Here is a 230,686-nt window from a genome sequence, read left to right as displayed (position 1 = left end):
ACGGACAAGAAATTCGGCGCATAAGCAAGGCCTGCCATCCCCAGCAGGCTAAGGCCCATCCCGACGGGCAGCATCCACGGCATCGGCCGTTTGTCGGAGAAATAGCCGACGACAGGCTGCATAACGGAGGAGGTCATATTGAGCGTAAAGGCGATCCAGCCCATTTGACCATAGCTTAGATTCAGCGATTTTTCGAATACGGGAAATAGTGCGGATACGACGGCCTGCATCGTATCATTCAGCAAATGTACAGCGCTGATTGCGAACAGAATGACATAAAGCGTGCCGGTCTGCAGGACAGTCGCGCGCGTCGAAGCCGTTGCCATAGCGGCCAACCACCTTTCTCTACCATAAAGCCGTTCAAAATCAAAATCTACCAGCAACCATAGCATAAACGGCGCTGGGTGACAATTATCCAATCTTAAGTAAAATTCCCAACTAATATTTGGAAATGAAACCGTTGACATCATCATACTAGCCCGTTATTCTTTTTATAGTAGTTTCGCATATGTGAGGGGAGATATGTCGTGCCTAAGTTTCGTAACCAATCCCGCATCTCATTGCTGCGCGTATCGCTAGTAAGTTCGATCGCCGCTTTGATGCTTAGCAGCTGCTCCTTGCTGCCCGCCGAAGAAGAACCGCTGCAGCCGCCCGTCCTTGCCAAGAAAGAAGAAATCCATGAACTGGAAGCCGTCAAGCGCGGCAATATGGAATTATACTTATCCTCCACCGCAACCGCCTCCTCGGAAACGAATAAATCCGTTGCTTTTCCGGAATCCGGTGCGATATTGAAGAAGCTGCACGTTCAACAAGGCGACACCGTGAAAGCAGGCCAGCCGATCGCGGAGCTTGATACCGGCGATTTGCCGCTGCGGATCAAACTGCAGGAGCTGACGGTCGAGCAGCGCTCGCTTCGCCATTCCGATGCCGTGAAGAGCGGCGATAAGAATGAAGCGAAGCTTGCCGACATTGATCTCGAGCGCGAGCAGCTTCAGCTCGATGCCCTGCGCAAGCAATATCAGAAGTCGCTGCTAGTCTCGCCTTCCGACGGCGTCATTACGTACCTGAACGAACTGAAGCCGGGCGAAGCTGTGGAAGCCAATCAGACGATGGCGATCATCTCGAACCCGGACAAGGTCAACCTCGTCTACGAAGCGACGGACGTCACGAAGATTTCCGCCGTTCAGAAAGGCACCGAGGTAGACGTCACGATCAAAAAGAAAACGTACAAAGGAACGGTCGTTCAAACGCCTTCAACCGCCCCTAAGAGCGAAGACGAAACGATCAAGAGACGTAACGCCAGATCGCTGATCATCGCGCTTAACGAGCCGAAACCGGCCCTTGAAATCGGTAAGCTGGCGGACATCAAGCTGTTTATCGAGAAACGAAGCGATGTGCTGATCATTCCGCGCAGCGGACTTTACAGCATGTTCGGCCGTAACTACGTGAAGATCATCGAGAACGACCGCGTCAAAGAAGTAGACATCGAGATCGGACTCAAGACCAGCAACGAGGTCGAAGTGAAGAACGGCGTAGCCGAGGGTCAGAAGGTCATCCTCGATAGTTAAAATGAAAACAAGCGTCCCGAGCAGGCGTGTATGAGCTTCAATCATACCCCTTGCCCCGGGACGCTTTTTTAGTTATTCGCTCTATTTCCCCTGCAGCGTGAACGCAAACGAGTAGGTCCTGTTCGCATGCAGCAAATATTGCGGATGCGGCAGCGCGCCCCAGCTGTCGTCCCCTCCGACACCCATCTGCTTATAGTTGATCCGCACGACCGTCTTATCGCTGACAGGCAGCTTATGGACGTGATCATGCGCTTCCAGCTCAAACGGCGAGTATGGCAGCACATTCAGCTCAAACGTAGGCTCGCCCGTAATATGCAGAACGCTGCCTGCGCCATTGCCGATCGCCGCGCGGCGGACAGCCATCTTATTGCCGCACTCCTGCGGACGGAGATAAGGGACAAATTGGTCCGCCGGCTTGCTTTGGAACAAGCCGAGTCTTGCGCTCTCCTGGCGGTCCCAGTACGACTCATGCGGCCCTTTGCCGTACCATTCCAGCTCGTCGAACGATCCGTCCATCACAAACATCATGCCGATCTCCGGAATTTCCGGCAGCCCTTCGCCCGGCGCCAGCTGCTGTAGCACTTGAATCGCTCCGCTGCCGAGAACCGTGTACGTGACGGAGCATGCCGATTCCGCCGTTGTCGGCAGCAAATACGCCGCATGTACGATTACCCGGTCTGCCAGCACGTCGAAGCTAAGCTCGAGCAGCACCCGCTCCTCGCCTGCGCCGCGCCAGGTCGCGCAGCGTTCATGGTGCTTGTTGCCGCGGTCGTTATCGGTATACGCACGCCAGAAGTTAGGCGCGACCGCGCTCTTCAGCAGTTCGTTGCCGCCTGCTTGATAGGAAACTAGGCTGCCGTTTATTTTGCTGAAGACGGCCTCGAAGCCTTCGCCGCACACCTTGAGCGCATCGGCCAGTTCGAAGGCTTCAACCGCGCCGTAGCTCTTCACCCGCGCTGCGATTGCAGTCTTCTTCTCCGCCGGAAGCACGAATTGCCCGAACGCGACTTCATGACCGGCGGCCGCCCAATCCGAATCCTCCGTTGTCACGAAGCTGATCGTCAGCACCGCTTCTCCCGCTTGCCCTTCACGGTCCGGCAATGGCAGCGCCACCTCTTGGCTCACGCCCGGCGCGATCGAAACCGTCAAGCTGCCCTCGGAAGATACGACGCCGTCCAGCGCAACCGTCCACTGCAATTTATAGGCATCGAGATTCGTGAACAAGTTTTTGTTCCGAATCCGGTACAGGCCTTGCTTGCCTTCAACCTCCGTAATCTGAACGTTCTCATAGCATTTCTTCACTTCAATCAGTTTCGGCGTAATCGAGCGGTCAGCCAGGATCAAGCCGTTGCCGCAGAAATTGCCGTCATGCGGCGTTTCGCCGAAATCGCCGCCATAAGCCAAATAGGAAACGCCGTCTTCTCCGGTCGTCCAGATCGCTTGATCCACCCAGTCCCAAATAAAGCCGCCCTGGAGCACCGGATACTTGTCGAACAGCTCCGTGTAAATATGCAGCCCTCCGCAGCTGTTGCCCATGGCATGGCTGTATTCGCACAGAATGTAAGGCTTCTTCGGACGGAAATCATGCGCATATTCGACCAGTTTATGCGGCTTAGCGTACATGTAGCTTTCTACGTCCGTCGCCGCAGCCGATTCCTTCCACATCGTAACGCCCTCGTAGTGTACGATACGCGTAGGGTCCGCTTCGCTGAGGAAATCATGCATCTTCACGAAATTATCGCCGCCGAACGATTCGTTGCCGAGCGACCACATCACGATCGATGGATGGTTCTTATCCCGCTGCATCATGGAGTTCGCGCGGTCGAGCACATTCGCCGTCCAAGCCGGATCGCTTGCCGGTACGTTGCGCGGCATCAGCTCCTGCTGATCGTACGCCCAGCTGCCGTGCGTCTCCAGGTTTGTCTCATCGATCACATACAAACCGTATTGGTTGCACAGCTCATACCAGAGCGGATGGTTCGGATAATGCGATGTACGGACGGCATTGATATTATGCGCCTTCATCAGCTTCACGTCCGTGATCATATCCTCCAGTCCCAGTGCGCGGCCGGTATGGCAAGAGAACTCGTGGCGGTTCGTCCCTTTGAAGACGATGCGCTGCCCGTTAATGAGCATGAGCCCGTCTTTGATTTCGAACTTGCGGAAGCCCGTCTGCGTGCTAATGACCTCGAGCTGGTGCTGCTCGGCATCTTTCAAGCACAAGACGAGCGTGTATAAGTTCGGCTGCTCGGCGCTCCACTTGAGCGGATTTTCCACGAGCACGGAAGCTTCGACGTCCACCTCCGCCTCGCGGCTGTCCAACGTGGTCGTAACGACGAGCGGCTGCTTCAGCACCGGCTGCCGCTTGCTGTCATACAGCTGCGCCTCGATCGTAACCGTGCCCAGATCCGCTTCCCAATAGTTCATAATATTCGCTTTCAGTTTCAGCTCCGCATCGCGGTACTCCTCATCAAGCTCGGTCGTAACGAAGAAATCGTAGATATGCGCCTTCGGTACCGTGTACAAGTACACCTCCCGGAAAATGCCGCTCATCCGCCAGAAATCCTGATCCTCCAGCCAGCTGGCATCGCACCAGCGGTAGACTTCAACCGCAAGCTTGTTCTCGCCTGCGCGCAAATACGGCGTTAGATCGAACTCAGCCGGCGTAAACGTATCCTCGCTGTAGCCGACAAGCTCGCCGTTTACCCAGACATAGAAAGCCGATTCTACGCCCTGGAAGCTGATAAATACCGGCTGTCCCTCCCAATCGCCGGGAATCGTAAATGTACGCACATACGAACCGACCGGATTATATTTCGTCGGCGCGAATGGCTGGATCAGCTCAGGCTCCGATTCCTCCCACGGGTAGCGGATGTTCGTATATTGCGGATAGTCGTACCCCTGCAGCTGCCAGTGTCCGGGCACGTTGATCTCGTCCCAGCCGCTGTGGTCGAAGCTCTCTTCATAGAAATTGGCGATTCGCTTCGACGGCGTTTCGGCGAATGCGAATTGCCATTTGCCGTTCAGCGACAGCTGGCTGCGGGACGCGCTGCGGTCGTTAACGAGCGCCTCCTCGACAGATGCGAAGGGCATCAGCGTCGCGTGCGCCTTCATGCGGTTCAGCTCGAATAGTTCAGGGTTGTTGTTCCATTCCGGATAGCCGTTTGCAGGCGGCGTGTAAGTCCATTTACGTTTCAACCAAGAGCACCTCTTTCATGGGTCTATGACACGTTATAAAGTTACTTTAAAGGACGCGAATCCAAGCGTAAATATAAAAATTACAGGCCCGCATATAAAAAAGAGGAACGGCAGCCAGAAGGGACCTCCCCTTTCGATTGCCATTCCTCTCTACACTTGCCCAAAATAAGCTATTCGAATCGCAGCGCCTCGATCGGTCTGAGATTGGACGCCTTATTCGCCGGGAACAGGCCGAACAAGACGCCGATGAACACCGAGAAGCCGAAGGCCAAGCCGATGATCGGCAGCGATAGCACGACCGTAATGCTCATCGCGTTGGACAGTACCTGGGACGCGCCGACGCCGATGCCGATGCCCAAGAGGCCGCCAAGGCCGCTCAGGGCGATCGCTTCGATCAGGAACTGGGTCAAAATATCCCGTTTCTTCGCGCCGATCGCTTTGCGGATGCCGATCTCCCGCGTCCGCTCCGTAACGGATACGAGCATGATATTCATGATGCCGATGCCGCCGACGAGCAGCGAGATCGCCGCCACGCCTCCGAGCGCGAGCGACAGCGTATCCGAGATGCTGCTGAAGGAATCGAGCAGATCCTGCTGGTTGAAGACGCGGAAGCTGTCCGTATCGCCGCGGAATTTTTTCGTGAGCGCCGTCTCGAGCTCCGCGACGACCGCGTCCATTTTATCCGCTTCCGCTACTTGGACGTTGATCGTACGGACGCCCTTGGACTTGAACAGCCGCTCCGCCGTCGTAATCGGAATGACGACCACTTCGTCGTTTGAGCCTTGCAGCGAGCTGCCCTTGGAAGCCAGCACCCCGACAACCTTGTAGCGGACGCCGTTGATCAGAAACGTTTGGCCGACCGCATTCGTCGTGCCGAACAGGTCCGTCGCCGTCGTTGAACCGAGCACCGCAATCTTTTGATAGTAATCCAGATCGATCTGCGCGACGAAACGGCCTGCCGCTACGTCATACTCCTTCACGTCCAAATAGTCTTCCGTCGTGCCGACGACGCTGACGGACGTGCTTTCGCTGCCGTTCTTCACGGTCGCATTCGACTGGTTGATCGGAGCGGCAAATTCGATATCTTCCTTATCCGTGATTTCTTCCGCTTCCTTATAATCGATCGTCGTCTGCGAGCCGCGTCCCGTAATGTTGACGGTCAGCAAATTCGTGCCGAGACTTTGAACCTGATCGGTGACCTGCTTCGTCGTCCCTTGCCCTACGCCTACCAGGGCGATGACGGCCGCCACCCCGATGATAATACCGAGCATCGTGAGCAGCGAACGCATTTTGTTGGCGAGAATGCTTTTAGCCGCCATTTTGAACGCTTGACCCACGTTCATGACGCTCACCGCCTTCTTCGCTGATTTGGCCGTCCTGAATCCGGACGACCCGCCTCGCTTGCTTGGATATTTCGTTATCGTGCGTAATGAGGACGATCGTATGGCCTTGTTTGTTCAAGTCCTTCATTAAGCCCATTACCTCGGTGCCGGTGCGCGTATCGAGCGCTCCAGTCGGCTCGTCGGCGAGCAATATCGGCGGGTTGCCGGCAAGCGCCCGCGCAATCGCAACGCGCTGTTGCTGACCGCCCGACAGCTCGCTCGGCTTATGCTTGACCCGATCCCCGAGCCCGACCTTCGTCAGCGCCTCGATCGCCTGCTCTTTGCGAAGCTTGGCCGGGATGCCCCGGTAAATGAGCGGCAGCTCCACGTTTTCGAGCGCCGACAGCTTATTGAGCAAATTGAAGCCTTGAAAAATAAACCCGATCTTCCGGTTGCGTATTTCCGCAAGCCGGTTTTCCCGCAGCCGGCTAACCTCTTCGCCGTCCAGCCAATACTTGCCGGAGCTCGGCGCATCCAGGCAGCCGATGACGTTCATGAGCGTCGATTTGCCGGATCCGGACGGGCCGATGATCGCGACAAAATCGCCATGGTCGATGCGCAGCGAAATGTCGCTCAGCGCGTGGACGGTTTCGCCGCCCATTTTGTACAGCTTGGACAGCGTTTCGATCTGAATGAGCGCTTCGCGTTTTGCTTCCATTACCGTGCGCCTCCTCCAGCTGCTCCGCCTACTCCACCGCCACCTGGCGCGCCGCCGCCGAAGCCGCCTCCGCCTCCGCCGCCGGCAGCACGTTGGAATCCGCCGCCGCCTCCAAATCCGCCTCCGCCCAAGCCACCGAAGCCGCCCTGTGCGAAGCCTGCTGGCGCTTGCGCCGAATTCGCAGTTCCGACAACCGTCGGCACGACGACTCGTTCGCCTTCCTTGAGTCCGGATAAAATCTCGATATAGTCCTCGTTATGAATGCCGACTTGGATCATCTGCGGAACGCCGCCGCCGAAACGGCTGCTGAAATCGCCTCTTGCTCCCGAACGGTTGCCGGTCGCACCGCCGCCGGCACCGCCGCCAGGCTGACCGCTGAAACGGCCTTGACCTTCTTGGCCTTGGGTTTGGCCCTGGCCGCGGTCCGGTGCTTCGCCGCCATTCGGTGCTTCGCCGCCGTTTGGCGTGCCGCCGCCAGCTCCTGCTCCGCCGCCAGCTCCAGCGCCGGGTGCGCCGGTGCCTGCCGTCTGCGTGCCGCTTGGCAGGAAAACCATATAACGGTTGCCCAATGATTGCACGGCATCGATCGGAAGCATCAGCGTATTTGCCTTCTTTTCGATCTCGATGCTCGCTTCTGCAGACATGCCGCTCTTCAAATTTGCGGCTTTATCGAGCCCGATGGTAACGTCGAAGGAGGCTACGCCGTTGCTTGCCGTGCCTTCGTCGGCGATTTTGACAACCTTGCCCTTGAACGACTGGTCCGCCAGCGCTTCTACGGAGACCGTTGCGCTTTGTCCGATTTTGACCTTGGAAATATCAAGCTCATCGATGCCCACGACCATCTGCAGGCTGGCATAGTTCGCGATTTCCATTAGATCCGCCGATGGATTCAAGGAATCGCCTTCCGCTACGTTCAGTGTCGTAACGGTACCGTCAATCGGCGCCGTAATCGTGCCGCCTCCCTGGCTTTCCTGCAGATCGGCGATCGTCGCCTGCGATTGCTCGATAGCAAGCTGCTGTTTCTTGAGGCTCAGCTTCAGATTCGCGATTTCGCCATCTTCCGTTGCCTGCTTCAGCTTATCTTGCGTATCTTCCAGATCAAGCTGCTTGCTCTCGAGATTGAGCTGCTCCGATTTGATTTTGTCGGAATTATCCTCGCCTTCAACCGTGAGGAGCACGTCGCCTTTCTTGACGATCCCTCCCTCCTTCACGTTCACCTTATCAACAGTGCCCTGCTCTGACGCTTTGACCGTCTGCCGGTCTAGCGGAGCGAGGCTGCCGGTGCCGCTGACATGCACCTCGATCGTCCCTTTCACGACTTGGGTCGTCGCTTGCACCACCTCCGGCAGTTCCTCCTTCTTGCCCATCTTCATATAAACGACTACGGCAGCCGCGACTAGCAGCGCGCCGATTCCGAGCAGCCACCATTTTTTCATTGCCCGTTACCTTCCTTTCCCGGCATGCCCGGCATGAACCGTAGCGAGATGTATTGTGCCGTCTTGTTGTCCGAGGATAGCCATACGGTTACGATGTCGCCTTCCTTCAAATCCGACGCTTTCAGCGTGTTCTCGGTCATGCCGTCCTGGCCGCGTCCCATCGAGACGATCTCCGTTTCGGCATCCACGCCGATCGTCGACTGCGCATCCTCGAACTTCATCTGATTCATGAAGCCCCCGCCGCCAAAACGGCCGCCGCCTTGACGGTCGCCATTCGGAGCGCCGCCCGCGTTACCGCTAGCGCCGGCGTCATCTGGAGGAGCTGGCATTTCACCGGCGTCATCCGGGGGAGGCGGCAGTTCGCCGCCGTCGTCCGGCATCGGCGGCAGCTCGCCCTCCGGCGGAGCTGCGTTATTGCCGCCGGCTCCCGCATCCCTGTTCGGGCGCTGGCCGCCTCGGCCGCCAAACCCGCCTTGCGGCATATCCGCCGGAGACATCGTCGACTTTTGAACGGTGATGCTGTCTCCGTCCGCCTTCACGACCTTGGCGAAGAAATCCGCCGTCCGATCCGGCTGATTGGAGCCGCCGGCATTAAAGCCGGCCGACGCCGCAGCTTGTCCGTTATTCGCTGCCTGTTGATCCCCATTTTGCGATCCGCATCCCGTCAGCATCGCCGCCAGCAGCATCGCCGCTGCCATTAATTTCAAACTGTTGCGATCCATATGGTTAAAATTCCACCTCTCTGCGCGTTATCCGAATTTCACATTAGCACGCTTAAATGAAGTCCATGTGAAGAGAACCAATCTCGCATGACAGACAACATTTCAGAGTTGAAAGCACAAAAAAACCGGACAGGATTTCTCCTGCCCGGCTGCTTATGCCGTTGCCGATGCTTATAGAATAGCGTACTCCGGCTTAACTTTATTGAAGTGCGGATTCTCGCCGCACACCATGAGGCCCATGCCCCAGTCGAAGTGCTCTTTGTTTGTCGGGAAGTCCGACGCGCTGCGGTATTGGAACAGCACGTTGCGACGTGTCCGCTCGCTGCGGTTCGCAGGCGAGCCGTGAATCGTAAGGTAGTTGAAGAACAGCACGTCGCCCGCTTCCGCAATGCACGGCACGCCGTCGGATACCGGATATTCCTTCGCGTTCAGATAGTGTCTGCCTACGTGCTGCAGCGCACCTTCCTTATGCGAGCCCGGGATGACGTGAAGGCATCCGTTCTCCAGATCGGCATCGTCCAGATGAACGCTGGCCGCAAGCATGGTATGCTGCTCATGCGGGAAGTACGGATAGTCTTGATGCATCGGGAAGGCCGCGCCGTTCTCAGGCGGCTTCACCAGCATTTTGGAATGGTGCAGCTGGACGTTCGGCCCGATAATTTGCGACAGTACGGCCGCCATATTCGGATGCGTTAATGCACGCAGAAAGGACGCATCGTGGTAGTGCACGTCATGGAAGCCTTTCAGCACGAGCTTCTTCAGCTCTTCCGGCGGAAGGAAGTCCCCCTGCCACTGCGCATTGTGATCCATTTTCGCTTTAGCGGCACGGTCGATAATGCCGTCAACCGCTTTGCGCATCTCGAGAATCTCTGCTTTATTGAACACGCCCTTGACTAACAAATAACCATTCTCTTTGTAAAATTCCACATCCTGAGCTGTAATCATGATACAATCCTCCTAAGAGTTCAATGTGCTTCCTATGGCTTTATTGTAGAGGAATCAAGGTGTTTCGGTCTTTAGCCAGAGAAGCCACCTTTTTGTCTTTTCACGCCATTAACTTAATTCGGTTAGAAGGGATTGTATCTCATGTTTCTTTGGGAAGAGAGCGGCACGTGGCTGAATCAGTACGCCCTTCGGCTCAAGACAGCCGATGCGGTTTTTACCGTTCATTATTGGGGGGTGAATGGGCACCTTACCTCAAATTTTCTGCATAAACACTCCTTCTTCGAAATCTGCTACGTCATCGACGGGAAGGGCACGTATCTGGACGACGGCAAGACCTATCCGATACAAAAAGGGACGATGTTCTGTTCCCGCCCAGGCATCACCCATTACATCCAGTGCGATCCGGAAATCGCAATCGTGTACGTAGCTTTCGAGCTTGACGAGAACGGCAGCGCGGAGCAGGTCCGCGCCTCCTTTCAGGCGTTGGCGGAAACCAAGACTTGCGTCATTCAAAACGCGGATCACCTCGCCGCCGCCGAGCTGTGGCGGTCGATGCTCCGAAGGTCCGGGGACTCGCCTTCCTTGCCGGAGTCCGTGCTGCCGCAGCTTGCCGCGATGCTGCTGCTCTCGCTGCCCGGCGTATTCTGCAAGCCGCTCCAGCAAGCCGACTGGAAGGCGCCCCGTCGCAGCTCATCGGCACTGCTCAAGCAAGCGAAGCTGTTCATCACCGACAACTTGAGCGATGACGATCTTTCGCTGGACAAGGTCGCAGCCCAGATCAATCTGTCGCCGCGCCATCTCTCGCGCTTGTTTTCCTCCGGCGTTTATGAATCATATACGGACTACGTGCGCAAGCAGCGCGTCCGCCAAGCCGCCGAGCTGCTCCGGTACTCGGAGCTGTCGATCAAGGAAATCGCGGAGCGGACCGGCTTCGGCTCCGTCCATTATTTCGCCCGCACGTTTCGGGCGCTTATGCACACTACGCCCGCTCGGTTCCGCGACAATTCGCGCGCGCACGACTAGCCGGCAGGATTGTGAAACTATTTTTATCCATTCGGAGTATAGTTTTATGAAATGAAATACCTTCCAGGAGGACGTAATGAAAAAAATTTTTATTGCAATATTCATGGTTTTAGTGCTGGCCGGTTGCGATAAATCAATTTCGCTTATTGGAGAGAGTGATAGTTGGAGCGGTGAATACACTGCAAACATCAGTGCGCATAGGGAAGATGGAAAGTACGTTTTTAGTTATAAAAATGAAACAGACGAAGAGCTTAAAAACATTGAAATAACGATTAATGAAAAACTGGTGCGTAAAGAGAGCGACTACAAAGGTAAAATAATTGAAATTTCGACTGGTTGCGCAGGCTGTGCAGTAACTGACGATACTTTGCCAATCAAAGTGAAAATGAACTGGGATGACAAAGAAGAAACCTTTTATTTGAAAAGTTAAACGGATATATGAAACTGCCTAAGAGCTTTAGTGTTAGGAGGATCAATGATGACAGCCAAAAATCGAATAACGATCTTTGTGGTTCTTTGTGCTTTACTTATATTAACAAGTTGTTCTAAATCAAAAGAAGAAAAGCTAATGGAACAGATTACAGCTTTGAATGCAGACAACTCAATTATAGATACAATTATTACAAAAGTTGATCAAGGACTTCAAAATGGAGTGACTCTATCCTCTTTAAGAAATCCTGATCATAGGCGGCCTAGTATCTATAAATTAATTTCTCAATTAGATTCCTTAAAGGTGATTCAAGACAAGCCTTTAATTCCTGAATACTTTTATTACCTTTCAATAAAGGCTCAAGAAACCCAAACATTACAGACATTTGATATCAATATAGTAGTCGATCCGAATTTTAGCTATCTCAAATTAATTAGTTTAGAAACAAGTAATAGGAAATTAGGACATATAGATATTGATAAAGAATTTGAACTAACAAATGAACTAAAGGCCGAATTAACACAGATCATATAGGGCTGAGGGTTTGCTTTTTAAATAGGCAAGGCGGAAACCTCTTTTTGCCGCATTACGCGATCCTGACCGCTTCTCTAGCAAAGTTCTCGCAAGCCCACTTCCCCACTACTCTACTACTGCTTCTTGAACCGTCAGCGCTTCATCTATCCAAGTTCACACAAAAATACCCGGAAGGCGCAACCCGCCTGCCGGGCCGATCATGGATTCGCGCATCTGCTTACAATATCCGTCCAGGTCACGGCGATTCGCTGAACATCTTCCCGGGTCAGGTCGGCACCGATCTGGATCGCCAAATAGGCTAGCAGCGACGCCGCTTGAACGGCATGCTTCGCGCCCGCGGGAATGTGCAGCACGTCCCCGGCGCTGATCGAAGCCAGCTTATCTTCGTAGACAAAGGTGCCGGTTCCGGAGAGAATCACCAACGTTTCCTTCCTATGCGCGTGCAGGTGATAGCTTGTATGTTTCCCGGGCAGCAGGTCGATTTTTTTCGTCAGCGATTCGGCAGCGGCATCCGTCTTGGAATAGTCCAGGATGCGGTAGGTGCCCCATCGCTTCTCTCCGGACATAGGGTGCTCGGGCGAGCCGCCCAGCAGCTGCTTGATTTGATTGGCCTTGCCCTTGTCGGCTACCAGAATCCCTTCGGCGCTTGCGGCAACGATCACATTCGAAACGCCGATCAAGCGAATCGGGCACGCCAGCTCATTGACCACATGCGATTGCACGGAGCCGCCCGAGATTTCGCCAAGCCCGATCACGCTGCTGCCTAAATACTCCGTGAACACTCTCCAGTCCCCTAAGTCGGACCAGCCTTTTTCATAAGGAATGACCACCGAATGCGCCGTCTTCTCCGCCACTTCGACATCGAAGCTCGCATCCGGAAGCTGCGTATACCGGCCCAGCAAATCATCGTAGCCGGCAGGCAGCCCTCTGCTCCCTAGGATCGAGAGCATGAAGGATAACGGAAACGCGAACACGCCGCAATTCCACATCGCATGGCTGGCAATCAGGCGGGCGGCATGCGCTTCATCCGGTTTTTCCACGAACTGGACGATGGGCAGATACCCCTTCGCTGCGGCCGCTTCGTCGCTTTTCTCCGGAACGATATAGCCAAATTGGCTAGAAGGATGATCGGGAAGCGTGCCAAGCAAAGCCAGCTCGGTGCCGGATTGGGACAAGTAGTCCGGAAACCGCTTGAGCACCGTAAAAAACGCCGCCTCCACATAAAGATCGGCCGGCATGACGCATACCGTTTCCTCGGGCGCAACCCCCAGCTTATCGTGCAAATAGGCGGCAGCGAGGGCAACCGCCGTAAAGGTTCCTCTCCGGCAAGGCTCGGCAACCATGCAGAGCTTGTCGCCGACCTGGCTTTGGAACATTTCCGCTTGGCTTGCTTGCGCGACGATCGTCGTTTCCGGAAGGAGCCCCGCTTCCTCCAATTGGCCGCACACCCGCTGAATCATCGATTGATTGCCGCCGCTCTCCGAAGGGAGGAGCTTCAAAAATAATTTCGAACGGACTTCGTTCGACAATGGCCACAGCCGCTTCCCCGAACCGCCGCTCAGTAGTACAATTCGCAATGCCATCCCCCCTTGAAAAAACAATGTGCCTTCCCGCAGGCCCTATCTTCGCTTCCGGACCACCCTCTCTATCGTTCGTTTCATCATGCCGCCTGCCCGGCTCCACGACATTCTAACCGCGACAACCCTGCCTTGACGCCCTTTCTGGCGGCATAGCTTCGGGTTTCGATACGCGGCCCTCATTCTTCTTCGCAAGCCGGCGATACTGGCTTCCGCCCAGAGCTGTCCCTGTTCCGCGAATAATCCGCGGAACTGGCGTGAAATCGACGAGGCAAGCCTCATGCTGCTTACCGGCGGTCTAAGCTTATACGGAACCAGGAAGGCATTTCGCCACGTCAAGAAATCCATATGGCCGCCCCAGCCGGTTGCAATGACCGGTATGCCACTGGCCAGTGCTTCCAGGAACGGCAATCCGACGCCTTCACCCCTTGTAGGCAGAACAAAAGCATTTCCTCGCGTGTAAATACCCCGCAGCTTCCAGGAGCTTAACTTCCCGCCCATGATGACGACCGGGGCTGTTTTTTTGCGATGAAGCCCAAGTCGCCTCTTATAGGCCAGAATGCGGCTGCGGATCCATTTCGCATTCTCGTAACGCGCGTACCCATTTGTTTTGATCAGTAGGAGCACCTTATCGGACGAGTTGAATTCCTCCCAATACGCCCTTAGAAGCGCTTCGGGGTTTTTACGGTGCTGGAACCCGAACACCGAAACGAATACGAATCGGCCCTTCGCCTCTCTCACGGGAAGCTTCTTGCTGCGAGGATTGAAGAATCGGGCATTCACCCCATGGGGAACGATGTAAATGGGCCTCTTCACGCCGCTGCTTCGCAGAGCCCGCATGTTCTGTTTCGAGGGGACAAACACGGCATCGGCCTTGTTGAGAGGGGCCCGCCAACGCCTCGGAATGCGGGTTGTCTCCCAGACGGTGTTCATGATGATATAGTCAAACTGCTTTCTTGCCTGCTGGACGTTAAGCGTGTTCGGAGAGTAATGATAGATTAGGATGCGCGGTCTCCCGTTGCCTCTTCTTGAAGCCCCCACGGTGACGCGGACGCCGCTTCTTCTTAATGCCCGGACGTACTCTCTGCTCGCGATGCCAAGTCCGGATGCCCTTTTGATCGGACCTCTCCAAACGACATGATAGCGCCTCATCGCTTCACGGCCTTCCTTGCGTATCCTTTTCGCTTATGGAACGAAAGCGACCGATAGCTGCGGGCGAGCGATTGGCGCTTCTGAGCCGTTAGCTGCCGCACGCTCATATTCAGGCTTTTGTTCAGCGCTTTCCTAATGCCGACGCCGCCTGGGTTCCGGCTATATAGATAGTTGCCGTAAGTTTCGAATTCCGAGAATGCATATTTCTTCGTTTTGTTCATGCTTTTCAGAATCGCCCTGTACCAGCTGGTGCCGTGCTTGGCGGCAATCGCATTCTTCATCTGGCGCAGCTTCGATCTCTCGAACAGCATGTAGTGAGTGACGAAGGAAGCGGGACGCGCCGCCCTTCTCCCCATGAGCTTTCGGTAGGTGCGAAAATATTCCGGCTGGCTCCACCTTCTGCAATAGAACAGCGTTCTGCCGCCGGAGCGGAACACATGCGGACGAATGAGCACCGTGTCGGCGTCGATGACGAGAAAATACTTGGATGAACACAGCTTATCTCCGCTTAGCTTCAAGAGCTGCTGCAGCATCCACCCCGATAGATCCCATTTGCTGGAGCGGTAACGAATATGATACTTCGTAATCGGCAGCACCCTGTTCTCGTTGACAAAGGTACATCGTTTGCGTTTGCACAGCGCCTTGATGCGGGTTCGGTTCGGCGAAACGATCAGAAACCGGCCGATCGGGTGCTTGACCTGCTTTCTGACGGCATTGATGACATAGGGCAGCGTAACGAGATCCTTCTCGATAGCCGGAATTAATACATCGATCTTCACCCTGCTACTTCTGATCCGCATGAGGCTTGGCATCGCTTCAACTCCCGTTCAGCAGTAATGTGATCATGATATGCATTCCCGGGAGCGGGCAACAGGGCGCAAGCCGCGAGAAAAGCGCACAAAAACCGCTTGCAGGGGCGTGCCCCGCAAGCGGTCAGTCGTTTAATCTATATCGAGAACCCAGTCTGGCTCGCATCCGGCGGAAGCCTAGCCAGAACTCGATTCAGGATAGTGTTCTCATAATGGGTGAAGCCGCCGTCTTTCTCGCGCGGCCGCGCCAACGCGACGTCGACATCCTGCGCGATCGTGCCGTTCTCTACCAGAACTACACGGTCGGCAAGCGCCACCGCTTCGCCGACGTCATGCGTCACGAGCACCGCCGTGAACCGCCTTTCCTGCCAGAGTCGTTCGATCAGCGACTGCATCTCGATGCGGGTCAGCGCATCGAGCGCGCCAAGCGGCTCGTCGAGCAGCAGCAGGCTCGGCTCGGCGGCAAGCGCCCGGGCGAGCGAGACCCGCTGGCGCTGCCCGCCGGAGAGGACGGACGGCCATTCCTTCGCTCTGTCCGCGAGCCCGACGAGCTCCAGCGCGGCAAGCGCTTTGGCGCGGTCGCCTCCAGGGACGCCGATCCGGACATTGTCCAGGACCGTCTTCCACGGCAGAAGGCGCGCGTCCTGGAACATGACGCGCACATCCGGCCTGAGGCCGGAAGCAGCTGCTCCTCCGAGGGCAACCGAGCCTTCGGCGGCCTGTTCAAGGCCGGCGAGAAGCCGGAGCAGCGTGCTCTTGCCGCAGCCGCTTCGGCCTACGACCGCCAGAAACTGGCCTGGCGGGATCGACAGCTCCAGCCTGCGCAGGACGGCGAGATCGCCGAACCCGACGACGGCGCCGTGCACGTCGATTCGCAGGCCGCGGGGAGCTGGGTGCTCCGCCTGGGAGGCCGCCGATGCAACAGCCGACACTTGCGATGGTACCTTCGATGACGATTGAGCCTTCTCTTCCGGCGGAAGGCTTACTTTCCTTTGCGGAAGTGCGGATGCCATTGCAGCCAACTCCTTTCCATCTGTTTGGCCATCCAATCCGATAGCTTGCCTAACAACGCATAGATAATGATGCTAAGAACGACGACGTCCATCTGGAAGAACTCCCTCGCGTTCATCGCCATGTAGCCGATGCCGCTGTCCGAAGAGATCGTTTCGGATACGATGAGCGTAATCCACATAATGCCGAGCGAGAACCGCAGCCCCACGAGAATGGACGGAAGCGCCCCCGGAAAAATAATCGAGCGGAACAGGGCTAAGCCCTGCAATCCGTAAGTGCGCCCCATCTCGATCAAGCCATGATCGATGGATCGTATGCCGTGGAGCGTATTCAAATAAATCGGAAACGCAACGCCCAGCGCGACGAGAAAAACTTTGCCCTGCTCGCCGATCCCGAACCACGCAATGATGAGCGGAATGAGCGAAAGATGCGGGATGGTGCGGATCATTTGGATGCTGGAGTCGGTCAGCTTCTCCGACAGCGGCAGCAAACCGTTCAAGATGGCCAATGCGAAGCCAATTCCGCCGCCGATGGCAAAGCCGATAAAAGCCCGCTGCGTGCTGTCCCCGATATACGTGAACAGCTGGCCGTTTTCCACCAGACTCCAGCCGGCCTGAACGACGGCTGCCGGAGTCGGCAGAATGCGCGAAGAGATCCACTCCATGCTGCCTAACCACTGCCACAGCGCAACCGTCAGCACAGGAATCGCCCATTCCAGCAGGATGGAGCAGGTTCGGGTCAGCCACTTGTACGAAGTTGTTTGGCTCATGACCGTTTGCCTCCTAGCTGACCGGCGCCCGTTCCGACGGCTTGATCGCATTCGCGATCAGCTCGCCGAAGGGACTCGTGGACGATGGACCGGCTGTACCTTCCGGCCGCTTCACGGGAAGCAGCGGGAACACCAGGTCAGCAAACTGATAAGCCTCCTCCAAATGCGGATAGCCTGACAGAATGAACGTATCGATTCCGAGATCGGCGTATTGCTTCATAAGTCCTGCGACCTCCTGCGGATTGCCGACAAGAGCCGTTCCCGCACCGCCGCGAACGAGTCCGACGCCGGCCCACAGGTTCGGATAAATTTCCAGCTGGCTCCGGTCGCCGCCGTGCAGGCGCGTCATCCGCTGCTGGCCTACCGAATCATAACGGGCAAATACCTTGCGCGCGGCTTGGATCGCCTCTTCGTCTACTTTGCTAATGAGCCGGTCGGCTTCACGCCAAGCCTCCTCGGACGTCTCACGGACGATAACGTGCAGCCGAATGCCGAAGCGTACTTCTCTTCCGCGCTCCGCCGCCAGCTTGCGCACGCGATCCAGCTTTTCGGCTACCTCGTGAGGAGGCTCTCCCCATGTCAGATACACATCGATATGGTCAGCCGCCACCTCCTGCGCCGCCGCGGACGATCCCCCGAAATACAGCGGAGGATATGGCTTTTGCACCGGCGGATAGAGTACCTTGCCGTCATGAATTTTTAAGTGCTCGCCTTCGAATTGGACCGTCTCGCCCGCGAGCTCTCTGCGCCACACCTCCAGAAACTCATCCGTCAGGTCATAGCGCTCGTCATGGCCGAGGAATAGACCTTCCGCCGCAAGCTCCACCGGATCGCCGCCGGTTACGACATTGACGAGCAGCCGCCCGCCGGAGATCCGGTCGAAGGTTGCGGCCATCCGGGCCGAAAGCGTCGGCGACATCAAGCCTGGCCGGATGGCAACGAGAAACTTGAGCTTCTCCGTCACCGGAATGAGCGATGAAGCGGCAACCCACGCATCCTCGCAGGAGCTGCCCGTCGGCAGCAGCACGCCGCCATAGCCGAGCCGGTCCGCCGCTTGGGCGATTTGCCTCATATACGTCGCGTCAACCGCGCGCGCCCCTTCCGCCGATCCTAAGTACCGGCCGTCTCCGTGTGTCGGAATAAACCAGAATACTTCCATGTCAATCTCCTCCGTTTGATTTAGTCGGTTTTCAGCTTATTTCAACGTCGCGTCTTTCACCGTAATTTCCTTCGGAATCAGCTGCAGGTCGAAGAACGTGTCGGCGATCTTCTGCTGGGCTTCAATGACGGAGTCGTCAACTGGAGTGATCCCGTATTCTCTTCTCGCGGAAGCAAGCTCAAGCGAAGGAACATCGATGCCCAGCTGCGGTGACAGCAGCTCCGCCACGGCCTTCTGATTTTCTTTAGCCCATGCGTCGATCTTGTTCAACTCCTCGTTGAATGCGTCGATAACCGGTTTGTTGTTTTCAGCGAACTGGCGCGAAGCCAAATAAAATTCAATATTGGACACGAGATCTGTGCCGTCCGTCAGCAGCTTCGCCCCCGTCGCTGTTTGAGCTGCGGCCAGAAACGGATCCCAGATGACCCAGGCATCCACGCTGCCGTTCTCAAACGCAACCCGCGCATCGCCCGGCTTCAAGAAAACGGTCGTGACATCCTTATAATCGACGCCAGCCTTCTCCAACGCCTTAACCAGCAAGTAGTGAACGTTGGAGCCTTTGTTCAAGGCGATCTTCTTCCCTTTCAAATCCGCCAGCGTCGCGATCTTGGAGTCCTTCGGCACGAGGATGCCTTCGCTAGCCGGGCTCACCGGCTCATGCGCCAGGTACACGAGAGACGTACCCGCGGCTTGCGCGAAAATCGGAGGCGCCTCGCCCGTATGGCCGATATCGATGCTCCCGACATTCAGCGCCTCGAGCAGCTGCGGCCCGCCCGGAAATTCCGTCCACATCACCGTGTACCCTTCGGATTCCAATCGCTTCTCCAGCGTTCCTTTTGCCTTGAGAATATTAACGGTTCCGTACTTCTGGAAGCCGATATGAACTTCTTTTGCCGCTTTAGGCGTTTCATTCGATGCAGCTTCGGTAGATGTGGTTTCGTTGCCGGAAGCGGAGGTGTTCGATGCCGTATTCGCGGCATTCCCGCCGGAATTATTGGTGCCGCATGCGGATAAAAGGAAGATGAAGCCAAGCAGCGCAATGGAAAGTGTTCGTCTTTTTGCCGTCCTTGTCATGGTCATGGTCGTTAACCCCTTTGCATTTGAAATGCTTGCGCATACGCGAAAAACCGGAGACCTCCATTAGTCCAATCTCCTCAGGGAGTATCGGCCATGGAAGCCTCCGGCTGTCCGGTAGGCTTGCTGTATTTGATGTTCTTATCATAATCTGATTAATCCGATAAGTCAACTATGAATTTAAAAGACGAAAGCCCTTAAGCAACAAAACCAGATAGACTAGCTCAGCCCCACCAAGTTCGCATAGTGGGGCTGTTTGATGTTTATTCTTTTGTAGATAGCAGCAAATAAATAATGAAGAAAATCAGACTAACAATGAAGATAGTAAATAGCAATCGAGTAACTTGCAACTCGTAAATGGGGAAAGTATAGTCGTCCATCCTGTGATATTTGTCAGTTAAGCTCCAAAGTGGTGCGTACACAACATCATAGACCCTCAACTCATTTGAAGGCCCCCACACTTTCTTAAATGGAACTGCTAGGACGCCAACTACTATAACAAAAATTACGTAGATAACTAGCAAGAGCCTTTTGATGTCTTTGATTTCCATTTATTACCTCCAACTCATTTTCCCTTATTATACATTGGGTGGGCCGGTTGGGGGGGTGGGGGTGGTTGCAGTTGTACTTTCTGCCGTATTGGTCCGAGTCCAATATTCAGTCGATTTTGTGATAAGGACTTTATTTGTACCCGTTACTGGACCTTCAATCACCTGTACAATGCCGCCGGTAGAATCAATGTAATAATAAATCCCTGCCCATTCCTCAAGACGATATTTTATATATGGTCTTTTCCCCCATACTGTCCAACTAGGAATTGTGGCGCCCTGCGTAATTGAAGTTGTCTGATTTACGCCAGCAGACACTTGGAAGCCCATTTTGTCCTTAATAAGGCCTGAGCCTGAAAACCCGAGCGTAGCGGATATTGTCATGGTTTTGGTGTAACTAACTGTTACCGGTACATTGGAGCGATAATTATCCTCCGGAATCCAAGATGTAGCGTACGTCACGCGGTTTTGTGAAAATGTGACATAAGGTGCCTTTGTCCACCCTTGACCTACGATTACGTAGGGTGTAATCTCTCCATCTGCTGAAGCTGTATTAGCGCTCTCCGAAACAATTGCCTGATTCACGATAGTGTCAATTTGGCTGATGCTTTCACTGTACTTCGGATTCGAGGTAAAGAAATCTAACAACGATTTTTTGTATTGCTTCTTCTTATCTACACCTTGTACAGGAATCGTAGTCCTCGTTTGCCCTTGGTTTGCAATAGAAGGAGCATAATGGATTTCGGACTCAACAAGATCAATTGACTCCGGTTTCTGAGCAGGCCTGTCCGGTCCTTTAGCGCTTACAACACTTGCCATCAAGGTTAATGCGAATACGGGGACCATAATTGAGCTAAATAACTTTTTTCCAATCATAGTGTAAGATTCACTCCTATCCTATCACTAATTTAATTACACACATGATACCTGTCCGCTAGACGCTGTTGTGTGCTGCCTTCGTGAAGATCCAACAATCACAACGCAGCCTTTCTGTCCCAATGAAGCGAAGTCGGGTGCGAAACCTACTACACGCCAATCACTTCCCGACTTGACTTGTCACTATCTACTCCACTAATAAACAGCCCCCCTTTCTATCAACAAAGCAGAATATTCTCATAATTTACCACTAACTTTTTAAGAAAGCGTTTATAATTCATAAACGAAATTTAAAGACTCCCCTGCCGTTGCATGGGGAGTCGTCACAAAAATAACGCACCAGATAGCGTTCTAGAAAGTGAAAAGCTGCCCTCCAAATAAAGCCGTCATTTCTTGTACTTTTATCATTTGCGTCATAGTAGTCGCGCTCCTTTTATGAGAGTGACGGAACCGATACTCTCTGTTTATCTAAACCTATCCTTCTGCTTCCTATATTTTATAAAAATGTAAGTTTATCCAGTTGTCTCCACGACAAAAAAGCCCGGTATCTTCGCAGATACCGGGCTCCCTATTCGTTCTATTACGCTTGTCCCGCCAGCTTCACAACAGCGCCTAGCGCCGCGTTGATCTCGCGCTCGACCGCCTTCGCGACGACATCCGTGTGCGGGTCGTACTCCGCGGCTAGATCGCTGTCGGCGTAGCCGTCCAGCGCGACGATCGCGCCGGCACGGGCGCCGCGTAGCGAGGCGACGACGTACAACGCCGCAATCTCCATCTCGACGGCGAGCACGCCGGCTTGCTTGTACTTGCGGTGCGGCACTTCCTCCACGCCCGCGAAGAACACGTCAAGCGAGACGGTCAGTCCCTTCTTGACGACGCCGTCTCCTTCCGTCTCCAGCGCTGCGGCATACAGCGCATTGACGACCTCGCTGTCGCCGACGGCCGGATAGCCGTCCGGCACCAGCGAGCGGGTCAGCCCTTCCGCGCGAACCGCAGCGCTACTGACGATCAGGCTGCCGGCCGGATGATCGGCCGAATAGGAGCCTGCGGTTCCCACGCGGATCAGCGTCTTCACGCCGGCGCGGATGAGCTCCTCGAAGCACACGGCAGCACCCGCAGAGCCGACGCCATGGCTCGTGACCAGAATGCGCACGCCTTCGATCTCGCCCGCGAACGTACGGTATTCGCGGCTGAAGGCCAGCTCCCGTGCGTTATCGAGCTTGCGCGAGATGAGCTCCGCGCGTTTTGGATCGCCGCACACGATCGCGTATTCCGCGGCGTCCTCGGTATGGATTTGCAAAATCGGCATAAGAGACATTAGTCGTAGTCACACTCTTTCCACAAATCTTCCGGGAGACCGAGGTCCTCGCCGGAGAAGCGTTCCTCGCGGAACGGGTCGGCCACGTTATGGAAGCCGTTGCGCTCCCAGAAGCCCGGGCGGTCTTCCTTCATAAACTCGATGCCCGTAATCCATTTCGCGCTCTTCCAGAAATACAGATGAGGTACGATCAAGCGAAGCGGGAAGCCGTGCTTCGGCGTCAGCGGCTGACCGTCGAACTTGAACGCCAGCAAAATATCGTCGCGCATCAGATCCTCGAGCGGCACGTTCGTCTCATAATCGTTGTCCGCATGAATCATAACGTAGCGGCCTTCCGGCTTTACGCCGAGCAAAGGCAGCAGATCTTTAAACAACACGCCTTCCCACTTCGTATCGAACTTCGACCAGCGCGTCACGCAGTGGATGTCGCAAACCTGCTCGGTCTGTTTCATCTCCTTCAACTGCTCGAGCGAGAACTCGAGCTCCTTCTCCACTTCGCCGAAAATCCGAAGCCGCCAATCCGGCAGCGAGTACACCGGCACTTCCCCTTCATGCAAAATCGGGAACCGCTCCGTCACCGTCTGACCCGGCGGGAGCCGGTGCGCCAGCGATGCGTCCACCTCCGCCTGCGGCATCGGTTTGGCGTTCTTCAAACGCTCTGCTTTGTTGTTCACCTGTAGTAGCCTCCTTCCAATTGGGGCAATGCCATGCTCTAACGCGAGCTTTCGTTGGCCTTGCGCGCTTCCTGCATGTAGCTCTTATCCTTGAAGAAGAGCATCATGACCAGCGTCACGACATAAGGCAGCATCATCGTAAAATGGGTTGGCAGCGACAAGCCCTGCAGCCGGATGCTCACCGCGTCCATAAACCCGAAGAGCAAGCTCGACGCGCCGACGCCGAGCGGATTCGATTGGCCGAGCATCGTGGCGACGAGGGCGATAAACCCGCGGCCTGCCGTCATATTTTCCGTAAACATCGTCACCTGACCGAGCGACAGCTGCGCGCCTGCCAATCCGCACAGCACGCCGCACATCAGCACGGCACCGTACTGAATGCGCTTCGACTTGATGCCGAGGCTCCGCGCAGCAACGGGATTCTCGCCGACGGCGAGCAGCCTGAAGCCGGAAACGGTACGGAACAAGAAGTATTGAAACACGAAGATCAGCAGAAAAGCAAGATAAACAAGCGGCGAATGGCCGGAAAGCACATCGCCGAGCCACGGAATATCCTTGATCAGCGGGATATCGATTGCCGGCAAGCCCTGCATGTTTTTATCGTAATAAGCGCCTTTCACATTGAAGATAGCCCGCAGGCTGAACGAGGTCAAGCCCAAGGCCAGGAAGTTCAGCGATATGCCGACGATAATGACGTTAGCCCTCAAATGAATGCTTAAATAAGCGAAAATAAGCGAGAACAGCATGACGCACAGAACCGCGAACGCCACCGCCAGCCATACGTTGCCTGTAATGTAATTGCCGACGATCGCGAAGAATGCGCCGAACAGTACAAGTCCCTCCAGGCCGACGTTGAACAAACCGACGCGCGAGCAGATCGCGCCCCCAAGCGCGGCAAGCAGAATGGGCGTCACCATCCGGAGGGTGGAGTTAAACAGGGACACATCAAGAAATTGTTCCACTCTGAGCCCTCGCTTTCCTGCGTTTTAAGAAGCTGTAGCTTAATTTAGCCGATACGAACAGAATCAGCGTCGCTTGGATGACGCTGGCGATCTCGAGAGGCACCTCGGTGTTGCGCTCGACGCCCATGCCGCCAGTCTGCAGCGCCGCAAGCAATAATGCTGCGAACGCCGTGCCGAGCGGGTGCGAGCCGGCAAGCAGCGTCGCCATGATGCCGGACCATGCGTAGCCCGGCGTGGACAGCGAGCCGTCAAGGTAGCGGTACTGCGTGCCCAGCACCTCGACAGCGCCGGCCAAGCCGGCGAAGCCGCCGCTTGCAAGCATGCTGTAAAACATCAGCTTGCCGCGCTGCACGCCGCCGTATGCGGCGAACAGCGGATTGTTGCCGAGCATGCGCGTTTCGTAGCCGCTGACCGTATATTTCATGAACAGGAAGAGCAGAATCGCGCCGGCAAGGGCGATCAGGAACCCGGCATGAAGACTCATCCCTTGAAACAATTTCGGCAGCCAAGCGCTCTGATCGATCATTTTCGTCTGCGCCATCGCCGCAGAGCCGGTCGTATCTTTAAGCGGATAAGCGACCAAGTAGCCCGCAAACAGCGAGGCGATATAGTTGAGCAGCAGCGTCGTAATGAGGAGATTCATGCGAAACTTGGCATCCATCCAACCGGCGAACGCCGACCAAATGCCTCCCGCAACGATGCCCGAGATTAGCGCCAGAACGAGCTTGTACCAGCCTGGTCCCGGAACGTAGAGCGCCGTGATCGCCGCGCACAAGCCGCCGAGGATCATCTGTCCTTCGGCCCCGAGGTTGAAAAAGCCTGCCCGAAAGGCTAGCGCCGTGCCAAGTCCGACCAGAATGATCGGCGTCGCGCGCGATAATGTATTGGTGACAAAATAAAAGCTCCCGAATGCGCCTTTCCACATCTCGGCGTAAGTTTCCATGACGGAGCCCCCGACCAAGAAAATGGCCAGCGCGCCAATGAGCAGGGCAAGCAGGACAGCCACGATCGGCTGAACGAGCGCTCCTGCGAATTGCGTAAGTTTGCTGTTCAAGCCTGCTTCCCTCCCGCCATCAATAAACTAATCCGTTCCTCTGTCGCTTCCTCCGCGCTCAACTCGCCGACGATTCGGCCTTCATTGATGACCAGTATGCGGTCGGACAGCTTCAAAATTTCCGTCAATTCCGAGGAAACGAGCAGAATCGCGCCTTTCTCGTTCCGTTTCTTGATCAGCTCGCCGTGGATGATCTCCATCGCGCCGACGTCGACGCCGCGCGTCGGCTCAGCAGCAATAAGAAACGGCGTTCCCTGCGCAAGCTCGCGCGCGACGATCAGCTTCTGCAAGTTGCCGCCGGACAAAAACTGCGCCTTCGTATCGAGCGACCCGGTCTTGATCTCGAAGCGCTTGACCCAGTCTTCAACCATCGAGCGGATGCTGCGCCCGCGCAGCATGCCATACCGCTGCTCTCTGCGCGCGTGTCCCATGACGCCGTTCTCTACGACAGTCGCGTCCTTGGCAGCGCCCCATTGGTAGCGGTCCTCCGGAATATGGGCAAGGCCGAGCTCGCGAATCTTCCGCACCGGCGTGCCTGTAACGTCCTTGCCCGCAAGCAGGACTTGTCCGCTGCCGATGTCAACCAAGCCCGAAATCGCGCCGATCAGCTCCGACTGGCCATTGCCGGAAATGCCGGCGATGCCGACGATTTCGCCGGACCTTACGCCGAAGCTAACCTCGTTTACCAGCGGCTTCCCTTTGTCGCCCGGCACGGTGAGCGATTTCACTTCGAGCACGGCTTCGCCTGGCTCAGGCGCCGTGCGAGGCATATCGACCAAGTCCCGCCCGACCATCAGCCGGGAAATTTGCTCGACATCGGTATCCTTCGCTTCCACAACGCCGGTCACGCGGCCGTCGCGCAGCACCGTAATACGGTCGGCGACGTCCATAATCTCCTGCAGCTTATGGCTGATAATAATAAAGCTCTTTCCTTGCGCAGCGAGCCGCTTGATCGCAACGAGCAGCTCCTTTACCTCAAGCGGCGTCAGTACGCCCGTCGGTTCGTCGAGAATAATGATATCCGCACCCTGATGCAGCACCTTCAAAATCTCAACGCGCTGCTGAACGCCAAGCGAGCAGGCCGACGTCTTCTTGCGCGGATCGACCGGCATGCCGTATTGGCGCGACAGCGCCTCGACTTCCGCGATGGCGGCCTTGCGGTTGAAGCCCATGCCGCTTCTCGGCTCCCGCCCGATGACGATATTTTCCGCAACCGTAAACGACGGAAACAGCATGAAATGCTGGTGCACCATGCCGATGCCGCTCTTTATCGCGTCCGCCGGCGTAGCGAAATGCTGCTCGACGCCGCGTATGCGGATCGTGCCGCTTGTCGGCTTCTCCATGCCGTACAGAATGCGCATCAGCGTCGTTTTGCCTGCGCCGTTCTCGCCGACGAGCGCGTGGATCTCGCCCTTGTTCAGCGTAAAGCCGATATCGGTATTGGCTTTCACGGGCCCGTAAGCCTTCGTAATGTTCTCCATGCTTAGCAACATCCGGCGGTTCTTCTCCTCTCATTCCTCGTATATAGGAAGAAACCGGCTGTATGTACATACAGCCGGCGGGTAGTCATTATGGGTTCAGCGGGTTTTTGACAACCAATTTACCGGAAACGATGTCGTCCTTGATCGCTTTCACTTTATCGACGGTTGCTTGTCCGATAAACGGATTCAGAGGCGTCTGGCTGTCTCTTGTTACATAAGTAAGACCTACGCCGTCTTCCTTCAAGCCGTAATCGACCGCGCCGTAAGCAAAGTTGCCTTCCGAGAACGATTTAACCGTTTCGTATGCGACCGTGTCCGTGCCTTTCAGCTGGGCAAGAACAACGTGCTCAGGATCTACGCCCGTGTTGTCAATATCTTGGCCGGAAGTGAAGAAGCCTTTCTCTTTGGCCGCTTCAAATACGCCAAGGTCGCCTACTGCCGATGCGCCTGCAATGAAGTCGGCGCCTTTGGAGAATTGCAGCAGTGCCAGCTCTTTCGCTTTCGCCGGGTCTGTGAAGCCGCCGACGTAGTTCACGAGCATTTCCGCTTTAGGATTCGTGTACTTCAAGCCTTCCTTGAAGCCTTCGGTATATTTCTTCAGCAGCGGCGCGTCGATGGCAACGACCATGCCGACTTTGTTCGATTTCGTAGCTAGACCGGCAGCCGCGCCCAGCAGGTACGATGCTTCGTATTCACGGAACACGACGCTGCGCACGTTAGGCAGATCAACGACGGTATCGATAATCGCGAATGGCTTCTCCGGATTCTCCGCAGCAACCTTTTTCAGCGCGTCTTCCGCTTGGAACGTAGCCGTAATGATCAGATCGTAGTTCTCGGCAACGGTGGAGCGAAGGTTTTGCTCGAATGCGGCAGGATCTGTCGATTCGATCGTTTTCGTTTCCACGTTGAACTCTTTGCCGGCTTTCTTGAAGCCCTCGTCCATTTGGACGAAGAATGCGTTAACGCCGATTTTCTCGGGAAGGACAAGCGCTACCTTCTTCATCGGAGCCTTATCGCCCGCGCCTGCGTTATTCTCGGCAGCCGTGTTGTTATTCTCTTTCTTACCGCATGCGACAAACAGTGAAGACAATAAAATAAGTACTACAGCAAGCAGAATCCCTTTTTTCATTCCCGTTTCTCTCCTAGTCGTCTGTTTAGTCTGTGTCAAACGTTGTCATTAATCGACAATTTTCGCGCGACTTGTACGAATATTATACCGTCATGCGCAAGAATTGGCTATCCTTTATTGCAGTTTCCCGCTAAGAAATTGCGGGACTTTTCACCTACTTTACCCACAGTATTCCAATTCTGGATGTACCTATGCATAAAGCAAAAAAAGCGCGCGGATGGAGGTTCCATCCACACGCTATCGAATACGAAACATCAAAAAAAGTGGAAGAGCAGGATCGAGTAAATGAGCAGCGTCTTGCCCCAGCGTTTCTTCATAAAATCTTTGCCGCGGTGGATCCGCGATTTCACCGTATTCACCGGAATGTTGTTCGCGCGCCCGATATCCTCCAGGGACATCTCCAGGACGTAACGCTGATAGACGACATTCCTGTATTTGTCCGGGAGCTTATCGATGAGCTCCGCCATCTTCGATGAAAGCTCGCGCTCGATCACTTCCCCTTCCGGCGAGAGCGATGCGTGCGGAATGACATCATGCAGCGACAGCGCCTGATCGGACTGTGCGTGGACAGGCTGGTCAAGCGGCAGCGGCGGTGTTTTGCGGCGGCGCAGCAGATCAAGGCAGATGTTCTTCCCGATATGGAAAATCCACGTCGAGAACCTCTTATTCTCGTCGAAGCGGTTCAAGTTCAAATACACCTTCAGGAACGTTTCCTGCACGACATCCTCGACATCCGTTTTGCTTCGGAGAATCCGATGAGCCATCCGGTACAGTTTATCTTTATACAGCTCGACCAGCTTGTTGAAGGCCGTCTCGTCGCCTTGCCTCGATAACATCACTAATTGCGCTTCATTCACGGCAATTCTCCTTTGCCACCCGTCATCCGTCTTACCTATATTATAACAGGAAAAAGAAGAAACGCATCTGTAAAAGCATGCGTTTTTGTGACATTCTCTGACGATTCCAAAGGCCCAGGTCCGGCTAGACTACTATACTCCAGCTCACTATATATACCTTGTATCATTACATATCAATATTTTCACTACTTTTATTTTGTATGTTGCTACAGCATAATGAAACTGGTGCTTGAGCTTTGAAGGCGATCATGAAACTTTTTGGAGGTAAGATACAGATGACCAAACCGATACCGTTACAGCGGAGAAATATAAACGCCAGCCAGCTTGTCCTCGGCTGCATGCGGCTTGGGGGCGATTGGAACGCAAGCAGTCCGATCACGGCCGAGCACTACAAAGAAGGGCATGAGGCGTTGGATGCCGCGCTCGAGATCGGCATCAACATGTTCGACCACGCCGATATCTATACGGCGGGCAAGGCCGAGCGCGTCTTCGCGAAAGTGCTGAGCGAGCGTCAGGGGCTTCGCGAGCAGATCATTTTACAGTCTAAATGCGGCATTCGCATCGGTGATGGCGACCATCCGCACCGGTTTGATTTTACGGCCGATCATATCTTGAACAGCGTCGACGGCATACTCGAACGCCTTGGCACGGACTATCTGGACATTCTGCTGCTGCACCGCCCCGATCCGCTCGTGGAGCCGGAGGATGTCGCGAGCGCCATTCATAAGTTGAAGGCTTCCGGCAAAGTGCGCCACTTCGGCGTATCCAATATGAGTCATGGCCAGATCCGGTTGCTGCAGGCTTACAGCGACGAGCCGTTCATCGTGAACCAGCTGGAGATGAGTCTGCACAAAATCGGCTTCCTCGACACCGCCGTCAGCGTGAACCAAGAAGCTTGGCGCAGCAACGTGTTTCCGGAAGGCACGATGGAATATTGCCGCCTGGAGAATGTTCAGCTGCAGTCGTGGGGCCCGCTCGCGCAAGGCCGGTACTCCGGCGGTTCCTTGGAGGGGCAAAGCCAGAGCGTTGTGCAAACCGCGGCCATGGTCGCCGAGCTTGCGGAGAAGCATGGCACGACGAGAGAGGCGGTCGTGCTTGCATGGCTAATGACGCATCCTTCCGGCATCCAGCCGGTGATCGGCACGATCAACCCGCAGCGCATCCGCGCCTGCAAAGACGCGGCCACGCTGCGCCTTTCGCGCGAGGATTGGTACCGGCTATACGTGGCGTCGCGCGGAGTTAGCTTGCCATAAGGGCCCCGCGCTTCGACGGGGTTTAAGGGCTGAGCGTCGTTTATTTCGACGCTCAGTTTCTTTTTGGAGCGGTTTCGCTCGTGAGCGTCGGTTTTCCCCTCACGCACATCAAAAAAAGAGCCGCTCCACCTAGAAGCGGCTCTCTCGTTAACTCACATAATCGGCTAAGATAGTACCTGTATCAAATGGCGTAATGCCGCAGTCCGGCGCGAACACGGTATCCGCCTCGTCCGCCCGATCCACCAGTTGTCCTCTTGCGGCTGCATGCAGCATGAACAGCTCATACAAACTCGGTTTTACGAGAGCTAGCATTGCTTTAGCCATCAGAACCAGACCTTTCTGATTGCCCTCGACGTTGTTGTAGTAATCGGGATGCTGCTTCAAGGCCAAATCGGTCCAGATCAGCTTCCGCTCCGCAAGATCGATAATGACAGGAATGGCGATCGTCGTGTCGGCGGCGAGATCGATTTTGTCCACGACCGTCCTCGGCTCGAAGATCCTGCCGGAAGCGGGATGCTCCCTCATCATCCAACCGGCGAAGCATTCGGGCAGGCTGCAGTACGGCTGCTCGGAGTAGGAATTGAGCGAAGCGACCAAATAGCGGCAACCCCCTTCGAGGGCAGAAGGGATATCGAGATCAATGAATTCGCATGCCCCCTCCGGCGCGGAAGTAATATCGCCGCTATGCACCGCTTTCAACCGCAATGCGCGCAAATTCGTATACGAGATATGCTCGACGTACTTCCAATTCTCGTCATACAGGATCGCGGACAAATCGATATCGACCCGCCCCGTTGCAGCACCGTTCACCATGCCTTCCTTCCACCAAGTGAAGAACCGGATCGTATCGCCGGGCGGCAGCTCCAGCCGACTTCCTCTAACGATCGTGCGGAGCGCTTTGCTTGCCGACCGCTCTGCGAACGGGACAACGTACTGCTTCAGCCGCTCGTCCACAAACACCTTGCCAAGTTCGGACTGCTTCGCGAACCGCTGCGTCAACGCACGATCGCACACCTGCACAATCGCGTTGCAGCTTTCTGGCGAAAGAGCTGGGAGCAGGTTCGCAATTGCCGCGGCTTTGGCCACGTTGCCTTTCGGAAAAAATGTCCGGAGCTCGCGCTTCTCATGCCGACGGCCAAAATGCGCCCGGACCTGCAGAAGCACCGGCGTAGACACCTCCGCCGCGACTGCTTCGAACTCCCTCAAGACAGCCTGCGGCTCGCCGGCAATCCGAAGCAAGTGGTCGAGCCTTCTGACGAATTCGCCAGGCCGCTTACTCAGCAACTCTACCGCTGCATGAACGTCCTTGTGCAGCAACGCGCGCTCCAGCATCCCGCCGAAGGTGTCATAAGGGAGACCGTTCCGCAGAACGGAGAAAGCTTCCTTGCACCGGTCAAAGCCATGTTTATACTCACCGGGATGCAAAATCTCCCCCAGACGTATCCACCGCTTCTTATAGCGCAGCATATCTTCCGTTAGGCCGGCGCACGGCTCCAGCAGCCCCAGCAGCATGCGACGTTCCGACCGTTTAAACTTGCGGAAGGGCAAATTGGCCGAAGCCAGGCTTACATCGCCCCCGGACATTGCGACGGCAAGCCGCAGCACGTCCGTGGCGGTTTTGACATAATTTATCATCAGCCGCTTGTCGAACCGCTCATGCTGCAATAGAGCGGAAATAACGAAAGCGGCGTTTTCCTTGTTCGGGATTTCGCCCGGCAGCATCGCCGCAAGCTCCTCTTCATTCGAGGCGGCAATCGCACGCTCGACGCCTGCTCGGGCCTCCTGGGAAACAGCTATTTTCGCTGAAATGTACTTGCGGATCATCGCATCGAATTGCTCCGCGCTTCCGAGCCCGATTGCGTCCAGCTCCGTTTGACCGATAAACGGGAGTCGTTCGAGTTCTTCGTAAGCCGGCAGCATGCCCGTAAGGTAATGCAGGATCGCCTGAATATAAAGCTCCGCTTCGTCCGCCTGCATGACCTGATGCGGAAAATTCGGATACATCGGCCGATAGTCCGCATGGGCGCCGCGAATGGCTTTTAGCTCTTGAACCGTCTCCTCATAGAGAGCCGCAAAATCGTCGACAGACAGCGTTCGCACGGCTTCCATCAGTTCACCGGAGAAGGTGAAGCCTAAGTGTTCGATATTTTTCAACGCGGTGGCCAGATAACGCTCCGGCAGCGAATGCCGCCCCGGCTCCACAATCAGCTTTCTTTCAAGGCGAATATAAATCTCGTTACGAATCGCTTCACGCCGTTTCATCATCTGGACCCCTCCCAACAAACTACAAAATATGCAATCAGGAAATTCGCATCTCTAACATAAATCATCCAATTTGAGGGTAGAAGGAAGAAATGCAGGTAGCCTGATTGCATATGTGGAAGGCTCCCCTTTCGGCCTGCCTTCGAAAGCTATCATCGCATGGCTCGGGGCAATCGAACAGGGCGGAAGTATTACGACTTTTCCAATACTACAGATCGACGATGATTCCGAACCGCTCCAGCATGCCGGCTCTCTCCTGCGGAAGCGGCCAGTTCAAGTAATGGTATTTCTTCTTGAACTTGGCGACGTATTGTTCGGGCGTCACCGTTCTTTTGATGCGATGCTTCGAGACGAATTTCGGCCCGACCTTGTTGAACACCGGCGTTCTTCTCGCGATCATGTATGTGGCATATAGCTCGGTTAGACTATCTGCCGTAAGCTCGCAGCGGCTCTTGAACCATTTGCTTAGCGGAAGTTGTTCCGCGGGGAGCCGGTCGCGTTCTTTGCGGCTCAGTCCGTCATAGATCATGCGTTTCACAGGATCATCCAGCTGCCCGTCCAAAATATCATCAAACGCATACACGTCCACCATATACGCATACTCCCGAAATGCGTCTGCATGAGTGCTCAGATGCTGCGCGATTCGTGCGCCTAAATAGTGGTCCGGGCTCTCCTCCGCAGCCGAATCCGACGAGTCCGGGCTTTGCCAAGTCCGCACCGTCTTCCCGATGTACAGCGGCAAAATCGGCGAATCGAAGCTGTACCGCTCGTACGGGCTTCTCCCCTCCACTTGCCGGTCCCAGATCACATAGACGCCGCTCTTGCGCCAATCCTGCGCGGTCACCTTCCATATTTCTTTGGAATCCGTCGGAATCAAATCAGGCAATATGGTCATCATGATGCGCTCCCTATAAGTAAAGTAAATGCAGCGATTATTATAATATAAAAACGATCCGATCGGGAAAAGGTATGCTATCATGCAGCGACGAATAGGATGAGTATCATTTCGACATAAACAAAATAGGAGGAAAGCTTGCCATGCCAAAAATGAAAATTCCCCGGTAAGCCCGTGGTCCGCCTCCTCTCGGTATGCACCAAGTCTCATGTCATCATACAAACGAGAGGACGATAAACCATGTGGCCAAGAGCCGTAGATTGGAAGCAGATCAAATTCGGTGTAGAAATTGAGTTTATAGGCGGGCGGCCCGCTGAAGTGGAATTGCTGCCCGGCTGGGTGATGTCCTTGGATGAACTGCAGCTTGACGAAACCGGCGCGCCTTCGGGCAGCGAGTTGAAGCCCCCGCCGATGCTGTGGATAGAGCGGGACCAGATCCGGATCATGCTGGATCGGCTTCAGGCGCAGGGGGCGACGGCGAATTGGAGCTGCGGGCTGCATGTGCATGTCGGGCTTGAGCCATGGGGCGCGGACATCGTGCCGCCTCTGCTCGATGCAGCGCTGGCATATCAGGAGACGCTGCAAGCGCTGCTTGGAACGAGCGGGCACCGGCTTATCTTCTGTCCGCCGGTGACGAGAGAGATCCGCGGACGATACGCAACGGAGCCCTCGGCAGAGGCGGTGCATAACCATGGCCGGCCGCAATCGCATCGATGCGGCATTAATGCGGCTTCCTGGTTCGATATCGGAACGGCGGAAATCCGTTACGCCAATGGCAGCATCCGGCTGGATGAGGTGCTGAACACGATCGAGCTGTGCTTGCGGTTCGTTTCTGCAGTCGGGGCCGGGATGGAGCTTCCTCGCGAGAAAGAGGCGTTCGCCGATGCCCTGAACGCGCCTGTCCGAGGGTACCCTGCTCCGACTCCTGCACCACGCTGGTACCAGGAACGGATTCGGCTCGAGGAGCTGCTTGTCCCCGTAATCGAACCGGTTGTGCAGCAGCTCGTGTTGCATGGCGAGATACTCCACGTTTTGCCGGCTGCTGACGGGTTCGTCGTCGCTGTCGAAGACGAGGGCGGTACGACGACGGAGTACGTCGTTACACCGCCGTCCGAAGGCTGGAAGATCGTGCGGCGGCACAAGGAGTAATCGGGAGCTATGCTTGTGCCTGCGTGCTCATACGCGGGCAGCAGCTCAGCAGCCGAGTAAAATGAAGAAGCTAGCCGAGTTTTCGGCTAGCTTCTTTCGTGTTTACCCATTCAATAGGTTCTGAATGGATTGATAGCTCTCATCACTTAGTACTTCGTCAAAATGTCCAAAATTTAGTTCAAGGTATTCCCCGTTTTCAATCTCATATCTGAAAATATATCGTCCTGAACCGATGTCCTTGCTATTTCCCCATTCGTCTATCACTTCTTTGTAGGTCATATCCTTGGTGATTTGGCTCAGTTGTGATGACGTTACCTTTCTGATTTCGTTTGTTAATCCTGCTATTTCTACGGTTTGTTCCTTTTTGACAACTGGACTCTCCGGGTGGTTGTCTGTTTTCGCGCAACCGGCCAGCACAGTCATGCAAGTCAATAAACCGATCCAAACTAATGTTATGCGACTGAATTGCATCATCACAGCTCCCCCTTTTTAGTTTCTTTTTATACGACTTCCGCTCGCTAATAGTTGCGCGATTAATCGAACAAAAAGAAGCTAGCCACGTTATGCGGCTAGCTTCTTCTCATCTTATTTCTTATGCTTAAGACCCAACGATTGCATCAGCTTGTTGAAAATTTCCGTATTTTCGTAAATGCCCGAGAACAGCTCCGCGTTTTTACCCATAGCCGTAACCGGAATATCTACTGCGGTATGGCCGGACGTCGTCCAGTCAACGACGAAATTATGTTCGGAGCCTGCGATCGCGAAAGGTCCGTCTTCCTTCGAGATGCCGTCGCCGCTCTCGTCCTCGGACACTTCCTCGATCGAGAAGCCGCCCGTTTCATGGTCGGCGAGCACAAGCACGAGCGTGTCCGGATTTTTCTTCGCAAAATCTTTCGCAACCTGCACGGCGCGGTCCAGTTCCTGACCGGCTTTAATCGTCATTTTCGCATTGTTATTATGGGCGAATTCATCCGTGCCTTCCTCTTCCACCATGAGGAAGAAGCCCTTCTTGTTAGCGGCGAGCGTATCGATCGCCTTCTTTGTCATCTCTTGCAAAGAAACGACCGGGTTGTAGATGTCGCCTTTGCCCTCTTCGCGCTGCTGGAACATTTCTTCGTTAGCGAACAGGCCGAGCAGCTTGCCGCCCTTGGCGTTTTGCAGCTCCGTTTTGTTGGACACAAAGCTGTAGCCAAGCTCTTTTGCTTTGTTCACGAGATTGCCCTGCGTGCCTTTACTCTTCTCCGAAGGATCTTCAGCCGGTGCATCCTGGAACTTGCCCGGGTCGCCTGCCGGATACCAGTAATCTTCCCCGCCCCCGAGAATGACGTCGATCTTGCTCTGCGTCAAAAATTGCAGCGCGATATCGCTTTGCGCGGAACGGTTCTCCACATGAGCGCCGAATGCCGCACCAGTTGCATCCGTTACTTGGCTGGTCGACACGACGCCCGTTGCTTTTCCCGCTTCCTTCGCGTATTCCATGATGGTCTTGACCGGCTTCTTATCCGCATCCATGCCGATCGCGCCATTATACGTTTTCACGCCGCTTGCATACGCCGTAGCCGATGCGGCCGAATCCGTTACCGGCACCGTTGAGCTCGTATGAACCAGACCCGCGAAAGGCATCGCATCCATCGCCAGCTCGCCTTTCTCTCCGACAGTTGCCAGCCGGATTGCGTCGCGCGCAGCGGCACCCATGCCGTCTCCGACGAAAAGAATGACGTTCTTCGATTGCGAGGAAGCTGCCTCAGCCTCATCCGTAGATGGCGTCGTCAAAATGCTCGTCACTACAAGCGCAGCGGCAGCGGTACCTGCCAGCGCGGACTTTAATCCGATTTTCTTTTGCAACATCGTTTCTCTACCTCCTAGTTGTTTGGTTCTATTTAAAGGTACTAGGAGTAGGTTAGGAGGATGTTTTCGGGATGTGTAGATGTTGTTAAGTTAACGTTAATATCCTCTCATTTGGACGATCTCTTCATGTTCTTTTAATGTTCCTATGCTACGATGGCAAATGAATCCAAAAAGTGGAGGAGTGATAAGAGGATGAAAGCCAAATTTACAGCACTTGTCGCATTGTTAGTTCTTGCGGCTGTCGTTGTCAGCGCTTGCGGAGACAGCAACAACAACGATAACGGAAACAACGGCAACAATGGCAACAACGAGGGGAATGCAAGCACGAACGCGGCAGTGAACAATGTGGCGTCCGCCTACACGACCAACACGACCGACACGACCGACATATGATTCATATAATGTACTCAATTGGTAAAGGAGTGTAACAAGGATGAAAACCAAATTTGCAGCACTAGTCGCAACAGTCGTTTTGGCGGCGGCAATTACCAGCGCTTGCGGCAGCAACAATAACGGCAGCAGCGAGGAAAACGCGAACACTAACGCAGCAGTGAACAGCGAAGCGTCCACCAACACGACCAACACAACAGAAGCAACTGACACAACTAACTCAACCAACACGACCGAGAACACGCAAGCCTCAGAGGGCAGCACGGTGGAAATTAAACTAACCGCCAAAGATTTCGAGTACGATCAGCCGGAGATTCGGGTCAAGAAAGGCGACCATGTCAAAATCACGCTGACGAGCGATGACGGCGGCCACGGCTTCGCCATTCCGGATTACAACGTGGACATTCAAGGCGACGGCAGCGGCGAGTTCGATGCAGCCAATGCCGGTACATTCGAGTTTCACTGCTCCGTTATGTGCGGCAATGGACACCGGGATATGAAGGGTACGCTTATTGTGGATGAAGCTTAAATTTTGTTGCTAAAGTTGATTGGCCCAGCAGAAGAGGCTCTACTGCTGGGCTTTTTATTTTGAGACTGTCTGTTGCGGCCTTTTCGCCTATGTGCGGTACCTATTACCGCTCTTGACGCCAATTCGCCGCTTTTCCGCCTATGTGCGGTACCTATTACCGCTCTTGTTGCCTCCTATTGTACAGCCCGTCAACTTTGCATTATACTAATAAAATATATATTAATGAGACGGAACGGTCTGGAGGATTAGCGTGAAAGAGCATAAACCTCGCTATCAAATCATCATCGACTACTACACGGATCGGATTGCGAACGGGGAGCTGCGCGCGGGAGACAAGCTGCCGATCGGGCCGGAAATTGCGGAGCAATTCGGGGTAAGCGCGATCACGGTCACCCATGCGATGCGGGAGCTGGAAGCTGGCGGACTGATCAAGCGGATTAAGAAAAAAGGCACTTTCGTCACCGAACGCGCTAATGACCCGGCAGAAACACCGCTCACAGGAACCGCTGCTGCAAGCGAAGCGCCCGCAGCCTCAGCTTCAACTTTGCCTATGCCGGTCATCTCCCTCGTCATGCCGTTCAGCGAAACGATCGGTTATGAGATTTTTCGCGGGGTGGAAGAAGAATGTGCCGCACAGGGCCTTTATGTCACGTTCCATAATTCCAAATACGATGACGGCGTCGAGCGAAGCATCATTCAGAAGCTGGCTAAAGACCGGGTCAGCGGCATTATCGTCTACCCCGTCTCCAGCTACAAGAACATCGACGTGTTCGGCCGTCTCGCAATCGAGGGCATTCCGTTCACGCTGATCGACCGGAATATCGAAGGGCTGGACGCGCCGCTCGTCGTGTCGAATAACGTGGAAGCGGGCCGCAGTCTCGCTTCGCATCTAATTGGGCTCGGACACCGGCGCCTCGCCTTCGTCTGCCAGTCGTGGAAGGAAGCCGTGTCCGTCAGCGACCGCTACAAAGGATACTGCAACGCGCTGATCGAAGCAGGCATCCCTCCCAAGCCGGAATGGCTCGTAAACTGGGAAGTGCTGCAGGACGGCGCGGATGCTGATGCGAGCATTCAATACGACAGGCTGCTCGACCGTCTGCTGGCCATCTCGCCCGCCCCGACCGCCGCGGTCGCCGTCAATGATTTTACCGCCACCGGCCTGCTCAAGTCCGCGCTTCAGCGGGGAATTGCCGTACCGGAGCAGCTGTCGATAACGGGCTTCGATAACCACTCGTTTACGGAGCATCTGGAGGTGCCGCTCACGACGGTGGAGCAAAATTTCTACAGGATCGGCCGCGAAGCGGCCAAGCTCGTCCTAGCGCCGGCGCAGGATCGAAACGGCGCCAAGCTCATTCTCGGCACGACGCTGATCGTCAGACAATCGACAAGCAAGCCTAACACCCCATGATCGAATCCGGTCACGGGGATTTTTTTTATATATTTTATTTACAAAAAATAAAGCCGGATTTAATATTAAAATATATTTTAATATTTCATTCGAAAAGAGGTCTGCCCCCATGTCCACGCCGAAAGCCGTCATTCACGTCATTTCACATACGCACTGGGACCGCGAATGGTATATGCCCTACGAGGCGCATCATGCCAAGCTCATTCAAACGATGGATGGTCTTCTAGACATCATGGACAATGATCCGGAATTTCGCAGCTTCTACCTCGACGGCCAAACGATTGTGCTCGAGGATTATTTGCAGGTCTATCCCGAGAAGCGGGAGAAGCTCATTGGGCTCGTACAGGAAGGCAAGCTCTCCGCCGGGCCTTGGTACATTTTGCAGGACGAATTTCTGACGAGCAGCGAGTCGAATATCCGCAATATGCAAATCGGCCACCGCGACGCGAAGGTCTACGGCCCCGTCTCCAAGCTTGGCTATTTTCCCGATTCGTTCGGCAATATGGGGCAGGCTGCGCAAATCCTTCAGCAAGCCGGCATCACGACGGCTGTGTTCGGCCGCGGCGTGAAAGCAACCGGTTTTAACAACAGCGTCGCGGACGCGACGGACCTGGAGTCGCCGTTCTCTGAACTGTACTGGGAGTCGCCTGACGGATCGCGGGTGCTTGGCATCCTGTTCGCCAACTGGTACAACAACGGCATGGAAATTCCCGAGGATCCTGCGGCAGCCCGCAAATTCTGGGACAAAGCCATCGCCAATGCATCGCGCTACGCATCTACGCCGCATTTGCTGCTGATGAACGGCTGCGACCACCAGCCGGCGCAGGCCAACCTGTCCGCTGCACTCCGCACCGCGCGCGAGCTCTACCCGGATTATGAATTCATTCATTCCAATTACGACGATTACGTACAGGCGGTGCAAGCATCGCTGCCCGAGAGGCTCAGCACCATTCGAGGCGAGCTGCGCGGCCAGCGTACCGACGGCTGGTTCACCCTAGTCAACACGGCATCCTCGCGGATTTATATTAAGCAGCTCAACCAAGAAAACCAAACGATGCTGGAAAAGATCGCCGAGCCTCTCGCCGCATTCGCGCACGCACAAGGTCGTCCGTACCCGCACGGACTGCTGAACTACGCGTGGAAAACCCTTATGCAAAATCATCCTCATGACAGCATCTGCGGCTGCAGCGTCGACGAGGTTTACCATGAAATGAAGACCCGCTTCGAGAAAAGCAAAGGCGTCGCCGCGGCTGTCATCGCCGACAGCTTGGCCCATCTTAGCACGCAAATCAACACTTCCGGCTTTGCGGCCATTAGCACAGACAGCGTGCCTTTCGTCGTCTACGGCACGAGCGGCTATTCGCAGAGCGGCGTAGTGACCGTGGAGCTAGAGCTCGGCCGCCGCTACTTTAGGCCAGGCGAGCATCCGACGGAAACGGCCCGGCAAGCCTTGGAGCAAACGGCAGCCGAGGGCTGCCTCGTGAACCATCTCGGCGAAAAGCTCGATTTTACGAGCGTGGATCTGGGCGTGCGATTTGGCTATGATTTGCCGGACGACAAGTTCAGGCAGCCTTATTTTGCCCGCGCCGTAGCCGTTACGTTCGAAACCGGCAAGCTCCCTGCAATGGGGTATTCCGCTTATGCTTGGGTGCCATCCGCATCGGCATCGGCATCGGCATCGGCTTCGACCCAGTCCGCTTCGCTAATCGCGCAGCCTAACACGATGGAGAATGCTCATCTTCACGTGACAATCGAAGGCGACGGCAGCCTGGCCGTCACGGACAAAAGCAGCGGCCAAACGTACACCGGGCTTGGCGTTTACGAAAATGTCGGGGATATCGGCAACGAGTATATTTTCAAGCAGCCAAACGGCGATACCGCGATTACGACCAAAGGAGTTCCGGCACGGATCTCGGTCGTTGAAGACACACCATACCGGGCAACCTATGAAGTCACGCATACGTTCGATATTCCGGAACAGGCCGACGAGCGGCTGCAGCAGGAAATCGAAACGATGGTATCGTTCCTTGACCGGCAGGCGCAGCGCTCGAGCAAGCTCGTGCCGATTACGATCGTCACGCGCGTCAGCCTCAACCGCTCCGAGCAAGGCGTCCGTGTCCGCGCTGTGTTTGATAACCCGGCGAAAGATCATCGGCTGCGCGTGCTTTTCCCATCGGATATTACGGCAGCCAGCCACTACGCCGATTCGATCTTCGAGGTGGCCGAACGTGCGACCGTTCCGACGGCGGAATGGGTCAACCCGAGCAACTGCCAGCACCAGAGCGCTTTCGTCGATGTGCATGAAGCGGGCCGCGGCTTAACGATCGCCAATAAAGGACTCAACGAATATGAGGTGATGCGCGACGGTAGAGGGACGATTGCCGTCACCATTCTCCGCTCGATCGGCGAGCTCGGCGATTGGGGCGTTTTCCTGACGCCGGAAGCTCAATGCTTGGGCCAAAATGCTGCGGAGTGGATGATCCTTCCGCACTGCGGCGGGGATACAAGGTACGCCGCCTACCAACAAGCGTACGGCTTCCAAGTTCCGCTGCAGGTCAGTCAAACCGATCTGCACGAAGGTTCCCTCCCGGCGGAACAAAGCTTGCTTCCTTGGAACGGCAACGGCTCCGGTCTCGCCTTGTCCAGCTTGAAGGTGAACGAAGACCGCGGCGACATCATCGCGCGCTGGTACAACATGTCCGGCGAGCCGGCCGAGCTGAATCTAATCAGCGGCACGAGCAGCTCCCTGTATGAGAGCACCGTGCTCGAAGATGAGGGAGTTGCCATCCAAGTAAGCGATGGCTCCGCCACCTTACCGGTCTCAGGGCACAAAATCATCAGCATCGGCTTCAGCGCCAAGTAAGCTATAAACCAGAAAGCCCGACAGCGTCATTTTGCTGTCGGGTTTTTGCTTTTGGGATAGAAAAATGGAATAAGAATCGCATTTCGGGTGGAACTTAGTGGAAGAATCTCTCCAGCATCCGAAAGGAGCTCCATTACATATGAGCAGAAAATCCTGGTCTCGTTTGGCGCTGATCGCAGCCCTGTCCCTAGGATTGACGGCATGCGGCACGTATGCCAAAGCGGTTGGCGGTCAACTTCAAGCACCACCTCAAGATTTGAACACGGACAAGACCGCCATTCGTCCGTTTCATGTGCATGTTCCGGAAGCGGAACTTACCGAATTGCGCAGGCGCATAAAAGACACAAGATGGCCTGATAAGGAAACGGTCTCAGATCAATCGCAAGGCACACAGCTTGCAACGATGCGAAAGCTTACGGATTATTGGGCAAACGATTACGACTGGCGCAAAATCGAGGCTAAGCTGAACGCCCTCCCGATGTTCGTCACCGAGATCGATGGTCTGGACATCCACTTCATTCACGTTCGTTCGAAACATAAAGATGCTTTGCCGATCATCATTACGCACGGATGGCCCGGCTCGATCATCGAGCTGCTGAAGATTATCGATCCGCTTACCAATCCCACGGCATATGGCGGGAAAGCATCGGACGCGTTCGATGTGGTGATTCCGTCGATGCCCGGCTACGGGTTTTCGGGCAAGCCGGCCACGACCGGCTGGGGCCCGGATCGCATCGCCCGTGCTTGGACGGAGCTGATGCAACGGCTTGGATACACGAAGTATGTGGCGCAGGGCGGAGATTGGGGAGCGCTTATCACGGATTTAATGGCTATTCAGAAGCCTAAGGGACTGATCGGCATTCACTCCAACATGCCCGGCACGGTTCCGTCTGACCTCCATAAGGCGTTAATCGCCGGCAATGGCTGTCCGACTGGTCTCTCAGCTGACGAGAAGCGCGCATGCGAGCAGCTGGACTTTGTTTACAAGCACCTTGCCTATGCCCAGATGATGGGAACGCGCCCGCAGACGCTGACCGGACTGGCGGATTCGCCTGCCGGATTGGCGGCTTTTATGATTGACCATGACGCGAAGAGCTTGGAACTGATCTCAAAGGCCTTTGACGGACAAACCGTGGGCTTATCTCGTGACGATGTTCTCGACAACATTACGCTGTATTGGTTGACAAATACGCCGATTTCTTCGGCTCGCCTCTACTGGGAGAGCAAGTACCCCTTCTTAACCGTCAAGGGTGTCTCCATCCCGGCTGCCGTGAGCGCCTTCCCGGACGAGCTCTATCAAGCGCCGAAGAGTTGGACGGAACGGGCGTATCCCAACCTCATCTATTACAACAGGCTCGACAAGGGCGGACACTTCGCGGCTTGGGAGCAGCCGGAGCTCTTCGTTGATGAACTCCGCAAGGCATTCAAGCCGCTGCGATAATCGGAAACTGGCGGCTTCAGAGCCGAATAGCGCTACAGGCTAGAAAGCCCGACAACATCATGTTGCTGTCGGGCTTTTCAATCCTCATGGCGCACCACCCTAGGCCCTAAAAAAAAAGAAACCCGGCGCACCAACCAGCGCACGGGTTTCCCTCCCTCCAACCACGCTCCCGAAGGCACGCAATCGGCTTGTCCAACTTATCTTACTTGCTGAGCGTTTCCGTCAGCACTGGAACGATTTGCGACTTACGGGAAACGACGCCCTTCAGAACCGCTTTGTTGTCGTCCAGCTTCACGTTGTACGCTTGCTCAACGGCACCTGCTTGCTTGCCGAGGGCAATCGCTACGGAATCATTGTTCAAGATGTCCGTTACAACGAACACGAACAGGTCCAGACCTTTTTCCGCGATGATCGCGTTCAGCGCCGCTTCCACTTCCGCTTGGCGGGAAAGCACATCGTTCACGTCAACGGCGTTGACTTGAGCGATTTCAACTTTGGAGCCGCCCATTGCGAACTCTTTCGCGTCAAGGGAGATCAGCTGAGCTACTGTTTTCTGGCTCAGGTCCGCGCCAGCCTTAAGCATTTCAAGGCCGTACGTCTCAGGCGTTACGCCTGCGATTGCCGCCAGTTCGCGCGCTGCCGCAACGTCTTCCGGCGTGCAAGTCGGCGATTTGAACAGCAAGGAGTCGGAGATGATCGCGGAAAGCATCAAGCCCGCGATGTTGCTTTCGACCGCGATGCCGTTTTCTTTGTACATTTTCAAAAGAATCGTCGCCGTGCAGCCTACAGGCTCGCAGCGGTAATAGAGCGGGTGGCTTGTCTCGAAGTTTGCGATGCGGTGGTGGTCGATAACTTCAAGCACGCGCACTTTATCGATATCGCTTGCGCTTTGTTGACGCTCGTTATGGTCAACGAGAATTACGTTGCCCGTTTCGTTCGAAACCGTCTCAACCAAACGTGGCGCAGCCGCTTTGAACGTGTCCAGCGCATATTGCGTTTCGCCGTTTACTGCGCCAAGACGAACCGCTTCAACTTCTTGGCCAAGCTTTGTTTTCAAGTCCGCGTACGCGATCGCCGAACAGATCGTGTCGGTGTCCGGGTTTTTGTGTCCGAAAATCAATGTTTTTGACATCTTCATGCTCCTTATTCGCTGATTATTGGGTACTGGCGACCAATGGCCATTCATAAATCCCTAAACGGTATTATACCGTTAATTGCCCTTAATTCCTATTCCAATACAAGCAAATTCCAAAACTGTTTTAAAATTCGTCAAAAAGCGCCTGCGCCCGGTCAGCCCGAAGCAGCCGTTCTTGTCCACCGGATTCGGCTTGCCGCCGCCCGTTTTCGCGATATAATGAAGGCACACGCAACCAGTAAAAGCCTTCGGAGGCGGAAAGGTCCGGCACCTCAATGGAATCGTTCGAACACGTCGGCACGCCGAGCGAATTCGCTCGCGGACATCTCTTCTACGGATTAATCGGCGGCTATGACGCGCCAAGAGCGGCGTTTCAATATGTGCGCGACTATTATCCGGCCTATGAAGTGCTCTTCGTCACGAAGGGGAAAGGCACGTTCAAACACGGCAGCCAGTGGATGGAGATCGTCGAGGGCGATTGCGTCATCCATGACATGCGTTTTCCCCAAGCTTACAAGACGGAAGCGAAGGATCCTTTCGAGATGTACTATCTTGTCTTCGACGGCATCGACATGGAGCATTTCTGGCCGAAGCTGTTCGGCGAGCAGCGATACTGCATCGTGCAAAATCTGCCTCAAGCCAGCGAAGTCAACCGCCAGCTCGAGCGCATCATGGATCTCATGAAAGAACAGCATCCCGCTTTCGAGATGCCGTTATCGGCGCACATCTACCAGCTGCTTATGGAGATTTTCCGCAAGCGGCAAGACTTGGGCGGCTCATGGCTGACCGGTCAGGGCGCGGAGCCGGAGCCGCTCCAGCGCGCGCGGGCGTTCATGGACGCAAACTATCTTGTGGCGCCGGATGTCGGGCAATTGGCACAAATCGCCAATCTTAGCCTGTATCATTTTATCCGCCAATTCAAGAAGCAATACGGCGTAACGCCGAAGGAATACGTGCTGCTGAAGAAGGTCCACCATGCGAAGCGGCTGCTGATCAGCACGTCGCTATCGATCGGCGAAATCAGCGAGCAGAGCGGTTTTGCAAGCTACAACGCTTTTCTGCACGCCTTCCTGAAGGTGCAGCATGACTCGCCTAGCGACTTCCGCCGCAGCCTGCGCCGTTTCTAGCGGCGGCTCCCCGCATCCCCACAAACAGCAATTTATTGAGTATAATCGGCAATTCATCCGCTTCAATCCGGCTCTCTCCTATCGTAAACTAGATTCAATAAAGCGTTTACTTGAGGAGGATATCGGAATGAGCCTATATGGATTAACAGAGGAACAGCAATTAATGTGGGAACGCGACGGCTTTCTCGTCATCGAGAACTTTCTGAGCCAAGACGAAGTCGATTCCTTGAATGCGGACATGGACAACGCGTTCCATGAATTTGAAGTCAACAACCGGGTCAATCCGGCAACGGGTCAGTTGAATCACGTGAAGCAAATTTGCGGCATTATCGAATATGGAGAAAGCTTTGCCGGCTTAATGGAGCATAAGCGGATGATGAACATTATGCGCGACATCATCGGCAATCAATTCGTCATGATCGACAACGACGCCTTGCTGAAGCCGCCGGGCAAAGTTTCGCATACGAACTGGCACCGCGACTCATCGACGAAAATTTTCTTCGGCGAGAAGCAGGTTCCGTTCATGGTCAAGATCTTCTATTTCCTTTCCGACGTGCCGTATGACGGCGGATGCCTTGCCTTCCTGCCGGGAAGCGTTCACATGAAGGACGCCGAGCTGCCGAAGGTCGAGAAGCAAGAGGATCTGCCGGGCCACGTCAGAATGAACGTCAAAGCGGGCACGGCCGTTATTTTCAACGGGTACACGTACCACTCGGCGCTGAACAACTTCTCGGATGTAACGCGCCGCTCGCTGATTTACAACTACGCGCAATCCTGCCTGCGTACATGGCCGGGCTACGAGCCTTCGGAGAAGCTGAAAGCAGAAGCGAAGACCAATATGCGCAAAATGCTGCTCGGCGTTACGCCGTGGATGACCGACGCCAAAGCGTTCGAAGAGGAAGATGCGGCAGCGGCCGGAAAAATGATGATGGGCTAATGAAAAAGGCGGCAGCCACGGACGGAAATTGACGTCCTAGGCTGCCGCTTTTTATTAATGCGTCCGAGCCAGCCCTTCTAATTCAATAGCAGGAAGGATATTTCGTCGTTAAGCGTGGAAACTTAAGAAAAAAAAGGAAGGTGATCTTACGAAAACAGTTCAAGACCTGAAAGATACTCTCTCTTATGTCCATTCCGAATTGAATCGCATCGAAGCAATGGCAGGAACCCTGTCTTCCATTGAAGGCGACCACTATAAGAAGCTTACCAATTTCGATCATAACGTACTCGTGGACATTGCCGTTGAAGAACAACATGCTGCCCGTCAATTAGGAACCATGAAGCAAATGTGTTTGGCCATGGCGCAGCAGGTCGAGAGTATGAGGCATGCAATAGATCGCGGGGATATTAGGGAGAGTGCTAAGCGTGCTGAGATTCATTGAAAATATCGTACGATCGGCTGTTAATGAAACGGTCGATAAGGCAATCACAAGGCTGATTAGAGATCAGTACACGGAAAATTTGTTTGAAATGGTACCCGCAACGAAGAAGGTCGGATTTACCAATCTGATCGAAATTGCCATGCGGGCAAAACAAGGGACTTCCATCTCCCGCCCTCTTGGAAGTCACATCCATATGTCTCCTTGGGAAAAAATGATGTTTAATCCGGTTCACCTGTTTCGTATGCCTACCCCTGAAGATGTCGGCATCCATACCTCCGTAACGATAGGGCAACGAGCGAAAAAACCAATGACAATCTCCATTCCGATCATGATTGCGGCTATGTCATTTGGAGGCGCTCTGAGCAAAAGCACGAAAATCGCCCTGGCAAAAGCGGCTACCGCAGTTGGAACCGCTACGAATTCGGGTGAAGCGGGGCTGCTAAAGGAGGAACGGGAAGCGGCTCAATTATTCATAGGTCAATATAATCGCGGCGGCTGGATGAATACACCTGATAAATACACGCATCTTGACGCCATTGAAATTCAATTGGGTCAAGGCGCACAAGGCTCTGCCTCGCAGCGTACACCTGCAAAGAATATCGGGGAAGATTATCGAGAAGTTTTCGGGCTGCGAGAAGGTGAGGATGCGGTCATTCATTCCCGCCTTCCCGGCGTAAATTCTACAGATGATTTTATCCAGTTGGTTAAACGGCTTCGAGATGAAACCGGTGTTCCGATCGGGTTGAAAATCGCTGCTACGCATCATCTCGAGAAGGAATTGCAAATTGCCATTGAAGCGGAAGTGGATTTCGTAACCTTGGACGGCGCGGAAGGCGGAACGCATGGAGGAGCTCCTACTTTACAGGATGATGTCGGGTTACCAACGCTTTATGCAATAACAAGGGCTAGAGATTTCTTTGCGCGTAAAGGCGTGCTTCGGGATATTAATTTGATCGCAACCGGGGGACTTATCACGCCGGGACATATGTTGAAAGCCATTGCTTTGGGCGCGGATGCGGTATATATCGGTACTACGGCCATAATGGCCCTTATTAGCGACCAGATGGTAAAGACGATGCCGTTCGAACCGCCGACAAGCCTGGTGGTGTATACCGGTAAAATGACGGATCAATTGGATATCGATCAAAGTGCCATGAATTTAACCCGGTATTTGAACGCGTGTGTCAAAGAAATGGAAATGGTAGCCCAATCTCTTGGCAAAACAGCGTTAACGGATCTTTCAAAATCGGACCTTTGCACAATGGACCCCTTCATTGCAAAAGCAACCGGTATTGAGCTTGGATATGTGTCTTCGGAAAATCAAGAACGATTCTTTAACGAAACCCAATCCTTCTTCCATCGTCCGGAAGGAGAAATAAACGGGCCTCAAGAGCAGCACATTCATTAACCGTGGATTAACAGACCATGCCAGCATCGAGCCATCGAAGCTGGCCTTTTTTCTTGCCGTTATATATGTATTTGCATTTATATAAATGATCATTTATACTTTAAGCGGAAATGAGGTGATGGTTCCTGCACGACATCTATACCATTATTGCCGAACCTTCTCGGCGACGTATTTTGGATCGGCTGCTGCATTCGGATTCTACTGTCAAAGATTTGACCGAAGACTTAGGTTTATCTCAGCCGCTTATTTCCAGCCATTTGCGATTATTGCGAGAGAGCGGCCTTGTACGCGTTCAAGCAGACGGGCAACGCCGCATTTATTCCCTGGATGCAAGTCCCCTGGCCGGAGTGGATGAATGGTTGAGCACCTATCGTAAAAAATGGAACCGACATGTCGATAAGCTGGAGGAACATCTCGACCGGCAAAAACGAATCAAGGAGAGGAAATCTAATGAAACCAACTGAAGAGCTTGACCACCCTGCCCTTGCCCGAATGGACGGAGAATGGGTGTTAATCCTACAACGAACGCTAGAGCATCCGATCGAGAATGTTTGGGCCGCTCTGACCGAATCCGAGCAATTGCCCGCTTGGGGCCCTTTCGCCGTGGATCGGGATCTAACCTCGACGGGACCGGTAGCGCTCTCTCATGTGAATCATGCCGAGGAAAACGAAAGCAGGCAAGGAGAAGTTCTAACCGTCCAAGCCCCTCACCTTCTTATTTTTAAATGGGGCAGCGATATTTTACGATGGGAATTGAGCTCGAACGAAGGCAAAACCGTTCTTATTCTGCGTCACCGCTTCACGGATTACGCCATGGCATCTTCCATGGCCGCAGGGTGGACTTTATGCTTGAAAGGCTTGACGGGCATACTAGAAGGCAGGCAAATGCCCTCAATGGCAGGAAGCAATGCCTATCTTTATGGCTGGCAAGAGCTGAATGACAAGTATAAGATTCTTTTCGAAGCAAGCAACGCTACTACGGACAAAATGAATTGAGGGGAAAAGATGAACAATATAACGAAGATGAAAATTGCAGCGCCTGCACATGAAATATTCGAAGCTATCGTCGACCCTGAAAAAATCGGAAACTTCTGGTTTACTTCCTGTTCCGAGCGATGGGAGTCGGGGAAAACGATCAAGCTGCGCTACGACGAATACAATTCGGAAGGCGAAATTGCGGTTAAAGAAATCGTAAAAGACAAGAAAATTGCATTTGAATGGGATTACGGAACTATGCACAACGTGACCATCACGTTCACGCAAGAGGATGAGACGAACACGATCGTGGAAGTGAACGAGGATGGTTTTGCGGAAGACAGGGACTCTATCCCGCTGCTTGTCGGCAACAAAGAAGGCTGGGTTTATATGCTGACTTGTCTCAAGGGCTATGCGGAACACGGAATCACGACATTGCGTTCGGCGCTGGTGCATTAAGCGAAACTATTGAAATGTATCCCCATAGCACGCCCAAAGCCGCGTTTCACGCGGTTTTTTTTCGTTGAATTTTTATTTTGAAATTTACTGCGCTTCATCCTATACAGCCGATTAAGACAGGAAATTGTTGGTTAACTTATAGAAAGGCATTTGCCGCAATGATTTTCACCTGGAGGATCCAAGCATGTTTAAGATGATTCAAAACTTTTTTCCTCTATTTGTGACTTCAGTCATATTACTGTTTACTTTCTTTTCAGGTGCATGGAAACAATGGAGGCGCTTTTACTCTTCAGCCCTTTTCTATATTTGCGTCCAATTTGGCATATCCTACCTCACTTACGAGCATACTCTATGGCATTTTAAAGAGTCGGCCATTACTCCCAACCATGTTGTTACTGATTTTTTTATAGCCTTTACAAACTTTGTTCCCATGGTGATTTTGTACCTATCATGGTACCCCTTTCAGTCCAGGTGGATGAAACAGGCAGCCTACGTTATGGCGTGGATTGTAACGTTCGCCATCATCGAGAGTACATTCAATTTTTTGGGATTGATAACCTTTCATAATAGTTGGAATTTATGTTGGTCGATCGTGGTCTGGGCAGCCACATTCATTGTTATAAGAATTCACCATACAAAGCCTATATTAGCCTGGGCAATCTGTTTAGGTTGTACTGCATTTTTAATTTTGTGGTTTGATATCCCTGTTTCGAAATTAAAATAATCGCGCAACAGGCCAAGAATACCGGCTTACTGCTGCGCATCGGCTTGCTTCAGCCTTACGATCTTGGCCGCTTGTACCGCCACATGCCCTTTGCGAATGTTCACGGACTTGGCGAACTCGACCGTCACCGTATCGCCTTGCGATAGTTCCGAGAATTGCAGCTGCCGCCCTGCTTGATCCTCAATGGCTGTTGCTTCGTCTACCTTCACACTGCACAGATATCCGATATCGATAATGTTCCCCTTCTTGCCACGGTTCACTTCCTCCGAACAGTTGACCAGAATCTCGTTTTCTTTAACCGTATCGATCTCCTTCTTCTCAAACGACGAAAGCTTTCCGCTTAAGCTTCCGCAAGCCGACAAGGCGAGACAAAGCAGCAGCACTCCGGCATAAAGCGTGATTTTCCCCATGGCTATCCCCTTTTCTCCATATTCGCGAATCAATCTGCTATAATGCTGTATTGAACCATTACCCTTAAAATTTCCCGATTGAAGGAGCGATTCCCTTGTTCGAGCATATTGTCGTATTCAAATTCAATTCCACCGTAACTCCGGAGCGTGAACAGGAGCTTGTCGATAAGCTTCTTGCGTTCAAAGGCGCCATCCCAGGCATCGTCGATCTGAGCGCCGGCCGAAACATAACGGAAGAAACGGACAACATTCACGGCTTCTCCCTCGGCCTTCGCGTTACCTTCGAGAACCGCGATGCGCTGCGCGCCTACGGCCCGCATCCCGTTCATCAAGATTTCGTCAAATCGCTGGATGGCTTGCTTGAGCAGGTCGTCGTCGTCGATTATCACATCTAAATATCAATTTCAGATATATTTGTGATAATGTCAGCCATTGAAAGCGCTTCTCTCGCAAAGTATGCTTTAGGTAGTTAATCAAGAGAGGATGACGACGATGTACAAAGTAATTCCAAGCCTGACAACGCCAATTACGCAAGAGCAAATAGATCAATTCCACGAGCAGGGCTTTCTACTGATCAAGAATGGCTGTTCTGCCGATCTTATCGATGCCTTTAATGGACATATCTACGATCTGCGTGACCAGGATCCGATGCCGGAATGGGCGGCTTGCGAGGAAAGCAAGAAATATTCGGTTCGCTTGTTCAACCCGCACCTGAACGACGGATTCGCCAAACAAATGATGAAGCTGCCGATTATCCGCGGCACGCTGGCTCAGCTGATGGGGAGAGAAGCGGTTGGCATCCAAAGCATGTTTTTCTACAAAGAGCCGGGCTCCCCGGGTCAAGCGGCGCATCAGGACTTCTACTACATTAAGAACGATCCGATGACGATGATTGCCGCTTGGATCGCGATGGAAGATCGCGTCGACGAAGAGAACGGCTGCCTATGGGTCATTCCGAAATCGCATAAGCTCGGCTTACTGCCTCATGGCGCCGTCAAGAACCTCAACGAGCACGAGCCTTGGACCCACGAAACCGAAGGCATCGACCTCAAACAGGAGATTCCGGTCGTGATGGAGAAAGGCGATATCCTGTTCTTCCATGAGCTGCTCATCCATTCCTCCTGCCGCAACCGGAGCACCGACCGCTGGCGCCGTTCGTACGTGTGCCACTACATCCGCGAGGATGCGACGACTCCGCGTCTAGATCTGCAGAAGAAGTTCCCGCTATTTTAATTTAGACAGTCCGGCTATTGCAGCCGGGCTGTTTTTTTTTCCAGCAAAACACAGCTTATATCCTGTATAAGGAGCTGGTATCCTGAAACGGAGATTATACATACATCGAATGGAGGCCACTCATGAAGAAGAAAGCCATGCTGGCAGCCATCGGCTTTATGCTTTTATCGGGAGCCGCGCAAGCGGTAACGCCGCTTGCGCCGCACGCCCATGCAAGCGCTGTCACACTGCTTAGGCTAGGCACTTCGGGCACCGCCGTTACGCTCTTGCAAACCGATTTGAAGAAGCTCGGATATTTCAGCGCCACGGCTACGGGGTATTACGGAACGGTCACCCGCGATGCGGTCACTAGGTTTCAGCGCGATTACGGCCTGGCTGCGGACGGCATTGCCGGCCCTGTTACCTTGGAGGCTGTAAAACATGCTATCTTGAAGCAAAAGCTCGTTGCGGATACGTCGTTCTATATCGGGGTCCCATACTTATGGGGCGGCTCGAATCCGGCAACCGGGTTCGACTGCTCCGGCTTTATTTATTTCATGTTCACAAAATTCGGCGTTTCGCAAACGCGGACAACGTCCGCGAACCTGTTCACGCAAGGCTTCGCGGTGAACAAATCGATGCTGCGGCCGGGTGACCTCGTCTTCTTCCGCAACCCGTCGACGGGAGCGGTCGACCATGCCGGCTTCTACACCGGCGGCGGTTCGTTCGTTTCCGCCCTATCGTCCAAGGGCATTTACGTCCAGCAGCTGGACAACTCCTATTGGGGCCCGCGTTACGCAGGCGCAAGAAGAGTTTATTAATTTGAATGGGAACAGCCCGGCGCCTTGCCGGGCTGTTTTTGCTAGTTTTTTCTAGGCGATGGTGGCGAAGCACCGTGTCCGGCTACTATAATAAATCTTAAGGAGGATGATCGCTTATGAGCCAAGGTCTTCCCTACGATAAAATCACATCCGCTTACGCCGGCACGATCGTCTATCCGCCCAAAGGAACCTATGGCCCTCGCATGCAGCAGGATTTGCAGCTGGTGCTGCTTCATACCGGCGAGCTTGAGCTGACGATCGATGGAAGCCGGCACGCGGTCAAGCCGGGACAAGCCGTCCTGCTGAAGCCGCAGCATCAGGAATATTTCGCCTTTGCCGAAACGCAAGAGTCTTGGCACCGTTGGATTACGCTGGACCTGGCATCGCTGACGGACGAGGAACAGGATTATTTGGACAAGCTTCCATTCAGCATGCCGATACCGGAAGCGCTCAATACGATGACGGACATGATGCTTGCGCTCCAAAACGATTATTTGCGGCAGGACGAGCTTATGAGAAGTCTGGGTTATTCCGCCTTTCAGATGTTTACGGCGAGAATCTCCCTAACGAAGCAGCAGGAGCTGCATCCCAGCGTCGTCGCGGCTTTGGGTTATATCCGTCAGCATTACATGGAGGATATTGCCCTTCATGACTTGGCCGGTGCGGCCGGCGTATCTCCGGAGCATCTGGTCCGCTTGTTTCACGTTCATCATCAGATGACGCCAATCCGCTATCTGTGGCAGTACCGCGTGCTCAAAGCGACCGAGCTGCTGTCGCAATCCGGCTTGTCCGTCGGTGAAATTGCGGCAAGATGCGGGTTTAAGACCGCCTTTCATCTTTCGCGTCTCGTGAAAGAACAGACCGGCAGCACCCCGTCGGACATTCGCAAGGCCGCATGGGGAACGGCGAATTGAACGAGTATTGGAGGCTGCTATGAGATTTATCGATAACGGCAACAACCATGATCCCGCTTGGAACCTGGCCCTGGAGGAATACGCGCTGCGCAAGCTCGGCGGCGAAGGCGAGGATTTTCTTCTTTTCTATATTAACGAGCCATCGATCATCATCGGCAAAAATCAAAATACCGCCGAAGAGGTAAATAGTGCCTACGTGGAAGAGCACGGCATTCATGTCGTCCGGCGGTTGTCCGGCGGCGGCGCGGTCTATCACGATCTCGGCAACTTGAATTTCAGCTTCATTACAACCGATGACGGGAAGTCTTTTCACAATTTCCGCAAGTTTACAGAGCCAGTCGTCGAAGCGCTTCGCAAGCTGGGCGTTGACGCCGAACTGACCGGCCGCAACGATCTGCAGGTCGGCCAACGCAAAATTTCGGGCAACGCTCAGTTCGCCTCCAAAGGCCGCATGTTCAGCCACGGAACGCTGCTGTTCAACTCCGAGGTCGATGCCATCGTCTCGGCGCTGAACGTCAATCCGGCGAAATTCGAATCCAAAGCGACGAAGTCCGTCCGCAGCCGCGTCGCCAACATTTCCGAATTTCTGCGCGAGCCGCTGACGATGGAGCAATTCCGCCGCTTTCTGCTGGAATCGATCTTCGGCAGCAGTGATGACATTCCGGAATACCGGTTGACGGAGGCGGACCTTGCGGCCGTGGAGCAGCTTGCTGCCGAGCGCTACCGCAGCTGGGATTGGAATTACGGGCGGTCGCCGGCCTTTAACGTGCGGCAGGTCAAGCGGCTGGAAGGAGCCGGCACCTTCGACGTGCGGCTTAATGTACAGGATGGCGTCATTGCCGAGGCGTCCGTCTTCGGGGATTTCTTCGGAACCGCGGATGTGTCCCTCGTGACGGACCGCTTGGCGGGCGTCAAGTATAACGCGCAGGATGTGGCCGCCGCTTTGGCGGACGTCGATCTCACCCTTTGCTTTGGTCCGGTTGACCGGGAAGAATGGCTCGCGTTGTTGTTCTAGCTTCATGAACATAAGTTCAGATAGGAGAGTGGAACCTGCATGAAACATGCCGAAAATATCTCCTCCATCAAAGCCCTGCAAGCCTGGAGGGCCATCCCGCAGCACCTGCGGGACAAGCTCGTCCGCAACGTTTTTTGCGGCCGATGCCTCAACGCAGTCGAAATCGTCGATTACAGCATCCGTCAGGAGAAGCACGCCTTGCTGCTAACCGGCAAATGCCGCACTTGCTCCCAGCCCGTTGCCCGCGTCGTTGAAAGCGACTGACCGCTGCCGACGGTAGAGTCATGGGAAGACAGCGAAGCCGAGAGTCGGATTTTCCGACGCTCGGCTTAGTTTTTGCCCCTTGCGGGCGGCTGAGAGTCGGATTTCCCGACGCTCGCATCTCCCATCGCAGGCACTTTGCCGCCATCTCCCCCCGCATAAGAATCCCTCTCTTCCGCACACTAATCGCAATGCCCAAAATTTCCTTGTTGCTAACTCAAATTTGAGTATAATAAGATGAGTGGTATTCAAATTTGAGTATATGCTCGACAACGAAAGGAATGATGCTCGTGGACGCGAAAAGAAGCAACGTCAAGCTCGTTATTGCCGGCTTGCTCCTCGGTCTGTTTATGGCTGCGCTCGATCAGACGATCGTATCTACCGCTATGACAACCATTATCGAGAAGATCGGAGGCTTCGATAAATTCATCTGGGTCTACTCCGCTTATATGATCGCGATGGTCGTCGCGACCCCGATTTTCGGCAAGCTATCCGATATGTACGGGCGCAAACGGTTCTTTCTCGCCGGTCTGATTCTGTTCTTGCTCGGTTCCATTCTGTGCGGTACGGCGCAGAACATGGAGCAGCTGATCATCTACCGAGCGATTCAAGGGATCGGCGGCGGCGCTTTGATGCCGATCGTTTTTACGATTATTTTCGATTTATTCCCTGCCGAGAAGCGCGGTAAAATGATGGGGCTTTTCGGCGCCGTATTCGGCCTTTCCAGCGTATTCGGGCCGGTCATGGGCGGCTTGATTACCGACAATCTCAGCTGGCGCTGGATTTTCTACATTAATGTGCCGATCGGCATCCTGTCGATTATCTTTATCGCACAGGCTTACCATGAAACCTCGAATCCGCGTAAGCAAATCATCGACTGGGGTGGCGCGATTTCGCTCACCGCTTTCGTGCTTACACTCATGTTCGGTCTAGAGCTCGGCGGTTCGGAGGGCTGGGCCTGGGATTCCGCGAAAACCATTTCGCTGTTCGTCGCTTCCGGCATCCTGCTCATTGTCTTCCTGCTCATCGAGCGTTCCGCGAAGGATCCGATTATCAAGCTCTCTTTGTTCAAAAACAACGTCGTCACCGGCGGCATGGGGATCAGCGTGCTTTATGGCGGTATTATGATTGCCGCTGCCACGTACATCCCGCTCTTCATTCAAGGGGTTTTTCACAAGACCGCGACGGAAACGAGCAGCGTGCTAACCCCAATGATGCTTGGCGTCGTGCTTAGCAGCCAGATCGGCGGCCGGGTCGTCAACAAATTCCGCTACCGCGATGTCATGGCCATATCCGCGCTGGTACTGGTTATCGGCACCTTCCTGCTCGGATTCGTGATGGATGCGGAAACGTCCCGTCTTGTCATCACGCTCTTCATGATCGTCATCGGCCTTGGCATCGGCGTATCGTTCTCGCTGCTCAACATCTCGACGCTGAACGCGGTTCCGCCGCAGTACAAAGGCTCCGCGTCGTCGTTGATTACCTTCTTCCGGACGATCGGCTCCGCGCTCGGCATTACCGTGTTCGGCGCCATGCAGAAGTCGGCGTTCCAATCCGGCGTCAAGGAAATACCGAATATTAATCCCGAATTAGCAACCCAAATCAAGGGCGGCCAAGCGCTGCTGAATCCTGAGGTCCAAGCCAAAATGGGGCTGCCGGCCGATCTAATCACTCAGCTGCTCCAAAAGCTGGCCGACTCGATTCTGTTTATTTTCCAATGGACGGTCCTCCTGCCGGTACTGGCGCTGATCTTTGCGATTTTGATGGGGCGGGCAAGATTGCAGGCTTCGGGATCGGGACCTCAAGGCGCACCGGGCAAACCGGAACCGCAGGGAGAAGGCTCCGGCAAGCCTGAACCTTCCTATCACGGGGGATAAGCCGCGATGTCAATGAGGCTCTTGATTTTAGGGCTGCTCATGGAGCATGAACGCCACCCTTACGAGATTCGGCAGACGATCAAAGACCGCAATTGGAACGAATGCTTCAAACTGCGGGACGGTTCCTTGTATTACGCGGTTGACCAGCTTCGGGAGGACGGATTGATCGAGGCGGCGGAGGTCGTGTCCGTTCCGGGCGAGAACCGGCCGGATAAGACGATTTACCGGATTACGGATGCGGGGAGGAACGCTTTTCAAGAGCTGCTTGTCGCCCAGTTTAAGCAAGTGTCTTATCCTCAGCACCCGATGTTCCTGACGATGCCGTTCGTCCGTCATGGCGATCCGAAGACGGTGGAGAACATGATTCTGAAGCAGCTGGGAGCGTGCGAGCACCGAATCGAGCGTATGCATGCCGTCCTTGAGCTGAAGGGAAGCTTTCTGCCACGCGGTTCGGCTCTAATGATTCAAGGCTTCATCCTGTTTAGCGAGACGGAGAAGGAATGGCTCACGACGCTGCTGGAGGAAGCTAGGTCCGGCAAGCTGTTCGAAGGACATAAGCTGACACCGGCCCAGCTGGAAGCCTATTTGAAATATAAGCAGCTGCCAACCGATGATGTTTGAGAATAGGCAAAAATAAGCCGCCGACCATCCGGGTTTTCCCGGGGTCGGCGGCTTTTCGCATGTGTGCGATCAGGTTAATCGCAGCAAGCTGCCGTTTTGCGCGCAAATGTAAAGCTCCCCTTCGGCATCGACGCCGAAGGAGGTAATAAGCAGATCTGTCTCGAGAAGCACTTTATTTTCAATGCGGCCGTCATCATGCTGCTTCAGTGCCCAAATCGTTCCCATTGCATAATCCGCGTACACGTACCACCCTACAAGATCCGGTATCGCCTGGCCGCGGTACACGAATCCGCCGGTAATGGAGACGCCGAGATCGCGTCCATACGTATAGATCGGTTTGATGAGGCCGATTGTATCACAGCCTTCCTCCGGCTTGTAGCACAGATCCCCCTCCATTACCAGCCGTAATTGCCGCCCTTCTCGATGATGTCGATTTCCTCCAGCCGGTTCTGGCCGACATCCGCCGCCCAGAGCTTGCCGGTCGTCGTATCAAAGCTAAACCGCCACGGATTGCGCAACCCGTACGCGTATACTTCAGGCGCGCCGCCTCCGCCAGAGAACGGATTGTCTGCAGGAATGCTGTAGTGCTTGCCTCCGCTTCCTTTGTCAACGTCGATGCGCAGCAGCTTACCGAGCGGGCTGTTCTTGTTTTGCCCGTTGCCATGCGGATCGCCGGCGCTCCCACCGTCTCCAGACGCGATGTACAAGTAACCGTCCGGGCCAAAAGCAAGCTGGCCTCCCTTGTGGTTGGCGAACGGCTGCTCATACGTCAGCACGATCACTTCGCTTGCCGGATCAAGCACCTCCGGATGCTCAGGATCGCTCATTACGAAACGCGCGATAACCGTGTGCGTTTTCGTCGTGTAGTTCACGTAGGCGATGCCCGGCTTCTTCGGGTGAAATGCCAGTCCGAGCAGTCCTTGCTCATTGCCATCGCTGTAAACGCGGTCTCGAATGTCCAGCACAACCTGCGGCTTGACCGATGGTTGCTTTAGATCGAGCATGACCACTCTGCCCGGCTGCTCCACGATAAAGCCCTTATCCTTCAATCCGCTCGTTACGCCGTACTCGCTCACCATGCCGACCGGATTATCCAGCGTACCTTCCGATGCAACCGTCACCAGCTTAGGCTGCCAACCCGGTTCCGCAGCCGGGGCTTGTCCGTTAGGATGTTCGTTCGCTTGCCCGTTCACCGGTGTTTCCGGGGTTTCGCTATTTCCCTTGCACGCCGTAAGCAACAAACATAACGCCAGCAGCCACGCCGCCGCTAACCTGCCGTTCCACTTCCGTTTCACACCCATCCGCCTCCCTTCTGCTACGATCATCTCATATGTAGAATCTGGAATTCAAGGGGTTCAAGTCCGAGAAGCGGACCCACCGCTGCCAGCCCTAGCATTACCTCTCTTGCACCGGTTGCGCCGATTTTGCCCCAAAGAGAGGTAACTGTTACCTCTCTTGCACCGGTTGGCGCCGGTTTTGCCCCAAAGAGCGGTAACTATTACCTCTCTTGCACCGGTTGGCGCCGGTCTAGCCCCAAAGAGAGGTAACTGTTACCTCTCTTGCACCGGTTGGCGCCGGTCTAGCCCCAAAGAGAGGTAACCATTACCTCTCTTGCACCGGTTTGCGCCGCAATCACCACCCAAAAAAACAAGGCTGCGATCACCAGATCGGCAGCCTTCTCATGATTACCTCACCAGCTCCGGCTGGTGCTCCTTCAGCCACACACGCAGCGGAACGTCCGCGTCCGTCGGGCTATAATGGCCGTTGCAGTTGACACCCGCGCCGAGCAGCTGACGGCGGATTGGGTCGGAACGCTCCCACAGGTGCTGCACGGTCATGTCGTCCTTCGTGCGGATCCAGCGGTACCCATATCCGTAGAACAGCACCTTGCGCGTTAATTCGGACCAGTTCGGCGTCCCCGCATGCCAGAGGCGGCGGTCGAAGAAGACCGCGGTGCCCGGCTTCACGCAGACCGGGATCGCGCCTTCCGGCTGTCCCTGGCGATCCGCCGGCATTTGCAGATTGTCATTCAGATGGCTGCCGGGCACGATCCAGAAGTTGCCGCGATCCGGCTCCGAAACATCGGAGAGGAAGTACGCCACTTTCAGCGACAGCCGCGGGCGCGGATGAGACTCCATCTCCACGTTGACGCGGCCGCTGTCTTGATGCCAGCCGAACGTTCCATTGTCCTTCGGTTTGCCATTCGGCGGCGTCGCAATCATGTGGGCATGGTACAAATAAATGTTCCAGCCGAGCAGCCCCCATACCTTCGGCAGCACCTTTTCATAGTCGACCAGATTTTGAAAGGCGTCGGCATCCGGGATAAAATTCGGATAAAACAACGCCGTCCTCGAATCATGCCCCTCTGCAAGCTTGTCTTCATAAATACGGTCAAATTCCGTAGTTAATTCGGTAACCTGTTCCGGCGAGAGCGCATTCTCAATGATCAAATAGCCCTGCTCGTTAAACTGGCGGCGTTCTTCGTCCGTCAGCGCGTATTTCAAGCATGATGCATCCACCGTGATCCCCTCCGTTTGCTTCGTATCAACCTGTCTCTATCATAGAAGGTTTGAGGGGGACATACGAGTAACGATCTTGGTTTCTTTTGTACGATTCAACGATTTTCATGACAGCGCTCCCACAAGTACCGAACCAGTCATCAATCGATCCTGCCCTTCATGAATGCCGTCGGAGAGCAGCCCGTCACCTTGCGGAACACCCGGTTAAAATAAGCCTGATCGCAAAAGCCCGTTTCTTCAGCTATGTCGCTGATCGTCATCATTTTATCGAACATCAGCTCCTTCGCCTTTGCAATCCGGACATGATGGAGGTACTCGATCGGCGATAAGCCCGTCACCGATTTGAACACATGCGATGCATGATTCGGCGTTCTGCCCGTCAAACGGGCCAGATCGTCAAGGGTAACCGATTCCTTGTAATGCTCCAGCAAGTAGACTTTCATATCCTCCGCCATTTCAAGCTTCTTGGCCGGGAGCTTCCATTTGTCCCGCTCGTAGTTGATAATGCCAAGCAGCTCGAGCAGGATGGCGTAGCAAGCCGTATCCGAATACGGCCCCTTCATCAGCCAATGATGCTTCAGCAGCATGAACCGCTGCTTGAAATAGTCGAACCCGCTGATCGCCGTCTTGCAGTACCGATTCTCCGTGAGCAGCGGCAGGAGCTGCCGGTCGCTGTCCTCCAGCGTAAAATGCGTCGCATAGCGCTGATGCTCTTCCAGCGAAGTGCCTCCACGAACCGAACCCGCCGGAATGAAGATTACATCTCCCTTCTGCAGCAGCACGGAATCGTCACCGACCCAGTAAATGACTTTCCCTCTCGTTATAACGAGCAGAATATGGTATTGCGTGACGCTCCTGCTCATCTCCCATTTTGGATATTCCTTCGTATAGCACGTATACAGCTTGATCATGATCGCGAACCTCCTGTGCAGCAGAAGCAGCAGCTAGCGATGGCGAAATTGCGCGATCGCAACCTCCGTTGCCCCGTGCGTCCGGGCGAACGCTTCAAGCGCTTGATGCACGCGCTCCCGAAGGGCATCTGCAAATTCTACATTCGAATCGATTTGAAGAAGCTCCACCGTCAAGCTGCCCCGCTTCTTATCCAGGCGCGGATCCATGCGGCCGATCAGCCGGTCGCCGGCCAGAATAGGCATGGCATAATAGCCGTACTTCCGTTTAACGGCAGGCGTGTAGATTTCCCAGGTGTAATCAAACTCGAACAGATCCGACAGCCGCTTGCGGCTCCATAGCAGGTTGTCCAGCGGTGGAAGGAACCGCACGGTTTCAAGTACCGCCGCCGCTTCCGACTCCGCACCCAGATCATGCGCGGCAAGCCGATCCGCATCCGCAGCCAACATATAATAAGGCTTCGATAAACCTTCTGCCTCGACCGGCACGATCAATCCCGACGCCATGTGCCGCTCCATCGTCTCCCTGCGCTCTTGGGCGCTCAGCTTCTGCCAGCCAAGTCGGGAATCGCTCGGCTCGAATACCCGGTACGCGCGAAAATATTTTCGCATCACCGCGTCAAGCGCTCCACTCGTCCCGATTTGCTCCGCCTCGCGAAGCAGCCCGGCAGGGACGCTGCGGTCCGTAATCGCGAATAGCCGCTGGTTGCCCTCCCTGCCGACGATCCGGATGCTCGACGCGTCCATCAGCAAATTCAGTGCATGCGAAGTGGCCTTCGTCTTCGCGTTCACGTTGTCCCAGTACCCGTGCACCCGCTCGTCGGACTCGAACGCCTTGGCCGGCAGCGGCCCCTCGCGCTCCAGCCGCTGCAGCACCTGCTCGGCGACCGGACCGATCGCGTCGATCGCAGGCTGCAGGCGCTCCTTCATCCGCCGGCGGGTCGGCTCGAAGATCGGATAATCCGCCATCGGTATGATGCAGGCCGCGTTCGCCATATACTCAAACACCTCGCCGCCGCGCAGCAGCTCCTCAAGCGCCGAAGGCTCGTATCCGGCCATTCGCGCCGATAGCGCCAAATGCTGATTCGGCCGAACGGCGGCTACCGGGTCAATCTGAACGCACTCCAGCCGCCGGATCATGTCCATGGCCTGCTCCCGCATCCCCTCGGCAGAGCTTGCGCCCTGCGCCTGCGTTTCGAGCAGCGCCTGCGTCTCCAGCAGGAATCGCCTGAGCGCCCTTTTGGTCGTTCTTATCGGTACCGGCTTCACTGCTGCACGCTCCAAACCTCGATGAAATTCCCGTCCGGATCATAGAACGAAAAGGACTTTCCTTGATAATCAAAGAACGGTCCGACCTCAACGTTCCGCTCCATGAAATAGGAATAAGCCGCCTCGGCATCCTCGACCATAAACCCGTACGACGATTGCAGCGCTCCATCGGGATAGACGAAATGCGAGTGCAGCCGATGTTCATTTTGCTGGAATAAAATACGGATGCCTGATTCGTTCACCAGTTCACAATAGAACGGATCGCGTTTCACCACCCGAAATCCCAGATGCTCGCCATACCACTGCGCCGACCGTTCGAAATCGCTTACAGGAATCGTTAAATAGGTGCTCTTTACTTGGATTGCCATCGCCGGCTGCTCCTTTTCCTTGTCTTTATCATCTAAGCAAACAAAACATACGAGTGCTCCATCCGTCATAACGACGCCGTCCAAAAAACCATCACGACAGTAAACGGGCTTCCCGCACTGCCGGCAGTTACCGACAAGCTCTTGCATCCCGCCGCCTCCCACCCAAAAGGAATTTACCGCACACATCACGAATACCATCCTGCATAACGCGAACTTGACCTCATCCCTAAGGAGATGGACGATATGGATACCTTCTTTGCATCAAGAACCGAAGAGCACTTCCTCGCATACACGTTACCGCATTTCATTGTCCTCGCGGCTATGCTCTTGCTAGCTATCGCCATGTTTCGTTTCAAAAGCGCAATCCGATCGAACGCTCGCGCAAAAACCTTTATCCGCATCGCTCTGCTCCTCTGCCTGATTATCCCGGAAGCCGCTCTGTACGCGTGGTATGGCGCCGAAGGGCTATGGGACGTGCAGTACACGCTGCCGCTAGAGCTCTGCAGCATTTCTCAAATGCTTGCGGTCATCATGCTGCTGACGCGAAGCCGCCTGCTGTACCAAATCGTGTTCTTCGCCGGCATCGGCGGCGCGCTGCAGGCCATGTTTACGCCAGACCTTGTGTTTGCATTCCCGCATTTCCGCTTCTTTCATTTCTTTATCGTGCATATCGCGATTATTCTCGCCGCATTCTACATGACCTGGATCGAGCAGTACCGCCCGACGTGGAAATCGATCGGCATCACGATGATTTTCCTGAACATTCTCGTCGTCATCGTTGGCGGCATCGATTATTGGCTGGACGCCAACTACATGTTCTTAAGGCACAAGCCGGAGACGGCTTCGCTGCTGGATGTGCTTGGGCCGTATCCCCTCTACCTCATTATCGAAGAACTCATTGCCCTCGTTATCTTCACGATCATGTACTTGCCATTCTTGCGCAGAAAGGGGTCGACCGCGGCATGAAGCAAGCCGTCGTTTACAGCTCTTTCGTCATGAAGTCGCTGTACGGATCTTCGGCGTAGTCCGCGAACGGCCCGCAATAATGAAAATCAAGCTGCTCGTACAGCTTCCGGGCCGGATCGAAGGACGGCATCGACCTCGAGCCTGTCTCCAGACTCAGCCTCGTATATCCGCGTTCCTTGGCAACCGCGATAATGTGCTCGAGTATCGCCTTGCCGACACCCTTCCTCAAATGGGCGGCCGACGTGCGCATCGACTTGATCTCGCCGTGCGTCGGATCCAGCTCTTTAAGCGCCCCAATGCCCAGCAATTCATCCTGCTCCCAGACGCTCCAGAAGGTGACGTCCGGATGCTTCAAGCCGTCCAAATTTAACGCGTGCACGCTTTCCGGCGGGGTATGCTCCGCCATCCCGTGCAGATGCTCCTGAATTAATGCAATGACTTTGGCTCCGGTCAGATCGTCAACTCGAAATTCCACCATTCCCACTCCCATAACTAGTTATCGGTATCTCGTATCTATATAAATTCTATCATACCCCAAATCCTCCCAAACCGCATGGTCTTGCCTAAAAACAAAGCACGCCGCGAGCCGGCGGCTCATGGCGTGCTTTATCGCCTTACAGGATAAAATAATCCGTTATCAGCAGCAGTACCCCCAACACGAGGTTCGTCCATCCCAGAAACTTCGAGAGCTTGCGTTCCTTCTCCATCTTCTTGACCCTGTATTCCTTAATATCGAATTGAAGGATCAAGTAACCGGTGAGCAGGAACAGAGGAATGGAGTAGCTGATGAAACTGACGGCGACGTAACCTCCACTAATCATGCCTCCACCCCTTACTTCGCTTTCATGCCTACCCGTCTCACATTCATTTGGACGGAAAAATCGAATTCGGCTTCCTTGTACATCTCCTGCCAGCGTTCCTTCGTACGGACCCGCGTATTCCAATATCCCGGCTTCTTGGCACGGACCATTTCGCCGAAGCCGAAAATATCGGAGCCGTCCTCTTGGGTCATTTCGATCAATTGCTGATATATTTTAATCGCCTTCGACTTCTCGTCTTCTTCGATCTGCTTTAATATACTCGCATTTGAGATGGCGACCTCCTCGCTCATCTTCTCTTCCACACCGATCTCCAGGGAAATATGGATGGTAAATCGGGGTCGCCCGTTCACGATGCGCACATCGATTTTTTTGTCCCGGTGCGTTGTCGTCATCATGACATTCTTCATCGGTCCGCCAAGATCGACGAAAATGCGGTAGCCGGCAGGATTCATCCCCTTGATTCCCATGAAAGCGCCGATTTGGTTTTCACTGGTGGTGCCCACCATTTTATTGCCTTTGAAGTAAGCCAATCCGGAAACTCGAATGTTCTGTTCCTTGCGAATGGCGACGTAAGGCAAATAGCCTTCCTCGCCCAGCTTCACCGAGTTGCTCCAGAAATTGCCGATGTAATTGCTCGGAAATTTCCCCATGCGGATGCCTTCATCGAGCGTCGCCATCAAGTACAGCGTCGGCACCCGCTCCAGCTTGGGCGCAGCCTTCATCAGCGCCTTTGCGCTGCCCTTCGAAATCATGAGCCATGCCATCCGCCTGACTTCCGAATTACGGTGGAAGTAATCGTTGATATTCTCCAGTCCTTTTCTCGCCACGCGCTCCGAAACGATAATGACGCGCAAATGACCAAAGAACAATCTGCTCGACAGCTGCTGCTGCAAATTCATAAGCGCGTCATCGACGGAATGCCCTACCGAATCCAATACCCAGAGCGTTTCCTGCGTGCCCGCTCCGCTGCTGCCGCCGCTTTCCCCCGGTCCGAGCGGAATCCGGCCGGGCAGGGCGATTTGAACCGTCACCCTCACCATGCTTGTAGCAGGCGGTTTCTGGATAATTTGGGAATCTTTTTCCTCATTGGATATTTCCCCCGCCTCGTCAATGGAGATGCCGAGCACGACGGCGCGTTCCTCAATCTCGAGCCTATCCCAGCAGCCGCTAAGCAAGGGCACTGTCAGCAGGATGACAAGAAAGAGCTTAACTAGCCGGATTAGTTTGCTGTGTCCCATCGCGATCGCCTCTCTTCCCACGAATGAGTGAGATGATGAATAAGAACGCCGGATAGCCGACCGTGATGAACAATCCGATCCGCCCGACATCCGCGATGATTTCGTACATTTGCAAAATATTTTGAGGGATCACCGCCATGATGAACACGAACGGAAGCAGGAAGAAGGAGAACATGTTATGGTCCTTTAAGCGAAACAGATTGCTGATGAAGCGGATGGTCAAATAATAACTGGAGAACAGCGTTGTAAACACCGCCGTTACCCATACGGCCAGAAACGCAGCATCCAGCCGCTCCAATATGTTTGCCGGCAGCGACGTCGCTTTGGCCAGCTCCAGCGTCGGCCACAGCAAATTTTTGATTTCCTCCGAGCCGAACACGCCTACCGCCGCAATGACGATCGCGACATACATCCCGCCGGCGATAAGCATAGCGATAAAACTCGCCTTCATCGACTTCTTCGGATCGCACATGCCCGGGATGACGATCGTCATCACGAATGAGCCTTGAAACAACGCTGCAATCGTCAGAATGCCCGGAAGCATATGGGTTTGGTCATTCCCCCATACCGGCTGGAGATTAATCACATCCGCATTCTTTAATGATAGGGCGACTATAAGCAAGGCCGGGCCAAGGAGAAACGGGAAGTAGAACAGATGAATATAAGAAAACGTGACCAAATTGTTGCGAGTAGAAACCGCCGCCAGCAGCAGCATGACAATGACCGTGACCTCAAGAGGCGTATTCTTGAGGACGGAGGTGACGACAACCTCGCCGAATTCCCTTGCGGCAAGCGAGGTCAGGATTGCAAAAAAGGCAATAAGCAATAGGGTGCCAATGGCGGCCAGCCATTTGCCTATAATCGCTTCGCTGTATTGCACGAAGGACTGTTTGGGAAAGCGCATGCCTAGCAAACTGATCAGCATAAGCCCGATGAAACCTACCAGCATGCCCAGAAACGTTACAAGAGGCGCCCCTGCGTCTCCTGCCCTCACGGCAAACAAGGGAAGCGGAAGCACGCCGACGCCAATAATGGTGCTCACCAGGATGGCCGCCGCTTGAATCGTTGTAATTTGTCTGGTGTTTTCCATGCGTTATTGCCCCTCCTTTGCAGGATCAAATTCACTTGGATCAAGTACGTTCTTCGGCTGCTCCTCTGCAGACGTGTCTGCGTCCACCCGTACCTTGTCTTGGGTGTGCAGGGAGGCCGGCCGCTCCTTCATCAGCCCCAGCGGGCTGCGGATGATGAGATCCTTCATTCCTCTGAACCCTCCCGGAACGAGCGGGCTCAAATAAGGAACGCCGAACGACTTCAAGGAGAGCAGATGATTGACAATGAGGATAAGCCCGATCACGACGCCGTACAAACCGAAGATGCCCGCTATAATAATAAGCGGGAAGCGCAGCAGACGTAAGGCAAGCGCGGCGTTGTAAGCAGGCGTCGCAAACGATCCGATCGTGGTCAGCGCAATGATAACGACCGTAATCGGGCTTGCGAAGCCGGCCGCGACCGCAGCTTGGCCGACGACTAGCACGCCGACAATCGATAATGCGCCGCCAACCTGCTGCGGCAATCGGATGGTCGCTTCTCTCAAGACTTCCATCGAAATTTCGATGATCAGCACCTCAACCACGGCCGGAAAAGGGACGCCCGCCCTGCCGCCTGCCACCGCGACCGCAAACTCCGTCGGAATCAGCTCCGGATTGAAGGAAATGATGGACACGTAGAGCGCAGGGAACACAAGCGAGAACACAAGCGCCACCAATCTCGCAAGCCGGATGGCGCTCATCAGCAGAAACCGTTCCGTGTAATCCTCGACCGTTTGGTAGAATTGGCTGAATACAGTCGGGACGATAAGCGCAAGCGGCGATCCGTTAACGAGAATCGCCACGCGGCCCTCCAATAGGTTGGCGACAACCTTGTCCGGCCGCTCCGTATACTGCACCTGTGGAAACGGAGTCATGTGATTGTCCTCGATAAATTGCTCCAGATAGCCGGAGTCCAGCACGGCATCGATATCGATTTGCGAGAGCCGGCGCTTTACTTCGTTCACAAGTTCCGCGTTCGTAACCCCATCCATGTAGCAAACGGACACCTTCGATCTGCTTCGACGTCCGATCTCCATCGAATGGATGCGCAGTTCCGGCGTTGGCAGCCGATAGCGGATCAAGGCGATATTTTTCTCCAGCAGCTCGATGAAGCCTTCGCGGGGACCCCGAATGACCTGCTCGGTCGCAGGCTGGTCGATAGCGCGCTTCTCTACGTTGCTTGTGCTAATCGAGAAGGATTCCTCCACGCCATCGATGACCATGGCGGTATCTCCGCGCAGAATGCACGCGATCAGCTCGGAAAGCTTGTTCTCCTGCTTGACGCCGCAATGATAAAGGACGTCGTCAAACACGATATCGCGCAGTTGCTGCAGCTCGTTGATCCTGCCTTCTAGATGGGCAGGCAAATGCATGAGCGGCTTTAGAATATGATTATTGACGGTCGCGAGATCCGCCGTCGTGCTGTAGAAAAAAAGCACCGCATTATATTGGCCGAACAGATGAAAACGGCGGACGATAAAATCACCGTCCTCCTTCAGGATGCTCAGGACGGTGCTGATCGTGTCTTCCACAGTCCCCGTTAGAGGGATGTCTAGTGCGGCATCCAGTACGGGGGAGGACGCTTTCGTGACGACTCTGGATTTGCTTTTGCCTGATCCGTTTCTCATCGGTTTCCGCCGCCTTCCTTCTGGATATTAGTAGTAATCTAACCAAAAGTGACGATAACTATTAGGAAAAATAGCCAAAAAACGAAAAAGCGGCGGCGCAGGATCGTCTGCACCGCCGCTTTTCTGTTATAAATCTTAGCTAATGAATTAAATCAAGGATTTCAGCGCCAGCACCCAGTCATTGCCCCTGCCGCTGGACGGAGGGGTAAACGCGGCTTCGCCGCTATTGTCATACTCGCCGATGGCCGCGTATTCTCCGGTGCGCGGATCGTACCACGAAGCAGCTACTCGTCTGCCTTGCAGAATGCCCAGCCGCGCGCGGAACGGCAGGCCGTTCGGCGTATAGATGAAGCCGTAATTCTCTCCGCGCGTCGCTGCCATGTAATTGGCGCCTTCATAGTTTTCGTCGATCAAGCTTTGATCCGGCACCCGCTCCAGGAACGGCACCGATTCGATCAAGCTGCGCACATGCTGCATTTGACGAGCGCCGGGCCGCACGAGCGCCTGCCTCCAGTGCATGATGAAGTACGATTCAAGCTTCGTCGTCATCGACCAAATGCAGTGATGTCCGTACGTGTGGCCGAAGCTGCCCGAGAATACCGCATAATACGCCGCCGTGCGCACATCCGCCTGATCGAAGTAACCGTTGGCCGCTCTAAAATTAATCGGATGATCTTCATAGCAAGGCTCGGCATCAAACGTCGGCTTTACCGGAAGCCTCTCGTAATCCGCGCTAACATGCTTGTAATTCACGCGAATCTGCTCATGATGCCCGGATTGGATCATGTTGAAATCCAGCCACGGCGCATCATGCACATGGCGCGAGGAGGAGGAGTCGCCGTTCGGATGGTACGTGATCAAGCTGCGGCCGCCATCGCCTTCCCGCAAGCCCGCGGCGAGCGAATAGATGACTTCGAAATGCCGAAGCGTCTGCAGCGGCCGGTCACCGCCGAGCACCCAAATGATATTAGGGCGGTCCTTGTAGCGCTCGCCCAGCCATTGTCCGAAGACTCTGGCATTGTCCGCGTTGAAAATTTCCGGCCCTTTGCCCCACATCTGATTGTACTTATCTCCCCAGGTCGGGAGGAGCGCGACATAGATGCCGTAATGTGCCGCCCGGTCAATGATATAGTCGACGTGGCTCCAGTAGTTGTCGTCTCCGTCCAGATCCGGCAGCGTCGGATCGTACTGCCCCTGCGCATCCTGCTTCAGCGGGCGGCGGCCGTAATAGTTATCGACCGTCAGGCCCTCGAACTCCGCGAGCGCCACCGCTTGAATGACATTGAACTTCTGTTCCGCCCGGCCTCTTAAATATTCATCCGCATCCTCACGGCTCAATCGGTGAAAAATTTCCCAAGCGGTATCCCCCAGCCAAAAAAACGGCGTCCCGTCCGCATGGACCAAAAACCTCTTGTTATCGCTGACCTTCAGCTGCTGCAGCGTGCTCGGCATCCTTTTTGCTCACTCTCCCGGAAAAGGTTAACGTACTGCAAATCTATGATGTACTTTCAGCCTATCACAGAATCTATGGGTACACAATATGTATACAATTTAAAACGACGGCATAAAAAAGCTCAGGAAACCGTACATTTCGCGCGGTCCCTGAGCTTTATCTATATAGCTGTCTGCCTATCAGAGCTTCAGCAAGTCCTGACGAATCGGCGTAAACGCGTCTAGCAGCGCGGACGGCTCAAGCGCCTTCGCGCCGTGTATGGCGCCGCTCGGGATATAGACGGATTCGCCCTGCTTAATGACCGTCTGCACGCCGTCGATCGTAAACGCCATCGTCCCCTTCAAACAGTAAGACATTTGCTCGTGCGGATGCCGATGCTCGTAGCCTTCCGCCCCGCTTTCGAAGTGGACCTCCATCATCATCAAACCGCCATCGGCGCGCAATATTTTGCGCTTCACGCCCGGCTCCGCCGCTTCCCACACTCCGACATTGGTACCCATGCCCGTTCCTCCCTTCGGCAAGCCGGTGTCAGTACGCTTTCGGCACTGCAATCATGCGCGTCTTGCCTTCTTCGTTCGTGAAATACAGATGAATGCCGTGGTCCTGATCGTCGATAAAATAGGAGACAAACTTGTCGTCGCCTCTCTTCATCGGCACGAGCAGCGTAACGATGCGGTGGCTGTCCGCCTCTTTCGTTTCCGCCGTAAGATGCCATTGGCTAGGAAGTCCCTCATATTCAGCCGGATCTACATCCGGGAACTTGTCGTGCTGACCTACGGTCATATGACCCGAGGAGCAGTAGACGAAACGGCCATCCATCTCCGCCTTGGCGCCGATCGCCCGGAAAGCTTGCCCGTTCAATTCCATCCGGTTCAGGGTATGCATGAGCCACGTCACGCGGCCCGGCTGCGCAAGATCGACGGCATCGACGATAACGGCGTACGTATCGTCAATCCAATACACCTCCCGGACGAACCGCTTCAAATACGGAACGCTCTCCCGGTAGGCCTCGGTTGCGTTCATGCGGACGCTGGCATACCCCGGCGTAGACGAGACATTCTCGATGACGCCGTACGCTTCCTTGCAAAGCACCTTGTCCAAGCCCGCATATTGCCCCTTGCCGTCGATGAGCAAGCTGTTCTTCGACACCGTCTGTCTGCGCCAATTGCGGTGCATCGTGCTCCCGTGGGCGACGTAATACCCGCTGTCGATCGCAAGCGGCTCGCCATACGCATGGAGCAGGAAACCGTTCTGGTCGCCATGGCTGTGGCTTAGCGAACCATAGGCACTGCTCTTGACGAGCAGTTGAATATGCTCGGCCGGATCGTCCATCCGGCGGTGGAAGGCGACCCAGCCGACGTCGCGGAACCATTTTACGGGCTCAATGGCCTCGGGTCCAGGCAAGACAGGCTCAACATCCGGATAATCATGGCGGTAAAGCAAATCGTCGAACCGGAAATCCCACCACCCGTAATTGTAAAACTTCGTATCCGCATCCCTATCCCGCACCTTTACCTGCTCGTAATACCATTGGTACAGCCCGTTGCCCGTTAAGCCCGCGAACTGGCGGATATTGTAGGCGGTCTTCAGACTCGGAGGCTCGCCGAGCGTCGACTGGTCGCCGAAGCTGGCCCGCACCGTATCGGGACTGTGCACATAAAGCGGGAAATCGCCGGTATGCGCGAAGAACGGCCTGCTGAACAAGTCGATGCCGGCGTAGCCGCGGATTAGATTGAAGGCATCGATCAAGTAAGCCAGGCCGGTCGTCCAGTACATCGGTCCTTCCGCCCAGCCGCCGTCCTGCCCGCCCCAAGGCGAATAGAGGCAGGCGAAATAATCGAGCGTATAGTCGAACCACTCCCTCGCCTGCGGCTCCTCATGCAGCATGGCGATGCAAGCAGGCGCAAGCACGGAGGAGAGCGACCGCACCGCGTGACTGTCGTACGGCACGCGATGGATGCGCGAGCGTTCGATCACGTGATGGGCGACCTGCTCGGTTCGTTCGAACAAATTCGCGCGCACTGCCGTACGCTCCTCCTCCGACAGGGAGCCATGCAGCCAGTCATAACCCCAACCCACTGCCCCGGCGATCCGGAAGGCTGCTTCATCGTTGTAATCCCGGGAGGTCGTGCCGCGGGGATCCCAAGAGACGACATGGAGCAGCCAGCGTTTGGCTTGACGGATGATCTCCGCATCCTCCAGCAGCACGCCCGCGACGCTAAGATGGCGAATCGCATAGAGCGTCTCCTGGCAGTCCATGTACATTTTGCGCCACAGCTTGGCGACGCGTTTGTTGTCCGGATACCGCTCCGGCTCGGCGATCAGTTCTCTCTCCATCCACGGCCGAACCGACTTTTCGTAAAAAACGTCCCATCCGCACGCGGAAGCGTCCCTGCGGATTCGCTCTCGGAACGTTTCGACGCGGCAAGGCTGCAGCCAAAGCCGCGGATGCGCGGCGCCTGCCGCTGAATATCTCGCACCCCGGGAAGGCAAAGGCGTCGAGGGGACATGCTCCGGAACGGTGAAAGACCTGACGCGGCTCCAATTAGACGAAGCCTCACGGCCCATTCCCGTCTCTTCCGACAGCGCGTAACGCCAATAATAAGTACCCGGCTCGAAATCCCGATCCGGGGTATAAAAATTATAAGGAATCGGGCCGATCGTCTCCGTAGCATCCGGCTCGAAGCTTCCGGAAGAAGACACCTGCAGCACGTAACGGTCATTCTCGGGTTTTGCCGGCATCCAGGTAAATCTCGGAGGATTTTCCCGCAATTCGGATTGCTCGTTCGGTTCGTAAGGCACGGTCAGCAATCCGCTGGCCGGTTCGAAAAGCTTGGACATGCCAATCCCTCTCTTTGCTCGTCGTTGTTGGTTCTTCTTCAGGCATGGCGCGCCGCGCGTCAGCGCATGTACATGCCGCCGTTAACTTCAATCGTCTCTCCGGTTAGATAGGCGGATAAATCGGAAACGAGGAACAGCGCAACGCCTGCCACGTCCTCCGGCGTTCCCTCCCTGCGCATCGGAATGCTCTGAATCGTCGCTTCCCTCGCGGCGGCGGGCGTAAACGTCGCATGGAACGCCGTGTTGCCTATGAAGCCGGGCGAGATGGAGTTGACGCGGATGCCGCTTGCGGCAAGCTCCTTCGCGAGCCCCTTCGTATACGCCAGCACGGCGGCTTTGCTCGCGGCGTAAATCGAGGCGCCTGGCCCGCCGCCGTTATGCGCGGCAACGGACGTCATGTTCACGATGCAGCCTCCTCCTGCCGCTTTCATGCCCGGAATGACCGCCTTCGTAACGAATACGGCGCTCTTGAGGTTCACATCCATCACGCGTCCGTACAACTCCTCCGTCATCTCCTCGTTCGGCAGCCGCTGGACAAGATGCCCTGCATTGTTGATCAGCAGGTCGACCGGACGACCGAACGCGCGCTCCGCTTCTTCTACGAGCCGCGCCGCCTCCTCCGCCTTCGAGACGTCTGCCTGAATCGCCACCGCCGTTCCTCCATTGGCCCGTATAGCCGCAACCGCCTCTTCGGCCGCCTCCCGGCTATTCAAATAGTTCAGCGCCACACTCGCTCCGGCAGAGGCCAGCTTCACCGCAATCGCTCTCCCGATGCCGCCGCCGGCTCCCGTTACGAGCGCGGCTTTTCCCGATAAATCAATAGCCATTCCCATCGCCTTCCTCTCTTATCGTTAGGCTGACGCAGACCGCGGCTTAGCCGTCGATTCCAGCCTCGATTCCGGCTTCGGCACCGGACAGGCCTCCTTCGGCATTCGAAGCACGATTCGCGTCCCTTCGCCGAGCGCGCTCTCGATCCGCAGCCCGAATTCATCGCCGTATACCATCTGAATGCGCCGGTGAACGTTCACCAGCCCAATGCCGCCCCGGCGTCCGCGTTTCTCCGCCCGTTCCTCAACCAGGCGGTTCCGTTCCAGCCGTTCTTTCAGCTTCTCAAGCTTTTCTTCCGTCATCCCGACGCCGTTATCCTCTACGATTACGAGCAGCTCACCGCCCTCCATGCGGGTATCGATACGGATGTAGTGCCTCGGCTCGAACCCGTCCGCGAACGCATGCTGAAAAATATTTTCCACGATCGGCTGCAGCGTCAGCCGCACCATGCGCGAGAGCAGCAGCGACGGCGGCGTTACGACCTCGATCTCGAAATCATGTCCGATCCGGTGCTTCTGGATCATCAAGTAATGGCGTACATGATTCAGCTCGTTAGCCAGCGTCACCTCTTCGAGGTTCGTCTGGACCGAATAACGGAGCATGAACGCCATCGCCTCGACCATCTCGGAAATGTCGTCCGAATCCTGCACGATCGCGTAGCAATTGATCGTCTCCAGCGTGTTGTACAGGAAGTGGGGATTGATCTGCAGCTGCAGCGCTTGAAACTCCGCCCGCTGCCGCTCAAGCTCGATCTCCTGCAGCTGGAGCTTCGTCTTCTGGCTGCTCAGTTCAGAGTCGTATACCCGCTCGATCATATCCGACAGCCGGCTGACCATTAAGTTATAGCTGTGAATGAGGCCGCCGATTTCATCGTCGCGCTGCTTCGACTCGATGCGCATCCAGTTACCCTTCTCCGTCTCGCGCATTCCGTTCTTGAGCGTCCGGATCGGGCGCACGATCGAGTTGCCGAAACGAAAAGCCAGCACCAGCGCGATCGCCAGCGTCGCGAGGCCGACGGTCACGGTCGTGGAGCGGATGCCCGAGATCGGCTCGCGCAGCTCGTCGAGCGGCATCGACACTGCCAAGCTCCAACCGGAATAAGCGGATTTGTGCGAGACGATGAGCATCCTTTTCCCGTTCACGCTCTCCATGAACCGAGTATTCTCTCCGCCCGCAATCCGCTGCCCGAGGCCGGTCTTCACCAGTTCGCTTCGCGTTGCCGCGTCCGGCGCGTAGACGACGGCTCCCGTTGCGTCGAGAATAAAGAAGAAGCCGTTCTCCCCGAGATCGACATTGTTCCATAGCGCCGACAGCTGGCTTTCGTTCAGCTCGATGGCGAGAATCCCTTTTACCGCATAGGACGTATAGCCTCTAATCTTGCGGGCTATCGTAACGACCTGCTCGCCGTTCATCAACGCCGTGTTCACAATGGCGATTTCGCCGTTGTCCGGCGTCTTCGCCTTCAACTCCGCATACCGGGCCGACGGATCGACCGACAACGAAGAGAAGCTCTGATTCTGATCGAAAATCGACCGTCCATGCTCGCCTAAAATGTACATCATATGAATCTGCGTCGGATACGTGATGAAGATTTTCGAGAAGACATCCTGACGAATTTCCTTCGTAAACCTGTAATACTCGTAGCTGTCCTTCGGATCCATGTCCAGAAACTTTTTGACCGACTGGTGCGACAGCACCGAATTGCTCACCCGCTCGAACGTTTCGAGCTGCAGGTCCGTCTGCGCGCCCGCATTTTCGATGACGGTGGAAATATACTTCTCGACCTGCTTGTCGATCGCCGCGGACGACTTCAGGTAGGTGAAGACGCTGACCGTGGACAGCGAGAAAAGGATAACGATGGTGAAATAGAGAAACAGCTTTCGGAACAGGCTCATCTTCATCCCCGGATACCCAGCGTTTCCCGGTACTCGGATGGCGTTTGCCCGCTGTATTTCTTGAACGTCTTCGTGAAGTGCGGGTGATCGGCGAAGCCGACCGCGGCGGAGACGTCCGTAATTTTCTGATGCGGCATCGAGAGCAGGCGCTTGGCCTTCTCCATCCGCCGTCTCGTTCTGTATTGCACGAAGGTTTCATTCGTCATTTGCTTGAACAGCTGGCTAAAATAAGACGCGTTGAGTCCGAGCTTGTCGGCTACCTCTTCCAGCGACAGCTCGCGGTCCAAATGCCGCTCGATGTACGCTTTGGCTTCCTCGACCGGCTCCTTCAAGTTGCCTTTCCGTTTCAACCGCAATTGCTCCATCATGCCGATAACCGCTTCATAAAGCCAAGCGAACGCGGCAGCAGGCTCCTGGCCCGACAGACGCTGCGGCCGCTCGAACGGGTACACGTCGCGCGCGTTCAAACGGTCCGTCAATTTGCCCGCAAGTTCGTGCGTAAGCTCGCCCAGCATTAGTGAATCGAGCTTGTTTGCCGTGCAATAACGCTCCATGCCCGCGATAGCCGTCTTGATGGCATCCGGCCTCAAATGCCAGATGGCCTCCTGCAGCTGCTCCAGCCACTCCTCCGTTACGGACAGCGGAATATAGGCGGCCTGGCGCCGCGCTTCAAGACCTGAAATCAGTTTCGCGACAGTCTTAACCACGGCCGCCTTTGTCACCGGCTTCAGCAAATATTCCTTCACGCCATAGGACAGGCATTGCCGGGCATACTCAAAATCGCCGTAGCCCGATATGACCACGACCGGCAAATCGGGAAACCGCTCATTGACGAGGCGGCACAGCTCCAGGCCGTCCATCTTCGGCATTTTAATATCGGTGAACAGCAGATCGGGACGGCTCGCGGCGATCTTCTCGAGCGCGTCGGCGCCGTTGTCGGCCGTCTCGGCCTGGCAAATGGAAGGGTCGGCTTCGCTGATCAGCTTCTGCAGTCCTTTGCGGATCATCGGTTCATCGTCGACGACAAGTATGCGGTACATGGATGGGCCCTCCTCGTTAGCACGTTGAACGATTCAGAAAGGAGCAAGATGCTCCCTCGCCGGGGGCGGGAAGAGCATCTTCTCAATCTCGTATCTTCAATTCTAGTGCATGCAGGCGTTTATTCGAAAGCGTTTTCTTTGCTGTTGAAACGGGCTGTCGCTTCCTCGATCACTTCGTTGCCGCCCTTGGACAGATATTCCTCCAGCACTTTGCCGTAATTATCGATCGGCTCCTTGCCGTACACCATTTTCAGCACATGCTCTAGAACAAGCGGCGGCAGCTGGTCGGACAGCGGGCTCAAATCCGGATATTTAATTAGAGCATCGAGACGCGGATCGAATTCGATGCCTCTGCGCCCTTCCTTCGTAAGCAGGTTGTCGAATGCGTCGACCATTTGCTTGCCGGGTTCCGACAGTTCGGCGATGCGCTTGTTGTAAGTCGTATCTTGAACCATCCACAGCCAATAATTCAAGTAGCGCTGCTTGTTCGTGCCTGCCTCGTCCGTAGGCGGCGTATAGGTAATCGTGCCTCCGTCGTTCTTGTAATCCTCGCCCACGATGCCGTAGCTGAAGAAGTTTTGCGCCTGCTCGCTGACCATCCAGTCGAAGAACTTAATGATATCGGCCGCCTTGTCTTTAGCGTTGACGTTGATAAAGTAGGAACGCGTCACCGGATTGTAGTGGGCATAGCCGCCCTTGCCGTCGTCGCCGATCGGAGAAGGAATGAGCGCTACCTTCGCGCCAGGCACGTTCGTCATCAGCTGCGTGCCCCAGATCGGCAGCTCATTGGCGTTCATGGACCACATGCCCGCTTTGCCGCTCGTGATGATGCTCTTGAAGTCCGCGCTTTCGATCGTAGCGAATTCTTTGCTGATCAAGCCTTCGTCGAACATCGTCTTGTAGACGCCGATCGCTTTCTTCATCCCCGCTTCGTCGAAGAAGCTCGGCTTCACGTTGCCGTCCGGGAACTGCTTGAATTGGTTCAAATAGCCGAAGACGTCGTACGAACCGAAGAACGTATCGGAATATTTGAAGTTTTTGCGGCCCATATACGGATGCTCGACGCCAAGCTCCTTGAACGCGCGCAGCACGTCCAGCGTTTCCTCGACCGTCTTCGGAATCTGCTTGCCGGCCTTCTCCAGCAGGTCCGTCCGGATCCACGTCGCCCGCCGCGACGGATTGCTCAGTACTTCCGGAATGCCGTAAATGTTGCCGGTCTTCGCGTCCGTCAGCCGATCCCAAGCCGCTTTCGGGAGGAACTTAAGCAAATTTTGCCCGTGCTCCTGAAGCAGATCGTTCAGCGGCATAAACACGCCGTTCTGCACGGCTCCCGCCAGTTCTTGTCCGCTGATGCCGCCGCTGCCCTGCACCACGTCGGGAATGTCGTTCGTCGCGAACATTTGAATCATTTTGTCCTGGTACTCGTTATGCGGGATCAGCCTGATGTCGAGGTCGGTGTTCGTCATTTTCTCCAGCTCGAGCACGTACTTGTCGCTGTTGATGTCCGGATTCTGTTCCACGTAAGGCACGTTCAGCGTCCGCATGGAAATCGAGAACTTCGTCGGTACGGCCGCCGCCGTTTCTTCCGGCTTGTTCGCAGCCTCTGTGTTGGCAGGCGCGTTCGCCGGGGTATTCGCCGCTTTCGACGGCTCATTGTTGTTCTTGGAACAGGCTGACAGCATCGAGACGGATATTGCGAGAACCGTAGCCAGTATGAATAGCTTTTTCATAGAATCCCCCTCATCTCCTCAGTCGGTAGTGGCGCAATAGAGCGCTTTCAAAACTCACCCTCAGTATAGGTACGGAAGATGCGCGGTCACAATGGAGTTCGATTGGCTTGACTTGTCGTTTTTTTATATTTATAGAAAAATGTGAGACCCTTACGATTTAATCGATCCAATCAGCATGCCCTTAATGAAATAGCGCTGCAAGAACGGATACAGCAAAATAATCGGCAGCGTCGCCACAAGAATGACGGCCATCTGCACGCCCTGCACCGACTGCGACGCGATATCGAACGGCAGATTGCCCGTATCGACCAAATCGTCGTTGATCAGCAGCTCCCTCAGCTTCACCTGCAAGGGATAGAGCCTGCGGTCATTCAAATAATACAACGCGTCCATATATTTGTTCCAGTTCGTCACCGAATAGAAAATGCCGATCGTCGCAAGCGCGGGCTTGGACAGAGGGAGCATCAGGCTTCGGAGTATCCTGAGCTCGCCGCAGCCGTCAATCCGGGCGCTGTCGATCAGCTCCGTCGGAATTTGCACGAAGAACGACCGCAGCACAATGAGGTTAAACGCGCTGATCGCCGTCGGGATCATGAGCGCCCAGAGCGTATTGATCAAATGAATTTCTCTCATCAGCATAAATTGCGGGATAAGCGGCGCCGTAAAAATCATCGTCATCAGAATGAACAGCAGCACGTACTTGCGACCGACGTATTCGGCCCGCGACAACGGGTAGGCAAGCGACGAGGTGGCGGTCAAATTGATAAGCGTTCCGAGCACCGTAATATAAACGGTAATGCCGAATGCGCGCCAGATCGAGATGTCATCGAACACGTAGCGATAATAATTCAGCGTAAAATCGACGGGCCAAAACATGACGTCGCCCCGATCGATCGCTGCTGCGCCGCTGAACGATTGCGCGATTACGTTCAAGAACGGCAGCAGCATCGTGAGCGACAATCCGGTCAATAGTAAATAGTTCGCAACGAGGAACAGCTTTCTGCTCCAATGCTCGCGCCTGATCACTGCCACTCCTCCTTCAATACAACGATTCTCCGGTCGCTTTGCGGCTTAACGAGTTGGCGATCACCAGCAGGAACAAGCCGACGACCGATTTGAACAGCCCGATTGCGGTCGCGTAGCTGTATTGCATTTGCTTCAAGCCAGCTTTGTAGATATAGGTGTCCAAAATTTCGCTATTCGTAACGTTGAGCGGGTTCTGGAAGACGAAGACCCGTTCGAAGCCGTAATCCATGAAGTCGCCGATCTTCAGAAGAAAGAGCACCGTAATCACCGGGAGCAGCGACGGCAGCGTGATCTTCAGCGTTTGCTTCCATCGGCCTGCGCCGTCGATCTCGGACGCTTCGTACAGCTCGGGATTGATGCCGGTCAAAGCGGCGAGATAGATGATCGTCCCCCAGCCTACGTCACGCCACAAGCCGGAGCCAACCAGAATGGAGCGGATATAGCCGTTCTCGCCGAGAAAATAAATCGGATCTATGCCGAACCAGCCGACGATCGCATTCACTATGCCGGAGGTGGGCGACAGCATGCCCGCGAAGATGCCGCTGACGATGACCCACGACAAGAAGTGCGGCGCGTAGACAATGGTCTGCACGATCTTCTTATAGAGGACTAAACGGACCTCGTTTAATAGCAAGGCCAGTATAATCGGCGCCGTGAACGCGAGCGATATATCGAGAGCGCCGAGCACCAGCGTGTTTTTCAATATGCGCAGAAAGTCGTAATGCTGGAACATGCGCTCGAAATGCTCGAAACCGACCCAAGGGCTTCCGCTGAAGCCGGCGAACAGATTGTAATTCTGGAACGCAATCACCGATCCGAGCAGCGGCACGTATTTGAACACGAGAAAATAAAGTATGCCTGGGATCGAAAGCAGATACAGCGTCCGGTACTTCCAGATGAATCCGAGCAACAGCCATCCCTCCTCGCCAGCAGCTTGTTTGTGCATACTCTCATCCTAGCCGCTGGCGGGTGAAGCAACAATGGAATCGCTTTTCTTGCGCTTGTGTTTTTTTTAGGTTCCGTGAGCAATAAAAAAGACTGCACCTAATCGTTTAGGTGCAGTCGGATTTAGCTCGAGGCGGGCCTAGTGAGGTAACCATTACCGCAGATGTGCGGCAAGGCGGCGAATGTGAGGTCAAGAGCGGTAACCGTTACCGTACATGTGAAGCAAGTCGGCGAATGTGCGGTGAAGAGAGGTAACGGTTACCGCACATGTGCGGCAAAGCGGCGAACGTGAGGTTAAGAGAGGTAACTGTTACCGCACATGTGCGGCAAAGCGGCGAACGTGAGTCAAGAGAGGTAACTGTTACCGCACATGTGCGGTAAAGCGGCGAACGTGAGGTCAAGAGCGGTAACTGATACCACACATGTGCGGCAAAGCCGCGAGTGTGAGGTCAAGAGAGGTAACTGTTACCGCACTTTGAGTAGAATGACGAGCAAGGTGGCCGTCCCTGTCTAAATATCCAGATGGACGCCGCTTGTACGCTGCTCCAGCATGGCGCGGACGATGGTGCCGATATGCGCGCCCGCTTCTACCGGGGGCGTTCCGCCCTCATGAATATTGGACAGCACCGTCCGGCTGCTCTCCACCGTACCAAGCCTCGGCCTGTAGCACATGTACGCGCTAAGCGACTTCGACGAGACCAACCCTGGCCGCTCGCCGATCAATAGGACGAGCGCCTCCGGCTCCAGCAGCTCGCCGATGTGGTCCATGACCGCCACGCGTCCGCCGCGCACGAAGAACGGCGTGCCCGCGGCAAGCCCTTGCACGCGCAGCGAATCTATCAAAGACATGTAAACATCCTCGAGATTCGCACTCACCGCATTGGCGCTTAACCCGTCGGAGACGACGATTTGCACCTGCGGCTTCCGCTTGCATGTCGCACGAATGAGCGCAGCGCCTTCCTCCGTAATGATCCTTCCCTGATCCGGCCGTTTCAAATAGTTCTCCGTATTCCCGTAGCAGGTCTCAACGGTGAACAGCCCGAACCGATCCAGCAGCGGCTGGCTTACGGTGCCGTAAATCGAGTCCACCGCCGCGGCGTGGTCATAGCGGAATTTCAGCAGCTCCCTCGTAAGCGGCCGCGTTCCCGCACGCCATACGCCGATTCGCGCAGGCGTGCTTGCGAGCAGCTCCGTCAACCCTTCCTCCCATTTGGGATGAGGGACATGCGAGGCCCGGACGCCGAATGACCCGCCGTCGGCCTCCGATTCCGCTGCCTCAGCGGAATCGTCGTTCGCACCGCCTGCGGCGGCCTTATCGCCGCCCGCGCCACTGACGTCCGCCGTCGAAGCCTTCTCGCCGACTGCTCCTCCATTGGCGTTTCCTTCTGCCGCCTTCCCGCCGAACTCGCCTGTGCCGGCTGCGCCAGCGGCATCCTGATCCGCGGCACGCGGCGCAATCCGCTTCTCCAACTCCGCCATTACGCGATCGACCAGCTGCTCCAATGCCAGTTTCGATGACTGCATGCCCCAATCCTCCTCACATGAACAGGCTCGGATCGCCCGCGAGCGGCGTTAGCTTGCCGTTCTCCATCAGCCCCATTCGGACCAGCCATTTCTCGAACTCCGGCGCCGGTCTCCGGCCCAGCGTCTCGCGCAGCGTAGCGATATCGTGATAGCTCGTCGATTGATAATTGAGCATGCAGTCGTCCGCCATCGCGACGCCAATCAGGAAATTGACCCCGGCGGCCGTCAGCAGCACCGCCAAATTGTCCATGTCGTTCTGATCCGCCTTCATATGGTTCGTATAGCAGACATCGACCCCCATCGGCAGCCCGTGCAGCTTCCCCATAAAATGATCCTCAAGCCCCGCGCGGATCACCTGCCGGCTGTCGTACAAATACTCAGGGCCGATAAAGCCGACGACCGTATTGATCATGAACGGCCGGTACCGCCGCGCCAGCCCGTAACATCTAGCTTCCAGCGTTAGCTGATCGACGCCGTGATGGGCTTCGCTCGACAGCTCCGACCCTTGCCCCGTCTCGAAATACCACAGGTTCGGCCCAGCACCCGTGCCCTGCCTATGAATAAGCTCGTTCGCCTCGTCGAGCAGCTCCACGTTTATACCGAAGGCGTCGTTCCCCTTCTCCGTACCCGCCAGGCTCTGGAAAATCAAATCCGCCGGCGCTCCGCCGCGGATGGCGCGCATCTGCGTCTTCACATGGGCGAGCACGCAGTTCTGCGTCGGAATCTCCCACTTCGTCATCACGTCCTTGGTTGCTTCCAACAAGCTCCGGACGCTGTCTCCCGAATCAATCACCGGATTGACACCGATCACGGCATCGCCGATGCCGTAGCTTAAGGCTTCGAAGAGCGAGGCCTTCACGCCTTGGATGCTATCGGAGGGATGATTCGGCTGCGCCCGTCCGGCAAGCACGCCCCTATGCCCCAACGTGCCGTTGCATGCCGTCACCACCTCCGCCTTCGCTGCGGCCTGGATCAGGTCAAGGTTGCTCATCAGCTTCGCAACCGCCGCCACCATCTCGCTCGTCAAGCCGCGGCCGATCCGGCGAAGCTGTTCCCCGCCGGTCTCCTGCCGGAGCAAATATTCCCGCAATTCGCCGACGGTCCAATGCCGGATCTCCGCGAAAACCCGCTCGTTCACCGCCTCCTCGATTACCCGGGACACTTCGTCATCCTCGGGTGGAATCAAGGGATGATCGCGCAGATCGCCGAGCGTGATCTCGGAGAGCACTAGCTTCGCGGCCACGCGTTCCTTGGCATCCTCGGCCGCGATGCCGGCCAGCTGATCGCCGGATTTCTCTTCGTTCGCTTTGGCCATCACCGCCTTCAAATCCCGGAAGCGGTACGACTTCCCGAACAGATTCGTGCTCAGCTTCATGCTCTTATCCCCCCTTGAAGCCCGATTGGAACGCAAGCGTCTTCACGACGACCGGAATCATCCTGCCCGGCAGCGGCTCGCCGAGATCGATGAAATCACCGTGTTCCACCGCGATTTGATCAACGCAGATGACGGAAAGGCGCTCGCCGGCCCGGAGCTGAAGCGACTGCCCCAGCGATTGCGCCATGTCCTGCTCGCAGACGACGACGAGGATCTCGCTGCCCGAGAAGGCCGACGTATAGCTATGCAAAATAGCCTCGGCCAGCCGCAGAACGGCGGCGTACGAGACCGTCTTCAAGCCGGTGAGCGCAAGCGCGAACGGCGGAGAAGCGCCGCGATCATAAAGGCCGGCGCAGAGCCGCATCGCATCGGCGACCGCTTCCGCAAGCAGCTCCTGCCCAGCGTTGTCCGCTTCCACCGGCAGGGCAAGCTTGTGTACGGGCAAGCTGCGGATCGGCAGCAGCCGCGCATCTATATGGACCGTGGCGCCGCTAATCACGGTACTCTGCATCCCCGCGCCGATGACGGTCGCTCGGACCGTTTGCGTCGGCTTCTCGAGCCGGATGGCATATTGCGGCAGGCAAACCCGCAGCGAATGCGCAAGCAGCGGGCCGATATCGCCATAGGCGGCGGCTTCGGCCATCGAGACCGGCGGCGGACTTTCCATCAGAAGATGCCCGATGCCGCCCGAGAACGTCCACGCCTCGATGGCCGGCATGCGCGGCATCGCGCCGCTTTCTCCGACAAGGAGCTTCTTCCATGCGGCATCCCGTGACGGCTCCGAGACCCCGGCCACGGCATCCAACATGTCCCGGCACATGGCCGCGCATATCCTCTCCAACATCCCCATGCTCACCTTATGCCCCGGTTCAACGACAAAGCCGCGAGCACCGAGCCAAGGCCGGATGGAAGGGGAAACGGCAGCCACCGTGCCATCCCGGTCAATTCTAATTAATCGGCCCCCGACATGAAACGTGACGGTGCCTATCGGATTTCCCCGCCGGAATACCGCCACATTGGCCGTCCCGCCTCCGATATCGATGTTCGCGACCGCTTCCCTCGTCTCCATGGACAACGCTTCCGCGCCGGCGCCCCTGCCCGCAAGCAGTCCTTCCAAATTCGCGCCCGCCGCGGCAACGACGAAGTCACCGGCACGCTCGGCGAGCCGGTGAATCATCTCCCGCGCGTTCCGCTTGGTCGCCGTTTCGCCGGTAATGATCACGGCTCCCGACTTCAGCTCGCCCGGCCTGATGCCCGCGTTCCGGTATTCGTCCGTCACGATCGCCCAGACGCCATCCGCATCCAGCTCATCCTCGCCCTTCAGCGGCGTGCCGTGGATCGGGCTCGCATAGAGCAATTGCCGCTCCGGGATTTCATACCTAGGCATCGCCGCCGCGCTTGAGACGCGGACCAGCCGCAGCCGGCTGACGATCAGCTTGGTCGTGCTCGTTCCGATGTCGATGCCCACGCTGGCGATCCACTGCTCCTTCACCCGCTTCCCTCCGCCAGAAAGCGCGCAGCCAGTTCGGGCAGAGGCACGCGCTCGGCCATGCTCAGGTCGCGCAGCCTCGCATACGCTTCCTGCTCATCCAGTCCGAAGCGCTTCATGAGCACGCCCTTCGCTTTCTCTACCCACTTCCGTTCCTCCAGCGACTGCCGCAGCTGCTTGAGGTCGCGCCTGAGACCGTCAAATCGCGCCTTCTGGCTCAGAGCAATTTCGACGGCCGGAATCAAGTCCGCCTCCGTGACCGGCTTCACCAGATATGCAATAACGCCGGCCTCGCGGGCCTCCTGCACCAATTCCTTCTGGCTGTACGCCGTCAGCAGGAGGACGGAGGTGCCGAGCTCCTGCATGCCCTGAATAATGCGGGTCGCTTTGATCCCGTTCATGACCGGCATTTTCACGTCCATAATGACAAGATCGGGCTTCAAACGCGCGGCAAGCTCCACCGCCTCTTGGCCGTTCTTCCCTTCGCCGACGACGTGGTAGCCCTCTTCCTCGAGCATTTCGCGAATATCCATCCTGATGATGGGATCGTCGTCCACGATAACAATCGCGTGCTTCACCCTTCTTCCTCCTTCCGTCCATCCGCTTCCGCCAGCGGGAATGCAATGAAGACACGAGTACCAAGCGGCCCTGAAGCAATTCGGAGCAGGCCCCCAAGATTTTCTTGAACGAGCGTTTCGCATATTTGAAGGCCGATATGTCCCTTCCTCCCGTTCGGCTCGGCGGCCGGATCCAACATGCCGATGCCGTTATCCGATACATGAATCTGGGCTTCTCCGCCCGCGATTCGCAGCTCGATCTCGATTTCGCCGTCCAGGCGCTCGCGGAATGCGTGAATGACGCAATTTTGCACCAGCTCATTCAGCACCAGCGCCAGCGTCATCGCCTGCTCCGACGGCAAAATCAACCCGTCGCCGCCGACGGCGGCATGTATACGCTGATCCGGCTTCGCAGAGGATGCGAGGATGTTTTTGGCGATCCGCTCCGCGACCTCTTTGAACGGAATACTGTGCTCGATGCCTTCAAAGGCAAGCATCTCATGGATCACCGCGATGCTGTTAATCCTGTTGATGCTGTCCCGGTAGACGCTCCGTACCTCCTCATGCTGCGTTCTCCGCATTTGCATCCGGAGGAGACCCGACACGGTCTGCAAGTTATTTTTGACGCGGTGATGGATCTCCTTGATGACGGCCGACTTGATCATCAGCTGCTTCTCCTTCTCCTTGAGCTCCGATAAGTCGCGGATCAGAATAAAGCCGCCGACCATCCGCTGCTCCCGGAACAGGGACAGCGCCTTGAGCTCGAACGTCACGTGGCCGAACCGGAATTCGCCGCGAAAAACATCCGTCTGTTCCCGCATGCGGGCGCTGCTCAGCCGACCGTCGAACAAACCGCCGACAGGACAGCCTTCGGCATTGCCGCGATGGCCCATTTCCAGCAGCAGCCTTTTGGCCTGAGGATTGGTATAGGTGACGATTTCTTCCTCATCGAAAAGCACGATCCCTTCCTGCATGAGCGACTGCATGCCGCCTTCCGACATCGCCAGCGAGAGCAGCGTTTCGCCTAGCCGCTCCGTCGTTTCCATCAGCCGTTCCACGTTCCGCTCCTGCTCGACGTGCTTGGTAATGTCCGATTCGAGGATGAGAGCACCAATGACGCATCCCCGCTTGGCATGGATCGGTACGACGTTTTGCTGCATGGCGATGCCTTCCTGCGACAGACCGCGGGAGCCGAGCATCGGCTTGCCCGACATCAAGGTGAACATGACGGCAGGTTCATTGCGGAAATGGGCGTATTGACCGACAACGGACGTTTTGTAGAGCGAGATTGCCGTGGACGGATGCGCCTGCGCAACGACGAGCGCCATGCGTTCGTCCGCAAGCGGGCAGTCGATGAACACATCGGACCGGGACACGTCGGCGATCCACTGCAAATGGCGGGCCAGATCCTCGATCATCGTTACGTCATCGGCAGACAGCGCCGTATGATGCCTGCATAATTCGCTCAGCATGCCCTATCCCTCCGTCACGCCTTGGATACGAATGAAAGAAGCTTGGCGCGAAGCTCCTCCAAGCCAAGCATATTCAAGGAAGAAGTGCAGAAAATTTCGCTGCCCGCCGGGAGCGACTGCCGAAGCAGAATCGCGGCTCGTTCGCCGTCCGCCTCGGCCGCGTCCATTTTGGTGATGACGCCGATCGCCGGAATCGGGAACCCCCCTGCAAAGCCCGGCGGAAAATAATTTCGCGTCCGCGTCGCATCCTGCACGAGCACAAGCGCGCACGCTTCATGCGAAGTAGCCATTAAGGCGCGGTAATACAGCGGATTCTCGCTGTATTCGCCCGGCGTATCGATGAGCCAGTCCCGGTACACGAGCGACTGCGTCTTAAGGGCCGCATCCTGCTCGCCGAACAGCCGCTTGATGAGCGTTGATTTGCCCGACCCGATCGCGCCGATGATCATGATTTTCCTCATGCCTCTCACGACCTTGTCAGCGGCGCGATCGTGAAATGCAGCTTTTCGGCCAGAAAGACGTTCACGGCCTCGATAGCCATGCTGACGGCGGATACCTCGCCGACGATGACGAGCGAGCCGGTAAACCGGTCCAAGTAGCCGATGCCGACATGCGCGGCTTTCGTCGCCACGTCCGCCGCGATAATGGCCGTCTCGGTCGGCGTTAGCGTGAGAATGCCGATCGCGCTCGCTTCCTCGATGCCAAGCTTCGTGTACAGAATGGGGTCGGGATTGGCAATCACATGGGCGAGCGTCAGCTGCTTGCCCGGCACATACTCCTGGATGACGCGCTGCTTGCCCTGCTCCATCATGCGTCCTCCGTTCCATCCAGAGATGCGACATCGAAGCTGTCCACGATGCCGATAATCATCGCGTCGATCGGGACGTTTCGGCCGCCGAACAGCGCGCGGGCCGGACTGCCCCTTGAGATGACGACCTGCTCTCCCACGCCGGCCCCGATCCGGTCGGCGGCGATGACCGTCTGCCCCGCCGGCTTCCCGCCAAAATCGATCGGCTGAACGACCATCAGCTTCAAATTGTCCATCCCTTCTTCCTTCTGGGTCGCCCAGATGCTTCCGATTACCTTGCCGAACATCATAGGCCGCTCACCCTCCATCCGTCATTCGGACTTCGATGCCTTGCTCCCGGAGCATATCCTTCGCCAGCGGCGACACGATCGTCCCCTTGCCTGCCTCAATGCAAGCGATGCGCCCGCTTCTTGTCCGCTCGCGTACCCATTCGGCGGTTAGCAGCTTTCCTTCAAACCGCTCTATGCCGGTACCGGTTTCAAAACCGGCCGGATCCCTCGCGTCGTCCTTCTCCTCGCCAGCCTTCATACCGAATCGGTCTGCAACCCACGTCGCCAGCTCCTTCGAAGGGGCAAAATAAACCCCGTACATCTGCATCTCGCTCTTGTAATAGCGAAACAGCTTCCGGTAAGGTTCAGGCAGCTCTAGCGCCTTCAATGTACGGCGGTCGGCACGAGTTAACCCTGGGCTGTCGTCACCGACGACGACAAACTTTCCCGTCACTAGCGCGGCGAATGCCAGCTCCGATACCACCGTGCCCTTCATGCCAAGCGCGATCCGTCCCGCATCGTCAAGCGAGATTTCCGGGATGACGAGGCCATCGTACGCCAGCGGGATTTCGATCGGGGCAGGGGCGGAATCGTCTTGGGCAATGACCCGTCCAGAACCGCTCGACTCTACTTTATGCATGCCAAGCCATGCCGATGTTACTCCGTCGAGAAACATTCGGTCATAGTGGATGCCATTTTTCCGCAGCAGGATAAAATGGTCGGCATACGCTTCATGAGCGGTGCTGTCGTTGAACAGATAAAGCACTCTAGGCTCCTTCGCCGCCTTTTCCTCCTGCAGCTTGCCGACAAGCTCGCGGATGATGGACTCCACCAGCTGCTTCATCTCCAACTGCGGTCCCCCCTCGCTCAGCCCGTGTAAACGCCGTTGATCCCAACCATCCGTACGGCATCGCCTGTCGCCAGCCCCGCCGCGTTCGCTTCGTCCGTGTCGAGATGCAGCTCCAGCGCGAAGCGCTCGTGCACCCTTACGATAACTTCGGGGAAAATGACCGGCCGTGCCGATGAAACCGTCTGCACCAGCAGCCTGTCGCCGTGCTTCACTCCAAATGCAGCCGCCTCGTCCACCGACATATGAACGTGGTTCCTTGCGGCAATCAACCCTTCCCGCAGCGCGAGCATGCCGCAAGGACCGATAACGGCAATGCCGGATGTCCCTGCCAAATCGCCGGATAACCGGAGATCCGGCTGAACGCCCAGCGCGAAGCCGTCCGTTCGCGAGATTTCCGCTTGCGTTGCCCCTCTCGCCGGACCGAGAACGCGCACGTTCCGGAGGACGCCTTTCGGACCCGCCAGCGTCACGGTTTCCTTCGCCGCGAATTGGCCCGGCTGCGACAATTCGCGCTGGACGGTCAGCTTGGCTCCGGCGCCGAACAGCGCTTCGACATGCGGCTCGGATAGATGGATGTGGCGGCCGGATACGCCTACCGGGATCGTTCTGCCGATCGGCGGCGTTGCACGGAAGTCCGCCGCTGCCGTTCGCTCGACCCGTATGCCTCGCGATCTCAAGAAATCCGCTGCGGCCGGCGTCAGCTTAACCCCTTCTTCGACCGGGTACGGATTCGGAAGTCCCTTCGCCAGCCCCGCCCTTAGCGCCGCTTCCGTAATCAGCCTCATCGCGGTCCGGATCAGCCTTCAAGCTTCGGCAAAATAAACTCAATGTCGGAATGCGGGCGAGGAATGACATGCACGGACACGAGCTCGCCGATCTTCTCCGCCGCGGCGGCGCCCGCATCCGTTGCCGCTTTCACGGCGCCGACGTCGCCCCTGACCATGACCGTTACCAGACCGCCGCCGACATGCACCTTGCCGATCAGCCTGACGTTCGCCGCCTTCACCATCGCGTCGGCTGCCTCGATCGAGCCGACCAGCCCTTTCGTTTCTATCATACCGAGTGCCGTATATTCGCCTGCCATCGTCCATGCCTCCTCTTAGGAATGCTGTTCCTAGTTATCCAAGCTTCATTTGGGAAAGAACGCTCTTCACGATATCCAGTACCTCTTCCCGCGAAATGCCGAGTTGGCGCGTGCCAATCACTTGCCGGGCCAATCGCTCGGCCGCCTCATGTTCCACCTGCATATCGCGAATACCGAAAGCAACCCGCTTTAGATTCATCAGATGCTGCGGTCCGATATTATCCGATGTGATGTTGCCGCCGTAAGCCCCGCATCCGAGCGTCATCGAAGGCAAAATGCCCGTTGTGGCGCCGATTCCGCCGAAAGTCGTTCCGGCGTTTACGATGATACGCGACGCCGGCAGCTCCAGTCCGAACGCCTCAATGACCGCTTCGTCTCCGCAATGGATGCCGAGCGTATGCCCGAGTCCGCCGAGCTCCAGCAGCTCCGTGCAGAGCCGCCCGCCTTCCAAACAATCGTTTACCGTGTACAAGGCTAGAATCGGCGACAGCTTCTCGACGGAAAATGGATAATCCAGACCGACGCCCTTTTCCTCGGCAACCAACACGCTCGTCTCCAAAGGCACGGAAATGCCGGCCATATCAGCGATGGCCTGAGGCGACTTACCGACAATCCGCGGGTTTAGGCCGTTTCCGCGCAAAATCAGCTCCGCGATCTGTCGCTTCTCCCGCTCGTTCAGCAAATAAGCTCCCTGCCTCTTCAGCTCCTCCACTAGGCGGGACTTGATCGGCTGATCGGCCACGATCGCTTGCTCGGAGGCGCAAATCGTCCCGTAATCGAACGTTTTGCTCTGCAGGATCCGGCTCACGGCGCGCGGAATGTCCGCGCTGCGGTGAACAAAGACCGGCACGTTGCCAGGTCCAACTCCATATGCGGGCTTGCCGGAGCTGTAAGCCGCCTTTACCATGCCTGCGCCGCCGGTCGCCAGAATAACATCCGTCAACCGATGCTTCATGAGCTCGCCGCAAGCCTCGATCGACGGGACCGACAGGCAATGGATCAAGCCGGGGGGCGCACCCGCTTCCTCCGCCGAATGACGCATCAGCTTCGCCGTTTCTTGAGAGCACCGCAGCGCGGAAGGATGCGGAGAAATGACGATCGCGTTGCGCGCCTTCAGCGCGATCATGCATTTGAACAAGACCGTCGAGGTCGGGTTGGTCGAAGGAACGATGGCGGCCACGACTCCGACAGGCTGCGCCACCTCCCATATCTGCCGCGCTTCGTCCTTGCCGATGATGCCGACGGTCTTCATCTCCTTGATCGAGGCGTAAACGTCGCGCGCGACGAACAGGTTTTTGGCTTTCTTGTCGGCCGGCTTGCCGAAGCCCGTTTCCTCTACGGCCAATAGGCCGAGCCGCTCCGCATGCTCCTCTGCTGCAGCTGCCATTGCCGCGATGATGCGGTCCACTTGCTGCTGCGTCAGTTTCTCCAGCTGCTTCTGCGCCGCCTTGGCTTCGGCCAGACTGCTTCGAACCTCTTGGATCGCCTGCAAATCCGAATCCAGCAATCTCATTCGTTTCCACCGTCCCGGTCTTCGCCTTTCTCCGCAGCAACCGGCTTCACCAATTGCGCCACCGCTTCATCCGGCCTCGCAATGACATGCGTGCCCAACAGCTTACCTGCCCCGGCTGCGGCCTGAGCCCCGGCTGCGACAGCCGCCTTCACCGCGGCGACATCGCCTAGAATAAAGATCGTGACGATGCCGGCATCGACTTTGTTAACCGCTGTCACCCGGACGTCCGCCGTCTTGGCAGCAGCGTCCGCCGCCGCGATCAATGCCGGAACGCCGTACGTTTCAATCATGCCAAGCGAATACGGCGGCTGCCTCATGTCCGCTCCCCCTTACCATTTGATCGGCTGCCTCGCAACGCCCGCCACCGCCTCGGCGAAAGCCTCGGCCGCGGCTCTGCACGCGGATTGGCTGCCCGTCAGCAGGCCGCCGCCGAAGTTGGTCTCCGTTGGAGGGCCGTAGAACACGCAAAGCCGGACGTCCGCCGCCTTCAGCGCCGCGTCCAAACCGTATACGGCCTCCAGCGGCGGCGCAATCAGATACGCAATCGGTTCGCCTTCCGCGATGCCGGCCACGCCGGACAAGTACGATCCGCTTCGGGAAACGACATGCGCGTAATACGCGTGCGTCCCTTCCTCATTCAGGGCGTAGAAGCATGCGCCGCTTTCCATAAGCGACACGGCCGCCTGCAGCCCGCTTGCCACCTCCGCCGGCGTTGCCCCGCCGAGCATGCCGATAAACTCGCCCGACAGCGGACCGGATGCGTGCGCCGAGCCGGCATAAAATGATTTTGCGTAAATCACGTCGACGGCGGCCTTCTTCGTCGCTTCATCGATCGCCGTATACCCGACATCGTCGATCGTCGACGTAATGAGCCCGATGCTTCGGATGCCCGGCGGGAGCGACAGCTGCGCCGCCAGGCCCGGGTCGACATTGGGAATGACTCTGACCGACAGCGGTACCGCGCGGATCGGTTGGCCAGCCACTGCACACACCTCCTAGCTAGGGAGTCGTCCGAAAACGGCAAACGCCCAGGAAGGAAGCGTGCGCTCGCTCGCTTCCCGCCTAGGCGCCATTGCCTAAGAGACTATGCCTTTTACTATCAAGATATGATTACAGCGTCCCAATCATTCCCGAGCGGCAGCAGTTACCTCTCTTGACCACCTTTCCCGCGAATTTCCACGCATGTGCGGTAACCGTTACCTCTCTTGACCGCTTTTCCCGCGAATTTCTACTCATGTGCGGTAACCGTTACCTCTCTTGACCACCTTTCTCGCGAATACCTGCTCATGTGCGGTAACCGTTACCTCTCTTGACCACCTTTCTCGCGAATACCTGCTCATGTGCGGTAACCGTTACCTCTCTTGACCACCTTTCCCGCGAATTCCTACACATGTGCGGTAACCGTTTCCTCTCTTGTCTAACAAAAAAAACCGTGACGAGCAGACACACTGTCTGCTTATCACGGTTCTCAAACTACTGCATAATCTCCCGTACGCCCGGCCAATGGAGCCAAATATCGCGCATCGGCGCTCTCCAATCGAGCTCATGCTCGACGTGGTTGACGCGGAAGAATATCGCATACCTTGGGTTAGGGGAAGCATTTAATGCCACCGTATGCGCCAGCTGATAATGAACGAGAAACACGTCCCCGGGCTCCCCTATCGTTTGAACCGGTTCGGGCATCTCGACCGGCGGCATCCCGTTTAGCAGCGAATCCGGCCCGTGCTCGCGGAAATACTGCTCGAAAATCTTATGCGTCCCCGGCCATACGGTGAAATTGCCGGTGAACTTTGTGCGTACCGGACTTAAAAGCACGCCGACAAGCATCGTAAAATTCCCGATTGTTCCTTCCTTCACGCCATTGGTCGGAGAGTACATGCCGTCCAGATGAGGCTTATTTACTGCCGGCGGATCCTGCAGCGTCGGAAACCGCAAGGCGACTTGTCCGGCGCGGATCGGTTTCGTCATCCCTTCTCCGAGCAACTCCTCCACAAACCCCTTAACCGGAGTGTCGTTGAACAAGCCGGTAATCGGCGGTTTGTCCTGCAGCTCCGGGCAGAAGGATTGCGCGCGGAACTTCGTCATCTGTTCGACCGGCATCCCCTGTCCGACGGAATGATTAATATGTTTTACTGCATGGTCGATCATCACTTGTGGAATCACGCCGGGAATGTGGATATACCCTTTGGTGAGCATAGATTGTTTCTGTTCGAACGTGAGCTTCATTACGGTATTTCCTCCTTATCGTCTTCTTCCGATTCCGAGGTTTCCTTGATCTTCCAGAATTTTCATGATGCCCTCGTTATCCATCATAAGGGACAGGAGAGGCTATGCCAATATGAAATTAATATGAAATTATGTGAGAAATCACTACGGATTTGCTATTTCCGGATGCATCCGGATTAACCTCTCCAACAGCCGAAGCTGCTGAAATGGTTCCAACGGCAGATGAAGCGGCAACTCCTCTTTCAGGTTCGCTTTTCCGCCAGCTTGAATGTATTCACCAAGCGTCACCGATGCGAAAGCGATCCTTCGAATATCATCCGGACTTAGAAGCAAAACGCCCTTCGTTTCCATCATGGGAACCGGCTCATCTTGAGTAGAAGCTAAATAAATGGGAGTTATCGCGTGACCATTGGGCCTTCTCCCGACCAAAAGGGGCTCACAGTCCGACTCGTGCCAACTTCCGGCCATTAACTCCGGGTTGTTCGAAGACTCATACCAATAGGTAGCCGGCGGCTTAGTTGGGGTGAGCCGTATTCCAGCCTCTTCGTAAGCTTCCCGCTTAGCGCACTGCCAGCCTGTTTCGCCATTTTCTCTATGCCCGCCTAATCTAACGACGCCTAGGGCAGAGCCCGTCTTGGTTGGTCCAACTTGAAAAGGAAAAAAACCGTTGAAATGTACAAAAACGCCAGCGGTCACGATTTCCAGCCTCATCGCCTCACCCCCGCCTTATCGACAAACTCCAAACAATCGCTATCCGCCAACCGTATCACTTTATGCGGATAGCGCTGCAGCTCAGCCTCCATCCGGTCCCGATTCCGTTCGAAGTCCCGCGTCCACTTGTACATCATGCGCAGCATGTTCAAATCCGGTTTGTAGTGACAGGTTTCCATGCCGAGCTTTTGTTTCGCGAACCGGGTCAAAATTCGGATTCGCCGCTTCCAAAGCGGCGTATCGAGGAAGATGATCGTATCGGCCAACTCGAATAAGCATTGCCGGTACGATTCCCGGTCGGTGCCTTCCAATATCCACGGCCCGTTCCGGTCAATCTCCTTAATGACCTCCACCTGTTCGGCTGCGGTCCGTTTGAATCGCTCTGATGCCGTTCGATGATGAACAATGCAGTCCAGCTCATGCCAAGGAACGTTGATCCTCTCGGATAGCCGTTTCGCCAACGTCGTCTTCCCGCTGGCAACGATGCCGACTATGAAAATTTTCTTCATTCTCTCCGCCACCTCATCGGGACATCGTCAAAACCAATTCCTCCGCATCCCCGCCAAACCAGTGCGAGTCATATTCAACCAATTCGCACTCCGAACACCGTTATCCTCCCAGAACCCTTATTCCAGCAAAAAAAGGCTGCCGGTCACCCGACAGCCCCAACTGCTCTATCACTCTATCGCTCCGTAAGCCGAATCTCCTTCGCCTTGCCGTCCCAAGCCACGTCATACCCGATCAGCTCGGAAATATTTCGCAGCGGGAGCATGACGGTATTGCCTGCAAGCCGCGAAGCTGTTATCTCGATCGGCGATCCGTCCGCTTCCACCACGCTCGTCAAAATCGTATGCGTGATCTTCCGATCGCCGATATACGCCGTAACCGTCTTGGCTGCCCCGTTCCATTCCACCACCGCTCCGAGCATTTCGAACACTTCTCTCATCGGAATAAATACGCGGTTGTCCGCGAGAATCAAAGGATGCTTCAGCACCTTCGTTTCGCCGTTTACCAGCAGCTTTCCTTCATAGTTCTTCAACACGGGGTACGCATGCTGCTCGGCAATGTCGGCAAAAGCAAGCGCCGACGTCGTAATGATCACTTTTGTACCGATCTTGATTTGCGGAAACAGCCAATGAATGTCATCGTTGTACATGCGAATGCAGCCCGCGCTTACGTACTTGCCGATGGATTTGCTGTTATTATTGCCGTGAATCGCATATGTCGTCCCGTAAGTCCCGTTGACCTCCAGGCCCAGCCAGCGGTCGCCGAGCGGATTCCGGGGATCGCCGCCGGGGATCTTCTCTTTGTAGTACGGCCGGTTCTTGATTTTATTGACGATCTTGAAGCTTCCTTCCGGTGTCAGCGAACGCGTTCGTCCGGTTCCGACAGAGAAGGTTTTAACAAGCTCTCCGTCTCTAAAAAATGCCATTTTATTCGTTTTCTTATTCACGATGATCAAATCGTCCGCGCTTTCTGACGCGCTGGCGCTGGAGATGGGCAAAACAAGCCCCAGCAGCAATAAGGCGCTCAGCAGCAAAGCGGCCTTCCATCCATACCGTTTCAGGACAACTACCTCCATTTCAATATTGACATATGAATCAATATATGAGCTGGACTAGCTGCCTCATCACGGCAAATTCGCTTAATTTTTGCTAAAAAAAAGAAAGGCCGCCGGTACACCAGCACCGGGCAGCCTTCCCAAAGTCAATTATTTCGCTTGAATATAGCCTTCCGCCTTCAGCAGCTCGGCGATCAGCACGGCTCCGCCGGCAGCGCCGCGAACGGTATTGTGCGACAGTCCTACGAATTTGTAATCATAGACGGAGTCCTCGCGCAATCTGCCGACCGAAACGCCCATGCCGCGCTCGATGTCGCGATCAAGCTTCGTCTGCGGACGGTTCTCTTCTTCAAAATACGTAATGAACTGCTTCGGCGCGCTCGGCAGGCCAAGCTCCTGCGGGCGTCCTTGGTACTGTCTCCAACGCGCGAGAATCTCTTCCTTCACCGGCTTGTTCTCGAACGATGCGAATACGGTTGCCAGGTGGCCGTCCGTTACCGGTACGCGAATGCACTGCGTCGTGATCAGAGGCGCGCTTGCTTTCACGATCTCTCCGCCCTCGACGCTGCCCCAGATCCGAAGCGGTTCCTGCTCGCTCTTCTCTTCCTCGCCGCCGATGTATGGGATAACGTTGTCGAGCATATCCGGCCAATCGGTAAAGTTTTTGCCCGCTCCGGAGATTGCTTGGTAGGTCGAAGCCACGACAGTCGTCGGCTTGAAATCAAGCAGGGCGTGAAGCGCCGGTACATAGCTCTGAATGGAGCAGTTCGGCTTGACGGCAATGAAGCCGGTCTCCGTACCGAGACGTTTACGCTGCGCGGCAATGACTTCCAGGTGGCTCGGGTTGATTTCCGGAATGACCATCGGCACGTCCGGCGTCCAGCGGTGAGCCGAGTTGTTCGAAACGACAGGCGTTCCCGTCTTCGCATAAGCTTCCTCGAGGGCTTTAATTTCATTCTTCGCCATGTCGACGGCGCAGAATACGAAATCAACCTGACCGGCTACTTCTTCCACTTGAGAAGCGTCCTGGACGACGATTTGCTTCACATCTTCAGGAATCGGCGTAGCCAGCTTCCATCTGCCTTTTACCGCTTCCTCGTATGTTTTGCCCGCCGAACTAGCGCTCGCCGCAATGGCGGTGACTTGGAACCAAGGATGCTGATCCAGCAGCTCTACGAAGCGCTGACCCACCATGCCCGTTCCGCCTACAATACCGACTTTCAGTTTCCCCGTCATAATCCTTCAATCCTTTCAGCAGTCTGATTTGATGTACCGTATGCTTGCATGGAACAGATTGATATTGCTTTTTGGCTAATAAAAAAATCCCACCCCCAAGACTAGTCAGCCAGTCTTAGGGACGAGATTTGTAAACTCGCGGTACCACCCCAAATTCGCGAATATGTCGCCATATTCACCTCTTCAAGTACGGCAATGCGCACATGCAATGCTTATACTCTAGCCCTGTAACAGGAGCCCCTGGCGCAACATCCCCATGTATAATGGTTCCGCTGCGCTGCTCGGAGTCTTTCTTCAATAAAAAACTCTTTGCCCCTTTTCAGCTGCCGGAGCTCTCTGTAAAAGAATTCATTTATTTACTCTTCTCTTCTTCGCATTTAAATATTTCGTCCATAGTATCAAATATCGTCCGCAAGGTAAATATGTTTTTGAAAATTCATGGTACTCGGGCGTATGCCCATTTTTGGCAGACAAGACACGAAACCGGCATCCGGGCGATATCCTAGTATAGTCAAATGACTATCAGCTAATGGAGGTTACCTAATGGATCGTGGATTTTTTCCCGGCGGCGGCTTTGGACGGCGTCCGTTCTTTCGTCCGTTCCCTCATCCTTTCTTCCCGCGTCGCTTCTTGTTTCCGTTTTTCTTCTTCTCCCCGTTCTTCTTTCCATTCTGGAGGGACGACAATCCCGAAGACATGATCTACGCAAGGCATCAAGTTGCGCCAGGCGATACGATGGCCAAAATCTGCCACAAATATAATATGCCTCATGTAATGGTTGAAGAGGCCAATCCAAATCTCAATCCGCATCAATTGAGAGCCGGAGAAACCGTCGTGATCCCTCGCATCTCCAATATGCAGTGCCAGAAGTCCTATCAGGAGGCTCCTATGCCGCAAGAGCAAGGCCAGCCTATGCAGCAGCAATAACGCCCTGAATATGACGCGGCCGCTGCTCGGAATATCCGAGAAGCGGCCGCTTTTGCTTTCTATTACTAAGTATTACCAGGCACTGCTTTGCATGACTACGTCCACGCTTGTCCAGCCCGATCCAGTATGCTTTTCAACGCTCGGCTTGCCCGTACGAACAGCTCTTCGGAGCTTTCGTTCGGATACTGGCCGGTAGACGCCAAATGCGGCTCTAACGACAGGAATCCGTCGTAGCCTCTTTGCTGCAAGCTGCCGATCAGCTCCGGCAATCGGCCGTCGCCTTGGCCGGCAGGCGTTTCTTTGCCTGTCCTGGACGAAACGTCTTTGACATGCATGTAAGCCACATAGCCTTCCAACAGGCGGTATGCCGCCATGGTCGACGCGACGCCGCTTTGAATATAATTGCCGGGATCGAACGCATGACGCAGACAGCTTGAGCCGCAATGCTCGATCACGTCCAAACAGCGTTCGGGCGTATCCGCATACGTCCCGGTCTCGTTCTCCAGCAGCAGCAGGACATCCGCTTCCTCCGCCCGCCGAACAAGCAGCTTCATACGGAGCATCACTTCATCGCGGTAAATCCCCGGGTCATCCCCGCGAGGGATAAAGAACGAGAAAAGACGGATATGCGCTGTGCCGAACAGCTTTGCCACGGCGATCGCCCGGTCAAAGGCCAGCAGATGCGGCTCCATCTCATCCTGAATGCCGATCTTCCCGATCGGCGAGCCGATTGCGGAGACGCGCACTCCGTTTCGTTCCAGCTCGGCTTTCACCAGCTGCAAGTGCTCGTCGCTCAGCTGCAGCACATTGATCCCGTCCACGCTTCGAAATTCGAGATAGCGAATCTCTTCTTGACGAAGCACTTCCAGCTGCCGCGTCAAATCGGCGGCAATCTCATCCGCGAATCCGGTTAGTTTCATGTTGGCTCCCTCCCGCTTATCGTTCTTACCGCAGCCCGGCCAAAATCCCCTTCACATAGCTCAGCGACTCAAGCGCGCTGCGGTCGAGGTTTGCCTCGCTGCCTCCGCCGACAAGCGGCGAGCACATTTCGTAAGACAATGCGCCATCATAACCGATTTCATGCAGGGCGCCGATGAATTCATGATAATCAATATTCCCTTTGCCGATCGGAACCGAAATCATCTCCATCCCGTTAGGAGTGAATGTGACGGTCTCCGAAACATATTTGAACTTCTCGCGGCGGATATAATCCGTTAAGTGCGTATGGACGACCATTCCCTTGAACTTGTGGACGGTTTCGCGAAGCGGCTTATGGTGGTTGTCGATGAACGGCGCGTCGAGCACGACCTTGGCGTTCGGCTCGTCGATCTCGGCCATCAGATCGAGCAGGCTGTCCGGGTCGCTCGCGATGCAGGAGTGATTTTGCACGCCGATCGTAATGCCATAGTCCGCCGCCATGCGCGCGCTTTCTTGAATGCCTTTCACGCAGCTGTCCCATTGCGCTCTGTAAGGAACCCCTTCTTTGAAATAGCCGGTGTAGGTTCTCACGATCGGACTGCCCAGATCATGCGCGAGCTCAATGACGCTCCGCATGTAAAGCAGTTCTTTCTCCATGTATGCCATGTCCTTGTGCTCGAAAAACGATGCAAAATCGTGATAGCTGGCCACGCAAGACAACGTAAGCCCCTTATCCGCAAGCAGCTGCTTCAATTGCCGCCGGTCGTCTCTGCTTAGGTCGAGCGGCGAGCAGTGAGGACGCTTCGCGGCAAACTCGACGCTTTCAAACCCCAGAACAGCCGCCTTCTCCACAAATTGCTCCAGCGTAAGCGCCGTCTGTCCGCCCCAAGTGCCGGAATAACTAACCGAGTGCAAGGCAACCTTCACTTTCGATCCCTCCAAGTCTGGATTTCGTACAGCTTGTTTCTCATGTTACAGCAATCCGGCAAAAAATAAAGCGGCAGTTCAAAGCTAAATTCGCCCCTTGACTGCCGCTCTTTTCTTCATTTCACAAGATCGTAAATGCCTCTGAACGTGCTGGCGAACGTATCGCGGCTGATCCGCACCATCGCTTTCAGCCCTTGCGCTTCCAGTCCGGCTTGGAACGAAGGCGCGAACAAGCCGCCGCTCTTCGATATTTGCCCGCCGATGACGATAACATCGGGTGCAAAGCGCCGCAGCGCCGGCCCTAGTATGACGGCCATTTGTTCGCCGAACGCCTCGAACAACTCCTTCTCCGGTATGCTGCCTTCGAAAGCCGCTTCTGCCAGCTGCTTGACATCCCGGTCGCCGATGTCTACGTTGCGATCCATGGCGAGCCGCAGCACGCCGATTTTCGAGATGTATTCGTCCGCTATGCCATAGTGGTACGGCGTCGGATACAGCCAGCCGTTCTCCGGCACGTCCGGGCGGTGCTTCACCAACTCGCCGTTCTCGATGAAGCAGGAGCCAAGGCCCGTGCCGATCGTCAGGCATACTGCCCGTTCTGCCTCCCCGGCCTTGAAGCCGCTTGCTTCGCCAAGGCCGAACAGGGCGGCATCGTTCTCGAAGGCGATGCGGAACTGCGGCGCCAGCCGCGTGCGAAGCTCATCGTCCGCGTACAGCGCTTCCTCGATCAACCTGCCGACTTCAAGGCCATACAGCGATTCGAATTTGCCCAAGCCGCGAATCAGGCAGATGCCCTTCTCATAATCGAAGGGACCGGGAAACGCAAGCCCAAAGCCGACGATCGGCTCAGGATCAAGCATCCCGCCCCGGTGCAGCATGTCTTTTACGATGGCGACGAAGTGCGCGATTATCGCATCTGCAGCCAGGTAAGATTTTGCCTCGTACTGCCCGACCGTTGGTTCGATAACCGCGCTGCCGCGCATGACGGCCGCTTTAATTTGCGTACCGCCGACGTCGAATGCCAGAATGAGTCCGGATTTCATCTTGAAGGCTCCCCCTATGCTCGTACAAAAGCTTTGATCGTACCGATTGTCTTGCCCTCGCTAGGTCCGCTAGGGCGGATCGTATACGCGGCCACGGCAGCTGGAACGATGAACGTTTCCGCGTAGCGGATCACGAACGGCTCGAACGCGCCGTCCGGGCTTTCCACCGTCGCCTCTTCCCCTTCGATCAGATTGAGCATGTGCACGCTGCCGTTCGCTTCATGTCGAACCGGAACCGAGAACCAGTGCCGGCGCGTCTCGATGAATTCAAGGTCGTGCAGTCCCGTCCGCTCTTCCTTCCAGCCCTCGCCTTCCGCTACGGGCTCGACGCGTCCTACGCAGCTCTTCGTCCATTCGGTCGTCCGGTCCCATTGAATGACTTTCTCGCCGTGATCGACGTGAACCGGGCGCGGCTTGCCGTCGAGACCGAGCCGGTCCCAATCCCATAGCTTAAACGTGAAAATATACGGCGTCGCGCTAATCTCCAGCACCATGCATCCGGTGCCGGAGCAGTGGATAGTCCCCGCCGGAATGAGAAAATGATCATGCTTCGCCGCAGGGTACACATTCACATACTCTTCCGCCGGGAAAGCGAATCCCCCTTGCTGCGCCTTGCGCAAGTCGGCCAGCATTTGCGCGGAATCCACGTTTTCCCGAAGTCCCAGATAAACCTCGGCGCCCGGCACGGCCTCGAGGATGTAATAGCTCTCATCCTGCGTATACGGCATGCCGAACTGCTCCCGGATATATTCGGTCGTCGGATGCACCTGCAAGCTCAAGTTCTGGCCGCCGATCGTATCCAAGAAGTCGAAGCGAATGGGGAACTCCGCCCCGAAGCGCGAGTACACCTTCTCCCCAAGCAGTTTGACGGATTCGAAGAAAACCAGATTGATCGACGGCAGCTCTAGCCGAAGCCCGCCGTACTGGAAATACAGGCTGTTCTCCTCCGGAACGCCGTCGAAGCCCCAAGCGTACGGATGATTCTTCTGCGGCAGGTCGATGTTGGCCTCCAGCCACGTTCCGCCCCAGACGCCCGGATCGAAATACGGCACGAGCCGGAACGGCCGGTTTGCCGTCTGCCCAAGGCCGGCGAACAGCGCCTGCCGCGAAACCAGCTTCGGCTCGTCCTTCACGTTCGTGTCCAAGTAATAGTCGATGCGAGGAAGCAGCGTTTTCTTGAGCCGGTCGGCCATGCGCCACTCGAAGAAGAAGCCGCGCTTATAGAGACGGAGAATATCCGTTTCGACGATGTTCGTCCGCCAGTTGGCGTATTCCTTCGAACGATAGCGCTGCTGAATTTCCCAACGCGCCAGGTCTGCGTACAGCAGCACATCCCCGTCCGCGACCAGCGATGCGCCGAAGCCGATCACGATAATAACGCCGCTGCCGGCCGCTTCGATCCGGTCTTGCAGCCGCTTCAGCTTCTCAGGCACATAAAACTCTTCAATGCGAAAAGGAGCCATATAGCCGAAAACGCGATCATCGGTCATATAGCGCTCGACTATGCGGTCCGCCTCGGCCGGGTCGAGCGCTGCATCCTCCGCTTGAATGACGAGCGCAGGCTGCAGCGAAGCGGACAGTCCCGCCAGCACTTCCTCTTGCCGGACGCCGGGATAGCATTCTACGACGACGATCGATTTGTCTTTGCCCGTGCCTGCAAGTGCCGCACGCACCGTTTTCCCAATTGCTTCGTAGCCCGCCCAAGCCTCGTGCTCCCAACCCTGGATGGCAACAACCGGTTCCTTATTGTAAGCTGCTTTCATGTTCACGCCCCGCTCCTTTTTATCCAATGTTCATTTACTGATCATAATATATCATAAATTCACACATATGAACACCCAAAAATGTCCACCTATACGGTATGCAGCTCAACTCCGCTTTCCTCCATGAGCTGCTTGTGCTCATCCGAGATGCCTTCGTCCGTGACAAGCACATCGATATCCGCGAGATGGGCGACCGTAGAGAAATACCGTTTTCCGAGCTTCGAGGAGTCAAGCAGCATGACAACCTTCTTCGCCGAGCGGATCATCGCCTTCTTCACCTGCGTATCGAGCAGGTTCGGATCGGTGAAGCCAGCCTCCGGATTGAAGCCGAGCGCCGACAGAAACAGCGTGTCCGCGTGGTACTCCGCGAAGAATTGCTCCGCCACCGGCCCGACGAACGTGCCCGATACTTCCCGCAGCATGCCGCCGCAGCAAATGATCGCATGGCGCTCAGACACGAATGGCCGGAACCGGCTGAGCGTATCCATCCCGTTCGTGAGCAGCGTCAGCTGGTCGAATGCGCTCAAATGCTCGGCCATGCGCGAAACCGTCGTGCCGTTCTCGAGAATGAGCACATCCCTGCTCTTCACGAAATGTTCCGCCGCATAAAGCGCCAGCCGCTCCTTAACATCCACGTTATGCGCCTGTTTCGTAGCCAGGTCCGGCTCCTCGCCTCCCGAAGCCAGTTCCCGGTAAATGACGCCGCCATGGGAGCGCTGCACGCGATTCTCCTGCTCCAGCAGCTGGATGTCCCGGCGGATCGTCATTTCCGACACGCCGAAATGGTCGCTGAGCTCCTTCATCGTGGCAGCCCCTTGCCGGGCCAGATAAGTTAGTAATGCTTGTTTGCGTTGTAGTGGCAGCATGCACAATCCCTCGTCGTTTTTTTCACTCATTTTAACACAAATGAACATCAATCTAAAGGGCCGCCCTAGGGACGAAAAAACTTTTAAGCAAACCGCAACTTTATGGTAAAAAACGCCGTTTATACATCTGTCATCCAATTTTCAATTATTTCGTCTTTAAAGAAGGAGTAAGGAAATGAAATCACTGAAGCATTTAGCTGTCTTATCCGCCGCTTTAATCACCTTGCTTCAATCGACCCCGCTGTCGGCTGAAGGCACGACCGCTCCCGCTGAGCCGATTATCTCCGCAAATCCCGGTCTGCAGTCGGTTCCAATCAAGCAGGTTTTGACCAATGAACTGGTGCTGAAGAAGAACAGCAAAGCGATGCTGTTCAACAAGAAGCCGCTTCAGGCCGCGCAGCCGCTTACGATCAAATCCAGCTCCTCGTACGCCGCGCTGAACGGGATTGCCGGACCTTTCGGCTACAAGCTGTCCTATAACGCGAAGACGAAGGAATCGATCGCAACCGCCGGCTCGATCGAGCTCCGTTTCAAGCCGGGCAGCGATATCATCAAAATCAACGGCGAAGCCGTCAAAGGCCCCGGACCGACTTTTATCCTGAAGGGCTCGCTCATGGTGCCCTTGCGCATGTGGTCGAACCTGACCGGAAGCCGCATAATCTCCCGCGGCACCGAAACGGTCATCAATTGGGCGGCCCCGCCGTCGGCCGAGTTCGCCGTGCAGCCCTCCGAAATCATCGCCGGAGAAACCGTCGTTCAATACTTTGTCGATGGCGTACCGACAATAGTCGATCCAATGAATGAACGCGAACGCTGGGAAGGCCGGCAGGACGTATTCATGGAAGCCGGTCCGCATACCGTCACGCGTTGGGTGCAAGGCGAGAACGGCGTATGGAGCGAGCCGTACAGCGTCACGGTGGATGTGAAGATGCCGAATCTGCCTCCTGCAGCGGATTTTACGACGGATAAGACCGTCTATCGCATTGGGGAGCCAATCGTGTATACGAGCACGAGCACCGACGAGAACAATGATATCGCCGCGACCAAATGGACGGGGAACGCTCCTGCCTTCTTCAGCGAAGGCGAGCATGCGGTCACGCTTGAGGTCAAGGACGGCGGCGGGTTGACCGGCACCATTACGAAAATGATCACGGTCTCCTCTGAAATTATGTACACCGAGGAAGAATTTAATCTGCTCTTCACGCCGGTCGGACGCAAATTCGACATGGACGGCGCGGAAGTGCTTACTTACCCGGCCGTTTCCTATTCTTTCACGAATGAAGCGGCAAGGCTCGTGCACAGCAACAGTCCGGAGCGCTTTACGACAACCGGCCTCGTTTATGACACGGTGCTTTCGGGCGCGACCAGATTCTTGTTCTATAACGAGAGCGGAGCAAGCTTCCCGCTGAAGATGTACTTGGTTGCGACAAATACGGACAACAGGGTTGCGACTGTCGGGGTAGGCGCTTGGGGCAAAGGCGGACCGGATAAATCCACGATCATGGCCGGCAAGATGGCGACGATCCGTTACATGGACGCAATGAACAAAAACGCGCCGGCAAACTACATATCGCTGAATCCGGGCGAGTCGCAGGTGCTGATTCCCGAGATGTCGAAGGTACCGCTTAAGCCTGGCGACGTCTTCTCGGCTTACGCCGACGTCGTCTCCGACTACAATATCCGTTACCGGATCGTCGTCGTGCAGGATGGTCAAGATCCGCTTCCGGTGCTCGACGATTTAACTGTTATGCCGCGCGATAATAAGCACGTACGAGGTACCTTCGATTACGCCGACAGGGTGATCGATCTTAGCACGAACGAGTCTCTCGGCTTGAAGCCGCAGCGCATCGTGCTCGGCGAAGGCAAGCTCGACAAGCTGATTGACGGCATCGACGAGATGACCGGCCTGCTGGAATACGATCTCGGCAACTTCGGCGTCCTATACAAAATGAAGGTGCATGTCGCGCCGAATACGCTTGTAGGCGTGAACGGCAGAGGCGGCCACTACGCAGGCGCGTTCATCGTGAACGGCACGCTCGTACCGGTGACGACCGATAGCGCGCTGCTCGACCCGAACGAAACGGCCGTCCTCTACCGCACGGGAGCGGCGCCGGAAACGCTCGACCTTGTCTTTACGCTCGCATCCGGCAGTTACCTGCCGATCAACCTGACCTTCCAGCAGATGCCTTCTCTGCAGCAATAGCGGTGCAAAAAACGCCAATGTCCGGATCTTAAACCGGCCATTGGCGTTTTGTTTTGCTTTTGGGGTGCGCCCCATGAGGCTATTCTTGTTCAAGCATCAAAATAAATCCGCCCATATCTCTAAGCCCCCCGCCAGCGGCGAGATGGTCCAGCACGGCGCGGCGAAGCGACGTATCGCGGGGCGCAGCCGACCGATCTTCATACAGGTCGCCGAAGATGCGGCGCAGCCCCTCGTTGCCGTCGCCGCCGACCGGATACAGCCTGAACTCGCGCTGGAACCGGACGATGTTGGAGGCGTCGCCCAGCATTTCCCCGAACTGCGGATCGAGCAGCCACGAGGTGCATGCGAACGCCAGCCGATGCTCTTCCGGGAAATGCCGCTTGAAGAAGAGGACGGCTTCCCGCATCGAAGCCAAGCACTGCGCATGATCCATTTTGCCGTCTGCGGCGATGTGGACGTCCAGCACGGCGTCGCCCCGGCGCAGCACGGTCTCCCATTCCTCGACGCGGAATGACTCGGCATGCCTGCTCGCAAAGCCGCCTTCATCAATGCGATGGCCGCGAATCGCATGCGCATCGGCCTCGAGCACGGATTCCCATGCACCCGCCTCGTCGAACAAGTTGTTGGTCCCGTCGATCAGCCCGTCGCTGCGGTAGCGGATGCCGCTCTCCGCGAGAACGGTCACTTCCCGGGACTCGCGATGGCGCAGCACGCGCACGCCGCCGCCGAAGCGGCTGCGATCGAACTGCAGCCGGCCGATGCGGAACAGCCGGAAGGACATGTGGTATACGAGCCACTCGTTGCCCAGGCCCCATCGGCCATGCCGTGCGTAATAATCATGCATCCACAGCGCCATGTCGCTGAGCGTGTGGACGAGCACCTCCTGCGGAATTGCTCTCTCCGCGTACAGCCCTTCTAGCCGCCGCAGCCCGCTCAATAGAATGATCGGCTGATACAGCTCAGCGCCCTCACCCATCGCCGACAAAATGCCGGACAGCGTTTCGCCGCCCGATTCGCTGCCATGCTTCGCGGCATCCGGCGATCCGGCCGTCTCCGGTTGAAACAGCAGCCGATACCCCCTCAGCGCCAGCGAGCTAAGCCTCTCGTCCTGCCGAATCGTCTCCGCCGCCAGCAGCAGCGCATCCATTGCCCCAGCCGGAAGCAGGGCCAGCCGATTCGCCTCCAGCAGCGCTTCCTCCTGCAGAAACCATAGCTCGCCTTGCGCCTGTTGCTTTTGCCCGTTCATCTACTTCTCTCCTTTATTGAACGATCCTCCCGGAAGAGGAAGAGTTTCATAGATTATAGCACACGGGGCTTTGCTGGTTATTTACTTCCTATGCGACTTCGCTTAACCGAATCCGGCCATACAAAAACAAGAGCAACATGCTCCCCGAAGTGTAAAGAAACCCAACGTTTTTTTCAAAACGTTGGGTTTCTCAGGCTGTCCAATAAAGGAATTAGGATCAATCGCGAGTCCGGATGTTTGACTTACATCAGGCTTTTCGAGATTCGAATTTGCCTCATGCTGCCGCGCATGCGCTAACGGTTGCCACGCACGCTATTTAGCCTCAAATGGCCCTTTTTGAAATTCTAACGGTTCTCAGCAACGCTATTTGGCGATTCGGACAGCGAATTCTTCCGATTGGGGCCAAATAACGCCTCTGGCGACCGTTAGAGTTTAAGAAAAGCTATTATTATGCAAATAAGCGCTGTAGCATCCGTTAGAATTTCCGGGCGCTCTCTGGAGCGGTGTGCTCCCTTTAATACATCGCTTATGTGGCGCGGGTCAGCAATAGACGCGGAGGCCGACCGGCAACGAGCGTTCCGTTCTGCACGTAGCCTTCCTCCCGGCCCTCAAGCTCCTCCGCAAGCCGCTTCCGCCACATGGCCAACCGGTTCTGCCAGTGCGGTGACGCGGCCAGATTGACCAGCTCCCGCGGATCGCCCACAAGGTCGAACAGCTGCTCCTCGCCGCTCTGCGAGAACCAAATATATTTCTCCTGGCCATCCGTGACAAAATGGTTCGAGAGCGCGCCATAGCTGTGTTCGCCGTGAATATAAGCGCGCCACTCCGCCTGCTCGCCGCGGCATAGCGGCAGCACGCTGCACCCGTCCACGGTGTCCGGTATCGGCGCGCCTGCGATTTCGAGGATCGTCGGCATCACGTCGCGCAGCTCGATCACCTCCGCCGATGAGCTCCCTCGCCTCAAGTTCAGCATGCCGCCAGGGTCGCTGACGATAAAAGGCACCTTGGCGCTTCCCTCATACGGAAGCGCTTTGCGGAAGTAATGGTGATCGCCAAGCAGCTCTCCGTGATCGGAGACGAACAGAACGACCGTATTTTGCGAGACGCCGTATTCATACAAGGCGTTCAGCAGCCGGCCGATCTGGTCGTCGATATGCGTAATGAGCGCATAATAAGCAGCCCGCGAACGGTCCAGACGGCGCTTGGGCACCACGCCGAAATGCGTGACCGGATCGGAAGAGCCGCTGGTCTTCGCTGCTTCGACATCGACCCAATCGCCGATCGGAGGATCAGGCAGCTCGAGGTCCTTGTACATATCGAAATAGGCCTGAGGCGGATCCAGCGGCGCATGCGGACGAACGAACGACGTGAACAGGAAGAACGGCTTGCCCGGGTCGCGCCGGCGCAGGAAATCGATCGACTGCGTCACCGTCCAGTTCGTCGGATGCAGCTCTTCCGCCAAATGCCAAGGCCTCGCCGCCGCCGACGCATTGCAGTCGAGCCCGTTATCGGTAATATCGAGATGCGCGCCGGCGGTCTGGCGCAGCCAGGTCAGATAATCGTCCACTTGGTCAAAATGCCCGTTTACCGAGTTGTTGTGCCTGCTGCGGTTATGATGCAAATAGCCGTCATGCAGCACGACATTGTGGAACCCGCACAGATTCCGGGCGGGAAACACGTGCATTTTGCCGACGCATTGGGTATGGTAGCCGGCACTGGCAAGCTCGCCTGCCAGCATGTGCTCGTACTCCCAAGGGACGCAGTCCTGATAGCCGATGCGTCCGTGCGAACGCTGGCTCATGCCGGTCATCAGCGCCGCCCTGGCTGGGACACAGGTCGGCGTGGCCGAGTATGCGCTGCGGAACAGCACGCCGGCACGCGCCAAACGGTCGAGGTTCGGCGTCTCCGCGACGGGATGGCCGAGCGCTCCCAAGCAGTCGCCGCGCATCTGATCCACCGCGATCAGCAGAATGTTAGGCTTCCCTTGCGTCCCGCCGCCGCTCAACGCGCCCCGCCCGCTTCGCCGGCATAATGGAAGGACAGCTCCCGGATGACCGGTTCGCCTTCGCATTCCAAAAGCTCGAGAATGGCGCCGGACGCTTTGATCGTCGGAATGCGGATAATCGTTTTATGGCCGATATTTTGGCCTTCGTAAACGACGATCTTGCCATGAGACTTTTCCGTGATGACGGACAGTCTGAACCGGCGCACGCTTTCGCCGTGCGTCAAATCTTCTTGAATGATGATATGATCGATCAAGTGCTTCTCTTGAGCGGCATATTTCCATGTCCGCCCTTCTTGCTTGCATGCAGCCAGCGTCGCCGCCGGATGGCCGAAGCGGCGGCGGATTTCATCGCCGAATTGGCGCAAATGCTCCGCATCCTTGCTTGGGAGCAGCCCTTCGCGGTTCGGTCCGATATTGAGCAGCAGATTGGTGCCGCGGCCGACCGACAGGTAATAAAGCCCCATCAGCTCATCGACGCTCTTGACCATATGCTCGTCTTCGTCGCTGTAAAACCAGCTGATCCGGTTATACCGCATTTGCACGTCGCATTCCGCCGGCAGCCAGAGCTGTTCGCCAAGCTGCTCCTTCTCCGTCGTAAGAATCGAGAAGTCGGTGGAATCGGCAACGTTCCAGCACGGAATCGACGCGACGCCGTCCTCGTTTCCGATCCAGCGAAAATCCGGATCGCCCATATTGAAAATAAGAATGTTCGGCTGCAAGCGGCGGATTTCGCCGATGATCCGTTTCCAGTCGTACGTATGGCCTTCCGAGCCGCAGCCGTCGAACCAGAGGATGTCGATATCGCCGTAATGGGTCAGCAGCTCCGTAATTTGATTGACGAAATAATCGTCATAAGCTTTTGCATCCTGCGTATAGAAATTCGCCGAGCCGTCATAAGGCGAGTAATAGAGACCCGGCTTAACGCCGTACTTGCGGCACGCATCCACGTATTCGCGAACGACATCGCCCTTGCCGTCTTTCCATGGCGAAGCTTCGACCGTGAACGTGCTGTACTTGGAAGGCCAGTTGGAGAAGCCGTCATGGTGCTTGGCCGTCAGCACCGCATAGTTCATGCCTGCTTCCTTCGCGGTCCGAATCCACTGCTCGCAATCCAGCCCAACCGGGTTAAAGTCGGACGGCGACATCGGCCGCTCGTCGAAATCCGCATATCCTTCGTAGAACGTACGCAAGCCGAAATGAAGAAACAGCCCGAATTCCATGTTCTGATAAGCAAGCTGCTTGGCCGTAGGTACCGGCTTTTGAACCGTTTGCATGCTTTAACGCCGCCTCTCTTTACATTTGAAAATCAAGCTTCGTCCCACAGACGGCGGAGATTATCCATCGCGATCCGCGAAGCCGACTTGCATTCTTCCATGCCCTCGAACTCGACCGTGATATTGCCATCGTAACCGGATTGCTTGATCAGCTTGATAATTTTGCGAATCGGAATTTCGCCGTGGCCGACAATAGCGCCGCGCAAGTAGTTGCCGTTGCTCGTGAGGAACCAGTTGCCGCCGCCCGGCGGCTCGTCGAACGGACGGAAATAGAAGTCTTTAAAATGAACGAGCGAAGCGTACGGCAGGTTCTTCATGACGCCGATCACCGGATTTTCGTCCACGCACATGAAATTGCCGATGTCGAGCGTCGTTTTGAAATTCGGACGGTCTACGGCTTGCAGTACCCGCTGCACGCGGTCGCTTGCCTGCACGCTGAAGCCGTGATTTTCGATCGTGGTCGTAATGCCGAACTGCGCCGCGTAATCGGCAATGATCCGGCTGCCCTTCACCATCAGCGGCAGGTTCTCCTCGAACCACGCGATCGTCATTTGCTCCTTCTGGATCGTAAACGCCGTTACGTCATGGCGCATATGCTTGATGCCGAGCCGGTGAATGAGATCCACGTGCTCCTTGACGCGGGCCATCTCCGCTTCGAACGCCGCTTCGTCCGGCTGCACGAAATTCGCGGGCATGGAATAGTTGGACAGCGCGATGCCGGCTTCTTTCGCTTTCTCGCGCACCGCATCGGCCAGTTCCGGATTGTCGACGAGCGTGAAGCCGTAAGGAACGATTTCCATATGCTCCCCGCCGTTGTCCGCGATCCACTGAATGGCGTCCAGTATGGTCATTTCGCCGGACTTGAGCGCGTTTAACAAGCTGTATGTGCTTAACCCGATTTTCATTGTCCTCTCGCCTCTTTCGCTTCCTTATTCGTATCGCTTCAGCTGGAAGACCGCTTCGTTGCGGCCTGCGACGACGCCGTTGTCATTGAGGATATCGGCAGGCGCCAGCGCGCGGAGCCGATCGATCGTTTCCCGCCGCGAGTAGCCGATCTGCTCCAGAATCGAAGCGATGATGAGCGGCCATTCCTCTTGGGAGCCGTCGAGCACCTTCAAGGCAAAGCCGAGTCCTTCCTCGCGAAGCCCGAAGCAGTACACGCCCTTGGCTCCGCCTTTGGCCACGATATTGTCGTCCATGAGCAAAATCGTACAAATTTGTTCGGTGCCGGCCACCATCTCGGGATGGCTGTTCATGAGCCCGGTGATCCGAACAACGGCCCGGCGAACGTTGGCATCTTCAATCAAGTCAGGCCGCGCCAGCTTCAAATAAGCAGTTGCCAGCCGGTCAAGCGGAATCGCGAATACCGGACAGCCGCAGCCGTCCACGCCTGTCACGACTTCCTCTGCCGGCATGGACGCCAGGTAAGCGAGCGTGGAGGCGATTTCCTGCTGGGCCGGGTGATCCGTATCCGTGTAACCGGACAAGGCGTAGCCTTTATGCTTGCAAAGCGACAGAATGCCAAGATGCTTCCCGGAGCAGTTATGATAAATCCGGCGTTTCGGCGATCCGGCGGTCTTCAGCTCATACGCTGCGCTTTCGTTCAGCGGATAAGTCGGCGAACAGATGAGCTGGTCCTCGTCAATGCCAAGCTTGCCGAGCATCGATTCCAGCTCCGTGACATGGAATGTCTCGGATCTGTGGGAGCCGGCCATGATCGCCGTTTCCTTCTCGGTTAAGCCGAACGCTTCATCCGCGCCGTGGACGAGTGCCGGGAGCGCTTGAATCGGCTTGCCGGACGAGCGCAGAAAGGTTAAATGGCGCACGTTGCCGGCGCCGTAACGGATACCGTTTGCATCTACGCCGCAAATATGGCCGGAGTGGACATTCTCCACATAGCCGCCGCGGTATTCATTTACCAAAATCTCAGACATGTTGTTTTTCCTCCTGACCCATTGTGTGTTGTACACAGGATGCACGACCCGCGGCGCCGCAGCATGCGGCAGGATAGAGCCGCAGCTAGCTAATGCAGCTGCGAGTGCGGCGTTGCAGCTATACGGCGACATGCGCAGCTGCTAGTTCAGCCTTACTTGACCTCCGGATGGAGGGCAGCCAGAACGGCCGCCATCCGCAGCGGATCGATCGGAGCCGCCGCCTTGCCGTTCTGCCGCACCCCCGAGCCGAAATGAACGGCACGGACGCCTGTCCGCCGCACGAAATCGGCTACCGTCTCCGGCGTCAGACCGCTCCCCGCCAGCACTTCAGGCGCCGAACCGGGGCTGCCGCTCAGCCGTACGAGCTTGGCGATTTGATGCTGCGCATCGAGTACGCTCGGCATCCCGCCGGATGTCAGCACCGTGCGGATGAGCGGGTGCTTGGCCAGCGTCTCGTACGCCTCCTCCAAATTACGCGCTTCGTCGAACGCCCGGTGAAACGTAACCGGCACGCCGTCCGCGGCATCGAGCAGCCGCTTCAGCTTCTCCTCATCGACCGTCCGTTCAGCGGTTAATACGCCGAGGACGAACGCGCCGAGTCTAAAACGCCGCAGCTCCTTCATGCTGCCCAGCATCAGCTCCATATCCTCCTCCGAATAACGGAAGCTTCTGCTGTGCGGACGGATCATGACATGGACCGGGATGGCGGATTCCGCCGTTATTTCCTCCGCGAATTGGAGCGCCGGCGTAAGCCCGCCCTCCTCGATGACCGAGACGAGCTCGATCCGGTCCGCGCCGGAAGCGGCCGCCTGCCGTGCATCCTCCGGTGTTAGTGCAATTACTTCTAGCAGCATAGCGAATCTCCTTCCAAAGAAAGCTGCGAATGCCGTCACCATTTTTCGCTGTGCATTTTTCGCAGCCTTTACTGTGCTTCCGCAATTATCTTTCTACGATTTTCGAGACTTGCAGTTCTTCTCTTCTTCCAGCAAATCAACGGCAAAACAATCGATCACCAGCGAGCCAGCGTCCGCGTTATTTCTCATAATGGCGATGTAGGAGTCCGTATAAGGCCCTGTTACAACCCCCATCGACAACCGGCCTCTGCCTGGACCGATCGGCTCCACTGCATCATGCAGCGGCCCGCCGTCGGTCGTCCGCACCGCGACGGAATACTGTCCGGCATGCTCGGCTAAGTAGTCGAACGAGATGCGATAGCGCCGGTTCGGCAGCAGATTCAAGGTTGAAGGCAGCGTACGCAGCAGCTCGCCGGTCAGCCGATCCATCGTCTTGAGCGACCACACGCCTTCCAGCGTATCTGACGTAAAGCCATCATGCAGCTGCGACAGATGGGTCTTACCGACCTTCGGATTGGCGCTCGCGAACGGTCCCCATCCCTCTTCGACATGCTCGAAATCTTCATAGAAACTGTGCCAGCTGCCGCCTGCCAGCCCTCCAGCCTCATGAACCCGCACATCGTCAAAGTGCACGTAGGACGCCGCATTCCCTTGCACCGCCGCAAGCGTCAGCACCGGTTCCACCGGTCCTTCGCCCCCTGCCGGAATCTCGAATCGGATTGCGAGCCGTTGATAGAACGTGCCCCTCTTGTCAGAATCGGGGTTGCAGTTAAGGACGTTGGTGCGAGATATCGATTTGCCGATATCCGGACCGCCGTATCCGCTTACAAGGATAGACGCCTCCCGGCCCTCCGACACTTCCACCCATACGGATGCCGAATAGCTTCGGCCCCGCTCCAGTCCCTTCAGTTTCTGGGAGACCCGGGCATCGGCGCCGCCGCCAATGAGCATATACGACTGGCCGTAGTCCGTTTCGGCGATGCCGATATGATCGGTACCGCCCTCCGGCGAGGAGGACTTCGTCCACCATGCAAAGCCGTGGCTGTCGAAGCCGGGATCCTTCACCGGGCTTCCTTCGCCCCATTCGATGTGCGGCAATGGCGGTGCCTCTTCTTTATATAACACATAAGGCGTGCGATCGTCTGCGACGATATGGACAAAACCTGAAATAACCGGTAAGTTCCGGACGAAGCGCCGGCCTTGGTTCGTCAGCCGGTACAGCTTGACGGTTCCGTTCTTCGGCCAGCCGGCCGGCAGCCGCCAGGAAGTCTCGCCTCCGCCATCGTTCCAATAGTAGATTTTCGATTCGTTCACGGGGCCCCAGGGCAGGAAGACGGTGTTTCCGATCGCAACCGGAATGCCGTCTTTGCGAATAACCGCCGTTCCTTCCTCCAGCCGCGACGTCACGCCGCCTTCCAGCACAATCTCCTCGTCCCTCCAGCTCCTGATCGCAAAATGCATCAAGTACCGGTAAGGAAGCTGCTTCGTGAAGAACGACCGGACCGCCGCAGGCAAATCCCGCTCCCGCTGCCAGCCCATAAATCCGTTGTCGCCGTACCTCGCGTAGCCGCCTTTCAACAGCGGATGCTCCGCATAGGCATCCTTGTCCTGGTGGCGGATAAACCGGTGGATCCGGCTGTCGCCGGTCGAATCATGCGTCCATACGGCATCGTCGTCCAGCGCGTCCGCCTCCTCCGTCCAAACCGTCCAGCCGTTGCCGCGCAGCTTGCTTGTCAACCGCCAAGCCGCCCAATGCTCGTCGCGGTAGGTATCGACGTAGATAAAGCCAAGATGCGGCGCCTGCGCCTTCAACTCATCCAGCCGCAGGTCGCAATCGCCGGACAAAATGTCCGCTTCGCGATCGATATAGTACGACTGATCGAGCCAGCGCCAGCCCGGCGTCGTCGTGGCGAGCGAATCCGAATACGCTCTCGCCTCAGGATAGGCTTCGCTATGATTGATATGGACGCCGATGACCGCGCCGTACGCCCGGGCTCGCTCGGACAGCACATTCAAATCGGCCAGTCCGCCTGCCCGTTCGTTGTAATTGCCGCCGTAGTCGGGATGGCCGCTGTCATGGCCCTCGCTTTGATAGCCCTTCAGCTCCAGCATCTGGCCGAATCCGTCGGTATAGAGATAAAATTTTTTCACGTTGTCCAGGATGCGCAGAAACGGATATTGCGCCATGCTGCCGAAATTCATCGCGATATGCGCATAGCTGCGGCGCAGCGTCTCCGCTCCCGGAATCGGCGGGAGCGCCTCTCGCAGCGCGATGGCTCCATCCTGCCAATCCACGATTCCGTCTCCGCCCAGGTCGCCGGTAATCAGCACCTTAACCCAAGGCTCGCCCACGACGCGCATATCCGGTCCGCGGTAGGTCCAATAGGCGTTCCAAACGGCCGTCCTCTTATAGCCGCCGCATGCCGTCGTCTGGACGCAAAGCCGCTTGCGGTTATGGAGCGTGTTGCCTGCCATGACAGCCGCCGCGAGCTCCGCGGTATTTACGATCGCAATCGCGCAATGCTCCGGCGCCGAGGCCGGTGACAGATCGGCGATCCTATCGAATCGATCGCCTTTGATCCCTTCGGCACGCGCGATAGAAGCCCCCTCCTGCGTATCGCGGACAGAGACAAGCCCATGCTGCGGAAACGCGATGGTACGAACCCGGAAATCGCCGAGCTCGGCGATTTCCGTAATTCGCATCGTAAGCGCCGTTTCTGAAACGGCGAACGTGACCAGCATCTCCACCTGAGCCAAATAAAAATAAAGCCGGTACGATGCCTCTCTGCCGCCGGACTGAACCTTAGCGGCAACCGAAGGCGCATACCGCCTTCCGTTCAACTCGACGTAAGCCAGCTGATCCTCTTGGCCATGCAGCACGGCACCGCTGGCTTTCCAGCGGTAGAGCAGCACGCGCGGAAACTCGGCATCGAGCACGACCTCCAACTGATCCGAAGACAGCGTCCACTTCGCCGGCGTATCGGCGCCGGATTCCACTTCCGCGAAGTCTGAACGGTAGATGGCGTCTAGCTCGCTGACCTCTACGCCGCTAATGCGCGCATGTCCGCCTTCGCCCGCGGCCTCGCCTCCGCCAGCGCCTTCATACTCCGCTTCAGCCACCTCGCCGCTGGCACCGCTCCATGCGCAGAAGCCGACTGCTCCCGCTCCCGTCTTCCAATCCGGCCGCTCGCCGTGATAGACTTCGTAGCCGTTCAGCGATACGGTCAGCACGGTTCCCCGAAACCGCAGCTCGATCCGGTAGGACTTGCCTTCATATAATGGATCGGACTTAAAGAGAATGCCCTGCTTGCCGCAGGGCATCCTCCAGATCCACGTACTCTTGCCGAACGGGTCCATCGGCTTGTCGCAGCCGATGCAGATCCAGCTGTCCGGCGCAGAATATCGAATGAGCGCGCCGACTTTGCCCGCTAGACCAAGCGGGGTCAACGTAAAAGCAAGCTCCCCGTCACCCAGCCTCCCGGCCTCATCCAATATCACGAAATGGTCAGAAGCGCCGGCATTAAGCACGAACGCTTCCTCCCGTATCCAGCTCCCGCTAACCGTCATCATGAGCGGCTCCCCGCTTTTGCCGTTTCCGCCTGCACGGCTTCCGCCTCGCCCCGCGTGCTCACCGTAACGCTGACGACCGGCTTTGGATCGCCTTCGAATTTGCAGCCGAACGATACGGTCTGGCCGCCTGACCGCACGGTCGGCGCGTCCGCGGAAGCCGTCACCGTCCGCTGCAAATTCCAATTCAAATCATAGATCCTGCCTATGCGGTCTCCGTCGCAGACGAGATATTCGTTTGCGCAAACCTCCGTATCGAACGTCATATACACGCCGTTCGTATAGAAGGTCGGCCGCTTAATGAGCGCATCGGCATTGCCGTATGCCGGCGTGACACGCAGCGTGAAGCGAAGCGGCTGCTCGCCGAACTTGTTATAGAACGCCCAGTCCGAACCGCCCGGTTGCCCCGGCTGCATCTCCGCCGGATTGCATACCAGCGGCTTCGAGATGCTGACCGGTACAAGCTGCCAGCCGTCTTCGCCCGCCGGCTCCAGATGCCAATCGCTCTTCGGATCGCGCATCCGTTCTCTTTGCTCCTCCGAGAATGCCCCGCGGCTTCTGGCGGTTTCCCATTGGCGCACTTGTTTCAGCAGCGCGTCGACATTGCCGTTGCGCTTCAGCACGTCCATGTTGGCCGACAGCGCAAAGCCCGCTCCGAAGCCCGCAGCCTTCGACAGCACCCACTCGATCTCATCGATCGTTGTCGCCTCAAAGCGGTCGGAGACCGAGCGGATCTGGAACCAGCCGAGCATCGGCGGAATGAAGTTGCGCCGGAAATAGCGCTGGTTCGTCAGCCGCCATTCCAGCTGCCCTTCGCGCGTCGAGACGCCCCAAGGCTCGCCCCAATTGAACCGGGTGAAAATATGCCAGAGATAGTTCGGCACGACGATGCTTGCGTCGTTAATGACTTCGGTATCCCAGCCCTCGTAGCATTTCTGAACGAAGCGGTTCACGCCGTAGCCGTCATGGCCCGTTGCGAAGCAGCCCTCAAGCCCGTCGAACGAAATTTGCTTCAGACCCGTCGAACGGAACAGCTCGGCGATCCGGCTGCTGTAGGCCTCCTGAAGCTCGATGTCCGGGAAGAAGACGTCGTACGGATGATCCCACAGACGGCCGATCTCCTCACCTGCTTCATAGCGCGATGCGGCCGTGCCGTTCACCCCGCGCCGAACCCCGAGCAGCTTCCACGGCGCTTCCTCCGATACCGACTCGTATTCTATAATCTCGCTGCCGATGACAGCGGAATTGCGGTAGAGGCTTTCCTTGAAGGGACGGGGATCATCGATGCCGATCTCGCCGCCCTCTATCTCCACCGGGGCCGTCAACCGGGAAGTGCCTACGCGCTGCAGCCCTTCATGCGGAATCGGCGTTACATACGGATCGTTCAGCGTCGTGAAGTTGGACAGCGTGTGCACCCCAACGCTCACGCCCTCGCGGCCCGCCGCCTCCACGCATGCCCGCATGCCTTCGTCGCCGCGCGGAAATGGCCCCGGCTTGAGCGCGAAATGTCCCCATTTCGAGAACGGATCCGGATGGTAGACATAGCGGAGGCCCGCCTGCTTCGTGTACTGTACCGCTTCGCCGATCGTCGCTTCCGAGAAATCCGTGATGAGATAGGACTGCGTGGCGGCCTTCGCCGTTTTGCTCCACTCGCCCTCCAGCATCGGATGCGGCAAACCTTCGCCTAGCTCAACCGCTTCGATCGTCTCCAGCACGTCGCCGACAAGGCAGCCGAACAGCGCGATGCACGATCCGACGATAACGGCATCATCCTCGCGGTGCAGCGGCGCCACTTCGATATCGTTCAAATTCCAGACCGGCCGGCGGCCGCCCTTCGTCCGATTGCGCACGAAGGCTTGCAGCAGGCTGCCGTCTGGAATCGGCCAAGCGGTGCTCTGATCGTAGTCGAATTTGCTGTCCTCATATGGCTCCTTTGCAAACTCGAGCCGCTCCAGCTCGGCAGGCCAGCCGCCGACGGTCTTCATATTCAGCGCCAGCAGGCCAAGCGCGAGCTCGCCGTCATGGACGACGCCGACGGACTCGCCGATCGAGCCGGACAACGCCGTTGCAACAGGCCCCCAAATAATCGCATCGATGTCGGATTTGCCGCCCTCTTCCTCGACCCGCGTCACCTCGAACGTGACATACTTCGCCTTCGCGCTTACCGCTACATCCACCTGCGCTTTGCACCTTTCGAAGTGGAAGGAAAGCTCGCCTGACGCTTCATCGTACAGAGCATACGCCGGCTCCTCGATCTTCTTGCCCGTGACGATGCGCAGCAGGGGAGAGCTTACACCCGGAGCACCCAGTTCTCTTCCGTTTAACGTATCTTTCAGCCCGATCGCTCCGCCATTATGGTTGAGCTGAACGGTTAATCTTCCCGCTTGAAATTGCACCATTTCCCGCATCTCCCTCACGCTAAAAATGGATGTCCTCCCCAAGAGCAAGCCTGGGAAGGACATCGGACCTTGCCGTATTTACGTTACTGCTGCTTCAAGTTGGCGTCGTACACTTGCTGCGCTTCTTCCAGCACTTTCTCGCCGCCCATGCTCTTCCACTCCGCCACGAACTTGTCGAAGTCATCCAGCGACTTGCGGCCGGTGATGAAGTCGATGAAGTTTTGCGTCGTGAACTGCTTCAGCTTATCCTGCGTTTCGTTATAAATCGGCTTGTTGAACGGAGCCAGAATATCGATATTGCGCGTGCCCTTAGCTCTCGTATCCTTGGCTAATTGGCGCATGCTCGCATCGGATGTATACGACGTTTGGAAATCGTAGTCGTTGAACGAGCCGCTCATCGAGTAGCCGCCAAGGCCGAGCTTCTTGCGCTCGTTCTCGTCGGTGTACGCGCCGATGTACTCCACCGTGCCGTTCGCTCCGATCTTCCACTGCTGATCCTTCTCGCCGAAGTTCAGCTTCTCATAGATTTCAGGCTCGAACTGGGACGCTTCGAACACCTGCATGTACTTGACCATTTTCTCCTGATCCTGCTCGAGCTGCTTGCCGAACACGACGCCGGAAGCGTAGGCCGGGTTGTACTGGGAAATGCCGTATTTGCCGTCCGGACCTTTCACGCCGCCCGTAATTGCGAAGTTAAAGTCAGGGTGCTTCGCCTTCAGCTTGTCGTACCACTGCTCGCCGCCAAGGAACGCGTTGCCCGGCAGGAATGCCCACCAGTAGAACTCCATCGCTCCTACTTTGTCCGTGAGCACTTTATCTTCCACGTTATTGCCCTTGTTGACGACGAACTCGGGATCGATCAGCTCGTTCTTGTACCAGCGGTTCAGCACTTCAAGCGCCTGCTTCGCGCCAGGCTCGATTTCGCCGCGGACGATCTTGCCGTCCTTCTCGCGGAAAATATTCGGATATGCATCGAACGCGCCGAACACGGAGCTGAACATGCTTTCGATATTATCGCCGGCCGATGTCATGCCGTACGTATCCTTCTGGCCGTTTCCATCAGGATCTTCGTTGCGGAATTTGGTCAGGAGCTCTTCCATCTCTTGGAGCGTTTCCGGCGTTTTCGTTACGCCGACCTTCTTCATCCAGTCTTCGCGGAACGCCAGGTCGAGGCCGTCAATGCCGATATCCCAGATGACCGGCAGCGCGTAGATTTTGCCGTCTCTTCTGACATATTTGAACGGATCTTCGCCTAAGAAGCGCTTCAGCCATTCCACGTATTTCGGCATGTTCTGCTCGATCAGTTCCTGCGGTATTTCGGAAATGATGCCCTGCTGCAAATATTTATCGTAATCCGTGAAGGATGGCTCCTTCATCCAATCCGGGATATCGCCCGAGGAGATCATCAGGTTCACTTTCTCTTTGAAGCCTTCGCCGCCGGTCGGCACGAACTCGACATCGACGCCGAATTTATCGCGGATCGCCTTCACGCCCGGCGCGTCCGGCTTGGCGATTTCAGGGCTTGCGGTCCAGAACTTCAGCAGCTTCTTCTCGGCCGGCTTATTATCAGCCGCAGCCGTATTGCCGCTGTTTGCCGACGTATTCGATTGAGCCTGGTCGTTCGACGGTTGCGTATTCCCGTTCGAGCCCGAATTGCCGCACGCCGAAAGGACAGAGATTGCAAGAACACTTGCGATAGCGCCTGATACTAATCGTTTTTTGCTGCGTTTCACATGAACCAACCCTTTCTCTTATATGCTTTTTCTTTATCTATTGAAAGGATTTTCATCCCTTAATAGCCCCAATCATGACGCCTTTGACAAAATACTTCTGGATGAACGGATACACGATCAGCATCGGCAGAATCGAGAACATGACGACGGTGGCCTGCAGCTGGCGGCCGGAGAAGCTGGTATCCTTGCCGAGGTTCTGAATGAGCAGCGTAATGTCCGACGTGTTGTTCTGAATGATGATTTTGCGCAGGACAACCTGCAGCACCTGCTTATCGGGATCGGTGATGTAGATCAGCGAGTCGAACCAAGCGTTCCAGTGGCCGACCCCGACCCAAAGCGCGACGGTCGCCAGGACCGGCTTCGACAGCGGAAGCACGACCTGCGTGAAAATCCGCGTATAGCCTGCGCCGTCCACCCGTGCCGACTCCTCCAGTTCTTCGGGAATGGAGCGGAAGAAGTTGCGCATGATCAGCACGTTGAACGCGCCGATCATGCCTGGGACGACAAGCGCCCAGACCGTGTTCATCAGATGAAGCTCCTTGATTAGGAGGTAGGACGGAATCGTCCCGCCGGCAAACAGCATGGTGAATAAGATGATGCTCGTAAACGCTTTGTTCAGCGGTAAATCCTTCTTGGAGAGCGGGTATGCCGTCATCGCCGTAAAGACGATGGATAAAATCACGCCCAGCACGGTTCGAAGCACCGTATAGCCGTAGCCGGTCCAGAGCTCGTTGAATTGCAGCGCCAGCTTGTAGCTGCCGAATGTGAGCTCGGACGGGAAGAGGACGATGCCCGAAGAGTAGGCGGCGCTGTCTACGCCCCCGCCATCCAGCGAGATGACGACCTGCGTCCAGAACGGATACAGCGTAAGAAGCATAATGACGGCTAGAATGAAATAGATCATGGCATCGATCAGCTTGTCGGGCGCCGATTTTTTCACGTTGATCATGTGGTCTCACCTTCCCCGTTTCGTACTACCATAGCGCGTGGTCTTTCCCGCCGATCAGCTTCACCAGCCGGTTGACCGCGAAGATCAGGATGAGGGCGACGACGGATTTGAACAATCCGACTGCCGTGGCGTAGCTATAGTTCATCTCGACGATCCCTTTGCGGTAGACGTACGTGTCGATAATGTCCGCGACGTTGTACACCTGCACGTTGTACATGTTGAAGATTTGGTCGAAGCCGGCATCCAGAATGCCTGACATCGAGAGAATCAGCATAATCGCGATAATCGGAACCAGCATCGGAATGGAAATGTAGAACATCCGCTTGAATCGTCCCGCTCCGTCGATGATCGCCGCTTCGTACAGCTGCGGATCAATGTTCGAAATCGCCGCAAAATAGATGATCGAGCCCCAGCCGAAGCCTTGGAAAATGCTCGTGATGACAAGAATGGACCGGAAGTACCGCGGATCCGCCAGGAAGAGCACCGGATCGCCGCCGAACAGCTTGATCAACGTATTGACCGGTCCTTCCAGCGAGAACATGGTAAAGAAGATACCTGCGAGCACGACCCAAGAGATGAAGTGAGGCAGGTAGGTAACCGTCTGGACGAGTTTCTTGTAGCGGGCATTCATGACTTCGCTTAGCAAGAGGGCGAAGATGATCGGGACCGGGAAACCGAACAGCAGCTTGTACAAGCTGATGATCATCGTGTTCTTGAGTACCGTGAAGAAGTACTCGTCATGGAATATTTTCTCGAAGATGTCGAGGCCAACCCAGGGGCTGTTCCAAACGCCCTGCAAAATCTTAAAGTCCTTGAACGCCAGCAGCACGCCGTACATCGGCAGGTAGTGGAACACGAGATAGTAGAGCATCGCCGGAATCATCATGATGAGCAAGGCGCGGTATTGCTTATATTTTTTCCATCGTTCTTTCCGAAGCTTTGCTCTCGTCAGGACCAAATCCGCTTTGGCCGTGATCACGGTATCGTTCACTTAGCGGCACTCCTTTCCGTCATGTAAGCGCTCTATTTCTCTTAAATCAACTATAACAGGGGCGCTTCGATTCGAAATTATCAAATATTTTGGAAACCATTCAGTTTTTTACGCACTTGCTGTTGGCCGATCGGATTCTACTGCCAAAGTCAAAATTTCAAAAGGCTGCAGATTCAGCCTGACAATGCCATGCCCCCGCGAATCCAATTGGATCGAACCAACACGTTCAATGTTCACCAGACTCCCGCCGGTAAAGCCTGCATACTTCAAAGGCAGCTCCAGAGCGATTTGTTTCTCTTCATCGACCGGATTAAATACAACAAGCACAGCCGGAATTTCCGCATTCGGCGATACGTGCATGACCGCGTCAGGCTCAAAGCCGTTCGGTCTGGCCAGATGCACCATTTCCCCGGCGAGCGTTCGTCTATATTTCTTGAAGAAGGCGACCCATTTCCGGAAAATAGCCCGCGTGACATCCCCATAGTAGAGGTGCTTGCCATATAAAGCTCCGCAATGGCCGTATCCGAATACGCCGCCGAAAGCATGATCATACGTGGCCGGATTGGTTTCGGAAGGCTCAATGCTGTGCCCATGGTATTCTTCCAAGTTGCACGATGTCCAGGTCGCGCATGCCGGATCTTTGTAACGCGAGTCGAACGTGTATGCTCTTGTCGTCACCACAAGCGGCATTCCGCCCATGGCGTTCTGGTCCTCTTCCCGATACCCGCCCGGACGCTGGTGAGCGCCGAGAAACATCGATTGCATCTCCTGCGGCACCGTAATGATTTTGTTCCGCTTCGTGATTTCCCCGAAAAAACTTTTCTCCCAAAGCCAGTTCATGTATTCGACGCAATGTGAATTCGGATGCTTATGATCGTCGGCAAGGCATGGCAGCCTGTGATAGGGGCCGTCTAGTCCCAGACCGTCAAAGCCGATGTCATCCAGAAGATGAAGCAGCTTGCCCTCGATATATTCGCCCCAAGGCGATTGGTAACACATATTGCCCAATCCCCACGGGTTATAGCGGATCCCCTCGGGACCTAGGTATTGCCAGTCCGCATGTTGAATGAATACCTCGCTGTCCGGCCATGCGATCGTCGTGGAACAATAAGGGAGAACGGCAATGTTCTTTGCATGATAGTAATCTACCATCCTCTTCATATCTTCCCACCCGTTCGGAAATAGATCGGGCCTCGGAATATAGTCTCCCGTATTTGTAAACAACTGTCCGACGAACAGTTCAACCGCTTCGATCCCATCCTCGGAGGCTCTGTCGGCAACCTCTAGCAGCTCCTCATAGGCCGTGCAAGAATTCACGATATGTTTAATCAAAGGCTTGGCAATCCAAGGCGCTAGTTCTTTGTATATCCGGTGAAGGATGATGGATGCTTCGTCCCTATCGCCGGATGTCACCGCTTCATAGCACTTGAAGGTTTCGAACGATTCCCCGGGCTTCAATTCCATGCCGATCTTCTCCGGAAACTCGAAACGGGTAAACGAAAAATAGTACGGGTCGTCCCTGCGAATATCCCAGTAATAGTCGCTGAACACCGCTAATTCAAGCTTTCCTTCAAACAATCTCGCGATATCGACGCATACGTTATCGACAACTATGGCTTCCCCGGAAATGTTGCTCACTCTCACGGATTTGGACAACAAAGGCAGCCGATCGGCAATCTCGTACTCAATCATCAGCTCAAGTCCCGGAACTTGATCGTTTCTTCCCCGGCAATACAGCTTTAAAACATCGCCGTAAACGCCTTTCCCTTGTTCGACGCGCGTTACATCAAAAGCTCCTTCTCGATCCCAGTCCTTGGTTTGCTTATGAGGTCCCGCCTCATAGTCAATTCCGTTCACGGTTACGGCCGCTTCGAACGGAAGCCAAGGCTCAAAGGAAAACACCGGGATCCACGCATCCCCCCGCGACAATCCATGGGGGCGGATCTTGTATGCGGTTGAAACCGGCCCGCTGGAAATATCAAACTCGCGCAGGATGTATTCATTCATCAACTTGATTTTGTTGTTTTCGATCGTAATCCCCATGCGGATTCGAACCCCTCTCATTCACAAGCGCAATGTAAGCGCTATTAAAATCTAATCCAACTATAGCAGTGCCGTTCCGATTCGAAATTATCAAATATTTTGGAAACCGTTCAGTTTTTTACGCACTTGCTGTTGATAAAAAAAGCCTGTCCAAGAAGCGGACAGACTTTTACGGCCGGATATACCGGGGAATGATGATTTGCATTTGCGTGCCCTCGCCGAGGATGCTCCTGACCCCGAAGCTGTATTCGGAGCCGAATTTGATCAGCAGCCGCTCGTTCACGTTCTTCAACCCATACCCGGAGGAACGGCTCTCGAGAATGGTTTCGGCGATTCCCGGCGGCATGCCCGGCCCGTTGTCCGTTACCGTGAACGCCACCTTGTCTTGAATGAGCTTCGCGCTCACCTGAAGCAGGCCGCGGCCGCCGTCTTCCTTACGGTTAATCCCGTGCATAATCGCGTTCTCCGCCAGCGGCTGCAGAATGAAATTGATCGTCGCGTAGTCGAACACCGCCTCGTCTATCTCGTACAAGACATCGAAGCTGTGGTCCTTCGTAATTTGGATAATTTCGATGTACAGTTTCACATGCTCCAGCTCGTCCCGGATCGGGATCAGGCTGTCTCCGCGGTTCAGCCCCGTCCGGTAAAACTTGGACATCGTCGTAACGACCTTGCTGATGTCCGGCGCATCGCTGCGCAGCGCTTTCCAATTGATGAACGACAGCGTGTTGTACAGAAAATGGGGATTCATCTGCCACTGCAGCGCCTTGAATTCCGCTTCTTTCTGAACGATCTTGTTGCGGAACAGCTCATCGATCAGCCCGTTCAGCCGGATGAGCATGCTGCCGAACCGGTTTGTCAATTCGCCGATTTCATCCTTCGACTCGCTGCTGACTTTCATGCTCAGATCGCCGATCTCGACTCGCTTCATAAGCGAGTTCAGCGAATAGACGCGCCGGATCATCGTCCGCGAGAAGATCCAAATGACGATCAGCACGATGACCATGCAGGCGCCGATAATGATGAGCGTCGCATCGAGGATAGAGCCAGCGTTGCGGGACATCTCGGCTGCCGGCACGATGCAGTAGATCGTCCAATTCGTCTGCTTCACCGTCTTCTTGACGAGAAACGCATCGACGCCGCCGAAGGTGATCGCCCCTTCCTTCAAGCGCTGCAATTCATTGAGGCCGACATGCGGGTAGAGCTTGTTCTGATTGGCGTAGATGACCCGGCCGTGTCCATCAGTCAGCACGACGCTGTAATCCTTGGCCAGCTCCGCAACGTTTCGGAACATGCTGTCGCCGTTGATTTTCATATAGACGATATTGACCGTCTTGTCGGTAAAAAATTGCGGAAACTTGTTCACCACGATCAGCCCGTCTTGAAAGAACCATTGGCTGCCGGTGCTGCCCTTCATCGCTTCCTTGTACCATCCTTCTTCCTTGACGCGATCCGCCGATAGCACGGAATCCCCGTATTCCGGCACATAGGTTTGCGTATAAAACGTAATTTTCTCAACATCTCTGTCCAACACCGACATCATGTTGAAATACGGAGACAAATATTCCTTCAAGTCGTAGGAGAGATTGACGAGATCGCTGTAGTCGTTCGCGACGATTTTCTGAAAAGTCTTGTTGAATACGATGGACTGCACCGCCCGGTTGTACCGCTCCACGGAACTGTCGATGCTGCCCGAAATCGTATCGATATTTTTCTCGATCCCTTGGATCCCTTGAATGTTCAGCATCTGCTTGGATTGGTTGTAGGCGTACCAGCCGAGCACAAGGATCGGGATGATGATAACGATCAGGTAGGAGATGAACAGCTTCTGCTTGAAGCGCATCCGGTTCAGCAGCGAGATGGCCGCCCGCTTCATACCGCGGTCTCTTCCCTGAATTGGGACGGCGTCTTGCCGTAATGGTTCTTGAACAAGGAGCTGAAATACGGAAAATTGTTGTAGCCGACCTCTTGGCTGATGTCGATGATTTTGCGGTTCGTCGTCAGGAGCAGCTCCTTCGTCTTCTCCATTCGATAGATCGTCAAATATTTGTTGAAGCTGATGCCTTTATGCTTCTTGAACAGATGGCTGAGATAGCTCGGCGATAGATAAACGCGTTCCGCCAGCAGCTCCAAGGACAGATCGGAGCCGTATTCCTTCTCGATCATGTCGACGACGCTCTCGATGACCTTCGGCATCGCATCGGATGAACCGGCGCCTTGCGTCTCCTGCTCCTCCATGATCGCGAGCACGAGCCGCTTGAGATCGCTAAGCTTGGCTGCTTTGTAAATCTGTTCGAGATTCAGCTTGAACGGCTCCGCATTCTTTTTCGCGGAGGCGTCGAACACCGCTTTCACGATCTCGGTGCACATATATTTAATATAAGTCACGGGAACCTGCTCGCTGTTTTGCAATTCGCCGAACAACTGCTCGAAACGCAGCTTGGCGCTGTCAAAGCGGGAGCGGCTTATGTTCTGCCTTAGTTCCTCCAGCGCCTCCTCTACCGCAGCCGTCTCGCTGCCGGCGCTAGCGGCAGCAGGATAAGCAAGCAGAACCGTGCCTTCGTCATAGAAAAACTTATACTCCAGCATCGACTCCAATTGGTGGAACTGGCTGTACAGCTGCCCCGCTTCGTCGACAAGGCCGCCGATGACTACGCTTACATCTCCGCCGTAGGTTGCCCGGAACCAGCTGATAAGCCGGTTGCCTTGCTCGATTAGCTGCTCTCGGTCTTGCTCCGTATCGGCCTCGACGACGAGCAAGCTCTGGAATTCGTTCAATTGGGCCATCTCGAAGCCGCTGTCGATCATTTCGCCTAGCCTGCGCTCGAAATCCTGATCGAGCATATCGAAGAACCTGTTGCGCGAATCCAGCAGCATGAGCCGCACATGCGAGGTATCCGCCAAGGCTGCGATCGGAACTGGCGGCTGCGCCTGCGTTTGGCTGTCGGCTTCATCCGGTTTAGGCGAGGCGTACCCCATGATCAGATTGGACAACAGCTTCTGCTTCATGTAGTGCGCATTGCTGCGGTAAGCCTCTTCCATGCGGGATTGCCGCTCTTTGGCCTGCCTCTCCTCCTCGCAAAGCTGCATGACCTGCTTCACGACGCGAAGAAACTCCTCCACTTCGACCGGCTTCAAAATGTAACGGATTGCCTTCAGATCGATCGCGCGCTGCGCATATTCGAATTCGCCGTACGCGCTCATGAAGATGACCTTGACCGGGATATCGCGCTTGCGAAGCTCGGCCGCCATGTCCAGGCCGTCCATTCCTTTCATCCGGATATCGGTGAACAGAATATCAACAGGGTTGTCCATCATGAAAGCCAGCGCGCTCTCTCCGCTGTCCGCTTCATAGGTTTCGAGCTCCAGCCCGTATTTATCGATCAGGAACTTAACCCCGTCCCGTTCGAATGGTTCATCGTCTACGATCAGCATTTTGAACACAGGCAGTCACCTCGGTAGATGGATAGACTAGAGTTGGCATAGGGATCCGAAAAAACTCATTACTCATTGTAACGGAATCTACTGAACGCGCCAATATGAATAATTCGCGCCAATATGAATAATTCCCAAACGGCTGCGGAACTGGATGGCAATCAAAAGAGCCGGGCGGCATGGCCGCACGGCTCTATCGATAGGTTACTAGAATTACAGTTACAGTACTTCCTCCAGCTGCTTGCGGCTGTGCGCATCCAGCGCCTGCCAATCGGCGATCTCGCAGCGCTTGCCGCTAATATCCATCAGAATGACGCGGCCGCCGCCGGGATACTGCAGATGCTCGTGCAAATTCCGCATCACCATGCGGGTCGAGCCGAGATGGGTTTGCAGCTCCCACATCCACAGGCCGGACTTCTGCTTCACGCTGTCGACGCGCGTAACGCGAGGGATGAAGTAGCGAAGCTGCAGCTCCTTCTCGAGCTCCTTCGCGCTCTCTTCATAGAGCTCCGCTATGTCCGGTATGATGCCCAGCTCTTCGCCCTTCGTGTTGCGGACCGAAATATATTGCGTCGTATACAGAAACGGGAATGCCCGGTATACCTCCAGCTCATCGTACGTCGTTCCGTCGATAACGCCTTGAAACACGCCGCCCGAACCGCGGCTGAAATAGACATCGTCCGGCGCGAACATCCGGATATCATACTTATCGTCGGCAGCCGCCATCAGCCTTCAACCCCCTTGATCTTGGACAGCTCTTTCTGCGCGTCAACCAGCTTGCGGTATACGCCGTCCTCTTTCTCCAGCAGCTGCTCGTGCGTGCCGACCTCGACGATCTTGCCGCGCTCCAGCACGACCAGCCGGTCTGCGTTGCGGAGCGTGGAGAGACGGTGCGCGATGGCGAAGGTCGTACGGCCTTTGACCAGCCTGGAGATCGCCTCTTGAATCTGGCGTTCCGTCTCGGTATCGACCGAAGCGGTCGCTTCATCCAGAATCAGAATGCGCGGATCATGGATGATGGCGCGGGCAATCGCTACCCGCTGCTTCTCGCCGCCGGAGAGCTTATGCCCCCGTTCGCCTACTCGCGTGTCGTATCCGTCGGGCAGCCGCACGATGAAGTCGTGCGCATTGGCGATCTTCGCGGCGCGCATGATTTCGAGCGGCGTCGCGTCCGGCTTCGAGTAGGCGATATTCTCGGCGATGGTGCCGTCGAACAGAAACGTCTCCTGCAGCACGACGCCGATCTGCTTGCGCAAGTCGACTTGGCTGATGCTGCGCAGGTCCGTACCGTCGATTAGGATCGCGCCTTCATCCGTATCGTAGAACCTGCAGATCAGGTTGATAAAGGTCGATTTGCCCGCTCCGGAATGGCCGACCAAGCCGACCATTTCGCCGGCCTTCACGTGCAGGCTGACGTTTTTAAGAACGGGATGATGCTTCTCGTAGCCGTAGGTCACGCTATCAAAGGCGACATCGCCTTTGATGACGCCGATCGGTTCCGGATTGCGTACGTCCGGCACCTCGGACGGCGTATCCATAATTTCGAACACCCGGTGCGCCGCCGCCATCGCGTTGCTTGCCCAGCTGATCATCTGGCTGATCCACTGCAGCGGACCGAAGAGCATGCCGAGGTAGGAGATGAGCGCCATCAGCACGCCTAGCTGGATTTCGCCGCTCAGCACTTTGTTGCCGCCGTTATACCAGATCAGGAGCGTGCCGAGCCCGGCGATGAAGGCGAAGGCCGGGAACATGAAGGACCACAGCCCCTCCATCCGGATATTGCGGCGTACCAATTCCACGTTGGCTTCGTTGTAGCGCGCCATCTCGTCGCGCTCGCGGCCGAACGCCTTGACGACGCGAATCCCTTGCAAAGAGTCGCCGACAAGCGTATTGAGGCGGAAGATGGATCGCCACTGATGATACCAGCGTCGTCCGATCTTCGGCCAGATCGTCATCGAGACCGCGACCATGACCGGTACGGGCAAAATCGCGTACAGCGTCAGCTGCCAGTCGAGGCCGAACATGATGATGAAGATGGCGACGACGCGCAGCATCTCCGCCGACATGAACACGACGCCGTCCGTCATGAACTGGCGCATGGCCTCGGAGTCGCTGTTCACCCTTCCGATGAACTGCGAGGTTTGCCGCCGATCGAAGAACGCGAGCGACAGCCGCATGAGCGAGCTGTAGACGTCTTTGCGCAGATCGCCCATCAGTTTGGAGCCGACCCAGACACCGATCAAGCCGCGTATCGTCTGCATGACCGACATCAGCAGCATCGTCGCGCCCAGACCTAGAATGACCAGCATCAGCGTCGAACCGACATCCTTCGGCCCCAGTACGTCATCAATAAGCACCTTCGTTAAGTAAGGCGGCACGAGCTCCACAAGCGTAGTCGCGATCAACAGGACGGCCGTGGCCGCCAATTGCAGCTTGTATGGCTTCGTATAGCGAAGCATGCGGGCGGCTACTTTGCCGTTGCGCGTACAGATTTGGCAAATTTGCGTGCCTTCGGACAGCGGATTGCCGCAGTTCTGGCAGTACCGCGGAAAATCGCGCTCCGAGACGACCGGGCGTTCCTCCTTCTTGGCCATTGCGCCGAGCAGCTTGGCCGCGAAGCCGAAGATCGACGATTGCGCCGAAGTATAACGCGCGAGGACGACTGGCCCTTTCCCCGTATCGGCCAGCAGCGTGCCGCCGCCGACGGCGCCTACGGCTCTCGCATCCTTAAGCTCGGAAATCTTAAGCTTGAGCAGCTGTGTATGATCCTGCTGCCATACCGATACTTCATGTTCCGTAATAGCCAGCCACTGTTCCCCGAATCGGCCGTCATGAAGAAGGTCGGCCTTAGCGCCGAACAGCGGATCTTCGGCTAGCCGCTTCCGCAATTGTTCCGGAAGCTGATCTTGAATAGACATATTCCCCTCCTGTGCGTCGCGAATTTATTAGGCAAAAATGGATGCCGGACCGGGACGAATAATCAGCCTCTTCGCCAATACGAATATATGTTCGCCGTTTTATTTTTATCTCCTGCTTGATCTGTAAACTTTTTCTAAAAAAAGCAGAGTTCCCTCATCAGATAATAAACAAATCGCAGAACGCATGCACCGGCGTCGCTTCCAGCCTTTGCTGGTCCTGGCACAGCTCGTAGATCGCCTTCGCTTGCTTGCTTGGGAAACGGGTCGCCAAATTGTCCGCGAATTTGCGCTCCAGCAGCGGAATGCCTTCCGCCCTTCTGCGGCGGTGGCCGATCGGGTACTCGGTTTCCGCTTTCTCCGTTGCGCTGCCGTCCTTGAAAAACACTTGAATCGCGTTCGCGATGGAGCGTTTATCCGGATCGTGATAGTCCTTGGAATAGCGCGCATCCTCGACCACGACCATTTTATCGCGGAGCGCGTCGATGCGCGGATCGCTTGCCGCAGCGTCCTCGTAATGGTCCGCCGTCAATTCGCCGTAAATCAGGCCGATCGCAGCCATGTACTGCAGGCAGTGGTCGCGGTCCGCCGGATTGTGCAGCGGCCCTTTCTTATCAATGATCCGGATCGCCGATTCGTGCGTCGTCAGTACGACGCGGTCGATCTCATCCAGACGGCCCGCCGCTTGGCTGTGCAATCGCAGCGCGCATTCCACGGCGGTTTGGGCGTGGAACTCGGCAGGGAACGATATTTTGAACAGCACCTGCTCCATCACATAGCTGCCGTACGGGCGCTGGAACTTGAATTCGTTCCCTTTGAACAGCACGTCATAGAAGCCCCAAATCTTCGCCGTCAGCGCTGACGGATAGCCCATCTCGCCCTTGACGGCCATCAGCGCCAAACGTACGGCGCGGCTCGTCGCGTCGCCGGCCGCCCACGATTTGCGCGATCCCGTGTTCGGCGCATGGCGGTACGTCCGCAGCGCTTGTCCGTCTATGCAAGCGTTCGACACCGCATTCTCGATTTCCGTTTTGCCGGCCCCGAGCAGTTTCGCCGCAACGGCCGTCGATGCCACCTTGACGAGAATGACATGGTCCAAGCCGACGCGGTTAAAGCTGTTCTCCAGCGCGAGCACTCCTTGAATTTCATGCGCCTTGACCATGCTTTCCAGCACCGTGCGCATGGTCAGCGGCTCCTTGCCCTCCGCGGCGCGGGTTCGGCTCAAATAATCGGCGATGGCAAGAATGGCGCCGAGATTGTCGGAAGGGTGGCCCCACTCCGCTGCCAGCCATGTATCGTTGTAATCGAGCCAGCGGATCATGCAGCCGATGTTAAAGGCCGCCGTCACCGGGTCCAGCTGGAACTGCGTGCCGGGCACTTTCGCTCCGTTCGGCACGATGGTGCCCGGCACGATCGGACCCAGATGCTTCGTGCACTCCGGGTAGCGAAGAGCAAGCAGTCCGCAGCCGAGCGTATCCATCAGGCATAAACGGGCCGTTTGCATGGCCTCATCGCTGCTGATCGCATAATTCGTTACATAGTCGGCGATGTCGGCGATGACCTTATCCGGTTCCCCGCGGACATTGCTGATCGGAGATGACATAGGCATGATTCCTCCTTTATGGGGTCTAGGGCCTGCGCCGCCGTTATGAGCGGCCTTCATCCTTCTCCTTGTCGAAGAGCTCATCCAGCTTCTTCTCGTAGTCGTAATAGCCCAGACATTCGTAAAGCTCCTGGCGGGTTTGCATGTCGGCGACAACATCGCGCTGCGTGCCTTGTGCCCTTATCGTCCTGTACACATGGAGGGCAGCCGCGTTCATAGCCCGGAAAGCGGACAGCGGATAGAGCACGAGGCTCACGCCCGCTTGGCCCAGCTCCTCAGTCGTGAAGAGCGGCGTCTGGCCGAACTCGGTAATGTTGGCGAGCACCGGCGCTTTGACCGCCTCCGTAAATTTGCGATACTGCTCCAAATCGGTCACCGCTTCGGCAAAAATCATATCGGCGCCCGCTTCGACGCAAGCGACCGACCGCTCAATCGCCGAGTCGATGCCCTCCACCGCCAGCGCATCCGTACGCGCCATGATGACAAAATCAGGATCGGTCCTCGCATCGACGGCCGTCCTAATGCGATCGACCATCTCCGCCTGCCTGACGATCGCCTTGCCCGGCCGATGCCCGCAGCGCTTCGCCATGACCTGATCCTCGATGTGCACGCCGGCGGCGCCGGCCGCCGTCATCTGGCGAATGGTCCTTCCGATGTTGAACGCGCTGCCGAAGCCCGTATCGGCATCGACTAGGACCGGCAGGCTAGTCGCGGACGTAATGCGCCGCACGTCTTCCAGCACGTCGTTCAGCGTAGTGATGCCTAGATCGGGCAAACCGAACGAGGCGTTGGCGACGCCGGCGCCGGATAAGTACAACGCCTTGAAGCCGGCGCTCTCCGCCAGCATGGCCGCGTAGGCGTTAATAGCGCCCGCTACTTGCAGCGGCTTCTCGCTTCGGACCGCTTCCTTGAATCGCAGTCCCGCCGATTGTTGTGGATTGGACATGTCCGTGGTCACTCCCTTTTCTCCCTCTAGTTCGCGCTGCTTATCGTTATATAGGTATTCCGGGCGGGCCTCGAATACGCCCCATTCGATACGACCGCTTTTGATCGCCCAACGGCCCTAACGAACTCAATAGCGCTGTTTGCCTTAATAGCTCGTTTTGGCTAAGCATAACGAACTCCCGAAGCGTTATTCGGGTTCAAATACGCGCCAGCTGTTCATTTTCATCCCAATAAGGTTGCTGGAGTTCGTTAGCATGGCTAAAAGAGCCATTTTCCTGCAAATAAGCGCTGCTGAGTTCGTTAGCATGATTGGATTCGTTAGCCCCTCTCCGCCCACCCCATGTTATAATCGTTATGATGAATATAGAAAGCGAGGGAATCGAAAATGAAAGTACTTGTGACTGGCGCTTCCGGCAACGGCGGGCAGGCCGTCTGCCGGGCGCTGCTTCAGGCGGGCTATACGGTGAGGATGGCGGATGTATTCCCCTCGCCTGCGGCTGATTTGGCCGAGGTTGAATTTGTCCGCTGCGACACCCGGACGGCCGGCGACGTTCGCAGTGCGGTGAAAGGGATGGACGCCGTCGTGCATCTGGCGGCATGGCATTGCGCGCACAACCCGCCGGTTAGCGACGAGACGATTTTTGCCGTGAATGTAGACGGGACATTCAATGTGCTTGAGGCATGCCGGCAAGAGGGCATCCAGGCTATCGTCTATGCATCATCCATGGCCTACGGCTGGGGATCGGTTTACAGCTTATCGAAGGTCATCGGGGAGGATCTGTGCAGAACCTACCACGAAATAACAGGCGCATCGATTGCGATGCTCCGTTATCACGAATTTATCCCGCGGCCTTATTTGGAGTTCGGTACGCGTCTGCTCGCAAACGGCGTTGACCGCCGAGACATCGCCGCAGCCACGGCAGCATCGGTGAAAGCTGCGTTAAACCGTGAATTCGGCCTCTTCCGCACCATCGTACACACCAACCACGGCATGCCGGAGGAAGTCGTGAACAACTTCAAAGAGTTAGGCCCGGATTGGTGCGAGCGGCAAGTGCCCGGCGCACGCGCGCTGATCGAGAAGTACGCGATCAAGCTGCCCGGCACCGTTGAGCAGCATGATCTTTCCGAGGCGGAGCAGGTTCTCGGCTGGAAGCCGGCGATCGGGTTCGTCGAGTTCCTCCGCGACCTCAAGGCTCGCGATGAACGGGGCATCGATGTAGCCGGTCTTCGCGTTCCGTCCGAGCTGCCGGATAACCTGTAAACAACTGAAGAGGCTGAGTCAGACGTCGCTTGTGGCGGAAGCTGGCTCAGCCTCTTAAAAATAGGACGGTTATTGACGATAATACGGTAGGAAATCAAAAACTACATAGGGCGGGTACTATCATGAACGATCAACTTCCTATCGAAACCACGTTATTGTTTGGAGCCATTGAGCGATCCCAGGCGCTGATTGTATTTGATCCACAGGGGAAGATTCTGTGGGCGAATCAAAACTTCTTACATGTCGCGGGCTATTCTGCCCAAGACGTTCAAAGCATGCATCATAGGCAGCTCTGTCTGCCGGCTTTCTCCGAAAGCCAAGAATACGTAACGTTCTGGGACAATCTTCGCAAAGGCATCGCATTTCACGATAAAGTTCAACGGATCACGAAAGCAAAGCAACCGATTTGGTTGGATGCCTTTTACACGCCTGTCATTGATAACAACGGATATGTTCAAGCCGTGATTAAGATCGCTTCGGATATCACGGAACATCAAACGATTTTGGACAATAGCACGCATGAGTTCATTGCCGTCATCGAACAAATGACAGCCAGCACCAATGAAGTTTACGACGCTTCGCAATCGATCGTGCATGATGTGGAAATCTTGAATCGGGAAGCGGATGTGGTGAGGAAAAATCTGGAGGAAATCAAAAAGGTCACTTCATTCGTCGAAGAGATCGCGTCGCAGTCTAATCTGCTCGGGTTGAATGCGGCTATTGAAGCCGCGAGGGCAGGAGACCACGGGCGCGGGTTCGGGGTCGTTGCCAGCGAGATTCGCAAAATGGCCGATTCCAGCAAAGCGTCCGCCGTGTCGATCTCCAAGCAACTAAGCGATATCCAGAAGTCCATCGCCCTCATGATTCAATCGGTTAAGAAAGTCAATGAACAAATTCACGGCAACTCCGAATCGATCAACGAGTTAAAACGATCGTACGAGCATATCGCGAGTACGGCCGATAAATTGGCGGCTATCGTATAAACAATGAACCCGTTTTTCGATTGCTATGATTGTTACAAGCATCACACAAAAAGCCCACGATCGTAATCGTAGGGCTCTTTGCGATTTATTCCTCCTGCTCTAAGTTCCCAAAGTTATTGATGACTACCTTCACTTTATAATTGACCTTCAATTTGGGGTAATAGTCTGTGCGCCAGCGCTTCAGCTTTTCAATCGGCAGCTTGCCTCGAAAGTGATTGCCAAAGCCTAGGGGGTCACTCCGGTAACGCTGCAGCTTCGCCGTCAACAGATTAAGCCGCTCAGTCATGTACGACTCCAGTTCCTTGATCAATTCGCTCTCCGAATATTCCCCTTTGGACTCCGTGATGGCTGCTTTAACGAGGAGCTTGCCATCCAAGGCCGGACCATCGTTCGTTATGCGAGCCTTCCATTTCACTTTAGCGCTTAGAATCGTCATATTCGCGCTTTTCAATACCTCGATTGCAGCCCCTTGATAACGGTTGCTAATGATGTTCGCGAACATGGTTTCTTCGCTTCCTAAGCGTGCGACCATTTTCCCTTTTGTCATAACGGCTGCTCCGGGAAAGGTAAGCACTGTTTCCCGACCAGGGCGAATAATGGGGATCATGACGTCTTCCGTATAGGATTTCGTTGATTCATAAGCTTCCCATAATCGAATTTTCGCTGTTTTTGGAGTCCAGCCGGCAGCCTTATTCGAGAATTTAAAAAAAGTCGTCACATCGGCTTGAACGGCATTATTCGTATTGGTAAAGAGCTCTTTCATATTGGCATCCGTAATGGCTACTAACGCTCTGGGAGGCAAGTCCCTTGTTCGGATCGCATTATTGAATTCTGCCTCCAGTCCTTCCCTAGCAACGGATTCATGGAACACCAGCATATCGACATCTAACAAGTCGATATAATTTTCGATATTGATTCTCAAAATATCGACGGCTTCACTGAATGAGTTGGCTTCTTGCGAGATGGTCTTGATCGACAATGCTTTCTCGGCGGGAATCGGTATTTGCAGGGTGAAATCGTAAGCATAGGATTTACCTTTTGCGACGCCAACGATAATCGGCATGGTTCGCAGATTAATGTCATGGCTGTCCCAACATCCGCTAAGGATTAGCATGAGGCAAATGGATACGAAAGAGAGCACTATTTTACGGCAACAAAAGGCCATAGAGTCAGATCACCTCCTAAGCTGCGCTTGTCTGCGGTAGTATGCTCCTGCCAGTACTGTCGCGAATACGACTCCAAAGCGAGCAGGGGCCCCCCATTCCGTCCATTTTTCCAATTCGCTCATGTTCACGATGAGCAACGCCAAAATAAGCGCAATCGCCGACACTGTGATCGGATTCGCAGCCAATCGGATAAAGGCCGACGAACGGCTGGCAAGCGCTCGCGACAGCCAGAGAAGTCCGGTTACGTTCATAAGCGTGCTTAACAAAACGGCCATGATATAAAACAGCGAAAGCCGGTCAAAGAAAAACCAATTCACCCGTATCGAATCCAACACGATAATCAAGGGATGCCGCAGGGGCGCTGCAGCCTCATGACCGAAAAAGCCAAGCGGGATGTAAACGACAAGCAGATAAAAAAACAAGGAGATTAACCATGCTCCCCAAAGCCATCTTTTGGCCATTCGGGAAAGCGGCCCAAAAAAGCCGATCACACCGATCGTGTGAGAGAAGATGAAGAATAACGGCAAGATTTTCGGTTCTCCCAGAAACGATAAGGACGGTTGAAGGGGGCGCATCATGAGAAGGGAGAGATCGCTGAACGAGCTCGCAAGGCTAATCAACACGAGCGGAAGTCCAAAAATCCCTACAAGCAAGGAAAGACGCAATAACGAATTGCGCCCGGCATACGAAATACACATGGATGAGACGAGCAGCAGCGCCATTAATACCCAAAGCGGCGTATTCGGTAAAAAAAATAGTTTCAGTAACTGCGAATGGCCGCGAATAATCAAAGCTATGACGCAAATATTGCTTATCGTCAACACCCCTAGCCAGATAAGCCGAGGTGCTTTTTTTGACTTCAATATGCAAACCAGCAGGTCCTCTTTTCCCTCCCTGAATCCCCCTACGAGCAGCCAGAGCAAGACGCCCTGGAGCAGCCATCCAAGTACAACCGTCAACCAATGGCCTGAAGACTGGGATTGGATAACGCTCTGGGGGAAAATAAACATGAGCAGGCCGTATTGAAGCACAATATACAGCACGGAGATCGAGATACCTTGCTTCATCTGGTCGTATTCCTGCCTTCGGAGATGAGGTTGACATAAAGGGCTTACTAAGCATCGTGGTAGTGCTTATGAGAGACAGGAGTAGATACAACCCGCATACGATTCCCAGAGGGCCGAACAAGGTTGCAAAAAACAGCATGATATAGCGCCACAGCCTAACCGTCAGCGCAAATTGATAGCCAATGATCGTGAAATTGGCGATCGTGGAGGCCGCAAGCACGATGATGAGCAAATTACTGACCAGTCTGGCTTCGACGACTGCTTGTCCGAGGATGATTCCCCCTACCATGGTCATAGCCGGACCGATGCTCTTGGGCAATCGGACGATCGCTTCGAGCAGCATCTCAATGATAAACAACAGGATAAGCGCTTCTGTTAAGGATGGATAAGGGACGCCGACGCGGGTTTTGGCTATCGAATAAATCAATTCCACCTTCATGACGTCCGGGTTGATCGAAACCAAAGCGACATAGGCAGCCGGAGCGATTATGGCGATGAGCGCCCCGAGGACGCGGAAGAAAACGAGCATGATTGAAAGCGCGGCAGGCAAGTCACGATCGATATTTGAGATAAACAAATCGTAGATATGCGCAGGAATGACAAGAGCTTCAGGGTACCCTTCGATCAGCAGCACAATCCGTCCTTGCTTCAGATAATGGACGGCCTCATGCGGCGATTCCGTCCTGGAATAGCCTGGGAGCGGGCTCCATAACGGCTGCTGACGAAGCCACCTCATCACTTGCCGAACAGAGGCGAAGTCTTCGTTCGCATGGGAACGGATCGCGGACTCGCAATCAGCGAATAAGGCTGAGTCCGCTGCGTTATCGAGCGATAGCACGATCATGCGATGCTTGTGCGAAGAACCGACAAGCACATGCGCTTGCTTCAAATGAGCAGTACGCAGGTCGCTTCGAATCAAGCCAAGATTGGTCATAATATCCTCGATGAAACCGGTTTGAGAAGAGAGGAGGATATTTTGATTGTTTGGGGTATCGATCGACCGGTTTAAATTTTGGGACTCGGGCTGGATCCATGCGGCCCTTGAGCCGGCTTCGTTTACTAGAAGAGCACGCCCTTCCAAAATACCTTGAACATGGTCAGCTGCTTCAGCCGCCTCTTCAGCGCTAAGCGCCAATTTCAGCTGTTCCCAGGTATATGAATCCGCCGACGCGGTTTCCTTGAGCCGCAATACTGTTGCCGAAACATCCACTAGGCTGGACAGCGCGTAAAGCTCGAGATGCAAGCCGCATATTTCAATGCGTTGGCTTTGAAAATCGGGACTCTCGCTGAGTTTTTTCAGAACTTTATCCAACATTACCCACCACCTGAAGGTATTATTGGCGACAGTTGCTAACATTATCCTTAATGTCAGTGCTGGCAATCATCTGCATCGATCAAGGAGCTGAGCCCGGCATGATGAAGTTAATGATGGAGAGGCGATTTCCAGTCCGTATAAGCCTTCTCATCTAAAAGAATAACCTTCCGGCAGGGACCGGAAGGTCATTAAACACGCTCATTATTCGTAGTAGCTTATTTATAAGCCCGCATCGCCTTGCCAAGCTCTTTGAGCGACGGCTTCTTGCCGTACATCAGCACGCCCGCGCGGTAAATCTTCGCGGACAGCCAGCCAGCCGCGAGGATCGTGGCGAGCAGGATGAGAATCGACAGCCATACCTGCCACAGCGGCGGATCGGACAGCCCGAGCCGCGAGACCATCGCGTACGGCGAGAAGAACGGAATGAACGAGCACACCTTCATGAGCATCGAGCCCGGGTTGTTCATGCCGCCGAAGATGCAGATGTAGAAGCCCGCAAGCGACAGCATCGTAATCGGCATCACGGCCTGGCCCAGATCCTCGGTACGGCTGACGATGGAGCCTACAGCCGCGAACAGCGTCGCAAACAGAAAGTACCCCGTCAAGAAGAACACAAGCGAATACGTAAGCAGAACCGGATCGACATCGCTGAGCTTTATGCCAAGTTCGCCGAGCTTATCGGCATTTTGCGGCAGCGTCATGTTGATCACGATGACGACAATATAGATCGCCATTTGCAGCAGGACGACAAGAAACATGCCGAAGATTTTACCGAACATCGCCTTTAGCGGCGCGACGCTCGTAATCAGAATCTCCATGACGCGGGAGCTCTTCTCTGCCGTGATCTCGCTCGCGATCATCTGGCCGCTGATCATAATGGCCATGAACAGCATGATGATAATGACATAAACCGTACCGAAATCCATGCCCTGCTGCTCTTTGGTCTTCCCTTGGCCGATCGAGCCGGCGCCTTCCACGGTGGAAATCTGCACCGATTCCAGTTCAATCGGCTTCGTCAGGAGCGCCTTCACTTCCTCGCTCAGCCCGCCGCCGCCGATGACCGCTTCCATCTTGACGACCTGCAGCGCCGCGCTCAGCGATGCCGATACCTTCGACTCCATTAAGCTCTCTGATTTGTACGTAATGGCAGGGAACCCGCTCTCTTTGCCCGGCGAGAACTCAATATAGCCTTGAATTTCATCATCCGCGACAGCCTGCTTCAGCGCCTTCTCGTTCGCCTCCGCCGAGCCCGCATCCGGAATCGGAACGAGCTTCAGCTCCGGCTTCTCCTGCTTCGCGTAATAGTCATTCAGCATCGCGGCGATTCGCGTGTGAGTGAATAAGTTCGATTTCGCTTTCTCAATGTTGCTGTCTAAATATCCGACCGCGGTCGGTTTTCCTTCGCCGCTGAACTGCGAGATGATATACGGTAAATTAATAGCAATACTCATAATAACTGCAATAATAAGAGTCGTGATCAGGAACGCTTTCCCCCGGATCTTATTTTTCGCCGTAAATCCGACAACCGTCCAGAAGCTGCTATTCATGGCTCTCACCTACCGTCTTAATAAAGATTTCATTGAGCGTCGGCTCCATAATTTCAAAACGATTGACATTGGTCTGCGCCAATGCGAGCTCCAGAACAGGACGGCCCGCCGCCTCGTCGTTAATGAGCAGCTCATAGCCGTACTCGTGGCGCTTCACGTTCATGACGCCGCCCACCTTTTCAAGTCCCTTAACGTCGTCTTCCGTTCCCAAAATAATGCGTTCCCGCGGAAACCGCTTCTTGATGGCCTTCAAATTGCCCTGCAGCACGGGATTGGACCTGTGCAGGATCGTAATGTTGCGGCACAGCTCCTCGACATGCTCCATCCGGTGCGTCGAGAATAAAATGCTGGAGCCGGAATCGCGAAGCTCCTTCACCGTTGACTTGAGCAGCTCCACGTTTACCGGATCGAGCCCGCTGAACGCTTCGTCCATAATGACGATGCGCGGGCGGTGGATGACGGCGGCGATGAATTGGATTTTCTGCTGGTTCCCTTTGGACAGCTCCTCCACCTTCTTGCCGTAATACTCCGGTACGCCGAACCGTTCCAGCCAATAGCGCAAATTCTGGTCCGCATCCCGGCGGGACATGCCGCGCAGCTGCGCGAGATAAATAATTTGGTCGCTCACCTTCACCTTCGGATACAGGCCGCGCTCCTCCGGCAAGTAGCCGAGCCCTTGCAGCTGCTCTTTGCCGTAGGATTTGCCTTCGTACCGGATCGTGCCGGAATCCGGATAGATCAGGCCGAGCACCATCCGCATCGTGGTTGTTTTGCCTGCGCCGTTTGCGCCAAGCAGACCGTAAATTTCCCCAGGCGCGACATCGAAGCTGATGCCGTTTACGGCCGTCTTATCTCCATACTGCTTAAAAATCCGTTCAACCGATAAAGCGTTCATGTTCTACAAAACTCCCCTCGCCTGTTCAATATGAAATAGCAATATTTCATCTAACTCCAGCTTCTGCTTGCTGATCAGCCGTACGTTCGCCTCCTCGGCCGCCAGCCAGCGTTCCGCCTCCGGCGCATCCGCAGTCACGACTTTATACGTCGTTCCACGTGAAACGGTGGCACTAAGAAAACCCGGCATTCGCGTCCAATCCATCGCGGCTCCACCGCCCGAATCGACGTACAGGGCCTGCCAGCCATCCAGGAGCGCGTCTTTCTCATACATGCCGAGCACCTTGCCCTGCACGACGAATACGATATAATCGGCGAGCCGCTTCACTTCGTCGATGATATGCGAAGCCATCACGATCGTTCGGCCGTTCCGATCCATATAGCGGTGAAGCACCTCGATCATCATTTTCCACGCAATCGGATCAAGCCCGGAAGAAGGCTCGTCGAGCAGCAGCAGTTCAGGCTGATGCGCTATAGCCAGCGCCAGATCGAATTTTCTGCGCATCCCTTTGGACATTTTGCCCAGCTTCAGCGCCGGGTCTACCTCGAAGCGCCGCAGCAGCTCCTGATAGAGATTGACATCCCAATTCGGATACCATTGCCGGACAAAGTCCGCCTTCTGGCTGCCGCGCAGCCCATCCTCGATATCGATCGACTGCTCCGGTACATAGCCGATCCGCGCCTTAAGCGCCGTATCCTCGCCGCTGCCGACACGCTCGCCGAGCAGCTCGATTCGCCCTTTATCCGGCTTTGCCAGATCGAGCAGCAGCCGGAACAGCGAGCTCTTCCCCGAGCCGTTCGGACCGACAACAGCCGTCACATACCCCCGCGGTATGACCAACTCAATCGGGCCGAGCTCGAAGTTCGCCCTCCGCTGTACGAGGCCCGAGATCGCAATCGCCGCATCATTCATGTTTAACTCCCCTCCCCGCTTGGAATCTGCGCTTCACCGGTCAATTCCCGTTTACGGCGCAGCACCTCCCGCAGCATCGCCAACAGCTCTTCATCGCTGAAATGTCCCCGGAGCCCCGCATCCGCCGCGCTCTCCATCGCCTCCAATACCGCGCTGCGGCGCTGGCGGTCCCGCGCCTCGTCATCCACGCTGGCGACGAAAGTGCCGGTGCCCTGCCGGGTCCTGAGCAGCCCTTCGTTTTCCAAGTCCTGATACACCCGCCGGATCGTGATGACGCTGCATTTGGTCTGCTGCGCGAGCTCCCGGATGGACGGCAGCAGCGTCCCTTCCGGCATCTGGCCGCTGACGATGAGGGCCCGAAGCTGCACCTCGATCTGATGGTATAACGGCTCCGCGCTATGCTCATTCAGCTGTATTGGAATCCACACCGTTCACACCTTCTCTCTTACGCTCGTGCCATGCTAATGCAGAAGATTTCGAGTAACGTTTCTTTGCCGGATGAGCAAGCCGCTCAAGACTAGTCCCGCTGCGCCTAGGAGCAGCGATCCCGCCGGCCAGATGAGCGCGTGGCTGCGTGATGCCTCGACCGTTTTAAACATCAGGTCCGTATCGAGCAGCCAAAGAAGAACCCCGATCAGGGCGAAAATAAGCAAAAAGGCGAAGCAGACGGCAAAATACTTCCCCCCCTCCATCGTTTGCTCGAAGTAAACGTAGGCCGCTCCCGCAAACAGCGCATAACCGTACCAGATGAGTGCAAATAGGATGTATTCGTCCGGTGCCAGCAAGCCGCGGAGCTCGTTTAGCATCGCGTATTGAATCGTAAAGAAAAACAAGGCGACGATTGACAACACGACGAAGTGCTGCAGCATGCGAGCAAGAATGATCGCATTCCAGCCGATGGGCAGCGTACGCAAATAGGCAAGTTTACGCGTATACGGGTCACTCGACCAGTAGTGCATGACGCTTCGGTTCATCAGAAATCCCATCGTGGGAAGGATGGACAAATACATAAAATCACAAACCCAGCCGTAGCCGCTGCTGCCGCCCTTCTCCAGCAATTCGTTGAACAACGGCATCATCACGACGCTAACGTAAGAGAAAAAAAGCATCGTAATCAGCAAACCGACCCAAGAACGCGCCCCCTCGAATCGCAGCAGCCGCCATGCCCCTTGCCAAGTCGTCATCGCCTTCACGCCCCACTCTGTATACTGTGTATATTCATATATACAGTATACTCACTATTAGCCGCTAAAGTCAACATTTGGAAATTAAAGATTAAATAAAGAAACCCGCGTTTGAGTAAACGCGGGTTGGATTTCAATCATTTTTTCTTTTTCGAATACCCATATACACCCAGTATGCCGCTAAACATCACAGATAAGCCGGAAAGCAGCCGATATATCAATTCTCGCATAACGGCGGCATCGTCTGGCGCATTGCCCACCGGTCCAACCTTCGGCCTGTACACATCCCAGTAGGCTAATACCGCCAGCAGCACAAGGATGCCTCCAGTCACAATCAGGAATACATACCGTTTCAACGACACTCCCCCCAAGTCTCTCTATTATAGTGAACACCTCCGGTCTTGTAAATGATTGGAAAATAAAACAACCACCTCATCGGTGGTTGAACAGGTTGTTATGACTACAGATAGGAAGCCGCTCGGCAAGCGCCGCATGGGCAGCCTTCGGCATGATGGCCGCCGTCGCGGTTTTGCTCCTTGATAATACGCAGGATTTCCTCCTGCTCTCGTAAATGAGTCGCAAGGTCGAAGTAAATATCGCTTAACTGCGGCGGAGGCTCGCCATCTTCGTTGTAGAGGCCCGGAAAGCTGCCTTGCTGCCGCTTGCTGGGCTTTGCTTTGCGGACTGGTTTGCGGGCAGGCTGTATTCTCGCTACCTCGCGCTGTAGAATGATCCGCAGCAGCAGCGCGCTTGCAAGCATCACCGCAGCCGGCTTCCAGGCGTCCGTAAACCCCAGCACCAGCACCGCGAACAGGATCGCCGGATAAATGAACAGCAGCGTAAACAACGAAAGCAATAGTCTGGCTAGCCACTTCTTGAACGCCACCGTCTGCACCTCCCGCTCCTGTTGTTACTTATAGGTTATGCGGGGATGGGTTTCCGTATTTATCAACCATAACGCAGTTTAGCGTCTTGCTTCTTTTAACTCTAGTTCATGAATAAGCTAGATTATCTGAACCGGAGGTGAGGTAGAAATGAGCAATGATCTGGAGAACGATAAAAGGAAAATTATTTTGACGTACCACACGGGCACGGAGGAAATTGAGATCATCGAAACCAAACCGCATCACGATATAGATAAATACCTTGTACCCGATAAAAGCATTCGCCTTGATACAAGCCAAGCGAAGAACCTTTATTTATTTTTAAAAAACGTGTTCAGCAACTCAGACTCATAACGGTCGGAAGAATGTTGTACAAGCCTTCGAGCGAACCTCATAAAGGCAGGGATACGTCACTCCGTTCACCGGTGTTTTTCAACGCCCGATCCTTCTTTACGCCGTGAGCGACAAAAACGATACCCGAAACGACAAACACGGGTTCCAACCAATTTGCTTCAGGTCCATTCGTTATGCGATGAAGCTGAAACACCCAATGAAAAACGGCAATATCAAAGCTTAGGAATAAACCTACCGCTACAACAAACCCGTTATAAAATGACCTTGAAAAGAATTTGCGGAATACGGCCATTAGAATCGCAAGGACGGTGATCCCGCATAAAACGGCTCCGATCCGTTCGATAGGCGTATCCGCTTTAAGTCCTGCCGCGAAAGCATCCATCATATGAAACATAAATTCAGTTACAAAAAAAGCAACGACAGCACCCATGAATTTCATTGCAATGTCTCCTTTAGAAACCAGCTTCATAATATGACCCGAAATGCAGACAATCCGCCCGATTTCGGCCAAATAGCGTCGCTGGAGTTCATTAACCTGTAGTCAGAGCTGTTTTGCGTCAAATAAGCACGATTGCATTCGTAAGCGGCATGAAAACAGTCCGGAACTCAAATCGTTCCGGACTGTTTCTTTTATATCGATATCGATTAGCGCTCCGTCTTGCAAAGCCGTTCATGCAGAAAATCAACCAAGTGAACGGCCTCCATCTTGCCGCTCATGCCGTGCTTCTCGATGCCCAGCTTCATCTGCAGCAGGCAGCCCGGGTTGCTCGTGAGCAAGTAATGAGCCTCCGTCCGCTTCACATGGTCCATCTTGTGATCGAGAATTTGGCTTGCCATCTCCGGCTGCGTCAAATTGTAGATCCCGGCCGAGCCGCAGCAGCGATCGGATTCGTAGAGCTCGACGAACTCCGCATTCGCGACGCTGCGCATAAGCTTGCGCGGCGCCTCCGGAGATCGCATCACGTTGCGCAAGTGGCAGGAATCCTGGTAGGTGATGCGCACCTTATCCGCAGACGCGAAGCTGATTCCGCCACCGCAGGAGCCGCCGCAGCCGGCCGCGGTCCCCTGCGCCTGGCTCGCCGCCACGGCTGCCGCGGCCGCGGACTGCAAGCGGCCGTGCTCGACGAGCAGCTTGCTTACGTCAAGCGAGCGCTTCGCGAACCATGCCGCGCTCTCCGCCCACTCGGGCTCATCGTGCAGCAGATGGCCGTATTCCACCAGGAGCGCGCCGCACCCGCCGGCATTGGAAGCGATCCAATCGACGCCGGCCGCCCGGAATGCCTGGATGTTGTGTTTCGCTAATGCCTTCGCTCCCGCCTGCTCGCCGCTGTGCGCGTGAAGCGCGCCGCAGCAGTTTTGCGTCTCGGGGATGACAACGTCAAATCCCGCGGCGTTCAACAGCTCCACCGTATGTTTATTTGTATCCGTAAACAGCACATCCATAATGCAGCCCCGGAACAAGCCGACCGTTCCAACCCGCTCGCCCTTGGCCCGGTGAAGGGAGCCGATCTGCTCCGCCACGCCGCGGTAGGAAGCATCGGGCAAAATACGCTCCATCTGCTCCATATGCTTCGGGAACAGCCTCATTAGGCCGCTGCCGCGAACGAGCTTGCGCAGGCCCGACTGCTGATAGACTCGCAGCGCCCCGCCAAGCAGACGCATCCGGCCCTGGTGAGGGAACATGCCGTCGAACGCCGTTCTCCTCGCCAGCTTTACCCACCAGCGGTGGCTCTTCGTGTGCAGCTCGACCGAATCCCGTGCCTGCTCGAGCAGTTGGCCGTACTTCACGTCCGCCGGACAAGCCGGCTCGCAGGCGCGGCAGCCGAGACAGTGATTCATCTGCGTCTCGAATGCGTAGTCCGGGTCCATCAGACCGTCGGCGACCGCCTTCATCAGGGCAATCCGTCCCCGCGGCGATTCCGCTTCGATGCCGGTTTCGCGGAAGGTCGGGCACGCCGGCAAGCAAAAACCGCAGCGCATGCAGTTTGTCAGATGGTCGTAGTCGAGCGCGTTCTTCAGCGTCGTCGCCAGCTCGCTGCACGTGCCGCCCTTGCCGCCTTCCTTTGCCTCAAGCATGGACGCCAGCGAGTTAGCCATGGCCGAGCACCACCCTTTTGCGAGTCGATTTAGCGAACATTTTGCCTGGATTCAAAATATTGTTCGGGTCGAACGCCGCCTTGATTCCCCGCATCACCTCAATGCCGGCCGCGCCCACCTTCCATTCCAAATACGGCGCCTTTACGAGGCCGACGCCATGCTCGCCCGTAATGGTGCCCCCTAGCTGGATCGCCGCTTCGAAAATCTCCTCGAACGCCAGCTCCACGCGATGAATTTCTTCCTTATCCCGCGCGTCCGTCGTCGCCGTCGGGTGCAGATTGCCGTCGCCGGCATGGCCGAAAGTGCAGATCGTCACATTGTGCCGCGCGGCGATTTCGTTGATCGCAAGCACCATGTCCGCGATCTTCGAGCGGGGTACCGTCGCGTCCTCCAGTATCGTCGTCGGACGCAGCCTTGCCAGCGCCGTAAACGCGCTGCGCCGCGCGGTCATCAGCTTCAGCCCTTCCGCTTCGTCGGCGGCGATGCTGACGCGATCCGCGTTTTCGCTCCGGCAAATATCCGCGATGCGCGCGATATCCCGCTCCACCGTCTCGGGATCGCCGTCCTGCTCGATGAGCAGAATCGCGTCCATATCGAGCGGAAGCCCCAGCTTCGCAAAATCGTCGACGACCCGAATCGTCGGATTGTCCAGAAACTCCAGCGTCGCCGGAATGATGCGGTTCTCGATGATCTTCGAGACAGTCCGCGCCGCGCCGTACAAATCCTTGTACATCGCCAGCATCGTTTTCTTCGCCTTCGGCGGCGGGATGAGCTTTAGCGTCGCTTCCGTCACGATCGCAAGCGTCCCTTCGGAGCCGACGAGCAGCTTCGTCAGGTCATAGCCGGCTACGTCCTTCATCAGCTTGCCTCCGGTGCGGATGATTTCCCCGTTTGCCAGCACCGCTTCAAGGCCGATGACATAATCCTTCGTCGTGCCGTATTTGAGACCGCGCAAACCTCCCGAGCATTCGGCGATGTTGCCGCCGATCGTGGAAATCGCCATGCTGCCAGGATCAGGGGGATAAAATAAGCCCAGCCCTTCGACGTGCGAGGTGAACTGCTTCGTAATCAACCCGGGCTGCACGGTCGCCGTCAGATTTTCCAAATCGACCTCAAGGATGCGGTTCATCCGGTGCATGACCATGACGATACCGCCCTCCACCGGAACGGTGCCGCCGCACAAATTCGTGCCCGAGCCGCGGCTGACGACCGGTACCCGATGTGCCTGAAGCAGCTTCATAATGGCTGATACCTGCGCCGTATTCTCGGGATAAATGACGCCGTCCGGCAGCGATTGCAGCATCGGCGTACCATCGTAGGAATGAGTGATTAACGATTCCGGATCATCTTTAAACCATTGCTTGCCGACAATGGCGCGCAGCTTGCTTTTGACCGAGTCTTGTAGCATGGAAGTGTTCCTCCTTGAGCAAAATAGATCAGGTCGTCTGATGACTTTGATTTGAAAGTAGTATATCATAGGATGAAAGAATGCGATATCGGCAAATTGCCGTCCTTTCAGGAGGTATCTCCCTATGAACGAACGCCCGCTCAAGAGCTATGAATGGGTCTCCCGCGAGCTCTTCAATCACATAACCTCCGGTGCGCTCCAGCCCGGGGACAAGCTGCCCTCCGTCGTCGACCTCGCCGCCGAATACGGCGTCGGCCGTTCCACGATCCGCGAAGCGCTGAGCGCGCTGAAGGCGAAGGGACTGCTGGACATCCGCCAAGGCGGCGGCACCTATGTCAAAGCAACCCAGCCCCAGCCGGACGAAGCTTTAAACCCCGCGGTGGCATCTAAGGAGGATTGGCTGGACCGCGCAGACTCCCTCCTTCAGCTGCTCGAGGTGCGAAAGGTGCTCGAGACCGGCTGCGCCTCGCTTGCCGCGAAGCACCGCAGCTCGGAAGATCTCGCGGCCATGCGCGAGACGCTGCGGCAGATGGAGTTGCGCCTGGGGGATGAGTCGTTCAGCGAGCAGGCCGACGTGCTGCTCCACGAGCAAATCGCAGCCGCTACGCATAACCCGATGCTCATCGAGCTCATGAAGTCGCTGTCGCAGCGGCTCCACGAGAGCATGCGGGATACGCGCTCCCTTTGGTTCTACGCCGAGCGGCAGTCCGCGCGCCGGCTGCTGGATGAGCACGCCGCCATCGTGGAGGCGATCGGGCAGCAGCAGGAGGCACTTGCAGCCTCGCGCATGGAGGTCCATCTCGCCAAGGTCGAGCACGTCCTGCGCGACAAAACCGGCTCCCAGTAGCCGCCGCAACTAATAAACCGGTATGCTCCAATCAAGGAGAATACCGGTTTTGTTTTTTGCGATGCAGCCGATTATACGTCTTCCTCGATAACCGGAATCCGCTTCACGTTCGGATCGGTAAAAATATCAAACTCATCCCGGCTCGTGCTAGAGAATTCCGAGACGATCGCCCCTTCTTCAGACGCCTGGAACCAGTGCTTCGTCCCCGGCGCAATCGTATACTGTTCGCCCGGATTCAGCTCCACCTCATGGAACACCGTATAATACGGCTCGCTTCCGGCAGGTATTGTCGCTTGAATGGCATCAGCCGGCTCGCCTTCGACATAGAGCCATACTTTCCCGTAGCGGCAGCGGAACGTCTCCAGCTTGCCGGGGTCTGCGCCGACCGGCGGATGCAGATGCTCCGGGCATGTTTGGCCCGGGAATAAAACAAGCTCTTTCGCACAGTAGCGGTCATTATTAATATAAGTGATGAGTTCAAGCCCTTGCGTCTTCAAGTTGTCCAAGCCGAAGGTGGCAACCTCGATATTGTCCCGCTCCGCCGCCGTCAATACAATGCCCGCTTGCTCAAACATCTGCGCCGTCCGCTGCTGCGCAGCGCGTACCTCGCTTCTCTTCACGCTCATCCGCCTCCGGGGCTATTCGATTTTTTCTTCCGGTCCATACCATATGCCGGCTACGCCGCGCACGCTTTCGTCACCGCCGGTCCAGCCCGGCAGCGGCAGCCTAACCTGCCGTCTGCGCCAGCCTGTCGCCATGCGCTGCTGTACCGCTTGCCATGCGGGAACGCCGCTTGTCGCATCGGCATGCTCCACGTTGCAGGCGCCGACCGCCACCGCGCCGTTCAGCGCGTCCTCCGGACGCAGTCCTTTCAGCAGCCCCGCCAAAAATCCCGCGATCGCGCAGTCCCCCGCGCCGGTCGTTCCCGCCACGTCCACTTCGAAGCAGGGAACAAGCAGCTCGCGGTTCAGCCACGCTTCTACGGAAGCCGGCGCGCCGGGGCCCATCGCCGCCAGCTTCGCGCGGTCGTCCGTCGTTCTTAAGTAGAGCCCGTGCTCGCCTAGCTTAAGAACAACAATGCCGACGCCAAGCGCGAGCAGCTCCTGCGACAGCTCGCGCAGCAGCGGCCCTTCCGCGAACGGGAGCAGCTCATTCGTGCCGTGAACGGCTGCCAGCCGGTCGTACTCCTCCCGCCGGAGCATATACAGAATCTCCTCGAAGCTCGGCAGAAACACATCGACATAAGGCAGCGCTTTCACGAAAATAGACCGCCAATCCGCCTGTCCTGCCGGCGACTCCGGGTCCGGCTTCGCCAAGTCAAGCGACACGGTCAGCCCCGCTTCCTTCACCCTCGTCAGCAGCCCGGCAAGCTCCGTCCCGCCGCCTGCATACATTTGGCGCATCAGCGGCGGATAGCCGAAGTGAAATAACCGCGCGCCTTCAAGAGCCTCCACTTTCAAGTCATCGGCTGCGAACGTATCGTTCGCGCCCGTGCAATGCAGGAAAATGCGGTCTATGTTCGGCGGGCTGATCACAAGCGTATAGGAGGTGTGCTCTCCCTCGGCCACGATCATGCCGTCCGCGAGCTCCTGTCCGTACCCGCGCAGCACATCCAAAATCGCGCCGCCGAACAAGTCGTCGCCGATCTTGCCCATCAGCTTGGTCGCCACGCCTAGCCGATGCAGAGCAAGACCCGTGTTGGACACCGCTCCGCCCGTCGAAATGACGGCCGCACCGATATCAACCAGCGTGCCGGGAACGAGAATCGCGCCCATGCCATCCTTTCTTGCCTGCATGGCGGGGATGACATCCAAACAAATATGTCCCGCAACCACGACTTCCGTCTCTGCTCGTGCCGCCAAGCTCAAGGCTAATCCCTCCAGTCGATCGCTGCGGTTTGGCCCGTACGCTCGGATTCAAGCGCCGCCGTGAACAGGAGATGGCTGCCGAGTGCTTCCTCCGGCGTCGCGCAAAAGAATGGCTGGCGCATGCCGGCCTTGCCATTCACGAGCTCATCGCAGAAGGCGGCCCACATTTGCAGAATCGAATCGGAAAAGCCAAACTCGAAAATGCCGCCCGTAATCGTCCCGTACGCAGATTTATAAGGCACATCCACCGTATGCCATGCCTGCTGCTTCCCAGGCGAATAAGGCAGCGAAGACACCTGCTTCGGATTTTTCGTGCTGTACTCCGCCGACATCTCCGTGCCTTGAATCCGGAGAAACCATGTATTCGCATGCCCGGGCGCGATCCGCTTCGTCGACAGCACCATCGGGAATTGCTGATCCCTCGTCTTTACGTCGCAAGCGAGAATCGCATTGTCCCACGTTTCGCATGGTACGGTGTCGCCTTTGCCATCCGGCCGCTCGGATACGATTTTGCTGAGCAGCGCGCGTACGCTGTTCGGCTTCCATCCAAAGCGCATCGGCAAGTGCAGCACATGCATCCCCAGATCGCCCATGCAGCCGTACTCGCCATTGGTCGCGATGCGGCGCTTCCAGTTGATCGGCTTCGTCGGGTCGAGGTCGCTCGAATGCCAGAAGCCGGCCTCCACCTCGATAATGCGGCCAAATTTGCCTTCGCCTACCCACTGGATGATTTGCTGAGCCCCGGGAAAGAACGGAAACTCCGACGAACATCGAACAACAACCTCCGGATGCGCCGCAAGCGCTTCATTAATGCGCTCATTGGCCTCCTTGTCGATGCCGAAAGGCTTTTCCCCTAGCAAATGCTTGCCCGCCGAAATAATATCCACATAGATTTGCGCATGCAAATTGTGCGGAACGGCGCAATAGACCGCCTCAACGTCCGGATCGGCAAGCAGCTGCTTATAGTCGGAATAGACGCGTTCAACGCTCGGCACCTGCCGCTGAAACCATTCCGAAGCCGCCGGGTTGGCATCGCAGACGGCTACGATGCGCGGCTCGAACTCCACGCCTTCCAGGTGCAGCCATCTGGCTGCCGCGCTGGCGAACTCTTTCCCCATCAAGCCGCAGCCGATAACCCCAAACCGAATGACCCGTCTGCTCATCCTGCCGTCGCATCCTTTCCGCCAAGAATCGCGAGCGCCTCCGCTGCCGAAGCGCCGTGATGCACGATCGCCATCAGCGCATTCGTCATGCCGGCCGGATTCGGATGCTGGACGACATTGCGGCCGTAAACGATGCCGGATGCGCCTTGCTTCATGAGCTCTACCGTACGGTTTACGATTTCGTCGTCGCTAGCGCGGCCGCCGCCGCGAACCAGCACCGGAATCCCCGACGCGACTTCGATTACGCGATGGTATTCGCTAACATCGTCGCATGGGTCCGCTTTGATGACATCCGCGCCAAGCTCCACGCCTTGGCGAACGAGCGGCATGATTTTGTTAATGTCGCCATCGACCATGTAACCGCCCTTAGCCGCATTCGACAGCATGACCAGCGGCTCGACCATGAGCGGCATTCCGTACCGTTCGCATTCGCTCTTCAGCAGAGAAATATTGCGCACGCACTGGTGGTGCAGCTCCGGCTGCCCCGGCAGGAGAAGGAGGTTCACGCATACCGCAACCGCATCCAGCGCCACCGCCTTCTCAATCGCGCGGTCGATCAGCTCGCTGAAGAGAAAGCGCGGCAGTTCCGTGCCGTAAACGTTCGCGGCATCGGTTCGCATTACGAGCCCGGGCTTCTTCTTGCCCGGAATCACTTGCAGCCATTTCGCCTGACCGACGCTGAGCTGAATGCAATCCGGATTCGCCTGCACGATCGTTTCGATCGACTGCTTCATATTTTCGATTCCCGACAAAAACGAAGCCTCATTGAAAAATCCGTGATCAACCGCCACATCAAAGCATTTGCCTTGCTCGCTGAACATCCGATTAAGCCGTGGTTTTACTGACGAAGCCGACATCGCTACCAGTCCTCTCTGTTCTGTTAGAACAAGTAATGTTCGTTTATAACATCATTCTAAATGACACCGCCATCACTGTCTATACAAATGTTCAGAACACACACATTACTACGCTTCTAACAGCTCAAGCCCGCTCTCCCGGCAAGCTTCCAACAAGTCCTGCTCCGGCAGCCGATCGCAGACAACCCGGTGCGCCTCATGCAGCGACGCGAACGAGAACAGCTCCTTCGCACCGAATTTGGTACGGTCTACTACGACATTGACCTCCGCGGCCTGCTTGATCGCCGTCCGTTTGATCTCCGCTTCATACATGTTCGAGTTGCTGAATCCGTGCTTCGCCGTAATGCCCGTCGAGCCCAGAAATACGCGGTCGAACGCCATTTTCCCGATCGCTTCAACCGTGCCGGGGCCAACGAGCGTAGAGGTCGCCTCCATCGCCATGCCACCCGTTACCACTGTCGTGATGCCTTTCTCAAGGAGCTCGAGGGCGATGTTCAGCGCGTTGGTCACCACCGTAATATTTTTGCCGGCCTTCAAATGCCGCGCCACATATAGCGTCGTTGTCCCGCCGTCAATAAAGATCGAATCGTTCTCCTGCACAAGGGCAGCAGCCGCCCGCCCGATTCTGTTCTTCTCGTCAGTCATGACGAATGAACGTTCCTGCAGCGCTACATCCCTCGACGCGAGAATCGCTCCGCCGAACGTACGCTTCACATAGCCTGCCAGTTCCAGCTTCTCCAGGTCGCGGCGAACCGTCATTTCCGTGACGCCGAATGTCTCCTTTAGTCCAGCCACCTTCACTTCGCCGCTGCTTTCCAGCAGCTCGAGCAGCTGCTTCTGCCTTTCGTTCATGTTCATTGTCATTTACGTTAACCGTCCTTCCGCGACGCTCTAGCGAACCGTCAATTCCAATTCATAACCAACCGATGCCCCCGGTGCCAGCATCACCAGACTGCCACGCTGCCACTCGATGTCCATGCCTTCCACGCCGCAGTTCGAAGGCTCAAGGCCCAGCGCATGCAGACCGGCCCCCGGCATTTTCCACTGCACCAGTTTCGGAAGCGTATCGGTTGTCCAGCTTAGCTGGACTTCAATCGGCTGCGAAGATCCCGCGGCAACCGGGAACTTCGGCTGATGGATCGTCACCGCTGCACGCTTATCCGCGCTCTCCGGCAGCTCATGATAATAGACGCGCTCCAGATAATCGGGATCCGGCGCATCCCATCGGTCATAGCCCTCCACCGGCAGATCGGCCTCGCGGGGTACGACTTTGCCTCCGTCCGGGAACACGATGCGCGCTTCCTCCGTTAGCAGCGGATAGCCAAAATTCACGTGATACAGCATCATCTGCGGACTAGCCTGGAACCCCGCATTCTCCACTACATCTCGGATCGTCACGCGGTTCTCGCCTAACCGGCACCGAATTTCCCGCCTCAGCCGAAGGTGGCCGCCGAACATCGAGGTTTCCTCCAGCACGCCGGCGATGCGCATTTCATATTCGTCGCCTTCCCACCAGCCTTCCGCCACGACCTGTCTTGCAGGCGTATGATGGGCTCTCCCATGCAGACCATAAGCACGGCCGTCTACCTTGCTAGGCGAACCGGCACTTATAAGCCCGCACGTCATGAGCAAACCGCCCGATGCGGTGCGCAGCCAACCAAGCTCCTGATCGTCGTAGTAGGCCGGATGCACATCGCCATTCGCGGACTGCCACGAAAGCGAGCCTCCGCAGAACGAGGCCGAGGAAATGTCGAGCCCCTTTTCCGGCATGACGTCAAACGCAAGACCGGCTCCTGTACGGACCTGCAGCACGGTTGATCCGGCTTCTTTGCCTTCGGTCAGCATCATCTTGCGGATACCGCCAACCTGCTCGATTCGCCCTACCCGGGCTTCTATTTCTCTGCGTGTATAATGTCGGCCATGCAATCGCATTTCTTCACACTCTCCTGTTTAAAACAAACATATTATGTTTCTTATTAACATCATTGTACGTGCTTGCCCTTCGAAAAAGCAACAAAAAAAGCGGCTCTCCTCGTAAGGGAGTGCCGCTTAACCAACCCGTTAACCGCCGAACAAAACATCCAACACCGGCTTCGTATGACCGCCCGGATACAGCAAATAAAGCAGGATATACACCGTAATTCCGGTAATTGCCGTGAAAAACCAAACAACCGACGTTACGCGTCCCCATTTGCGGTGCTTCGCAAAACGATTTTTAAACGCAAGCACTAGCGTTGTAAGTCCAAAAACCGCCCCAACCGTTGCGAGCACGATGTGGAAGAATAGAAACGTTAGATAATAGGGCTTCAGCTCGTCCGAGCCGCCCCAGTCCGTGTTGCCGACGAAGATCGTACGCGACACGTAGATGATGAAAAAGAGCAGCGCAGATGCAGCTCCCGCCAGCATCGCTTTCTTATGAGCCTCAAGCTTTCTCTTGATTGCAAGATTCCAACCGATCGCAACCAGAATGGCGCTGAGAGCGATAAACGAAGTACTAATCGTAGGCAATAAGGTGTACAGTGACAAGGAGCATCCCGTCCATTTCTTAAAAAATCAACTTAAAGCAACTAGCTGAGCGCGCCGCTATCCGGCAATTCATCGTCGGAATCCGCGTGCTCTTTTTTATACCAATGGAAGAAGACATACGCGAGAATCGCGCCGTACATCACTTCCTGAACGAGCTTCATGACAATGCCGCCCAGCTGTTGGTCCTCGGTCTGGCCCATTAAATTAAAGAAGGCCGGTCCGTTAAAGCTGGAGAGAAGCACGCTTGGGTCGCCTGAAACACAATAGCCCATGGCCTTCGCCCAAACTTCAGGGTCGTTATACGTCGCATACATCGTATGGCTTGCAAAAATAATAAGCGCGCAAGCCGGCGTAAGCAGCATCCCGTTGGCGAAGATATACGCCATTTTGCGTACATCCGTTAAACGGTTCCATTCCGGGACCGGACACGTAATTTGAAACCACATCATAAACGAAGTGACAAGCAATACCAAGTAATAGATTCGATGAATCGTAAAATGTGTCATCACGTAATCATGGACAACCGGTACATGATAAACCGAGAACAGCATATTGAACACAACAAGCGTAAAAATCGGATTCATCAGCGATCTATACTTCGCCCAGAACGGTCTAGCGAATACATAACGCCATAGATAGCCTGGTATCCCGAGCAGCAGCATCGGCGGCACGATGAGATACGACAGGGACATATTCACCATATGGAACGTGAACATCATATGGCCTAGCAGCTCGAGGGGGCCGCCATTCGCCAAATAATATAGCGCCATTCCGGAAACGAACAACGTCTTCTGGAGTACCGTGACGCGAGGTTCATTGGGCGCATGCTTTTCCTTCCAAGGTCCAGCCAAGTAGAAATAAAGGATAACCAATGCTGTCATAAAGAAGAAAAACCACGGGCTCCATAACTCTTCAAAGCTGAAATATTGCAATCCGAGCATAATGGTACCCCTTTCCAAAGAAACGCACATTTACAACAAAAGAGGGGGCCGGTAATGGACCTCCCTCTCTTCAATTTATAATCTTATTACCACCAAGCCCAGTATTCGGCCATGATGACAATCGTGAACACAATGACTACGCCGGACAAAATGCCTACGATCGGGAAAACGTGACCGCGGTCTTTCATGTGCATCCAGAAGCCCATTTGAACGAAGACTTGCAGAATCGCCATCAATACCAGCATGAAATAAATGAACGTGGTGTTGATCTCGCCTGCGGCTACCATTGCAAACGCGATAACCGTCAGAAGGATCGAAAAGATGAAAGCAATAATATGCTTCTTCGGTCCTTCATGCTTGTGATGCTTCTTCTCCTCCGCAGCGGAATGTTGATTGGCCATTCGTTAGCCCACCTTTCCCATCAAGTAAACGACGGTGAAGATGAAAACCCACACGACGTCGATAAAGTGCCAGTACATACCGGCAACATATACCTTAGGAGCCGTAACTACATTCAAGCCTTTTTTGAAGATTTGCGCGATCAGAATCGAAATCCAGAGAACCCCGAAAAATACGTGGGCACCGTGGAAGCCGACAAGCGTGTAGAACGATGTACTGAATGCGCTCGTCGAGAACTTATGTCCTTCGTGAACGTAGTGGTAAAACTCATAAATCTCTAGGCCCAAGAACGCAAGGCCGAATAGAACTGTAATAATTAACCACCAAATCATCGGTTTCACTTTGTTCGTGTGCATCGACTGGATCGCGAACACGCTTGTTAGCGAGGAAGTCAACAAGATGAACGTCGCAAGCGCTACGATTTTCAGATCGAACAATTCCATTGGAGTCGGATTGCCGTCTCCAACTTGGTGACGAAGTGCCAGAAACGCCGAGAATAGCGTACCGAACAATACTGTTTCGCCGCCGAGGAAAAGCCAGAAGCCAAGAACTTTATTGCGGCCCTCGAGTGTTGCTTTTTCCGGCTCATGAGGGAGATGGCCGTCTACGTGCGTATGTCCGCTCATGCTTTTACCCCCTTATCGCCATGCAGCTCATCCGGTTCGATATGGAAGCCATGATCGTCATACACCGAACGCAAGAACATACAACCGAGCGTGATCGCCAATCCGAAGATCGCGAGAATATGGTTATTGAGAATGCTCGCCCAAATGCCGGTACCATAATCGCCTTTTGCGTACATGAAGCCCAAACCGGCGATAAACAAACCGACCGACATTACGAACGGCAGAATCGAAGGCGAAGGCATGTGAATCGGTCCAATCGGCTCAGCCGGAACCATTGCTTTTTTGCCTTCCATTTTTTCTTTCCAGAATGCGTCATAACCGCGAACAAGCGGCGTTTGCAGGAAGTTGTACTCAGGAGCAGGAGACGAAATCGTCCATTCCAACGTACGGCCGTCTTCCCACGGATCGTTGCTGGCATTTTTAGGCTTAAGCGCCGTAATAACGACGTTGAGCAAGAATGCAATCGTGCCAATTCCCATCAGGATTGCGCCGATTGTACTGATCAAGTTCAGGTTGTTGAAGCCCAAACCGTCCAGGTACGTCCAAACGCGGCGCGGCATCCCCATCAAACCGAGGAAGTGCTGTACGAAGAACGTCAGATGGAAACCGATATAGAATGTCCAGAAGCAGAATTTGCCGAGTGTCTCATCAAGCATGCGACCGAACATTTTTGGCCACCAATAGAACAGGCCGGCGAACACGCCCAAAATCAGACCACCAACGATGACGTAGTGGAAGTGAGCTACGACAAAGTACGAATCGTGATATTGAAAGTCTGCAGGCGCTGCAGCAAGCATAACGCCTGTTACGCCGCCCATAACGAACGTCGGAACGAAGCCGATTGCGAACAGGTTAGCCGTAGTGAAACGGATCGAACCGCCCCACATCGTGAACAGCCAGTTGAAGATTTTAATACCTGTAGGTACGGCGATCAACATTGTCGCAATGGAGAACAATGCGTTCGCAACCGGTCCAAGACCCGTCGTGAACATGTGATGCGCCCAAACCATGAAGCCGAGAAAGCCGATCAGCACCGTAGCGAATACCATGGAGCTGTAACCGAACAACCGTTTACGCGAGAACGTACTGATAACCTCGGAGATAACGCCGAAAGCAGGCAAGATCAGAATGTAAACCTCAGGATGTCCGAAAATCCAGAAGATATGCTCCCAGAGTACTGCATTACCGCCATTGGTCGGTTCAAAGAAGTTACCGCTAAATAGACGGTCGAACATCATTGCAGCCAGACCTACTGCCAGAGCAGGGAAAGCGAACAGGATCAGCGCCGATGTAATAAACGATGTCCAAGTGAACATCGGCATACGCATGAAGCTCATGCCAGGCGCACGCATGTTGATGATCGTAACCAAGAAGTTAATGCCGCCAACCAATGTTCCGATACCGGCAATTTGAAGACCGATAACATAATAATCTAGACCGTGCGTTGTACTATATGTCGGTGTCGAAAGCGGCGCGTAAGCAGTCCAGCCCGCATCCGGAGCACCGCCGGCGAACCAGCTGACATTCAACAGAACGCCGCCCGCGAAGAATGTCCAGAAACCGATCGCGTTAACGAACGGGAAAGCAACGTCCCGCGCGCCGATTTGCAAAGGCACGATCGCGTTCATTAGCGCAAAAATCATCGGCATCGCCGCAAGGAAGATCATCGTTGTACCGTGCATCGTCAACAATTCGTTGAACGTGTGCGCCGCTACAAAATCATTTAACGGCTTCCATAGCTGGATCCGAATCAGCAATGCTTCCAATCCGCCAACCAGGAAGAAGAATCCGCCTGCCAGCAGATACAGAATGCCGATTTTTTTATGGTCAACGGTCGTAAGCCAATCCATTAGGCCGCTATACCGTTTAACCGCATGTCCGTGAGCCAAAGTGGGTACCTCCTTTATTCCGCAAGTAATTAATATTCTAGTTTCAAGCCCGCCAAGTAATCGGAGATGGCTTCGATTTGCTCTTTCGTCAGGTCAACCTTCGGCATCAGCGTGCCCGGTTTTACCGCTTGCGGATCTTCGATCCACTTGATCAGGTTGTCCTTAACCGTGCCTTCGTTCTTATATTGCGGCTGATCCGTATTCATCAGAATGCCGGCAACCGATTCGCGGCTTCCGATACCAGTCAGGTTCGGGAATGCAGGTCCGCCGTTACCGCCGATCGCGTGGCAGGACAAGCATTGTTTGTTAAGCAGTTCCGCAACTTCTGCATCCGCAGGAAGCGCAACCGGGTTCTTCATCGCCGCTACCCAGCGATCGAACGAAGCGCGGTCAACGACTTTCACTTTGAAATCCATCAATGAGTGGGAAGGTCCGCAAAGCTCGGCGCACTTACCCAGATAAACGCCGGTCTTCGGCGCTTCGAAGTACATCACGTTCACGTTGCCGCCCGGGTTTGTGTCTATTTTGCCGGCAAGGGATGGAATCCAGAAGGAGTGAAGCACGTCAGCTGTTTTTGCCTCGATGGAAATTATCGCATCGTTAGGAATCATCAGCTCTTGCGCCGTTTTCACGCCCAAGTTCGGATATTCAAACTCCCACCAGTACTGGTGAGCCGTTACTTTAACTTGTACTGCATTCGGATCCTTCGTGTAATCCTTTGCGAGACCGAACACAGACTTAACAGTCGGTACGCCGAGGATGATCAGCAAGATAATTGGAATGACTGTCCAAATAATCTCCAGTTTGTGATTCCCTTCCACTTGTGCAGGGATCGATTTGTCGCCAGGACGGCGGCGAAAGCGAATAATAACGTAAACTGCAATCGCGAAAACGATCACAACGACCAAGACCATGATCAAGATCGTTAATTTCATTAGTCCGAACTGTTCTTCGGCAACCGGCCCTTGCGGTCTAAGCGTCGACAAGTCAGCTCGTCCGCAAGCTGACAGCAGCAACACCATTCCGGCTAGAAGCGGCATAAGCCGTTTTAGAACGTGCCACCGATTCATCATCAATCAACCCCACTTTTTACGTTTTCGCAGCTGCCGTAGATGGCGCAAAAAGCGGCATCTGCGTGAATTCCTAGATGTGTAGACAATTTGTGCAATCTAATCACTTTATTAAATATAAAGTTGAAGGTGCTAATTGTCAATCTTCCCAGACGTGTTCACAAATTGTTCTCAAACTCAGTAAAATCGCATGTTTTCTCGTTTTTTCCGCTTGCCATTTTGCGTTTTTGGATCACCATGTCTATCCTTCATTGTGTGCAAAAACCATGGTTCTTTATGTATCGCAACGGCATGCATATTTGCTTTCCGCCAGCCCATCCTAAAGCTAAGATAATGAAAGGAGCTACCCTTAATGAAAAAGCGAGCAGCTTATCGTTCATTTCTCATGTTGATGGCCTCGGCAGTCATGCTTTCCGTTCTCATTCTTAGCGGCTGCAATTATGAGCGCCACGTTCAGAACAGCACGTTCGATTACGGCAGTAAGAAGAAAGGCGATCCTAAGATGCTCGGCAGCCGGATGTACGGCACGATGAGCGGATTGCCCGGACAGCATGATAACGCCTGGTTTGAATACAGCTCTCCGCTTTCCCATGATGTTGCCAGTATTAACGGCGTTGCCAATGCTTTGGTCATGCTCACCGACAAGAATGCCTACGTTGCGATCACGACGGATTGGACGGCTACAGGCACCCGCAAATCGGGAGGCCCTAAGGAGAATGAGCAAAACAACGGCGGTACGAAAGAAGGCGTCTATAATGTGGACAACGGCAGCCCTTACTGGAATAACCAGCGTGTGGCGACGCCGTACAATTCCACGCTCACCATCAACGATCATAATCAAATATCAGGTGAGCTCAAGCAGACGATTGCCGTTCATATTCGTAAGCTGGCTCCCGCCGTTCAAGAAGTTCATATCTCGGCAAGCAGGGACTTCAACAACTACATGGTGCAGTATGCGCAAGAAGCTTGGGCAGGCCGTTCCTTAAAGCCGTTGACATCCTCCTTTAACGTCCTGGTGAAGCACGAATTCGCAGGCGGCGATGTGCTTCCGCGGCCATTGGATGTTCATCGGGATCGAGTTCGCATGAAACAGCAATAATGGATAAAGGCTGAAGCACAAGGGCTTCAGCCTTCTCTTTGGCCGAATTTTAAAAAATTCCTTCTATATAATATGTAGCCATTTGCAATCAGAAAAGCACTGTACATGCCTGAACATCTTATTCGAATGAACTGCTTGACATTTGTTTTAAAATCATTTATCTTTAAATTAAGATATTTGATATCAAGATTCATGACGCGAAACGAGGTGAAAGCTATGCTGCACGAATACGATCAGGAACTGCATCTCTTCATTATATTGTCCAGAGCGCATCAATGGGTAACGGCTCACGTGCATCAAGATATTCGTAAGTCCGGACTTAATCCGACGGAATTCGGTGTGCTTGAGCTTCTCTACCATAAGGGCGAGCAGCCGCTGCAGCAGATCGGCGAGAAGATTCTTATGACAAGCGGCAACATTACGTACGTCATCGATAAGCTGGCGGGTAAAGGGCTGGCACAGCGCAAAGCTTGCCCGACGGACCGCCGGGTCATCTACGCGGAAATCACCGAGCAAGGCAGACAGTTTCTCGATGAAATATTCCCCCGTCACCGCGAGGTCATCGCGAATGCAGTCAGCGGATTGTCGCCCGAGGAACGCGAGCAGGCCATTCATCTGCTCAAGAAGCTCGGCATCGCCGCGCAGAGCAGCTTCACCTAGGTCGGCAACCGGTCGAAGCGGCGCTCTTTTATCATCCGATATCTTAAATTTAAGAAACTTAATATATAATTAACAGGAGGAATTTGATCATGAGTATTGCGCTTGGTTTGTTGATTATTCGCTTGGTTGTCGGTTTGACGTTTATGGGTCATGGTGCTCAGAAGCTGTTCGGATGGTTTGGCGGCTACGGACTTAAAGGCACGGGCGGCTGGATGGATTCCATCGGTCTTAAACCCGGCGTTGCTATGGCGCTTGCAGCCGGTCTTGCAGAACTCATCGGCGGGCTGCTCTTCGCTCTCGGCTTCTGGATGCCGATCGCCGCTGCTTTGATCGTGCTTACCATGCTTGGCGCCATCGTATCGGTGCACCGCAAGAACGGCTATTGGATTACCGCAAACGGCATGGAATATAATGTTGTCCTTATCGCAGTCGCAATCGGTTTGGCACTTGTCGGCGCCGGCGAATACGCAATCGGCTGATCCGATAACATTCTAATAAAATAATAATTGGAGGTCATTCACATGCAAACACTCGTATACGGTCCAACTCTTCAAGCAACAGGCGCTTTTGACGGCGGTAAAATTACGGAGCAGAAGCCAATCGGCTTTCCCGGTGAAGGCTCGGTTGTGAAACGCGTAAGCACGTTATTCTACTGGGCTTGGGCGCATGCGCCGAAGGAAGGTTATATTCCGCAGCATCCCCATCAGGCCTTTGAAATCATGACTTACGTCGTTGCCGGCAAAGCAGAGCACGGCGATACGTTGGGCACGAAGAGCACCATAGGCTCCGGCGGAGTGCAGCTTATGCAAACAGGTTCAGGCGTTAGCCACGAGGAGCGATTCGTCGGTCCGGATATGGAAGGGTTCCAAATCTGGTTCGAGCCTTCCATTCAAGAAGCCCTCAAACAACAGCCTACGTACAGCCAATATGAGCATGAAGAGTTCCCGCTTGAGCAAGGGGCCGGCTATACGAAGAAGACGGTCATGGGCTATGGATCCCCGATTTCCATTACGGCGGATGCGCTTATGTGGGATGTCGAACTGCAGCCTGGCGCGCAATTCAAGCAGCCGATCGCAGGCGGTCGCACATTGACGGCGCTCGCGATCCGCGGAGACGGCTCATGGACCTACGCAGCTCCGGATGCGAAAGAAACATCGTTCAAGCACAAGGACTTCATTCTCGCTAGAGCGGATGAAGCGCAAGAAGCGGTTATTACCGCATCCGGCGACGCACCGCTGCGGCTCATTCTGATTGATGTGCCGACTACCGTAGACTACCCGCTCTATCCGAAGCGCTAATCCGTAAAAAAGGGGATCGAAACACCGCAGCCGGTGCTTCGATCCCCTTCTTGCCATTAATGCGCCGCAGCCGGACGCTCCTTCGCCTTATCGGCTTCGCCGGCATTGCGCGTTGCCGCTTCGCGGTCCTGCATCATCTCGTCAACCGTCTTCGTCTTGAGACGGGCCGCGCCTTTATAATCATTGCGCGTCGGGATCAGATTGCCCGCCGCCAGACGCTCCTTCGCCTTATCGATGGCATCGGCGTATTGAGGCAGCCATTTCTCTTGCGCCACGAGCATCTCATCGACCATCTGCCAAATTTCCTTCGGGTTGCAAACCGCGCCTACAAGCGGGTCCATCATCATCGCCTGGCGAAGCAGCTTGTCATCGCCTTGAACGGCCGCCTCCACAGCCAGACGCTGCACGGAGATACTCACGTTGCAGACGGCTGCGCAGCCCAGAGGCAATTCGCCGACAACCGGCATGTTGATGCCGTTCGCATCGACATAACCCGGTGCCTCGATAATGGCATCGTTCGGGAGGTTCGAGATAACCCCGTTATTCACGACGTTGAAATGTCCGCGGTACAGCCGCCCCGTCTCCAAGCCTTCGATAATGTAAGAGCCGTGCTCTTCCGAGCGCTTCTCCGCGCTGTACACGTATGGGTCGCCCTTCATCCAATTCGGGAAATCCGTCTCGAACCAATTGCGGCCTTCCGTGCATACCCGCAGGTAACCACCGGTCTCGCCGTTGATCCAAGAGCCCATATCGATCCAATCGTTGATTTCGTCCGCGCGTTTACGGTACCACGGAACATATTCGCTAAGATGTCCGTTCGACTCCGTCGAATAGTAGCCGAATCTGCGCAGCATATCGATGCGTACCTTCTCCGTCTTCTGAAACTCCGGATGGTTCTCGAACGCCTCCAGCAGCTCGCCTGTTTTATCGACGCCGTTATGCTTCACGGAAACATACCATGTTTGATGGTTGATGCCCGCGCAAATGATATCGATATCCTTCTTCTTCAGTCCCAGCGCCGCCGCTATTTGATGGTGACCGCCTTGAACGCCATGGCAAAGCCCGATCGTGCGCACGCCGCCGTATTTGTTGCAGGCCCAAGTGAGCATCGCCATCGGATTCGCGTAGTTCAGCAGCAGCACATCCGGCCTTGCCACCTCGCGAATGTCCTTGCAAATATCAAGCATCGCCGCGATGCCGCGCTGCCCGTACATAATGCCGCCGGCGCACAGCGTATCGCCGACGCATTGGTCGACGCCATACTTCAGCGGAATGTCGACGTCATGCTGGAACGCCTCCAAGCCGCCGATCCGGACGACCGTGAGCACGTACTTAGCGTCTTTTAACGCTTCGCGGCGATCCGTCGTCGACTGGATCTGAATATGAAGCCCGTTCTCGATAATGTCTCGTTGGCACAGCTGGGTGACCATGTCCAGGTTGTGCGCGTTAATGTCCGTAAACGCAAGCTCAATGTCCCGGAACTCCGGCACCGACAGCAGGTCGCGCAGCAATCCCCGCGTAAATCCGATACTGCCCGCTCCGATGAAAGCTACTTTAAAAGACATAGTACCCCTCCTGAAAATGATAGGATTAAAAACTCATTACCCTCATTCTAGCAGGGGGCTTGTAAAAGCGTTTCCACATTTCCAACCGGATTGGCTACGACATGTCAACTATTTCAACCCGCTTATCGAAGCCCTGCATCGTCTCGATGGATTTGCGGTAAGCGGCAGGCGACATTCCGGTCAGTTTCTTAAACAGCATGCTGAAATATTGCCGGCTGTTCAGGCCGATATAGCCTGCGATTTCAATGATCGGAATATCGGTGCGGGCAAGCAGCATCTTTGCTTTCTCGATCCGCAGTTCCGCCAAATAATCGGTCATCGTCGTGTTCATATTCGCTTTGAAGATCCGCTGCAAATAAACCGGATGTAAATTAACGGCGTCCGCTACGTCCTTCGACTGAATGTCGCAATCGTAATGCTGGTGAATATACTCGGCAGCCTTCCGCACATACCGGTGATGCTGGCCGCCGGCGCTGTCCTGCGCCTCCTCGGCAGCCAGCCGCGCCACGCGGATCAGCAGTTGGGACAGCATCAGATGCGACATGCTGTCGCGATGCGTCCCGCCGGTATCCATCTCCATGACAATGCTCTTCAACGTATGGTGAACATCGCTCGGATCGCGGAGCACAATGGTGCTGATCTTGCGGTCAAGCAGCTGGGCAAACGCCTCGTCGCCATGAGCAAGCTGCTTAAGGGACGGATAAATCCCTCTGCATTCGGTAAACGTAAACTCGACATTGAGCATCCGGCACGGAGTTTCTTTAGGCACGATCAATCGATGAACGACGCCGCTGTCCAGCAAAATCAAATCGCCCTTGCGCATCAGGATCGTGCCGCTCCTTGTCTCCACGGTACAGGTGCCGGAAATCACGTACATAAATTCGATGGCGTCATGCGCATGGAACTCCATGTCTAATTCAAGCCATTGTTTATAGTAGTACGCCTCGATATTCGGGCGATAATCGCCGCCCTCCCGCCAGCGCGGATGATATAGGCTGTATTCCCGCATGCTAGCACCCGCTTCCTCTTAGCTTTCGAGCGACCGTTGCTTGACCGGCCTCAGCTTCTGCAGCCAGACAAACATGAAGCTCACAAAAACGCCGGCCACGACGCCGATCGCCAGGTCGCGCGTCAAGACAACCGCAGTTACCGTTACGACCATGACAAAGGTTTCAACTGCCGGCACCGCACGCAGCTTGTATACCGATTTCCAATCGAAAATCGCGATACAAACCATCAACATAATGCCGACAAGCGCAGCCATCGGAATGAGCGACAGCACATCCCCGAGCACGACGACGAGAAGCAAAAGAAACAGCGCGGCTACGAGCATGGACAATCGGTTGCGTCCGCCCATCCGCACGTTCAGAACGGACTCCGCGACCAACGCGCAGCCGGCCATGCCGCCGAAGAAGCCCGCAATGAAATTCGCGATGCCTTGACCGCGCATCTCTTTGTTTTTATCGGTCGTTTCGCCAGTCATCTCATCTAGCAGGTTCTGCGTCAGCATCGTTTCCGTGAAGCCGACGACCGCCAACGACAGCGAATAAGGCAAAATAATCATGAGCGTTTCCCATGTGAACGGGATATCCGGCAGCAAGAAAGACGGCAGCGAGGCGTCAATCGCCGCAATGTCGCCGATTCTTGTGACGTCGCCAATGCCTAAGGCCCAAACCAGGAAGGTCAACACGGCAACCGCTACGAGCGGCGAAGGCACGGCTTTGAAATACCGGGGCAGCAAATAAATAATGAGCAGCGCCGCCGCGACAAGCACGTACATCATGTACGATGCGCCTTCAAAATAACGAAGCTGCGACAGAAAAATGAGAATCGCGAGCGCATTCACGAACCCCGTCAGCACGGGCTTCGGCACGAAGCGAATCAAATAGCCAAGCTTAAATACGCCCATTAGGTATTGAAGAATGCCCGTTAATACCGTAGCGGCGAACAAATACTCAATGCCGTGCTCCTTCACGAGTGTCAGCATAAGCACCGCCATCGAGCCGGCCGCAGCCGAAATCATGCCGGGTCTGCCGCCCAGAAACGTCATCACGAGCAAAATGCAAATCGTCGCGTAAATGCCGACCTGCGGCGGGACGCCCGCCATAAACGAAAAAGCCAATGAGTCCGGTATTAAAGCCAGCGTAGCCGTCATGCCCGCCAGCACGTTCAGTCTGACATCCGATGTCCATTGCTTGCGCCAAGTTCCTTCGATCAACTCTTTCACCTCTAACCGTTATAAATGTCCGGAAGCCTCGACGCTCCACGGCACTCTAACGGTTAGCATAACCCCGGTCTCGGTATGAGGTCAACGCTCATTTTCGGGAAAAACTACCCGCTGTGCACATCCGTTCTACGGAAGTAGATCGCGATAAAGATCAATGGAAGCAGGAACGCCAAGCCAATCGACGTCGAACCGATCGCCGTCGAATTTAGATCCGGCGCCATGTTCATGACCATATTAAGAGGCGCGCTCCATGGATAATACATAATGTATTTGGACTGCATTATCGTAATTTCCGAAACTACGGCGAATACGCCAAGCCCCATCGCCGGGATATAGCTGCGCCAAAGCAAAGCGACCGCGGCCGCCAGCGGAATCAGCGCATATTCCAGGATGAAGAGCAATCCATATTTACCCATAACCTCCAACAAGGCGTCCGACGTCGGAAGCTTGCTCGTAAAGAAGAAGCCGATGGCGAAGGTAAGCAGAAACGCCAGCAGCAAGACGGATAACAGCACCGGTATCGCGATCAGAAACTTTGCGGTCAATACTTTGTTGCGGGAATACGGTCCCGTCAGCATATTATTCACCGTCCGTTCCTGAAACTCTCTGGCGAACAAGTAACCGGTCAACAACGCGTAGAGCGACGGGCACATTAGCATCGTCATGATGAACAGGTTGTTCATGAAGAGCCCTTTCCAATCAAACGGCTCCGAAGAATTCATTTGAATGAGAAATGCGAGAGCGGTAGGAAGCAGCGCGCCGAGCGAAATCAACCAGAGCATGCGGGAACGGCGCCATTTGAGCCATTCGCAAACGATCAAATTAAGCACGGACCGCACCTCCTTCCACGAGTCTGACAAAGTAGTCTTCGAGCGAATCCTTCACGGCGGACAAGCTGTTCACGAGAATGCCTTCTCGTACGAGCATCCGGTTCATTTCGCCAGGCATTAAGCCCTCATCATACACGCGCAGCCAGCCGTTCTCCTCTACTCTGCAATCCCGGATCCCCATCTCGTTCACGAGCAGGTTTCTCGATTTCTCTTGTTGATCGACCTGCAGGCTAATGTAGTGCCGGTTCCTGTCCTTAAGCGCCTGCATCTGCGTCTCCTCCAGCATGATGCCGCGATGGATAATGCCCACCTTCGTCGCCAGCTGCTCCACCTCGCTCAAGATGTGGCTGGACACGAGAATCGTAATGTTCCGTTTCTGCGCCAGCTCTTGAATGAGAAGCCGGATTTCCTTGATGCCCATTGGGTCAAGACCGTTCGTCGGTTCGTCCAAAATGAGCAGTTCAGGCGCGTGCAGAATCGCGCGCGCAATGCCGAGCCGCTGCTTCATGCCAAGGGAAAACTGCGCGGCGCGGCGGTTTCTCGCCTCCCACAGCCCCGTCGTTTGAAGAGCATCCTCCAAGGAATCCTTCCCTTGAATGCCCATCATTTTACGGTGAATGTCCAGATTCTCGTAGGCGGTTAAGTTCGGATAAAAACCAGGGTATTCAATGACGGAGCCGACTTTGCGGAGCACCTCATTGCGCCCTTTCCCAATTCGCTCCCCGAGCAGTTCGACCGTTCCCGCCGTAGGCTGGATCAGCCCCATCATCATGCGGATCGCCGTCGTTTTGCCTGCCCCGTTCTGGCCGAGGAAGCCGTAAATATCGCCTTGCCGCAGCGTCATATCGATGCCGTCTACGGCTTTAATGCCTTTATAGTGCTTACATAGTCCGCGAACCTGCAAGATCGGTTGAGTCATGGTCATGCGCTCCTTCTGTCGATTAAGCAATGTCTTTGCGCCGGAACGCCGCGCAGCCCGCGGCGAGCAGCACGATTAAGTAGAGAACGGAATAGCCAAGAAACGCGATGCTCGGCACATTTACCATCGAGAACGGGCCAAGCGAATTGACCATATCTGCCGGAACCGGCAAATCCAAACCGCTGAACAGCTCGTAGCTCACTCGGCGGAGCATCGTATTGGACGGCATCAGCATGGAGAAGAACAGCGAGAGCTGGCTCGCTATCTCATTGCCGCCTTTACCGCCGCCGTCGATCGTGAATATATTTTCCACGAACCCGCTGAATAGGGTTAATCCGTAGAGCAGCGCGCAGGCAACGCCATTGCCGAGCATCGGCAAGTACACCGAGCCAAGCATCGATACGGCGAGCAGCAGCAGCGGCGCCCAGATGAACAGCAGCAGCGACTTCAGTATGGGGATCGCATCGAGCGGAAAGTTCAGCCAATGATGCACCGGCAGGAGGATGGCAAAATACAAAGCCGTGCTATAAATAATGACCCATACCGCGCTTCCTGCATATTTGCCGAGGTACACCTTCCACCGCGGGATCGGGCGGGCCAAGACGGCCAGCATCAGCCCGTTCTCCACTTCGCCGGAGATGGCGCCCATCGTCGCGAACAGGACAAGGAAGGCAATGATCATCTGCGCGAACATTAGGCCTAACGCCATTAACATCATACCGTTCAGCAACCCGTGCGAAGTCGGTTCATCCATCGCGTGCTTCGCGATTTCATAGCTCCCGAAGGAGAATAAGCCGGCGAACAGAAGGGTCAGCACGAAGGTAACGACCCCGATTTTTTTGCGAATCCATTCCTTGCCGATGTAAGAGATCCACATCATTCGGAACCGCCTCCTTGCTCGCGGGTTTCGCCGGACATGGCAAGAAACCATTGCTCCAGCCTGTCTTGAACGGGCCGGACCTCATAAACCGTTACGCCCTCTTCCATCAGCAGGCGGTTCATGAATCCAAGCTGCTCCCGTCCCCGTGCGGCGACATGAAGAACCGCGCTTCCGTCCGCGGCTTCTTGCGCCGGCTTGACGGACATCCCCGGAAGCAGTTGAGACGCAAGCTCCGCCTCCAGCTCGGGCAGCCAACCGGACACCGCGATTTCCCAGCTCGTTCCGCTGCGGAGCAGCTGCCTCATCGGACCGACGGCGCGCAGCTTGCCTTGATGCAGGAAAGCAACGTCATCGCATACCGCTTCGACATCCTCGAGCAGATGCGTGTTGAGGAATACCGTCCTCCCTTCGGCGCGCAGTCTGCCGAGCAGCGTGCGCACTTCGTACCGGCCGATCGGATCGAGAGCCGAGGAAGGCTCATCCAAAATAATGAACTCCGGGTCCATGAGCAGCGCGCAAGCTAACCCTAAACGCTGCTGCATCCCTTTCGAATAATGGCGAACGCGGTTTAGCCCTCTTTCATTTAACCCGCTCAACCGCAGCACTTCCTTGATCCGAGCCTCAAAAGCGGCAGACTTCGACTCGTGCCGCGTCACGCCGCATAAACCGGCATGGTAGCGGAGCACTTCTTCGCCTGTCAGCCATTCCTGAAAGCGAAACAGCTCGGGCAAATAGCCGAGCTTTCTCCGAGATTCCGGATGCCCGATCGGTTTGCCGAAGAGCGTTCCGCTGCCGGCGTCCGGGCGAAGAAGCCCGACGACCATTTTGACGAACGTGCTTTTGCCCGCTCCGTTCGGACCGAGAAGGCCGAATACTCGGCCTTTCTCTATTTCCAGGGAAATATCGGTGCAGCCCGTTCCTGATGCGTATGTCTTGGAAAGTCCGTTCGTTTGCAAAATCATCATTTCATAAGGCCTCTCGCTTCCGCGATAATCGCCTCTTCCGACGGGAATGCTTTCTCGGAGCCGCTCAGCTGGTACACCCAGTCATTTTGCAGCCAGATGATCGAACGTTCGTAACCGGATGAGGTAATAAACGCCTCATGACCATCCACTTTCAACGTGCGGATATTGTCCGTGGATGTCGATGGGATCGGCAGCGTATGACGCCAATCGCCGATTCCGGCCAGCTTCGTTCTCATCTCTTCCGGAATGATCGGCAAGTCCAGTACCGCTTGGCGAATGCGGTCCACATCAACGTCGCCGGATACATCGAGCGATGGCGCCGGAAGCTGCACCAATTGCTTCTCGCGCTGCCCGTCTTGACCGGTAATCTCCGTCATGAACGTGCCTGGCAGATTGAGCACAATCGGCGAGTCCTCAATCGAAGCCGGGAAGTCCGTTTTGCCTCCGAGGAAGGCAATCATCTTGTTAATTTCTTTCGGATTCAGCTTGAAAGTGATCTGTTGATCCGGCATATACTTCACAACCGCGTTGCCGTCGCCGGACAGCTTCTTAAGCTGGCCGTCTCCAGACAGGGCAAGCGCTTCTTCCCAAGTAACGGTGCGTACCACCCCGCCGCCTTTCTGCTCGATCTCCCCATATTTGTTCAGGTCGAGCTGCTGCGTGCCGGCGGCACCGTCCTGCAGCGCTTGGCGGAACGAGTTAATATCGGATTGGCTGATCTCGATCGTCTCGAATTTTTGCACCCGGAATGTGTTCAACATAGATGCCATCACGTCCTGCCCCCAGGATGTGAACAGCAGCATGCCTGCCAGCACCGCCGCAGAAGCCGCCGACATCCACCGCTTCTTCAGCCTGCGCGGCGCTTTCCGGCGCAGTGCATCGTCCTGCTTTGCCGAAGGCTGCTCAAATGTCAGCGTGTGCAGCTGCGGCTCGGGTTGAATCGGTTGCGTTTCTCTCGGCTGCTGCGCCGGCTTGACGTTTTCTCTCTCATCTTGCTTTAGCCAAGCTGCCGGTACCTCTTCGTTCTTTACCGCTTCAAACAATCGGTTCAGCGCCCGATCGATGTCTTCATCGCTAACATTCAGCTCTTGCTGCGTATTGCTATCATTTAATGGTTTATGTTTCATTGCTCCATGGCCTCCTCAGCATCCATATTCTTCTTGAAACGGCTCGCCGCCCGCATAAGCAGCGTACCGACGATTTTCGGATTCACTTGCAGCGCCTCGGCGATCTCCGCATGGCTGTAGCCCTTCTCCTTTAACAGGAGCGCTTGCCGATCTCGTTCCGACAGCTTATTCAGCACGTTTCGGACCACGTCCCGCTCCCAGCTTTGTATGACCGCCGTCTCATTCGACGGGTAAGTCTGCTCTTCCGTAATCGCTTGATTCATTTGCTTCTCCGTCAGCTCTTGCCGCCTGCCGGACTTGCGGTAATGATCATAGACGATGCGGGTCAGAACGCGGTGAAGCCACGCCCCCGTCCGGTCAAGATCTTCGGGCGGGTTGCGGTACAGCCGCAGGAATACCTCCTGCGTTAAATCTTCCGCTGCAGCGCGGTCAGTTATTAATGAAGTAATTTTTTTCAGAACAACCGGATAATGCTCCCGGAACAACGCTTGAAACCGGGCCGGCATGTCATGGTTCGGCATCCTCTCGCCTCCTTCACTCATATAGACGATACAAGTAGCACAAATATAGCACACCGCTGAAACAAAATCCGAGCAGCCGATTATGGAGGAATCCGCGAAGCCAAAAAAAATCAGCCAAGCAGAACAATCTCTGCCTGGCTGATTCGATTAGATCCTAACGATTAACCTTCAATCAACGTTTTATAAGCGTCCAGCTGCTTCTGGATTTCGTCTTTGACTTTGTCGTAACCGGCAGCCTTCAGTTTGTCGCGAAGCGCATTGACAGCTTCCGTTGGGTCGCCAGCTTTACCCGCCAGAATGGACGGCATCAGCTCGCCGATAACTTGGGAAATCGCTGTCATCTCTGGGTCTACACTCGTTTTGTCAAATACGAATTTACCGTATGGGAATGGCTTCTTGATTTCGTCATATTTCTTGTAAATGTCGCCCATACCGCTCCACTCTGTGTCAGTCGGGATTTCAAATTTGTCCATGCGGCCGCCCCAGAAGTCAGTGTAGAAGCTGTCTCTTGCGTCATCGTAGCCTGCAGGACGAACGCGTCTGCCGTCTTTGATTTCATATTGAACGCCTTCAAGTCCATAGTTAATCAATTTGTACACTTCTTCATCCTGACGGATCAATTCATATGCCATCAGGGCGCGCTCCGGATGCTTGCTGTGTGCGCCGACCGATGTACCGCCGTGCGTAATCGGCATCGAAATCAGATTGCCGCGCGTATCGGAGTAAGCGAACATTTGCAGCTCTGAGCCTGGCTGTGCCTTATCCATATCAACGCGAAGTGTTTTAAACGTTCCTGTATGATGCGCATCCGCTCCGGATTGACCCGCTTTCAGAGCACCGCGCGTATCGCCCTTGTAGTTGAGCGCATCCTCACGCCAGTAGCCTTTATCTCCCCACTCCTTCATTTTCTTCGCAAAGTCCACGAACTGATCGTTAAAAATCGGGCTGTCTACCGTATAACGCTCATCGTAGGATTTGCCGAAGAAAGCGAGAGCATAGCCTGTTGAAATCGGAAGCTCTATCATATCTGTATACGACGTCGCAAAGCCTGTATAGAACGTTCCAGGTGCACCGGCTACATCAAAAGGAACTACATTTGGCTTATTGTCTTTAACACCCTGGAAGTATTTTCCTAATGTGTCGAAATCTTTAATTGGCTCCGTAATGCCGAACTCCTTCGCCCAGTCTCCGCGGTAGTAAATACCGTGGTTAACCCATTGTGTATAATGGTTTTCAGGAATGAGGACGATATCATCCTTGAATTTGCTTTGATCCCAATCCTCCTGCGAAATTTCAGCATAGGTGAGCGGCGCATATTTCTCGAGCAAATCGTTCAGCGGCAGGAAAGCTCCGCGCTGTGCGTTGCCCCATGTGTCGAGCCAGTCCGTGCCGATCGTAATGAGGTCAATCGGTTCGCCGGAGGCAAGCAACAGGTTATACTTCGTCTGCCAGTCTGCCCACTCGACCCACTTGAACTCAAGCTCGGCATTGATTTTTTCCTTCATAATTGCATTTACTTTCTCCATTACTTTCTCAAGCTGGCCGTTCTTCGGCTTGTCGCCGAGCATAACATACGAAATCGTTTCGAATTCGGACGTATCGATCTTGTTATCCGAAGCTGCATTACTTGACGTATTGCCAGAAGTATTGCCTGTGGTGTTTGCTTTGTCGTTCGAGGTGCCGCTGTTCGCTCCATTGTTGTTGTTATTGCCTCCACCGCAAGCAGCTAAACTGGCAGCAAGGCTGAGCGTTAAAGCAAGTGATGAAAATCTCTTCAAATTTCCCATACAACAAGCCTCCCTTTATTGTTTATAAATTCGCAAGACCCCGCCGTTGTTTCCTTAAGCGGCTATGGCAAGAGGTACGGCTAGCGACCGACCTCTAATACCCTGTTAGAATGTAAGTCAGCTATCCTTTGACTGCACCAACGGTAATCCCTTGAATAAAATAACGCTGCACAAACGGATAGAACAAAATAACCGGCCCTGTCGCAACCACCGCCGTCGCCATCTTCATCGACTCGAGCGGCATATCCCGCAGCGGCACGTTGGAGGCCGCCGACGAGTTGCGGATGAAATCCGCGCTCGTAATGACATTGTAGAGAAACAGCTGCAGCGGACGGTATTTCATATCCGGCGACAGAAACAACATCGCGTTGTACCATTCGTTCCAGTAGCCAAGTGCGATGAAGAGGCCTATCGTCGCGAGTGCCGGCGTCGCCATCGGCAGGATGAGCCGCAGGAAAATCGTGAAGTCGCCTGCACCGTCTATCTTTGCCGATTCCGTAATGGCGTGGGGAATCGATTTGGTGAAGCTCTTCATCATGATGATGAGGAACGGGCTCATCAGTCCCGGCAGCAGAACGGCCAGGTAGTTGTCGCCAAGGTGCAGATACTGCTTAATGAGCAAATAGAAAGGAACGAGTCCGCCTGAGAAAAGCGTCGTGAAATAGATGAAGAACGAGATCGAGTTGCGCTGCTCGAAGTCCGGACGCTGCAGGGCATAGCCGGTCATGGCGACCAGGAACAGCCCCACGATCGCGCCGACGATCGTCAGTCCGATCGTAACAATGTAAGAACCGATAATGAGATTCGGATTTTCGAAGACGATTTTGTACGCGAACGTGGTGAACTCTCTTGGCCAAATATTGAAGCCGTGCTTCGCGATGGAAGCTTCTTTCGTAAAAGAGGTCCCTAGCACGACAAGAAAAGGAATCAGGCAGCAGATCGCGAACAGGCCGATAAAGGCATAACCGAAGCCTCTGACCAACAAGGACGTCCCATCCGTCCGAATGCGTTTTTGGACAACTTCCATGTGAGTCCCTCCTAGAACAATGAATTATCCGGCGATGCCTTCTTCACAAGCCAGTTCGCTGTGATGACGACGATAAAACCGAAAACCGACTGATACAAACTCACCGCGCTGCCCATCGAGAAGTTGAAATTGTTCATTAGGGAGCGGAACACGTACGTTTCGATAATGTCGGTCGTTGCATAGAGCGAGGTGTTGTTCGCGCCGACAAGGTTGTAGAATAAGCCGAAGTTGCCCCGGAGCACGCCGCCGAGCGAGAACAGCAGCAGGATGATGAAGGTCGGCTTCAGCCACGGTAGGACGATGTAGCGAATCCGCTGAAGCGCATTGGCGCCGTCGATCTCCGCCGCTTCGACCACCTCGGAATCGAGCCCCATGATGGAGGCGAAATAGACGATGGAGCCGTAACCGGTCGATTGCCACAAGTAGGTGATCACGATGATGAACGGCCAAACGTGCGGATTGGAGTAGGCTTTGACCGGTTCCATGCCGAGCGACGTCAGAATATTATTCAGCAAGCCGTAATCAAAGCTGAGAATGTTGTAGGCAATCAATCCGATAATGACGAACGAGATGAAGAACGGCAGAAACATGATCGTTTGCGAGACCTTCTTGAACCATTTCTTGCGCAGCTCGTTCAATAGAATGGCGATGAAGATTTGCAGGAAATTGCCGAGAACGATAAAAGCCAAGTTGTACGCGATCGTATTGAAAGTCAATCGCCACAAATCGCCGGTCATCACAAGAAACCGGAAGTTATCGAGACCGATGAAGGCGCTCTTGAATATGCCGTCCGTGTAGTTATATTGAATGAAGGCTAGGTACAGGCCCGGCATGGGCAAATAGGCGAATATAGCGAAGAACAAGATGGCCGGCGCGCACATGAGAAGCAGCGTGCGGTTGTTCCACAGCTTCCGTGACCGCGATTGCTGCACCCTGGGACGCGTTTCCACCGACGCTTGCACGGGCTGTGCGATCGTTTTCATGATTACCCTCCCCTTTTCCGTATGATTATTGCTTCTTCCGGAGGCCTACGGGTACGAAGGTCACACTTGCAAGCTCAGCGGATGCGCCGTGCTCGATTGCTTCGAGCAAAATAACGAGCTCGTTCTCTCCATCCGCTGCGAACCACGGACCAGGCAGGAAAAACGATTCCTGGCTGCCGCCGCTCATGGCCGGTCTCGACTTGCCGCCTTCCGTCCAAAGCCGCCCGACGATGGTGCCGCCGAAGAATACGGTCAATTTCATGTGGCTGCCCTTAACGTAAACGCGCCAGCCGTTCGCGCTGCAGGTTTCCGGCAGCGTTCCGTACAGCCAAGCCACGCTCCCCGCGGCCAGCGTAACCGGCAAAGCGGATGGCGCCGCAGCTTGGCGAGAGGCTTCGGCATGCGACAGAAGACCAGCTTCCTCGCTGGCGGACAATCTCCAGCTGCGGGCGGCGCTGCCTTCGTAGACGATGACTTCACCGGCTCCAAGACCAAGTACACGCTCCAGGAATACCGTAATTTGAACCGCTTCCCCAGACCGTACATGCTCGGAAATGTTGAGATACGGATCGAACGGGTGCACGCTTCCGACGGAGGCGCCGTTCACGAAGACTTGCGCAAGCGACTGGATGCCATTGAAATGCAGCGTCCATGAATCTGCCTCGCTGCTTGGTGTAAACGAGTTACGGAAATATTCTGCGGACGGATGATCCGGCGACAGCCAGCCGCCGAACGTTACGATAGCCCACTCCTGATCGTTGTAATCCGGAGCGGTCAGCTCCGGTTGAATCGTCCGTGAATGAACCCGCAGCACCCACCAGTTCGTCAGCTTCTTCACGCCGGTTACTGCCGTAAGCCCCGTCAGCCCTTTCATCGAATTCAGCCGCAGACCCGGAAGTCTGGCATCGTCGAAGTTGGTATGCCCCCAAATTTCCGTGCGCACCGTCAGCTTGCTGCCTGCCTCGCCCGCGCCGCTCGGGATAAAGCGGCTAGCTCCGCCCGGCGTGTGCGTCCCCAGGTATTCGCCGTCCGCATAAAGCGAGAGGATGTCGCTCGCCTTCTCGATCAGGTAGCCGCGCACGGGTTGATCCGCAGGCGCAGCGCTTACCGCTTCGTACCAAGCATAGCCCCGGTAGATGCCGCTGCGTTCAAGAAAGTCCGGCGCCGCCAGCGGAGTCGCCGCTTCGGCAGTTATCGGTGCAGTAGGCGCCACTTGGCTCAAGCTCCAGCTCACGGCTGCATCGCGCGGCTCCAGGTCATAAGCGATTTCCCTGCCGATCGTCACGACTTCGCCCTCGCCGATAGCATTCATCAGCAGCGCGTCAGCGCTTGCCAGGCCGACGAGCTCAAGCACATGACCGTCTGCCAGCTCAACCGTGCAAACTGCGATCGCGCCAGGCTGTGCGCGGAAGGTGAAGAGGTATTCTCCATCATCGATGTTTGCCGCCGCCGTCATCCCGGCCTCTTCGATCAATGCGGCTGGGGCTTGCAGCCGAACTGCGATTTCGCCTTCATGCATGCTGTGGAACACGATAACCGTTCGGCCGGTCTCGCTGTGCGCATCCGTCAGCTCAGCCGTCGCATAACGCAGCGTGCCGCCGTTTACGCCCCAGCTGTCGAGCGGAACCTCAACCGGGATAATGGAGCATTTGGCCGGAACGCTTACGAGCGTCGACGCTTGCGGGATTACGCTGCCGTCGGCCAGCTGAAGCCGAAGCGATTCTTCTTTCTCGCCAACACCGGCTACGAATAGGAGATGCCCCCCTTTCCCCAGGAGCAGCTGCCGCTTTACGATCGTGCTTGGCGCTGCAGAAGCCGCCGGATCGACGATCAGCGCGGCGATGTCCGAGGCCGGCGCCGACACCGCTTCCGCGATCGAGCTGCCATATGCGGTTAAGAGACGGCGAAGCAGTCGTCCTTCGTAAGCCTCTTTGCGAATATGGCCCTCAGGTGAAACCATGCCGTGAAAATCATAATCCGAAGCCATCAGCGCAAGCGGATCGCCCCAGTTGTTCGTGCCGTTGGTAAAGCCGAAGTTGGTGCCGGAAACTTGAAGGTAAGGGCCAAGCAGCTTCGCGCCGCAGGAAAACAAACGGCGAAGAAGGAAGTGGGACCGGTTGGTTTCGGTCACGAGAAGCGGTAAACCGGAATCGGAAAGGCGCTGTTCGTAAGCAGTCACTTTGTGTTCAAACTCGGGGTCTTTATCGTTCGGATAGAAGTTGCAGGTCGGTACGACGCCTTCCACAAGGCCGGACGCCTCGTAGAGTCCGCCTTGCCCGGCGCAGGCGATCATCGGTGCCTTAATGCCGCGGTGCAAAGCCATGTCTCGCAATGCGGTAATGTAACTCTTCGGATCCGGGCAATCGTAGAAGTCGAGCTCGTTCTCGAGCTGCACGCAAATGATGGAGCCGCCTCGTCCTTGCTCGTATTTGGCGAGAATCGGGAGGATTTGGTCGAACCAGTTTTCCACAGCCTTTAAGTAAATCGGGTCCGTGCTGCGGATGACGATGTCCGGCTTGGCAAACAGATAGGCGGGAAGCGCTCCCCCGTCCCATTCGGAGCATATGTACGGCCCGGGTCTTGCGACCACCCAAAGCCCAACCTCGGCGGCAAGCTGCAGGAAAGCTTCGACGTCCCGCTCGCCGGCGAAATCCCAGCTGCCTTCCTCAAGCTCGTGGTAGTTCCAAGGGAAGTAGACGTCGATCGCGTTGTAGCCGAACGCTTTCACCTGCTCCAATCGCTCGCGCCAATGGGCACGCGGGTTGCGGAAGTAAAAGAGCGAGGCGCAGAGAATGATCTCGGCCTGGCCGCCGATCCGAAGCTGGGAAGAGGAGAGCTGCATGGCGGCTTCCGTTTTCAAATCCATGTTCATCCGATTGATCCTCCTTGAAGTCGTGCCGAAAGTTATGAAACCCATTTCATTCCTAGGCAAAATAAAAATACACTTTACATTGCGGATTAAGCGAGGTTCGTAAACTTCACAGGTACCGAGTGTCAGTGTATTTCAGAGTCTTCAAACCAAAAACATGTTTCGTCTATACGAGTGTAACCGGATTCATGAAACCCATTTCATAGCTGGCTTAAAAATAAACCCTCTTACCGGGTCGTCTTGATTTGAAGTGTAACTGGAAAATGATAGCGCTGTCAATAAAATTTTTAATCCATTTTCATCGGCGGATCACTAGCCTCTCGCTCTCGGAGGCGCCGTGCTTTCGCGGACGACAAGCTCCGGCTGCAGCGTGGTCAGCTCGTTCGTATCCTCGCCCCGGCTGATCAGCAAATGCAAAATAGAAGCTGCCGTACGGCCAAGCTCCAAGCATTTCAGCGACATTGTGGTCAGCTCCGGAATGACGTTGGCGGCAAGCGGAATATCGTCAAAGCCGATCACGGACAGATCATCTGGCACGCGAAGCCCTGATTTGACTGCGGCTTTGATCGCCCCGATCGCGGAGAGATCGTTCGCGCATACGATAGCCGTCGGACGAGGTCCTCCCATGGCGAGCAGCGCGTTCAAAAAGGCTTTGCCCGCATCGACCGAGAACCCGCCTGTAATAATCCAATCCTCGCGTACCGGCATCCCTGCCTGCTCCATCGCCAAACAGAAGCCTTCCAGGCGCTGAACCGTGTTGGACATTTGCTTATAACCGCCGATAAAGGCAATATCCTTATGGCCAAGCCCGATGAGATGCTCCGTCGCCCGCTTCGCCCCCGAAATCTCATCTACGATCACGCGGTGAAACTTCGCCCCCGGCAAATTGCCGTTGATCAGCACGACGGGCAGCCGCTTGTTCACTTCGGCGACTTCCTTGACCATCTCCCGGCTGCATTTCGCGAGATCGATCCGGCCGCCGATCATGATAATGCCATCTACCTGCTTCTCCATCAGAATGTTCAAATACTCCGACTCCCGCTGGTACTGCACGTTGTGGTCCTGGTTCGAAGACCCCGTGTCGCAGAGGAAGAAGGTGTAGCCGTTGCTTCTGGCCTCCTGCTCGAGTCCCGCCAGCACCTCGGGAAAGAACGGGTTCGTAATGTCGGGCAAAATAATGCCGATCATGCCGGTTTCCTTCTTGATCAAGCTGCGCGCAAGCGCATTCGGCTGGAACTGGTGCTTCTGGATAAGGTTCATGATGCGTTCCCGCGTCGAGGCTTTCACAGGCGCCGTGTTGTTCAAAACACGTGAAACCGTCGCGACGGAAACATTCGCTTCTCTGGCAATGTCGTAAACAGTAACCGGTTTCATAAATTGCCTCACCCTTTGGGCTAAGATGTGTCTAGCGACAGTTTTCACTAGCATAGCAGACTTTTTTCCCGGTTGTAAATAAGTGACAGAAAAAAAAAGAAAGCCATGCCAAGAAGCGCAGCATGCGCCCTTTGACATGGCTCTCGACACAAGGCCATCCCGGCCTTCCGCAAAATGCTACAATATCCGCGCGGCATTGCAGCTGCGCATCGTGGCTTCCGCCGCGCCGCCGCGAGTCAAATCGGGGCCGTCCGCATCCTTGCTGTCCCCGAGATCCACCGTGACGATGACGGCGCCGCGGGCGAGCGCTTCGCGGCAGGCGCCGGTATCGCTGCTGCTGATCCCGAAATCCGCCAGCGCATGCTCAACGCCATGGTCGTCATCCAGCATGGCGGCTGCCACCAGAAGCCCGTTGTTCGGGTACGTCAAGCCGCCGATGTAGGCGCCGGCCATGCCGAGCCCGCTAACCGGCGCCCCCGGTGCAAGAACGCGAATGTCCTCCACGCCGTGATCGTCCGCGGCCGCGCGCGTGAGGAGCAGATCCGTCATCTCGTCGGCGTGCACGTCCGTCTCCGCTTCAATCCGCCGCGAATGCTCGCGATCCTTGGCAAACACACTCAGCTCATTCCGCGTAAAGCCCGCCTGCTCCAGCGCCTGCACGGCCGCAACCGCCTCGTTCTCCGTATTAAAAATGCCAATCTTGTATCTCATATCCTTCGCCTCCGCATCCCGCAGTACTAGGATTGGTATGCCCCGTTTCGGCAGGATTAATCCGGATGGAATAGGATAAATTCCCATGCAAGTGCATGACTTAGCCCAGCCGTTGCCGATAAGGGCAGCAGGCTACGGCCGCGACGGCGACCCGTCCGGTATACGGGAGAGCGTCCACCCCGGCAGTACATTATGGCAAGGATAGAGCGCCGCTTTCTCCTCGTCCAGCTCCACGCCGAGTCCAGGCTTATCCTCCACGTACGCGTAGCCGTTACGCAGCTCGGGGCTGCCCGGGAATACCTCGCGCATCCGCTCGGATACCGCGCTCCACTCCTGTACGCCGAAGTTCGGGCTGCTGAGGTCCAGATGGATATTGGCCGCCATCCCGACAGGCGATAGGTCCGGCGGACCATGCCAAGCGGTGCGGATGCCGAACGCTTCGCACACGGTCGCCAGCTTCTCTGCCGGCGTCAGCCCGCCGATCGAGCTGACGTGGCAGCGGATAAAGTCGATCAGCCGCTCCGTAATCAGCGGCAGCCACTCCGCGGAATGGACGAACAGCTCGCCCATCGCCAGCGGCGTCGCGGACTGCCCGCGAATGTGGCGGAACCAATCCAGCTGCTCCGGCGGCAGCGGGTCCTCGAGGAAGAAAAGCCGGTACGGCTCCAGCTGCTTCGCCAGCCGGACGGCCTCGATCGGCACGATCCGCTCATGGATATCGTGCAGCAGCTCCACTTCAAACCCGATCTTGCTCCGCAGGTGATCGAACATCCGCGGTACGCTGCGCACATAGGCGTCCGGGTCGAAATACGCGCCCGGCGGTACAAAGTCCGGCTGGTGCAGCTTATGGCCTTGGCCGCCGTAGCCGCCCAATTGGCAGCGGACATAGCGGCAGCCCTGCTCCATAAACTTGCGGACGTTCTCTTCTACCTCGCTTACGTCCCGTCCGTCGGCATGACGGTATACGGCCGCCGCATCCCTCAGCTTTCCGCCGAGAAGCTCGTAGACCGGCACGCCGCACAGCTTGCCTTTAATATCCCACAGAGCCATATCGATGCCGGAGAGAGCATTGTTCAGCACCGGCCCGTTGCGCCAATAGCCGCTGACCATGGCCGTTTGCCAAATATCTTCGATCCTTCTTGGGTCCTTGCCGATCAGGAACGGCTTCAAGTAGTGCTCAACGGCCGACGCAACGGCCAAATGCCGCTGCGTGAAGGTTGCGCAGCCTAGGCCATATAGACCGGGCTCGTTCGTTTCGACTTTCACGACAACGAGGTTAACCCCATCGGGCGCGGTCAGAATGACCTTGACGTTCCTGATTTCCAATTGTGCCATAGCGGGGACAGCTCCTTTTGCATCCTAGATATTGGCCAGCTGCTCTTCGGCATCCGCCGGAATTTCGTGCCAGCCATCGAATTTGCCCAGCATCTGCTGGATGTAGAACGGTCCGCTCTCGCGCAGCAGGCGGCAGCGCTCGCCCGCAAAGTTATCGACCCGCTGCTTGCAGAACGATTGCAGATGGTTGTAATAGAGCGCGCGGCGCTCCTCGGTCGGGTGAACGTTCGGCTTCGCCGCATGCCAAAGCGCGCCGTGGAAAATAACCGCATCGCCGGCTTCGACGAACACGTCGATTTGGCCTTCGATCTCATCCAGCCCCTCCGGCGGATTTTTGCCGAACAGATGCGAGCCCGGAACAACGACGAGCGGCCCCTTTTCCGGCGTAATGTCGTCCAGATAGTAGGCGCAGTTGATCGAAATCGGGAAATACCAATACGGCGGCAGCGGATCCGGATAAACATGGGAGTCCATGTGCCATCCGACCGGCATCCCCTGGCCCGGCTTGACGCGCGTTGCATTGACGCTCTCCATTTGGAGGCGCGGCCCCATCAGCGCCCGCATCACGTTAAATACCGGCGGGTTGACGAGAATCGGCGCGAACGCTTCGTCACGGTCGATAATATCGGGTATTTCGCGGGTCGTGAAGCCCTGCGAAATTTCGATGACTTTATCGATTAAATGCGAAACTCGCTCGGGCGACAGCGCCTGCTTGATGACGAGAAACCCGTCGCGCTTAAACTGCTCGACCTGCTCTTGAAGCGTAAGACTCATCTTCCATTCCCCTCTCTCATGATGACTCGCAAGCTCATTTCATAATGAGCGCCTTGTTCATCGGCATGACGCCGCTCGGGCTGACGTCAAACAGCCGGTTGCCGATCCAGGCGCCTACATACGCGTGACCGGCCACGATTTCTTCCCGCTTCACAAGCTCCGCCGGGAACGACAGTTCCACCGTCTCGCCGGCCTCGAGCCCTTCGATGATCAAATAGGGCAGCGACAACGTGACGCGCTGTCTCCGAGGCGTATGGCACGCAATCGCATCCGTCGACAGCCAGCCGGGCACGCGGATGCGCAGATCCCCTGCCTGTTTTGGCTGAATGCGCAGCACGCCGGCTTCCGGCACCTCATACTCCATCTTGACGTGCTCGTTTTCCTTGTTGATCCACAATTGGATATCGAGCTTATCGCCGTTAAGCGAGGTTGCATTGTCCCAGACCAAATAGAGTCCTCTTCCTCCAGCCGCGCAGCAGCAGGCCATCGTATCGACCTTGCCGCGGTTCGAGAAATCGTTCGGGTTCATCCGGCCGGTGAAGCCGCCTCTATAGCGCTGCGGCACGTCGCGGTACGTGCGGGTCGGCGTGTCCGGCTTGTCGGTCACGGTCTTCGCCCACGTTACGTCCCGCACCTGTGAAGCGACGAGCGTGTTGGCGAACCGCTCGGCGTCGTCCCAGCAAGCGGTATTGCCGTTCTTAGCCAAATAGATCGCCGTATGTATCATATCCGTCGTGCAGCAGGTTTCGCTGTGCTGAATGATGCCCGGCAGCCAGCGGTACCGCTCGTCGACCGGCTCTTCCCCGTTCAAGCCCGTGCCTTCCGGGAACCAGCCGTATGTACTGCCCATCCCGCACGCCCAGTCGTACACCTTCTGGACCCACGCGATCAGCTCCCGGTCCTGCTTGATCGCGGCGTACCGGAGAATGCCGGCGACCGCGCCCATTTTGGAGTGGAAATGGCCGTCATCCGGGTAGCGCCCTTTCGACCAGAAGCTGCCGTCCGCTTCGAACACCCGGGAATGCTTGACGATGAACGTCGTCAGCTTCTCCAGCATTTCCGCAGCCAGCGGGTCGCCGGTCCACTCGTAATAGATCGCCAGCGGCAGGATGAAGACGCCCCCGCCGTAGTGCGTCGGCTCGACGATAAAGCCGTGCTCCGTATATATCCGATCCGGCACCTCCATGCCCGGCACGTACGTCTCGAACGGATAGCAGATGTAATCGTCGCGCTCGACCGCGATGCTTCGCATGCCCTTCAGCATCCGTTCGATGCGCGTCCTCGCCTCTTCCTCCTGATCGAACCTTAGCCAACTGAGCAGGCCCAGAAAAACGCTTCGCTGGTCGAACATATTGGCGCCGGCCGGGACGTCCCAGTCGTTGGACATCCGGTAGAATAAGCCGTCCTCGTCGCTTTGCATCCAACGCAGCGCTTCCTTCAGCCGTTCCTCGGCATCTCGGCCAAGCCGATCGCCGACGATCTCGCCGCAAAGGATCGACGCGTCGAGAAACCGGCCGACCGCATCGCCGAAGTCCCATTCGCTATGCCACGCGAACGATTCGTCGCTGCCGATTTTCGCGAAGAAATACGGCAAGTGATGATAGTCCGGGTCCAGCATTTCCTTGTAATGATGGATCGCAAGCGCTGCCAAATCCCTATAGTCCAGTGCCTTTCCGAGTTCCACCGACCGATCACCCTTTCAATGAGCCTAGCATGATGCCTTTGACAAAATATTTCTGCAGGAACGGATAAATGCACAGAATCGGCGCCGTCGTGACGATCAGCATCGCCATCTTGATCGATTCCGCCGTGACCGTCACGGTGCCATTATGCATCTTGCTCAGCACCGCAAGGTTGGACGCCTCGTTCGATTGAATCAGGAACAGCAGCAGGTTCTGCGCGGTCCACAGATCCGCGTTGGAGATGAAGGTGAAGCCCGTAAACCAGTCGTTCCAATGCCCGACTCCGACGAACAGCGCGATCGTTGCGAGCACCGGCTTCGAGAGGGGGAAGATGATGCTGAAGAAAATCCGGAAGTCCGACGCGCCGTCGATCTTCGCCGATTCTTCCAACGCTTCCGGCAGCTCGGTCATGAAGGTGCGGACCAGCATGATGTTAAAAGCGCCGTACAGGCCGGGAATGATGTACGTCCAGAAGCTGTTCAGGAGATGCAGCTGCTGCAGCGTGATGTAGAACGGAATGAGGCCGCCGCTCAGGAACATCGGAATGACGATCCACCAGTTCAGAAATTTGCGCAGCGGGAAGTTCTTCTTCGTCAGCACGTAAGCGAACATGGCCACAAGCAGCACCTGCGTCACGACGCCGACGAATACCCTGGCGACCGTTACGGTATACGCCAGAAAAATATTTTGATCGTTAAAAATGATACTGTAGTTATTCCATGTGAACATGCGGGGCCACATATAGATGCCCCCTTTCTGCGCGTCCATCGCATCATTCAGCGAAATCGCCAAGATGTAGATGAACGGATAGAGGCACAGAAACGAGAACGCAATCATCAGCAGCATATTGAAAACGTTGAACCATTTTTCTCCCCGCGATCGTTGCATGTCGGCCCCTCCCAATCCTCTTGCTGAATCGCCTGCCGGCGGCTCAAACCAATCTTCTAGCTGAATGCTGATCCGCCTGCCGGCGGCTCAAACCAATCTTCTAGCTGAATGCTGATCCGCCTGCCGGCGGCTCAAACCAATCAGCTTATATTAACGATTCCTGCTTGAACAATTTTGCGACGAAGTTGCAGACCAGGAACAGGATCAATCCGACCGTCGCCTGGAATACGCCCATCGTGGCGCCGAGCGACAGCCCCATGAAACCGCCGGAATTTCGCAGATAGCTCAATATCAGCGTATCCAGAATTTGCCCGACCTCCTGCACCTGCAGGTTGCCCATCGTCCACAGCTGGTCGAAGCCTGCGCTCATGAGGCCGGAGGCGCTCAATATGAACAGGAGCACCATCGTGCCGCGGATGCCCGGCAGCGCAATATGCCAAATTTGGCGAACCCGGCTCGCGCCGTCGATGCTGGACACTTCGTACAGGTGCGGGTCGATGCTCGAAAGCGCCGCAAGATAAATGATGGCGTTAAAGCCGATATTTTTCCAAAGTTCGGTGAAGAGGACGATCGGCACAAACGCCGTCGTGCTGCCCATGAAATAGTACGGCTCGTTCAGGAAGCCGACCTTCGTGAGCATTTCGTTGATAAGCCCGCCGTCCGGAGACAGCATCTTGTACCACAGCCCCGCCGCGATAACCCAGGAAATGAAATAAGGCAAATAACTGATCGTCTGGACGACCCGCTTGAAGATCGTATGGTGAATCTCGTTAATGAACAGGGCAAACAGAATCGTGGCCGGAAAGCCGATGATGAGCTTGAGTCCGCTGATGATCAGCGTGTTGCGGAGGGCGTTGTTGAAATCAGGCAATTGAAAGATCGTATTGAAGTTGTCAAATCCGACAAACTCGCTGCCGGAGTAGCCTTTGACCGGGTTGTAGTCCTGAAACGCCATGATGATGCCGAACATCGGATAATACGAGAACAAGAGAAAGAAGATGATCCCCGGAATCGTAAACACGTACAGCCAGCGCTGATCCCAAATCTTATGCAAAATCTTTCCCGCAAGCTGCTGTCTCTTGCTTTTCGCTTGGCTTCCGGCGAGAGTCGTCATCGCGATTGCCCCTCCCTTTCTGATAAATGTGGAGGAGAGCGCGTAAGCGCTCCCCTCATAGGCGAGTTCGGGCCGTCTTTATTTCAAGCTATCCAGGTTGACGGATTTGGCCGCTTCGGTTCTTTCCTCCACGACTTTGTCATAACCGAGCGCTCTGATGCTCTTGCCCCAGTCTTCAACCAGCTTCGTAATCTCTTCCGGAGTTTTGGCCGTCACTGCCTTCGCGACCAATTGCTTGTAACGCTCGCTTTGGCCTACGGTCATTTTGTTCTCTACATCGCCTGGGTCGACGTAACGCTGCGGATCGGAGATGTACTCGGTCGGGAACTTGGAGCCGAGGTTTTTCCACGTTTCGATCATATCTTCGCGCATTTCGTAACCGGACGGAGCTTGGTTCTTGATCAGCGCTTCATAGTTAGGAATGAACGAGTACACGTCGATGCCCAGATGCGCGCGTTTGTTCCAGTCGCCTTGCGTCTCATCGAAGAACGCTTTCGTGTCGACGATCTTGCCGTCGGCATTGCGCTCCCATTGCTGGCCTTCGATGCCGTATTTCGTAAGGATCGTGCCTTCCTCGGAAAGGACGTAATCCAGCGTTTTGAAGAAGGTGTTGACTTCTTCCTTCGGCAGCCCCGCCTTCACCGCCCACAAGCTCCAAGCCTCCAATCTAAACTGCGGCAGGCTCGGTCCTTGCGCGATCGCCGGATCGTACAGCTGAATGCCGACGAACTGCGCATTCGGGTCGGTTTTCTTCATGTTGTCCGTGTATGGGTTCGCCATTTCCCAGTACGCGCCGTGCAGCGCGCCGATCCGGCCTTGGTTGCCCTTCTCGTCGATTTGGCCTTGCTTCAGCGAGAAGCTTTCCTTCTCGATCAAGCCCTCATTGTAGAGCTTGTTGTAGAAGGTCAGCGCGCGGATCAGATTCTCAGGCTGCGTCACGTCGGAGCGCGCCGCTTTGCCGTCGGCATCGGTGTACCAAACGCCCGTACCGCCGTTCTGGCCGGGAGGGAAGAAAAGGTTGATCATGTTGCGGAAGTTCTCGCCGAAGGCCGAATACGGCACGACCGGCTGGCCGTTGACGTCTTTGATTTGATCCTTGAACGCCTTAAGCGCGTTATAGAACTCGTCGACCGTCTTCGGATAGCCAAGGTTGACTTTATCCAGCCAATCCTTGCGAATCCAGATCGTCGGCTGGTCGATTGCGTAAGCCTGCATGTTCGAGAAGTTTTGCGGGATGCTGTACAGCTTGCCGTCATGCGGGTTGGTCGAGAACGGCAGCAGCTTCTCCACGGCCTTCTTCACGTTCGGGTATTTCTCAAGCCAAGGCGTCAGATCCTCCAGCTTGCCGCTTTCGCCCATATTGTTCAAAATGAGCTTCGTTTTGCCGTCGGCGCCGGTTGCGACGAAATCCGGCCAGTCGGAGCCTCCCGTGGACGCCCACAGCTGCAGCTTCTGCACGACATCGTCGTAGCTGCCTGTTTTGATGACGTCATAGGTCAAGCTGTTCAGTCCGAGGCGCTTCGTCAGTTCAGGCAGGACAATGTCCTTCGCCGGATCGGGATTATCCCAGCCCCAGTTGAACGCCGTTATTTTCAAATCGGATACCGTTCCGGCCTCTTCTTCTGCCGGCGCATTCGTCGCAGCATTGTTCGTCGTATCGTTCGTAGTCGCCGTGTTGTTAGTCGTTGCCGTATCGTTGGCAGCCGTATTATTGCCGCCGGCATTGTTGCCGTTGTCGCCCCCGCTGCAGCCTGCGACGCCGAGAGATAGGGTTGCCACACTTAACAGAATGCCTACTTTGCGCTGGATTCTCACACGGTACTCCCCCTATACATGAGTGATGGTGACTTGCTCATCCTTTAATCAGATGCGAGGAACAAATACGGCTTCTTTACGGAAAACGTACATGTACAGCTTCCGGCTCTTGCATCGGCAAACCATCCCGCCGATGCTTGCTTCGCCTCGTCCCAGGTCCATTGACCGAGCTCCACTCCCCCTTGCGTCAGGTGGTAATCCGTCGATAGCAGCCACGGACGCGGCCGCATCTTCCGATTTCGTCACCTTGCAGTCATGCGGTGCGTTGCACGGGACCGATATGCCCCCCTTGGCCGTGCCAAGCATACGTTGATCCCAGAAATCATCTATGCGGTAAAGGCGATCAGGAGCGCCCGGCGGTAAATAAGCCGATTGAAAGCTTCCGATCATCTTCATCCCAATGGAAAAGTACAGCTTCTCACCGCGTTTGGCATTACCAATGAACACGGCCTCCGCGCTGCTCCGCGTAAGGAATGCCTTGCACCGCCGGCGCGGAAGGCTGGTTCATCCATTCGCGCTTGAACAGCGGATAGATGTGACCGGAAGGCGTAACGGAGATCACGGTATCGCCGCGCCAGCGCACCTTGTAGTCCTGCCCGGATACGCGCTCGACCTTATCGACGGCGATCATCGGATAAACCAGCTGCACCAGTTGACCTGGCTGCAGCCCTTCGAGCCGGATATAGCCGTCGGCCGCAATCTGCAGCGACTGGACGGCATCGTCCACCGATACGCTCACATCTTCGAAATCGACCCAATCCGGCACTCTGATACGCATGATTGGCGCGTCGTGAACGACGAGCTCCAGCTTGCCCTCATACGGCTGGTAGCTGATCACTTCGACCCAGTCGCTGTTTCGGCTTAGCGCCATATTGACGGACACGACGTTGTCCGCCTTGGTGACGATGTCGTCCCAAACCAGGAAGCACGCCCGCACGCCGGCCCCGAGGCAGCAGCCTTCGACGCTGTCCGTACAGTTATCGAGCGACCCCGGCTTCGACCAGGATGCCCAGCTTCCGTAAAGCGCCCGCTCAAATCTCGGCTTCTGCACCGGATCTGCTTTCGTCAGCATCGGATCGGTATGTATGAATTGGTTCTCAAGCAGCTGATTTCGGGCGAACCGTTCAAGAACGGCATAATAGCCGGGGTCGATGTTCCGCGCGATTAAGAGGCCGAGATGAATGGCGTCCGTAATGGAGCACGACTCGCAGGAAGCGTTATCCGGTCCGACCCCGTCGGGTATCCAGCCCCAGGAGCTGGAATAGCGCATCGTCCAGTCGAAGACGGTTCTCATCCTTTGAACCGTCTGTTCGTCCTTGGTTCTAAGCGCGCGGCGCATGATCGCAACTGCCGCGGTCAAGATGCCGCCGGAATGCGTATGCCCCTGATAGTGCCCTTCCTCGGTAAAAGTTCCGCTGACATTCAGGACGAAGCGTCCCATTCGATCAAGCAAATCCTCGCAATCCGGCGCATCCGCGCTCTCCGTGAATCGGGCCAGCGCGAGCATGATGCCCCCAAGCGGGAAGGTCGGATAGGGGTTGAAGTCGCCGAATACGGCGTTGTCCATCGTGTTCCATCCTTCCGCGTGGCGGAACCAATAGCTGTAATCTCCTTCATGCCGCAGATTCTCCCGGACGGCGGCGGCCAGCTTCTCGACGACTTCCTTGCGTTCGGCTGTCGGCGAATCCAAGTATTGGTCCACGTAAGCGATCAGCATTCGTCCCGCCATGAACGGATTCAAAAACGGATCGCATTCATCCAGCATGGAAAGCAGCGCTTTTTCCTCTTCCGCGTAATCGGCCGAGCCCGTGACCGGTCTCCCGAGCAAGTACGCATCGGTAAATCTCGAACACATATCTCCCAAATCCCAAATATGATGCTCCAGCTTCGGCTCCGGCTGCAAGCGGAGCAGGAAATACGGCCGCATGCTTTGCTCCGGGTCCAGCCGGTTCGCAATGGCGCTGAAGCCGCGCTCAATCGCTTCCTGCAAAAAATAAGTCTTCGGTCTGCTCGTCATGTGAGCTGCGTTTACCATCGTTACTCCCCCTGTTTGGCTGCCAAGATTCTATGAATCAGCAAAAAGAAATGAAAACTTCGATGGAGAGAACACAAATAGAGCGCTTACATAATAAGTCGCCGTTACTAGCTCTTGGAGGTTGAACTTGGATGCGCGCGGCTGTTTTTCGGAAGTTGTCGTACATTGCGGTGTATGAAAAGGGAAGGTGTTTCGTTCATTGGTTTGCGGGTTACTTAAGAGGCGGTTCATGATTAATATATCAAATATACAATTTATGAACAGTAGTTTTGAGGCTGGTATACCTGCATCATACTCTGACCCTACGGGATCTGTAAAGAAAAATATTGGATTCCGAATACGAAAGTTGTATATTCATTATATCTGGAGGAGAGTGTGAAACCATGACGATTCCAACGAAACGGATCCCGTTATATAATCAAATCCGCACGTATATTACCGATCAAATTGACCGAGGCGAGCTTCTCCCCGGCGATCGTCTGCCTTCGGAAAACGAGCTTGCGGAGCTCTTCGGCGTCAGCCGCATTACGGTAAAAGGCGCACTGTCCACGCTTGTGAAAGACGGCACCGTGTACCGCATTCAAGGCAAAGGCTCATTTATCGCGCAGCAGGCGCAAGGCGAGCCCCTCCGCTACCAGTCGCCGGAAAGCCGGAAGCTGAAGCTGATTTCGCTCCTTATTCCAAGCCTAAAAACCGCCTATATGGTCAATCTGGTGCGAGGCGTAGAACGGGCCGCATCAAGCAAAGGCTATCGCGTCATCGTTTCGCTTACGCTTGAGTCGGTCGAGACGGAATGCAAGCTGCTTGCCGAAGCCGAAGAATTCGGCGTCGCCGGCGTGATCGTCTACCCGGTTGAAGGAGAAAGCTACAACGAGGATATTTTGCGATTGACGCTGCGCGGTTACCCGGTCGTCGTCATCGACCGGTATTTGAAAGGGCTGGAGACCAATTGCGTCTGCACCGACCATTTTAACGGCGCCTATGATGCAACCACCCATTTGATCGAGGCGGGACATACCCGCATCGCCTTTCTTACCGCCCCTTATGCAGGTACGACCAGCATGGAGGACCGCTTGGAGGGCTACCGCTGCGCGCTTGCCGACAATGGCATTTTCGGCGATCCTCGGCTCGTGTTTACCCAAACGGACCCTGATCACATCGAGCGCTATTTGAAGGAAAATCCTGATATTACCGCCGTGTTTGCGCTGAATTCGTCACTTGGCCTGAAGGTCTTTGCCGTGGCCGAACGGCTGCACCTTGCCATTCCGGGCCAGTTGTCCGTCATTTTCTTCGACGACTACGAATATTCTACGAGGTGGGCGCTGCGGCCGACCTGCATCCTCCAGCAGGAAGAAGAGATCGGCGCGCAAGCGGGCAAGCTGATGCTTTCGCTTATCGGCAAGCCCGATCAGGAGCGCAAGAAGATCGTCCTGCCCCCGCAGTTAGTCATCGGCGGCACGACGGCAGCGCCGACCGTCCGGGCTTGAGCCAAAATGTTTCTAAATCGCTAGAAGTGGGTATACAACTCGTAACAAGAAGATATGTTAACAAGAAGATATTTTGGATACAGGAGCGTCGAGCAATGACACAGACAGATAAACTCTTTTTACGAACGGAGAATCAGGAAGGCAAATGCATCGTTTATGTCGGGGGCGAGCTGGATCTGGAGTCTGCTGTTCATATGCGCGCGGTCATGACGCCGCTGATCGAGCTGACTGACCGGGAACTGATCCTCAATTTACGCGAGCTTCGTTACGTTGACAGCACCGGAATCGGCATTCTCGTGTCCGTTCTCAAGGCCAGACACGCCAAGCAGGCGCCGTTCTCCGTGGAGGCTGTCCCTTCCCATATCCGCAAGCTGTTTGATATGACGGGCATCACTCCATTTCTACTAAAACAAGCCTAAATCGCGAGCAGCAGAAAGGGACGAAACAACGATGAACCATAACGAAGAAGTAATCACCTTACAGGTGCCGGCTTCAGCGGAATATATTGACTTAGTGCGGTTGACCCTCTATGGTTTGGCCGTCAAAATCGGCTTTTCCTTCGAGGAAATCGAAGACATGAAGGTCGCGGTATCGGAAGCGTGCAACAACGCGGTTCTCTACGCCTACGGCGATCTGGACACGGGCATGGCCGCGCAAGCTCCCCAGCCTGCTCCGCTGATCGAGGTGCGCTTCGTGAAGAAGAACGATGCCCTCTCGATCATCGTGAAGGACGACGGACGCAGCTTCGATGCGGCAGCGGCCGCAGCGCGCGCAAAGCCCGTGGACGGCGGCTCGATCGACGATCTTCAGGCGGGCGGACTCGGTTTATATCTCATGCAAGCGCTAATGGATAACGTGGAAGTGAACTGCGAGATGGGAACGGAAGTCGTTCTTACCAAGCGCCTAGTCAAGAGCGGTGAATTGTAATGAGCGCGCAGCCGGTTAAGCAGCCCAAGGCCTCGAGCATGGAACTCATTTTGGCTTATCAGAGCGATCCGTCCAATGAGATCGCGGAGCTGCTCATTGCGCATTATGAGCCTATGGTTCGAATGGCTGCCGGTAAAATTTCGCGTAATCGCCCGGATTTATACGAAGATCTCATGCAGGTCGGCCAGATCGCGCTCCTCCGTTTGTTCGGCCAATTCGACAGCGCGCTCGGCGTGCAATTCGAGCCCTATGCCATGAAGAGCATCATCGGCCATATGAAAAATTATTTGCGCGACAAGTCGTGGTATGTCCAGGTTCCGCGCCGGATCAAGGAGAAAGGCATCGCTGTGCAGCAGGCGATCGACGATCTGACCGTGACGCTGGAGCGCTCGCCGCGAGTGGAGGAAATCGCTGCCGCTATGGGGCTGTCCGTGGAGGAAACGACGGAGATTCTGGCAGGCCGCGAACTCTACCACTACGTCTCGCTGGATACGCCGATTTCGGAGGAAGACAGCACGTCTTCGCTCGGCGATTTGCTGGGCTCGGACGTTGACGATTTCGATAACATTGACAGGCGGCTCGATTTGCAGGCCGCGCTTTCCAAGCTGAAGCCGGAGGAACAGCGGGTTCTGCTGCTCGCTTATCAGGACGGCCTGCCGCAGCGGCAAATCGCCGAGCTGTTGGGCATCTCGCAGATGAGCATCTCGCGCATCCAGCGCCGTGCCATCGACAAATTGAAGCAGCTGCTGCAGGAACAGAACGAACAAGATGAATAGAAGCACGCATGTTGGCCTTGCATGAAGGCCGCAGCGTGCTTTTTTGGTTTGGCGCGGTTATTGTCTGCTGCTTCGGGCCTGTTTTTGGATAAAATTGTCGGCGGCGCAGTTGTGCAGTACGCTCGGTTCGCGTTATGATGGTAACATGTTATACGTATGTACGGACAAGCAGGAGGCTATTAAACCATGATGCATCGGATGCTGCAATTTCCGCAAGCGTGGGAATGGCTCATGCTTCACGATCAGCGGCTGGCGGCAACGTCCGGTCTTAGCCGCAGCAGCAGAGCTTCCGGTGAAGATGCCGCTGCGCGGGCAGCCGGCAGTAACGCACGGGGAGCTTCGGGGGCTAGTCTGGGGACTATTGTTGAGACTGCTGCCGAGACCGGCGTGCAGGCCGTCATCCAAGACCATCCCGAGCTGGCCGGCTGGCTGCAACAGATCAAAGGCAGTGCCCACAATCAAATTATCGTCACGGAGCTTCCTGGCGGCACCTCCCTCCTTCACGGAACGCTGCTGTTTCAAGTGTCGGATGATGAGAGCGACGTGCTTCCTTTGCATTTTCGGCTGACCGGCCGGAAGCTCGTTACGTATATGTCGGATATGCGCTTATCGGTTCGAGTGCAGCTGGATCCTTGGTATGAGAAGCTGCAGCGCTGCCAGAACGCGCCGGAAGGCTTCTTTGTGGTGCTTGGCGCGATCTTGGAGACGTTCCATGCCGGGCTCGACCGTTTCGAAACGCGGCTTGGCGATCTCGAGCGGAAGATGCGCAGGCAGAACCGGACCGGCCTCATGAACGTGATTTTCGAGCGGCGCTATGAACTGCTGCACTGGAGCCACTTGTTTATTCCGATCAAGGAAATTCAAGGCGCGGCAAAGGAAGCGTTCATGGATACGCTGCTTGAGCAGGAAGAGTTCAAGCGGATGGAGCTGAAGCTGGACCGCATCCAGGGGCTGCTCGACCATTACGCGATGGAGATCGATACGCTGTTGATGATGGATGACGCGATTTCGAGCTTCCGCGGCAACGACATCATGAAGACGCTAACGATCTTTACCGCCTTGTTCATGCCGGCTACCGTAATCGGCGCCGTCTGGGGCATGAACTTCGACAACATCCCTTGGGCCGGCGAACGCTGGGGCTTCATAACCATCAGCCTGGTCATCGTCGTCGTCACCATCCTCATTTACTGGTGGCTCTGGCACAAGGGCTGGACGGGCGATTTGCTGAACGGCCGTCACAAAGGCGAAGCCGCGAGCAGCGCGAGAGCCGCGAGCAGCGCGAAAGCCGCAAGCAGCGCGAAAGAAGACGATGAAGCCGCGACGCTGTCGCGGCTTCGCCGAGGCGGCAGCCGTGCCGGCGACGCCGGCAGCCCGGCGGCGAAGCAAGAGCGGCGCCCTGCCGGCAGCAAAGGCAGCGGCGGCGTCGAACACGATCCGCCGCTGCCTTCGCGGTCGAACCGGTAGGACGCGGCGCGCGGGGAAGAGCTGAGTGCACGTTTTCGTGCTCTCAGCTTCTTTTTTTCGGCGGTTTTGGCGGTAAAAGCACGTTTCGTGGTATCACCCACCTGTGCGATCATCTTTGAATCGATTTTTCCGACTCTCAACTCCAATTTTGGCTCATTTCTTGGTTGAGAGTCGATTTTACCCACTCTCAGCTTCCATCGACCGGCTACCGCTCGCCAAACAAAAAGAGCCCCAACACATGGGGCTCCCTCCACTACTTCAAATCGACGACGACCAGGCAGCGGTCATCGGATTGCAGCTCTTCCGGATCGCGCGAGAAGAGCGCTTGCTCCAGCTCGTGCAGCGAGGCGTGCATGCCGAACGGCTTCAGCAGCGCGGTGAGGCTGGTGCCGCGGTCCTCCTCGTAGTCGCTGCCGACGAGGTCGTAGATGCCGTCGGTGAGCAGCACGATCCGGTCCCCCGGCGAGACGGCGAGCGTGTGCTTCTCGACGGCCATCTCGCTGAACATGCCGATCGCGATGCCGCCTTGAGCGAATTGCTCGATCGTGCCGTCACTGCGGATGAGCATACCCGGCGGATGCCCGGCATTCACGTACTCGAGCGTCCCGGCGCTCAAGTCAACGACCATGTAGAGCCCGGTAAAATAATACTGGACCAGCTGATCCGCAAACTGCAGCTGCATCGAGCGGCGGTTCAGCTCCTTCATGACGCGCCGAACGCCAACCTGCTTCGTCATCGCTTCCTTGAGCACCGAGGCGATGAACATACACGCGAGCGAGGATGAGATGCCGTGTCCCATCGCATCGATGACGGCGATGCCGTAGCGGTTGTCGTCAATGCGGTGCCAGGCGTACAAATCGCCTGACAGCTCCTCCGACGGCCGGAAAATCGCATCGATCGCGATCCGCTCATCGTCCACCGGCTGCGGCAGCGCCGCAAGCTGCACCTCGCGCGCCAGCTGCAACTCCTCGCGCATCCGGCGGTCCCGCTCCTTATGCCAATCCTTCTGCTCCTTCAGCCTCAGGGCGACCCGAATCCGGGCAAGCAGCTCGATCCGGTTAATCGGCTTCGTCACGTAATCGATCGCGCCCGCATCCAGCGCCTCGGCAAGCTTCTTGGAGTCGCCGATCGCCGTCACCATGATGATCGGAATATCCTTCAGGCGAGGCGACCGGTTTATCATCGAGCAAGCGGTAATCCCGTCCACGCCCGGCATCATCATATCGAGCAAAATCAAATCGATGCCGTGGCTGTCATCTCCCGGCCCATTCTCCCGCTCCTGCCCGTTCGCCTTCAACCCGAGCAGCCCGAACAACTCCATCCCGGACGAAGCCTGTAAAATATCCGTATAGCCCGCCCGCTTCAAAATCTCTTTGACAACCGTAATATTCATCGGATTGTCATCCACCACAGCGATTCGCATCTTCAAGCTCCTAGGCATTTCTTATCTCCTTATCGTTCACCTGTCCAGCACGTCTTTATGTATTTCGTTACCCCGATAGTCATGCTTTTGAATCGATAACGGCAGGACAGCAGCCTAAGGCACACCGGGCTATAGTCTCATACACTGGTAGCAAGGAGAGTGGTCAGCAAACATGAACAATGGCAATGGGATGGACATTCGAACGGCCATCTTTTTGGCTGCGGTTTGCGGGCAAACGTATGTGCAGTACAACAACGACGGACTATTCCTCGTGCCTACGACCTATCGCCTCGTCGGGCAGTTCCAGGCCGCTTCCTATACCGGAAACGAAGAGCCCTTCGGCTTCGTGCTGGAATCCGACCGCGCGGCCATTCTAGCCTTCCGCGGCACAAGCTCGCCGACCGACTGGGTCATGGATATGATTGCCCAGCAAGTTCCCTTCAAGCCGGTCAAGAACGGCGGCTATACGCACCGCGGATTTACCGAGGTGTACATGTCAGCCCGCGATCAATTCCTCCGGCTGCTCGATCAAGTGCCGAAGGATAAACCGCTCTTCGTCACCGGTCATAGCCTCGGCGGAGCGCTTGCAACGCTCGCCTCCCTGGATATCGCCGTCAACCGTAAGCCATCCGCCCTAATTACCTACACCTTCGGAGCGCCGCGTACGGGAGATCCCGTCTTCGTGCGCACCTACAATGCGGTCGTCCCGCTCACCTTCCGGGTGCAAAACGAATTCGACGTCGTCCCCCACCTGCCGCCGCTCGTTTACCAATCGCCAAAGACCGATAAAACCTATTACTACTTGCACGTGAAGGAAGAAGCAAAGCGGAGCTTTCGGATGGGTTCGGTAGGCGGCAACCATATCATCAGCAGCTATTTTGCCGATTTGGCGCGAGAAGCGCCCGCATTCGTGGCAGCGACCTGTCAAAGCCCCCCTGGCTGGTGTCCTCAGAAATGAGGAGCCGGCGGGGCGGATACATATGGCATGCGAGCCGCGCCGATTAAGCCAAGCCGGCGATCCGGCTTCGCTCTGCTTTGGTCAAACCTTTCAGCACCAATTCATAGGAATGCTTAATCATATCGCGCAACTCATCACGCGGAATCGACCCGTCAAGCGCGATCGAGTTCCAATGCTTTTTGTTCAAATGATAGCCCGGCGTTACCGCTTCATACTGCTGACGCAAGTTTTCGGCGATGACCGGATCGCATTTCAGCGAGATGCTGCCGCCCGACAGCAGCGCGAACATTTTGCCGCCCGCCTTCATGACAAGCGGGTCCGGGCCGAACGGATAATCTTTCTCCGCCCCAGGCATGGACAAGCAATACTGGGCTAACTCTTCCATCGCTACAGGTTCTCCCTTCCATCCGCAAACGTATAGTGCGCAAAGGCTGCGGCTTGTCCGTAATAGGCGCCTGCCTCGTCATACAAATTCCAAACAACGGCCTCTTCGATCCGAAATCGGCGCCCGCTGCCGGAGATGCGAATGCCGCTATAGTCTTCGATGTAACCCTGCCTGGCCACGGCTTCCAGAAACCGCTGCCGCTCAGCTTGAATCATCGGCTCCGCGGTATGCCGCGATTCGATCCGCGTGAAGGCTTCCCAATCCATTTCCCATAGTGATAAAGCCGCGCGGTTGCCGTAATTCAATACGGGGTCCGCTTGCGTCCCATGCGAAAGCACGACCATATCCGCTTGAAACAGCGACTCGGCCGCCGAATCCCGCTCTTCCCGCTCCAGAAGCGGCCTGCCTAGCAATTTATTATAGCTGTCCAAAATAATCTCGGCATGGCGCTCCCCCGCGCCTGCCCCTGTCAATTGCCCGATCATGGCCCCTAGCTCCTTCTATTGCCTATGATTTAAAAAAAACTGAAGGTGAGGTTCACCTTCAGTTCTTCGAGTTCTGCAGCTATACGCCCATTTTCTTGCGCTGGTTGTTGACTTTTTTGTGATTTTGGCTCTTCATCGTTTGTTGGTTGCCGCCCGGGCCGTGCTTCTGCTTGCCAGCTGCATTCGCCTGATCCAATTTCTTCTGTGCAAGCTTCTGCTTCATCGCTTCAGCTAGAGAAACCTTCTTCGGCTCCTTCTGCTCTTGCGATTCCGGTGTCGTTTGGTTATCTGCCATTTAAGATCACCTCGTCTGATTGTACTAGTTGTATTGTAGCTTTTTTTTCGCCCGCTTTCCAGTAGACGAAGCATCAAAATTCACGGTTTCACCGGGCGGGCTATTCTAGGGACCGCTATTCTCGAAGCGCCTCATATAATTTGGTGGATTTGACGCTGCCGCTCCCGGAACGCAGCAAGCCGCGAAGCCGGGCAACCTCCTGCTGCAAGCGATGCTTATCTCCCCGCAGCTGCTCAATCTCCGCCTGTGCCTGACGCAGCTGCTCCTGCAGCGTCTCTATCGACTGTTCCATCGCCGATCGCCTCCAATGCTCAACTTCGATTCGTTATCTTATTATAACGCTATAGCGGCACGCAGTCATTTTCACGAAATAGCCACGCTGACAACCGTTAAAATTCATTCCGGACAATAGGTTCACAGCTATAAATAAAGCCCCGGCCGCGATCGGCACATGACCATCCATCGATCGGCCAAGCACCGCCTTCGCCGGAGCAGCTATAAGCTTATTTCACCGTGATAGCGACCTTCTGCGTCGACACTTTGCTAAGGGTAGGCGACCATGTCTTGACGTATGCCGAAATTCGTACCGAAGCCGCCATCGGCGAAGCGGTGTTGACCGGTTTTGTAGGCAACCAGGGTTTCATTGAAGAGTCGCGTGAGCCTGCGGGCATTGGTTCTCTTCCCCACAAGTAAAGGGTCTCAGGCATTGTAAAGCTCACCGCTAAGCATTTTCTCTTTTTCTGTTCTCATGGGATAGCCTCTTCCTTAGTGTTGTTGGATATTGTGGGTTTTCCTCTGTCAAGAAAGACATTTAACCGTTCCGAGAAAAGCAGCATAGCTGCTGCCGATATGACGATATAGAGCGGGAAGATGCCGATGGTCGAGAGCCCGGCGAGCAACCCGAGTAACGGTGGCATCAAGGTGCTCCCTGTATAAGCGACAGCCATCTGATAACCCATGATTCGTCCGGCATTCGCTTTGCCAAAACGAACAGGCGTCTCATGCAACATGCACGGAAAAATCGGCGCAAGTCCCAGTCCAGTAACCAGTAATCCGGTAAGCGAGAAACCGGCCGGAAGCGGCAGCAGCAGAAGTAAAGCGCCGGCAAACGCCGTGATCTGACCGTAACGGATTAACAGCTTATTACTCAACTTTAGCGTTACGAATCCGGTAACAAACCTTCCGATTGTAATGCCTGCGTAGTAAATGGAAACCCACTTTGCGGCTTCGGGGGCTGAGAGATCCTTCACATTGACCAGATAACTACCGCCCCACAGGCCAACGGTTGACTCGACCCCGCAATAAAACAAGAACGATGCCAGCGAATACCCGACGCCTTTCACTTTCCCCAGCTTGTCCGCTGACGAATCTGCAGCTGGTTGCTCCTGTTCCAAGCCGGGTACCTTGATATCGGCCGCACGACTCCATAACGGGAGCGAAACGGCAAGCAAAAGGACCAACGCGAACTGGATGCCTGCCACGGCAAGATACCCGTCTCTCCAAGATGCATTCCCCGACAAGAATGCGGCCATAATCATCGGACCCGCCGTCGCGCCAACCCCCCAGAAACAATGCAGCCAGCTCATGTGATGGGCTTTGTAACGTTCCGCCACATAATGGTTAAGCGCGGAATCGACGGCCCCTCCGCCAAGGCCAAGGGGTATGGCGCAGATGGCAAGCCACAAAATGGACGGAGCATACGAAAATCCTAGCAGCGCTCCGGCTGTCATCATGCAGCTCGCAAACGTAACTCGCCCCGTTCCGAATCGTCGCACAACGGCTCCGCTAACCAAGCTGGACACGATCGTGCCGACCGTGACGGTCATAGACAACACGCCTGCCATCCCGAGCGGCGCTCCCAGATCCAGCCGCATGGCGGGCCATGCAGCCCCGAGCAAGGAATCCGGTAGTCCGAGACTAATAAACGCCAAATAAATAATCAAAAGCAAAATCGTCCCCATGTAGGTTAGCTCCAGTCAATAAATTAATCGTTGAAAGCAGTTATCATTCGTTCCAGTCCAAGACGTTTCAAGCCTTCTAAGTAATCTTCTTTCCAATCGCTCGCCGTAAGCTTGGGCAGATGCTCCTTTGGGGTATAGCTTGCACTTTGGGCTGCAATGGTTTCCAATATGCCCTCGTTTATTTCGTCGCGGCAAAAGATAACTAAACTCGGATTCAAGATTGCCGTAAATGCGGAAACCAACCTGCTCACGGCATCGATACCTTGGGCCTCATGCATGTCGGTGACCATACCTTTTGTACTCGTAATCGCCTGTTGGAAGTTATGTCGGTCATACAGAGGTACGAAGGAGATCTCCCCTGAGAATGACGTGCTTCCCCGCAGTACATTGCCGTTGACCAATATGCCGGCCCCCGGTCCGTTCTGGCCAAAGTAAAGGTAGATCAGTGAAGGGTTATCGCGGGTATCCAACTTGTCATGGTAGCCCAATACGGCTGCGTTCATATCATTCTCTACGACGACAGGGAGTTTAAATCTTGTCTCCATGGAACCTTTCAAGTCAAAATCCTGAAATTTTTCATACCCCGGAATATATATGATTCGCCCGCCGTTGACTGATCCAGGTACGCCGAAAGCCAACGAACCAATTCTAGGGTAGCGCTCGATGAATAACTCGATTTGACTTGTCAGTGTTTCGACGCCGTCCTGAAGAAACCCCGATACGGCACCTTTCTCCTTTACTTCCCCAAAACAGTTATAAATTGTGTATTGCGTTTCCATCTTTTCAAGAAATAGCGCCACTCCTAGCTTAAATTCCGGATTATACGCGTAACGCTGAGCCCTTCTGCCTCCGCTTGAGTCATCAAAACCACCTGACAATAGTTCACCTTCCTTTTCCATTTGGGAGACAAACTTACTGATTGTCGGAAAACTAATCCCCAGCTTTTCACATAACTCGACTTTCGTTGCGCTCCCGGACGCTATCAGTGCTGTACGTATGTTTGTTAAAATAACTTTCTTCATATCTTTAGTCGTCGATATAGTTTCGCTCACAATTCCACCACCATTTTCGTTACTTATTAAACGCATTTAATAAGTTTTTATCATATCAGCATTTCTTGATAAAGGAAAGCCCTCAGTATAGAACCGTCTTGCCGTCTTCACGTTATCCACGGCCGGATCGAGCTCCGCGTATGCCCCGATGTAAGCGCCGTTCTTCGGCTCAAAAATCGCGCCGTGCGTATTGGCCGAGCCTAGCGCCGACGCGTTCGTCTCCATACAGGTGGCATCTCACCTCAGATGGTATGACTTGGAAAGATATTCTTTTACACAATCTGACATGATTCGTCACGCTGCAACCTTCTCAGATATCGAAGCGTCCACAATTATATAACTCTAGCACCATGGAAGCAGCGACCAGTTGGTAAATGAGACTACAGCGTCTATAATGATCTTTATATGGTTTGCGCTTGTACTAGGAGGATCAGCAATTTTGAAAACGAAAACACGAATACCGTCCCTCATGATCGGCGCGGCACTTAGTGCCGTTATCCTAATGACTCAGACCTCATGCACCAATGATTGGTTCGGCCGAGGCTCTTCGGACTCTTCGAGCAAAAATGCGGCAACAGCGGAGAATGCGGCTGCAGGTAAAGTCAAGACCAGCACCGGCAAGTCAGACGACGATAACTCAGGTTCGGCTGCAAACGCCGGCTCCGCAAGTACCGATTCCGATAAAGAGAGCGTCAGCGCTTCGGCCACATCTCAATCAAGCGCGCTGCTGGCGTTCTTGCGCGAGAACTCGCCGTCCAAGACCATTAAGAAGAAGAACGGCGTCGACTACGTGACGAACACGGACAGCCCGCTTATCCTCGTAAACAAGAAGCGCGAGCTTGCATCGACCTACGTGCCGCACGATCTTGTGAAGGCGAAGGTGGCCTTCTCCTTCTCCGGCGACAGTCCGAAGCAGCAGATGCGCAAGGTTGCCGCCGAAGCGCTAGAGAAGCTCTTTGCCGGCGCGGAGAAGGACGGCATTGAGCTGAAAGCCGTGTCCGGTTACCGCTCCTACGTCTCTCAGCACGCCGTCTTCAACAACTACGTGAAGAAGAACGGCGAGCAAGAAGCAAACACGTTCAGCGCTCACCCGGGTCAAAGCGAGCATCAGACCGGGCTTGCAATGGATGTGTCCAGCGCCAGCGCCGGCTACGATCTCACCACGGACTTCGGCGATACGAAGGAAGGCAAATGGCTGAAGGAACACGCTGCGGATTACGGCTTCATTATCCGCTACGAGCTCGGCAAGGAAGAAGAAACCGGTTATATGTATGAGCCATGGCATATCCGCTATGTCGGAGTCTTCATTGCGCAGGACATCAAGAAAAGAGGCGACACGCTGGAAGCTTACCTGGCCCAGTTCTAAATATGTTGCGCTGAGCGCTAAGATGCAGAAAACCAGCCCTTCTGGCGCGAAGGGCTGGTTTTTTTGTTACTCACCAAGCTTGCGGAACAAGTCCTTGAACACGGAATCGCGGTGAGCGAAGTGAACATAGCGGATGAAGTGGCGGGAATGATCGACGCTCCAGCGGAAATCCTCCGACAGGATCGGGCTGTGGACAAGCGTGCTCGGCATCCAATCCGGATTGTTCAAATACGCGATGGTCGAGATGTCCCAGATGACGCGCGAGTAGCCGAAGTGCTCCGGGCTGCAGTTCAAAAACGTCTCGTATAAGTACTGGCCGACCGGGCCTTGATCGCGAACGTAGTCCTTGACCTCGGACAGCGTCGTCATCAGATGGGAAGCAACGCCCGCGCAAGGAATCAACACGAGCGGCACGCCGCTGTTCAGCACGGTGCGGGAAGCGTGCAGATCTTGGGCCAGATTGAACTCCCTCGCGTCCCTCCAGTGCAGCGCATGTCCGCCCAGCCAGACTACGACGATTTTTTCAATAATCCTCGGCTCCATCAAGATCGCGGATGCGACGTTCGTAATCGCGCCGATCGCCACGACATACAACGGGTCTTCATCGGAAGAAGCCATCGCCCGCTCGACCAAATTTCGCGCAGCATCGCTTTCTTGCGGCGTGAATGGCCCTTGCAGATAATCCTCTGAGCCGCGGTAAACCGGAATATCCGCCATTTCCGGCATGATCGAGCGGATCTTGAGCAGCTCGTCGTAGCTTTTCTCCATGCCGTCCTTCGGCCCGGAAGACAGATCGTTATAGAACGGAGCGGCGTAGAAGGCTTCTACGCTGACGCTCTCCGTAGATTTCAATGCGTAGATGACTGCGAATTGATCGTCGATTTCGTTATACGTATCGGTATCCAATACCATGCGGACCTTGCGCTGCGGATGCGCGAGCCGCTCTAGCAGCTTTTGCTCTGACAATGCGGGAAATGAGATAGTCATGCCAGGTTATCCTCCTTGAAAATGTCCAGCGGACCTTTTATGATGTGGTTATATCTCGAAAATGGTTTCGCTTACATCGTTCATTTTACATTGCAGGAGACTGCTATAGATTGCATGATCTGGCTGTTTGTTTGCATGATATGGCTAGGATACGAAGAGAGAGGGGAAGCGGCCGAATGCTCGCTCAAATGGAGTTTCTGTTTCAAGCTACGAGACCGGCGCTTTCCTATATGCCGATGCACGACCATACGTGCTACGAGCTTGTCTATTATCGGTCGGGGAAGGGCGTTACGCGCTTCAACGGTCAGGGCTATAGCTATAAACCGGGCACGTATGCGATTGTCGCGGCGGGCACGCTGCATGACGAGCGGCGCACGGAGGATACGGATGTCCTATTCGTTGGCTTTCGCCTGCTGCGGAAGGAGGCGCAGCTAACGGAAGGGCTGTATGAGGATCAGCCTGCTTCACCGATTTTGCCGCTTCTGCTTAGCATGGTTTCGGAAATGCAGGAGCAGCGGGCCTATTACGCCGACCAGCTGAATGCGTACGTCAGCTCCATCGTCATCGCGCATTTGCGCACTGCGGATAGCGGCGTGTCGGGAGGGTCAGTCGATCATTTGCTGTACGCGCGCACCTTTATCGACGAGAACTGCAACCAGAAGATTACGATCGAGGAATTGGCGGAAATGGTCGGCTACAGCTACCATCATTTCCGGCATCTGTTCAAGAAGAAATTCGGGCTGTCGCCGATTGCCTATCTGCTCCTTAAGCGCATCCAAAGAGCCGAGCACTTGCTCCTTCATACCTCGCTTCCCGTCACCTCGATCGCCATGGACTGCGGCTTCTCGAACGACGCCCAGTTCTGCACGCTGTTCAAACGGGAGAAGGGCGAGTCTCCCCGCGCCTTCCGCCTGAACCGCAGCCGCCGTCAAGAAGACGCTGCTCCGCTGTCTCAGCCGCAAACTCGGCCGTTGATATAATACGCGGACTCCTTATAGACCTTGAACGCGACCTCAACCTCGGCCACGCCGGCCCCGTTCAAATGTGCCGTCACTGCGCGGGCAAGCTCGTCTTGCACGGCTTGTCCCCTGTCGAACCAGGCGATTTCCACGAACGGATAGGTCGGCGCGGTTCCGCCGCCGAAAACGGATACCGTCTGCAGCGCATCGATCGTGAAATTGTCCGTTCCGCAGCTGCAGATCCGGGCCATGTCCTCAATCAATTGTCCGCTTACCTTCGCCAATACGGATGTTTCAACGCCTCTTACGCTTAATTGGGGCATAGATGCATACAAACCTCGCTTTACTCGTATTCGTACAATTGCTCTTCTTCGGCAACGCTCTGCAAATCTTGGCCGGATATCGTGATGATCCGGTAATCCGGCGTAATCTCGGCATGCTGCCTGGCCAGCTCCAGCAAGTACCGCGGCGAACCGTCCTGCTCCTCATCGTAAATCAGAATGAGGCCTTCGGAATTATCGAGCAGAAACCGGTCTCTCGCTTTGAACTGCCAGGGACCGGCATATTTTTGCTTGGAGATGGCATTCACGTAATCGGCGCGGGCCGCGATCTCGGCGTAGGTCGTCTTCTTCTGCTCGTTCCAGTTCTCTTCCTGATCGAGAAAAGGGGTAATAATCGCCAGACGCAAGCTTTCATAGCTGGCCTTCAGCTCGATCGTCACCTCCGCCGCCCACAGCTCCACGCCCCAGCCGCCGCTCACGATCACCCACTCCAGCCCGTCTTCGGCAAGCGCCGAAATCTGTTTCCGGAGCGCTTTCTTAATAATGGCGATTCCGGGATGCTTCGCCGAGAAGATGCCCAGCTCGGTCGCCCGGTAACCGGAAATCAATACTTGCTTCATCAAGATAGGCTCCTTGTGTGCTTTCTATTCCATCCCTTTCGGGTAATGCTCCTCCGGTTCGTGAATGACCGTCCCGTCATCGAGCAGAAGCTCCGTCGTAAAGTCCCGCTCGCCCTTACGCAGCCTGATGACGCGCGCGCCGCGGGGAAAGCCCTCGCGGCCGTAGGTTTGATAGCCGCTCGCACGGCCGTAGCACAGCTTGATGCCATGCAGCCCGCCCCAATAGTCGTTCACATGATCATGCCCGCAGAACGTGCCGGCGACATCGCCCATCTCCTGCATCGCGGCAAACAACCCTGAATTGATCGGCGGACTGGCGACGCCTTCGTGCTTGCTGCCGTAGCAAAGCTCCTTGCGCCACACCTCTTCGTATTCCGGCAGCGGAATATGAAAAAACGCCAGCGACGGCAGCGGTTCCCCGCCATTGGCAGCCTTCAGCGCCTTCGCTTGGACCGAATACCAATCGATCTGATCACGCCCGATCCATGCGTAACCTTCGATGTGCGGAAGCTCGGAATAGCTGCCGCTGTCGAAAAGATAGAGCGCATGAAGCGGCTTATCGCCGCCGTGCTCCCTCACGAGCAGCACGCAATTGCCGGCGCCGCTGAGTTCCTTCGGCCCCGCTTCGGCCACGCAGTTCTTATGCTCCAGCTGCACGTCCATCAGCTCTTCCCGGGTAATGAGCCGCTCGGTATCATGGTTGCCGAATACGGCTGCCCAGGGGATGCCCCGCATATCGACGGTCCGCACGGCGTCGCGGAACGACAGCTTCGGGTCGATGCAATCGTTGCTGTAAATGACGTCACCTGTGAAAATGACCAAATCGGGAGATGCTTGTTCGAGTACCCGCTCCATCAGCAACCGGGTGAGAACGTCGTCCGGTTCCCCGTTTTGCCAATGCAGATCGGTAAACTGCACGATGGTGAACGTGCCGTCCTCGCGGTAATGCAATTTGTTGTTCATCGAATCTCATCTCCCATGCCTGTTTGCTATAGCGACTCGCTGCCCGCTTCGACGCCAAGAACGCCTTCTATCGAGGCCAGCGCTACGATCACTTCCTCGAAACGCTTCTTAAAACTGAGCTTGATCTGCATCCGGACAATGAGCGTATCCGCCGAATCGCCGTGCGCTTCTTCTTCGTTCTCGACGACGATCTTGCTGATACGGACGCCGAAGTGATGGAGCTCGGTGACAACCTTGTTGAGGCTCGCAGAATCCTTCGTTATTTTCAAAATCACATCCTGTTTGCGCTTCGCCCGCGAAAATTTCTTCTCGAACTTGTTCAGGAAGAACAAGCTGACGACAACCAGGAGCGTTAGCACCGCCGCTCCGTAATAGAAGCCCGCCCCGACCGTAAGTCCGATCGCGGCGACGACCCACAGCGAAGCCGCCGTCGTTAGGCCGGATACGGTAAAGCCCGTTCGCAGAATCGTTCCGGCGCCGAGAAATCCGATGCCGCTTATGACCTGCGCCGCTAAACGCGCCGGGTCGAGCCGAACGTTCGGATCAGAAGCGAATTCGGAGAAGCCGTACATCGACAGCAATACGATGGCAGCCGAGCCCAAGCAAACGAGAATATGCGTCCTGAACCCCGCTGAATGTCCGCCAAGCTCGCGTTCGACGCCGATTAAGCCGCCCAGAACGAGCGCAAGCACGAGCCGGATCGTAAGCTCCAGATAACTGATTTCCCAAATGCTGGGGTCATATACTTGTGCAACTGTTTCTCCCATAAGCGTCAATCCTTCTTTTGTGCATGTATTAGGATGAAGGGGCTGCCTCCGCTCAAGGCCGCAATTGCCCTCTTTGTTTATCTATACGCCTAACTGTCCGGGAATGACTGTCATCATAAAAACTAAATGTTAAAGCAAAACCCGACTTTCGCCGGGCTGTACTGCATGTAGCGGCGGGGAGAGCACATCCTGCACGTTTAAGAAGCTATACCCGCTTCAGCTGCGCTTCGAACCAATCCCATCCAGTTCCGACATGCTCAGGACGATGCGCGTCGGAGCCGTAAACGAGCTCGATGCCCTCAGCGGCGCAGGCTTGCATGAACCACTCCGGCACATAAGGCTTGCCGCAGCTCGGCACGCGAAGTCCCGCCGTGTTGACGTCAATGCCGATGCCTCCCTGTTTCAGCTTCGGCAATATCCCGGTCAGCCTGCTCCGGATTTGAGCCTCATCGATCGGCGGGAGCTTAAGCGCGAATTTCTCGATCAGATTAATGTGTCCGATCCTTTTGCGCATCGGCAGCTTTGCGGCAAACGCGATCGCCGACTCTACATGGTCATAATATTCGTCCACGACCTTCTCCATCGAGCCGTAGTAGCTCAGCAGATTGGCCGCGAAATCGTCCGCCGTAAAATCAACGCAGTACATGCTGCCGCCCTTGCCCGGCAAGTAATGAACCGAATAGACGACATCCTCCAGCTGCCGCTCGTATTGCTCGACGATCGCTTCCGTAAAAGGCAGCGCGCCTTGCAAATAATCAAGCTCCAGGCCGACGGCGATCTCGATTCGGCCTTCATACTGCCGCTTGATTGACTGCGCATACGCCATGTACGCGGGAAGCTCCTCGCTTGGCATCGCAAGCTCATGCATGAGCTTGGGGTCCTGCACCCATCCTGCCGGAAGCGGCGGATGCTCGCTGATCGTATACCGCGTGAAGCCGAGCTCGATGGCACGGTCCACGTACTGCTCCGACGGTGCATCATTGCCGTGATAGCAAAATTTCGTATGGGTGTGTCCGTCCCATTTTAAGTTGGCTGACATGTGTTTTTCTCATCTCCTGCCCTCGTTGATTCCTTCCTGATGGCAATATGTCCCTTCTCAGTATATCATCCCCGGAAAAGCCTTCAATACCTGCGTTTTTCACCCGAATCCTTTTCTTCCAACAAACATCATTTCTGTTATAATGGATTCTGTTCATTTGGGATAATCTAAAAGAAAACCTTGGCAATTCGAGCATTTTTCACCTCACAGGAAGAAGAGAGGAAACACGTGTATGATCAGCCGATTTAAACGACTATTAATCGGGCGGCCGATGAAAAGCGCGGAATTGGAAGGAGAGAAGCTGAGCAAGCTCAAAGCGCTTGCCGTCTTGTCGTCCGACGCGTTATCGTCAGTCGCCTATGGCACGGAGCAGATTTTGCTTGTCCTCATGGCTGCCGGGTTTGCCGCGGTTTGGTACTCCATCCCGATCTCCATCGCAGTTCTTGGACTATTATTAATCCTCATTGTTTCGTATCGTCAAACCATCTTCACTTATCCGAAAGGCGGCGGCGCCTACGTCGTGGCCAAAGATAATTTGGGCGTTTCCACGGGGTTGCTGGCCGGCGGCTCCCTGCTGGTCGATTATATCTTGACGGTAGCCGTAAGCTCCTCGGCGGGAACCGATGCGATCACGTCGGCGTTCCCGTCGCTGCATGACCATCGCGTCGCGATCGCCTTAATCATGATCCTCTTTCTTACGGTTATGAACTTGCGGGGGATCGGGGAATCGGCTTCCGTTCTAGCCTATCCCGTTTATTTGTTCGTTGCCGCCGTCTTCGTCTTGATTATCGGAGGCGTGATCAAAGTCATGACGGTCGGCATTCACGCCGATGTGCCGGAAATTGGCGCGGCCGTCTCCAACATCAGCTTGTTCATGCTGCTGAAGGCGTTCAGCTCCGGCTGTTCGGCGTTGACCGGCGTTGAAGCGGTATCGAACGCGATTCCGAACTTCAAGCAGCCTGCCGAGCGCAACGCGGCGAAGACGCTGATTATGATGGGGACGATTCTCGGCTCCATGTTTATCGGCATCAGTTTGTTGGCGTATTGGTACGGCATCGCGCCGAGCGAAACGGAAACCGTCGTATCCCAAATCGCAAATGCAACGTTCGGCCGCGGCGTCATCTATTACGCGATTCAGGGCGTTACCGCCTTGATTCTGTTCCTGGCCGCGAATACCGCATACTCCGCGTTTCCGCTGCTCGCGTTCATGCTCGCGAAGGACAAGTACATGCCGCATGCGTTCATGGTACGCGGCGACCGGCTCGGCTTCTCGAACGGCATTATTTTTCTGGGTGTCCTGTCGGCGCTGCTTGTCGTGCTGTTCCACGGCGATACCGAGAACTTGATCCCGCTCTACGCGGTCGGCGTATTCATCCCGTTCACGCTGTCGCAGCTTGGCATGATGGTGCGTTGGATTAAATTGAAGCCCGCTAAATGGGTCTTCGGCCTAATCGTAAATACGATCGGCATGCTGACGACGCTGATCATTACCTTGATCTTTATTTTCACGAAGTTTAGCCAGGTATGGATGGTGTTCATTTTCCTCCCGCTCGTTATTTACGGCTTCTTCAAAATCAACCGCCACTATAAGAACACAGCCGACGAGCTGCGCATCGACATCGACGAGGAGAAGCCGGCCATTAAAGGCAGCACCATCGTGGTGCCGGTGGCAAGCATCACGAAGGTAGTCCTGCAATCGATCAGCTATGCCAAATCGCTGACGGATAACGTGGTCGCCGTGTATGTCGGCTTCGACGAGGAAGAGATCGAGCGGCTCGAGAAGAAGTGGGAGGAGTGGAATCCAGGCGTGCGGCTGATCGTCCTGCGCTCCAGCTACCGCAGCGTCATCCGCCCGCTCGTTCGCTTCATCGAAACGGTGGAGTGGAAGACGCAGGAGACGGATCACATCACCGTGTTGATCCCGCAGTTCATTACGAAGTATTGGTGGCATAATATTTTGCACAACCAAACCAGTCTGCTGCTTCGCGCGTACCTGTTCACGCAGAAAGACGTCGTGATTGCGACCGTGCCTTACCGGCTGCACCGGTAAGCCGGTATTGGAAAGAGAGCTGTCCTTGCCCTATGGGCGGGACGGCTCTTTTTGTTGGGACGGCGGCCGAGCGTCGGTTGTGCCGACACTCGGTATCCAGCAAAAAAACCGACTCCGCCGGCAGCGGGTCGGTTTGACGGTTATCGCGGTTAACGCAGCATCTAGCGACGCTCATGCATGGCTAGCCATGGCAGACTCTCGGGGCCGACGTACGCGGCTGTCGGGCGGATCAAGCGGTTATTTTGCCGCTGCTCCATGACATGCGCCGTCCAGCCCGTTATGCGGGAGACGACGAAAATCGGCGTGAACATCGACGTCGGAATTCCCAAGAAATGATAGGCGGACGCGCTGTAGAAATCGAGATTCGGGAACAAGTTCTTCTCCTGCCTCATCACGTGCTCCACCGCCTCCGAGACGGGGTAGAGATGGCTGTCCTCCGCCCATAACGAGAGCGTTTCCGACCATTTCTTAATGATGTCCGATCGCGGATCGGAAACGGTATACACCCGATGGCCAAAACCCATGATAAGCTGCTTCGCCGCCAGCCTGGCGCGCGTTGCTGCCGCCGCTTCCTCCGGCGTGTCGAATTGGGTGATCAGCTCCATCACCGCCTCGTTCGCGCCGCCGTGCAAATTCCCCCGCAGCGTACCGATGCCCGTCGCGATGCTGGAGTAATAGTTGGACAGCGTCGAAGCCGTCACGCGCGCGGCGAAGGTCGAGGCATTAAATTCATGCTCGGCATACAGGATCAGCGAAATGTCGAACACCCTTACAGCGATATGCTCGGCATGCCTCCCGTGAAGCAGGTACAGAAAATGGCCCGCAACCGTGTAATTGTCCATGTCAAAAGCATCCTCAGCCGCCGATTCGCTTGAGCCGGATGCAGCATCAGCCGTCGCATCGGCCTGGGGATCCGCCCCGTCATCCGTATCTGCCTTGAGCAGCTCAGGCTCAGCCCCGGGCGTTTCCTCTGCCTCCCCTTGTCTGTGATAATGGTACCAATGCAGCAGCATCGGTCCTGTCGCAGCGAGGAGCCGATCGGCAATATCGGCCGCGGTCCGTGATTCCGTCTCCGGCTCCATCGTCCCGAGCGCGGTGCAGCCCACCTGCAGCACTTCCATCGGATGCGCATCCGCCGGCAGCAGCTCCAGGATGCGCCGCAGCGGCTCAGGCAGACTGCTCGCTGCCGCCAGCTTGCGCCTGTAGGCCGCAAGCTCGTCGACATTCGGCAGCTTGCCGCGAATGAGCAGATAGGCCGTTTCCTCGAAGCTTCCGTGCTCCGCCAAATCCTCGATGGCGTATCCGCGATACGTCAGGCCGAGCCCGTTTTTCCCTACCGTGCTGATTGCCGTTTCACCGGCTTCAATACCGGCCAATCCGCCGGGCTTCTTCACGGTCATCCCCCATTTCCCCTATGGATTCCGCGCAGCGCGGCATCATTTCGCCTGACCCGCTTCCGCGCTTCACAACGTTCAACCGCCACGCATCAGCTCCCCGGAAATGACCATCCGGTGAATCTCGTTCGTCCCCTCGTAGATTTGCGTCACCTTCGCGTCCCGGAACAGCCGTTCCGCATGCTGCTCATCCGCAAGACCGCTGCTGCCGCACCATTGCAGCGCCTTCGTCGCCGCGCTCATGGCCGTATCGCTGGCGAACATTTTGGCCATCGACGCCTCCTTCGTGCATCGCAGCCCGCTCTGGTGCATATCCGCGGCCCGATACACGAGCAGCGAGGCGGCTTCCACCTGAGCCGCAAGCTCCCGGTACTCCGCTGCGACCCTGCTCCGCTCCCGCGCCGGCAGCGCGCGAAGCTGCTGCTCGCCAAGCTCAAGCGCCGCTCCCGCAATGCCGAGCGCTTGCGCGCCGATGCCGATCCGACCGCCATTCAGCGCCGACTTCGCGATCGCAAAACCTTGCCCTTCCTCGCCAAGCCGCCGCGAAGCCGGAACGATCGCATCCTCCAGGATCAGCTCGCAGGTATTGGAGCCGTGCAGCCCCATTTTCCGCTCCTTCTTGCCGACCCGGAAACCGGGCGTATCCTTCTCCACGAGAAAAGCCGTAATGCCGCCGGCATCGCCTCTCTGCCCTTGAACCGACGCAAAAAGCAGATATTGGTCCGCTTCGCCGGCATTCGTAATAAACACCTTCGTGCCGTTCAGCACATAGGTGCTATCGTCGGCGGCACGAACGGCCGATGTCCGAATGGTCGAAGCATCGGACCCGGCATGCGGCTCCGTGAGCGCGAATGCGCCCAGCCACTCGCCGGAGGCGAACCTCGGCAAGCAGCGCCGCTTCTGCTCCTCCGTCCCGTGGTACAACACGGGCAGCGAACCGACGGAAGTATGCACGGACAAAATAACCCCGACCGCCGCGCTCACCCGCGATATTTCTTCGATGGTGAGTATATACGAGGACAATTCAAGCCCGCTTCCGCCCCACTCCGCCGGAATCGGCAGCCCCATCAGCCCTCTTGCCCCCATTTCCTTCACCAGCGCCCGCGGGAACCGGTCATGCTCCTCCATACCGGGAACGGCGGATGCAACCTCCGTACGGGAGAAATCGCGAACCTTGGCACGCAGCCGCTCCTGTTCCTCCGTAAAACGCAGCTTCATCGCGCGGGTCAACCCCCTTCGTACACATAGAAGCCGCGGCCGCTCTTGCGTCCCAGCCAGCCGGCGGACACGTAATTGCGCAGAAGCGGACAAGGCCGGTATTTGGAGTCGCTGAAGCCGTCATGCAGCGTTTCCATAATAGCGAGGCAGGTGTCGAGCCCGATCAGGTCAGCCAACGCGAGCGGACCCATCGGGTGATTCATGCCCAGCTTCATGACGCCGTCGACGGCCTCGACCGAGGCAACCCCCTCATACACGGCATAAACGGCCTCGTTAATCATCGGCATCAAGATGCGGTTGGAGACAAAGCCCGGAAAATCCCTTACCTCCAGCGGCGTTTTTCCCATCCGCTCCGCCAGCTTCGCGACGGAGGCGTAAACCTCATCCGAGGTGCGTAGACCTCGGATGATTTCGACCAGCTTCATGACCGGAACCGGATTCATAAAATGCATCCCGATGACCTGCTCCGGCCGCCGAGTCACCGCCGCCAATTCCGTGATCGACAGCGAGGACGTGTTACTGCCGAAGACAGCGCCGCTTCCGCAAATGCCGTCTAACGAGACGAACAACGCTTTCTTCACCGGCATGCTCTCTGTCACCGCTTCGATTACAAGATCCGCGCCAGCCGCAGCCTCCAAGCTATCGACCGGCGAAATGCGGCCAAGCGTATGCGCAGCCTGCTCCTCCGTTAAGCGTCCCTTCGCCACGCTGCCGGAGAGCTGCTTGCCGATCAGCGCCAGCGCCCGCTCTATACGCTGGGCTTCCGCATCATGCAGCAGCACCTGGCAGCCGGCTTGCGCCGCGACAATCGCGATGCCGCTGCCCATTTGGCCTGCTCCGACGACAGACACCCGATTCATCTCCATGTGTGAACCCGCCTTCCTTGAGCTTGAGCTAGAGCTGCGACCGAGCCGAGGCAGAGGCCGACGCTTTTGCTAATGCTCGAAAACAGCCTCAGTCTCAACCTCCGTTGCCGTCAACGCGAATCAGCACGGCATCCCCTTGCCCGCCGCCGCTGCAAATTGCCGCCACGCCAAGCCCGCCGCCACGCCGCTTAAGACCATTGATGAGCGTCAATACGATGCGCGCGCCGCTTGCGCCAACCGGATGGCCAAGCGCAATGGCGCCGCCGTGCACATTGACTTTGTCCGCGTCCCATCCGGCCAGCTTGCCGCAGGCGAGCACGACGACCGCGAACGCTTCGTTGATTTCAAAGCGGTCCACCGCCGCCAGATCGAGCCCTTGCTGCCGGAGCAGCTTCTGCACCGCGAACGCGGGCGCGATGGGGTAATTGCGCGGCTCCACGCTGACGGAGGCATGGCCGAGAAGCACCGCCTGCGCAGCATAGCCTTCCCGCAGCGCCTTCGCCTTCGAGGCGACAACGAGCGCAGCAGCTCCGTCGTTAAGACCGGGCGCATTGCCCGCCGTGATCGTGCCGCTGCTCCCCGCCGCGAATACCGGCTTCAGCGCAGCAAGCTTTGCGGCGCTCGTATCCCCGCGCGGCGCTTCGTCTTTATCGAAAGCGAAAACGTGGCTCTTCGCCGGAGCCGCGCCTTGAAGCGGTACCGGAATGATCTCCGCATCGAAGTAGCCCTGCATGCTGCTCTGCACGGCGCGTTCATGGCTCCGCAGCGCCCATTCGTCCTGCTCCTGGCGGCTGATGCCATGCTCGGCGGCGATGCTGTCCGCATAATCGCCCATATGCGTATCCGCGGCGAAAGCGCATGTTAAGCCGTCGCGCAGCAGCAAATCCGACGCCCGGCCGTCGCCAAGGCGCAAGCCGAAACGCGCCTCGCCGAGCGCGTACGGAACCTGGCTCATGCTCTCCATGCCGCCTGCGACAATCAGCTCCGCGTCGCCGGCGGCAATGATTTGCGAAGCCATCGTCAGCGCGCGCATGCCCGATGCGCACACCTTATTGATCGTTTCGGCAGGCACCTCGTTTCCGATGCCGGCATGCAGCGACGCTTGCCGGGCCGGATTTTGGCCCGCTCCGGCTTGGACGGCCATGCCCATAATGACCTCGTCCACCGCTTGCGGCGGAATGCCGCCGCGCCCAAGCGCCCCTTCAATCGCGATGCCGCCAAGCTGGACGGCCCGCATCCCCTTCAGCGCGCCGCCGAACTTGCCGAAGGCTGTACGGGCACCGCCCGCAATGACGAGCTCAGCCATGGCCTCTCCCCCTTCTCGGCGGCAAACTCGGGGCCAAGTCCAGCCCTTTGAAAATTTGTACCGCCTTAGCGTCCCTCATATACCGTTCCACCGGATACTCCTTCATGTAGCCGTAGCCGCCATAGACTTGAACCGCTTGAATCGTCGCCTTCATCGCCGCATCCGCCGCAAAGCTAAGCGCCAGCGCGGCCTTGCCGCCGTCGTCCCCTGCAAGCCCTTCGTCCTCCTGCCAGGCCGCCTGGTAAACGAGCAGCCTCGAGGCGTCGCATGCGGTACGCATATCGGCCAGCATGAAAGCTACCGCCTGATGCTTCGCAATCGGCTTGCCGAATTGCGAACGTTCCTTAGCGTAGCCGAGCGCAGCTTCGGCCGCGCCTCCGGCGATGCCTGCGGCAACGGCAGCGAGTCCATAGCGCACGCTGGCCGACGCGCGTCCCGCAATCGCGCCGCCTTGGCCGTCTCGGCCGATCCGCTGCCGCTTCGGCACGCGGCAGTCCGTGAACTTCAGATGCGCCATCCCAACGGAGCGAAGTCCCAGCTTCCGCGTGACAGGCGTGATCGCCAAGCCGGGAAGGTCCTTGTCAATGATAAAAGCGCTATAGCGCTTTCGCCTGCCGCCCGCACTCTCCCCTGTCGCCGCGTAGATGACGAAGAAGTCGGCGGTCGTGCCGCCGAGGACATATTTTTGCAGCCCGTTTAGCACGTAGCATTCGTCTTCTGCCTGCACCTGCGCCGTAACGCCGATGCGCAGCGAAGACCCCGCATTCACCAACGTGCCCGGGAGCATGCCTGTGCCAATGCTTAAACCATCCGTGAGCATGCGCAAATAGTTCCGCTTCAGCTCCGCGCTTCCGAACCGGTGAAGCGGCCAAGCCGCCAGAAAAACATGCGCCCACAATGCCGCCCCAAGCGATGCGCTCACCTTGGACAGCTCCTCGAGCACAAGAACGAAGCTAAGAAATCCTCCCCCGGCGCCGCCATCCTCCTCGGGCCAGGGCAATGCCGTAAAGCCAAGCTGCGCCATCGCGTCAAACGAACGCCTGTCGAATAATTCGGCCTCATCCAGTCCGCCAGCCGCCCTTGCCACCTCATGCTCCGCAAACCGTGCCGCCATCTCGCGAATCATCACTTGCTCATCCGTCAGCCCGAATTTCACTTCGCACGCTCCCCCTTCTTGAACCAGACAGAAGCGTTCCCTGCTATATGGCGCTTAGTACATCTTATTTTCGCGGACGGCGATTCATGATAGAGTGGAGGCATGGCTAGGGATTGGGACAACTTTCGAAAATGGAGCTGATCGAAGCATGAGCTGTGAAACCGATTTCGATAATCAGGCGAGGGACGAGTTTCTGGCGGAGGTTTATCCGAAAGCGTATGCGGCGGTGAAGACGGGGGATGTTGAGGGGCTCCGGCAGCTGTTGCGAGCGTATCCCGAATTGGCGAATGCCAGATCGAAGCAAGGCAGAACGCTGCTGAACCATCTATGCGACTGGCCCGGGCATTACCCGAATCAGCTCGAGACCGGAAGAGCGCTGCTGAATGCGGATGCGGACGTCAATGCGAGAGCCATCGATCCGGCTCTGGGCGAAACGCCGCTGCAGTGGACGGCCAGCAACGACGACGTCGAGATGGCGGATTTACTGCTGGATGCCGGCACGCCGATCGACGGCCTGAACGATGACCGCAGACCGCTTGCGCAAGCGCTTTGGTACGGCTGCACGAATGTCGCAAAGCTGCTCGTTCGCCGGGGAGCCGCGCTGGATCTGGAGCTTGCCGCCGCGGTCGGCCGGGTAGACCTGCTCCCTTCGTTCTTCGGACCGGACGGGAAGCTGCTGCCAAGAGCCGGCATCCACCGGGAGCCGGTCAATACGACGACTCCGAGCCCGCCTGGGGAGCTGCTGCAACAGGCGCTTATTTACGCCGTAATCGGCGGCAGCTATGATTCCGCCGAGTATCTGCTGGACCGCGGCGCCGATGTGAACGGCTCGCCTTCCGGCTTCGATCATACGGGCGCTGCCCCGCTGCACTGGGCAGCGGCTGGCACGAATACAGCCATCATCAGGCTGCTGCTCGATCGCGGCGCCGAGCTGAATGCCAGAGACCGCCGGTATTGCGGCACGCCGCTCGGATGGGCGAATCATTTCCAGCGGACGGAGCACGAGGAGCTGCTCCGCAGCCTAGGCGGTGTCTAGCAGCCAAGCAAAAAAGAAGGCCGAAGTGTCAATCATCGCCAACGCGAGAGCGCGGGTGGACATCCTTCGGCCTTCTCTATTATTTGGGCGCTGTCATGCCCATTTTCTCCCACTCTTCCTTGGTAGGCCCGTATACGCCGGCAGTCGGCAGCCCCGCCTGGCGCATCAGCACGGTCAACTGACCGCGGTGGTGCACTTCATGCTTGACGAACATCAGCATCGTGAGACCGTTCTGCCAAGCTTCTCCAAACACGTTATGGCTCTCCAGCAGTTTCTCGTCGGACCACTGCGATGCCGCTTCGAGCAGCGCATCCGCTGTTTCGCGATAAGCAGCCGCGATCGCCGCCGCCGATTCCAGCGGTTCCGCGCTGGCAGGCGGCGCCTTAAAATCAAGCCCGATCCGCCTTAACATGCCGGCGTCGTTGTGTACCAAGTGCCAAGCCAGATGGCCAAGCGCGCGAAACCCAGGCGTACTGGCCGCCTTCAACGACTCGTCTGTCAGCAAATTCAACAGCTTCTCCGTATCCTGCGCCTCATCTCTGTAATCCTCAATAAAATCTTGAACGGTTCTAAACATCCGTTGCCGCCTCCTTAACTTGCTTTCGGTTTGTGCTTGCTACTTACTATAACGCAGGTTCGCTGACAACAGCATGTCAGTTAAAATCAGCTTTTATACGCGGCTTACGGCAAAGCAGCTAACTTCTTGCGCACCATGTTCAGCTAGGGCAGCAGTTTGACGAAAAAAACCGCTTCGGCGTCATCGCGAAGCGGTTCTATGTTTACTAGATTCATGATGCCTTGAAAGCGCCGAAGATTTGTGCTGAATCATCATCTTAAACAGCAAGGCTGAAAGCAGCAGCGCGCAGCCGTTCAGCACGAAGATATAATGAATCGGCATTATCCCGCCCAGCAAGCCGCCGATAATGGGCCCTGCCATCGTGGCCAGCTGCGAAGCGGATTGATTCAGGCTGAACGCTCTGCCGCGGAACTCAGGCTCGGTGTTCTGCACGATCATCGCGTTGATAGACGGATTCACGCCGGCGAAGAACAGGCCGTAGCCAAAGCGCAGCACGCCGAAGCCGACATAGCCCGTAACGAATATCTGCAGGACATTGCCGATGCCGCTGCCGATCAACCCGATCAGGAGCACCTTCTCGTAGCCGATTTTGCGGCCCCACTTGCCCCATCTCGGCGCCATGATGACCGTCGCGATGCCGACCGCGGAGAAGATAATGCCGGAGCTGAGCGAAGCGCTCTCCTTGGATATGCCCATCTTGAGCACATACACGGTAATGAGAGGCTCCAAAATCATCACCGAAAACGTGCTGACGGCCACGATCATGAGCAGCAGCGAAAACGACCGGTTGGCGAGCGCATGCTTCAAATCGTCCTTGACATGCGACCTTACCGCCTTGCGGTTGAAGTTCTTCTCTTTCGCGAAGAAGGTGGCGACCAGCGCGGCTATGAGTACAATGGCGCTCGAGAAGAGAAACGCCTCGCGGTTGCCGAAATAATGGCTGACCACCCCGCCGACGAGCGGCCCAAGAATGCTCCCGGTCGCACCGGCCGTCGACATGATGCCAAGCGCATATCCGGTCTTCTCCTCCGGCGTATTCGTGGCGACGAGCGCGATGGACGCCGGGACGAAGCCGGCGAGCAAGCCTTGAAAAACGCGAATGACCAGGAACCAATAGGGGTCATGGACAAAATAATTCAATAGATAAAGAGCGGCCAGGCTGAAGCCTGAGCGGATCAGCATTGGCTTGCGTCCGTATTTGTCGGCCAGCGAACCCCAGAATGGCGAGATGAGCGCGCTCGCCAGAAACGTGATGCCGAAGGCGATGCCCGACCATGCTTCAAGATGGTGCTCCACGTCCAGCTCCGTATTTAAATAGATCGGCAGAAATGGAATCGAGATAGAGTAGGCCATGCTGCAAAAGAAAACCCCGGTCCACAGTACGACTAAGTTCCGTTCCCATGAAAATTTCATATGCAGCCACATCCTGACTTCGATTATCGGTTATCGACTTTCTCCGGATACAGATCGTGGTTCATCAGACGGTATTGCGCCATTTCCTCGAATTTGGTGCCCGGACGGCCCCAGTTGCAGTACGGGTCGATCGAGATGCCGCCGCGCGGCGTGAATTTGCCCCACACCTCGATATAGCGCGGGTTCATGAGAGCGATTAGGTCGTTCATGATGATGTTCATGCAATCCTCATGGAAATCGCCATGGTTGCGGAAGCTGAACAGATACAGCTTAAGCGACTTGCTCTCCACCATTTTCACATCGGGAATATAAGAGATATAGATGGTGGCAAAATCCGGCTGTCCCGTAATCGGGCACAGGCTCGTAAACTCCGGACAGTTGAATTTCACCCAGTAATCGCGTCCGATATGCTTGTTATCGAACGATTCCAGCACCTCCGGGCTGTAGTTGAACAGGTAGGACGTGCCCTGATTGCCCAGATGGGTAACGCCGCCGCTTTGCAGCTCTTCTTTCGATCTTCCTGACATTTTCGCATACACTCCTTGAATTTGCTTCGTTCGGGGGTTACTCTTGTTCTAGTAGCTTACACCTTATTGCAGGCTCAATTCAACCCAAAGGGGATGACGCTCTTGTTAACCAGACCTTCAGCAGACGAATTCGGCGCACACTTCGGTACCTATATCGCGCTGCCAACGGACGGAGATTTGCTGGAGCAGCTTGAAGCCTCCCGCAGCCAGACGACCGCGATGTTCTCCGGACTGACGGACGAACAAGCCCTATTCCGGTACTCGCCGGGCAAATGGAGCATTAAAGAATTGCTCGGCCATATCGTCGACACGGAGCGCATCATGAGCTATCGGCTTCTCCGGGTTGCCCGCGGCGACCAAACGCCTTTACCGGGGTTTGATGAGAACGAATTTGTTTCTGGCGCTTCCTTCGACAGCGGCACGGTTGCCGAGCTGGTCGAGGAGTACAACGCTGTCCGCGGCGCGACGTTAGCGCTGCTTCGCGGTTTGACCCCGGAAGCGTTTCTTCGCAAAGGCACCGCAAGCAATACGGGCATTTCCGCCAGAGCGCTGGCGTACGTTATCGCCGGCCATGAGCTGCATCATGTGAATGTGGTGCGCGAGCGGTATTTGAATCGGTGAAAATAATCGAGAGAGGTGCATCGCATGCACCTCTCTCGATATTTTTGCCTTTGAAATTAGTAGCCTTCATTCGTGCCGCCGCTTACAATGGTCACGCTGGCGCTGGCGCCGATCCGCGTTGCGCCTGCGGCAATCAAGCCGCGGACCGCTTCCAGATCACGAACGCCGCCGGATGCCTTCACGCCCATCTCCGGTCCAACCGTTTGGCGCATAAGCGCAATGTCCTTTACGGTTGCGCCGCCCGGGCCAAAGCCTGTCGACGTCTTGACGAAATCGGCGCCGGCCCGCTTGCAGATTTGGCTGGCCGTTACTTTCTCCTCATCGGTGAGCAATCCCACCTCAAGAATGACTTTGCTGACGGCGCGTCCTTTGCACGCTTCCGCTACGCCGCGGACGTCGCGTTCCACATCGTCGAGACGGCCGGACTTCAATGCACCGACATTGAGCACCATATCGATTTCCGTTGCGCCATTCGCGATGGCATCGTTTGTTTCCGCTATTTTGACGGCCGAGCTTGAAGCGCCTAACGGGAAACCGATTACCGTCGTAACGCCGACCCCGGTACCGGCAAGCTGTTTCGCTGCTTCAACTACCCAATAAGGATTCACGCATACGGTTGCGAACTTATGCTGCTTCGCTTCTTCGCACAGCTTCGCGATTTGCGATGCCGTCGCATCCGGTTTCAACAAAGTATGGTCAAAATACGCAGCTAATGCTGCCCCTTGCAATTCGTTACCCATCCTTGATTCCTTCTCTCTGTCCGTTTAATTAATTACGCTCCAGCAAGTACTTTGCCGTAAACTGGTCCGTAATGAGCACGTTGGTATATCTGCCCCGAAGTGCGCCATAGATGCCGTCAACCTTGCGTATACCGCCTGCTACGAGGATCGATTTCTCTTTCTTTTTCAGATCGTCCAGATCGATGCCGATCGTCCGCTGATTCAGCTCCTGCGAGCAAATGACGCCGTCGATGTTGAAGTACCGCGAGCAAATGTCGCCCGCCCCCTTCTCGAAAATCATCTTCAGTTCGTCCTCGTTAAAATAATTCGCTTTGATCAGCACCGAATCTTCGGTCGGCGCGCCTACCGTCACGATGGCGATATTGGCTGCTTTGCCAAGCTCCAAGATGTTCTTGATGTGGCGGTCCGTCTCAATCGTCTTCTTCACGACCGGATGATCGAAGATCGCGGGAAGCGGAATGAAGTACGGCACGGTGTGGAACGCTTTGCCGAACAGATTCACGATCTCGTAAGCATAGGTATTCGTTTCGGAGTGGCTGACGCCGCCATTCAGTTGAACGACCTTGATGTCCTTCAAATGCCGGTCCTGCAGGTTAAGCGCCACCTCATACAGTGTCGTGCCCCAGGTCGTCGCAATGATATCGCCGTCCTTGACCACCGAGTCGATGTACTTCGCGGCTGCCGGGCCCAGATACTTCTTGACCACGCCATCCTCGTAGTGCGGCACGTTCACGATGACGACTTTCTTAAGCCCGAATTTGCGCTCGATCTGACTCGCCAGCAGATCATTGTTCTCCAGCGGGTCAATGATGCTTATAATGACATAGCCTTCTTCTTTGGCCTGTTGAATGAACCGGCTGACAGTCGGTCTGGAAACGCCGAGCCGTTTGGCTATCTCCTGCTGGCTGTAATCCAGCTGGTAGTACATTCGCACGGCGTCCAGCATTTTTCCCCTCTTATCGTCTCTTTCTTCATGCACTGGTTCTCCCACGCTCCTATCCGTAGCTGCCCCATCAGCGTTTGCCTGAATCAAATACCTCCCCTGCCGCTTTCGGCGCCTGCGATGTCTTCGAGAACAGCACGAGCGCGATCAGCGTCACCACATATGGGAACACTTTGAGAAAAATCGGCGGAATGGAAGCTAATTGCGGAATGACCTGCGACACGTTGGCCACCGTGCTGGCGAAGCCGAAGAACAGCGTTGCCGCAAGAATGCCGAGCGGCCGCCATTGGCCGAAGATCAGCGCCGCGAGAGCCAGAAAGCCCAAGCCGGAAACCGTACCCGTGAATTCGCCGGCGATCGTCACCAGATGGATGCCGCCGCCAAGTCCTGCGAAAGCGCCGGAGATCAACACGCCGATGTAACGCATTTTGCGGACGTTTACGCCTGCAGCTTCAGCCGCTTGCGGATATTCGCCGCAGGAGCGGAGGCGCAGTCCGAAGGCTGTTTTTCTCAAAATTAATGAACTGAGTAAGACAACGGCTAGGATGATCCAAGTCGTCCAATACGTTTTCGTAAACAACAGCGGGCCGATGACCGGAATATTCGCGAAACCCCATACGTCGAACGAAGGCAAGCCTCCCGGAAGCCTGATATTGCCGCTGCCTGTAATATTACGGGAAAGAAACACGGTTATCGCGCCAGCGATCATATTGATCGCGGTACCGCTGATGACCTGATTCGCGCTCAAGTGAATGCTTGCGAATGCGTGCAGCAGGGAAAAGACCGTGCCAGCCGCGATGGCAACCAGCAATCCGATCCAAATCGCCGCAACTTCATGCCCCGGCCATGCAGTCTGCAATTCGTACATCGTGTATGCCGCTGCGAAGGCCCCGATGACCATAAGCCCTTCCAAGCCGATATTGACAACGCCGCTCCGTTCGCTGAACAGTCCGCCTAGAGCGGTGATCAAGAGCGGAATCGTAAACATGATCGCATACGGGAAAATCTGTTGAATCGTCAGCCACATACGCTACACCTTCTCCTTTCCGCCAGCCGTTGCAGCCATCGTTGACCGGCGTTTGGACATGAATCTCGTGATGAGCCTGTCCATTAATACGCTCGTAGCAGCGAAATAGATAATGATCGCGATGATGGAGTCCGCGATTTCTGGCGGAATTTCCGTCATGGCATTCATGAAACCGCGGCCGGAGTAGAGCAGGCCGAAGAATAACGCGGAGACCAGGACGCCGAGTGGCGAGTTGGCGCCAAGCAGCGCAACCGCGATACCGTCATAGCCTTGCGAAGGCAATATGCCGATTTGAATGTTGTTGCCGTTACCTGCATATTGCGCCAAACCGGCTAGTCCGGCCAGCGCGCCGGAAATCAGCATCGACGTGATGATGCTGCGATTGACGCCGATGCCGGCATATTCGGCGGAATGACGATTGAAGCCGACCGCTTTGAGCTCGTAACCGAGCGTTGTTTTGTTAATGATGAACGCGATGACGATCACGACGATTACGGCGAGAAACAGCCCAAGGTTTACATAAGAGCCTCCGAACATATCCGAGAGAAACGGCGACCTTAGCGTAGCTTTATCAGCTAGGGACCGAGACTCCGTCTCGATCTGCTCTGCCTTCAAGTATGCCGGAACCGCGTAGTAAATCGTCCAATAGGCGATCCAGTTCATCATAATGGTCGATACGACCTCATGAACGTTGAATCTCGCCTTCAGCAGCCCCGGGATAAATGCCCACACCGCGCCGCCGGCTATGGCAGCCAGGATCATCAGAAGCAGCAGAAGCGGTCTGGCCGTGTCGATATTAAGCCCGACTACGGTTGCGCAGAAACCGCCGAATAGCATCTGGCCCGCCGCGCCGATATTGAACAGACCCGTACGGAACGCGAATGCGACCGATAGACCCGTAAAGATCAGCGGAGTGCCCGTCGCCAGCGTATCGCCGAAGCGTGACGCGTTTTTCAGTCCGCCCTGAAAAAGGTACCTGTACCCCTCTATAGGATCGTGTCCCGTCACCGCCATCAGAATGGCGCCCCCAATCAGGCCGAACAGCACCGCGCATAAGGAAATGATGAGATTCCTCATTGGTCTCCCCCTATTTTGACGCCGGCCATCATGGCTCCGATGTCATTTTCATTCGTCTCCGACGCCTTCACGACGCCGATCAGTTCGCCGTTGTTGAGTACCGCGATGCGGTCGGACACATTCAGCACTTCGTCCAGCTCAAGCGAGATAAGCAGTACGGCCTTGCCCCGGTCCCGGTGAGCGATCAGCCGCTTATGGATGTACTCGATGGATCCGACGTCGAGGCCCCGCGTAGGCTGAACCGCAATCAAGAGACCCGGATCGAGCTCGATCTCGCGCCCGATAATCGCCTTTTGCTGGTTACCGCCGGAGAGCGACCGCGATACGGACAACGGGCCTTTGCCCGAACGGACGTCAAAGCTTTCCAGAATGCCGCTTGCGTATTTGCGGATCGCGCCTTTGTCCAGAATGCCGCGTTTGGAGAATGGCTTGCGGTTATACACCTGCAGGATCATGTTCTCCTCCAGCGTGTAATCCAGCACCAGCCCGCGCTTCTGCCTGTCCTCCGGAATATGCGCGATGCCTTTATGAATACGGCCGCGTATCGATTCCCGCGTAATGTCATGCCCGTCCAGCATAATTCTTCCGCTCTCTGCCTTCCGAAGACCTGTAATCGCTTCCACAAGCTCTGTTTGGCCGTTGCCCTCGACGCCCGCTATGCCGACGATTTCGCCTGCGCGGACTTCGAGATTGAAGTCCTTGAGCCCCGGCACGTTTTTATTATTATTCACAGTCAACCCTTCCAGCTTTAAGATCACATCGCCGGGACGGCTTTCTTCTTTTTCGACTTTAAACGTTACGTTGCGGCCAACCATCATTTCGGCCATTTTCAGTTCGCTTGTTGTCGCAACGTCAACCGTACCGATCGTTTTGCCGCGGCGAATGACCGTGCAGCGGTTGGCGACGGCTTTAATTTCCTTCAGCTTATGAGTGATAAGAATGATGGACTTGCCTTCGGCAACCAAGCTCAGCATGATTTTGCCTAATTCCTCAATCTCCTGCGGCGTCAGCACGGCCGACGGCTCATCGAGAATGAGCACCTCCGCATCCCGGTACAGCATTTTCAATATTTCCACGCGCTGCTGCATCCCGACCGAAATATCCTCGATCTTCGCATGCGGATCGACATTCAACCCGTAGCGCTTCGAGAGCTCTTCGATTCTGCGGGCAGCTTCTTTAATGTTTAGCACGAAGCCCTTCTTCAGCTCGTTGCCTAGAATGATGTTCTCCGTAACGGTAAAATTGCTGACCAGCTTAAAATGCTGGTGTACCATGCCGATGCCAAGCTTATTCGCTACGTTGGGGTTAGCGATTTTGACCTGCTCGCCGTGAACCTTGATCGTGCCGCGGTCAGGCTGATACATCCCGAAGAGGATGCTCATCAGCGTCGATTTGCCGGCTCCGTTCTCGCCGAGCAGCGCATGGATTTCGCCCTTGCGCAGCTGGAGCGTAATATCGTCGTTAGCTACGACCCCGGGAAACTCCTTGCGAATATTAAGCATTTCCACTACAAATTCCATACGATACGGGCTCCTTTACCAAAATGATCGTAGGGTATTAACCAAAAAGAGACGGAGCGTCCCGTCTCTTCTTGGATTTAAGGCTATGGCGAAAAGGTTAGGGCTACTTGATCAGGTCGCCTTTTTCCGCTGCAACCTTGATCTCGCCGCTCTTCAGCTTCGCCGTAACGTCAGCCACTTTCGTCACTGTATCTTCGCTGAGGTTCGGGTTTTCGGCCGGCAAGCCTACGCCATCATTCTTGATGTCGAACGTCAACGTTTGGCCGCCCGGGAACTTGCCGTCTTGCTCAGCTTTCATCATGTCAAAGGATGCTGCGTCGACTTTCTTCATTGCGGAAGTGATGATGACCGATTTGTCGCCTTCGTATACGCCGTCTTTGTATTGGTCACCGTCTACGCCGACGATCCAAACTTCTTTGCCCGCTTTAGCGCGTGCTTTCGCTTCGTTGATCGCGCCTACGCCTACGCCGCCTGCCGCAGTGAAGATGACCTTCACGCCGCGGTCGTACATTTGAGCCGCCAGCTGGCCGCCTGCAGCTACGTTGTCGAAGCTGCCTTGGTAAACGACGTTTTCCTTTTTAATCGAAATCTTCGTGCCAAGGTTGTCGTTTGCGTATTTCACGCCTTGCTGGAAGCCCCAGTTAAACTTCTGAACCGCCGGAATTTCCATGCCGCCGATGAAGCCCGCTTCGCCTTCTTTCAATTGAAGCGCCGTTGCAACGCCGGCGATGAAGCCGGACTCATGCTCCGCGAAGAAGATCGAAACCGTGTTCTCCTTCACAACCGGCGTGAAGTCTTTAGCCGTATGCGGAGTACCGTCGATAATAACGAACTTCGCGTCTTTATATTTATCTTGCGCCGCAAAGATCGCCGTTTCGAACTTAAAGCCTGGAGCAACGATCACTTTGAAGCCTGCGTCATACAGGTTGCCGATTTCCTTCAGGTAGTCGGCTTCCGTCGTGCCGGCCGGCTTTAGGTACTTGGACTCGACGCCCAGTTCTTTCGTCGCACGCTGCAGACCTTCCCAAGTGCCTTGGTTGAAAGATTTGTCGTCGATCGTGCCGGAGTCCGTAACCATCCCCGCTTTGAAAGAAGTTCCTTTCGTGCCCTCATTCGTGCCGGCGTTCCCGCCTGCGTTGTTATTCTTGCTGCCGCAGCCGACAACCAGAACGAACGCCAGCATACAAATCAGGATCGTGACTAGACTTTTTTTCATTTTTTTCTACTCCTCATTTCCATATGTAGTTTGTTGCTAACCCCGGTTTGAACATTTGTAAAAAACCTTTTTTAGCATTTGTTTGCCCTGTTTCAAATATACGGTGATTTAGCCTTTTTGTAAACTATTTTTATGCAGCAATTTCCGTTTTTCTTCCTCGTTATGTCAGGTTATATAACGCCGGTTTCACATCTATATTTGCACACGTATAGCATTCCCAAAGCGGATAAAATCTTCCATTCATTTTTCATGAAATTAGGACGAATGCCCCTCCTCATTGATTGTCCGACAAAATAATGGAAAATTCAACCTTTTTCCTTTTCTGTATCACACAATCGAAGCGGTTCGGTTCAAGCAACTTCCTCTTGTCCAATCTCGCTATTGGCATTAGACTAAGCTGTGTCTTCATAGGGAGGTTTGACCCGGATGAAATCCGTATCGAAATTATTGGTTGTTTATACGCTGAACCAATCGCTTCATTGGTTCATTATCGGCTTGATTTTGCCGGTATCCAGTTTGTTCATGATGGAGAAGGGATTCAATTTGCAGCAGATCGGGCTCATCTTCGCGGCCTCATCCGCAACCGTGCTGCTGCTCGAGCTGCCGACGGGCGGTTTATCGGATGCGCTGGGGCGAAAGAGAGTGTACCTCATCTCCCTTCTCTTTATGCTCGGAGCCGTGCTGCTCGTCATGATCTCGTGGAACATGGCCAGCTTGATGATCGGTTACTTGCTGTTCGGTACGGCAAGGGCGCTGTCTTCCGGCTCGATCGATGCGTGGTTCGTGGACGAATTCAACCGGCTGGAGCCGGGCGGCGACCTTAGCAGCAAGCTTGCGAAAGCGAGTATTTTCATCCCGCTTGCCATGGGCGTCAGCGCTCTGGCCGGAGGTTTGCTGCCCGATGTGCTCGGCCGGTTCGCATCGAACTTAGGCGCAGGCATATACTCGATCAACTTCGTCGCAATGGCGGCGATGATCGTGGTGCAATATGGCCTTACTTCCAAGCTGGTCGTAGAGAAGGTCCATGCAAGCAGATCCGCCGACGCGCTAGATGGCTTCCGTCGGCTTCCCCAGCTTGTGTCCGACGCCGTGCAGTACGGCTTTAAGCAGCTTGCCGTATTGCTCCTTCTCATGGCGGCACTCGCTTGGGGCTTTGCCTTCTCGGGTCTTGAAACGTACTGGCAGCCGCAGGTAAAGAGCATGCTAGGCCCTGATTCGGCCACCTGGCAGTTCGGCTTGCTGACTGCGGGCTATTTTGTATCCGCCTCTGCAGGAGGCCTGCTGTTCACGCCTTTGTCCAGGTTGCTTCGGGTGCAGGCTTCAACGCTGCTGTTCGGCATGCGCTCGGCTCTAGGCATCCTGTTCTTGATTCTGGCTGCCCAACAAGGTGTTGCCGGCTTCACCGTTTTTTATTTCGTCTTGTTCATGAGCAACGGCATGGCAAGCGCGCCGGACACCGCTTTGTTCAATCAGCAGTTGAACGAAAGCAACCGCTCCACGATGCAGTCGCTTAATTCGCTGTTCCTGCAGCTAGGCGGCTTGCTCGGCTCCTTCATACACGGCTTTATCGCGCAGTACGTGTCGATTTCGGCTTCGTGGTGCGTGGCGGGCGGTGTCCTGATCGCCTCGGCCTTCCTCTATCTCATGGTCCGCGAGAACGCGAAGAACCCTATCCAGGCAGCCGGATAGGGCTCTTTTTTTTCGTTGATTTGACCGTTCCACTCCATAGCCGATAAAATCCATGACAGGTAAGCAAAAAACGCCGCATCTTTGTTTGAGCCCGTTGTGAAGTCAACTGTCCAGAGCCGATTTTTTCATTGCCACTGATTCGCTCAAGGTGGAATATAACGAACCCATTAGTGCTTATTTGGCCAAAATCGCCGTTTCGGAGGCGCTAACGAACCTGAGGAGGCTTATTCCAACTAAGATGCGTCTAATTTCCCCGATATCAGCAAAATAACGTCACTGGAGTTCGTTGGCCCGCGTCTTAACCGATTTTCCCTTAAAATAAGCACGATGAGGTTCGTTATTCTGAATTACCCGATCAGCCTTCAGCCTGCGATGGGCAATCGCCGCGGGCATATGACCAACACGCGCATAGACTGATTCCGGATGCGAGCAAGGATAGTTACCTACAACCACTTCAAGGAGTGATGCTCCATGTTCATGCAAAGTCCGGGTCATCAAAGTCCGGGCCATCAAAGTCCAGGCCAGGGGCAGATGGGCATGACGCTGGCACAAAAAGCGATGTATTTGACGGGGCGCCCTGCCGGCATCGCGCTTCGTACGGGCCAAGGCGTCTCCGGCGTGATCTGCGGCGTGCAGGGCGGTGTCGTATATGTGATGCAATATATGTATGCCCAACAGTTTGCTACCTTCCAGTATCCGATCAACCAAATCTACGATATCATGCCATTCCCTCCTTGCCGATAAAAAAAGTCCCCGTACAAACCTGCAGCCATCGCAGTCTGTACGGGGACTTCGTTTCCTACCATCAGCTTATCTTAGCAAGCGAATCGGCGAGCAGCTGCGCGAAGAACTTCGCCCCGTCCTTCTTCAGATGGACGCCGTCTTTGCCGAAGAAGTCATCCTGGCCCTTGCTGGCCGCGTACCAATCGATTAACGATAGACCCGGCGTGCGGTCTACTTTTTCGGCGAGCATGTCATTGACGACATCCTGCCATTTGCGCGGAACGCGCGTATTTACAAGAATGACTTTATGCCCGCTTCCAATAGCGGTCAGCAGTCCGTTCAGCTGCTTCTCGGAGAAGGAACCGTTCGTCCCCAGCTCGATAATCACGGTTTGGCCAAGCTTGTTCTGACGTTTAAGCTCAAGCGCCACATCGTCGGCTTCGGACATTTGACGTCCCACCTTGCCGTCAACGACGATTCCCTTTACAAGCTCCTCCAAATAAGGCTTCGCATCCAAAATAATCGAGTCGCCAATTACCGTCACGCTCCCGGGAGCCGGCGGCTTGGCCTCGTTCGGCTTCGTCGCGCCGGTACCGCTGCCTTTCGAATCCGAACCGTCGCTAGCCCCGTTGCCGTCAGGCTTTACAGCACCGCCAGGATCTGCACCGTCTGGCGCTGTCCCGCTAGATTCCGTATCGTCAGGCTTCCCCGCATCAGAATTTGACCCACCGGGTTTTACGCCATCAGGATCTGCCCCGCTCGAGTTCGCCCCTCCAGAACTTGTTCCGCCAGAATCTGCTCCGTCAGGCGCCGTTCCCTCATGCCCCTCACCGCCAGAGTCAGATTCGCCCTGCTTTTCCTCGCCACTTCCCTTGCCGGACACTTCCCCATCAGATTCCGCCCCAATAGGCGACTTCGCTGAATCCACTTCCAAGTGATCTGCAGCGTCATGACCAACAGTGACTTCACCGACGGTCTCATCGACCACGGCTTGTCCAACCAACGCTTGTTTGGCTGCCTTGCCTTCAATCGCGTACAGCTGCGACGAGCACGATACGCTGACCACCATCAGCATGCTCAGCGACATCAGCAGCAGAGCCCGGTTTTCGCGCATCGGATGCCGGCCCCTGTTGAAACGCCCAAGATAC

217 protein-coding genes, 2 pseudogenes and 1 other annotated feature (2 of these 220 only partly in view) are annotated in these 230,686 nt (G+C 55.6%); of the genes and pseudogenes, 51 read left to right on the top strand and 168 right to left on the bottom strand.

Features of this window, described 5'->3' with window-relative positions; genetic code table 11:
- A protein-coding gene (locus tag DL346_RS17285; RefSeq protein ID WP_112883401.1) for an MFS transporter crosses the window boundary here: on the bottom strand, nt 1-326 show its 5' end (the start). The gene continues 901 nt to the left of window position 1, outside the view; only the first 326 of its 1,227 coding nucleotides appear in the window; it begins with the start codon at nt 324-326; the stop codon falls past the left edge of the window.
- 201 nt (nt 327-527) lie between these two features.
- Between DL346_RS17285 and DL346_RS17280 the strand changes: the two genes are divergently transcribed.
- Nucleotides 528-1,568, top strand: coding sequence for an efflux RND transporter periplasmic adaptor subunit (locus DL346_RS17280; RefSeq protein ID WP_112883400.1), 1,041 nt, complete (start codon nt 528-530; stop codon nt 1,566-1,568).
- Between the two features lie 81 nt (nt 1,569-1,649).
- On the opposite strand, the gene lacZ is transcribed toward DL346_RS17280, so the two are convergent.
- From lacZ to DL346_RS17250, 6 genes are all read right to left on the bottom strand, one after another.
- On the bottom strand, nt 1,650-4,766 hold the full coding sequence (gene lacZ / locus DL346_RS17275) for a beta-galactosidase, LacZ type (protein ID WP_112883399.1): 3,117 nt from the start codon (nt 4,764-4,766) through the stop codon (nt 1,650-1,652).
- 170 nt (nt 4,767-4,936) lie between these two features.
- Nucleotides 4,937-6,109, bottom strand: coding sequence for an ABC transporter permease (locus DL346_RS17270; RefSeq protein WP_112883398.1), 1,173 nt, complete (start codon nt 6,107-6,109; stop codon nt 4,937-4,939).
- Nucleotides 6,075-6,806, bottom strand: coding sequence for an ABC transporter ATP-binding protein (locus tag DL346_RS17265; protein ID WP_112883397.1), 732 nt, complete (start codon nt 6,804-6,806; stop codon nt 6,075-6,077). The genes DL346_RS17270 and DL346_RS17265 overlap by 35 nt, the downstream gene beginning before the upstream one ends.
- Nucleotides 6,806-8,242: an efflux RND transporter periplasmic adaptor subunit gene (locus tag DL346_RS29770; RefSeq protein WP_112883396.1), complete on the bottom strand. Its 1,437-nt coding sequence runs from the start codon at nt 8,240-8,242 to the stop codon at nt 6,806-6,808. Before DL346_RS29770 ends, DL346_RS17265 begins: the two co-directional genes overlap by 1 nt.
- A complete protein-coding gene (locus DL346_RS17255; RefSeq protein ID WP_112883395.1) occupies nt 8,239-8,964 on the bottom strand; it encodes a hypothetical protein in 726 nt (241 codons plus the stop codon). Before DL346_RS17255 ends, DL346_RS29770 begins: the two co-directional genes overlap by 4 nt.
- A gap of 171 nt (nt 8,965-9,135) precedes the next feature.
- Nucleotides 9,136-9,909: a phytanoyl-CoA dioxygenase family protein gene (locus DL346_RS17250; RefSeq protein WP_112883394.1), complete on the bottom strand. Its 774-nt coding sequence runs from the start codon at nt 9,907-9,909 to the stop codon at nt 9,136-9,138.
- Nucleotides 9,910-10,050: 141 nt separating this feature from the next.
- Between DL346_RS17250 and DL346_RS17245 the strand changes: the two genes are divergently transcribed.
- From DL346_RS17245 to DL346_RS17235, 3 genes are all read left to right on the top strand, one after another.
- Entirely contained in the window at nt 10,051-10,932 is an 882-nt protein-coding gene (locus tag DL346_RS17245) for an AraC family transcriptional regulator (RefSeq protein WP_112883393.1), read from the top strand.
- Between the two features lie 76 nt (nt 10,933-11,008).
- On the top strand, nt 11,009-11,362 hold the full coding sequence (locus DL346_RS17240; protein ID WP_165822549.1) for a membrane lipoprotein lipid attachment site-containing protein: 354 nt from the start codon (nt 11,009-11,011) through the stop codon (nt 11,360-11,362).
- A 45-nt stretch (nt 11,363-11,407) separates the two neighbouring features.
- The gene (locus DL346_RS17235; protein ID WP_133257539.1) at nt 11,408-11,896 is read left to right on the top strand and encodes a hypothetical protein; all 489 of its coding nucleotides are present in this window, start codon (nt 11,408-11,410) and stop codon (nt 11,894-11,896) included.
- A 197-nt stretch (nt 11,897-12,093) separates the two neighbouring features.
- Here DL346_RS17235 and DL346_RS17230 read toward each other — a convergent pair whose 3' ends face one another.
- The 15 genes from DL346_RS17230 to DL346_RS17155 form a co-directional block, all read right to left on the bottom strand.
- Complete coding sequence (locus DL346_RS17230) at nt 12,094-13,473, bottom strand: sugar phosphate nucleotidyltransferase (RefSeq protein ID WP_165822548.1); 1,380 nt, start codon at nt 13,471-13,473, stop codon at nt 12,094-12,096.
- A 42-nt stretch (nt 13,474-13,515) separates the two neighbouring features.
- On the bottom strand, nt 13,516-14,625 hold the full coding sequence (locus DL346_RS17225) for a glycosyltransferase family 4 protein (RefSeq protein ID WP_112883390.1): 1,110 nt from the start codon (nt 14,623-14,625) through the stop codon (nt 13,516-13,518).
- Nucleotides 14,622-15,437: a DUF6492 family protein gene (locus tag DL346_RS17220; protein WP_112883389.1), complete on the bottom strand. Its 816-nt coding sequence runs from the start codon at nt 15,435-15,437 to the stop codon at nt 14,622-14,624. Before DL346_RS17220 ends, DL346_RS17225 begins: the two co-directional genes overlap by 4 nt.
- Before the next feature lie 134 nt (nt 15,438-15,571).
- Nucleotides 15,572-16,447, bottom strand: a complete 876-nt coding sequence (locus DL346_RS17215; RefSeq protein WP_112883388.1) for an ATP-binding cassette domain-containing protein — start codon at nt 16,445-16,447, stop codon at nt 15,572-15,574.
- Entirely contained in the window at nt 16,417-17,214 is a 798-nt protein-coding gene (locus tag DL346_RS17210) for an ABC transporter permease subunit (protein ID WP_112883387.1), read from the bottom strand. The genes DL346_RS17215 and DL346_RS17210 overlap by 31 nt, the downstream gene beginning before the upstream one ends.
- 13 nt (nt 17,215-17,227) lie before the next feature.
- Nucleotides 17,228-18,373 (bottom strand): FMNH2-dependent alkanesulfonate monooxygenase, encoded by a 1,146-nt coding sequence (gene ssuD, locus DL346_RS17205; RefSeq protein WP_112883386.1) that lies wholly within the window; start codon nt 18,371-18,373, stop codon nt 17,228-17,230.
- A gap of 36 nt (nt 18,374-18,409) precedes the next feature.
- Entirely contained in the window at nt 18,410-19,447 is a 1,038-nt protein-coding gene (locus DL346_RS17200; RefSeq protein ID WP_112884014.1) for a sulfonate ABC transporter substrate-binding protein, read from the bottom strand.
- Between the two features lie 578 nt (nt 19,448-20,025).
- On the bottom strand, nt 20,026-20,871 hold the full coding sequence (locus DL346_RS17190; protein WP_112883384.1) for a hypothetical protein: 846 nt from the start codon (nt 20,869-20,871) through the stop codon (nt 20,026-20,028).
- 580 nt (nt 20,872-21,451) lie between these two features.
- On the bottom strand, nt 21,452-22,189 hold the full coding sequence (locus tag DL346_RS17185; RefSeq protein ID WP_112883383.1) for a nucleoside phosphorylase: 738 nt from the start codon (nt 22,187-22,189) through the stop codon (nt 21,452-21,454).
- Nucleotides 22,189-22,863, bottom strand: a complete 675-nt coding sequence (locus tag DL346_RS17180; protein WP_112883382.1) for a sulfite oxidase-like oxidoreductase — start codon at nt 22,861-22,863, stop codon at nt 22,189-22,191. Before DL346_RS17180 ends, DL346_RS17185 begins: the two co-directional genes overlap by 1 nt.
- Nucleotides 22,864-22,901: 38 nt before the next feature.
- The gene (locus DL346_RS17175) at nt 22,902-23,780 is read right to left on the bottom strand and encodes an ABC transporter permease (RefSeq protein WP_206098556.1); all 879 of its coding nucleotides are present in this window, start codon (nt 23,778-23,780) and stop codon (nt 22,902-22,904) included.
- 28 nt (nt 23,781-23,808) lie between these two features.
- Entirely contained in the window at nt 23,809-24,879 is a 1,071-nt protein-coding gene (locus DL346_RS17170; RefSeq protein ID WP_240633255.1) for an ABC transporter permease, read from the bottom strand.
- Nucleotides 24,876-26,372 (bottom strand): ABC transporter ATP-binding protein, encoded by a 1,497-nt coding sequence (locus DL346_RS17165; protein WP_112883380.1) that lies wholly within the window; start codon nt 26,370-26,372, stop codon nt 24,876-24,878. Before DL346_RS17165 ends, DL346_RS17170 begins: the two co-directional genes overlap by 4 nt.
- A 76-nt stretch (nt 26,373-26,448) precedes the next feature.
- On the bottom strand, nt 26,449-27,489 hold the full coding sequence (locus tag DL346_RS17160) for a BMP family lipoprotein (RefSeq protein WP_112883379.1): 1,041 nt from the start codon (nt 27,487-27,489) through the stop codon (nt 26,449-26,451).
- A 254-nt stretch (nt 27,490-27,743) separates the two neighbouring features.
- Complete coding sequence (locus DL346_RS17155) at nt 27,744-28,346, bottom strand: sigma-70 family RNA polymerase sigma factor (protein ID WP_112883378.1); 603 nt, start codon at nt 28,344-28,346, stop codon at nt 27,744-27,746.
- Nucleotides 28,347-28,621: 275 nt separating this feature from the next.
- Between DL346_RS17155 and DL346_RS17150 the strand changes: the two genes are divergently transcribed.
- Entirely contained in the window at nt 28,622-29,599 is a 978-nt protein-coding gene (locus DL346_RS17150) for an aldo/keto reductase (protein WP_112883377.1), read from the top strand.
- Between the two features lie 147 nt (nt 29,600-29,746).
- Here DL346_RS17150 and DL346_RS17145 read toward each other — a convergent pair whose 3' ends face one another.
- Together DL346_RS17145 and DL346_RS17140 are read right to left on the bottom strand one after the other, a co-directional pair.
- Entirely contained in the window at nt 29,747-31,864 is a 2,118-nt protein-coding gene (locus tag DL346_RS17145; protein ID WP_240633254.1) for a TerD family protein, read from the bottom strand.
- Nucleotides 31,865-32,069: 205 nt separating this feature from the next.
- Nucleotides 32,070-32,759 carry a hypothetical protein gene (locus tag DL346_RS17140; RefSeq protein WP_133257538.1) on the bottom strand — a complete coding sequence of 230 codons (690 nt, stop codon included), beginning with the start codon at nt 32,757-32,759 and terminating at the stop codon, nt 32,070-32,072.
- A 237-nt stretch (nt 32,760-32,996) separates the two neighbouring features.
- Here DL346_RS17140 and DL346_RS17135 point away from each other — a divergent pair, with 237 nt between their 5' ends.
- A complete protein-coding gene (locus DL346_RS17135) occupies nt 32,997-33,905 on the top strand; it encodes an amidoligase family protein (RefSeq protein WP_112883375.1) in 909 nt (302 codons plus the stop codon).
- 102 nt (nt 33,906-34,007) lie between these two features.
- Here the strand turns inward: DL346_RS17135 and DL346_RS17130 are convergent, their stop codons facing one another.
- Nucleotides 34,008-34,379, bottom strand: coding sequence for a hypothetical protein (locus DL346_RS17130; protein WP_112883374.1), 372 nt, complete (start codon nt 34,377-34,379; stop codon nt 34,008-34,010).
- A gap of 111 nt (nt 34,380-34,490) precedes the next feature.
- Nucleotides 34,491-35,753, bottom strand: a complete 1,263-nt coding sequence (locus tag DL346_RS17125; protein WP_112883373.1) for an alkaline phosphatase — start codon at nt 35,751-35,753, stop codon at nt 34,491-34,493.
- Between the two features lie 192 nt (nt 35,754-35,945).
- On the opposite strand from DL346_RS17125, the gene DL346_RS17120 reads away from it, so the two are divergent.
- The 5 genes from DL346_RS17120 to DL346_RS17100 all read left to right on the top strand — a co-directional run bounded on the left by DL346_RS17120 (nt 35,946) and on the right by DL346_RS17100 (nt 42,384).
- Entirely contained in the window at nt 35,946-36,146 is a 201-nt protein-coding gene (locus tag DL346_RS17120) for a hypothetical protein (RefSeq protein ID WP_112883372.1), read from the top strand.
- A gap of 40 nt (nt 36,147-36,186) precedes the next feature.
- A complete protein-coding gene (locus DL346_RS17115) occupies nt 36,187-36,672 on the top strand; it encodes a cupredoxin domain-containing protein (protein ID WP_112883371.1) in 486 nt (161 codons plus the stop codon).
- A 250-nt stretch (nt 36,673-36,922) separates the two neighbouring features.
- The gene (locus DL346_RS17110; protein WP_112883370.1) at nt 36,923-38,080 is read left to right on the top strand and encodes a GntR family transcriptional regulator; all 1,158 of its coding nucleotides are present in this window, start codon (nt 36,923-36,925) and stop codon (nt 38,078-38,080) included.
- A gap of 109 nt (nt 38,081-38,189) precedes the next feature.
- On the top strand, nt 38,190-40,943 hold the full coding sequence (locus tag DL346_RS17105) for an alpha-mannosidase (protein WP_112883369.1): 2,754 nt from the start codon (nt 38,190-38,192) through the stop codon (nt 40,941-40,943).
- 139 nt (nt 40,944-41,082) lie between these two features.
- Nucleotides 41,083-42,384, top strand: a complete 1,302-nt coding sequence (locus DL346_RS17100) for an epoxide hydrolase family protein (protein ID WP_112883368.1) — start codon at nt 41,083-41,085, stop codon at nt 42,382-42,384.
- Nucleotides 42,385-42,586: 202 nt separating this feature from the next.
- On the opposite strand, the gene DL346_RS17095 is transcribed toward DL346_RS17100, so the two are convergent.
- The gene (locus DL346_RS17095; RefSeq protein ID WP_112883367.1) at nt 42,587-43,516 is read right to left on the bottom strand and encodes a manganese-dependent inorganic pyrophosphatase; all 930 of its coding nucleotides are present in this window, start codon (nt 43,514-43,516) and stop codon (nt 42,587-42,589) included.
- Nucleotides 43,517-43,794: 278 nt separating this feature from the next.
- Here DL346_RS17095 and DL346_RS17090 point away from each other — a divergent pair, with 278 nt between their 5' ends.
- From DL346_RS17090 to DL346_RS29910, 7 genes are all read left to right on the top strand, one after another.
- Nucleotides 43,795-44,646, top strand: a complete 852-nt coding sequence (locus tag DL346_RS17090) for a helix-turn-helix domain-containing protein (RefSeq protein WP_112883366.1) — start codon at nt 43,795-43,797, stop codon at nt 44,644-44,646.
- Between the two features lie 127 nt (nt 44,647-44,773).
- Nucleotides 44,774-45,583: a phytanoyl-CoA dioxygenase family protein gene (locus tag DL346_RS17085; RefSeq protein WP_165822547.1), complete on the top strand. Its 810-nt coding sequence runs from the start codon at nt 44,774-44,776 to the stop codon at nt 45,581-45,583.
- A 425-nt stretch (nt 45,584-46,008) separates the two neighbouring features.
- Nucleotides 46,009-47,433: an FMN-binding glutamate synthase family protein gene (locus DL346_RS17075; protein WP_112883363.1), complete on the top strand. Its 1,425-nt coding sequence runs from the start codon at nt 46,009-46,011 to the stop codon at nt 47,431-47,433.
- Between the two features lie 125 nt (nt 47,434-47,558).
- Nucleotides 47,559-47,897 (top strand): ArsR/SmtB family transcription factor, encoded by a 339-nt coding sequence (locus tag DL346_RS17070; RefSeq protein WP_112883362.1) that lies wholly within the window; start codon nt 47,559-47,561, stop codon nt 47,895-47,897.
- Nucleotides 47,884-48,429: an SRPBCC family protein gene (locus DL346_RS17065; protein WP_165822546.1), complete on the top strand. Its 546-nt coding sequence runs from the start codon at nt 47,884-47,886 to the stop codon at nt 48,427-48,429. Before DL346_RS17070 ends, DL346_RS17065 begins: the two co-directional genes overlap by 14 nt.
- 9 nt (nt 48,430-48,438) lie before the next feature.
- Nucleotides 48,439-48,867, top strand: coding sequence for an SRPBCC family protein (locus DL346_RS17060; protein ID WP_112883360.1), 429 nt, complete (start codon nt 48,439-48,441; stop codon nt 48,865-48,867).
- A gap of 184 nt (nt 48,868-49,051) precedes the next feature.
- Nucleotides 49,052-49,591: a CBO0543 family protein gene (locus tag DL346_RS29910; protein ID WP_112883359.1), complete on the top strand. Its 540-nt coding sequence runs from the start codon at nt 49,052-49,054 to the stop codon at nt 49,589-49,591.
- A gap of 26 nt (nt 49,592-49,617) precedes the next feature.
- Here DL346_RS29910 and DL346_RS17050 read toward each other — a convergent pair whose 3' ends face one another.
- Complete coding sequence (locus DL346_RS17050) at nt 49,618-50,001, bottom strand: hypothetical protein (protein WP_112883358.1); 384 nt, start codon at nt 49,999-50,001, stop codon at nt 49,618-49,620.
- Between the two features lie 95 nt (nt 50,002-50,096).
- Between DL346_RS17050 and DL346_RS17045 the strand changes: the two genes are divergently transcribed.
- From DL346_RS17045 to DL346_RS17010, 8 genes are all read left to right on the top strand, one after another.
- The gene (locus DL346_RS17045) at nt 50,097-50,396 is read left to right on the top strand and encodes a Dabb family protein (protein WP_240633252.1); all 300 of its coding nucleotides are present in this window, start codon (nt 50,097-50,099) and stop codon (nt 50,394-50,396) included.
- A gap of 97 nt (nt 50,397-50,493) precedes the next feature.
- Entirely contained in the window at nt 50,494-51,234 is a 741-nt protein-coding gene (locus DL346_RS17040; protein WP_112883356.1) for a phytanoyl-CoA dioxygenase family protein, read from the top strand.
- 122 nt (nt 51,235-51,356) lie between these two features.
- Entirely contained in the window at nt 51,357-52,034 is a 678-nt protein-coding gene (locus DL346_RS17035; protein WP_112883355.1) for a C40 family peptidase, read from the top strand.
- Between the two features lie 116 nt (nt 52,035-52,150).
- Complete coding sequence (locus tag DL346_RS17030; protein WP_112883354.1) at nt 52,151-52,948, top strand: helix-turn-helix domain-containing protein; 798 nt, start codon at nt 52,151-52,153, stop codon at nt 52,946-52,948.
- A 19-nt stretch (nt 52,949-52,967) separates the two neighbouring features.
- Entirely contained in the window at nt 52,968-53,963 is a 996-nt protein-coding gene (locus tag DL346_RS17025; protein WP_112883353.1) for a lipoate--protein ligase, read from the top strand.
- Nucleotides 53,964-54,002: 39 nt separating this feature from the next.
- On the top strand, nt 54,003-54,227 hold the full coding sequence (locus tag DL346_RS17020) for a hypothetical protein (protein ID WP_112883352.1): 225 nt from the start codon (nt 54,003-54,005) through the stop codon (nt 54,225-54,227).
- Nucleotides 54,228-54,508: 281 nt separating this feature from the next.
- Nucleotides 54,509-56,101 carry an MDR family MFS transporter gene (locus DL346_RS17015; protein ID WP_165822581.1) on the top strand — a complete coding sequence of 531 codons (1,593 nt, stop codon included), beginning with the start codon at nt 54,509-54,511 and terminating at the stop codon, nt 56,099-56,101.
- Between the two features lie 6 nt (nt 56,102-56,107).
- Complete coding sequence (locus DL346_RS17010; RefSeq protein WP_112883351.1) at nt 56,108-56,722, top strand: PadR family transcriptional regulator; 615 nt, start codon at nt 56,108-56,110, stop codon at nt 56,720-56,722.
- Between the two features lie 69 nt (nt 56,723-56,791).
- Here DL346_RS17010 and DL346_RS17005 read toward each other — a convergent pair whose 3' ends face one another.
- From DL346_RS17005 to DL346_RS16980, 6 genes are all read right to left on the bottom strand, one after another.
- Entirely contained in the window at nt 56,792-57,118 is a 327-nt protein-coding gene (locus DL346_RS17005) for a PQQ-dependent sugar dehydrogenase family protein (protein ID WP_112883350.1), read from the bottom strand.
- A complete protein-coding gene (locus DL346_RS17000) occupies nt 57,118-58,017 on the bottom strand; it encodes a PQQ-dependent sugar dehydrogenase (RefSeq protein ID WP_165822545.1) in 900 nt (299 codons plus the stop codon). Before DL346_RS17000 ends, DL346_RS17005 begins: the two co-directional genes overlap by 1 nt.
- A gap of 390 nt (nt 58,018-58,407) precedes the next feature.
- Nucleotides 58,408-59,241 (bottom strand): phytanoyl-CoA dioxygenase family protein, encoded by an 834-nt coding sequence (locus DL346_RS16995; RefSeq protein WP_112883348.1) that lies wholly within the window; start codon nt 59,239-59,241, stop codon nt 58,408-58,410.
- Nucleotides 59,242-59,381: 140 nt separating this feature from the next.
- Nucleotides 59,382-60,152: an AraC family transcriptional regulator gene (locus DL346_RS16990; protein ID WP_112883347.1), complete on the bottom strand. Its 771-nt coding sequence runs from the start codon at nt 60,150-60,152 to the stop codon at nt 59,382-59,384.
- Nucleotides 60,153-60,185: 33 nt separating this feature from the next.
- The gene (locus DL346_RS16985; protein WP_240633250.1) at nt 60,186-61,418 is read right to left on the bottom strand and encodes a DNA glycosylase AlkZ-like family protein; all 1,233 of its coding nucleotides are present in this window, start codon (nt 61,416-61,418) and stop codon (nt 60,186-60,188) included.
- Nucleotides 61,415-61,786, bottom strand: a complete 372-nt coding sequence (locus tag DL346_RS16980) for a VOC family protein (protein WP_165822544.1) — start codon at nt 61,784-61,786, stop codon at nt 61,415-61,417. Before DL346_RS16980 ends, DL346_RS16985 begins: the two co-directional genes overlap by 4 nt.
- Before the next feature lie 243 nt (nt 61,787-62,029).
- Between DL346_RS16980 and DL346_RS16975 the strand changes: the two genes are divergently transcribed.
- The gene (locus tag DL346_RS16975) at nt 62,030-62,752 is read left to right on the top strand and encodes a YwaF family protein (protein WP_112883346.1); all 723 of its coding nucleotides are present in this window, start codon (nt 62,030-62,032) and stop codon (nt 62,750-62,752) included.
- Between the two features lie 13 nt (nt 62,753-62,765).
- Here the strand turns inward: DL346_RS16975 and DL346_RS16970 are convergent, their stop codons facing one another.
- The 34 genes and pseudogenes from DL346_RS16970 to asd form a co-directional block, all read right to left on the bottom strand.
- Entirely contained in the window at nt 62,766-63,230 is a 465-nt protein-coding gene (locus tag DL346_RS16970) for a GNAT family N-acetyltransferase (protein ID WP_420849575.1), read from the bottom strand.
- Nucleotides 63,231-63,366: 136 nt separating this feature from the next.
- Nucleotides 63,367-63,573: a CLC_0170 family protein gene (locus DL346_RS16965; RefSeq protein ID WP_112883345.1), complete on the bottom strand. Its 207-nt coding sequence runs from the start codon at nt 63,571-63,573 to the stop codon at nt 63,367-63,369.
- Nucleotides 63,574-63,584: 11 nt separating this feature from the next.
- A complete protein-coding gene (locus DL346_RS16960; protein ID WP_112883344.1) occupies nt 63,585-64,811 on the bottom strand; it encodes a Ger(x)C family spore germination protein in 1,227 nt (408 codons plus the stop codon).
- Nucleotides 64,780-65,901: a GerAB/ArcD/ProY family transporter gene (locus DL346_RS16955; protein WP_112883343.1), complete on the bottom strand. Its 1,122-nt coding sequence runs from the start codon at nt 65,899-65,901 to the stop codon at nt 64,780-64,782. The genes DL346_RS16960 and DL346_RS16955 overlap by 32 nt, the downstream gene beginning before the upstream one ends.
- 3 nt (nt 65,902-65,904) lie before the next feature.
- Nucleotides 65,905-67,527, bottom strand: coding sequence for a spore germination protein (locus DL346_RS16950; RefSeq protein WP_112883342.1), 1,623 nt, complete (start codon nt 67,525-67,527; stop codon nt 65,905-65,907).
- Between the two features lie 147 nt (nt 67,528-67,674).
- Complete coding sequence (locus DL346_RS16945) at nt 67,675-68,979, bottom strand: glycoside hydrolase family 140 protein (protein WP_112883341.1); 1,305 nt, start codon at nt 68,977-68,979, stop codon at nt 67,675-67,677.
- A 180-nt stretch (nt 68,980-69,159) separates the two neighbouring features.
- On the bottom strand, nt 69,160-69,480 hold the full coding sequence (locus DL346_RS16940; RefSeq protein WP_112883340.1) for a cupin domain-containing protein: 321 nt from the start codon (nt 69,478-69,480) through the stop codon (nt 69,160-69,162).
- A gap of 28 nt (nt 69,481-69,508) precedes the next feature.
- The gene (locus DL346_RS16935; protein WP_112883339.1) at nt 69,509-71,821 is read right to left on the bottom strand and encodes a DUF4962 domain-containing protein; all 2,313 of its coding nucleotides are present in this window, start codon (nt 71,819-71,821) and stop codon (nt 69,509-69,511) included.
- A gap of 59 nt (nt 71,822-71,880) precedes the next feature.
- Entirely contained in the window at nt 71,881-72,648 is a 768-nt protein-coding gene (locus tag DL346_RS16930; protein ID WP_112884001.1) for an SDR family NAD(P)-dependent oxidoreductase, read from the bottom strand.
- Between the two features lie 24 nt (nt 72,649-72,672).
- On the bottom strand, nt 72,673-74,550 hold the full coding sequence (locus DL346_RS16925; protein WP_112883338.1) for a sensor histidine kinase: 1,878 nt from the start codon (nt 74,548-74,550) through the stop codon (nt 72,673-72,675).
- Nucleotides 74,547-75,584, bottom strand: a complete 1,038-nt coding sequence (locus DL346_RS16920; protein ID WP_112883337.1) for a response regulator transcription factor — start codon at nt 75,582-75,584, stop codon at nt 74,547-74,549. The genes DL346_RS16925 and DL346_RS16920 overlap by 4 nt, the downstream gene beginning before the upstream one ends.
- Nucleotides 75,585-75,703: 119 nt before the next feature.
- Complete coding sequence (locus tag DL346_RS16915; RefSeq protein WP_112883336.1) at nt 75,704-77,314, bottom strand: extracellular solute-binding protein; 1,611 nt, start codon at nt 77,312-77,314, stop codon at nt 75,704-75,706.
- 150 nt (nt 77,315-77,464) lie between these two features.
- Entirely contained in the window at nt 77,465-78,340 is an 876-nt protein-coding gene (locus tag DL346_RS16910) for a carbohydrate ABC transporter permease (RefSeq protein ID WP_240633249.1), read from the bottom strand.
- A gap of 13 nt (nt 78,341-78,353) precedes the next feature.
- A complete protein-coding gene (locus DL346_RS16905; RefSeq protein WP_112883335.1) occupies nt 78,354-79,286 on the bottom strand; it encodes an ABC transporter permease in 933 nt (310 codons plus the stop codon).
- A 509-nt stretch (nt 79,287-79,795) separates the two neighbouring features.
- A complete protein-coding gene (eutC, locus tag DL346_RS16900) occupies nt 79,796-80,809 on the bottom strand; it encodes an ethanolamine ammonia-lyase subunit EutC (RefSeq protein WP_112883334.1) in 1,014 nt (337 codons plus the stop codon).
- A 13-nt stretch (nt 80,810-80,822) separates the two neighbouring features.
- Nucleotides 80,823-82,184 carry an ethanolamine ammonia-lyase subunit EutB gene (locus DL346_RS16895; RefSeq protein ID WP_112883333.1) on the bottom strand — a complete coding sequence of 454 codons (1,362 nt, stop codon included), beginning with the start codon at nt 82,182-82,184 and terminating at the stop codon, nt 80,823-80,825.
- 4 nt (nt 82,185-82,188) lie between these two features.
- A complete protein-coding gene (locus DL346_RS16890) occupies nt 82,189-83,676 on the bottom strand; it encodes an ethanolamine ammonia-lyase reactivating factor EutA (protein ID WP_112883332.1) in 1,488 nt (495 codons plus the stop codon).
- A complete protein-coding gene (locus tag DL346_RS16885; protein ID WP_165822530.1) occupies nt 83,673-84,251 on the bottom strand; it encodes an ANTAR domain-containing response regulator in 579 nt (192 codons plus the stop codon). Before DL346_RS16885 ends, DL346_RS16890 begins: the two co-directional genes overlap by 4 nt.
- Nucleotides 84,248-85,702: a sensor histidine kinase gene (locus DL346_RS16880; protein ID WP_112883330.1), complete on the bottom strand. Its 1,455-nt coding sequence runs from the start codon at nt 85,700-85,702 to the stop codon at nt 84,248-84,250. Before DL346_RS16880 ends, DL346_RS16885 begins: the two co-directional genes overlap by 4 nt.
- Before the next feature lie 14 nt (nt 85,703-85,716).
- Nucleotides 85,717-86,163 (bottom strand): EutP/PduV family microcompartment system protein, encoded by a 447-nt coding sequence (locus DL346_RS16875; protein WP_112883329.1) that lies wholly within the window; start codon nt 86,161-86,163, stop codon nt 85,717-85,719.
- A gap of 5 nt (nt 86,164-86,168) precedes the next feature.
- Nucleotides 86,169-86,510, bottom strand: coding sequence for a BMC domain-containing protein (locus tag DL346_RS16870; RefSeq protein WP_112883328.1), 342 nt, complete (start codon nt 86,508-86,510; stop codon nt 86,169-86,171).
- Nucleotides 86,510-86,800 carry a EutN/CcmL family microcompartment protein gene (locus DL346_RS16865; protein ID WP_112883327.1) on the bottom strand — a complete coding sequence of 97 codons (291 nt, stop codon included), beginning with the start codon at nt 86,798-86,800 and terminating at the stop codon, nt 86,510-86,512. The genes DL346_RS16870 and DL346_RS16865 overlap by 1 nt, the downstream gene beginning before the upstream one ends.
- 7 nt (nt 86,801-86,807) lie before the next feature.
- Entirely contained in the window at nt 86,808-87,623 is an 816-nt protein-coding gene (locus DL346_RS16860) for a hypothetical protein (RefSeq protein WP_240633306.1), read from the bottom strand.
- Nucleotides 87,624-87,646: 23 nt separating this feature from the next.
- Nucleotides 87,647-88,414: a phosphate propanoyltransferase gene (gene pduL / locus DL346_RS16855; protein ID WP_112883325.1), complete on the bottom strand. Its 768-nt coding sequence runs from the start codon at nt 88,412-88,414 to the stop codon at nt 87,647-87,649.
- A gap of 11 nt (nt 88,415-88,425) precedes the next feature.
- Nucleotides 88,426-88,713, bottom strand: coding sequence for an ethanolamine utilization microcompartment protein EutM (eutM, locus tag DL346_RS16850; protein WP_112883324.1), 288 nt, complete (start codon nt 88,711-88,713; stop codon nt 88,426-88,428).
- A 34-nt stretch (nt 88,714-88,747) separates the two neighbouring features.
- Nucleotides 88,748-90,226: an acetaldehyde dehydrogenase (acetylating) gene (locus tag DL346_RS16845; RefSeq protein ID WP_112883323.1), complete on the bottom strand. Its 1,479-nt coding sequence runs from the start codon at nt 90,224-90,226 to the stop codon at nt 88,748-88,750.
- Entirely contained in the window at nt 90,223-90,543 is a 321-nt protein-coding gene (locus DL346_RS16840; RefSeq protein ID WP_112883322.1) for a BMC domain-containing protein, read from the bottom strand. Before DL346_RS16840 ends, DL346_RS16845 begins: the two co-directional genes overlap by 4 nt.
- Before the next feature lie 12 nt (nt 90,544-90,555).
- On the bottom strand, nt 90,556-91,209 hold the full coding sequence (eutL, locus tag DL346_RS16835) for an ethanolamine utilization microcompartment protein EutL (protein WP_112883321.1): 654 nt from the start codon (nt 91,207-91,209) through the stop codon (nt 90,556-90,558).
- A 490-nt stretch (nt 91,210-91,699) separates the two neighbouring features.
- On the bottom strand, nt 91,700-92,452 hold the full coding sequence (locus tag DL346_RS16830; protein WP_112883320.1) for a phytanoyl-CoA dioxygenase family protein: 753 nt from the start codon (nt 92,450-92,452) through the stop codon (nt 91,700-91,702).
- Nucleotides 92,453-92,596: 144 nt separating this feature from the next.
- The gene (locus DL346_RS29525; protein WP_240633247.1) at nt 92,597-92,806 is read right to left on the bottom strand and encodes a hypothetical protein; all 210 of its coding nucleotides are present in this window, start codon (nt 92,804-92,806) and stop codon (nt 92,597-92,599) included.
- Nucleotides 92,807-92,950: 144 nt separating this feature from the next.
- Nucleotides 92,951-93,163 (bottom strand): annotated as a pseudogene (locus tag DL346_RS29905) (NUDIX domain-containing protein); the annotation flags it as partial.
- Nucleotides 93,160-93,672, bottom strand: a complete 513-nt coding sequence (locus DL346_RS16820) for an AAA family ATPase (RefSeq protein WP_112883318.1) — start codon at nt 93,670-93,672, stop codon at nt 93,160-93,162. The pseudogene DL346_RS29905 and the gene DL346_RS16820, both read right to left, overlap by 4 nt.
- Before the next feature lie 173 nt (nt 93,673-93,845).
- Nucleotides 93,846-94,745: a L,D-transpeptidase family protein gene (locus tag DL346_RS16815; protein WP_112883317.1), complete on the bottom strand. Its 900-nt coding sequence runs from the start codon at nt 94,743-94,745 to the stop codon at nt 93,846-93,848.
- 129 nt (nt 94,746-94,874) lie between these two features.
- Entirely contained in the window at nt 94,875-95,960 is a 1,086-nt protein-coding gene (gene asd, locus DL346_RS16810) for an aspartate-semialdehyde dehydrogenase (protein ID WP_112883316.1), read from the bottom strand.
- A gap of 114 nt (nt 95,961-96,074) precedes the next feature.
- Nucleotides 96,075-96,341, bottom strand: a binding site (T-box leader).
- Nucleotides 96,342-96,503: 162 nt separating this feature from the next.
- Here asd and DL346_RS16800 point away from each other — a divergent pair.
- The gene (locus DL346_RS16800; RefSeq protein ID WP_112883314.1) at nt 96,504-96,887 is read left to right on the top strand and encodes a LysM peptidoglycan-binding domain-containing protein; all 384 of its coding nucleotides are present in this window, start codon (nt 96,504-96,506) and stop codon (nt 96,885-96,887) included.
- A 95-nt stretch (nt 96,888-96,982) separates the two neighbouring features.
- Here DL346_RS16800 and DL346_RS16795 read toward each other — a convergent pair whose 3' ends face one another.
- The 5 genes from DL346_RS16795 to DL346_RS16775 all read right to left on the bottom strand — a co-directional run bounded on the left by DL346_RS16795 (nt 96,983) and on the right by DL346_RS16775 (nt 102,404).
- Nucleotides 96,983-97,807: a sugar phosphate isomerase/epimerase family protein gene (locus tag DL346_RS16795; RefSeq protein ID WP_112883313.1), complete on the bottom strand. Its 825-nt coding sequence runs from the start codon at nt 97,805-97,807 to the stop codon at nt 96,983-96,985.
- Nucleotides 97,808-97,832: 25 nt separating this feature from the next.
- Entirely contained in the window at nt 97,833-98,732 is a 900-nt protein-coding gene (locus tag DL346_RS16790) for a sugar phosphate isomerase/epimerase family protein (protein WP_165822543.1), read from the bottom strand.
- A 116-nt stretch (nt 98,733-98,848) separates the two neighbouring features.
- Entirely contained in the window at nt 98,849-99,775 is a 927-nt protein-coding gene (locus DL346_RS16785) for an ROK family protein (RefSeq protein ID WP_112883311.1), read from the bottom strand.
- A 14-nt stretch (nt 99,776-99,789) separates the two neighbouring features.
- The gene (locus tag DL346_RS16780; protein WP_112883310.1) at nt 99,790-101,538 is read right to left on the bottom strand and encodes a class I mannose-6-phosphate isomerase; all 1,749 of its coding nucleotides are present in this window, start codon (nt 101,536-101,538) and stop codon (nt 99,790-99,792) included.
- Nucleotides 101,539-101,627: 89 nt separating this feature from the next.
- Nucleotides 101,628-102,404, bottom strand: a complete 777-nt coding sequence (locus DL346_RS16775) for a DeoR/GlpR family DNA-binding transcription regulator (protein ID WP_165822542.1) — start codon at nt 102,402-102,404, stop codon at nt 101,628-101,630.
- Nucleotides 102,405-102,579: 175 nt separating this feature from the next.
- On the opposite strand from DL346_RS16775, the gene DL346_RS16770 reads away from it, so the two are divergent.
- On the top strand, nt 102,580-104,607 hold the full coding sequence (locus DL346_RS16770; protein WP_112883308.1) for a stalk domain-containing protein: 2,028 nt from the start codon (nt 102,580-102,582) through the stop codon (nt 104,605-104,607).
- 79 nt (nt 104,608-104,686) lie between these two features.
- Here DL346_RS16770 and DL346_RS16765 read toward each other — a convergent pair whose 3' ends face one another.
- The 18 genes from DL346_RS16765 to prpB all read right to left on the bottom strand — a co-directional run bounded on the left by DL346_RS16765 (nt 104,687) and on the right by prpB (nt 132,501).
- A complete protein-coding gene (locus DL346_RS16765) occupies nt 104,687-105,853 on the bottom strand; it encodes an acyltransferase domain-containing protein (RefSeq protein ID WP_112883307.1) in 1,167 nt (388 codons plus the stop codon).
- Nucleotides 105,854-106,379: 526 nt separating this feature from the next.
- Nucleotides 106,380-107,858: an arylsulfatase gene (locus tag DL346_RS16760; protein WP_276311563.1), complete on the bottom strand. Its 1,479-nt coding sequence runs from the start codon at nt 107,856-107,858 to the stop codon at nt 106,380-106,382.
- On the bottom strand, nt 107,855-109,132 hold the full coding sequence (locus DL346_RS16755; RefSeq protein ID WP_112883305.1) for an alpha-L-fucosidase: 1,278 nt from the start codon (nt 109,130-109,132) through the stop codon (nt 107,855-107,857). Before DL346_RS16755 ends, DL346_RS16760 begins: the two co-directional genes overlap by 4 nt.
- A 32-nt stretch (nt 109,133-109,164) precedes the next feature.
- Nucleotides 109,165-110,037: a sugar phosphate isomerase/epimerase family protein gene (locus tag DL346_RS16750; RefSeq protein ID WP_112883304.1), complete on the bottom strand. Its 873-nt coding sequence runs from the start codon at nt 110,035-110,037 to the stop codon at nt 109,165-109,167.
- Nucleotides 110,038-110,061: 24 nt separating this feature from the next.
- The gene (locus DL346_RS16745) at nt 110,062-111,066 is read right to left on the bottom strand and encodes an asparaginase (RefSeq protein WP_112883303.1); all 1,005 of its coding nucleotides are present in this window, start codon (nt 111,064-111,066) and stop codon (nt 110,062-110,064) included.
- A gap of 152 nt (nt 111,067-111,218) precedes the next feature.
- Entirely contained in the window at nt 111,219-111,920 is a 702-nt protein-coding gene (locus tag DL346_RS16740) for a copper homeostasis protein CutC (protein WP_206098543.1), read from the bottom strand.
- A gap of 93 nt (nt 111,921-112,013) precedes the next feature.
- Nucleotides 112,014-115,241: an endo-alpha-N-acetylgalactosaminidase family protein gene (locus DL346_RS16735; RefSeq protein WP_240633304.1), complete on the bottom strand. Its 3,228-nt coding sequence runs from the start codon at nt 115,239-115,241 to the stop codon at nt 112,014-112,016.
- A 245-nt stretch (nt 115,242-115,486) separates the two neighbouring features.
- Entirely contained in the window at nt 115,487-117,886 is a 2,400-nt protein-coding gene (locus DL346_RS29520) for a hypothetical protein (protein WP_112883300.1), read from the bottom strand.
- Nucleotides 117,887-117,969: 83 nt separating this feature from the next.
- Nucleotides 117,970-119,619 carry an extracellular solute-binding protein gene (locus DL346_RS16725; protein WP_165822541.1) on the bottom strand — a complete coding sequence of 550 codons (1,650 nt, stop codon included), beginning with the start codon at nt 119,617-119,619 and terminating at the stop codon, nt 117,970-117,972.
- Nucleotides 119,620-119,671: 52 nt separating this feature from the next.
- The gene (locus DL346_RS16720) at nt 119,672-120,568 is read right to left on the bottom strand and encodes a carbohydrate ABC transporter permease (protein ID WP_112883298.1); all 897 of its coding nucleotides are present in this window, start codon (nt 120,566-120,568) and stop codon (nt 119,672-119,674) included.
- A gap of 25 nt (nt 120,569-120,593) precedes the next feature.
- Complete coding sequence (locus DL346_RS16715; RefSeq protein ID WP_240633246.1) at nt 120,594-121,559, bottom strand: ABC transporter permease; 966 nt, start codon at nt 121,557-121,559, stop codon at nt 120,594-120,596.
- Nucleotides 121,560-121,667: 108 nt separating this feature from the next.
- Nucleotides 121,668-123,602 (bottom strand): alpha-galactosidase, encoded by a 1,935-nt coding sequence (locus tag DL346_RS16710; protein ID WP_112883297.1) that lies wholly within the window; start codon nt 123,600-123,602, stop codon nt 121,668-121,670.
- 169 nt (nt 123,603-123,771) lie between these two features.
- Nucleotides 123,772-125,478 carry a cache domain-containing sensor histidine kinase gene (locus DL346_RS16705; RefSeq protein WP_112883296.1) on the bottom strand — a complete coding sequence of 569 codons (1,707 nt, stop codon included), beginning with the start codon at nt 125,476-125,478 and terminating at the stop codon, nt 123,772-123,774.
- Nucleotides 125,475-127,037 (bottom strand): response regulator transcription factor, encoded by a 1,563-nt coding sequence (locus tag DL346_RS16700; RefSeq protein WP_240633303.1) that lies wholly within the window; start codon nt 127,035-127,037, stop codon nt 125,475-125,477. The genes DL346_RS16705 and DL346_RS16700 overlap by 4 nt, the downstream gene beginning before the upstream one ends.
- Nucleotides 127,038-127,256: 219 nt before the next feature.
- Nucleotides 127,257-127,763: a DUF1854 domain-containing protein gene (locus tag DL346_RS16695; RefSeq protein ID WP_112883294.1), complete on the bottom strand. Its 507-nt coding sequence runs from the start codon at nt 127,761-127,763 to the stop codon at nt 127,257-127,259.
- On the bottom strand, nt 127,763-129,955 hold the full coding sequence (locus tag DL346_RS16690; RefSeq protein WP_112883293.1) for an ABC transporter ATP-binding protein: 2,193 nt from the start codon (nt 129,953-129,955) through the stop codon (nt 127,763-127,765). Before DL346_RS16690 ends, DL346_RS16695 begins: the two co-directional genes overlap by 1 nt.
- Nucleotides 129,956-130,112: 157 nt before the next feature.
- Nucleotides 130,113-131,555: a bifunctional 2-methylcitrate dehydratase/aconitate hydratase gene (locus tag DL346_RS16685; protein ID WP_112883292.1), complete on the bottom strand. Its 1,443-nt coding sequence runs from the start codon at nt 131,553-131,555 to the stop codon at nt 130,113-130,115.
- 43 nt (nt 131,556-131,598) lie between these two features.
- Complete coding sequence (gene prpB / locus DL346_RS16680) at nt 131,599-132,501, bottom strand: methylisocitrate lyase (RefSeq protein WP_112883291.1); 903 nt, start codon at nt 132,499-132,501, stop codon at nt 131,599-131,601.
- A 384-nt stretch (nt 132,502-132,885) separates the two neighbouring features.
- Here prpB and DL346_RS16675 point away from each other — a divergent pair, with 384 nt between their 5' ends.
- Together DL346_RS16675 and DL346_RS16670 are read left to right on the top strand one after the other, a co-directional pair.
- Entirely contained in the window at nt 132,886-133,761 is an 876-nt protein-coding gene (locus tag DL346_RS16675) for an NAD-dependent epimerase/dehydratase family protein (protein WP_112883290.1), read from the top strand.
- 122 nt (nt 133,762-133,883) lie between these two features.
- Nucleotides 133,884-134,744, top strand: a complete 861-nt coding sequence (locus tag DL346_RS16670) for a methyl-accepting chemotaxis protein (protein WP_240633244.1) — start codon at nt 133,884-133,886, stop codon at nt 134,742-134,744.
- Between the two features lie 85 nt (nt 134,745-134,829).
- On the opposite strand, the gene DL346_RS16665 is transcribed toward DL346_RS16670, so the two are convergent.
- The 10 genes and pseudogenes from DL346_RS16665 to DL346_RS16620 all read right to left on the bottom strand — a co-directional run bounded on the left by DL346_RS16665 (nt 134,830) and on the right by DL346_RS16620 (nt 143,716).
- A complete protein-coding gene (locus DL346_RS16665; RefSeq protein WP_112883289.1) occupies nt 134,830-135,909 on the bottom strand; it encodes a Ger(x)C family spore germination protein in 1,080 nt (359 codons plus the stop codon).
- Nucleotides 135,910-135,918: 9 nt separating this feature from the next.
- Nucleotides 135,919-136,920, bottom strand: a complete 1,002-nt coding sequence (locus DL346_RS29515; protein WP_240633242.1) for a GerAB/ArcD/ProY family transporter — start codon at nt 136,918-136,920, stop codon at nt 135,919-135,921.
- Nucleotides 136,921-137,008: 88 nt separating this feature from the next.
- Nucleotides 137,009-138,292: pseudogene (locus DL346_RS16655) on the bottom strand (spore germination protein); the annotation flags it as partial.
- 215 nt (nt 138,293-138,507) lie between these two features.
- Nucleotides 138,508-139,839: an ABC transporter permease gene (locus tag DL346_RS16650; protein ID WP_112883287.1), complete on the bottom strand. Its 1,332-nt coding sequence runs from the start codon at nt 139,837-139,839 to the stop codon at nt 138,508-138,510.
- Complete coding sequence (locus DL346_RS16645) at nt 139,832-140,734, bottom strand: ABC transporter ATP-binding protein (RefSeq protein ID WP_112883286.1); 903 nt, start codon at nt 140,732-140,734, stop codon at nt 139,832-139,834. Before DL346_RS16645 ends, DL346_RS16650 begins: the two co-directional genes overlap by 8 nt.
- A gap of 3 nt (nt 140,735-140,737) precedes the next feature.
- Nucleotides 140,738-141,646, bottom strand: coding sequence for an ABC transporter ATP-binding protein (locus DL346_RS16640; RefSeq protein ID WP_112883285.1), 909 nt, complete (start codon nt 141,644-141,646; stop codon nt 140,738-140,740).
- Nucleotides 141,647-141,648: 2 nt separating this feature from the next.
- Nucleotides 141,649-142,074 (bottom strand): GntR family transcriptional regulator, encoded by a 426-nt coding sequence (locus DL346_RS16635; RefSeq protein ID WP_112883284.1) that lies wholly within the window; start codon nt 142,072-142,074, stop codon nt 141,649-141,651.
- Between the two features lie 33 nt (nt 142,075-142,107).
- Entirely contained in the window at nt 142,108-142,830 is a 723-nt protein-coding gene (locus DL346_RS16630) for a hypothetical protein (RefSeq protein WP_112883283.1), read from the bottom strand.
- Nucleotides 142,831-142,967: 137 nt separating this feature from the next.
- Nucleotides 142,968-143,186 (bottom strand): hypothetical protein, encoded by a 219-nt coding sequence (locus DL346_RS16625; protein WP_112883282.1) that lies wholly within the window; start codon nt 143,184-143,186, stop codon nt 142,968-142,970.
- 104 nt (nt 143,187-143,290) lie between these two features.
- Nucleotides 143,291-143,716: a hypothetical protein gene (locus DL346_RS16620; RefSeq protein ID WP_112883281.1), complete on the bottom strand. Its 426-nt coding sequence runs from the start codon at nt 143,714-143,716 to the stop codon at nt 143,291-143,293.
- Nucleotides 143,717-143,864: 148 nt separating this feature from the next.
- Here DL346_RS16620 and DL346_RS16615 point away from each other — a divergent pair, with 148 nt between their 5' ends.
- Complete coding sequence (locus tag DL346_RS16615; protein WP_112883280.1) at nt 143,865-144,068, top strand: hypothetical protein; 204 nt, start codon at nt 143,865-143,867, stop codon at nt 144,066-144,068.
- A 37-nt stretch (nt 144,069-144,105) separates the two neighbouring features.
- Here DL346_RS16615 and DL346_RS16610 read toward each other — a convergent pair whose 3' ends face one another.
- The 3 genes from DL346_RS16610 to DL346_RS16600 all read right to left on the bottom strand — a co-directional run bounded on the left by DL346_RS16610 (nt 144,106) and on the right by DL346_RS16600 (nt 147,573).
- Nucleotides 144,106-144,537 (bottom strand): DUF2243 domain-containing protein, encoded by a 432-nt coding sequence (locus tag DL346_RS16610; RefSeq protein WP_112883279.1) that lies wholly within the window; start codon nt 144,535-144,537, stop codon nt 144,106-144,108.
- 176 nt (nt 144,538-144,713) lie between these two features.
- On the bottom strand, nt 144,714-146,165 hold the full coding sequence (locus tag DL346_RS16605; RefSeq protein WP_240633241.1) for a (Fe-S)-binding protein: 1,452 nt from the start codon (nt 146,163-146,165) through the stop codon (nt 144,714-144,716).
- Complete coding sequence (locus tag DL346_RS16600; protein WP_112883278.1) at nt 146,158-147,573, bottom strand: FAD-linked oxidase C-terminal domain-containing protein; 1,416 nt, start codon at nt 147,571-147,573, stop codon at nt 146,158-146,160. The genes DL346_RS16605 and DL346_RS16600 overlap by 8 nt, the downstream gene beginning before the upstream one ends.
- 124 nt (nt 147,574-147,697) lie before the next feature.
- On the opposite strand from DL346_RS16600, the gene DL346_RS16595 reads away from it, so the two are divergent.
- The gene (locus tag DL346_RS16595) at nt 147,698-148,420 is read left to right on the top strand and encodes a FadR/GntR family transcriptional regulator (protein WP_112883277.1); all 723 of its coding nucleotides are present in this window, start codon (nt 147,698-147,700) and stop codon (nt 148,418-148,420) included.
- Nucleotides 148,421-148,491: 71 nt separating this feature from the next.
- Here the strand turns inward: DL346_RS16595 and DL346_RS16590 are convergent, their stop codons facing one another.
- The 12 genes from DL346_RS16590 to coxB all read right to left on the bottom strand — a co-directional run bounded on the left by DL346_RS16590 (nt 148,492) and on the right by coxB (nt 159,762).
- Nucleotides 148,492-149,046 (bottom strand): D-lyxose/D-mannose family sugar isomerase, encoded by a 555-nt coding sequence (locus DL346_RS16590; RefSeq protein ID WP_112883276.1) that lies wholly within the window; start codon nt 149,044-149,046, stop codon nt 148,492-148,494.
- 12 nt (nt 149,047-149,058) lie between these two features.
- Entirely contained in the window at nt 149,059-150,288 is a 1,230-nt protein-coding gene (locus tag DL346_RS16585; protein ID WP_112883275.1) for a carbohydrate kinase family protein, read from the bottom strand.
- 2 nt (nt 150,289-150,290) lie between these two features.
- The gene (locus DL346_RS16580) at nt 150,291-151,451 is read right to left on the bottom strand and encodes a Gfo/Idh/MocA family protein (RefSeq protein ID WP_112883274.1); all 1,161 of its coding nucleotides are present in this window, start codon (nt 151,449-151,451) and stop codon (nt 150,291-150,293) included.
- On the bottom strand, nt 151,448-152,308 hold the full coding sequence (locus DL346_RS16575; protein ID WP_112883273.1) for a class I fructose-bisphosphate aldolase: 861 nt from the start codon (nt 152,306-152,308) through the stop codon (nt 151,448-151,450). The genes DL346_RS16580 and DL346_RS16575 overlap by 4 nt, the downstream gene beginning before the upstream one ends.
- A gap of 108 nt (nt 152,309-152,416) precedes the next feature.
- Complete coding sequence (locus DL346_RS16570) at nt 152,417-153,172, bottom strand: DeoR/GlpR family DNA-binding transcription regulator (RefSeq protein WP_112883272.1); 756 nt, start codon at nt 153,170-153,172, stop codon at nt 152,417-152,419.
- 27 nt (nt 153,173-153,199) lie between these two features.
- A complete protein-coding gene (locus DL346_RS16565; protein ID WP_112883271.1) occupies nt 153,200-154,240 on the bottom strand; it encodes an aldose 1-epimerase family protein in 1,041 nt (346 codons plus the stop codon).
- Nucleotides 154,241-154,369: 129 nt separating this feature from the next.
- The gene (locus DL346_RS16560) at nt 154,370-154,834 is read right to left on the bottom strand and encodes a DUF420 domain-containing protein (RefSeq protein WP_112883270.1); all 465 of its coding nucleotides are present in this window, start codon (nt 154,832-154,834) and stop codon (nt 154,370-154,372) included.
- 41 nt (nt 154,835-154,875) lie between these two features.
- Nucleotides 154,876-155,775, bottom strand: a complete 900-nt coding sequence (gene ctaG, locus DL346_RS16555; RefSeq protein ID WP_112883269.1) for a cytochrome c oxidase assembly factor CtaG — start codon at nt 155,773-155,775, stop codon at nt 154,876-154,878.
- A gap of 86 nt (nt 155,776-155,861) precedes the next feature.
- A complete protein-coding gene (locus tag DL346_RS16550; protein WP_112883268.1) occupies nt 155,862-156,176 on the bottom strand; it encodes a cytochrome C oxidase subunit IV family protein in 315 nt (104 codons plus the stop codon).
- Between the two features lie 3 nt (nt 156,177-156,179).
- A complete protein-coding gene (locus tag DL346_RS16545; protein ID WP_112883267.1) occupies nt 156,180-156,800 on the bottom strand; it encodes a cytochrome (ubi)quinol oxidase subunit III in 621 nt (206 codons plus the stop codon).
- The gene (gene ctaD / locus DL346_RS16540) at nt 156,797-158,689 is read right to left on the bottom strand and encodes a cytochrome c oxidase subunit I (RefSeq protein WP_240633240.1); all 1,893 of its coding nucleotides are present in this window, start codon (nt 158,687-158,689) and stop codon (nt 156,797-156,799) included. Before ctaD ends, DL346_RS16545 begins: the two co-directional genes overlap by 4 nt.
- Nucleotides 158,690-158,718: 29 nt before the next feature.
- Entirely contained in the window at nt 158,719-159,762 is a 1,044-nt protein-coding gene (gene coxB, locus DL346_RS16535) for a cytochrome c oxidase subunit II (protein WP_112883266.1), read from the bottom strand.
- Between the two features lie 349 nt (nt 159,763-160,111).
- On the opposite strand from coxB, the gene DL346_RS16530 reads away from it, so the two are divergent.
- The 4 genes from DL346_RS16530 (at nt 160,112) to DL346_RS16515 (ending at nt 162,816) form a co-directional block, all read left to right on the top strand.
- The gene (locus DL346_RS16530; RefSeq protein ID WP_112883265.1) at nt 160,112-160,858 is read left to right on the top strand and encodes a hypothetical protein; all 747 of its coding nucleotides are present in this window, start codon (nt 160,112-160,114) and stop codon (nt 160,856-160,858) included.
- Between the two features lie 216 nt (nt 160,859-161,074).
- Nucleotides 161,075-161,518, top strand: a complete 444-nt coding sequence (locus DL346_RS16525; RefSeq protein WP_112883264.1) for a MarR family winged helix-turn-helix transcriptional regulator — start codon at nt 161,075-161,077, stop codon at nt 161,516-161,518.
- Nucleotides 161,519-161,607: 89 nt separating this feature from the next.
- Nucleotides 161,608-161,997 carry a DoxX family protein gene (locus DL346_RS16520; RefSeq protein WP_112883263.1) on the top strand — a complete coding sequence of 130 codons (390 nt, stop codon included), beginning with the start codon at nt 161,608-161,610 and terminating at the stop codon, nt 161,995-161,997.
- Nucleotides 161,998-162,039: 42 nt separating this feature from the next.
- On the top strand, nt 162,040-162,816 hold the full coding sequence (locus DL346_RS16515; protein ID WP_112883262.1) for a pirin family protein: 777 nt from the start codon (nt 162,040-162,042) through the stop codon (nt 162,814-162,816).
- Nucleotides 162,817-162,872: 56 nt separating this feature from the next.
- On the opposite strand, the gene melA is transcribed toward DL346_RS16515, so the two are convergent.
- From melA to DL346_RS16400, 23 genes are all read right to left on the bottom strand, one after another.
- Complete coding sequence (gene melA / locus DL346_RS16510; protein ID WP_112883261.1) at nt 162,873-164,381, bottom strand: alpha-glucosidase/alpha-galactosidase; 1,509 nt, start codon at nt 164,379-164,381, stop codon at nt 162,873-162,875.
- 94 nt (nt 164,382-164,475) lie between these two features.
- Nucleotides 164,476-165,390 (bottom strand): helix-turn-helix transcriptional regulator, encoded by a 915-nt coding sequence (locus DL346_RS16505; protein ID WP_112883260.1) that lies wholly within the window; start codon nt 165,388-165,390, stop codon nt 164,476-164,478.
- Nucleotides 165,391-165,408: 18 nt separating this feature from the next.
- Nucleotides 165,409-166,599 (bottom strand): SulP family inorganic anion transporter, encoded by a 1,191-nt coding sequence (locus DL346_RS16500; RefSeq protein WP_240633239.1) that lies wholly within the window; start codon nt 166,597-166,599, stop codon nt 165,409-165,411.
- A 113-nt stretch (nt 166,600-166,712) separates the two neighbouring features.
- Nucleotides 166,713-167,438: an ABC transporter permease gene (locus DL346_RS16495; RefSeq protein ID WP_112883259.1), complete on the bottom strand. Its 726-nt coding sequence runs from the start codon at nt 167,436-167,438 to the stop codon at nt 166,713-166,715.
- Complete coding sequence (locus DL346_RS16490) at nt 167,431-168,357, bottom strand: ABC transporter ATP-binding protein (protein WP_112883258.1); 927 nt, start codon at nt 168,355-168,357, stop codon at nt 167,431-167,433. Before DL346_RS16490 ends, DL346_RS16495 begins: the two co-directional genes overlap by 8 nt.
- 22 nt (nt 168,358-168,379) lie before the next feature.
- Nucleotides 168,380-169,237, bottom strand: a complete 858-nt coding sequence (locus DL346_RS16485) for an ABC transporter permease (protein WP_165822538.1) — start codon at nt 169,235-169,237, stop codon at nt 168,380-168,382.
- Complete coding sequence (locus tag DL346_RS16480; RefSeq protein ID WP_240633238.1) at nt 169,234-170,202, bottom strand: ABC transporter ATP-binding protein; 969 nt, start codon at nt 170,200-170,202, stop codon at nt 169,234-169,236. The genes DL346_RS16485 and DL346_RS16480 overlap by 4 nt, the downstream gene beginning before the upstream one ends.
- On the bottom strand, nt 170,199-171,329 hold the full coding sequence (locus tag DL346_RS16475; RefSeq protein WP_112883256.1) for a hypothetical protein: 1,131 nt from the start codon (nt 171,327-171,329) through the stop codon (nt 170,199-170,201). Before DL346_RS16475 ends, DL346_RS16480 begins: the two co-directional genes overlap by 4 nt.
- On the bottom strand, nt 171,326-171,850 hold the full coding sequence (locus DL346_RS16470) for a sigma-70 family RNA polymerase sigma factor (RefSeq protein ID WP_112883255.1): 525 nt from the start codon (nt 171,848-171,850) through the stop codon (nt 171,326-171,328). Before DL346_RS16470 ends, DL346_RS16475 begins: the two co-directional genes overlap by 4 nt.
- A 161-nt stretch (nt 171,851-172,011) precedes the next feature.
- Nucleotides 172,012-173,637, bottom strand: coding sequence for a DUF3502 domain-containing protein (locus DL346_RS16465; RefSeq protein ID WP_112883254.1), 1,626 nt, complete (start codon nt 173,635-173,637; stop codon nt 172,012-172,014).
- 121 nt (nt 173,638-173,758) lie between these two features.
- Nucleotides 173,759-174,664: a carbohydrate ABC transporter permease gene (locus tag DL346_RS16460; protein ID WP_112883253.1), complete on the bottom strand. Its 906-nt coding sequence runs from the start codon at nt 174,662-174,664 to the stop codon at nt 173,759-173,761.
- 11 nt (nt 174,665-174,675) lie between these two features.
- The gene (locus DL346_RS16455) at nt 174,676-175,647 is read right to left on the bottom strand and encodes an ABC transporter permease (RefSeq protein ID WP_112883252.1); all 972 of its coding nucleotides are present in this window, start codon (nt 175,645-175,647) and stop codon (nt 174,676-174,678) included.
- Between the two features lie 25 nt (nt 175,648-175,672).
- Nucleotides 175,673-178,519 carry a beta-galactosidase gene (locus DL346_RS16450; protein ID WP_165822537.1) on the bottom strand — a complete coding sequence of 949 codons (2,847 nt, stop codon included), beginning with the start codon at nt 178,517-178,519 and terminating at the stop codon, nt 175,673-175,675.
- 309 nt (nt 178,520-178,828) lie between these two features.
- A complete protein-coding gene (locus tag DL346_RS16445; protein WP_112883250.1) occupies nt 178,829-179,890 on the bottom strand; it encodes a LacI family DNA-binding transcriptional regulator in 1,062 nt (353 codons plus the stop codon).
- A gap of 177 nt (nt 179,891-180,067) precedes the next feature.
- On the bottom strand, nt 180,068-180,601 hold the full coding sequence (locus DL346_RS16440) for a general stress protein (protein ID WP_165822536.1): 534 nt from the start codon (nt 180,599-180,601) through the stop codon (nt 180,068-180,070).
- Between the two features lie 132 nt (nt 180,602-180,733).
- The gene (locus DL346_RS16435) at nt 180,734-181,936 is read right to left on the bottom strand and encodes an enolase C-terminal domain-like protein (protein WP_112883248.1); all 1,203 of its coding nucleotides are present in this window, start codon (nt 181,934-181,936) and stop codon (nt 180,734-180,736) included.
- Nucleotides 181,937-181,960: 24 nt separating this feature from the next.
- Entirely contained in the window at nt 181,961-182,710 is a 750-nt protein-coding gene (locus tag DL346_RS16430) for a phytanoyl-CoA dioxygenase family protein (protein WP_112883247.1), read from the bottom strand.
- Nucleotides 182,711-182,744: 34 nt separating this feature from the next.
- The gene (locus DL346_RS16425; protein ID WP_112883246.1) at nt 182,745-184,394 is read right to left on the bottom strand and encodes a glycoside hydrolase family 127 protein; all 1,650 of its coding nucleotides are present in this window, start codon (nt 184,392-184,394) and stop codon (nt 182,745-182,747) included.
- A gap of 7 nt (nt 184,395-184,401) precedes the next feature.
- Nucleotides 184,402-185,280: a carbohydrate ABC transporter permease gene (locus DL346_RS16420; protein WP_112883245.1), complete on the bottom strand. Its 879-nt coding sequence runs from the start codon at nt 185,278-185,280 to the stop codon at nt 184,402-184,404.
- 145 nt (nt 185,281-185,425) lie between these two features.
- On the bottom strand, nt 185,426-186,394 hold the full coding sequence (locus DL346_RS16415; RefSeq protein WP_112883244.1) for an ABC transporter permease: 969 nt from the start codon (nt 186,392-186,394) through the stop codon (nt 185,426-185,428).
- Nucleotides 186,395-186,472: 78 nt separating this feature from the next.
- Nucleotides 186,473-188,209 carry a type 2 periplasmic-binding domain-containing protein gene (locus DL346_RS16410; RefSeq protein WP_112883243.1) on the bottom strand — a complete coding sequence of 579 codons (1,737 nt, stop codon included), beginning with the start codon at nt 188,207-188,209 and terminating at the stop codon, nt 186,473-186,475.
- Nucleotides 188,210-188,257: 48 nt separating this feature from the next.
- Complete coding sequence (locus DL346_RS16405; protein WP_112883242.1) at nt 188,258-188,656, bottom strand: hypothetical protein; 399 nt, start codon at nt 188,654-188,656, stop codon at nt 188,258-188,260.
- A complete protein-coding gene (locus DL346_RS16400; protein WP_112883241.1) occupies nt 188,643-190,244 on the bottom strand; it encodes a hypothetical protein in 1,602 nt (533 codons plus the stop codon). The genes DL346_RS16405 and DL346_RS16400 overlap by 14 nt, the downstream gene beginning before the upstream one ends.
- Nucleotides 190,245-190,627: 383 nt before the next feature.
- Between DL346_RS16400 and DL346_RS16395 the strand changes: the two genes are divergently transcribed.
- The 5 genes from DL346_RS16395 (at nt 190,628) to DL346_RS16375 (ending at nt 194,898) form a co-directional block, all read left to right on the top strand.
- Complete coding sequence (locus tag DL346_RS16395; protein WP_112883240.1) at nt 190,628-191,731, top strand: GntR family transcriptional regulator; 1,104 nt, start codon at nt 190,628-190,630, stop codon at nt 191,729-191,731.
- Nucleotides 191,732-191,826: 95 nt separating this feature from the next.
- Nucleotides 191,827-192,150 (top strand): STAS domain-containing protein, encoded by a 324-nt coding sequence (locus tag DL346_RS16390; RefSeq protein WP_112883239.1) that lies wholly within the window; start codon nt 191,827-191,829, stop codon nt 192,148-192,150.
- A 31-nt stretch (nt 192,151-192,181) separates the two neighbouring features.
- On the top strand, nt 192,182-192,658 hold the full coding sequence (gene rsbW, locus DL346_RS16385) for an anti-sigma B factor RsbW (RefSeq protein ID WP_112883238.1): 477 nt from the start codon (nt 192,182-192,184) through the stop codon (nt 192,656-192,658).
- Nucleotides 192,658-193,434: a sigma-70 family RNA polymerase sigma factor gene (locus DL346_RS16380; protein ID WP_112883237.1), complete on the top strand. Its 777-nt coding sequence runs from the start codon at nt 192,658-192,660 to the stop codon at nt 193,432-193,434. The genes rsbW and DL346_RS16380 overlap by 1 nt, the downstream gene beginning before the upstream one ends.
- Nucleotides 193,435-193,620: 186 nt before the next feature.
- Nucleotides 193,621-194,898, top strand: coding sequence for a magnesium transporter CorA family protein (locus tag DL346_RS16375; RefSeq protein WP_112883236.1), 1,278 nt, complete (start codon nt 193,621-193,623; stop codon nt 194,896-194,898).
- 253 nt (nt 194,899-195,151) lie between these two features.
- Here DL346_RS16375 and DL346_RS16370 read toward each other — a convergent pair whose 3' ends face one another.
- Nucleotides 195,152-196,321, bottom strand: a complete 1,170-nt coding sequence (locus DL346_RS16370; RefSeq protein WP_112883235.1) for a PP2C family protein-serine/threonine phosphatase — start codon at nt 196,319-196,321, stop codon at nt 195,152-195,154.
- Nucleotides 196,322-196,493: 172 nt separating this feature from the next.
- Here DL346_RS16370 and DL346_RS16365 point away from each other — a divergent pair, with 172 nt between their 5' ends.
- Entirely contained in the window at nt 196,494-197,279 is a 786-nt protein-coding gene (locus tag DL346_RS16365; protein WP_240633236.1) for a lipase family protein, read from the top strand.
- 43 nt (nt 197,280-197,322) lie between these two features.
- Here the strand turns inward: DL346_RS16365 and DL346_RS16360 are convergent, their stop codons facing one another.
- From DL346_RS16360 to DL346_RS29100, 4 genes are all read right to left on the bottom strand, one after another.
- Entirely contained in the window at nt 197,323-197,664 is a 342-nt protein-coding gene (locus DL346_RS16360) for an MmcQ/YjbR family DNA-binding protein (RefSeq protein ID WP_112883234.1), read from the bottom strand.
- 2 nt (nt 197,665-197,666) lie between these two features.
- Nucleotides 197,667-198,149, bottom strand: a complete 483-nt coding sequence (locus DL346_RS16355) for an MEKHLA domain-containing protein (RefSeq protein ID WP_112883233.1) — start codon at nt 198,147-198,149, stop codon at nt 197,667-197,669.
- A gap of 79 nt (nt 198,150-198,228) precedes the next feature.
- Nucleotides 198,229-198,444, bottom strand: coding sequence for a hypothetical protein (locus DL346_RS16350; protein WP_112883232.1), 216 nt, complete (start codon nt 198,442-198,444; stop codon nt 198,229-198,231).
- A 115-nt stretch (nt 198,445-198,559) separates the two neighbouring features.
- Nucleotides 198,560-198,736, bottom strand: coding sequence for a hypothetical protein (locus tag DL346_RS29100; protein ID WP_165822535.1), 177 nt, complete (start codon nt 198,734-198,736; stop codon nt 198,560-198,562).
- Between the two features lie 272 nt (nt 198,737-199,008).
- On the opposite strand from DL346_RS29100, the gene DL346_RS29765 reads away from it, so the two are divergent.
- A complete protein-coding gene (locus tag DL346_RS29765; protein WP_276311562.1) occupies nt 199,009-199,137 on the top strand; it encodes a hypothetical protein in 129 nt (42 codons plus the stop codon).
- A gap of 53 nt (nt 199,138-199,190) precedes the next feature.
- Here DL346_RS29765 and DL346_RS16345 read toward each other — a convergent pair whose 3' ends face one another.
- From DL346_RS16345 to DL346_RS16335, 3 genes are read right to left on the bottom strand one after another with little or no spacing between them, the layout of a single operon-like run.
- Nucleotides 199,191-200,405, bottom strand: a complete 1,215-nt coding sequence (locus DL346_RS16345) for an MFS transporter (protein ID WP_112883231.1) — start codon at nt 200,403-200,405, stop codon at nt 199,191-199,193.
- Nucleotides 200,406-200,428: 23 nt separating this feature from the next.
- On the bottom strand, nt 200,429-201,457 hold the full coding sequence (locus DL346_RS16340; RefSeq protein ID WP_112883230.1) for an ROK family transcriptional regulator: 1,029 nt from the start codon (nt 201,455-201,457) through the stop codon (nt 200,429-200,431).
- Nucleotides 201,458-201,493: 36 nt separating this feature from the next.
- Nucleotides 201,494-201,682, bottom strand: coding sequence for a hypothetical protein (locus DL346_RS16335; RefSeq protein ID WP_112883229.1), 189 nt, complete (start codon nt 201,680-201,682; stop codon nt 201,494-201,496).
- Between the two features lie 214 nt (nt 201,683-201,896).
- Here DL346_RS16335 and DL346_RS16330 point away from each other — a divergent pair, with 214 nt between their 5' ends.
- Nucleotides 201,897-202,823: a M15 family metallopeptidase gene (locus DL346_RS16330; RefSeq protein WP_240633234.1), complete on the top strand. Its 927-nt coding sequence runs from the start codon at nt 201,897-201,899 to the stop codon at nt 202,821-202,823.
- Between the two features lie 66 nt (nt 202,824-202,889).
- On the opposite strand, the gene DL346_RS16325 is transcribed toward DL346_RS16330, so the two are convergent.
- Nucleotides 202,890-203,810, bottom strand: a complete 921-nt coding sequence (locus tag DL346_RS16325; RefSeq protein ID WP_112883228.1) for a nucleoside hydrolase — start codon at nt 203,808-203,810, stop codon at nt 202,890-202,892.
- A gap of 176 nt (nt 203,811-203,986) precedes the next feature.
- On the opposite strand from DL346_RS16325, the gene DL346_RS16320 reads away from it, so the two are divergent.
- A complete protein-coding gene (locus DL346_RS16320; protein WP_165822534.1) occupies nt 203,987-204,790 on the top strand; it encodes an AraC family transcriptional regulator in 804 nt (267 codons plus the stop codon).
- On the opposite strand, the gene DL346_RS16315 is transcribed toward DL346_RS16320, so the two are convergent.
- The 5 genes from DL346_RS16315 to hisJ form a co-directional block, all read right to left on the bottom strand.
- Nucleotides 204,763-205,092, bottom strand: coding sequence for a DUF1904 family protein (locus DL346_RS16315; RefSeq protein ID WP_112883226.1), 330 nt, complete (start codon nt 205,090-205,092; stop codon nt 204,763-204,765). The genes DL346_RS16320 and DL346_RS16315 overlap by 28 nt on opposite strands.
- Before the next feature lie 20 nt (nt 205,093-205,112).
- Nucleotides 205,113-205,673 carry an SLOG family protein gene (locus DL346_RS16310; RefSeq protein ID WP_206098542.1) on the bottom strand — a complete coding sequence of 187 codons (561 nt, stop codon included), beginning with the start codon at nt 205,671-205,673 and terminating at the stop codon, nt 205,113-205,115.
- Between the two features lie 21 nt (nt 205,674-205,694).
- Entirely contained in the window at nt 205,695-206,633 is a 939-nt protein-coding gene (locus DL346_RS16305) for a metallophosphoesterase family protein (RefSeq protein WP_112883224.1), read from the bottom strand.
- A 26-nt stretch (nt 206,634-206,659) separates the two neighbouring features.
- Nucleotides 206,660-207,400 (bottom strand): MgtC/SapB family protein, encoded by a 741-nt coding sequence (locus DL346_RS16300; RefSeq protein ID WP_112883223.1) that lies wholly within the window; start codon nt 207,398-207,400, stop codon nt 206,660-206,662.
- A gap of 205 nt (nt 207,401-207,605) precedes the next feature.
- Complete coding sequence (gene hisJ / locus DL346_RS16295; RefSeq protein ID WP_112883222.1) at nt 207,606-208,439, bottom strand: histidinol-phosphatase HisJ; 834 nt, start codon at nt 208,437-208,439, stop codon at nt 207,606-207,608.
- 232 nt (nt 208,440-208,671) lie between these two features.
- Between hisJ and DL346_RS16290 the strand changes: the two genes are divergently transcribed.
- Nucleotides 208,672-210,489 carry an APC family permease gene (locus tag DL346_RS16290; RefSeq protein WP_112883221.1) on the top strand — a complete coding sequence of 606 codons (1,818 nt, stop codon included), beginning with the start codon at nt 208,672-208,674 and terminating at the stop codon, nt 210,487-210,489.
- A gap of 161 nt (nt 210,490-210,650) precedes the next feature.
- Here DL346_RS16290 and DL346_RS16285 read toward each other — a convergent pair whose 3' ends face one another.
- The 5 genes from DL346_RS16285 to DL346_RS16265 form a co-directional block, all read right to left on the bottom strand.
- Nucleotides 210,651-211,889 (bottom strand): citrate/2-methylcitrate synthase, encoded by a 1,239-nt coding sequence (locus DL346_RS16285; protein ID WP_112883220.1) that lies wholly within the window; start codon nt 211,887-211,889, stop codon nt 210,651-210,653.
- 72 nt (nt 211,890-211,961) lie between these two features.
- Complete coding sequence (locus DL346_RS16280) at nt 211,962-213,101, bottom strand: acyl-CoA dehydrogenase family protein (RefSeq protein ID WP_112883219.1); 1,140 nt, start codon at nt 213,099-213,101, stop codon at nt 211,962-211,964.
- 8 nt (nt 213,102-213,109) lie between these two features.
- The gene (locus tag DL346_RS16275) at nt 213,110-213,967 is read right to left on the bottom strand and encodes a 3-hydroxybutyryl-CoA dehydrogenase (protein WP_112883218.1); all 858 of its coding nucleotides are present in this window, start codon (nt 213,965-213,967) and stop codon (nt 213,110-213,112) included.
- Nucleotides 213,968-214,061: 94 nt separating this feature from the next.
- Nucleotides 214,062-215,273, bottom strand: a complete 1,212-nt coding sequence (locus DL346_RS16270; RefSeq protein WP_112883217.1) for an acetyl-CoA C-acetyltransferase — start codon at nt 215,271-215,273, stop codon at nt 214,062-214,064.
- A complete protein-coding gene (locus DL346_RS16265; protein ID WP_112883216.1) occupies nt 215,266-216,429 on the bottom strand; it encodes an acyl-CoA dehydrogenase family protein in 1,164 nt (387 codons plus the stop codon). Before DL346_RS16265 ends, DL346_RS16270 begins: the two co-directional genes overlap by 8 nt.
- A gap of 148 nt (nt 216,430-216,577) precedes the next feature.
- Here DL346_RS16265 and DL346_RS16260 point away from each other — a divergent pair, with 148 nt between their 5' ends.
- Entirely contained in the window at nt 216,578-217,465 is an 888-nt protein-coding gene (locus tag DL346_RS16260) for an ankyrin repeat domain-containing protein (protein ID WP_112883215.1), read from the top strand.
- 79 nt (nt 217,466-217,544) lie between these two features.
- On the opposite strand, the gene DL346_RS16255 is transcribed toward DL346_RS16260, so the two are convergent.
- From DL346_RS16255 to queF, 3 genes are all read right to left on the bottom strand, one after another.
- Nucleotides 217,545-218,042 carry a DinB family protein gene (locus DL346_RS16255; protein WP_112883214.1) on the bottom strand — a complete coding sequence of 166 codons (498 nt, stop codon included), beginning with the start codon at nt 218,040-218,042 and terminating at the stop codon, nt 217,545-217,547.
- Nucleotides 218,043-218,222: 180 nt separating this feature from the next.
- Nucleotides 218,223-219,455: an MFS transporter gene (locus DL346_RS16250; protein ID WP_112883213.1), complete on the bottom strand. Its 1,233-nt coding sequence runs from the start codon at nt 219,453-219,455 to the stop codon at nt 218,223-218,225.
- A 23-nt stretch (nt 219,456-219,478) separates the two neighbouring features.
- Entirely contained in the window at nt 219,479-219,982 is a 504-nt protein-coding gene (gene queF, locus DL346_RS16245; RefSeq protein ID WP_112883212.1) for a preQ(1) synthase, read from the bottom strand.
- A 102-nt stretch (nt 219,983-220,084) separates the two neighbouring features.
- Here queF and DL346_RS16240 point away from each other — a divergent pair, with 102 nt between their 5' ends.
- A complete protein-coding gene (locus DL346_RS16240) occupies nt 220,085-220,603 on the top strand; it encodes a DinB family protein (protein WP_112883211.1) in 519 nt (172 codons plus the stop codon).
- A 56-nt stretch (nt 220,604-220,659) separates the two neighbouring features.
- On the opposite strand, the gene deoC is transcribed toward DL346_RS16240, so the two are convergent.
- The 6 genes from deoC to DL346_RS16210 form a co-directional block, all read right to left on the bottom strand.
- The gene (gene deoC / locus DL346_RS16235) at nt 220,660-221,343 is read right to left on the bottom strand and encodes a deoxyribose-phosphate aldolase (RefSeq protein ID WP_112883210.1); all 684 of its coding nucleotides are present in this window, start codon (nt 221,341-221,343) and stop codon (nt 220,660-220,662) included.
- A 28-nt stretch (nt 221,344-221,371) separates the two neighbouring features.
- Nucleotides 221,372-222,289 carry a sugar-binding transcriptional regulator gene (locus DL346_RS16230; protein ID WP_112883209.1) on the bottom strand — a complete coding sequence of 306 codons (918 nt, stop codon included), beginning with the start codon at nt 222,287-222,289 and terminating at the stop codon, nt 221,372-221,374.
- A gap of 67 nt (nt 222,290-222,356) precedes the next feature.
- Nucleotides 222,357-223,313: an ABC transporter permease gene (locus tag DL346_RS16225; protein ID WP_112883208.1), complete on the bottom strand. Its 957-nt coding sequence runs from the start codon at nt 223,311-223,313 to the stop codon at nt 222,357-222,359.
- A 3-nt stretch (nt 223,314-223,316) separates the two neighbouring features.
- Nucleotides 223,317-224,390: an ABC transporter permease gene (locus tag DL346_RS16220; RefSeq protein WP_112883207.1), complete on the bottom strand. Its 1,074-nt coding sequence runs from the start codon at nt 224,388-224,390 to the stop codon at nt 223,317-223,319.
- A complete protein-coding gene (locus tag DL346_RS16215; protein ID WP_112883206.1) occupies nt 224,387-225,910 on the bottom strand; it encodes an ABC transporter ATP-binding protein in 1,524 nt (507 codons plus the stop codon). The genes DL346_RS16220 and DL346_RS16215 overlap by 4 nt, the downstream gene beginning before the upstream one ends.
- Before the next feature lie 103 nt (nt 225,911-226,013).
- The gene (locus DL346_RS16210; RefSeq protein ID WP_112883205.1) at nt 226,014-227,126 is read right to left on the bottom strand and encodes a BMP family lipoprotein; all 1,113 of its coding nucleotides are present in this window, start codon (nt 227,124-227,126) and stop codon (nt 226,014-226,016) included.
- 426 nt (nt 227,127-227,552) lie between these two features.
- Here DL346_RS16210 and DL346_RS16205 point away from each other — a divergent pair, with 426 nt between their 5' ends.
- Together DL346_RS16205 and DL346_RS16200 are read left to right on the top strand one after the other, a co-directional pair.
- The gene (locus DL346_RS16205; RefSeq protein ID WP_112883204.1) at nt 227,553-228,815 is read left to right on the top strand and encodes an MFS transporter; all 1,263 of its coding nucleotides are present in this window, start codon (nt 227,553-227,555) and stop codon (nt 228,813-228,815) included.
- A 471-nt stretch (nt 228,816-229,286) separates the two neighbouring features.
- Nucleotides 229,287-229,559: a hypothetical protein gene (locus tag DL346_RS16200; RefSeq protein ID WP_240633232.1), complete on the top strand. Its 273-nt coding sequence runs from the start codon at nt 229,287-229,289 to the stop codon at nt 229,557-229,559.
- Nucleotides 229,560-229,620: 61 nt separating this feature from the next.
- On the opposite strand, the gene DL346_RS16195 is transcribed toward DL346_RS16200, so the two are convergent.
- Nucleotides 229,621-230,686 carry the end of an acyltransferase family protein gene (locus tag DL346_RS16195; protein ID WP_112883203.1) on the bottom strand. The gene runs 1,109 nt beyond the window's last position, so 1,066 of the gene's 2,175 nt are visible here — the last part of the coding sequence; its start codon lies beyond the right edge, outside the window — the gene reads right to left on this strand; the stop codon is at nt 229,621-229,623.

This window comes from Paenibacillus montanisoli, from assembly GCF_003268025.1.
GTDB lineage: Bacteria > Bacillota > Bacilli > Paenibacillales > Paenibacillaceae > Paenibacillus_Z > Paenibacillus_Z montanisoli.
This window is presented reverse-complemented; position numbering and strand designations above follow the sequence as displayed.

Excerpts from the sequence above, each read along its gene's own strand:
- DL346_RS17165 (WP_112883380.1), bottom strand. The coding sequence starts at position 26,372 with ATGTTGCTAAGCATGGAGAACATTACGAAGGCTTACGGGCCCGTGAAA.
- DL346_RS16950 (WP_112883342.1), bottom strand. The coding sequence starts at position 67,527 with ATGAGAAACGGATCAGGCAAAAGCAAATCCAGAGTCGTCACGAAAGCG.
- DL346_RS16590 (WP_112883276.1), bottom strand. The coding sequence starts at position 149,046 with ATGAGCGTGAAGAGAAGCGAGGTACGCGCTGCGCAGCAGCGGACGGCG.
- DL346_RS16210 (WP_112883205.1), bottom strand. The coding sequence starts at position 227,126 with ATGAAAAAAAGTCTAGTCACGATCCTGATTTGTATGCTGGCGTTCGTT.
- DL346_RS17190 (WP_112883384.1), bottom strand. The coding sequence starts at position 20,871 with ATGATTGGAAAAAAGTTATTTAGCTCAATTATGGTCCCCGTATTCGCA.
- DL346_RS17005 (WP_112883350.1), bottom strand. The coding sequence starts at position 57,118 with ATGGAGGGGGATCTGTGCTACAAGCCGGAGGAAGGCTGTGATACAATC.
- DL346_RS16470 (WP_112883255.1), bottom strand. The coding sequence starts at position 171,850 with ATGCCGAACCATGACATGCCGGCCCGGTTTCAAGCGTTGTTCCGGGAG.
- DL346_RS17085 (WP_165822547.1), top strand. The coding sequence starts at position 44,774 with ATGAGCCTATATGGATTAACAGAGGAACAGCAATTAATGTGGGAACGC.
- DL346_RS17040 (WP_112883356.1), top strand. The coding sequence starts at position 50,494 with ATGTACAAAGTAATTCCAAGCCTGACAACGCCAATTACGCAAGAGCAA.
- DL346_RS16720 (WP_112883298.1), bottom strand. The coding sequence starts at position 120,568 with ATGATCAACGTGAAAAAATCGGCGCCCGACAAGCTGATCGATGCCATG.
- DL346_RS16530 (WP_112883265.1), top strand. The coding sequence starts at position 160,112 with ATGAAAAAGCGAGCAGCTTATCGTTCATTTCTCATGTTGATGGCCTCG.
- DL346_RS29525 (WP_240633247.1), bottom strand. The coding sequence starts at position 92,806 with ATGATGGAAACGAAGGGCGTTTTGCTTCTAAGTCCGGATGATATTCGA.
- ctaG (WP_112883269.1), bottom strand. The coding sequence starts at position 155,775 with ATGCTCGGATTGCAATATTTCAGCTTTGAAGAGTTATGGAGCCCGTGG.
- DL346_RS16970 (WP_420849575.1), bottom strand. The coding sequence starts at position 63,230 with ATGGTGGAATTTCGAGTTGACGATCTGACCGGAGCCAAAGTCATTGCA.
- DL346_RS17090 (WP_112883366.1), top strand. The coding sequence starts at position 43,795 with ATGGAATCGTTCGAACACGTCGGCACGCCGAGCGAATTCGCTCGCGGA.
- DL346_RS16285 (WP_112883220.1), bottom strand. The coding sequence starts at position 211,889 with ATGACCGTGAAGAAGCCCGGCGGATTGGCCGGTATTGAAGCCGGTGAA.
- DL346_RS29770 (WP_112883396.1), bottom strand. The coding sequence starts at position 8,242 with ATGAAAAAATGGTGGCTGCTCGGAATCGGCGCGCTGCTAGTCGCGGCT.
- DL346_RS17050 (WP_112883358.1), bottom strand. The coding sequence starts at position 50,001 with ATGGGGAAAATCACGCTTTATGCCGGAGTGCTGCTGCTTTGTCTCGCC.
- DL346_RS17245 (WP_112883393.1), top strand. The coding sequence starts at position 10,051 with ATGTTTCTTTGGGAAGAGAGCGGCACGTGGCTGAATCAGTACGCCCTT.
- DL346_RS17270 (WP_112883398.1), bottom strand. The coding sequence starts at position 6,109 with ATGAACGTGGGTCAAGCGTTCAAAATGGCGGCTAAAAGCATTCTCGCC.
- DL346_RS17220 (WP_112883389.1), bottom strand. The coding sequence starts at position 15,437 with ATGCCAAGCCTCATGCGGATCAGAAGTAGCAGGGTGAAGATCGATGTA.
- DL346_RS16575 (WP_112883273.1), bottom strand. The coding sequence starts at position 152,308 with ATGTCGGCTTCGTCAGTAAAACCACGGCTTAATCGGATGTTCAGCGAG.
- DL346_RS16400 (WP_112883241.1), bottom strand. The coding sequence starts at position 190,244 with ATGGTAAACGCAGCTCACATGACGAGCAGACCGAAGACTTATTTTTTG.
- DL346_RS16360 (WP_112883234.1), bottom strand. The coding sequence starts at position 197,664 with ATGGAAGAGTTAGCCCAGTATTGCTTGTCCATGCCTGGGGCGGAGAAA.
- DL346_RS16650 (WP_112883287.1), bottom strand. The coding sequence starts at position 139,839 with ATGAATAGCAGCTTCTGGACGGTTGTCGGATTTACGGCGAAAAATAAG.
- DL346_RS16610 (WP_112883279.1), bottom strand. The coding sequence starts at position 144,537 with ATGAAGCTGGTTTCTAAAGGAGACATTGCAATGAAATTCATGGGTGCT.
- DL346_RS16480 (WP_240633238.1), bottom strand. The coding sequence starts at position 170,202 with ATGATGATTTTGCAAACGAACGGACTTTCCAAGACATACGCATCAGGA.
- DL346_RS16630 (WP_112883283.1), bottom strand. The coding sequence starts at position 142,830 with ATGACGACTTGGCAAGGGGCATGGCGGCTGCTGCGATTCGAGGGGGCG.
- DL346_RS16230 (WP_112883209.1), bottom strand. The coding sequence starts at position 222,289 with ATGCTGGACGCCGTGCGAATGTACTACCAGCTGGATTACAGCCAGCAG.
- DL346_RS16580 (WP_112883274.1), bottom strand. The coding sequence starts at position 151,451 with ATGAGCAGACGGGTCATTCGGTTTGGGGTTATCGGCTGCGGCTTGATG.
- DL346_RS16600 (WP_112883278.1), bottom strand. The coding sequence starts at position 147,573 with ATGCTACAAGACTCGGTCAAAAGCAAGCTGCGCGCCATTGTCGGCAAG.
- DL346_RS16260 (WP_112883215.1), top strand. The coding sequence starts at position 216,578 with ATGAGCTGTGAAACCGATTTCGATAATCAGGCGAGGGACGAGTTTCTG.
- deoC (WP_112883210.1), bottom strand. The coding sequence starts at position 221,343 with ATGGGTAACGAATTGCAAGGGGCAGCATTAGCTGCGTATTTTGACCAT.
- DL346_RS16795 (WP_112883313.1), bottom strand. The coding sequence starts at position 97,807 with ATGAAACTAACCGGATTCGCGGATGAGATTGCCGCCGATTTGACGCGG.
- DL346_RS16700 (WP_240633303.1), bottom strand. The coding sequence starts at position 127,037 with ATGCTGATCGTAGACGATGAACCATTCGAACGGGACGGGGTTAAGTTC.
- DL346_RS17105 (WP_112883369.1), top strand. The coding sequence starts at position 38,190 with ATGTCCACGCCGAAAGCCGTCATTCACGTCATTTCACATACGCACTGG.
- DL346_RS16355 (WP_112883233.1), bottom strand. The coding sequence starts at position 198,149 with ATGATCGGGCAATTGACAGGGGCAGGCGCGGGGGAGCGCCATGCCGAG.
- DL346_RS17265 (WP_112883397.1), bottom strand. The coding sequence starts at position 6,806 with ATGGAAGCAAAACGCGAAGCGCTCATTCAGATCGAAACGCTGTCCAAG.
- DL346_RS17100 (WP_112883368.1), top strand. The coding sequence starts at position 41,083 with ATGAGCAGAAAATCCTGGTCTCGTTTGGCGCTGATCGCAGCCCTGTCC.
- hisJ (WP_112883222.1), bottom strand. The coding sequence starts at position 208,439 with ATGTCAGCCAACTTAAAATGGGACGGACACACCCATACGAAATTTTGC.
- DL346_RS29910 (WP_112883359.1), top strand. The coding sequence starts at position 49,052 with ATGTTTAAGATGATTCAAAACTTTTTTCCTCTATTTGTGACTTCAGTC.
- DL346_RS16840 (WP_112883322.1), bottom strand. The coding sequence starts at position 90,543 with ATGAGGCAGCCGCCGTATTCGCTTGGCATGATTGAAACGTACGGCGTT.
- DL346_RS16955 (WP_112883343.1), bottom strand. The coding sequence starts at position 65,901 with ATGGAAAACACCAGACAAATTACAACGATTCAAGCGGCGGCCATCCTG.
- DL346_RS29520 (WP_112883300.1), bottom strand. The coding sequence starts at position 117,886 with ATGGTGCAATTTCAAGCGGGAAGATTAACCGTTCAGCTCAACCATAAT.
- DL346_RS16345 (WP_112883231.1), bottom strand. The coding sequence starts at position 200,405 with ATGGGGACGATTTTGCTTTTGATTATTTATTTGGCGTTTATTAGTCTC.
- eutM (WP_112883324.1), bottom strand. The coding sequence starts at position 88,713 with ATGGCAGGCGAATATACGGCACTCGGTATGATAGAAACGAAAGGGCTG.
- DL346_RS16380 (WP_112883237.1), top strand. The coding sequence starts at position 192,658 with ATGAGCGCGCAGCCGGTTAAGCAGCCCAAGGCCTCGAGCATGGAACTC.
- DL346_RS16250 (WP_112883213.1), bottom strand. The coding sequence starts at position 219,455 with ATGAAATTTTCATGGGAACGGAACTTAGTCGTACTGTGGACCGGGGTT.
- DL346_RS16830 (WP_112883320.1), bottom strand. The coding sequence starts at position 92,452 with ATGAAGCTCACGTTCGAACAGAAACAATCTATGCTCACCAAAGGGTAT.
- DL346_RS17160 (WP_112883379.1), bottom strand. The coding sequence starts at position 27,489 with ATGAAAAAAGGGATTCTGCTTGCTGTAGTACTTATTTTATTGTCTTCA.
- DL346_RS17115 (WP_112883371.1), top strand. The coding sequence starts at position 36,187 with ATGAAAACCAAATTTGCAGCACTAGTCGCAACAGTCGTTTTGGCGGCG.
- DL346_RS16775 (WP_165822542.1), bottom strand. The coding sequence starts at position 102,404 with ATGCTGCCACTACAACGCAAACAAGCATTACTAACTTATCTGGCCCGG.
- DL346_RS16550 (WP_112883268.1), bottom strand. The coding sequence starts at position 156,176 with ATGGCCAATCAACATTCCGCTGCGGAGGAGAAGAAGCATCACAAGCAT.
- DL346_RS16270 (WP_112883217.1), bottom strand. The coding sequence starts at position 215,273 with ATGGCTGAGCTCGTCATTGCGGGCGGTGCCCGTACAGCCTTCGGCAAG.
- DL346_RS16565 (WP_112883271.1), bottom strand. The coding sequence starts at position 154,240 with ATGCGATTGCATGGCCGACATTATACACGCAGAGAAATAGAAGCCCGG.
- DL346_RS16490 (WP_112883258.1), bottom strand. The coding sequence starts at position 168,357 with ATGACTCAACCGATCTTGCAGGTTCGCGGACTATGTAAGCACTATAAA.
- eutC (WP_112883334.1), bottom strand. The coding sequence starts at position 80,809 with ATGCAGTCATCGAAACTGGCATTGGAGCAGCTGGTCGATCGCGTAATG.
- DL346_RS16780 (WP_112883310.1), bottom strand. The coding sequence starts at position 101,538 with ATGAAAGCAGCTTACAATAAGGAACCGGTTGTTGCCATCCAGGGTTGG.
- DL346_RS17255 (WP_112883395.1), bottom strand. The coding sequence starts at position 8,964 with ATGGATCGCAACAGTTTGAAATTAATGGCAGCGGCGATGCTGCTGGCG.
- DL346_RS16915 (WP_112883336.1), bottom strand. The coding sequence starts at position 77,314 with ATGAAAAAGCTATTCATACTGGCTACGGTTCTCGCAATATCCGTCTCG.
- DL346_RS16935 (WP_112883339.1), bottom strand. The coding sequence starts at position 71,821 with ATGTCCAAGCTTTTCGAACCGGCCAGCGGATTGCTGACCGTGCCTTAC.
- DL346_RS16460 (WP_112883253.1), bottom strand. The coding sequence starts at position 174,664 with ATGGAAGTTGTCCAAAAACGCATTCGGACGGATGGGACGTCCTTGTTG.
- DL346_RS16800 (WP_112883314.1), top strand. The coding sequence starts at position 96,504 with ATGGATCGTGGATTTTTTCCCGGCGGCGGCTTTGGACGGCGTCCGTTC.
- DL346_RS16930 (WP_112884001.1), bottom strand. The coding sequence starts at position 72,648 with ATGGCTATTGATTTATCGGGAAAAGCCGCGCTCGTAACGGGAGCCGGC.
- DL346_RS16370 (WP_112883235.1), bottom strand. The coding sequence starts at position 196,321 with ATGCGAATCGCTGTGGTGGATGACAATCCGATGAATATTACGGTTGTC.
- DL346_RS17060 (WP_112883360.1), top strand. The coding sequence starts at position 48,439 with ATGAACAATATAACGAAGATGAAAATTGCAGCGCCTGCACATGAAATA.
- DL346_RS16705 (WP_112883296.1), bottom strand. The coding sequence starts at position 125,478 with ATGAAGCGGGCGGCCATCTCGCTGCTGAACCGGATGCGCTTCAAGCAG.
- DL346_RS16695 (WP_112883294.1), bottom strand. The coding sequence starts at position 127,763 with ATGGCGGCTGCCGACGATAAGTATGATATCCGGATGTTCGCGCCGGAC.
- DL346_RS16905 (WP_112883335.1), bottom strand. The coding sequence starts at position 79,286 with ATGCACAAACAAGCTGCTGGCGAGGAGGGATGGCTGTTGCTCGGATTC.
- DL346_RS16990 (WP_112883347.1), bottom strand. The coding sequence starts at position 60,152 with ATGATCAAGCTGTATACGTGCTATACGAAGGAATATCCAAAATGGGAG.
- DL346_RS16735 (WP_240633304.1), bottom strand. The coding sequence starts at position 115,241 with ATGCCCTGCGGCAAGCAGGGCATTCTCTTTAAGTCCGATCCATTATAT.
- DL346_RS16975 (WP_112883346.1), top strand. The coding sequence starts at position 62,030 with ATGGATACCTTCTTTGCATCAAGAACCGAAGAGCACTTCCTCGCATAC.
- DL346_RS16365 (WP_240633236.1), top strand. The coding sequence starts at position 196,494 with ATGAACAATGGCAATGGGATGGACATTCGAACGGCCATCTTTTTGGCT.
- DL346_RS16465 (WP_112883254.1), bottom strand. The coding sequence starts at position 173,637 with ATGGGAAATTTGAAGAGATTTTCATCACTTGCTTTAACGCTCAGCCTT.
- DL346_RS17140 (WP_133257538.1), bottom strand. The coding sequence starts at position 32,759 with ATGATGACCATATTGCCTGATTTGATTCCGACGGATTCCAAAGAAATA.
- coxB (WP_112883266.1), bottom strand. The coding sequence starts at position 159,762 with ATGATGAATCGGTGGCACGTTCTAAAACGGCTTATGCCGCTTCTAGCC.
- DL346_RS17095 (WP_112883367.1), bottom strand. The coding sequence starts at position 43,516 with ATGTCAAAAACATTGATTTTCGGACACAAAAACCCGGACACCGACACG.
- ssuD (WP_112883386.1), bottom strand. The coding sequence starts at position 18,373 with ATGGAAGTATTCTGGTTTATTCCGACACACGGAGACGGCCGGTACTTA.
- DL346_RS16335 (WP_112883229.1), bottom strand. The coding sequence starts at position 201,682 with ATGGAGACGAACGCGTCGGCGCTAGGCTCGGCCAATACGCACGGCGCG.
- DL346_RS16925 (WP_112883338.1), bottom strand. The coding sequence starts at position 74,550 with ATGAAGATGAGCCTGTTCCGAAAGCTGTTTCTCTATTTCACCATCGTT.
- DL346_RS16350 (WP_112883232.1), bottom strand. The coding sequence starts at position 198,444 with ATGGCAGATAACCAAACGACACCGGAATCGCAAGAGCAGAAGGAGCCG.
- DL346_RS17025 (WP_112883353.1), top strand. The coding sequence starts at position 52,968 with ATGAGATTTATCGATAACGGCAACAACCATGATCCCGCTTGGAACCTG.
- DL346_RS16435 (WP_112883248.1), bottom strand. The coding sequence starts at position 181,936 with ATGGCACAATTGGAAATCAGGAACGTCAAGGTCATTCTGACCGCGCCC.
- DL346_RS16965 (WP_112883345.1), bottom strand. The coding sequence starts at position 63,573 with ATGATTAGTGGAGGTTACGTCGCCGTCAGTTTCATCAGCTACTCCATT.
- asd (WP_112883316.1), bottom strand. The coding sequence starts at position 95,960 with ATGACGGGGAAACTGAAAGTCGGTATTGTAGGCGGAACGGGCATGGTG.
- DL346_RS16945 (WP_112883341.1), bottom strand. The coding sequence starts at position 68,979 with ATGCCGAGCACGCTGCAGCAGCTGAAGGTCAGCGATAACAAGAGGTTT.
- DL346_RS16870 (WP_112883328.1), bottom strand. The coding sequence starts at position 86,510 with ATGGAGCAGGGCAAGCAGCGCGTCATCCAGGAGTATGTGCCGGGCAAG.
- DL346_RS16275 (WP_112883218.1), bottom strand. The coding sequence starts at position 213,967 with ATGGAGATGAATCGGGTGTCTGTCGTCGGAGCAGGCCAAATGGGCAGC.
- DL346_RS16450 (WP_165822537.1), bottom strand. The coding sequence starts at position 178,519 with ATGAACATGGATTTGAAAACGGAAGCCGCCATGCAGCTCTCCTCTTCC.
- DL346_RS16505 (WP_112883260.1), bottom strand. The coding sequence starts at position 165,390 with ATGCGGGAATACAGCCTATATCATCCGCGCTGGCGGGAGGGCGGCGAT.
- DL346_RS16750 (WP_112883304.1), bottom strand. The coding sequence starts at position 110,037 with ATGAAAATCGGGTTAAGCACATACAGCTTGTTAAACGCGCTCAAGTCC.
- DL346_RS16770 (WP_112883308.1), top strand. The coding sequence starts at position 102,580 with ATGAAATCACTGAAGCATTTAGCTGTCTTATCCGCCGCTTTAATCACC.
- DL346_RS16845 (WP_112883323.1), bottom strand. The coding sequence starts at position 90,226 with ATGAGATTGCTGGATTCGGATTTGCAGGCGATCCAAGAGGTTCGAAGC.
- DL346_RS16255 (WP_112883214.1), bottom strand. The coding sequence starts at position 218,042 with ATGTTTAGAACCGTTCAAGATTTTATTGAGGATTACAGAGATGAGGCG.
- DL346_RS17035 (WP_112883355.1), top strand. The coding sequence starts at position 51,357 with ATGAAGAAGAAAGCCATGCTGGCAGCCATCGGCTTTATGCTTTTATCG.
- DL346_RS16740 (WP_206098543.1), bottom strand. The coding sequence starts at position 111,920 with ATGCTGCTAGAAGTAATTGCACTAACACCGGAGGATGCACGGCAGGCG.
- DL346_RS16645 (WP_112883286.1), bottom strand. The coding sequence starts at position 140,734 with ATGAACGCTTTATCGGTTGAACGGATTTTTAAGCAGTATGGAGATAAG.
- DL346_RS16920 (WP_112883337.1), bottom strand. The coding sequence starts at position 75,584 with ATGTACCGCATACTTGTCGTCGACGATGAACCGATGATCCGCAAAGGA.
- DL346_RS16395 (WP_112883240.1), top strand. The coding sequence starts at position 190,628 with ATGACGATTCCAACGAAACGGATCCCGTTATATAATCAAATCCGCACG.
- DL346_RS16200 (WP_240633232.1), top strand. The coding sequence starts at position 229,287 with ATGTTCATGCAAAGTCCGGGTCATCAAAGTCCGGGCCATCAAAGTCCA.
- DL346_RS16305 (WP_112883224.1), bottom strand. The coding sequence starts at position 206,633 with ATGAACAACAAATTGCATTACCGCGAGGACGGCACGTTCACCATCGTG.
- DL346_RS16525 (WP_112883264.1), top strand. The coding sequence starts at position 161,075 with ATGCTGCACGAATACGATCAGGAACTGCATCTCTTCATTATATTGTCC.
- DL346_RS16895 (WP_112883333.1), bottom strand. The coding sequence starts at position 82,184 with ATGAAGCTGAGCACGAATCTGTTCGGGAAGTCGTACCGCTTCCGGGAT.
- DL346_RS17125 (WP_112883373.1), bottom strand. The coding sequence starts at position 35,753 with ATGTTGCAAAAGAAAATCGGATTAAAGTCCGCGCTGGCAGGTACCGCT.
- DL346_RS29515 (WP_240633242.1), bottom strand. The coding sequence starts at position 136,920 with ATGTTTATTTTCCCCCAGAGCGTTATCCAATCCCAGTCTTCAGGCCAT.
- DL346_RS16570 (WP_112883272.1), bottom strand. The coding sequence starts at position 153,172 with ATGACAATGAACATGAACGAAAGGCAGAAGCAGCTGCTCGAGCTGCTG.
- DL346_RS17130 (WP_112883374.1), bottom strand. The coding sequence starts at position 34,379 with ATGATGCAATTCAGTCGCATAACATTAGTTTGGATCGGTTTATTGACT.
- DL346_RS17200 (WP_112884014.1), bottom strand. The coding sequence starts at position 19,447 with ATGACAAGGACGGCAAAAAGACGAACACTTTCCATTGCGCTGCTTGGC.
- DL346_RS17235 (WP_133257539.1), top strand. The coding sequence starts at position 11,408 with ATGATGACAGCCAAAAATCGAATAACGATCTTTGTGGTTCTTTGTGCT.
- DL346_RS16515 (WP_112883262.1), top strand. The coding sequence starts at position 162,040 with ATGCAAACACTCGTATACGGTCCAACTCTTCAAGCAACAGGCGCTTTT.
- melA (WP_112883261.1), bottom strand. The coding sequence starts at position 164,381 with ATGTCTTTTAAAGTAGCTTTCATCGGAGCGGGCAGTATCGGATTTACG.
- DL346_RS16745 (WP_112883303.1), bottom strand. The coding sequence starts at position 111,066 with ATGTCTGAGATTTTGGTAAATGAATACCGCGGCGGCTATGTGGAGAAT.
- DL346_RS16225 (WP_112883208.1), bottom strand. The coding sequence starts at position 223,313 with ATGTGGCTGACGATTCAACAGATTTTCCCGTATGCGATCATGTTTACG.
- DL346_RS16325 (WP_112883228.1), bottom strand. The coding sequence starts at position 203,810 with ATGACTATCTCATTTCCCGCATTGTCAGAGCAAAAGCTGCTAGAGCGG.
- DL346_RS16430 (WP_112883247.1), bottom strand. The coding sequence starts at position 182,710 with ATGAGTCTTACGCTTCAAGAGCAGGTCGAGCAGTTTAAGCGCGACGGG.
- DL346_RS29100 (WP_165822535.1), bottom strand. The coding sequence starts at position 198,736 with ATGGAACAGTCGATAGAGACGCTGCAGGAGCAGCTGCGTCAGGCACAG.
- DL346_RS16670 (WP_240633244.1), top strand. The coding sequence starts at position 133,884 with ATGAACGATCAACTTCCTATCGAAACCACGTTATTGTTTGGAGCCATT.
- DL346_RS16940 (WP_112883340.1), bottom strand. The coding sequence starts at position 69,480 with ATGGGTACCAATGTCGGAGTGTGGGAAGCGGCGGAGCCGGGCGTGAAG.
- DL346_RS16455 (WP_112883252.1), bottom strand. The coding sequence starts at position 175,647 with ATGAAAACGATCGCACAGCCCGTGCAAGCGTCGGTGGAAACGCGTCCC.
- DL346_RS17145 (WP_240633254.1), bottom strand. The coding sequence starts at position 31,864 with ATGATGAAACGGCGTGAAGCGATTCGTAACGAGATTTATATTCGCCTT.
- DL346_RS16315 (WP_112883226.1), bottom strand. The coding sequence starts at position 205,092 with ATGCCCCAATTAAGCGTAAGAGGCGTTGAAACATCCGTATTGGCGAAG.
- DL346_RS16300 (WP_112883223.1), bottom strand. The coding sequence starts at position 207,400 with ATGGGAGAAACAGTTGCACAAGTATATGACCCCAGCATTTGGGAAATC.
- DL346_RS16475 (WP_112883256.1), bottom strand. The coding sequence starts at position 171,329 with ATGAAACATAAACCATTAAATGATAGCAATACGCAGCAAGAGCTGAAT.
- DL346_RS16485 (WP_165822538.1), bottom strand. The coding sequence starts at position 169,237 with ATGATGTGGATCTCTTACATCGGCAAGGAATGGATTCGCAAAAAAATC.
- DL346_RS17020 (WP_112883352.1), top strand. The coding sequence starts at position 54,003 with ATGAAACATGCCGAAAATATCTCCTCCATCAAAGCCCTGCAAGCCTGG.
- DL346_RS16815 (WP_112883317.1), bottom strand. The coding sequence starts at position 94,745 with ATGGAGGTAGTTGTCCTGAAACGGTATGGATGGAAGGCCGCTTTGCTG.
- DL346_RS16415 (WP_112883244.1), bottom strand. The coding sequence starts at position 186,394 with ATGACGACTCTCGCCGGAAGCCAAGCGAAAAGCAAGAGACAGCAGCTT.
- DL346_RS17120 (WP_112883372.1), top strand. The coding sequence starts at position 35,946 with ATGAAAGCCAAATTTACAGCACTTGTCGCATTGTTAGTTCTTGCGGCT.
- DL346_RS17225 (WP_112883390.1), bottom strand. The coding sequence starts at position 14,625 with ATGAGGCGCTATCATGTCGTTTGGAGAGGTCCGATCAAAAGGGCATCC.
- DL346_RS16445 (WP_112883250.1), bottom strand. The coding sequence starts at position 179,890 with ATGAAACCGGTTACTGTTTACGACATTGCCAGAGAAGCGAATGTTTCC.
- DL346_RS17065 (WP_165822546.1), top strand. The coding sequence starts at position 47,884 with ATGAAACCAACTGAAGAGCTTGACCACCCTGCCCTTGCCCGAATGGAC.
- DL346_RS16220 (WP_112883207.1), bottom strand. The coding sequence starts at position 224,390 with ATGAGGAATCTCATCATTTCCTTATGCGCGGTGCTGTTCGGCCTGATT.
- DL346_RS17015 (WP_165822581.1), top strand. The coding sequence starts at position 54,509 with ATGCTCGTGGACGCGAAAAGAAGCAACGTCAAGCTCGTTATTGCCGGC.
- DL346_RS16605 (WP_240633241.1), bottom strand. The coding sequence starts at position 146,165 with ATGGCTAACTCGCTGGCGTCCATGCTTGAGGCAAAGGAAGGCGGCAAG.
- DL346_RS16880 (WP_112883330.1), bottom strand. The coding sequence starts at position 85,702 with ATGCTGAGCGAATTATGCAGGCATCATACGGCGCTGTCTGCCGATGAC.
- DL346_RS16710 (WP_112883297.1), bottom strand. The coding sequence starts at position 123,602 with ATGGGGATTACGATCGAAAACAACAAAATCAAGTTGATGAATGAATAC.
- DL346_RS17215 (WP_112883388.1), bottom strand. The coding sequence starts at position 16,447 with ATGGCATCCGCACTTCCGCAAAGGAAAGTAAGCCTTCCGCCGGAAGAG.
- DL346_RS16875 (WP_112883329.1), bottom strand. The coding sequence starts at position 86,163 with ATGAGGAAAATCATGATCATCGGCGCGATCGGGTCGGGCAAATCAACG.
- DL346_RS16665 (WP_112883289.1), bottom strand. The coding sequence starts at position 135,909 with ATGGCCTTTTGTTGCCGTAAAATAGTGCTCTCTTTCGTATCCATTTGC.
- DL346_RS17135 (WP_112883375.1), top strand. The coding sequence starts at position 32,997 with ATGTGGCCAAGAGCCGTAGATTGGAAGCAGATCAAATTCGGTGTAGAA.
- DL346_RS16980 (WP_165822544.1), bottom strand. The coding sequence starts at position 61,786 with ATGGCAATCCAAGTAAAGAGCACCTATTTAACGATTCCTGTAAGCGAT.
- queF (WP_112883212.1), bottom strand. The coding sequence starts at position 219,982 with ATGTCAGGAAGATCGAAAGAAGAGCTGCAAAGCGGCGGCGTTACCCAT.
- DL346_RS17210 (WP_112883387.1), bottom strand. The coding sequence starts at position 17,214 with ATGAGCCAAACAACTTCGTACAAGTGGCTGACCCGAACCTGCTCCATC.
- DL346_RS16290 (WP_112883221.1), top strand. The coding sequence starts at position 208,672 with ATGATCAGCCGATTTAAACGACTATTAATCGGGCGGCCGATGAAAAGC.
- DL346_RS16440 (WP_165822536.1), bottom strand. The coding sequence starts at position 180,601 with ATGAGATACAAGATTGGCATTTTTAATACGGAGAACGAGGCGGTTGCG.
- DL346_RS16865 (WP_112883327.1), bottom strand. The coding sequence starts at position 86,800 with ATGATGTTCGGCAAGGTAATCGGAAGCATCTGGGCGACCCAGAAGGAA.
- DL346_RS16205 (WP_112883204.1), top strand. The coding sequence starts at position 227,553 with ATGAAATCCGTATCGAAATTATTGGTTGTTTATACGCTGAACCAATCG.
- DL346_RS16960 (WP_112883344.1), bottom strand. The coding sequence starts at position 64,811 with ATGGGACACAGCAAACTAATCCGGCTAGTTAAGCTCTTTCTTGTCATC.
- DL346_RS16755 (WP_112883305.1), bottom strand. The coding sequence starts at position 109,132 with ATGCAAACGGTTCAAAAGCCGGTACCTACGGCCAAGCAGCTTGCTTAT.
- DL346_RS17150 (WP_112883377.1), top strand. The coding sequence starts at position 28,622 with ATGACCAAACCGATACCGTTACAGCGGAGAAATATAAACGCCAGCCAG.
- DL346_RS16520 (WP_112883263.1), top strand. The coding sequence starts at position 161,608 with ATGAGTATTGCGCTTGGTTTGTTGATTATTCGCTTGGTTGTCGGTTTG.
- rsbW (WP_112883238.1), top strand. The coding sequence starts at position 192,182 with ATGAACCATAACGAAGAAGTAATCACCTTACAGGTGCCGGCTTCAGCG.
- DL346_RS16820 (WP_112883318.1), bottom strand. The coding sequence starts at position 93,672 with ATGAAGAAAATTTTCATAGTCGGCATCGTTGCCAGCGGGAAGACGACG.
- DL346_RS16320 (WP_165822534.1), top strand. The coding sequence starts at position 203,987 with ATGCTCGCTCAAATGGAGTTTCTGTTTCAAGCTACGAGACCGGCGCTT.
- DL346_RS17010 (WP_112883351.1), top strand. The coding sequence starts at position 56,108 with ATGTCAATGAGGCTCTTGATTTTAGGGCTGCTCATGGAGCATGAACGC.
- prpB (WP_112883291.1), bottom strand. The coding sequence starts at position 132,501 with ATGTCCAATCCACAACAATCGGCGGGACTGCGATTCAAGGAAGCGGTC.
- DL346_RS16545 (WP_112883267.1), bottom strand. The coding sequence starts at position 156,800 with ATGAGCGGACATACGCACGTAGACGGCCATCTCCCTCATGAGCCGGAA.
- DL346_RS17240 (WP_165822549.1), top strand. The coding sequence starts at position 11,009 with ATGAAAAAAATTTTTATTGCAATATTCATGGTTTTAGTGCTGGCCGGT.
- DL346_RS16280 (WP_112883219.1), bottom strand. The coding sequence starts at position 213,101 with ATGAAGCTGCGTTTTACGGAGGAACAGGAGCGGCTGCGTGCCAAGGTT.
- DL346_RS16860 (WP_240633306.1), bottom strand. The coding sequence starts at position 87,623 with ATGAAGCAGCTGGTGGAGTCCATCATCCGCGAGCTTGTCGGCAAGCTG.
- DL346_RS16595 (WP_112883277.1), top strand. The coding sequence starts at position 147,698 with ATGAACGAACGCCCGCTCAAGAGCTATGAATGGGTCTCCCGCGAGCTC.
- DL346_RS16690 (WP_112883293.1), bottom strand. The coding sequence starts at position 129,955 with ATGTCTATTCAAGATCAGCTTCCGGAACAATTGCGGAAGCGGCTAGCC.
- DL346_RS16615 (WP_112883280.1), top strand. The coding sequence starts at position 143,865 with ATGAGCAATGATCTGGAGAACGATAAAAGGAAAATTATTTTGACGTAC.
- DL346_RS16375 (WP_112883236.1), top strand. The coding sequence starts at position 193,621 with ATGATGCATCGGATGCTGCAATTTCCGCAAGCGTGGGAATGGCTCATG.
- DL346_RS16420 (WP_112883245.1), bottom strand. The coding sequence starts at position 185,280 with ATGCAACGATCGCGGGGAGAAAAATGGTTCAACGTTTTCAATATGCTG.
- DL346_RS16675 (WP_112883290.1), top strand. The coding sequence starts at position 132,886 with ATGAAAGTACTTGTGACTGGCGCTTCCGGCAACGGCGGGCAGGCCGTC.
- DL346_RS16765 (WP_112883307.1), bottom strand. The coding sequence starts at position 105,853 with ATGAACGGGCAAAAGCAACAGGCGCAAGGCGAGCTATGGTTTCTGCAG.
- pduL (WP_112883325.1), bottom strand. The coding sequence starts at position 88,414 with ATGAGGCTGATTACGGAAGCGGCGCTAAGGGCGGGGCTGGCGAAGGGA.
- DL346_RS16685 (WP_112883292.1), bottom strand. The coding sequence starts at position 131,555 with ATGTCATCTCCGATCAGCAATGTCCGCGGGGAACCGGATAAGGTCATC.
- DL346_RS16390 (WP_112883239.1), top strand. The coding sequence starts at position 191,827 with ATGACACAGACAGATAAACTCTTTTTACGAACGGAGAATCAGGAAGGC.
- DL346_RS16640 (WP_112883285.1), bottom strand. The coding sequence starts at position 141,646 with ATGAATGATGCGGCGATTGCGATCTCGGGCCTCGTACAGCGGAGGGCG.
- DL346_RS16215 (WP_112883206.1), bottom strand. The coding sequence starts at position 225,910 with ATGGAATTTGTAGTGGAAATGCTTAATATTCGCAAGGAGTTTCCCGGG.
- DL346_RS17250 (WP_112883394.1), bottom strand. The coding sequence starts at position 9,909 with ATGATTACAGCTCAGGATGTGGAATTTTACAAAGAGAATGGTTATTTG.
- DL346_RS17030 (WP_112883354.1), top strand. The coding sequence starts at position 52,151 with ATGAGCCAAGGTCTTCCCTACGATAAAATCACATCCGCTTACGCCGGC.
- DL346_RS17175 (WP_206098556.1), bottom strand. The coding sequence starts at position 23,780 with ATGGTGACGCCCATTCTGCTTGCCGCGCTTGGGGGCGCGATCTGCTCG.
- DL346_RS17185 (WP_112883383.1), bottom strand. The coding sequence starts at position 22,189 with ATGTCTCTTATGCCGATTTTGCAAATCCATACCGAGGACGCCGCGGAA.
- DL346_RS16785 (WP_112883311.1), bottom strand. The coding sequence starts at position 99,775 with ATGAAATCCGGACTCATTCTGGCATTCGACGTCGGCGGTACGCAAATT.